Annotated in this window: 176 protein-coding genes, 3 tRNA genes, 16 pseudogenes and 1 riboswitch (2 of these 196 running past the window's edge); of the genes and pseudogenes, 90 read left to right on the forward strand and 105 right to left on the reverse strand. The window is 47.7% G+C overall.

The window, feature by feature from the left end:
- From E7747_RS14345 to E7747_RS14355, 3 genes are all read left to right on the forward strand, one after another.
- Positions 1–1141: the 3' portion of an NAD(+) synthase gene (locus tag E7747_RS14345; protein ID WP_136416689.1), read on the forward strand. The gene continues 788 nt to the left of window position 1, outside the view; the window shows 1141 of its 1929 coding nt (coding positions 789–1929); the start codon falls outside the window, past its left edge; it ends in the stop codon at positions 1139–1141.
- 21 nt (positions 1142–1162) lie between these two features.
- Complete coding sequence (locus tag E7747_RS14350; protein WP_136416691.1) at positions 1163–2338, forward strand: dicarboxylate/amino acid:cation symporter; 1176 nt, start codon at positions 1163–1165, stop codon at positions 2336–2338.
- 202 nt (positions 2339–2540) lie between these two features.
- Positions 2541–3221, forward strand: a complete 681-nt coding sequence (locus E7747_RS14355) for a GIN domain-containing protein (RefSeq protein WP_168185362.1) — start codon at positions 2541–2543, stop codon at positions 3219–3221.
- A 93-nt stretch (positions 3222–3314) separates the two neighbouring features.
- Here E7747_RS14355 and E7747_RS14360 read toward each other — a convergent pair whose 3' ends face one another.
- The 4 genes from E7747_RS14360 to E7747_RS14375 form a co-directional block, all read right to left on the reverse strand.
- Positions 3315–4805, reverse strand: coding sequence for a lipopolysaccharide biosynthesis protein (locus E7747_RS14360; RefSeq protein WP_136416695.1), 1491 nt, complete (start codon positions 4803–4805; stop codon positions 3315–3317).
- A 27-nt stretch (positions 4806–4832) separates the two neighbouring features.
- On the reverse strand, positions 4833–5531 hold the full coding sequence (locus E7747_RS14365; RefSeq protein WP_123615217.1) for a GIN domain-containing protein: 699 nt from the start codon (positions 5529–5531) through the stop codon (positions 4833–4835).
- A 60-nt stretch (positions 5532–5591) separates the two neighbouring features.
- The gene (dusB, locus tag E7747_RS14370; protein WP_136416697.1) at positions 5592–6587 is read right to left on the reverse strand and encodes a tRNA dihydrouridine synthase DusB; all 996 of its coding nucleotides are present in this window, start codon (positions 6585–6587) and stop codon (positions 5592–5594) included.
- A 274-nt stretch (positions 6588–6861) separates the two neighbouring features.
- Positions 6862–7053 carry an entericidin gene (locus E7747_RS14375; protein WP_136416699.1) on the reverse strand — a complete coding sequence of 64 codons (192 nt, stop codon included), beginning with the start codon at positions 7051–7053 and terminating at the stop codon, positions 6862–6864.
- 311 nt (positions 7054–7364) lie between these two features.
- Here E7747_RS14375 and hisF point away from each other — a divergent pair, with 311 nt between their 5' ends.
- The 3 genes from hisF to alaS all read left to right on the forward strand — a co-directional run bounded on the left by hisF (position 7365) and on the right by alaS (position 11550).
- A complete protein-coding gene (hisF, locus tag E7747_RS14380) occupies positions 7365–8129 on the forward strand; it encodes an imidazole glycerol phosphate synthase subunit HisF (protein WP_123615220.1) in 765 nt (254 codons plus the stop codon).
- A gap of 21 nt (positions 8130–8150) precedes the next feature.
- Positions 8151–8750, forward strand: a complete 600-nt coding sequence (gene hisIE, locus E7747_RS14385; RefSeq protein WP_136416700.1) for a bifunctional phosphoribosyl-AMP cyclohydrolase/phosphoribosyl-ATP diphosphatase HisIE — start codon at positions 8151–8153, stop codon at positions 8748–8750.
- Positions 8751–8928: 178 nt separating this feature from the next.
- Complete coding sequence (gene alaS, locus E7747_RS14390; RefSeq protein WP_136416702.1) at positions 8929–11550, forward strand: alanine--tRNA ligase; 2622 nt, start codon at positions 8929–8931, stop codon at positions 11548–11550.
- A 285-nt stretch (positions 11551–11835) separates the two neighbouring features.
- On the opposite strand, the gene E7747_RS14395 is transcribed toward alaS, so the two are convergent.
- On the reverse strand, positions 11836–13149 hold the full coding sequence (locus tag E7747_RS14395) for a glycoside hydrolase family 88/105 protein (RefSeq protein WP_136416704.1): 1314 nt from the start codon (positions 13147–13149) through the stop codon (positions 11836–11838).
- Between the two features lie 169 nt (positions 13150–13318).
- On the opposite strand from E7747_RS14395, the pseudogene xyl3A reads away from it, so the two are divergent.
- Positions 13319–15885 (forward strand): annotated as a pseudogene (gene xyl3A, locus E7747_RS14400) (xylan 1,4-beta-xylosidase).
- Positions 15886–15998: 113 nt separating this feature from the next.
- On the opposite strand, the gene E7747_RS14405 reads toward xyl3A, so the two are convergent.
- Positions 15999–16751, reverse strand: a complete 753-nt coding sequence (locus tag E7747_RS14405) for an exodeoxyribonuclease III (protein WP_136416706.1) — start codon at positions 16749–16751, stop codon at positions 15999–16001.
- A 221-nt stretch (positions 16752–16972) separates the two neighbouring features.
- Here E7747_RS14405 and E7747_RS14410 point away from each other — a divergent pair, with 221 nt between their 5' ends.
- From E7747_RS14410 to E7747_RS14430, 5 genes and pseudogenes are all read left to right on the forward strand, one after another.
- Positions 16973–17629: an ABC transporter ATP-binding protein gene (locus tag E7747_RS14410; protein WP_123615275.1), complete on the forward strand. Its 657-nt coding sequence runs from the start codon at positions 16973–16975 to the stop codon at positions 17627–17629.
- A gap of 62 nt (positions 17630–17691) precedes the next feature.
- On the forward strand, positions 17692–18918 hold the full coding sequence (locus E7747_RS14415) for an ABC transporter permease (protein WP_136416708.1): 1227 nt from the start codon (positions 17692–17694) through the stop codon (positions 18916–18918).
- 32 nt (positions 18919–18950) lie between these two features.
- Entirely contained in the window at positions 18951–20195 is a 1245-nt protein-coding gene (locus tag E7747_RS14420) for an ABC transporter permease (RefSeq protein WP_136416710.1), read from the forward strand.
- 61 nt (positions 20196–20256) lie between these two features.
- Positions 20257–21353 (forward strand): annotated as a pseudogene (locus tag E7747_RS14425) (efflux RND transporter periplasmic adaptor subunit).
- 21 nt (positions 21354–21374) lie between these two features.
- Positions 21375–22670: a TolC family protein gene (locus tag E7747_RS14430; protein ID WP_136416712.1), complete on the forward strand. Its 1296-nt coding sequence runs from the start codon at positions 21375–21377 to the stop codon at positions 22668–22670.
- A gap of 130 nt (positions 22671–22800) precedes the next feature.
- On the opposite strand, the gene E7747_RS14435 is transcribed toward E7747_RS14430, so the two are convergent.
- From E7747_RS14435 to E7747_RS14445, 3 genes are read right to left on the reverse strand one after another with little or no spacing between them, the layout of a single operon-like run.
- Positions 22801–23670 carry a DNA/RNA non-specific endonuclease gene (locus E7747_RS14435; RefSeq protein WP_136416713.1) on the reverse strand — a complete coding sequence of 290 codons (870 nt, stop codon included), beginning with the start codon at positions 23668–23670 and terminating at the stop codon, positions 22801–22803.
- Between the two features lie 59 nt (positions 23671–23729).
- Positions 23730–24869 (reverse strand): DegT/DnrJ/EryC1/StrS family aminotransferase, encoded by a 1140-nt coding sequence (locus E7747_RS14440; protein WP_136416715.1) that lies wholly within the window; start codon positions 24867–24869, stop codon positions 23730–23732.
- The gene (locus tag E7747_RS14445; RefSeq protein ID WP_123615232.1) at positions 24866–25288 is read right to left on the reverse strand and encodes a sugar 3,4-ketoisomerase; all 423 of its coding nucleotides are present in this window, start codon (positions 25286–25288) and stop codon (positions 24866–24868) included. The genes E7747_RS14440 and E7747_RS14445 overlap by 4 nt, the downstream gene beginning before the upstream one ends.
- Before the next feature lie 257 nt (positions 25289–25545).
- Here E7747_RS14445 and E7747_RS14450 point away from each other — a divergent pair.
- Positions 25546–27704, forward strand: a pseudogene (locus E7747_RS14450) (elongation factor G).
- A 523-nt stretch (positions 27705–28227) separates the two neighbouring features.
- Here the strand turns inward: E7747_RS14450 and E7747_RS14455 are convergent.
- From E7747_RS14455 to E7747_RS14530, 16 genes and pseudogenes are all read right to left on the reverse strand, one after another.
- Positions 28228–28753: pseudogene (locus E7747_RS14455) on the reverse strand (AraC family transcriptional regulator); the annotation flags it as partial.
- Between the two features lie 200 nt (positions 28754–28953).
- Entirely contained in the window at positions 28954–29730 is a 777-nt protein-coding gene (locus E7747_RS17105) for a sialate O-acetylesterase (protein ID WP_228449329.1), read from the reverse strand.
- Positions 29725–31662, reverse strand: a pseudogene (locus tag E7747_RS14460) (glycoside hydrolase family 97 protein); the annotation flags it as partial. The pseudogene E7747_RS14460 and the gene E7747_RS17105, both read right to left, overlap by 6 nt.
- 16 nt (positions 31663–31678) lie before the next feature.
- Positions 31679–33724 carry a cellulase family glycosylhydrolase gene (locus tag E7747_RS14465; RefSeq protein ID WP_228449184.1) on the reverse strand — a complete coding sequence of 682 codons (2046 nt, stop codon included), beginning with the start codon at positions 33722–33724 and terminating at the stop codon, positions 31679–31681.
- A 7-nt stretch (positions 33725–33731) separates the two neighbouring features.
- A complete protein-coding gene (locus E7747_RS14470; RefSeq protein WP_136416719.1) occupies positions 33732–35114 on the reverse strand; it encodes a glycoside hydrolase family 43 protein in 1383 nt (460 codons plus the stop codon).
- Entirely contained in the window at positions 35104–36276 is a 1173-nt protein-coding gene (locus tag E7747_RS14475) for an alpha/beta hydrolase-fold protein (protein ID WP_123615238.1), read from the reverse strand. The genes E7747_RS14470 and E7747_RS14475 overlap by 11 nt, the downstream gene beginning before the upstream one ends.
- Before the next feature lie 5 nt (positions 36277–36281).
- Positions 36282–37607, reverse strand: a complete 1326-nt coding sequence (locus E7747_RS14480) for a glycoside hydrolase family 43 protein (protein ID WP_123615239.1) — start codon at positions 37605–37607, stop codon at positions 36282–36284.
- Positions 37608–37628: 21 nt separating this feature from the next.
- A complete protein-coding gene (locus E7747_RS14485) occupies positions 37629–40088 on the reverse strand; it encodes a glycoside hydrolase family 31 protein (RefSeq protein WP_394366332.1) in 2460 nt (819 codons plus the stop codon).
- Positions 40089–40253: 165 nt separating this feature from the next.
- The gene (locus E7747_RS14490; protein WP_228449185.1) at positions 40254–42383 is read right to left on the reverse strand and encodes an endo-1,4-beta-xylanase; all 2130 of its coding nucleotides are present in this window, start codon (positions 42381–42383) and stop codon (positions 40254–40256) included.
- A 24-nt stretch (positions 42384–42407) separates the two neighbouring features.
- Entirely contained in the window at positions 42408–43484 is a 1077-nt protein-coding gene (locus tag E7747_RS14500) for a DUF5627 domain-containing protein (protein ID WP_168185363.1), read from the reverse strand.
- A 31-nt stretch (positions 43485–43515) separates the two neighbouring features.
- Entirely contained in the window at positions 43516–45273 is a 1758-nt protein-coding gene (locus E7747_RS14505) for a RagB/SusD family nutrient uptake outer membrane protein (protein ID WP_136416724.1), read from the reverse strand.
- A gap of 19 nt (positions 45274–45292) precedes the next feature.
- The gene (locus tag E7747_RS14510) at positions 45293–48094 is read right to left on the reverse strand and encodes a SusC/RagA family TonB-linked outer membrane protein (RefSeq protein ID WP_136416726.1); all 2802 of its coding nucleotides are present in this window, start codon (positions 48092–48094) and stop codon (positions 45293–45295) included.
- 21 nt (positions 48095–48115) lie between these two features.
- Positions 48116–49987 carry a RagB/SusD family nutrient uptake outer membrane protein gene (locus E7747_RS14515; protein WP_136416728.1) on the reverse strand — a complete coding sequence of 624 codons (1872 nt, stop codon included), beginning with the start codon at positions 49985–49987 and terminating at the stop codon, positions 48116–48118.
- Positions 49988–50001: 14 nt separating this feature from the next.
- On the reverse strand, positions 50002–53139 hold the full coding sequence (locus E7747_RS14520) for a SusC/RagA family TonB-linked outer membrane protein (RefSeq protein ID WP_136416730.1): 3138 nt from the start codon (positions 53137–53139) through the stop codon (positions 50002–50004).
- A gap of 56 nt (positions 53140–53195) precedes the next feature.
- Positions 53196–54872: a glycoside hydrolase family 43 protein gene (locus E7747_RS14525; RefSeq protein ID WP_228449330.1), complete on the reverse strand. Its 1677-nt coding sequence runs from the start codon at positions 54870–54872 to the stop codon at positions 53196–53198.
- Between the two features lie 444 nt (positions 54873–55316).
- The gene (locus tag E7747_RS14530; protein ID WP_123615247.1) at positions 55317–56912 is read right to left on the reverse strand and encodes a glycoside hydrolase family 43 protein; all 1596 of its coding nucleotides are present in this window, start codon (positions 56910–56912) and stop codon (positions 55317–55319) included.
- A gap of 314 nt (positions 56913–57226) precedes the next feature.
- On the opposite strand from E7747_RS14530, the gene E7747_RS14535 reads away from it, so the two are divergent.
- The 15 genes and pseudogenes from E7747_RS14535 (at position 57227) to E7747_RS14605 (ending at position 74089) form a co-directional block, all read left to right on the forward strand.
- A complete protein-coding gene (locus E7747_RS14535) occupies positions 57227–60100 on the forward strand; it encodes a sensor histidine kinase (RefSeq protein ID WP_168185364.1) in 2874 nt (957 codons plus the stop codon).
- Entirely contained in the window at positions 60072–61154 is a 1083-nt protein-coding gene (locus E7747_RS17310; protein ID WP_136416736.1) for a helix-turn-helix domain-containing protein, read from the forward strand. The genes E7747_RS14535 and E7747_RS17310 overlap by 29 nt, the downstream gene beginning before the upstream one ends.
- Positions 61155–61735: 581 nt before the next feature.
- A tRNA-Lys gene (locus tag E7747_RS14545) sits at positions 61736–61808 on the forward strand.
- 212 nt (positions 61809–62020) lie between these two features.
- Positions 62021–63010 (forward strand): DUF6043 family protein, encoded by a 990-nt coding sequence (locus E7747_RS14550; protein ID WP_123543107.1) that lies wholly within the window; start codon positions 62021–62023, stop codon positions 63008–63010.
- Positions 63011–63384: 374 nt separating this feature from the next.
- Positions 63385–63702: a helix-turn-helix domain-containing protein gene (locus E7747_RS14555; RefSeq protein ID WP_160631494.1), complete on the forward strand. Its 318-nt coding sequence runs from the start codon at positions 63385–63387 to the stop codon at positions 63700–63702.
- A complete protein-coding gene (locus tag E7747_RS14560; protein ID WP_228449187.1) occupies positions 63683–65056 on the forward strand; it encodes a DUF3987 domain-containing protein in 1374 nt (457 codons plus the stop codon). Before E7747_RS14555 ends, E7747_RS14560 begins: the two co-directional genes overlap by 20 nt.
- A gap of 90 nt (positions 65057–65146) precedes the next feature.
- Entirely contained in the window at positions 65147–66232 is a 1086-nt protein-coding gene (locus tag E7747_RS14565) for a DUF6371 domain-containing protein (RefSeq protein ID WP_107036991.1), read from the forward strand.
- Entirely contained in the window at positions 66229–66708 is a 480-nt protein-coding gene (locus tag E7747_RS14570; protein WP_136408638.1) for a DUF3408 domain-containing protein, read from the forward strand. The genes E7747_RS14565 and E7747_RS14570 overlap by 4 nt, the downstream gene beginning before the upstream one ends.
- 185 nt (positions 66709–66893) lie before the next feature.
- Positions 66894–67280, forward strand: a complete 387-nt coding sequence (locus E7747_RS14575) for a plasmid mobilization protein (RefSeq protein WP_124076417.1) — start codon at positions 66894–66896, stop codon at positions 67278–67280.
- Entirely contained in the window at positions 67261–68217 is a 957-nt protein-coding gene (locus E7747_RS14580) for a relaxase/mobilization nuclease domain-containing protein (protein ID WP_124076415.1), read from the forward strand. The genes E7747_RS14575 and E7747_RS14580 overlap by 20 nt, the downstream gene beginning before the upstream one ends.
- 2 nt (positions 68218–68219) lie before the next feature.
- The gene (locus E7747_RS14585) at positions 68220–68957 is read left to right on the forward strand and encodes a hypothetical protein (protein WP_124076413.1); all 738 of its coding nucleotides are present in this window, start codon (positions 68220–68222) and stop codon (positions 68955–68957) included.
- A gap of 537 nt (positions 68958–69494) precedes the next feature.
- Positions 69495–71525 (forward strand): RHS repeat domain-containing protein, encoded by a 2031-nt coding sequence (locus E7747_RS14590; protein WP_228449333.1) that lies wholly within the window; start codon positions 69495–69497, stop codon positions 71523–71525.
- 191 nt (positions 71526–71716) lie between these two features.
- Positions 71717–71986, forward strand: coding sequence for a hypothetical protein (locus E7747_RS14595; RefSeq protein WP_124076411.1), 270 nt, complete (start codon positions 71717–71719; stop codon positions 71984–71986).
- A pseudogene (locus E7747_RS14600) lies at positions 71979–73571 on the forward strand (RHS repeat domain-containing protein); the annotation flags it as partial. The gene E7747_RS14595 and the pseudogene E7747_RS14600, both read left to right, overlap by 8 nt.
- On the forward strand, positions 73550–74089 hold the full coding sequence (locus tag E7747_RS14605) for a hypothetical protein (RefSeq protein ID WP_107036981.1): 540 nt from the start codon (positions 73550–73552) through the stop codon (positions 74087–74089). The pseudogene E7747_RS14600 and the gene E7747_RS14605, both read left to right, overlap by 22 nt.
- Before the next feature lie 544 nt (positions 74090–74633).
- On the opposite strand, the gene E7747_RS14610 is transcribed toward E7747_RS14605, so the two are convergent.
- From E7747_RS14610 to E7747_RS14620, 3 genes are all read right to left on the reverse strand, one after another.
- Positions 74634–75176, reverse strand: a complete 543-nt coding sequence (locus tag E7747_RS14610; protein WP_107036982.1) for a TetR/AcrR family transcriptional regulator — start codon at positions 75174–75176, stop codon at positions 74634–74636.
- A 181-nt stretch (positions 75177–75357) separates the two neighbouring features.
- Positions 75358–75771, reverse strand: coding sequence for a GNAT family N-acetyltransferase (locus tag E7747_RS14615; RefSeq protein ID WP_228449188.1), 414 nt, complete (start codon positions 75769–75771; stop codon positions 75358–75360).
- Between the two features lie 455 nt (positions 75772–76226).
- Positions 76227–77573, reverse strand: a complete 1347-nt coding sequence (locus E7747_RS14620) for a site-specific integrase (RefSeq protein ID WP_161953446.1) — start codon at positions 77571–77573, stop codon at positions 76227–76229.
- A gap of 830 nt (positions 77574–78403) precedes the next feature.
- Between E7747_RS14620 and E7747_RS14625 the strand changes: the two genes are divergently transcribed.
- Positions 78404–79522 (forward strand): site-specific integrase, encoded by a 1119-nt coding sequence (locus E7747_RS14625; RefSeq protein WP_136416737.1) that lies wholly within the window; start codon positions 78404–78406, stop codon positions 79520–79522.
- 146 nt (positions 79523–79668) lie between these two features.
- On the opposite strand, the gene E7747_RS14630 is transcribed toward E7747_RS14625, so the two are convergent.
- From E7747_RS14630 to mobA, 28 genes and pseudogenes are all read right to left on the reverse strand, one after another.
- On the reverse strand, positions 79669–80991 hold the full coding sequence (locus tag E7747_RS14630; protein WP_136416739.1) for a sigma-54-dependent transcriptional regulator: 1323 nt from the start codon (positions 80989–80991) through the stop codon (positions 79669–79671).
- The gene (locus E7747_RS14635; RefSeq protein WP_136416741.1) at positions 80984–83293 is read right to left on the reverse strand and encodes a hybrid sensor histidine kinase/response regulator; all 2310 of its coding nucleotides are present in this window, start codon (positions 83291–83293) and stop codon (positions 80984–80986) included. Before E7747_RS14635 ends, E7747_RS14630 begins: the two co-directional genes overlap by 8 nt.
- Before the next feature lie 141 nt (positions 83294–83434).
- A complete protein-coding gene (locus tag E7747_RS14640; protein WP_228449189.1) occupies positions 83435–84673 on the reverse strand; it encodes an alpha/beta hydrolase in 1239 nt (412 codons plus the stop codon).
- Between the two features lie 12 nt (positions 84674–84685).
- Entirely contained in the window at positions 84686–85108 is a 423-nt protein-coding gene (locus E7747_RS14645) for an META domain-containing protein (RefSeq protein ID WP_120470729.1), read from the reverse strand.
- A 1-nt stretch (position 85109) separates the two neighbouring features.
- A pseudogene (locus E7747_RS14650) lies at positions 85110–85453 on the reverse strand (DUF3795 domain-containing protein).
- Positions 85454–85464: 11 nt separating this feature from the next.
- Positions 85465–85872: a DUF3795 domain-containing protein gene (locus E7747_RS14655; protein WP_228449190.1), complete on the reverse strand. Its 408-nt coding sequence runs from the start codon at positions 85870–85872 to the stop codon at positions 85465–85467.
- Between the two features lie 165 nt (positions 85873–86037).
- Positions 86038–86511, reverse strand: coding sequence for an energy transducer TonB (locus E7747_RS17120; protein WP_228449191.1), 474 nt, complete (start codon positions 86509–86511; stop codon positions 86038–86040).
- On the reverse strand, positions 86499–87062 hold the full coding sequence (locus tag E7747_RS17125; protein WP_228449192.1) for a M56 family metallopeptidase: 564 nt from the start codon (positions 87060–87062) through the stop codon (positions 86499–86501). Before E7747_RS17125 ends, E7747_RS17120 begins: the two co-directional genes overlap by 13 nt.
- The gene (locus E7747_RS17315; protein WP_262710051.1) at positions 87059–87187 is read right to left on the reverse strand and encodes a hypothetical protein; all 129 of its coding nucleotides are present in this window, start codon (positions 87185–87187) and stop codon (positions 87059–87061) included. Before E7747_RS17315 ends, E7747_RS17125 begins: the two co-directional genes overlap by 4 nt.
- A gap of 190 nt (positions 87188–87377) precedes the next feature.
- Positions 87378–87743 carry a BlaI/MecI/CopY family transcriptional regulator gene (locus E7747_RS14670; protein ID WP_123614953.1) on the reverse strand — a complete coding sequence of 122 codons (366 nt, stop codon included), beginning with the start codon at positions 87741–87743 and terminating at the stop codon, positions 87378–87380.
- Between the two features lie 165 nt (positions 87744–87908).
- Positions 87909–88274, reverse strand: coding sequence for a VOC family protein (locus tag E7747_RS14675; RefSeq protein WP_057250598.1), 366 nt, complete (start codon positions 88272–88274; stop codon positions 87909–87911).
- A gap of 92 nt (positions 88275–88366) precedes the next feature.
- Positions 88367–89172 (reverse strand): annotated as a pseudogene (locus E7747_RS14680) (4Fe-4S binding protein).
- Entirely contained in the window at positions 89169–89798 is a 630-nt protein-coding gene (locus E7747_RS14685) for a hypothetical protein (RefSeq protein ID WP_136416745.1), read from the reverse strand. The pseudogene E7747_RS14680 and the gene E7747_RS14685 overlap by 4 nt, the downstream one beginning before the upstream one ends.
- A pseudogene (locus tag E7747_RS14690) lies at positions 89795–90399 on the reverse strand (TetR/AcrR family transcriptional regulator). The gene E7747_RS14685 and the pseudogene E7747_RS14690 overlap by 4 nt, the downstream one beginning before the upstream one ends.
- A gap of 82 nt (positions 90400–90481) precedes the next feature.
- Entirely contained in the window at positions 90482–91282 is an 801-nt protein-coding gene (locus tag E7747_RS14695) for an AraC family transcriptional regulator (RefSeq protein WP_136416749.1), read from the reverse strand.
- Between the two features lie 148 nt (positions 91283–91430).
- Entirely contained in the window at positions 91431–92111 is a 681-nt protein-coding gene (locus tag E7747_RS14700; protein WP_136416750.1) for a zinc ribbon domain-containing protein, read from the reverse strand.
- A 41-nt stretch (positions 92112–92152) separates the two neighbouring features.
- Positions 92153–92602, reverse strand: coding sequence for a DUF6194 family protein (locus E7747_RS14705; RefSeq protein ID WP_228449194.1), 450 nt, complete (start codon positions 92600–92602; stop codon positions 92153–92155).
- Positions 92603–92604: 2 nt separating this feature from the next.
- Entirely contained in the window at positions 92605–93207 is a 603-nt protein-coding gene (locus E7747_RS14710) for a uracil-DNA glycosylase family protein (RefSeq protein WP_136416752.1), read from the reverse strand.
- Between the two features lie 98 nt (positions 93208–93305).
- Positions 93306–93614, reverse strand: coding sequence for a hypothetical protein (locus E7747_RS14715; protein WP_136416754.1), 309 nt, complete (start codon positions 93612–93614; stop codon positions 93306–93308).
- Positions 93615–93960: 346 nt separating this feature from the next.
- Positions 93961–95133 carry a DUF4303 domain-containing protein gene (locus E7747_RS14720; RefSeq protein ID WP_168185365.1) on the reverse strand — a complete coding sequence of 391 codons (1173 nt, stop codon included), beginning with the start codon at positions 95131–95133 and terminating at the stop codon, positions 93961–93963.
- A complete protein-coding gene (locus E7747_RS16690) occupies positions 95133–95744 on the reverse strand; it encodes a sel1 repeat family protein (protein ID WP_168185366.1) in 612 nt (203 codons plus the stop codon). Before E7747_RS16690 ends, E7747_RS14720 begins: the two co-directional genes overlap by 1 nt.
- Positions 95734–96525: a hypothetical protein gene (locus E7747_RS14725; RefSeq protein ID WP_136011455.1), complete on the reverse strand. Its 792-nt coding sequence runs from the start codon at positions 96523–96525 to the stop codon at positions 95734–95736. The genes E7747_RS16690 and E7747_RS14725 overlap by 11 nt, the downstream gene beginning before the upstream one ends.
- Before the next feature lie 66 nt (positions 96526–96591).
- On the reverse strand, positions 96592–97035 hold the full coding sequence (locus E7747_RS14730) for a DUF2185 domain-containing protein (protein WP_228449195.1): 444 nt from the start codon (positions 97033–97035) through the stop codon (positions 96592–96594).
- 201 nt (positions 97036–97236) lie between these two features.
- Positions 97237–97803 carry a zinc ribbon domain-containing protein gene (locus E7747_RS17545; RefSeq protein ID WP_228449196.1) on the reverse strand — a complete coding sequence of 189 codons (567 nt, stop codon included), beginning with the start codon at positions 97801–97803 and terminating at the stop codon, positions 97237–97239.
- Positions 97804–98017: 214 nt separating this feature from the next.
- A complete protein-coding gene (locus E7747_RS14745; RefSeq protein WP_228449197.1) occupies positions 98018–98707 on the reverse strand; it encodes a serine hydrolase in 690 nt (229 codons plus the stop codon).
- Positions 98708–98727: 20 nt separating this feature from the next.
- Positions 98728–99363 (reverse strand): CatB-related O-acetyltransferase, encoded by a 636-nt coding sequence (locus E7747_RS14750; RefSeq protein ID WP_065539640.1) that lies wholly within the window; start codon positions 99361–99363, stop codon positions 98728–98730.
- A gap of 129 nt (positions 99364–99492) precedes the next feature.
- Positions 99493–99865 (reverse strand): annotated as a pseudogene (locus E7747_RS14755) (BlaI/MecI/CopY family transcriptional regulator).
- 300 nt (positions 99866–100165) lie between these two features.
- Positions 100166–100585 carry a conjugal transfer protein MobA gene (mobA, locus tag E7747_RS14760; protein ID WP_136011552.1) on the reverse strand — a complete coding sequence of 140 codons (420 nt, stop codon included), beginning with the start codon at positions 100583–100585 and terminating at the stop codon, positions 100166–100168.
- A gap of 603 nt (positions 100586–101188) precedes the next feature.
- On the opposite strand from mobA, the gene E7747_RS14770 reads away from it, so the two are divergent.
- Positions 101189–102835 (forward strand): TonB-dependent receptor, encoded by a 1647-nt coding sequence (locus E7747_RS14770; RefSeq protein WP_136416758.1) that lies wholly within the window; start codon positions 101189–101191, stop codon positions 102833–102835.
- 125 nt (positions 102836–102960) lie between these two features.
- Positions 102961–103278, forward strand: coding sequence for a hypothetical protein (locus E7747_RS14775; protein WP_136416760.1), 318 nt, complete (start codon positions 102961–102963; stop codon positions 103276–103278).
- Between the two features lie 95 nt (positions 103279–103373).
- Here the strand turns inward: E7747_RS14775 and E7747_RS17580 are convergent.
- The 11 genes and pseudogenes from E7747_RS17580 to E7747_RS14830 form a co-directional block, all read right to left on the reverse strand.
- A pseudogene (locus E7747_RS17580) lies at positions 103374–104911 on the reverse strand (IS1634 family transposase).
- Between the two features lie 187 nt (positions 104912–105098).
- Positions 105099–106688 carry a MobV family relaxase gene (gene mobV / locus E7747_RS14785; RefSeq protein ID WP_136416762.1) on the reverse strand — a complete coding sequence of 530 codons (1590 nt, stop codon included), beginning with the start codon at positions 106686–106688 and terminating at the stop codon, positions 105099–105101.
- A 398-nt stretch (positions 106689–107086) separates the two neighbouring features.
- A complete protein-coding gene (locus E7747_RS14790; RefSeq protein WP_124031008.1) occupies positions 107087–108631 on the reverse strand; it encodes a DUF3987 domain-containing protein in 1545 nt (514 codons plus the stop codon).
- Positions 108628–109014, reverse strand: a complete 387-nt coding sequence (locus E7747_RS14795) for a helix-turn-helix domain-containing protein (RefSeq protein WP_124031007.1) — start codon at positions 109012–109014, stop codon at positions 108628–108630. The genes E7747_RS14790 and E7747_RS14795 overlap by 4 nt, the downstream gene beginning before the upstream one ends.
- A gap of 683 nt (positions 109015–109697) precedes the next feature.
- Positions 109698–110501 carry a KilA-N domain-containing protein gene (locus tag E7747_RS14800; protein ID WP_107032818.1) on the reverse strand — a complete coding sequence of 268 codons (804 nt, stop codon included), beginning with the start codon at positions 110499–110501 and terminating at the stop codon, positions 109698–109700.
- Positions 110502–110826: 325 nt separating this feature from the next.
- Positions 110827–111102: a tyrosine-type recombinase/integrase gene (locus tag E7747_RS14805; RefSeq protein WP_136416764.1), complete on the reverse strand. Its 276-nt coding sequence runs from the start codon at positions 111100–111102 to the stop codon at positions 110827–110829.
- Positions 111103–111180: 78 nt separating this feature from the next.
- Positions 111181–112782, reverse strand: a complete 1602-nt coding sequence (gene tnpC, locus E7747_RS14810) for an IS66 family transposase (protein ID WP_136413423.1) — start codon at positions 112780–112782, stop codon at positions 111181–111183.
- A 78-nt stretch (positions 112783–112860) separates the two neighbouring features.
- Positions 112861–113217 (reverse strand): IS66 family insertion sequence element accessory protein TnpB, encoded by a 357-nt coding sequence (gene tnpB, locus E7747_RS14815; RefSeq protein ID WP_136413421.1) that lies wholly within the window; start codon positions 113215–113217, stop codon positions 112861–112863.
- The gene (locus tag E7747_RS14820) at positions 113204–113620 is read right to left on the reverse strand and encodes a hypothetical protein (RefSeq protein WP_136413419.1); all 417 of its coding nucleotides are present in this window, start codon (positions 113618–113620) and stop codon (positions 113204–113206) included. Before E7747_RS14820 ends, tnpB (E7747_RS14815) begins: the two co-directional genes overlap by 14 nt.
- Complete coding sequence (locus tag E7747_RS14825; protein ID WP_136416766.1) at positions 113530–114663, reverse strand: tyrosine-type recombinase/integrase; 1134 nt, start codon at positions 114661–114663, stop codon at positions 113530–113532. The genes E7747_RS14820 and E7747_RS14825 overlap by 91 nt, the downstream gene beginning before the upstream one ends.
- Positions 114664–115030: 367 nt before the next feature.
- Positions 115031–115498 (reverse strand): DUF3408 domain-containing protein, encoded by a 468-nt coding sequence (locus tag E7747_RS14830; RefSeq protein WP_136416768.1) that lies wholly within the window; start codon positions 115496–115498, stop codon positions 115031–115033.
- Between the two features lie 566 nt (positions 115499–116064).
- Between E7747_RS14830 and E7747_RS14835 the strand changes: the two genes are divergently transcribed.
- Both E7747_RS14835 and E7747_RS14840 read left to right on the forward strand, forming a co-directional pair.
- Positions 116065–116376: a helix-turn-helix domain-containing protein gene (locus tag E7747_RS14835; protein WP_120469581.1), complete on the forward strand. Its 312-nt coding sequence runs from the start codon at positions 116065–116067 to the stop codon at positions 116374–116376.
- Between the two features lie 53 nt (positions 116377–116429).
- On the forward strand, positions 116430–116735 hold the full coding sequence (locus tag E7747_RS14840) for a helix-turn-helix domain-containing protein (RefSeq protein WP_136416770.1): 306 nt from the start codon (positions 116430–116432) through the stop codon (positions 116733–116735).
- A gap of 95 nt (positions 116736–116830) precedes the next feature.
- Here E7747_RS14840 and E7747_RS14845 read toward each other — a convergent pair whose 3' ends face one another.
- The 4 genes from E7747_RS14845 to E7747_RS14860 are packed head-to-tail and all read right to left on the reverse strand — an operon-like array spanning position 116831 to position 119966.
- Positions 116831–117115 (reverse strand): hypothetical protein, encoded by a 285-nt coding sequence (locus tag E7747_RS14845; protein WP_228449198.1) that lies wholly within the window; start codon positions 117113–117115, stop codon positions 116831–116833.
- Positions 117078–117452 carry a hypothetical protein gene (locus E7747_RS14850; protein WP_136416772.1) on the reverse strand — a complete coding sequence of 125 codons (375 nt, stop codon included), beginning with the start codon at positions 117450–117452 and terminating at the stop codon, positions 117078–117080. Before E7747_RS14850 ends, E7747_RS14845 begins: the two co-directional genes overlap by 38 nt.
- Positions 117449–118696: a site-specific integrase gene (locus E7747_RS14855; protein WP_136416774.1), complete on the reverse strand. Its 1248-nt coding sequence runs from the start codon at positions 118694–118696 to the stop codon at positions 117449–117451. The genes E7747_RS14850 and E7747_RS14855 overlap by 4 nt, the downstream gene beginning before the upstream one ends.
- Before the next feature lie 37 nt (positions 118697–118733).
- A complete protein-coding gene (locus E7747_RS14860) occupies positions 118734–119966 on the reverse strand; it encodes a site-specific integrase (protein ID WP_136416776.1) in 1233 nt (410 codons plus the stop codon).
- A gap of 51 nt (positions 119967–120017) precedes the next feature.
- Between E7747_RS14860 and E7747_RS14865 the strand changes: the two genes are divergently transcribed.
- Complete coding sequence (locus tag E7747_RS14865) at positions 120018–120440, forward strand: tyrosine-type recombinase/integrase (protein WP_136416778.1); 423 nt, start codon at positions 120018–120020, stop codon at positions 120438–120440.
- 142 nt (positions 120441–120582) lie between these two features.
- On the opposite strand, the gene E7747_RS14870 is transcribed toward E7747_RS14865, so the two are convergent.
- A complete protein-coding gene (locus E7747_RS14870; protein WP_136416780.1) occupies positions 120583–121320 on the reverse strand; it encodes an ISAon1 family transposase in 738 nt (245 codons plus the stop codon).
- Between the two features lie 8 nt (positions 121321–121328).
- Here E7747_RS14870 and E7747_RS14875 point away from each other — a divergent pair, with 8 nt between their 5' ends.
- The 3 genes from E7747_RS14875 to tnpC (E7747_RS14885) all read left to right on the forward strand — a co-directional run bounded on the left by E7747_RS14875 (position 121329) and on the right by tnpC (E7747_RS14885) (position 123768).
- Positions 121329–121745 carry a hypothetical protein gene (locus E7747_RS14875; protein WP_136413419.1) on the forward strand — a complete coding sequence of 139 codons (417 nt, stop codon included), beginning with the start codon at positions 121329–121331 and terminating at the stop codon, positions 121743–121745.
- Positions 121732–122088: an IS66 family insertion sequence element accessory protein TnpB gene (gene tnpB, locus E7747_RS14880; RefSeq protein ID WP_136413421.1), complete on the forward strand. Its 357-nt coding sequence runs from the start codon at positions 121732–121734 to the stop codon at positions 122086–122088. Before E7747_RS14875 ends, tnpB (E7747_RS14880) begins: the two co-directional genes overlap by 14 nt.
- Positions 122089–122166: 78 nt before the next feature.
- Positions 122167–123768, forward strand: a complete 1602-nt coding sequence (gene tnpC, locus E7747_RS14885; protein ID WP_136413423.1) for an IS66 family transposase — start codon at positions 122167–122169, stop codon at positions 123766–123768.
- 182 nt (positions 123769–123950) lie between these two features.
- Here the strand turns inward: tnpC (E7747_RS14885) and E7747_RS14890 are convergent, their stop codons facing one another.
- The 5 genes and pseudogenes from E7747_RS14890 to E7747_RS14915 all read right to left on the reverse strand — a co-directional run bounded on the left by E7747_RS14890 (position 123951) and on the right by E7747_RS14915 (position 127856).
- On the reverse strand, positions 123951–124916 hold the full coding sequence (locus tag E7747_RS14890; RefSeq protein ID WP_136416782.1) for a toprim domain-containing protein: 966 nt from the start codon (positions 124914–124916) through the stop codon (positions 123951–123953).
- A gap of 254 nt (positions 124917–125170) precedes the next feature.
- Positions 125171–125353 (reverse strand): annotated as a pseudogene (locus E7747_RS14900) (helicase); the annotation flags it as partial.
- Positions 125354–125416: 63 nt separating this feature from the next.
- Positions 125417–127018: an IS66 family transposase gene (gene tnpC / locus E7747_RS14905; RefSeq protein WP_136413423.1), complete on the reverse strand. Its 1602-nt coding sequence runs from the start codon at positions 127016–127018 to the stop codon at positions 125417–125419.
- Positions 127019–127096: 78 nt separating this feature from the next.
- Positions 127097–127453, reverse strand: a complete 357-nt coding sequence (gene tnpB, locus E7747_RS14910; protein WP_136413421.1) for an IS66 family insertion sequence element accessory protein TnpB — start codon at positions 127451–127453, stop codon at positions 127097–127099.
- A complete protein-coding gene (locus tag E7747_RS14915; protein ID WP_136413419.1) occupies positions 127440–127856 on the reverse strand; it encodes a hypothetical protein in 417 nt (138 codons plus the stop codon). The genes tnpB (E7747_RS14910) and E7747_RS14915 overlap by 14 nt, the downstream gene beginning before the upstream one ends.
- A 163-nt stretch (positions 127857–128019) precedes the next feature.
- On the opposite strand from E7747_RS14915, the gene E7747_RS14920 reads away from it, so the two are divergent.
- From E7747_RS14920 to tnpC (E7747_RS14980), 14 genes and pseudogenes are all read left to right on the forward strand, one after another.
- Positions 128020–129219, forward strand: coding sequence for a hypothetical protein (locus tag E7747_RS14920; protein WP_136416784.1), 1200 nt, complete (start codon positions 128020–128022; stop codon positions 129217–129219).
- Between the two features lie 35 nt (positions 129220–129254).
- On the forward strand, positions 129255–130139 hold the full coding sequence (locus E7747_RS14925; protein WP_123486668.1) for a GLPGLI family protein: 885 nt from the start codon (positions 129255–129257) through the stop codon (positions 130137–130139).
- 174 nt (positions 130140–130313) lie between these two features.
- Entirely contained in the window at positions 130314–131588 is a 1275-nt protein-coding gene (locus E7747_RS14930; RefSeq protein ID WP_168185367.1) for a sigma-54-dependent transcriptional regulator, read from the forward strand.
- A 387-nt stretch (positions 131589–131975) separates the two neighbouring features.
- The gene (locus E7747_RS14935) at positions 131976–132230 is read left to right on the forward strand and encodes a type II toxin-antitoxin system HicA family toxin (RefSeq protein ID WP_136416788.1); all 255 of its coding nucleotides are present in this window, start codon (positions 131976–131978) and stop codon (positions 132228–132230) included.
- Complete coding sequence (locus tag E7747_RS14940; RefSeq protein WP_136416790.1) at positions 132227–132565, forward strand: type II toxin-antitoxin system HicB family antitoxin; 339 nt, start codon at positions 132227–132229, stop codon at positions 132563–132565. Before E7747_RS14935 ends, E7747_RS14940 begins: the two co-directional genes overlap by 4 nt.
- Positions 132566–132887: 322 nt before the next feature.
- A pseudogene (locus E7747_RS17320) lies at positions 132888–133126 on the forward strand (ATP-binding protein); the annotation flags it as partial.
- A 132-nt stretch (positions 133127–133258) separates the two neighbouring features.
- Positions 133259–133960 carry an ATP-binding protein gene (locus tag E7747_RS17140; RefSeq protein WP_228449335.1) on the forward strand — a complete coding sequence of 234 codons (702 nt, stop codon included), beginning with the start codon at positions 133259–133261 and terminating at the stop codon, positions 133958–133960.
- Positions 133961–133974: 14 nt separating this feature from the next.
- A complete protein-coding gene (locus E7747_RS14950; protein ID WP_136416792.1) occupies positions 133975–134820 on the forward strand; it encodes a Swt1 family HEPN domain-containing protein in 846 nt (281 codons plus the stop codon).
- A 1066-nt stretch (positions 134821–135886) separates the two neighbouring features.
- Positions 135887–137116 carry a site-specific integrase gene (locus tag E7747_RS14955; RefSeq protein WP_136416794.1) on the forward strand — a complete coding sequence of 410 codons (1230 nt, stop codon included), beginning with the start codon at positions 135887–135889 and terminating at the stop codon, positions 137114–137116.
- Positions 137113–137487, forward strand: a complete 375-nt coding sequence (locus E7747_RS14960) for a hypothetical protein (RefSeq protein WP_136416796.1) — start codon at positions 137113–137115, stop codon at positions 137485–137487. Before E7747_RS14955 ends, E7747_RS14960 begins: the two co-directional genes overlap by 4 nt.
- Positions 137488–137794: 307 nt before the next feature.
- Complete coding sequence (locus tag E7747_RS14965) at positions 137795–138841, forward strand: primase-helicase family protein (protein WP_228449199.1); 1047 nt, start codon at positions 137795–137797, stop codon at positions 138839–138841.
- Positions 138842–138892: 51 nt separating this feature from the next.
- A complete protein-coding gene (locus tag E7747_RS14970; RefSeq protein WP_136413419.1) occupies positions 138893–139309 on the forward strand; it encodes a hypothetical protein in 417 nt (138 codons plus the stop codon).
- Entirely contained in the window at positions 139296–139652 is a 357-nt protein-coding gene (gene tnpB / locus E7747_RS14975) for an IS66 family insertion sequence element accessory protein TnpB (RefSeq protein WP_136413421.1), read from the forward strand. Before E7747_RS14970 ends, tnpB (E7747_RS14975) begins: the two co-directional genes overlap by 14 nt.
- A 78-nt stretch (positions 139653–139730) precedes the next feature.
- Positions 139731–141332: an IS66 family transposase gene (tnpC, locus tag E7747_RS14980; protein WP_136416798.1), complete on the forward strand. Its 1602-nt coding sequence runs from the start codon at positions 139731–139733 to the stop codon at positions 141330–141332.
- 32 nt (positions 141333–141364) lie between these two features.
- Here tnpC (E7747_RS14980) and E7747_RS14985 read toward each other — a convergent pair whose 3' ends face one another.
- Positions 141365–141577 carry a hypothetical protein gene (locus tag E7747_RS14985; protein ID WP_136416800.1) on the reverse strand — a complete coding sequence of 71 codons (213 nt, stop codon included), beginning with the start codon at positions 141575–141577 and terminating at the stop codon, positions 141365–141367.
- 20 nt (positions 141578–141597) lie between these two features.
- The gene (locus tag E7747_RS14990) at positions 141598–142458 is read right to left on the reverse strand and encodes a TonB-dependent receptor (RefSeq protein WP_136416802.1); all 861 of its coding nucleotides are present in this window, start codon (positions 142456–142458) and stop codon (positions 141598–141600) included.
- A gap of 400 nt (positions 142459–142858) precedes the next feature.
- Between E7747_RS14990 and E7747_RS14995 the strand changes: the two genes are divergently transcribed.
- Genes E7747_RS14995 through E7747_RS15005 form a run of 3 tightly spaced genes read left to right on the forward strand, consistent with a single transcriptional unit; the run spans position 142859 to position 144586 of the window.
- Positions 142859–143176, forward strand: coding sequence for a hypothetical protein (locus E7747_RS14995; protein WP_136416804.1), 318 nt, complete (start codon positions 142859–142861; stop codon positions 143174–143176).
- Complete coding sequence (locus tag E7747_RS15000; RefSeq protein WP_168185369.1) at positions 143176–143907, forward strand: sensor histidine kinase; 732 nt, start codon at positions 143176–143178, stop codon at positions 143905–143907. Before E7747_RS14995 ends, E7747_RS15000 begins: the two co-directional genes overlap by 1 nt.
- Complete coding sequence (locus tag E7747_RS15005) at positions 143894–144586, forward strand: response regulator transcription factor (protein WP_123486671.1); 693 nt, start codon at positions 143894–143896, stop codon at positions 144584–144586. The genes E7747_RS15000 and E7747_RS15005 overlap by 14 nt, the downstream gene beginning before the upstream one ends.
- A gap of 110 nt (positions 144587–144696) precedes the next feature.
- Here E7747_RS15005 and E7747_RS16695 read toward each other — a convergent pair whose 3' ends face one another.
- Positions 144697–144873, reverse strand: a complete 177-nt coding sequence (locus E7747_RS16695; protein ID WP_168185370.1) for a hypothetical protein — start codon at positions 144871–144873, stop codon at positions 144697–144699.
- Positions 144870–145304, reverse strand: coding sequence for a DUF3408 domain-containing protein (locus E7747_RS15010; RefSeq protein WP_136416808.1), 435 nt, complete (start codon positions 145302–145304; stop codon positions 144870–144872). The genes E7747_RS16695 and E7747_RS15010 overlap by 4 nt, the downstream gene beginning before the upstream one ends.
- Positions 145305–145985: 681 nt before the next feature.
- On the opposite strand from E7747_RS15010, the gene E7747_RS15015 reads away from it, so the two are divergent.
- Entirely contained in the window at positions 145986–146357 is a 372-nt protein-coding gene (locus tag E7747_RS15015; RefSeq protein WP_104369305.1) for an ISAon1 family transposase N-terminal region protein, read from the forward strand.
- Between the two features lie 46 nt (positions 146358–146403).
- On the opposite strand, the gene E7747_RS16700 is transcribed toward E7747_RS15015, so the two are convergent.
- Positions 146404–146565 (reverse strand): hypothetical protein, encoded by a 162-nt coding sequence (locus E7747_RS16700; RefSeq protein ID WP_168185158.1) that lies wholly within the window; start codon positions 146563–146565, stop codon positions 146404–146406.
- Between the two features lie 41 nt (positions 146566–146606).
- Here E7747_RS16700 and E7747_RS15020 point away from each other — a divergent pair.
- A pseudogene (locus E7747_RS15020) lies at positions 146607–147296 on the forward strand (ISAon1 family transposase); the annotation flags it as partial.
- A gap of 151 nt (positions 147297–147447) precedes the next feature.
- Here E7747_RS15020 and E7747_RS15025 read toward each other — a convergent pair.
- Both E7747_RS15025 and E7747_RS15030 read right to left on the reverse strand, forming a co-directional pair.
- Positions 147448–147518, reverse strand: a tRNA-Gln gene (locus tag E7747_RS15025).
- Positions 147519–147888: 370 nt separating this feature from the next.
- Positions 147889–148515, reverse strand: coding sequence for an acyltransferase (locus tag E7747_RS15030; RefSeq protein ID WP_136416809.1), 627 nt, complete (start codon positions 148513–148515; stop codon positions 147889–147891).
- A gap of 345 nt (positions 148516–148860) precedes the next feature.
- Between E7747_RS15030 and E7747_RS15035 the strand changes: the two genes are divergently transcribed.
- The gene (locus E7747_RS15035) at positions 148861–150387 is read left to right on the forward strand and encodes a TonB-dependent receptor domain-containing protein (protein ID WP_136416811.1); all 1527 of its coding nucleotides are present in this window, start codon (positions 148861–148863) and stop codon (positions 150385–150387) included.
- Between the two features lie 414 nt (positions 150388–150801).
- Here the strand turns inward: E7747_RS15035 and E7747_RS15040 are convergent, their stop codons facing one another.
- Entirely contained in the window at positions 150802–151176 is a 375-nt protein-coding gene (locus E7747_RS15040) for a winged helix-turn-helix transcriptional regulator (RefSeq protein WP_136416813.1), read from the reverse strand.
- A 230-nt stretch (positions 151177–151406) separates the two neighbouring features.
- Here E7747_RS15040 and E7747_RS15045 point away from each other — a divergent pair, with 230 nt between their 5' ends.
- From E7747_RS15045 to E7747_RS15080, 8 genes are all read left to right on the forward strand, one after another.
- On the forward strand, positions 151407–152039 hold the full coding sequence (locus tag E7747_RS15045) for a DJ-1 family glyoxalase III (RefSeq protein ID WP_136416815.1): 633 nt from the start codon (positions 151407–151409) through the stop codon (positions 152037–152039).
- Between the two features lie 449 nt (positions 152040–152488).
- Positions 152489–153379 carry a sugar phosphate isomerase/epimerase family protein gene (locus E7747_RS15050; RefSeq protein WP_136416817.1) on the forward strand — a complete coding sequence of 297 codons (891 nt, stop codon included), beginning with the start codon at positions 152489–152491 and terminating at the stop codon, positions 153377–153379.
- A gap of 102 nt (positions 153380–153481) precedes the next feature.
- Positions 153482–154954, forward strand: a complete 1473-nt coding sequence (locus E7747_RS15055; RefSeq protein WP_123615054.1) for a DUF4992 family lipoprotein — start codon at positions 153482–153484, stop codon at positions 154952–154954.
- Positions 154955–154975: 21 nt separating this feature from the next.
- Positions 154976–158320 carry a SusC/RagA family TonB-linked outer membrane protein gene (locus E7747_RS15060; protein WP_136416819.1) on the forward strand — a complete coding sequence of 1115 codons (3345 nt, stop codon included), beginning with the start codon at positions 154976–154978 and terminating at the stop codon, positions 158318–158320.
- A 12-nt stretch (positions 158321–158332) separates the two neighbouring features.
- The gene (locus E7747_RS15065) at positions 158333–160543 is read left to right on the forward strand and encodes a RagB/SusD family nutrient uptake outer membrane protein (protein ID WP_136416821.1); all 2211 of its coding nucleotides are present in this window, start codon (positions 158333–158335) and stop codon (positions 160541–160543) included.
- A gap of 185 nt (positions 160544–160728) precedes the next feature.
- A complete protein-coding gene (locus tag E7747_RS15070) occupies positions 160729–162465 on the forward strand; it encodes a polysaccharide lyase (RefSeq protein WP_370275894.1) in 1737 nt (578 codons plus the stop codon).
- 24 nt (positions 162466–162489) lie between these two features.
- Positions 162490–163158: a DUF3826 domain-containing protein gene (locus tag E7747_RS15075; protein ID WP_136416823.1), complete on the forward strand. Its 669-nt coding sequence runs from the start codon at positions 162490–162492 to the stop codon at positions 163156–163158.
- 162 nt (positions 163159–163320) lie between these two features.
- On the forward strand, positions 163321–166404 hold the full coding sequence (locus E7747_RS15080; protein ID WP_136416825.1) for a DUF6298 domain-containing protein: 3084 nt from the start codon (positions 163321–163323) through the stop codon (positions 166402–166404).
- Between the two features lie 163 nt (positions 166405–166567).
- Here the strand turns inward: E7747_RS15080 and E7747_RS15085 are convergent, their stop codons facing one another.
- Entirely contained in the window at positions 166568–167854 is a 1287-nt protein-coding gene (locus tag E7747_RS15085; protein ID WP_168185371.1) for a nucleoside hydrolase-like domain-containing protein, read from the reverse strand.
- A 283-nt stretch (positions 167855–168137) separates the two neighbouring features.
- Between E7747_RS15085 and E7747_RS15090 the strand changes: the two genes are divergently transcribed.
- Positions 168138–169781: a LuxR C-terminal-related transcriptional regulator gene (locus tag E7747_RS15090; protein ID WP_136416829.1), complete on the forward strand. Its 1644-nt coding sequence runs from the start codon at positions 168138–168140 to the stop codon at positions 169779–169781.
- 131 nt (positions 169782–169912) lie between these two features.
- Positions 169913–172030, forward strand: coding sequence for an outer membrane beta-barrel protein (locus E7747_RS15095; RefSeq protein ID WP_136416830.1), 2118 nt, complete (start codon positions 169913–169915; stop codon positions 172028–172030).
- 129 nt (positions 172031–172159) lie between these two features.
- Here the strand turns inward: E7747_RS15095 and E7747_RS15100 are convergent.
- Positions 172160–172233 (reverse strand) — tRNA-Arg (locus E7747_RS15100).
- Between the two features lie 515 nt (positions 172234–172748).
- On the opposite strand from E7747_RS15100, the gene E7747_RS15105 reads away from it, so the two are divergent.
- On the forward strand, positions 172749–173624 hold the full coding sequence (locus E7747_RS15105; RefSeq protein ID WP_123615038.1) for an EamA family transporter: 876 nt from the start codon (positions 172749–172751) through the stop codon (positions 173622–173624).
- A 16-nt stretch (positions 173625–173640) separates the two neighbouring features.
- On the opposite strand, the gene E7747_RS15110 is transcribed toward E7747_RS15105, so the two are convergent.
- From E7747_RS15110 to E7747_RS15140, 7 genes are all read right to left on the reverse strand, one after another.
- The gene (locus tag E7747_RS15110) at positions 173641–174549 is read right to left on the reverse strand and encodes a hypothetical protein (RefSeq protein ID WP_136416832.1); all 909 of its coding nucleotides are present in this window, start codon (positions 174547–174549) and stop codon (positions 173641–173643) included.
- Between the two features lie 110 nt (positions 174550–174659).
- Positions 174660–176549: an amidophosphoribosyltransferase gene (locus E7747_RS15115; RefSeq protein WP_136416834.1), complete on the reverse strand. Its 1890-nt coding sequence runs from the start codon at positions 176547–176549 to the stop codon at positions 174660–174662.
- A 215-nt stretch (positions 176550–176764) separates the two neighbouring features.
- Complete coding sequence (locus E7747_RS15120) at positions 176765–178954, reverse strand: glutamine synthetase III family protein (protein ID WP_136416835.1); 2190 nt, start codon at positions 178952–178954, stop codon at positions 176765–176767.
- Positions 178955–179009: 55 nt separating this feature from the next.
- Positions 179010–180239: an LL-diaminopimelate aminotransferase gene (locus E7747_RS15125; protein ID WP_136416837.1), complete on the reverse strand. Its 1230-nt coding sequence runs from the start codon at positions 180237–180239 to the stop codon at positions 179010–179012.
- Between the two features lie 121 nt (positions 180240–180360).
- Positions 180361–181233: a diaminopimelate epimerase gene (dapF, locus tag E7747_RS15130; RefSeq protein ID WP_262710053.1), complete on the reverse strand. Its 873-nt coding sequence runs from the start codon at positions 181231–181233 to the stop codon at positions 180361–180363.
- Positions 181234–181393: 160 nt separating this feature from the next.
- A complete protein-coding gene (gene pnuC / locus E7747_RS15135) occupies positions 181394–181972 on the reverse strand; it encodes a nicotinamide riboside transporter PnuC (RefSeq protein ID WP_136416839.1) in 579 nt (192 codons plus the stop codon).
- 21 nt (positions 181973–181993) lie between these two features.
- The gene (locus E7747_RS15140; protein ID WP_136416840.1) at positions 181994–184234 is read right to left on the reverse strand and encodes a TonB-dependent receptor; all 2241 of its coding nucleotides are present in this window, start codon (positions 184232–184234) and stop codon (positions 181994–181996) included.
- Positions 184223–184348, reverse strand: a riboswitch (TPP riboswitch). It overlaps the preceding gene by 12 nt.
- 341 nt (positions 184349–184689) lie before the next feature.
- Here E7747_RS15140 and E7747_RS15145 point away from each other — a divergent pair.
- Together E7747_RS15145 and E7747_RS15150 are read left to right on the forward strand one after the other, a co-directional pair.
- Positions 184690–185919: an ISAs1 family transposase gene (locus tag E7747_RS15145; protein WP_228449113.1), complete on the forward strand. Its 1230-nt coding sequence runs from the start codon at positions 184690–184692 to the stop codon at positions 185917–185919.
- A gap of 256 nt (positions 185920–186175) precedes the next feature.
- Entirely contained in the window at positions 186176–189229 is a 3054-nt protein-coding gene (locus E7747_RS15150; RefSeq protein WP_136416841.1) for a PEP/pyruvate-binding domain-containing protein, read from the forward strand.
- Between the two features lie 110 nt (positions 189230–189339).
- Here E7747_RS15150 and E7747_RS15155 read toward each other — a convergent pair whose 3' ends face one another.
- A complete protein-coding gene (locus tag E7747_RS15155; protein WP_168185373.1) occupies positions 189340–190149 on the reverse strand; it encodes a porin family protein in 810 nt (269 codons plus the stop codon).
- 39 nt (positions 190150–190188) lie between these two features.
- Positions 190189–191325, reverse strand: a complete 1137-nt coding sequence (locus E7747_RS15160; protein ID WP_123615032.1) for a PCMD domain-containing protein — start codon at positions 191323–191325, stop codon at positions 190189–190191.
- Between the two features lie 406 nt (positions 191326–191731).
- Between E7747_RS15160 and E7747_RS15165 the strand changes: the two genes are divergently transcribed.
- A complete protein-coding gene (locus tag E7747_RS15165) occupies positions 191732–193171 on the forward strand; it encodes a calycin-like domain-containing protein (protein WP_136416843.1) in 1440 nt (479 codons plus the stop codon).
- 920 nt (positions 193172–194091) lie between these two features.
- On the opposite strand, the gene E7747_RS15170 is transcribed toward E7747_RS15165, so the two are convergent.
- Both E7747_RS15170 and E7747_RS15175 read right to left on the reverse strand, forming a co-directional pair.
- The gene (locus tag E7747_RS15170; protein ID WP_136416844.1) at positions 194092–195627 is read right to left on the reverse strand and encodes a DUF6377 domain-containing protein; all 1536 of its coding nucleotides are present in this window, start codon (positions 195625–195627) and stop codon (positions 194092–194094) included.
- Between the two features lie 264 nt (positions 195628–195891).
- Positions 195892–196326: a DUF4293 family protein gene (locus E7747_RS15175; protein WP_123615029.1), complete on the reverse strand. Its 435-nt coding sequence runs from the start codon at positions 196324–196326 to the stop codon at positions 195892–195894.
- A gap of 156 nt (positions 196327–196482) precedes the next feature.
- Between E7747_RS15175 and surE the strand changes: the two genes are divergently transcribed.
- Complete coding sequence (gene surE / locus E7747_RS15180; protein WP_123615028.1) at positions 196483–197250, forward strand: 5'/3'-nucleotidase SurE; 768 nt, start codon at positions 196483–196485, stop codon at positions 197248–197250.
- Positions 197251–197325: 75 nt separating this feature from the next.
- Here the strand turns inward: surE and E7747_RS15185 are convergent, their stop codons facing one another.
- Genes E7747_RS15185 through E7747_RS15195 form a run of 3 tightly spaced genes read right to left on the reverse strand, consistent with a single transcriptional unit; the run spans position 197326 to position 200168 of the window.
- Positions 197326–198351: a glycosyltransferase family 2 protein gene (locus E7747_RS15185; RefSeq protein WP_136417139.1), complete on the reverse strand. Its 1026-nt coding sequence runs from the start codon at positions 198349–198351 to the stop codon at positions 197326–197328.
- Positions 198348–199682 (reverse strand): tRNA (N(6)-L-threonylcarbamoyladenosine(37)-C(2))-methylthiotransferase MtaB, encoded by a 1335-nt coding sequence (mtaB, locus tag E7747_RS15190; protein WP_136416846.1) that lies wholly within the window; start codon positions 199680–199682, stop codon positions 198348–198350. Before mtaB ends, E7747_RS15185 begins: the two co-directional genes overlap by 4 nt.
- A 15-nt stretch (positions 199683–199697) precedes the next feature.
- Entirely contained in the window at positions 199698–200168 is a 471-nt protein-coding gene (locus E7747_RS15195; protein ID WP_123615025.1) for an Lrp/AsnC family transcriptional regulator, read from the reverse strand.
- A gap of 324 nt (positions 200169–200492) precedes the next feature.
- On the opposite strand from E7747_RS15195, the gene E7747_RS15200 reads away from it, so the two are divergent.
- From E7747_RS15200 to E7747_RS17550, 12 genes and pseudogenes are all read left to right on the forward strand, one after another.
- Positions 200493–203498 (forward strand): putative LPS assembly protein LptD, encoded by a 3006-nt coding sequence (locus E7747_RS15200; RefSeq protein ID WP_136416848.1) that lies wholly within the window; start codon positions 200493–200495, stop codon positions 203496–203498.
- Positions 203499–203644: 146 nt separating this feature from the next.
- A complete protein-coding gene (locus E7747_RS15205; RefSeq protein ID WP_136416850.1) occupies positions 203645–204160 on the forward strand; it encodes an outer membrane beta-barrel protein in 516 nt (171 codons plus the stop codon).
- A 31-nt stretch (positions 204161–204191) separates the two neighbouring features.
- On the forward strand, positions 204192–204428 hold the full coding sequence (locus E7747_RS15210; protein WP_123615022.1) for a hypothetical protein: 237 nt from the start codon (positions 204192–204194) through the stop codon (positions 204426–204428).
- Positions 204429–204680: 252 nt separating this feature from the next.
- The gene (locus E7747_RS15215) at positions 204681–205241 is read left to right on the forward strand and encodes an RNA polymerase sigma factor (protein ID WP_123615021.1); all 561 of its coding nucleotides are present in this window, start codon (positions 204681–204683) and stop codon (positions 205239–205241) included.
- Positions 205242–205316: 75 nt separating this feature from the next.
- Positions 205317–205784 (forward strand): hypothetical protein, encoded by a 468-nt coding sequence (locus E7747_RS15220; protein ID WP_123615020.1) that lies wholly within the window; start codon positions 205317–205319, stop codon positions 205782–205784.
- A gap of 80 nt (positions 205785–205864) precedes the next feature.
- Positions 205865–206326, forward strand: a complete 462-nt coding sequence (locus tag E7747_RS15225; protein WP_123615019.1) for a Spy/CpxP family protein refolding chaperone — start codon at positions 205865–205867, stop codon at positions 206324–206326.
- Positions 206327–206442: 116 nt separating this feature from the next.
- On the forward strand, positions 206443–212274 hold the full coding sequence (locus E7747_RS15230) for an alpha-2-macroglobulin family protein (protein WP_136416852.1): 5832 nt from the start codon (positions 206443–206445) through the stop codon (positions 212272–212274).
- A 178-nt stretch (positions 212275–212452) separates the two neighbouring features.
- Positions 212453–212802, forward strand: a pseudogene (gene rpsF, locus E7747_RS15235) (30S ribosomal protein S6).
- A complete protein-coding gene (gene rpsR / locus E7747_RS15240) occupies positions 212803–213072 on the forward strand; it encodes a 30S ribosomal protein S18 (protein WP_172480316.1) in 270 nt (89 codons plus the stop codon).
- A 21-nt stretch (positions 213073–213093) separates the two neighbouring features.
- A complete protein-coding gene (rplI, locus tag E7747_RS15245; protein ID WP_123615016.1) occupies positions 213094–213534 on the forward strand; it encodes a 50S ribosomal protein L9 in 441 nt (146 codons plus the stop codon).
- A 252-nt stretch (positions 213535–213786) separates the two neighbouring features.
- A complete protein-coding gene (locus tag E7747_RS15250) occupies positions 213787–216609 on the forward strand; it encodes a TonB-dependent receptor (RefSeq protein ID WP_136416856.1) in 2823 nt (940 codons plus the stop codon).
- A gap of 225 nt (positions 216610–216834) precedes the next feature.
- Positions 216835–217137 (forward strand): TolC family protein, encoded by a 303-nt coding sequence (locus tag E7747_RS17550; RefSeq protein ID WP_356926270.1) that lies wholly within the window; start codon positions 216835–216837, stop codon positions 217135–217137.
- A 160-nt stretch (positions 217138–217297) separates the two neighbouring features.
- Here E7747_RS17550 and mutS read toward each other — a convergent pair.
- Positions 217298–219915: pseudogene (gene mutS / locus E7747_RS15260) on the reverse strand (DNA mismatch repair protein MutS).
- 283 nt (positions 219916–220198) lie between these two features.
- Here mutS and E7747_RS15265 point away from each other — a divergent pair.
- Positions 220199–220891: an SIMPL domain-containing protein gene (locus E7747_RS15265; protein WP_123615013.1), complete on the forward strand. Its 693-nt coding sequence runs from the start codon at positions 220199–220201 to the stop codon at positions 220889–220891.
- Positions 220892–220976: 85 nt separating this feature from the next.
- Here E7747_RS15265 and E7747_RS15270 read toward each other — a convergent pair whose 3' ends face one another.
- Complete coding sequence (locus E7747_RS15270; RefSeq protein WP_123615077.1) at positions 220977–221333, reverse strand: PAS domain-containing protein; 357 nt, start codon at positions 221331–221333, stop codon at positions 220977–220979.
- Positions 221334–221752: 419 nt separating this feature from the next.
- On the opposite strand from E7747_RS15270, the gene pepT reads away from it, so the two are divergent.
- The 3 genes from pepT to E7747_RS15285 all read left to right on the forward strand — a co-directional run bounded on the left by pepT (position 221753) and on the right by E7747_RS15285 (position 225662).
- A complete protein-coding gene (gene pepT, locus E7747_RS15275; RefSeq protein WP_123615012.1) occupies positions 221753–222973 on the forward strand; it encodes a peptidase T in 1221 nt (406 codons plus the stop codon).
- Between the two features lie 18 nt (positions 222974–222991).
- Positions 222992–223885, forward strand: coding sequence for a tRNA (adenosine(37)-N6)-dimethylallyltransferase MiaA (gene miaA / locus E7747_RS15280; RefSeq protein ID WP_136416858.1), 894 nt, complete (start codon positions 222992–222994; stop codon positions 223883–223885).
- A gap of 115 nt (positions 223886–224000) precedes the next feature.
- A complete protein-coding gene (locus tag E7747_RS15285; RefSeq protein ID WP_136416860.1) occupies positions 224001–225662 on the forward strand; it encodes an AMP-binding protein in 1662 nt (553 codons plus the stop codon).
- A gap of 448 nt (positions 225663–226110) precedes the next feature.
- On the opposite strand, the gene E7747_RS15290 is transcribed toward E7747_RS15285, so the two are convergent.
- Positions 226111–226689, reverse strand: a complete 579-nt coding sequence (locus tag E7747_RS15290) for a superoxide dismutase (protein ID WP_123615009.1) — start codon at positions 226687–226689, stop codon at positions 226111–226113.
- 201 nt (positions 226690–226890) lie between these two features.
- On the opposite strand from E7747_RS15290, the gene E7747_RS15295 reads away from it, so the two are divergent.
- A complete protein-coding gene (locus tag E7747_RS15295; protein ID WP_136416861.1) occupies positions 226891–227832 on the forward strand; it encodes a YitT family protein in 942 nt (313 codons plus the stop codon).
- Between the two features lie 34 nt (positions 227833–227866).
- The gene (locus E7747_RS15300) at positions 227867–229339 is read left to right on the forward strand and encodes a retropepsin-like aspartic protease (RefSeq protein WP_136416863.1); all 1473 of its coding nucleotides are present in this window, start codon (positions 227867–227869) and stop codon (positions 229337–229339) included.
- 162 nt (positions 229340–229501) lie between these two features.
- Here E7747_RS15300 and E7747_RS15305 read toward each other — a convergent pair whose 3' ends face one another.
- Positions 229502–230686, reverse strand: partial view of a C1 family peptidase gene (locus E7747_RS15305; RefSeq protein WP_136416865.1) — the 3' portion only. 222 nt of this gene lie beyond the right edge of the window; only the last 1185 of its 1407 coding nucleotides appear in the window; the start codon falls outside the window, past its right edge; it ends in the stop codon at positions 229502–229504.

A 230686-nucleotide genomic window follows, 5' to 3' on the forward strand; every position in this document is an offset into this window, starting at 1 on the left:
CGATGCTGACATCGAGGCTCTTGACCGGGACAGGCTCCACATGACAACATTTGCAGATTGTGCTGAAGCCGAATGTAACGGCATTGAAACAGAACCTGTCGCCAAGAATTCCGATACATCCGACCTCTCAGACAACCAACCCGCTCTGCTACGATATATTGATCCGCATCCGTTTGTCCCGGCAAGCGACGAAGCCAGACGCGAACGTTGTGAAGAAATAATCAACATTCAGGTAGCCGCATTGGCCAGACGTCTTGATGCCATCAATTGCAAGACACTTACCGTCGGTATTTCAGGTGGACTTGATTCAACACTTGCGCTCCTTATCGCCGCACGGACGTTTGACCGTCTCAAGCTTGACCGAAAGGGTATTATAGGCGTGACAATGCCGGGATTTGGAACGACAAACCGCACACACACCAACGCCGTGGAACTGATGGATGGTCTCGGTGTCTCTTCCCGTGAGATTTCAATCGCACCGGCCGTGATCCAACATTTCAAAGATATAGACCATGATCCGTCAGTACACGACGTGACCTACGAAAACACACAGGCCCGCCAGCGCACACTCCTGCTGATGGACATCGCCAACCAGACCGGTGGTATCGTCCTCGGCACAGGCGACCTTTCAGAACTTGCCTTAGGCTGGGCGACATATAACGGTGACCACATGTCCATGTATGGTGTAAATGCCGGAGTACCCAAAACTCTCGTCAAATACCTTGTCGGATATTTCGCCAATGAAGCTCCGAAGAATTCAACCGTACGCAGATGCCTCCTTGACATAATCGATACTCCCATCAGTCCGGAATTGATTCCCGCTGACAGCCACGGAAACATCAAACAGAGAACCGAAGACCTCGTCGGCCCCTACGAACTCCACGACTTCTTCCTTTATTATACACTCCGTTTCGGATTCACACCTGAGCGAATCTATCTTCTTGCACGTCATGCGTTCTCTAAAGAGCAGTATACCGATGAAGTAATTCGCCACTGGCTCGCCACATTCTTCCGTCGCTTCTTCAGCCAGCAATTCAAGCGCTCGTGTCTGCCGGACGGCCCTAAGGTCGGTTCAGTGTGCCTGTCGCCCCGCGGCGACTGGCGAATGCCATCCGACGCATCGTCCGCATTGTGGAGATAATATCTTAAACCAGAACACATCATGAAAAAACTCGGTCTGTTACCCCGGATATTAATAGCCATCGTCCTCGGCATAGCCATTGGATATATTTCCCCGATGTGGTTTGCCCGAATAATGGCCACCTTCAATACAATCTTTTCCCAGTTCCTCGGATTCATGATTCCGATGATAATAGTCGGATTCGTAGCTCCGGCAATCGCAGATATTGGCGGGCGGGCGGGCAAACTGCTCGTAGTCACGGCCGCAATAGCCTATATCGCGACATTCTTCGCAGGAATCCTCTCCTATCTCACAGGCACTCTGTCTTTCCCATCTCTTATCGGAGGAGAACAGGGAATGGCTCTGCTCGGTGACACCTCGAAAGTATTGCCGTTTTTCAATATCGAAATGCCTCCGCTAATGACCGTTATGACGGCACTTGTCTTTGCCTTTATGTTCGGACTTGGCATGGCATTTGTCAAAGGAACTGTACTTCGCAAAGGTTTTGACGAGCTACGTGACATCGTTTCGAAGACAATCGACACCGCAATTCTTCCGCTCCTCCCCTTCTATATCTTCGGAATTTTCCTGAACATGACCTTGGAAGGACAGGTCGAAATGATACTGAAATGTTTCGTAAAGATTATAGTTATCATCTTTATACTTCATGTATTCATTCTTGTGCTGCAATATTGCATCGCATCACTGTTCGCACGCAAAAACCCGTTTTCAATGTTGCGGACAATGCTTCCGGCATACTTCACAGCACTCGGGACACAATCGTCGGCTGCAACAATACCGGTAACGCTACGACAGGCCATCAAAATGGGAGTAAGCGAAGACATCGCAGGATTCGTAATTCCGCTATGCGCCACTATCCACATGAGCGGCAGCACTCTAAAAATAGTCGCATGCGCCCTCGCGCTTATGATCATGCACGACCAGCCACATGACTTGGGACTCTTCTGTCATTTCATCGGCATGCTCGGTATTACCATCATCGCAGCGCCCGGCATTCCCGGAGGAGCTATAATGGCATCTATAGGTCTGCTGCAATCAATTCTCGGATTCGACGAACAGATGGTAGCTCTAATGATCGCGCTCTACATTGCAATGGACAGTTTCGGAACTGCATGCAATGTCACCGGCGACGGCGCGATAGCTGCGATAATCGACCGCATCTTTACACCCAACAAGTCCATAACCGCCAACAGATAGACAATATGCCTTTAAAATCAGCATATTATGAAAATATTTAATTTTTATTGTAACTAATCAGCGATTTTTTCGTCTTATATATAGAAACGTTAACAATTAGGGCTCTCAAAAGAACGTTAAATTAACGCAAAACCATATTATAATGATGAAAAAATCGCTTATCTCTTTTCTGTTCCTTTTCTTGGGATTAGGACTTTTATCCTTGTCAGCTGAAACACGAATCGTCAACATACGCCAGCCGTTCTCGGAACTTGACGCAAGCGCCGGAGTAAAGATTGTTTACCAGCCGGGCAACCGCAACAACCCTACGGTTAAAATTTCAGGTGATTCAAAACGCATCGCGAATGTAGATGTCCGCATAAGCGGGAAGACACTTAAGATATCGCCCAAACGAGACCAACGCGGAAACCGCAACGGAAGCCAGATCAAAGGCGTTATCGTCACCGTAAACGCCCCTATGGTAAATAATATTGATGTATCATCGGGCGCATCTGTCAGATGCGATGTGCCGATTTCAATCGCTTCACGCAAAATGGAATTTGACGCGTCATCCGGAGCATCAATCTCATTTGCTGCTGTAGATTGCAGCAAGATTGAACTTGACGCATCTTCGGGCGCCGGAATCAGCATTAAGAAATTAAAAGCCAATAAGGCAGAACTCGACGTATCGTCAGGAGCAGGTATAAGCGTCAACAATGTTTCCACCGCCTCTATTGAATGCGACGCATCATCAGGCGGCTCTATCAAACTTGCAGGCATTTCTACCAAAGGTTCGTTCTCAGCCTCAAGCGGCGGCTCTATAAAAGCCTCAGGTCTTTCAGTCCGCAATTCGAAAGTAGACAAGTCAATCGGCGGCTCAATCCGCGTAAACTCACAGGATTAAAATATCCCCACAAATTAAGACAAGAGCGGGACATCCGGATTTGCAACATCAATCGGCCGGAATGTCCCGCTAATCTATACTATCCTCACAGGACTACAATCTACCTTTAAGGTAGTCAATGGCATCACGCTGTATCTTTGAGTTCATTAAGAAATTACCTCCTAAATACAGACACACAAATGTCACAGACTGCAAAAGGCATATAATCAATGGTTGCAAATCGAGATTTCCGATAAAAACACACAGTATCGAAATAAGCACTGTCTGAAAGAAATAAGGCATAATATCAAAGACATATTCTCGGAGGCCACGATTTGTAAGCCTGATGACATAATAAAGCGTCACACCCCATGTAAGGGCCGAAGCCACAAACTGGCCACAAAGCAGGTACTTCAAGCCTTCAACCGGTGAGTCCGGCGATTCCAGACCAATATAAGGGAAGACTAATGCTATAGCGACGATCGCTGCCACGTCACGAACAATTTCAGTCACGACAAGAAGTTTAGCTTTACCAAGCCCCAATATATAATTACGGTAAAGCAACATCAGCACCGTAAAAACACCCTGTCCTAGAAGAATCTGAAAAAGAATTATCGACGGATCCCATTTTGTGCCGAACAAAGTGTGGAAAACAGGACGAGCCATCAATATAAGCAGCCCCATCGCCGGGAAGAGCAGATAGGCAGTGAAACGATGAGTCTTGACACACATACGGACATAACGCTCCGGATCATCCTGCACCTTTGAAAGCAATGGGAGAAAGGATGCTGTCAGGACTTGCGAAAGTGACATGACACCCATCTTACTCCACTTGTCAGCCTGACCATAGTAGCCTAACGGCACGAGTCCGGCTTTCAGACCTATGATAAATCCCGAAATATTCTGGAACGCCGTGTTGAGAAACGATGAAAACATGACACCGCTACCGACCGCAAAACAGCTTCTGAGAGATTCTGACGAAAAGGCCCACAATGGCCTCCAGCCTCCTGTCAACCATAGTATCACTGATTTAACCGCTCCGATAGCAATTGTCTGCCACACCATAGCCCACGCACCCCAGCCGGTAACAGCAAGTCCGATACCGACAACAGAACCGGCAATCAGTCCGATCGAATTGCTGACAGCCACCATCCTGACCTCCATTCTCTTCATGAGGATGTTGGTCTGGACAATCGCACTGGCATTCAAAATGAACGAAAGAAACATCACCCTCGCCAATGGTATCAGCCTTTCGTCCCCGCCAAACAATTGCGCAATCAAAGGTGAAGCAAAAAACAAAATAATATAAAGCACTACGGCCATGCCGAGGTTAAACCACAAAACAGTCGAATAGTCGAGGCGCGTAGGCTCCTTGCGCTGAATCAGAGCTGACGAAAATCCACTGTCAATAAACAAAGAGGCAAAAGCCTGAAATACAAGAATTGCTGTCACAAGGCCGAAATCCTCCTGCGAAAGCATCCTCGCAAGCACTATGCCTGTTATGGCATAAAGCACTTGCGACGATACACGGTCAATCACATTCCACTTTATAGTGTGTGCGACAGCAACCTTCAGATTCTCTTCTTCAGTTTGGTTTTCAGCCATCTGTAATCAGAATTTCAAATCTTGTTGCTATTGACCGATGGGAAATGTCTTTATTCCGACCGAACGGTTCTTTATTTCAGGATTACCCTTATAATATACCTTCGTACTACCCGCACCCATAACAGAGAGCGACTTTATAGCCCACAGGCCAATCGAGCCTGTACCACCGGCTTTGACAGAGGCGGTCTGTGCTTCAAGTCCGTCAGCCTGAATGACTCCTGTACCCATAAAATTGAAATTCACATGCTCACATTTGCCATTCACCACCAATGTGCCGTTGCCGGTTGATATGGCGGCGTTCATTTCGGTCACAGCGACATCGTTTACAACAAGTCGGCCATTGCCAATCAGTTTTGCTGAAAATTTCGGGCCTTGTGCGATGTTCACCACCTTCACCAATGAATCGCCGGAATTCTCAACCTTTGTAAGATATGTAGAATAGACATGGACTGTGGGCAGATTGCTTGCTCCGACGTTCTCAGTCGACACCTGCATTGAGAGCTTTCCCTTTTTATTGTTGAAGATGAACGCAGAAGCCTGTGATGCCTGACAAGTGAAAACAGCCTTGCCGGCAGAATCAGGATTACACGAGTAGACAACATTAATCCCATCAACAACTTTCAGTTCATGAAATTCATTGACATTCAGCTCATACTTCACAAGATTTGCACTGTACAAACTGCCCACGAATCCGAGCAGAATTAAAAAGGAAACAAACGCTTTCATTTTATAATTTCGGTTTTGATTGATTTTATCAATTATTCAGCTTTAGATTACGGCACCGGTTCAAGCCTCCGGCTGATTTTTAACAACAATCTCCTCAACGCGTGCGAGAATCGCGAGCAAGTCTTCAAGATTTGAAGCCCGAAGCATCGCAATACGCATAGGACGGAAATTAAATATACCTTTAAATAACGGGGAAGCAGCCAGATGACGACGAATGTGAAGAATGCCACGATACTCATCAATCCTGTCGACACTTTCATGAATCTGACGGCGAAGAAACTCAAATTTTTCTTTAACACCAAGAGGTGCGTCAGAAGTCCCGTCGATATACCGCCTGATATCACTGAATATCCAAGGCGCACCGATCGACGCACGTCCGACCATTACACCATCAACTCCATAGCGGGTAAAGGCGTCACAGGCAAGCTCCGGGGTGGTTATATCTCCGTTCCCGATAACAGGAATGAAGAGACGCGGATTCTCCTTGACACGCGCAATCATTTCCCAGTCGGCAGAACCGTTATACATCTGAGACCGCGTACGGCCATGAACGGTGAGCGCTTTAATTCCACAGTCCTGCAACTGCTCGGCAAGTGTCACTATAATCTTGGATTCATGATCCCAGCCAAGTCTGGTCTTGACTGTCACCGGAAGACTGACCGCATCAACCACCGCACGTGTTATCTCAAGCATCTTGGGTATATCACGCAGCATGCCGGCGCCAGCCCCCTTTCCGGCCACCTTTTTCACCGGGCAACCGAAATTTATATCTATAATATCCGGCGAGGCTGCTTCGACAATCTTTGCAGCCTCAACCATCGGACCGACCTCACGCCCATAAATCTGTATGGCCGTAGGTCGTTCATTTGGATCAATGGCAAGCTTACGGGTGGTTGAGGGAATGTCTCGCACAAGCGCATCGGCACTGACAAACTCCGTGTAGACCATCGAAGCCCCCTGCTCTTTGCAAATCAACCGAAATGAGCGATCGGTCACATCCTCCATCGGAGCGAGCATTACAGGCCGCTCCCCTAAATCTATATCTGCTATCTTCATTGGCTATTAACGAGCTATAAGAAAAAATTGGTCATATCGTCGAGAAGACACTACAATGAATATCTACATCAATAACCGACATATCTATTTACAGGAACAAATTTAGCAAATTTTTCTCTATTATCCCCACCAGATAATATTCAAAAACCATTTATTGGTCAAAACCGCCAATATCTACGGAAAATCGCATAAAAAAAGAAGCTGGTCACTCTCAATCAGAGCAATCAGCTTAATTTTTTCTTGTCTAAGAAATTGAGACTATGCAGAGCCGAAATTATTCAGCAACAGCAGCAGAGTCAGCGGGAGCAGCTACGCTGTCAGCGGGAACTGAATCAGCAACAACTACTTCTTCTACAGCAACTTCTTCTACAACAGCAGCAGTGTCAGCGGCAGCCTTGTCAGAAGAACCGCAAGAGAAAAGTGATGCGCTGAATACAACAGCAAGTAATAAAACTAACTTTTTCATTTTTTTCTTTTTGATTAAATTATAAAACAATTTTAAGCTTCAAAAACAGCGCAAAGGTAAGACAATTTATCGACTTGGCAAACTTTTTTTAGAGTTTTTTCCGCCAAGTCGCAATTTTTAGCAAAAAAGTTCAAAATTTTGTCATCCAACAGCCCGAAATTTAACATTTATGCGTCCATGACTGATAGTTAGCCTGCATCCATATTAAATTATTCATGGAAAAGTGTTAAATTTGTCACATCTATCCAGACAACACCACTGTCAATACATACAATTAATATAAACTACACATACTTTAGTATTACCAAACTATGCTTGCCAAACGCATAATTCCATGTCTTGACGTCAAAAACGGCCGCACTGTTAAAGGAGTGAATTTTGTCGGGTTGACCGATGTGGGTGACCCGGTCGAACTCGGAGCTCGCTATGCACAAGAAGGAGCAGACGAACTTGTTTTCCTCGACATCAGCGCGTCCCTTGAAGGCCGTAACACGTTTGCACAGCTCGTCGGCCGAATAGCCGACAGGCTCAACATCCCGTTCACTGTAGGAGGAGGAATTTCGACACTCGAAGACGCGTCCCGGCTCCTCGATGCAGGGGCAGACAAAATAACTGTCAACTCAGCAGCGGTACATAACCCCAAACTGATATCTGAAATCGCGACTCGCTATGGCAGCCAGTTCGTAGTCGTAGCGATAGACGCACGGCTAACCGACGATGGCATATGGCATGTCACAACCCACGGAGGAAGCAGACTCAGCGAACGTGAACTTTTCAGTTGGGCACGGGAATCAGAGCAAATGGGCGCCGGTGAAATCATGTTTACATCAATGAACCATGACGGGACTCGTTCTGGTTATCCATGCGAAACATTCGCGCGCCTTGCCGAAGAAATCAACATTCCGATTATCGCATCAGGCGGCGCCGGTTCTGTCGGCGACATAGCCGATGTCCTTACAACAGGTAAAGCAGATGCTGCTCTTGCCGCCTCAATTTTCCATTACGGCGAAATATCAATATGTGACCTGAAGAAAGGACTTCAATCACGCGGCATTCCTGTCAGACTTCATATATAAAACAATAAAAAACTCAACTATATGACATTCGACGATTTTAATCTCGATAAATGCGCTGACGGACTCTTACCGGTCATCGTACAAGATTCCGTGACACTGCGCGTACTGATGCTGGGCTACATGAACCGTGAGGCATTTGACCTCACCTGCTCCACCGGCCACGTGACATTCTACAGCCGCACTCGCTCATGTCTGTGGACCAAAGGTGAAACCAGCGGACACTTTCTCAATGTTGTCGACATGTATTCCGACTGCGACAATGACACCTTATTAATAAAAGCCATTCCTCACGGGCCTACATGCCACAGGGGGACTGTCTCATGCTTCGACACCCCTGCAGAGGATGGTTTCATCAGATCTTTGTCGGCATTAATACAGCAACGCCATGCCGAAATGCCGGAAGACAGCTACACGACCCGTCTTTTCATAAAAGGCGTGAAAAAGATTGCCCAAAAAGTTGGAGAAGAGGCTGTGGAGTCTGTTGTAGAAGCCGTTGACGGCAACCGCGACCGATTTACATATGAAGCCTGCGACCTTATCTACCATCTGCTTGTGCTTATCGAGCAAATGGGAATCTCCCTTCCTGAACTCGAACGTGAACTGCTGAAGCGCCACAGCTAAGAAATTGGCAAAACCAAAATGAATTGTGCCAATGCAACAGCCCCGGAGTCCGACAATTTACAACGGAATTCGGGGCTGTTGTTGGCAAAAAATCACTATATTTGCAAATTATTTGACCAATCATCAAGTCGATTATCGGCCACCAATCAAGTCAACAATTAAAAGTACAATATAAATTATGCTGACAGCCAAGGAAATACGCGAATCTTTCAAAGAGTTTTTCCGCTCCAAGGGACATCATATCGTCCCCTCAGCTCCAATGGTAATCAAGGACGACCCAACACTTATGTTTACCAATGCGGGCATGAATCAATTCAAAGACATCATCTTAGGCAACAAGGCCGCCAAATATCAGCGTGTAGCCGACTCACAGAAATGTCTGCGAGTATCAGGCAAGCACAACGACCTTGAGGAAGTCGGTATGGACACCTACCACCATACCATGTTCGAAATGCTCGGCAACTGGTCATTTGGCGACTACTTCAAAAAAGAAGCCATCGACTGGGCTTGGGAATACCTCGTGGATGTTCTCGGCCTTGACCCGGAACGCCTTTATGCAACGGTATTTGAAGGTGCTCCCGACGAAGGTCTCACACGTGACGACGAAGCCGCCTCATATTGGGAAAAACATCTCCCCGCATCACATATAATAAACGGCAACAAACACGACAACTTCTGGGAAATGGGCGATACCGGCCCTTGCGGTCCTTGCTCGGAAATCCATATCGACCTCCGCAGCGACGAAGAGCGTGAGAAAATCGACGGTGCAAGTCTCGTCAACAAGGACAATCCCCTTGTAATTGAAATCTGGAATCTCGTATTCATGCAGTTCAACCGCAAGGCTGACGGCTCACTTGAACCGCTGCCGGCAAAGGTGATTGACACCGGAATGGGATTCGAACGTCTCTGCATGGCGCTTCAAGGTAAAAAATCGAACTACGACACCGACGTGTTCACACCGCTCATCGGCCGCATAGCCGAACTTTCAGGTAAAGAATACGGCAAGGATGCCAAAGTCGACGTTGCAATGCGAGTGATTGCCGACCATGTCCGCACCATATCGTTCTCAATCGCCGACAGCCAGCTTCCCGGCAACGCCAAAGCCGGCTACGTGATCCGCCGAATCCTTCGCCGTGCCGTGCGCTATGCCTACACCTTCCTCGATCAGAAACAGGCATTCATGTACAAACTTGTTAATACCCTCATCGACTCAATGGGCGAGGCATATCCTGAAATAGCAGCCCAGCGAGAACTGATCATGAAGGTTATAAAGGAAGAAGAAGACTCCTTCCTCCGTACTCTTGACAAAGGCATCGCTATCCTCGATGAAGCAATCAAGAATGCCAAGAAAGAAGGCAAGAACGAAATTTCAGGTAAAGAAGCCTTCGTCCTTTACGACACCTACGGATTCCCCCTTGACCTCACGGAGCTTATCCTCAAGGAAAACGGCATGACCCTCGACAAAAAAGGGTTTGACACAGAAATGGACGCCCAGAAGACCCGCGCACGTAACGCGGCAGCTGTAGAAACCACCGACTGGGTAAACGTGAGCGAAGGCGAGACTGAATTTGTAGGCTATGATTCGACATCCTGTCCGACACGTATACTCCGCTACCGCAAGGTTTCACAAAAGAACAAGGAATTCTATCAGATTGTACTTTCGACCACACCGTTCTATGCAGAAATGGGTGGTCAGGTCGGAGACAGCGGATGGCTTATAGACGGCGATGAGAAAATCGAAATCTACGACACAAAGCGCGAGAACGGCCAGGCCGTGCATCTGAGCAAAAAACTTCCGTCAAACGTGGAAGCCGAATTTATCGCACAAATCAATGAAGCCAACCGTCGCGCTACCGAGTGCAACCACACAGCCACACACCTGCTTCACGCTGCTCTGCGAGAGGTTCTTGGAACTCATGTGGAGCAAAAAGGCTCATACGTTTCACCCGGAATGCTCCGCTTCGACTTCTCCCACTTCCAGAAAGTGACACCCGAAGAACTCCGCAAAGCCGAGCATATCGCCAACGCAAATGTGCGCAAGGCAATCGCACTTGACGAACATCGCCACATGCCAATCGCCGAAGCTCTCGACATGGGCGCAATGGCACTCTTCGGCGAGAAATACGGCGAAGATGTCCGCGTTGTACGCTATGGTGATTCAGTCGAGCTATGCGGTGGCACACACGTGCCCAATACCGGCAACATCGGAACAATACGTATTATCTCTGAATCGAGCATTGCTGCCGGAATACGCCGTATCGAGGCTGTGACAGCCGAGGTTGCAGAAAACCTCGTAGACCAGCTTTCGGACGACATGCGCAGTATCGGAGAACTCCTTCATAACGCACCCGACATACTTCAGGCCCTTCGCAAATCAATAGAAGAGAACACAGAGCTCCGCAAACAGGCTGAAGAATACATGCAGGAGAGAATCCGCAACATAGCTCGCGAAACTCTCGAAAAGGCCGAGACTGTAAATGGAATAAAACTTGCATCCCTCACCGGCATACGCGTTCCCGAAGTTGTCAAAGGCGTGGCATTCGGCATACGTCAGATGTCACCAGAAATGACCGCATTCGTTGCCGCTACTGTCGATATGGCGGGCAAGCCACTGCTCACCGTCGCCCTTACCGACGATCTCGTGAAAGAAGGCCACAACGCATCTGCAATTGTCCGCGAAGCAGCCAAAGCCATTAAAGGCGGAGGTGGCGGTCAGCCCGGATTCGCACAGGCAGGCGGCAAGGACAAAGACGGCATTGCAACCGCATTCCAATCACTGAACAACGCTTTTAGAAAATAAAAGACGGACTTACCAACAAGCGTTCTACGTAAGTTACAACACTGATTCCGGATTTCTTCAACACCGAGGAAATCCGGATTTTTTTATTACACCGTCCTAATACACTTGCGATGACTCCATTTCCAAACTGAATAACAGGAATAAATAAACTCTCACAAACAAAATTGCACAAATAAAAAACGTTGCCTCAGAGAATCCGAGGCAACGCCGTTTTTAGGTTTGTAAGATGATTGAAAGTATCTGCGTTTTTCTTTCAGCACCTACACTATATTACATAAAATTAGATTACTTTTTCTTACCGGCCTTCTTGCCTTTCTTAAATGAATCGACATTATAGCCAAGATCCTCCATTTCAAGTGACGCCCAGATAAACGGACCTACGCCTTTAGCGTCATTGTCGCGTATAGGTTCGCTAAGATAGTAGGCATAAGAGCCATCGCGACGCTTATTTTCCTTAACCTTGGGAGCAGCCTTAAGCACAGCATCACTGATACCCGGGCCAAGACCTGCCACTACACAGCAGTCGGTAAGCGAGATTGTCCCGTCGGGGTTTTCCTTGATAAAGTTGTCGACGATACCTTCGTATGCCTTGATACCGGCCTCACGATATTTGGCATCTTTAACCCATCCCTTGCGGGCGGCTTTAAGAAGAGAGTAGGCAAACATCGATGTGCATGTCGATTCAAGATAGTTGCCTTCACGTTCGGGTGAATCCATAACCTGATACCAAGTTCCTGTTTTCGGATCCTGCCACTTTATGATATTGTCAAATGTCCGTGTAAGCAAATCAATGACTTCTCCACGACGCTCATAGTCTTCAGGAAGTACGTCAAGGAGTTCGACAAGAGCCATTGTGTACCAACCCTGAGCACGACCCCAGCAATGCTGCGACAAGCCGGTCTCATTATCGCTCCAGAACATTTCACGGCTCTCGTCCCATGCGTGACGGTTAAGACCTGTTTTAGAGTCAAATGTACGGTCATATGTACTCTTCACCTGTTCTACGGCATCGTCATAAATCGGCTTAGCCAACTCCGGCGTATAGATTGTAGAAGCTGTGAGCACTCTGTAAGGAAGCCCCATGAAAATACCATCAAGCCAAACCTGATAAGCATATATCGCCTTGTGCCAGTAAACGCCTTCTTTTGTACGCGGCTGTTCGTCGAGCTGACGCATGAGGGTGTTCATCGCCTTGAGATTCTTGTTTTCCGGGAAGTGCTGATACATACGAGTCACAAAGTGACCGGTTCGCACATTATCGAGATTATAGTCAAGAAGTTTATATCCACGGATCACACCATCAGGCGAAATCATAGTGTCTGTATACTGAATACAGTAATCCTTGATGTCATCTCCACCATATTTAAGATAAGTGTCGAGCATTGACTCAAGCTCGATTCCCATCACATAGCTCCATTTCGGGCGATTGGAAAAATCGAGCATATAGCTCTCGGGTACTCGCTGCATTTCGGAGCGGGTCAGCCACTCGGAATAGTGCTTGGGGGTTTCGGAAGCTTTCTTTGCGGGGGCTGTTGCGGCGAATGCAGAGCCAACTGTGGCCAATAGCACGCCTGCAAGCATTAGCTTTAACTTTTTCATTACAGGATTTGGATAAGATGATATTGTATTTAAGATACCACAAAATTACGAAGAAATGTCGTAACTGCCAAATTTACTATTGAATGAGCCATTTGTATTATAGAAATTTAAGTATTATCTTTGTATTAGACGATATAGATAAACATCATTTTTCACATCTCAGAAATCCATGAAACTAAAACATCTTTTTGTAGTTGGCATGCTGTTTGTGACACCATCGCCGGCATCCGCCCAACTACTTCCATATCAGAACCCTTCACTTTCCGCAGAGGAGCGAGCCGAAGACCTGTGTAAGCGTCTTACACTTGAAGAAAAATCGCTCCTTATGATGAACTCGTCGCCTGCAATCGAACGACTCGGCATTCCGGCCTTCGACTGGTGGAGCGAAGCCCTCCACGGTGTAGGCCGAAACGGACTTGCAACAGTGTTCCCTTCTTGTATCGGAATGGCAGCTTCATTTGACGATGATCTGATTGAAGAAGTCTTCACTGCGGTGAGCGACGAAGCACGCGCAAAAAATACTTTGGCCCGCAAGGAGGGGAAAGTCGGAAAATACAAATGTCTGTCATTTTGGACTCCAAATATTAATGTATTCCGTGACCCGCGATGGGGACGCGGACAGGAAACTTATGGGGAAGATCCCTATATGAACGGACGGATGGGTCTCCGCGTTGTCAAAGGGCTGCAAGGCGACGGCAGTGACAAATACTATAAGCTTCACGCATGCGCCAAACATTATGCAGTCCACAGCGGTCCTGAAAAGACCCGTCATCGCTTTGATATCGAAAACCTGCCTGCCCGCGAACTATGGGAAACATATCTGCCGGCATTTAAGATGCTCGTTCAGGATGGAAACGTCCAGCAAGTCATGTGTGCCTATCAGCGATTCGAAGGCTCTCCGTGTTGCGGATCGGACAAGCTGCTCAATTCAATCCTGCGTTACAAATGGGGATTTGACGGACTTGTGGTCAGCGACTGCGGAGCTATCGGCGATTTCTATCGCGAAGGACGCCATGAGGTGTCGAATGACGCCAAAGCGGCATCAGCCCTCGGTGTGCTCAGCGGGACAGACGTCGAATGTGGCGGAGTGTACAAAAATCTACCCGGTGCGGTGAAACGTGGCGACATCAAAGAGTCAGATATCGATGTCAGCGTCAAACGGCTTCTGAAAGGACGTTTTGAACTCGGAGACTTCGACCCCGACTCACTCGTTTCGTGGACATCGATTCCTATGAGTGTCGTAAGTTCAAAAAAACATCGCGATCTTGCCCGTGAAATGGGACGCGAACAAATGGTGCTTTTGAAAAACAACGGTATACTTCCTCTTTCACCTGAGGCAAAAAACATCATGGTAATGGGACCTAACGCTACAGACTCCACCATGATGTGGGGCATCTATTACGGACAGCCAGGCCATACCGTGACAATTCTCGAAGGGCTGAATGCAAGGACAGGCCGCCAGCTTCCCTACAACAGGGCATGCGCGATAACACAGATGACATACCGCGAAAGCGTCTTTCAGAACATCACCGATTCCAAAGGACGGCAAGGCATGGAAGCCGCATACTGGAACAATACAACCATGACCGGTGAGCCAGCCGCAACCACAAACTACACTTCAACCATCCAGCTTGACAACGGCGGAAACACAGTGTTCGCTCCCGGTGTCAACCTCACCAACTTCACCACCCGAATCAAAGGGACATACGTCGCCGACCGTGACGAAACTCTCAATATGATTTACAACAATGATGACGGACTTCGCATAATCATAAACGGTGACACCGTACATGAACGATGGAAAACCGACCCCTTAATTTCCGCGAACGTGAGTTTAAGGTGAAAAAAGGCCAGAAATACGATATCGAGGTCAATTACATGCAGCTTGAAGATGATGCAACTCTCAATTTTGACATCCTCCGCACCCGTCAGGTCACTCCGGCTGATGCAGTAGCAGCCGCAAAAGATGCTGACACAATCATTTTTGTCGGAGGTATCTCTCCTGCCTACGAACGTGAAGAGGCAAAAGTCAGGGAACCGGGATTTGATGATGGCGACCGCACATCAATCGAGCTTCCCGCTCCTCAGCGAGAAATCCTGCGTGCGCTCCACGAAGCCGGCAAGAAAATCGTCTTTATCAACTGCAGCGGCAGTGCAGTAGCTCTAACTCCCGAAAATGAAATCTGCGATGCGATTCTACAGGCATGGTATCCCGGCGAGCAGGGCGGCCATGCAGTAGCCGATGTTATTTTCGGTGACTATAATCCTTCGGGCAAACTTCCTGTCACTTTCTACAAGGATGATTCGCAACTCCCGGCCTTTGATGACTATCTGATGGCCGGCCGCACCTACCGTTATCTGAAACAGGCGCCTCTCTACCAGTTCGGCCACGGACTAAGCTACACCACATTTGACATTTCAAAGCCCAAATATAACAATGACAAGGTTACAGTACGTGTGAAAAACACCGGCAAACGTGCAGGCACTGAAATCGTACAGGTATACATGCGTCGGCCTGCCGATACAGCCGGTCCGAACAAGACCCTCAGAGGCTATGCACGTGTCGACCTCACTCCCGGAGAGACAAAGGTTGTCGAGATTGATTTCCCGCAAAATCTCTTTGAGAACTGGGACGAAGCGACACAGGAAATGCGTGTCGTTCCCGGTGAGTACGAACTTATGGTCGGTTCGTCAAGCGCAGATAAAGACTTAAAGACAGTCAAGGTCAAAATCTAAGCGACAAGCACAAGGACAATAAAACCGAACGACAAATTTCTTGATTCCGCTATTCAGGCTGACAAGAAATCTGCCGTTCGGTTTTATATGGTCAAATGCAAAGTTACATTAGACTATGAAATTGTAATCTCAACAGGACAGTGGTCCGAGCCGAGAATATCAGCCCGGATATTGGCATCTTTAAGTCTGTGAGCTAAACGTTCGCTCACAAGAAAATAGTCAATACGCCACCCGACATTCTTCTCACGCGCCCTTGCACGATAGCTCCACCATGTATATGCATCCTCCAAATCCGGATGGACAGCCCTGAACGTATCAACGAAGCCTTGGGCAAGCAATTTGGTAAATTCGCCACGCTCTTCATCTGTAAAACCGGCATTCCGACGGTTGGTCTTCGGATTTTTCAGATCAATCTCCTTGTGGGCAACGTTCATGTCACCACAGATTATCACAGGCTTCCTTGCGTCAAGCGTTGCAATATATTTACGGAAAGCTTCTTCCCACACCATTCTATATGGCAGTCGCGCAAGCTCGCCTTGAGAATTGGGGGTGTAGACATTCACAAGATAATAGCCTCCCATATTCAGTGTGATCACACGACCTTCATGATCATGCTCGTCAACACCTATGCCATAGGTGACAGCCACCGGCTCATGGCGTGTATATATCGCCGTACCAGAATATCCTTTTCGGTCAGCAAGATTCCAATACGAACGATAGCCTTCAAATTCAAGTTCCAGTGCACCGGGGCTCAGCTTGGTCTCCTGAATACAGACGAAATCAGCGTCAAACGATGCGAAAATCTCATTGAAACCCTTCGCACAAACTGCCCGGAGGCCATTGACATTCCAAGATATAAATTTCACAAGAATTATTACAATTTAAGTAAAATATTATTATTCAATAAATTAAATCAGCCAATTTTGTTTATTGGCATACAAAGATAGCTATTTGCATGTTTTTTTCATTATTTTCTGTAACTATTCTAATTCTTTTGCGTCTAATTAGATGTAAAGAGTTCCAAATTACGACACAATTTCTTTGGTCGCTCTAAAACACAGTCAGATTTCACGATTCAATAATTATGATAATAAGCCTAAAAGACATCAACAAGTCTTATCCCGGAGTAGTCCCCCTGCATGTACTAAAGGATATCAACCTCACTATCGACAAAGGAGAACTGGTTTCAATCATGGGTGCATCCGGCTCTGGAAAATCCACCCTTCTCAACATACTCGGTATCCTCGACAACTATGATTCCGGGGAATATTATCTCGATGGTGTGCTGATTAAGAACCTGAGCGAAAACAAAGCCGCCGACCTGCGCAACTACATGATAGGGTTCGTGTTCCAGTCGTTCAACCTCATCAGCTATAAGAATGCTCTCGAAAACGTGGCCCTGCCGCTTTTTTATCGCGGAGTTTCCCGACGCCAACGCAACAAACTCGCAATGGAACAGCTCGAACGCATGGGCATGGGAGACCGCGCCACCCATCTGCCGAGCGAGTTGTCAGGAGGACAGAAACAACGTGTGGCTATCGCACGTGCTCTCATCACAAACCCGTCAATAATTCTTGCCGACGAACCTACAGGAGCGCTTGACTCCAAGACATCCAAAGAAGTGATGCAGGTGTTCCGCGACCTCAATGCCGATGGGATGACGATTGTCATCGTCACCCATGACCCCGGGGTTGGCGAACAGACAAACCGCATAATCCGCATCGCCGACGGACGCATCATTTAACCCATCTGAAAACTGAAGAAGAAAATCTCACCTCAATTTTCTCTGTCGATAAAATTATCCAAATGTTTGATCTTGCAAGTGAAATAATGGCAACCCTGCGCAACAACAAACTGCGCACCGCTCTGACAGGATTCGCCGTGTCATGGGGAATTTTTCTCCTGATAGTGCTGCTCAGCGTCTCGCGTGGGCTTGTCAACGGAATGGAATCAATGTTCGCCCAACGCGACACCGAAACTGTGTCGATTCGCGGCGGCTACGCACAGAAAGCGTTCAAAGGTCTTAAGGAAAACAGACGCATACGACTGAAGGATTCCGACATGGACGTGCTTGAATCGCAGAATGCGAATGTCATAGCCGACGTTGCCGCACAGATTTCCAATGACTCCGCAAAAGTCACAAGCTCCAAGGATTATCTGACCGGAGGCTACCGTGGAGTATACCCGACCGAACAACGGAACAGCGGTCTTAACATCGTGAATGGACGTTTCATAAATCAGAACGACATCAATCAGCGCCGACGTGTGGCGGTCATCAACGAAGAATCGGCCAAGACATTGTTTGGCGAAAAAGAGCCTGTCGGCCAGCTGGTCGAAATCTGCGACCTGTCATTCACTGTCGTCGGGACATACAAACAGGAATGGCGGCGCGATGTCTACATCCCATACTCCACGGCACGTTCGATGAGCGGCGGGTCTGACCGAGTGAACAATATAACTGTCAAACTCAAAAATGTCAGGACTCTCGAAGAAAGCGATGATGCAGAAACCAGCTTCCGTTCCACTCTCGGCCGCCTTCATTCCTTTGCCGAAGATGACAGAGGTTCACTCTGGATATGGAACAGATTTTCGGATTATATGCGCTCGTCGTCAGCTATGGGGGCGATCGGGATGGCAGTCTGGGTCATAGGACTGCTGACCATGCTTTCGGGAATCGTCGGTGTGAGCAACATTATGTTTGTTTCCGTGCGCGAACGTACACATGAAATCGGAGTCCGCCGTGCGATCGGTGCAAAACCACGCAGCATCCTGAAACAAATCATACTCGAAAGCGTAGCTATAACCACGCTGTTCGGCTATGTAGGCATTGTCCTTGGCGTTCTTTTATCGCAGGGCATAGCCATGCTGACAGAATCCGGAGGAGACCGCTCCCCTATCAAAGACCCGACCGTCGACATTGCGATAGCAATTCAGGTAACGCTGGTGCTTATCATCGCGGGAGCTCTTGCCGGGCTCTTCCCTGCCATGAAATCGCTTAAAATCAAACCTGTCGAAGCACTCCGCGACGAGTAGGCAAAGTAGTACCACATCCATTTGTTCAGAAGATGAAAAATCCAATATTTGACATAGAAAACTGGCGCGAGATAGGCACTACACTTGCCCAAAACAAGACGCGTACATTCATGACCGCATTTGGTATTTTCTGGGGAACTGCCATCCTTGCGATGCTTATCGGAGGATCAAAAGGTCTGAAGAGTTTCATGAGTAGAAATTTTGAAGGATTCGCAACCAATGTCGCGATAGTATTTCCCGGACGCACGACAAAACCATACGCAGGCTTCAACAAAGGCATGGAGCTTGAACTAAACTTGCAGGATATTATAAACATACGCCGAGCGATACCTGAGATAGAAAATTCATCTGCTGTCAACAACCTGTGGGCAAATGCTCTTTACGGGCAAAAGAGTTCCAACGCCATGCTCACAGGCGTAGAAAGCGGTTATGACAAAATTTTTGTCCCGGTAATGTATGAAGGCCGCTTCATAAACGAAGCTGACAACACCCGCTCACGCAAGGTATGTGTGGTCGGGAAAAAAGTGGCTGATGAAATTTTCGGCACAGAATCAGGTCTTGGAAAAGAAATATCACTCAACGGCATATATTATAAGGTCGTAGGTATCGCCGGCCAGACGTCTGAAATAAGCATGGGAGCGGAGCTTGATGAATCGGTCATAATCCCTTACAATTCGATGCGTGCCAACTATAACCTCGGGACAAAAGTCGGAATGTTCATGATGACTCTCAAAAGCGGATATGCCCCCGGTGATTATGAAAATACCGTAAGAAGGCTTATTGCCCGAAACCATCCTGTAGCTCCTGACGATGAAGGAGCAATGTATTTCTTCGATGTGTCGGAACAATTCAAAATGGTCGACAATATATTTCTCGGTATCACTCTTCTTGCCCTCGTGGTGGGTGCCGGCACTCTTTTGTCGGGAATCATCGGTGTCGGAAACATCATGTGGATCATCGTCCGTGAACGTACTCACGAAATCGGCATCCGACGTGCTATCGGCGCAAAACCTCGCGACATAATTACACAGATACTCTCGGAGAGTATGGTGCTGACCACAATCGCCGGAGTGGCGGGAATCTGTTTTGCCATCATTCTGCTTGCCATAGCCGAGCATGCTTTTGCCGACGAACGTGGTATCATCGCATTTCAGCTCTCGTTCATGCAGGCGGTCTACATCCTTGTCACATTCCTTGTGCTTGGCACCGCAGCAGGACTTATCCCCGCTATCAAGGCCATGAAAATAAAGCCGATTGAAGCTCTCAACGACAAGTAATTCGGAATCAAAATGTTACAACTTTAATTGCGATAATAACAAACATAATCATATCAGAACAATGAAGAAGTTTTTGCGGATTTTTATGTGGTGTCTGATCGCCGCAATATTTATCGGTACATTCGTTTACCTTTTCGTCAAATCACAGCCTGACAAGGAAAAATTCGAGCTTGTCAGCCCATCGACAGGAACAATCGAGCGTAACACAGTGCTCACCGGCAAAATCGAGCCACGCGATGAAATCGAAATCAAGCCACAGGTGTCAGGTATCATCTCCGAAATCAATGTCGAGGAAGGCGATATGGTTCAGGCCGGCGACATTGTAGCCAAAATCAAGATTGTGCCCGACGAAGGACAGCTTTCATCGGCTCTTTCAAGAGTAAAGACAGCGAAAATCAATCTTGAGGATGCACGCGTGAAACATGACCGCAACAAACTCCTCTACGATAAAAAGGTCATCAGCCGCGAGGAATTTGAAAATACATCAACAACCTTGTCGCAGGCTAAAGCTGAACTCGAAGCAGCCGAAGATGCCTACTCAATCGTAAAGGAAGGTGTATCGAAAACAAACGCGAAGGAAAGCAACACTCTGGTGCGCGCCACCATCACAGGACTTGTACTCGATGTCCCTGTAAAAGTCGGAAGTTCGGTCATTCAGGCGAACACGATGAACGACGGTACGACCGTTGCGACCGTTGCAGACATGAACAATCTCATATTCGAAGGCAAAGTCGACGAGACCGAAGTCGGACTTCTGTCTGTCGGTCAGCCGATGGAAATATCAATCGGAGCGCTGCCTGACCTGAAACTCGATGCCGTCATAGAGCTTATCGCCCGAAAGGTGTAGAAACCAACGGAGCAAATACTTTTGAAATCAAGGCGGCAATAAATGTTCCTTCCGGCGACAAACTTCGTGCCGGCTACAGCGCAAATGCGACAGTAAACCTGAGCAAAGCTGAAAATGTGCTTACCATTCCTGAAAGCGTAATCGAATGGAAAGGCGACAGCACTTTCGTATATGTAATGACCGACAGTCTGCCAGAACAGAAATTCGAACGCACAGCAATATCGACAGGAACATCTGACGGCATCAATATTCAAGTCAACAGTGGTATCGACAAGAATGCAAAACTACGTGGCGCATCAGTAAAAAAATAACGACAACTTAATATTTCGACGATGAAACGCATCATATATTCCCTCCTCCTTACGGTCGGGATATCACAGACAGTGATGGCTGACGCATGGAGTCTTGACAGCTGCGTGAACTACGCACTCAGCCACAATCTCAATATCAAAAATGCAGAAATCAGCCGAATGCAAAGCGAACTGTCTGTCACGGAAGCCAAGGACGGATTTCTACCACAGCTTTCAGCCGGAGCAGGCCAGAACTGGAGCTTCGGCCGAGGTCTCACATCGGCCAACACCTATGCCAATCGCAACACCTCGTCATTTTCATGGAACGTACAGATGTCGCTGCCGATATTTCAGGGTCTACGCAACATCCGCCAGCTACGTTACGCCCAATCAAGCCTCAGCATGGCTGAAATGCAGGCAGAAGCCTCACGCGACGAAGTTCGTCTGAGCGTCATCACCTCCTATCTGCAAGTCCTTTTCAACAAAGAGATTCTTGAAGTTAGCCGCGAGCAGCTCCGTCTGTCAAACGTCCAGCTCGAACGCCAGCGGGCATTGCTTGAAGGCGGCAAAGTCCCAGAAGTAGACGTAATCCAAGCCAAGGCACAGGTGGCTCAGAATGAAGTGCAGGTGGTCAATTCCGAAAACGACTATACGACCTCGATTATCGAGCTCGCCAAGCTTCTTGAGCTTGACAATCTCGCAGGATTCGACGTAATGCCTATCGACGATGACACAATGGCGCTCCTAAACGCCGAGGAGGTATATCGCAACGCTCTTTCCAATTATCCGGCTATTTCGGCCGCACGTCAGGCTATCAAAGTGGCCGATGACGGTATTACATTGGCAAAAAGCGGTTATCTCCCTACGCTTAGTTTCAATGCCGGACTCGGAAGCAGTTACTATACGGTTTCAGGTGACGATACCAAGAAGTTCAGCTCTCAGATGAGAGATAATTTCTCTAAAAATCTTGGATTTTCGCTCAATATTCCGATTTTCGATGCCTTTTCGACACGCAATCAGATCCGTCAGGCAAAAGTCAGAAAACTTTCAGCTCAAATCCAGCTCGAACAGCAGCAAAGCGAACTGCACCGCGCCATCCGTCTTGCCTATCAACAGGCTGTAGGTGCAGAGAAAAAATATGAAGCAGGAAAAATTGCTGTCGACGCTTCAAAAGCAGCCCTTGACGCAATGACCGAAAAATATACCTATGGCAAAGCAAACGCAACCGAATGGGAACAGACCCAATCAGACTACATAACCACTCTTGCCCAACAGGTTCAGGCCAAATATGAGCTTATACTCAGAAACAAAGTACTACAGTTCTATAACAGGCAATAGCATTTGGCAATTAAACATGGCAACGGCTCTTCTGAAGCATATACCGGAAGAGCCGTTGCCATGTTTGAATTATAATATTTCGTCCAGCCGAAATACCATCACAGGAAATTACCCAATTCCACGAAAAAGGTCACTTCTTCTTTCGTGGGCGGTGAGTTGACCAGTAATGGAAATCGCACTGCGATTCGACATCCGATTCTATATCGTCGGGCAGAGCTGCAAAAAAGTCATGTCCGGTAAGGGCTTCGACCGAATCAATCGTAACAGCACAAGCCTGCATGCCGCCTTCAACTTTCCCGTTAGGCATTATAAATCCGATGCCACGCGCAGGAGTGGTGTAGGGAGATATAATGACTTTGAAAAACTTACGCGGGACATACACTCGCGAGTCACCGATATATTCAATAGGCTTACCATCAATGACCGGGCCACAGACAATATAGATTGCGCTGTCTGCTTCAGCCCATTGACGGCATTTTTCCTCAAGATTTTTCCAGCTGCCGGCATTGAGCGTCTTGACCTGAGGACAGATATTGGTCATATAGAATGTCTGCGACATTGCCTCCTTATCCCAGCGCATGTCACCGGCAGGTGCCATGTGGCCACGGTCATAGCCTGAATAGCTATAATCCCATGTCTCGGCGCTACCCTCCATCTCCGGGTCGGCTGAAAATTTATTTGAGCGCGCTACATTGCCGTCAGTCTCATCTGCAGTGAGTTCCCATGATACCCAGTTCGGGATATGATACTGAGGATTGAACGAAAGATCCATACCTTTATAGCTTTTGACCACCTCCTTTAGTGAAGGATTCGTCTTAACTGCCATAAGGTTGCCATACTCTCCATGAGCCACATTGACGACATCTGTCTGCTGCTCCTTCCCGTCAAGTTTCTCACCGAGATAGGCACACGCGGCTACAAGAGCCAGCACTAATAACGTACGATACAACTTATTTGGAGTCGATGTCTTTTTCTTTTTTCTTTTTCTCTTTGTTGCCATTTTTTAATCACATTCTTATAACACGCCAAGGCCACGACTAACATTCTGCCTGGCAGCCATTAAAAGTCCAGCCGATTAATAACCGCACCAATCTCGGCAGCATCGGCCACAGAAATGCCGGTTCCGATAGGAAGGCTGACAATTTCATCAGCGAGACGCTCCGTGACAGTAAGCGGCCCATGTGCAAGTGTCGCATAGCACGGTTGAAGATGCGGGGGCACTGCATAGTGCACATCCGTCCCTATACCTTCTTTCTCCATTTCTCTCATAAAACTTCCCCGGCGGTCAGCAGGGACTCTGATAACATACTGATGCCACACACAGTCGTTGACCTCGTTTGTCATCATCGGCAGAATCACGTCCTGACGATCGATTGTCCGACGATAGGCCAATGCTCGTGCAAAACGGTCGGCATTCTCTGCATTAATGTGTGGGAGTTTCACCCGGAGCATTGCTGCCTGAATCGGGTCAAGACGGCAATTGAATCCACAGTAGATGTTGTGATACCTGCGGTCAGAACCATAGTTGGCAAGCGAGCGAACAGTGCGTGCAAGCTCTTCGTCGTGTGTCAATACAGCACCTGCATCACCGAGAGCGCCTACATTTTTTGTAGGATAAAAACTTATACCGGCCGCATCACCGAGCGCGCCTGCATAACGGGATTCATGAAATCCGGCTGAAAGAGTCCGCGCACCGAGAGCCTGGGCGCAATCTTCAATCACTTTCAGACTGTGACGACGTGCTACTCTGACAAGGGTATCGTCCCAAGACACACGTCCGTAGAGATGTACGGTCATTATCGCGCGCGTGCGGTCAGTGACGGCCTGTTCAAGAAGGTCTGTGTCAATATTCATCGTGCGCTCGTCAATATCAACAGGCACAGGGGTCAGTCCGGCATCGCTTATTGCAAGCACAGATGCAATATATGTATTGGCGGGATAGATAACCTCGTCACCGTCATGAAAAACTCCCATTTCCTTATATGCCCTTAATATAAGCCTGAGCGCATCAAGGCCATTGCTTACACCGATAGCGAAAGGCGCGCCGGTATATGACGACAAATCTCTTTCAAAAGCTTCGACTTCCGGGCCTCCTATGTAACGCCCGCTGCGAATCACACGCTCTGCCGCTGCGACAAGCTCATCGGCATAAGGTTCGTTCACCCTGCCTAAATCAAGAAACGGATACTTTAGATTCATATTCGTCTGTCACTTTCGACTGCAAGGCGTTTGAATTCCTCATAGTCACGGATATATTCATCAGGATCATAAAGGATAGAGGTCATCACAAGGCAAACGCTGCCAGATGCAAAATTGTCGAGTGTACGCCAATAGCCCGGTGGAATATACAGTCCTTCAAACGGACGGTTAAGCGTATATGTCATCCATGTAAACCCGTCATAAAGATTCACGTTGAAACACCCGTTCACAGCCACAAGCAACGATTTGGCTTCCTTATGCGAATGACCTCCACGTGCTTCTCCGGCAGGGACATCATAGGTCCAGTAGCATCTGGCAATTTCAAAAGGTATCTGGTCATTGTCCTGCACAAATGTAAGACTTCCACGAGGGTCATATATCCGTGGAAGCTGTATCAGACAAGGCTTGTCAATATCCATAGATCAAAATGTATTATATATTATGGTATGATTATGCTACAAAGGTAGTGAATTATGGCTTGTGACGAATCATGAATTCAAGAAAATCGCATCTTATGTTGTAAAACACATGTTTCAGACGCACAAAAACGAAAATTAATTACTATTTTGCGGTCGATTTCAAAAAACTCTCACAAAGGGGAAACGGAAATCCAATAAAAAATCTCTCCTAAAACATTAAACCATTCTTCTTACCTAAAAACTAAACCGAAACTAATATGAAGGTCTACCAAACTAACGAGATTAAAAACATCGCCTTGCTCGGTAGCAAAGGCTCTGGTAAAACCACACTTGCTGAAGCTATGCTTTACGAGTGTGGAGTTATAAAACGTCGCGGTACGATCGAAGCGAAAAACACCGTGAGCGATTCATTCCCCGTCGAGAAAGAATACGGCTACAGTGTATTCTCGACGGTTTTCTATGCTGAATTCCTCAACAAAAAACTAAATGTAATTGACTGTCCGGGAGCTGACGACTTCGTAGGCAATGCTATTACCGCACTGAATGTGACCGACACAGGTGTGATATTAATCAATTCACAATACGGTGTGGAAGTCGGCACTCAGAACATATTCCGCACCACCCAGTCGCTCAAGAAACCTGTGATTTTCGCTCTCAACCAGCTTGACGGTGAAAAAGCAGACTATGAAAACGTCATGGAACAGATGCGCGAGCATTTCGGAAATAAGATCGTGGCGATTCAATATCCTATCCAGTGCGGACCCGGATTCAACGCTATGATCGACGTTCTCCTCATGAAGAAATATTCATGGGGGCCTGACGGCGGAACTCCGACCATTGAAGACATCCCTGCTGATGAAAAGGAAAAAGCGCTTGAACTTCATCAGGCTCTCGTCGAGGCAGCAGCCGAAAACGACGAAACTCTTATGGAAAAATTCTTTGACCAAGGCCACCTGAGTGAAGACGAAATGCGTGAAGGTATACGCAAAGGTCTGGTAGACCGCTCGATATATCCTGTCTTCTGTGTGAGTGCAGCCAAAGACATGGGCGTACGCCGCATGATGGAATTCCTCGGTAACGTCGTTCCCTTCGTTGAAGAAATGTCTGCTCCTGAAACTACAGATGGTGTAACAGTAAAGCCTGACAGCAACGGTCCTCTGTCGCTATATTTCTTCAAGATTACGGTCGAACCGCATATCGGTGAAGTCAGCTACTTCAAAGTAATGTCTGGAACTCTCACTCCCGGTGTGGATCTTGAGAATGTGACACGCGGCTCGCGCGAACGCATCGCCCAGCTCTATTGCGTCTGCGGAAACATCAAGACTCAAGTCGACAAACTTTGTGCCGGAGATATCGGTGCGACAGTGAAGCTTAAAGATGTCCGCACAGGCAACACTCTTGACGCGAAAGACTGCGACTACCGTTTTGACTTCATCCGTTTCCCCGAACCTAAATATCGCCGTGCAATCCGTCCCGTAACCGAAAGTGATGCTGAAAAACTCATGGGCATACTCACCCGCATGCACGAGGAAGATCCGACTTGGGTAATCGAACAATCGAAAGAACTGAAGCAGACCATACTTTCAGGCCAGGGAGAATTCCATCTCCGCACCCTGAAGTGGCGTGTCGAAAACAACGACAAGCTTCCCATCATATTTGAAGAACCGCGAATCCCTTACCGCGAGACAATCACCAAGGCCGCACGTGCCGACTACCGTCACAAGAAGCAGTCAGGCGGCGCAGGTCAGTTTGGTGAGGTACATCTCATAATCGAACCCTATACCGAAGGAATGCCTGCCCCGACACTTATAAGTTCGGCAATCAGGAATACAAGATGAGCGTGCGCGACACTCAAGAGATACCTTTGGCATGGGGTGGAAAACTCGTCGTACACAACTGTATCGTCGGTGGAGCGATTGACGCCCGCTTCATACCTGCGATAGTCAAAGGTCTCATGGACCGAATGGAACAAGGCCCGCTCACCGGCAGTTACGCACGTGATGTGAGAGTATGTATCTATGACGGTAAGATGCACCCGGTCGACTCAAACGAAATCTCATTCCGTCTCGCAGGTCGCAATGCTTTCAGCGAGGCATTCCGCAATGCGAATCCGAAAGTGCTTGAACCGGTCTATGACGTGGACGTCATGGTTCCCGGCGATGTGATGGGCGATGTGATGAGCGACCTTCAGGGACGCCGTGCCATAATCATGGGTATGTCAAGCGACAATGGTTTTGAGAAAATCTCAGCCCGTGTTCCATTAAAGGAAATGTCGTCATATTCGACAGCACTTTCATCAATTACCGGCGGACGGTCAGCGTTCACAATGAAATTCGCATCATACGAACTCGTTCCGTCCGACGTGCAGGAAAAACTGCTTAAAGAATATGCTGAAAAAGCACAAGCTGACGAATAATCTTAATAAACAATAATACCCTACTCTCAATTCTAACCAAACACATTGATGGGTGTCACCGAAGCGAATTCGGTGACACTCATTGTATTCAAGAGCAGTCATTCGCCCTTAATAAAGCTGCATTTACCCATACGACTAAACTTTCGGAACTTCAAACGTCTTATTCATATACTGACATCACAATCAAATCGAACTATGAATATAAAGAATCTTTTCAGCTATGCGGTAATCTCCATATCCGCACTTACGGTCAGCGCACCATTGACTGGATGCACGCAAAAATCCGAAAAACAGACTTCGGCAGCTGATATACAATCTTCAAAGGAACGTAAAGGAGGGAAACCCGGTGGCGGACCGGTAATTGACAAAAGCGGAGATGCCACGCTTCAGGCTATGATAAAATCGGAAGTACCGCAATTCAAACAGTTTGAATACACTGATGCCACAACCGGGAAGACAATGCAGTATACACTGTTTACGCCAAAGAATATCGATGAGTCAAAAAAATATCCGCTCGTACTCTTTTCCACGGCTCGACAAAATCAAACAGCGAGGCATACAAGTTTTCATCGGTTTTAAGAATGGCAAACATTCCTTCCGCCATCTTCATTTTCAATATATCCTCATCCGGCGAGACACCGGCATCAAAGTAAGGAACAAGCGATTCAAATAGACTTCGCACATCCAGACGGTTTGTAGGAAATTTCACAAGGCTTCTCTTCTCCCGCCGTGCATCTGCCGGTATGTCCTTGCGGTTCAGAGTGTGGAAAAACTCTTTCAGATAATCTCGGGAGAACTTCATCACGACTGAACGGTACGGTCTGCCATCTTTGACACGCTTCTGAAGCCACATCCTGTTATCGCGCCTCATAAAAGCGCAATCGCCGGGATCGAAGTATAGTCTTACGTCCGCTGTCGGTAATTTCCAGTTCGCCTGAATGAATATATATGAGAGTATGCTCGCGGTTGCAGTGGGCACAGCCACGGTCATCCGTAAAATAACTCGCTATAAAGGTGCTTGAGCAATCAAATACATCCAGTTTTTCCATATCAGCATGAATTTAGACCGCAAAGATAGCTCTAAAAATCTTTATGCAGTTTGTTGAGAGGCTCATTTTTAATTTTACTTTACTACTGATGCCACGTTACATAATAAAAAAGTTTCCACGTTCAATCCACGCGGAAACTTTTTTATTTGTGTTCCAACCATTGATATTATTCAATGGAGAGAGCAACCTTATAAATCTATTCAGGGCCTTGACAAGACAGCTTCCGCATAGCGGCGGCCTAATTCGCGATAACCCTCAGCCGTGAAATGAAGTCCGTCGGGAGCTCCTTTACAACCTTTTGACGACACAATACGACTGTTCGGTATCACATCAGGCAATGTATTAACAATAGCATTCATCGAGGAGCATATTCCACCTTCTTCTTCCGAAAGCATTTCACCTGCGACCAATATCATCTTATCCTTCTCAAGTCCGAGATCCGAGATAAGACGCTCATAGATCTTTCTTACCTTCAAAGGCCATTCTCTGTCATTGGTATTCGATTCTCCCTGATGGATAAGAACTCCTTTTATGATACCTGCCCTTTGTGCCTCACGGGCCATCGTCAAGAGCCGTTTGTAAGGGTTATCATCATACGCTTTCACTGTATTTTTCAACCAATCAGGCTGTGACATTATATGTGAGGCACACGAATCCGTGTCAAACAGTTCAATCCGGCAGCCACCGACAGCGACATTGACAACCCCTACCCTTACTTTCTCCGGGAGAGCTTTTACCATCTCACGCCCGAAATAATCAATCGGGGTAAGACCTGTGGTACTTCTGACGAGCGGAGGCAAAGCCTGACACCACCGGCCTTTCGTCCTCGATTTTTCAGGCATATCGACAGCCGGCATCATCAAAAATCTTGAATCGCCCCCTATTGTATCCTGAGCCTCATACGCGGCTGCTCCCTCCATGTTCGACTGACCGAAACAGAGATATACATGGAAATCAGGATCAGGACGATTTGTAATGACAAACGCTCCGTTGCGAGGAATCACCACTTTTACCTTTCCCTTATTATCAGGACGTAAATCCTGTTTCTTCCCGGACAGATTATCATCATCACTGTAAAGTGTCAATGGCACACGATTCATACTTTCAGGAATCTCTACAGTCAGTTTAATCTTCTCTTCACCTGCATTCACACCGACAATATACCATGAAGATCCATGCCTACGGGCCAAAACAATGTATTTTCCCGGATAGCCTTCTATAAAACGAGTCTCATCCCATGTGACAGGTACATTTTTCATAAATTCAATAGCCCATTCAGGAGCATCTTCGAGGTTGTTCGGTGCGAGTGCGAAATGTTGCACCGGGCTTTGAAAAAGCACTGCTGTAGCAAGGGCGAAAACATCGGAAGTCATACGCCGTGATCCTTTCGGACTATTGTCTGCACTATAATAGCTATTGAGTGCGCTTCCGCCGAAATCCATACTACCGACCGTGTTGCGGATGAAAGGATGCAGGCAGGCATTAAACGCCTCGGCATCACAGCTGCCCTGCGAGAAATGAAGATTTTCACTTGCCAATACCGCTTCACTGGCAGCATAGTTGGGATACATGCGTTCCCACCCTCGCGGAAGCGTACATCCATGAAACACCACGAGCAGACCATAGTCATTGGCATCGGCAAGAATATCATGATAGAGCCGCATTGTCTCCTGTTTGTCACCGCCGAAGAAATCGACCTTTATTCCACGGACACCTATCTTTTGCATCCACGCCATATCCTTCCGGCGTTTCACAATATCGTTCATGATTCCGCGTGGTCCTTGAGGCGCATCATTCCAATTACCGTTTGAATTGTACCAAAGATATAAGTCAACACCTTTTGATTTACCATAGCGTGCAAGTTCTTCAATCCTGTCATAACCGATCTGCCTGTCCCAAAGCGCATCGACCAGCACAGTCTCATAGCCCATTGCCGCAGCGAAATCAATATAACGTTTCTGTTCGTCAAAATTACAGCTTTCATCCATCTTTATAATCCAGCTCCATGTCCCGCGGCTGTATTCATAATTTTTAGACGGCTCATAGAGAGGTCTCACCACATCAAACGGAATCGTGGTTTCAACTATCGGCCCAAGGTCATTCCCGACAGTGACTGTGCGCCACGGAGTCATCCCGGGCAGCGCTACCGAGGCCGATGTCGAGCCCCACCCGTTCATCTCACCATCCTGAGGATAGGCAATAGTATAGGAGCCATCCTTATCACCAACAATATGCGATCCGCAGTAGTCACCGGCTACACCGGTCTCTGAAATAAGAATCCATCCGTTATCTCCATTGCGAAACAGACATGGGAAAGTGTAACCGTTTCCCCACCCGTTTTTCCCGATGGAATCATCAGTTGTATAAGAGGTTTCATAACTTGGAGATGTCCGTGCGAATCCTCCCATCGGCGCACTTTGCGGACAAAGGAATGTCGTCGTCCCTTCAGGCATGGTAAAACCTGTGGCCTCCGACTCCACTATGCAGCAAAGTGTCTCGCCCTGCGGATGCAGACGGTAGCGGAAAGCGACATTGTTGTCACTTACTTCAAAAATCACATCGAATATCTGTTTGCCATCCTTGGAAAATGTGAATTCCTGTCTGTTAGCCCTGTAGTCCACACGGCTTTTCTTTATATTTGGCAAAGAATATGAATCGGACACATTGGTTATTTCAGTGGCAGAACTCAGATGCAGATTTTTTGAATAATCGCCAAGATTCGTCCTGAGGCCAAGTGGAGAGGCTACGATGAATGGTTTGCCATCAAACGAAATTGCATACGCCGGCTGACCATTATTATCGTTTACTTCGACAACTGTTTTTCCATCGGGACTTGCTATCGAAAATTCCGCAGCCACCGACATGGCCGGAATCATCATAAGCGAGCATACAATCAGATTATTTTTCATATATGAATATTTTTTCTTACCGTTTTACAACTATTTTCTTTCCATCCACGATATACAGACCTTCGGGCAATCCATTTAAAGCAACAGACGTAGAGACCTGTGTCTTTAGCCTCATTCCCTGAATATTATAGACATCGACAGACCGCTCCGATGGAGAAAAAGTAATTTCGTCAAGTGCAGATTCTCCATCAGGATTGTCACTCAGATAAACTTTTTTAACTCTAAAAGGTGTATTGCCGAGCGACCAGAAGCCGACGATGAATATGTGCGACGGATCAAGTAGCCGTCCGCTATCAGATTTCAGATTTGCAAGATCAAGCACCGCCTTAGTCCTATTACCGAAATCAGCGACCGCCGGGTCAGTCCAGTAATTATCCTGATCGAATACTCTAAACGAGACAGCGGCCTGATTGCCTCCTTCCATCTCAGCAATCAGATAACGATAGGACGACAAATCAATTCCCGCAGAATATTTCCAACCGGCAAAACCATACTTACCTGTTTTGATTGTACAGGTATTCTCATCAAATGTGCCTTCTTCCCAGATTGACGGATTCAGATAGCCATTGATGAAAGGGAAAAATGTGGAATTGAACTTTACCGACACTGACTCGTCATTCCCGGCCACGGTATATCCTATTTCAACATCTGTAAGACCGGGAGCATGAGCCGTGAACACACCGTCAGACCACTCAACCACATCCGGATCTTTGACCGTGACGTCAAATTCCGCATGCCGGTTCATCTGATAGCCGTTGCCGGAATCTGATATCAGAGCCATAAATATTGAATTTCCGGGCATGACAACATATTCGTCACCTACTTTCCTTACCGAGAATTCAAGACAAAAATCTTCTGAGGGATCTTTCTCTCCTGCATAATCCTTATACCAATGATACACAGGCCACAGACATGCCTCGGAATCATTGAGCACCGTATTGCGTTCACCCGGCTCGTCCTTAAATGCTGCAAGCAGCTCACATCCGGAAAAGATAAGCCAGCTAACGTTGCCGGTATTATCGGCAAGAAGTTTGAAATTAGCGCCAAAACCTTCACCAAACATTTTGCCGGTGATACTTTTACCCCATGAGGCATCATATTTCGACGGTGCCCAGTCCATCTCGGTGACCATAACTGGTGCAAAATCCGCAACCGGCTTTATCTGGGATGCCCAACCGGCAGCAAATGCGTTGAAACCACCGCCATAACTACCGCCAAGCTCATGGCTCGGTTCAATGGCATCACTGCCATACCATCCCGGATAGACGTGGACAGCATAGCCGATATTGTCACCCGTAACAGGATATCGGGCAAAACCTGCATATTGCGACTGATAACCCGTACCGGGAATCCAGAGTATATTGTCACAGCCATTTCCACGCATCAAATCTACTATTTCCTGAAAATAAGCTGTCAGATTCTTAAAACATCCGTCGGTATTCGAACCGAATTGTCCGTCATTATCCATAATCTGAACCGGCTCATTGGCAAGTTCAAACATTATGTGCGGATTATCAGTCAATCTCGATTGTGTCGAGACATATCCCCACACCCGCTTGAGATATTTATGATAAGCATCCCCTATTTCTATTTTTTCAGGACATACGCCCGGAGGCCGCATAACAACATACAGCCCTTTCGAAACGGCATATTCAGCCATAGGAATGAACACCTGCGAAAGATATGTACGGAAACGGTTGAAATCAAAAGCCGATATGTCGTTTTCGCCCGTCGTACTCACTCCGGGAGTATTCGACCAGTAGGGATCCATGTGGATACGGACAAAATTCATTTTCCATCCGGCTTCAAGAAGCTCATCAATCTTCTTTTTATTATATTCAAGACATCCGTTGACATCATAATTGTTCCACTTGGTTCCACGTTCATTAAACCAAGGGCTATAAGTCTGAGCAAAACCGTGGAGATTCACAACGTTGCCGGCATCATCTTTCAGATAACGCCCATCGACATGCAGAACGGGCATGTCCATTCCCGGCCATGCAACCGCAACCAATCCACACGTCGCCATTACGGCTGTCAATAATTTGCGTAGTCCGATCATGATATTTCTATTTGAATTGCCAGTAATCAATATTGAACAGTTTAGGCCCTTTGCGCCCTTTGAACACAAGGTAGATATCGTGTACCCCATGTATCTCCATCAGAGCCGGAGTCTCAAGAATCCTCCATTCTTCCCATCCGCCGGTGCCGGGGACATCGAGCGAAGCGACAAGCTCTCCATCCTTTTTATCAAGACGGACTTCAAGAGTCCCCCCACGCAGGGCACTTGCTACAGACGCGCAAAATGTTCGCGGGCCTCCACTGCCGAAATCGACATTCGACAGACGGATATAGTCCCCGTCGTGGACATCCGAGACATAAACGCCGGTTTTGGAATTTGGCTCTACTTTTATGCCCTCCGACCAAGCCATGGTCTCAGCTTCATTACGCTTATAAGGATTGAATGTAGCAATCGCCGGAACTCCGCTATCGGTCGGCATTATAGTAGGGAAAGTTCCGTCAGGATTATAACTGAATTCCTCGACAGCAACACTTCGCCCGAATCCGCCTCCATGTGGAAGTTTTCCTGTGTGATAGAAGAAATATGACTTTCCTTTATAATCGACTACTCCGGCATGGTTTGTAAACGAACCGGTGTCGGAAAGCGGCATAATCTCACCCATGTACTTCCACGGGCCGACAGGAGTATCACTCATTGAGTAAGCGATATGTTCCGGAACGCCTCCGGCCGCATACAGGAGATAATATTTGCCGTTACGTTTATAAAACCATGGACCTTCAGTGTAAAAATCCTTATATACACCATCCTTAACCCTTTCCTTCGGGCCGGGAGCGCCAAATCCGTCTATCGTCTGTTGGACTTTATGGACATCTCCGTCAAACGAAATCATATCCTTGTTAAGTTTCACATAATAAATCTCCGGATTTCCCCAGTAGAGATATGCCTGTCCGTCATCGTCGACAAAGACCGTAGGATCAATGTAATCCCAGCTACCATCGACAAGCGGTCGGCCTATCGCATCTTTAAACGGTCCTAAAGGCGAATCGCCAACGGCCACACCAATAGCCATAGCACCCGACAATCTGGAATGGAGAGGGACATAGAAATAAAACTTGCCGTCGCGCTCGATGCACTGAGGAGCCCACGCACGGTCATCGGCCCATTTGAAATCCTCTATGGCAAGCGGAGAACCATGATCGGTCCAATTGACCATATCCGTAGTGGAATAGACCCTCCATTCCTGCATCCAGAAGAAATCAGCACCATCTTCATCATGACCGGTATAGACATAAAGGGTATCATTATGCACCATCGGTGCGGGATCGGTCGTAAAATTAGTCTGTACGACCGGATTTATCGCATTTGCCACCAATGGTGGCAATGATGCGATAAACAGCACGGATGCAATCTTAATATTGTTAATTCTCATACGCTACATCGTCTTTCTGTTTGAAAATCAGAGGAAGGAACTCATTAAGACATCTGCGCCATGTCAGCCATTCGTGATGTGTCCCTTCTGATGAATAATATGTATGTTTTATCCCGGCTTCGGTCAATGCTTCGCTGATTTTGTCACTTCCGAAATTTTCTTCTGTCCCCATACCGAGGAAAAAGGTATGGACACGCGAGTTAAATTTTTCCGCATCGTTAAAAATTCCGTCATAAGCATTTTCAAGTCCGTCTGAGAGGAAGAAGAGAGCACCGCTGAAAGCTCCGATATGGGAAAACTTGTCAAGATTGCGAAGAGTCGTCTGAAAAGTCTCATGACCTCCCCACGATAGCCCGGCCATAGCCCTGTTGTCGCGGTCGGTAAGCGTCCGGAATGTTTTTTCGACAAAGGGAATAAGCTCATTTAGCATTATCGGAGTGAACGATGCTCCGAATTCATCGCGGGTCTCGCCGGGACGTGCGCCGAAAATATAACCGCAGTTTCCATAGTCCATCACCACAATCATGGGGACACACTTGCCCGACGCAATCTGGTTGTCCAGAATGTTTGCCATCTTTCCCTGCTGATGCCATCCGCGTTCATCCTCCCCCATCCCATGCTGAAGATACAGCACGGGATAACGTCGCGACGGTTCAGTCTCATATTCGGCAGGAGTATATACGAAGCAACGGCGGTCAGAATTTTCAATTTCAGAATAGTAGCGGCATTCGCGCACCTGCCCATGAGGTATATTCCTATCAAATGTATAATAGGCGGACACAGCCGTATCTTCAGGAATTTCTATACCTCCGGCCATACGTCCGCATCCGTAGAACGCCTCACTCGAAGGATCAATGACACTCACACCGTCGACAACGATGAAATAGTAGTGAAAACCGACTACAAGAGGTGATGTGACCACAGTCCAATGACCATCCTCACCACGTTTCATGTCATATTTATGTCCGCATATATCGACTTTGACATCATTTGCCTCCGGCGCATGAATCCTGAAATGGGCACGATTCCGACTGTCGACTCTCGGATAAGATGCCTGTGGAATATTGGTCTGAGCCACGAACGACTCTGAATCCACGCCATAGGCCGGGACTGCGGATATTCCTGATACGAAAAGCAAGAATGCTGAAATGATTGTCTTCATAACTTCTATTTTAATTCCCAGTAATCAAAATTAAACAAATCGTCTCCGTCGCCCTCAAAAGTGAAATAGAGGTCATGAACACCTTTCACCTTCTCAAGTTTACATGAAAGCAGTGAGTAACTGTCGTCCGAACCAGTTGAATCAACCGGCAGAATACCGATCACAGCGCCATCTTTGGAATCAATTCTCACTTTAATGCGCGAACCGTTTTTCGTCGACGCGACGCTTGCTAAAAACTTCTTTGCTCCTTTCTTTCCGAAATCAACTCCACGTAGACAGATGTATTCCCCGTTGTCAATATTCGTCACAATCATGTTTCTCGCTCCACATGGACGGGTTTTCAGGCCGAATCCCCATGCCATCGTCTCGGCCTCAACCTTACGGAACGGGTTGAACGGCTCTATTTGTTTCAGCTCGATGTCTTTCCAGTATGGAACTTCCTTGATTGTCCCGTCTGCATTATATTCCATTTCTGCGGCATTGACCGAGCGACGTTCGTGATGATCGGGAGTTTCAAGACGGAGTATGTCATAGCTGTGACCAAACACGTAGGTCTTTCCCTTATAGTCTGCAATCCCCGGATGATTGCCGCGCGTACGTTCTGTCGGCCTCATGATATAACCCTTGCTTTCCCAAGGACCTGTCGGACGGTTGCTCATGGCATAGCCTATTCCTTCGGGGCAACATGTCGAGGCAAATGCAAGATAATAAAGGTCTCCGCGCTTGTAGAGCCACGGTCCTTCCTGATAGTGTTCAGGCGCACTATCAAATTTATGGATATCGCCTGAATATGAAATCATATCATCATTAAGCCTGACATAATAGAGATTGGGATTTCCCCAATACATGTATGCCTGTCCGTCATCATCAATCATGACTGTAGGGTCTATGTCATCCCAATGCTCTTTCTGCCACACAAGAGGCTTGCCGATAGGGTCTTTAAACGGCCCGTATGGAGAATCTGCGACCAACACACCTATGCCGTTACCGTGAATCGGACAATACATATAGAACTTCCCGTTTCTCTCCACGACCTGAATGGCCCATGCTCCGTTGTCCTTATTAACCCAGCTGAAATCCTTCAATGAAGCAACCGCACCGTGCTCGGTCCAGTTGACCATATCTGTCGATGAATATAGCAACCAGTCCTGCATTTTGAAACCATATCCATGAGCGTCATCCTCGTCATGGGATGTATAGAGAAATATGGTGTCATTGTGAACCATCGGTGCAGGGTCTGCATTATATTTTGTCTGTATTATTGGCAACTGCTCGGACGCATTGGCCATCAGTCCGAAAGAAAAAAGCGATATTGCTAAAAATTTTTTCATATAGTTTCAATTATTGAGATGTTATAGCTTAACTGTTGTCACTGAGCCGTTATATGACACATTTACAATCTTGGATTTTTTATCAGCTACCACAACCTTGAATGTACGGTTTGACAGCATTCCCTGATATTCGCCCTGACGGTCTGCAACGGTCAGTGTACGAGTCTTGTCGTTCCACGAAAATCCGATGGTCGAGTAAGAGCCTTTTTCATAATTGTAGTTATCAAACTCGTCTTCATAGAGCGTAAACTCTCCGTCAGCACCGGGATATACGCGAATTTCAAGATCATCCCATGACTTTTCAGTAGCATACTGGACATCAGGGCCAATCGGCAAGATAGATCCTGCCTTTACAAAAAGAGGCAATGTCTTGATGGTTGTCGGCTTCACGATTTTCTTTCCTCCTTTATAAATTTCATTAGTCTCGAAATCCCACCAAGATGTTCCGGCCGGAAGATATATATCCGTATTGACAGGAGTCATGAAATCCATCTCGGCGACAGCATCGTTTCCTGCATTCTCCTGACGGTTCCAGCCAGTATTCTCGTCAATATCAATTATCTTTTCAGATGTATAATTGGCTTTTACCACCGGGGCTACAAGGATATTACGGCCAAACATAAACTGGTCGCCACAATCCCAGCCATTTCTGTCTTTCGGGAAATCCATCATCAGCGGACGCATAAAACTTGAATTGTGTCTGCTGACATCCCATGATGTCGAATAGATGTATGGAAGCAGGCTGTAACGAAGTTTTATCGCATCCTCAACAGCGTCAAACACAGTCTCGCCACGGTTACCGAAATAGTAGATCTCACGCTTGATGTCAGCGCCGTGGGAACGCATCATCGGAGTAAACGCACCAAACTGCATCCACCTTACAAACAGCTCCTGAAACTGAGGATTCTTCACGGCCGAATTGTCGCCATAGCTCTTGTTATATGCGCCGGCAAAGAAACCGCCTATGTCGGAATTTGAATTCGGATTGCCAGTGAGTGTAAAATTGAGAAGAGCCGGAATCTGGTTGCGCAATGTCTCCCAAGTCGAGGCAACGTCTCCTGTCCACACGTTACATCCATAGCGCTGCTGCCCAAAAAATCCGGAACGGGTGAGAATAAACACACGCTTCCTGTCGGATTCCTTGCGCTGATGATCGTAAACCCCGCCCACTGTCAGCAATGGATAAGCGCAGCGCACTTTTCGAAACGACCCAAGATAGGTCTTGGTATCCATGTCCTCTGCTTTGAAATCAAGGTGGTCAGGCTCGGTCGAATCCATCCACCAGCCATCCATGTCGTGGTCATAGAGGCGTTTGAGATGATTCCAATAAATATCGCGCGCCTCAGGATGATATGCGTCATAGACTCTCACACCCGAAGGATAGTCCATGCGAGGAGGCCACTGCTCCGCTATTCCCGACTGAGGCCATGTAGAGAAATCGAACAGCATGTTTTTTGAATCAAGTTCCTTATAGGGACGTGTGGACGGTCCGAATGACGACCATATCGATATTATCACCTTGGCATTATTCGCATGGATGTCGTCAACCATTTTTTGTGCATTGTTAAATTCAGGATTCATAAATTCCATGGCATTCCACAGATAGTTGTTACCCCAGTATTGCCAGTCCTGAATTATACCGTCGAGAGGCACACCAAGCGCACGATATTTGTTTACGACCTCCACGATTTCATCCTGACTCTTATAGCGCTCACGGCTCTGCCAGAATCCGTAGGTCCACAGCGGAAACATCGGGACTTCTCCTGAAAGCCTTCTCATCTCACCAATAACACCGTCGGCATTTTTCCCATACATGAAATAGTAATCGACACAGTCGCCGACTTCCGATTCGAAATATGACACATCCTTGTCATCGACAAATGTTGTCGGTGAATAATTGTCCCAATACACACCGTAGCCCTTCACCGAAACAAAGACAGGTATACCATCCTCTATATTTCCGGGCATAAGCGTGCGTTTCAAGCCTCGCTGTGACAGCCGTCCGTTTTCAAGATTGCCGAATCCGTAGATAGGTTCATCGGCATCAAGACAGAAATCCTGACGAACCTTGAACGATGCCTCACCGGCATCATCGACAGGAGTAAAACTTACATTATCACCCTCCCGAAGCAACTTCTTGCCGTCCGGGGAAAGGAATGAGATCTTGCCGGAAGCAGTGTCAATAGTTACAGTTATGGAATCGGACTTGACTGTTATATATTTTCCCGATTGGCGGGCATTGAATTTTACATTTCCGGGGGTCGACACCACGCTAAGGCTCTGTTTTTCCACCTTAGTGCCAACCGAATTTTTTATTACGCGAACCGTAGATGGCGTGTAGAATTGCAGTGATATTTCATTTCCGTTCACTTCTGTTGCAATTCCGTGGTTTTCAATAGTAAAATCAGAAGCAACACATACTGATGCTCCGACCGAAACAAATGTCGACAAGATTGTAGTAATGACATTGCGATTGTTCATTGACATGATATTCGATTATTAATGATTGGAAACTATAAGAAAACGTTTTAACTAAAAATTCACCGTCGGGAGGGAAGTGCACAGAGCCTCCCGACGGTGAATCGACCAAATAAATATTGGTCCCTTCTACCTAATTATGTACAATGTCGGAAACTGTCCGAAAATTTAGTCCTGACTTTTTCCAGCAAGTCCGTCGGCAAAACCTCCATAGGCCGGCTTGCGGCTATAGTTCAGATCCCAAAGTCCGATAGGTTCTCCCGGACGCCATCCTGAACCTTCAGGGCTGTCGGTCTGAGCCCACTGACAGATACCATACTGCTGTGAGAGCGGGACTATTTCGAAATATTTGTCGATTACGAACTTATAGAACCTGGCCATTGCCTGATGCTGTTCGAAAGTAACATCTTCTGTCTTGACAGTGTTGCCGTTCTCGTCACAGAGTCCCATGTCAAGTTCTGTGATACGCACAAGCTTGCCTGTTGCGGCCATAAGCTCAAACATCTTGACCACATGTTGTTCATTGCTTGCCTGAGTCTCAGGATTCATATAGCATTTGATGTGCATCTGCGACCCGATGCCGTCAATCTTCGTCTCGCCGTCCGATTCCCATTGCTCAATCCACTGGATGAGGCTCTTGAGCTTCTGGTTGTCGTCCCAGTCTGATTCAAGGTTATAGTCGTTGATGAAAAGCTTGAGTTCTTCGGGGTTACCACCGTTCTCTGCAAAATACTTACGGGCAAACTTCACCGGAATGCGGACGAAATTATCTCCCAGATAATCCTGCCAGTAGAACTTGTTGGACTGGTCGCCAGATCCGGTAGCGGCATGCTGAAGATCGTAGCGCTGACCCCACGGACCGCCCGAGATAGCCTCGTTGACAACGTCCCAGGCCTTTACCTGACCGGCTGTAGCCTCCATCATACCCTTGATCCAGCGTTCCATCTCTGCAGTGAGGATTTCAGCCTTCTCTTCGGGAGTTACGGGAATCTTGTTGAGTTTCTCCACCTTGCATACTTTTACGGAACGAACATCAAGGGTAGCGTCGGTGGTCTGAGGCTTGAGAATCACGTCATAGTTGCCTCCGGTGACGCCCGAGAATTTCAGACGGACAACATTGTCTCCAGCAGAAATGGGAACAGGCACAGAGAGATTCTGAGCATCGTCGCCCCATCCGTTCTGCATTGTGAGCTCGACACCCTCGGCATTCTTGGACGCCGTGATATCGAGATAGAGCACATAGTCACCCTCGGTCAGAGGATTCTCACCACCAGGAAGGATAAAGAACTGCGACCAGTCGCCTGTCGGGACAAAGTGGATGCAACCATTGATAACCGGAGGCTCGCAACCCATCGCAAAGAAGGGGAAGGGACCGTCGGTATAGGTCTTGAAGGTGACCTCACTCTCCACCTCGACGGCAGGACTTTCATGATGTGACAGCTTAACCCACTCGATTTCAAGTTTGCCGTCGTAGGTGCCGGGCTGGAAAATCACAAAACTGCTCTCTGTCGTTACTCCGTCTATCGTGACCGAACATTCAGCCCAGTCATCAGAAAATTCCATTTGTTTCTCGAGCGTCGCACCCCAGTTGCCTAATTGCACGTTCATAGAACCAGCCTTGCTACCCTTCACCTTTGCCGTAACCTTGTATGTTCGGCCCGGCACGGTGGAGAGGCCGTCCATAACAAAGAACTGATACCATTCTCCCGGATATTCAGGGACAGTTAGAATTCCGTCGACAATCTGTGGTTCATAGCCCATCACATAGAAAGGGAATTTCGCATCATTCTTGAACTCGTGGATAGCGTCCTCCACTTCGAGTTTCTCATTGGGGTCGATATCAAGTTCCTTGTCGGCGATAAGACTGTTGAGCCACTTGACATTCTGCTGCTCGTGCCAGCAGAGAGTGTGGCCATAAACCTCGACACCTGCCTTTGAAGCCGCATCGACAAAGGCTGTGACAGTGCTGAAATCCATCGAACCGTCATCACCGACAATCGAGGCATACTTCATGGCATTTCCGGCGGTAATCTGATGGAAGTTAGCGTTGGTGATACGGTAGACCTGACCGAACTTATTATAATCGGATGCACTGACACCGACTCCGAGCTTGAAATCAGGATTTATTCCCGCTCTCTGACTCAGATAATCCTTTAGATTTCCGTAGGCATTCAGATATTCATATTGTGCGATGCTTGCAGGCTTCTCGACATAGAAGTTGTCGATGGTCTGGTCGGCACATCCCATGAGGGATGCACCGGCAAGAAGCGAAAGCCATATTTTATGGTTTGTTTTCATTTCAGTATCAAATATTGAGGTTGATTAACGGAGTGTGTAGCTGAAAGTCTCTAATCTGTTCTGACGGTCACGTGCGACGAGTGTCTCGGTCATGTTAGCCTTATATTCAGCCGTAGCACCGGTCTGCTCGTTAACGACGTAAGGAATCGTATAACTGTAAGTCACCTCGATCATGTCACGGTCTGTATTGTTCCACGCCTTTATCGCGCCATGATATGTATACTTTCCATTACCCGAGGCAGTGCAACCCGGAGTCTCGGTCGAAACAGAGACATTGCCATTGTCATCAACCTTGAGAATGAGATCGCATGAAATGTTTTTCTCTACAGTAGCACCTGAAGCATCGACACATGCAACTGCATGTGTGAAAGCATAGTGTGACTCCGAAAGCGATTTGGATGTCAGCTGTCGCAGGTCGGCTTTCTCCCAGTTTGAAGGCTTGCTTTCGTTAGAGAACGACACTCCGTTATTCTCGCCTGAACAGCTCCATTTGCTCATCCAGATTCCATGCCATTTATTCTTATATTTGATGGCATAGAGCGTAAAGTTTTTGGGCTGGACCGACCATTGGTCTTTATCCACGACACTCGGGGTAGTTCCGGCTACTTTCGGAGTTCCTTCGAGAATAGAATCGGAAGCCGTGGTGAGACGGACAGGTAACACATAGCACGTATTGACAGCCTCGGGATCGGCAAAAAAAGCGTCTTCAAGTTTCACATCAAGATAGCCAAGCACCTTGCCTTTCTTGATGGTCACGCGTTTGTCGGAAGAAAGAGTGTAGTATGACTGCGGAAGCAGCTTCACCTCCGAACCGTCAGAGAAACTCATGCCCTGAACCAGCGATGGATCGATTTCGAACTCAACCCAACGGTCTTTTTTGTTGGTATTCACACCTCCAAGCACCGGGCACACCTGAACTATGTGCTGATTGTCAAGTGTGGTGTCATATTCTCCATCCTCACCGAGAGTCACCGTGCGTATAGGTGTCTGCTGAGCGAAAGAGATAGTCTGATATATATAGTCGGGGAATTCCTGACTGTCATTTTTACATGAAGATAGCACAAGAGCCATGCCGACCAATGAAAATATTACTTTTTTCATGATTTCTGATTTGAGTGTTAGAATTGTTGCGTTACCAGCCCTTGTTCTGAATGAGTTCGCTGAATTTAAGCACCTCTGAATAAGGAATCGGGCCATAGAACATATAATCCTTGTAGTTACGGGTCTCGACATCGATGACGCTATAGGTGCTGCCGGAGATGCTCATGCCTTTTGCAGTTTCATTAAGCTCGGATTTCCAGCGGCGCAGATCCCAGAAACGATGGCCTTCGAATGAGAGTTCGATACGGCGCTCGTTGCGGATAAGTTCACGCATCTTATCCTGATCATCCTTGATTGATTCGAGATATTCGTCGCCATTCTCGATGCCGATACCTGCACGCTGGCGGATTGCTTTAATCACGTCATAGGCAGAATAGCCGTGTGAACCGCTGCCGGTCGGCCCCCAAGCTTCGTTTGCTGCCTCAGCATAAAGAAGGAACATTTCAGTGTAGCGGATACGTGGAGTGTAGTGATACTCTTCGGTAGTTCCGTTTGGATCGAGGCTGATGTCCTGACGGAGCAGTTTGCGCAGATAATAGCCTGTACGTGTCGACGAGCCGGTCAGCTTGTTGAGCGCGTCATTGTTAGTTCCGTCGACGGCGGTTGTCACAGTGCCGTTTGAAAGGCCGGAGGTCATACCGTTGTAAGTAACGTATGCGGCCAGACGCGGATCGCGGTCGGCATAAGGATTCGCTGCGTCATATCCGCCCTTGCTCTCTGAGATAGGATAGCCGTTGGCCATCGGGAAGGCGTTGACAAAATTCTGAGTGGGGTTGATGCGGCCACTGCCATACAGCGAAGGGGGATAATTGTCTTTTTCAAGACTGTTGGACTTCAAACGCTCGCTCATCCAAAGCACTTCGGCGGGAATGGACGATGACGAAATAGCATCGATGTCAGCCTTGTTGCAATACCATGTGTTGCCGGTCGGGTCAAGACCGTTGACTCCTCCGATACGGTCGAGCACTTTCGCGCCGGCATCAGCAGCCTCAGTCCAGCTTATACCTGAAGCCTCGGCATAAGCGGGGCTTGCACCAAGCAGATTGAGCTTTGCAAGAAAAGCCTCTACCACACGGCCGGAAATACGTCCGCAGAAATTGTTGCCGAACACACGGTTAATCTGGCTCATCGCAGCGCCTGAATAACGGGCCTGCAACTTGGTCATGGATTCCGAGTCACCGTATTCCCACGGAAGCACTTCAAGAGCGCGTTCCGCGTCCGCACGGATAGCCTCGACACACTCTACAAATGAATTGCGGGGCACATTGAAATTCGAAGCCTGAGTTTCGGCAGTCTCAAGGATAGGTACTCCGAGAAGCGTTCCATCAGAAGCATAACCTCCGTGTGCTTCAAGAAGATAATAGTTGAACATTGCACGGAGGGCGTAGGCCTCGGCCTTCTCGCGGTCACAGAACATCTGCGACACCAACTCATCGTCAGCCCAGTGAACCTTGTCACATCTTTCAAGGAACATGTTGAGATACTGGATGCCGGACTTGCAGTTTGTCCAACGGTCCAAGGGATTGTTGTCCGAAGTCCATGAACCGGCTGCGATCTTACGATAAGAATTGTCCACATCGTTTGACACAGCATCGTCTGTAGCAACCTCGCTGAAAGGATATGATGCGATAGGAATACGGGTATAACCGTTAGCAAGAATACCTTCGGCATAGTTGGCATTGTTATACATGTGGTCAATGCCAAGGTTATTTTCTATAGCCGGCTCGAAGAGGTCGTCGCAACTTGCGAGCATAGCGGCTAAAGGTATTATGAATAGAATTTTTTTCATGATTCCGTTGTTTTCAGGATTAGAAATCTACTTTGACGCCAAGGGTGTATACGCGACACTGCGGAGCAGCCCCGACAGCTCTTTCAAGCTGCTTGCGTTCCTTGGAAATGGTGGCGAGTGAGTTTCCGTTGACATAGACCTGAAGTCCCTTGACGAACTTGTCGCGGAAAAGCGAGCTTGGAAGATCGTAGGTGAGCTGTACTTTGTCAAGATAAAAGGCATCGGTCGAAAATGTCCAGAAATCGGATGTCACGAAGTTGAGTTCTCCACCTTGGGTTGTCAGACGCGGATATGTGGCTGTTGCAGCGGTCTCAGGAGTCCAGCGTCCGCGGACAACTTCCGAATATTTACGGTCGCCGTAAACCCAGTTATATGTGTCGTTCTTGACCCCCATGCCTCCGAAAGAACCTGTACCGGCCACGAAGAGAGTGAAGTTTTTCCACTTTGCAGTGAAGTTGACACCCATGCAGAAAGGAGCGCCCCATTTGCCGAGGACAACCTGATCTTTCGAGTCAATCACACCGTCGCCGTTCTGATCCTTATATTTGAGGTCGCCGGGACGTGTGTTGTTGTTGATTTTTGCTGAAGTGGCCACATCGTTCTCGTCAGCAAAAAATCCGAGACATTCATAACCGCGGAGAGCATCGACTGCAGCGCCGGTCTGACGGAGCCAGTCATATTCGACAGTTTCATTGATCCGCAGATTCTTGGTTTTGTTATACATGCCGTTTACACCAAGACCGAGGCCGAAATCACCAACCTCTTTAGCGATGTTGACACCAAAGTCGAAACCTGTGCGGCGCTGATTGTTATAGTTGATGTAGGGACGCAGGTCGGAAACAGGCCAATAGGTCTGGAAATAGTTTGGATAGGTGCTTGACGCAATGGTAAGCTGGTCATTGGTATCAATGTTAAAGAAGTTGGCATTGATACCAATGAGACCGTTGAAAAGGACGGTATTGAGACCGGCATTGAATTCCTTGCGCTTCACGAATCCGAGATCCGGGTTTCCTCCGCGCTGCGAATCCGTGGTCTGCATCGAGTTGTTGGTCTCGCTCCATCCCCACCAAGTTCCTGTCGAGGTGAAGATGTCGGCATACATATAGTATTTCTCGATATCGATATCCTGATTGATAACGCCGTAGGATGCTGTAAGCTTCAGGTCGTTGAGCCAGTCGACATCGCTCAGCCAGTCTTCCTGCGAGATGCGCCATCCGAGAGTGGCTGTCGGTGAGAAAGCATTGCGGTGACCCGGTGCGAGCTTGGCCGAATGGATGGCCGCACCGCTGAGCTGGGCATAATACTTGTTCATGTAGTCATACTCCAGATTCAGACCGAGGTTCGCGTTGCTGACGCGATGATACTCACCGGATGTCGAAACCTGATACCCGTTAGCCAAAAGCATCGCATGGAAATTATGGGCATCACCGAAGGTACGGTTATAGTTGAAACTGGCATTGAATGCTATGGTCTGGATATCCTTACTGTCGGAAACTGTCTGAGTAGCTGTACTCTTGTCAAGATTATATTTCGTGATTCCCGAAATCATATCATAGCCAAGTGCATTGTCCCATGTGGCTCTGTATGTCGCATAATCGTTGATGATGGCGGTATTGTAAGATGTTGCATAGTCGACAGCATACTGTGCGCGGAACGACAGACCCGGGAGCACACGTGCAAGGTCAATGTCAAGACCAAGGTCAAACTGGAACTGACGGCTGGTGTAGGTGTTGTGACCGGCGGCATACATCCCGGCAAACGGATTGGTGGCGTATTGCTGTGTACCTCCGAGCAGATATTTGCCGTCGACAATATAGTTGCTGTTGTTGATGTAGGCCCATGCACTCTGGTCGGAAGGATCAATCGCCGATATCGGAATCAGCGGCACAAGTGGATCAGCACCGGGGTTGGTCGGACGTAACACCGCAGACTCGGCCCAGAAATTCGAACGGTCCTTACGGTCATCATAGAATGATGCGCTTGTGTTGACCCAGCCACTGATCCAGTCATTGAGCTTGAGGTCAATGTTACCGCGCACATGAAGGCGTGTCGTGTGATTGTCCTTTCCCTCGCCGAATTTAATCAGGTCTGAGTTGTTGTAAAGGCCGACGTTGGCATAATATTTGGCATACTTGCCACCTCCGCGAAACTCAGCAGTCGCATCATAACGCATATAGTTCTTCTTTAGATATTCGTCGGAGAAGAAGTTTATGTCGGGGTATCTGAACGGATTCGTGCCGGCGGAATAATTATAGATATCCTCCTGCGAGAAGGCCGGAATCTCGATGCCGTCGTTGACGAGCGCCTCATTGTAGAGAGTTGCATATTCTGCCGAACCGAGATATTTAGGATAGCTCTTGGGAACATAGAGCTGCGCATTGCCCCTGACACTCACCTGAAGGCCTTTCTCGTTGCCGCGCTTGGTGGTGATAAGGATGACACCGTGTGCGCCACGGCTACCGTAGAGCACCACTGCCTGCGCGCTCTTCAGGAATGTAATCTGGGCTATTTCAGAAGGAAGAATATTGGTCGCCTCACGAGGGACACCATCGACAAGCACAAGCGCATTTCCCTGATTCCAGAGCTGACCGTTGTAACCTCCGACCAGCGCCTGCATGTCAGACAGACTATAGGTCGAATAGTCTTTCTCCATCAGTTTTTCTACATCCACAGCCGATACACCGCCAAGAAGATTCATATCCTCGACCGTGCGGAAAGCCACGTGGACTTTTGTGGAGTCGAGAAGCTCGTCGGCTTTCGAAATCCCGGCCGACAGCAACGCGAATGCTCCTATAGTTACAATTTTATATATCTGTTTCATGAGATTTTAATTATAAGGTTATTACCAACCGGGATTCTGCTTGAACTCTGCCGACATGTTGCAGTCAGACTTCTTGAGAGGCATCCAGTAGTGTTTCTCGGTATAGCTGCGTGTGACGATGACTTCTTCATGATAACCGCTGACAGCATTGTTTTCAGGATGAGCCGGATCAAAGTCTCCGCTACGGGTAAATTCAACCGAAGTCTTGTCGGCATACTCAGGTTTGTCTATGAGCATCCAGCGGCGGAGATCGTTGAAGCGATGGCCTTCGTAGGAAAGCTCGACCGCACGCTCGCGGCGCAGCTCACTCATGAACGAATCAAGATTGCCTGTAAATTTGGCATTCACACCTTCTACGCCCGCACGCTCACGGATTTTGTTGACAGCATCAAGAGCTGAAAGCTGACATGCAGATACCTTACCCGAAGGAGTTCCGGTGGCCTGAGCGACAGCTTCCGCATACATCAGATAGACATCAGCGAGACGGAGGTAGCTGAGACCGATTGTGAACTGAGGTGAATAGCCCCAGCCGTCATCGTAGCGGTTACATGTGGGATGAAGGAACTTCTTGAGCGCATAGCCAGTACGCGAAGCTGTGTTGATGTCGCGAGAAGCGCCCGAAGTAAACAGCTCGATATTGGGAAGAGGATTCTGGTAATTGTCTGTAATCAGACAACCGTCGAACACGATGTCATTGTAGAAACGCGGATCGCGGTCCTTCCACGGATGGGTCTTGTCCCAGCCTGACTGCGGGTCGTCAAGAGGAAGACCGTTGGCCATACCGTAGTTGTTGACATAATTGGCACAGGGGCTGAGGTTATTGCCGCCACCGTCGGGGTGATAAGGAGTCGGGACATACTGGAGGGCGAGACCATAGCGTGTGTTCTGCCAAGGATCCCACTCCGGCCCGCGGAAAATGACTTCGGTGAGACCGGGCATACGGCCATTCTGTCCGTAAGAGTAGAAGACCTCCCCTATCTTGTCATAGCTGACAAGTTCATACTGTGTCGCACCTCTCTCCACGAGATCAAGAAGTTCTCCGAAGGTGTCGGCCGCCTTCTGTGCATACTCGCGGTTATACTCACGAGAGCCCGTCGACTCATAATTCATGAGAGGTGAAGCCGCCCAAAGATAGTTCTTGCCTAAATAAGCGAGAGCCATCACCTTATTGATACGGCGCTGGTTGTTACCGTTGGTTATGACGCTGATCGAGGTCTTGTCCCAGTCAATCGGAAGAAGATCGGCCGCACGGCGGAAATCGGCTGCTGCCTTGTCAGCGCATTCATGGTAAGAGAGACGCGGACGTGTCAGCTGCCCGTTGGCGTTCATTACCTCGTCGATATATGGAAGACCACCGAAATATTGCATCAGCATGAAGTGATACCATCCGCGGAAGAAAAGGAGCTGGCCTTCAATGGCCTTCTTCTGTTCAGAAGTCGCATCGGTGAGTAGGTCAAGGTTCTCAAGACCCATGTTGCACTGGCGGATGCCCCACCATGCGCATGGCCACAGACCCTTGTTGAAACGGTCCTTCTTATATGCGTCGAAGGCTCCGCGGTCGAGCCATCCAGTGCCCCAGCCGTCGAATTCCGACTGCCAGCCCCAGAAGTCACCCTGATCAATCTTATAGACCATGTGATAGTTGACATTGGCGCTGATAATCTCGTCGTCACCCCAGTTGAAGGAGTTGGTCCAATAGCCTTTGTCAAAAAGAGGTATGTTGTTGTAGAGCAGCTCCACAAAACCTTGGAAGTTGGTAAAATTCTTGTAAGGTTCGGTAGCGGAGATGTCTGATTCTTCCGATTTGTCAAGATAATCGGAGCAAGCAGTCGCACCAAGCATAAGAGCCGTACTCAGACAGGCTGCCTTTATATATGTTACATATTTTTTCATGATAAGTCAGTCGGTTAGATGTCAAACTTAAAGCCAAGATTGAAACGGCGCACTGTCGGATAAGCACCCTGCGAGGCAAGACCTGTTCCTGCAAAGTTCGATTCGCGGTCATCGGGCATGCGCGACCAGAGCCAGAGGTTGTTGCCGTTGAGATAGAGTTTGAACATGCTCATGCCAAGCTTCTTTACCCATCCGCCGGTCCATGTGTAGGCGATTTCCGCGTTCTTCAGACGGATATATGAACCGTCGTAGTGATAGCGGGTTCCTTCGTAGTAGGACGGAGTCGAACTCCAGCGTGGCAGCGGCACTGCAGAGTCAGGATTTGAGGCTGACCAGAAAGCTCCCTCATCGAAAACAGTGTTAAGGTGATTGTTCAGAGATGTGAACCCTACATAGCGGCTGACATTCGTCACACCATAGAACTGAACAAAAGCAGAGAAGCCTTTCCATTCAAAACCGATGGTAGCGTTATAGGTGTTTTGCGGAGCCCCGGTATATCCGTAAGGAGCATTGTCATTTGTATCGATGACACCGTCGCCATTGTAGTCCACGGAAATAAACTGTCCGGGCAACTTGTTATTGTCATTGGTGTTGTGCTGTGTCATGCCGATAACTTCATTCCAGTCTTTGGCAATGCCGGCTGTATAGATGGCATGGTCCTGACCGATTGCAAAACCGGTGCTCTTCTGATAGTCGGGAGTAAGCTCAGGATCGTCGTATGAAAGCACCTTGTTGGTGGCATGGGTCATGTTGAAGTTACCCCAGAGATGGAAATTGTTTCCGAAAGTGTAGTTGAGACGGAGTTCAAGCTCGAAACCTGAAGTGCGCACGCGTCCGAGGTTGGCTGTAGGAGCGGTCGTGCCATAATAGCTGGGGACAGCGCGGTTGTTGCCCGTAATGAGGATGTCGCTACGCTTGTCGCGGAAAAATTCGAGGCTACCGGCGGCAAGGTGGTTGAAGAACGAGTAGTCGATACCGAGGTTCTGCTTGATGGCCTTTTCCCAATGGACATCGGCGTTGCCGACAGCCTTCTCGTAAAACCATACGTAGGGGGAATCCAACTGCTTGTTGATGCCCTGGAACGACTGACCGTTTGTGTCGTTGATCGGACCGTAGCCCATCTGAGTGGCATAGAGCCAGCGTGCGGGCACATAGTCATCGCCTACCTCACCATAAGAATAGCGTACCTTGAGCAAATCAAGCCAGCCGCGCGAAAATTTCATAAAATTTTCCTGCGAGATCATCCAGCCGACTGCACCTGAATTGAAGAAGGCGAAACGGTGTTTCTTTCCAAAACGTTCCGAGCCGTTGTAAGCGCCGTTGTATTCGGCAAAATACTTATCGGCATAGTTATATGTGGCACGGAAGGCCCAGTCCTCTCGATAGTTTGTAAAATCAGAGCCATAGGTGTTTTCGGTGCGGTTGAACACGCCCATAGCCGAGACTTCGTTTTCACCGAATTTTCCTGACCAGAAGAGTTGCCCCTGATAGAAAAGGTTTCGTACTGTCTGGTTATTGTCGACCTTACCGCCGTTAGTGTTCCACTTGATGCCTTCATTGAAATCAAATCCGGTCTTTGTGTCGCCGGTCTGTGAATAAGTGACCTCGCCGGTGAGTGGATTGATCCATTTCTGCTGATAAGAGTTGTAGAGGTCATTGATACCGCGTCCGGTCTCAACGAACACATTGTCCCACGACACGAGTGCCGATGCACGGAGACCTTTAAGAAGGAAGCTAAGATCCTGTTCAAGAGTGAAGTCTGTATTGATGCGCGTGGTGGTCACTTTCTCCGCACCGGCCAGAGCAAGATTCGTCACAGAGTTTGGCGAGCCCTGAGTGTCAATCGGATAGTAGCCCCATGTTCCGTCGGAGTAACGGGGAAGGAATGTGTCGTGAGGCGCGCTGTAGGCTGCCTGCCAGAGCTGAGATGTACCCCAGTCGGAGTCATTCATGCTCCACGGACGCTTTTTCTCACCGTTCATACCGAAAAGGTTGACCTTGAAAACGGTAGTCGGAGTAATCTGGAAGTCAAGATTCGAGCGGACATTCACACGGTTGTAACCATAACCCGACTTATATCCGCGTCCGTTATCCCATTCGCGGAAAAGGTCGCCTTCATGAAGGAAATCGACAGCTGCGAAATATTTGACGTTCTTCGTACCGCCGGCCACATTGATGTTTGGATTGTAGGCCATTGCATAATCCTTGAAGAGCTCTTTCTGCCAGTCAACGTCGACATAACGCTCCCATTCGTCACCCGGATTGATATATTTCTGAATCACCTCTTCGGGGTAAATATCACTCCATGAATCAGGATAGAGTCCAAGCTCGCGTTCGATAGCGCGGTTGCGCACACGGATAGCATCGGCAGAGCCTAATGTCTGTGGAAGTTTAGAAATCACCTTGGCAGTAACGTTCATTCCGACAGAAATCTTGGCGCGTCCCTCTTCACCTCGTTTGGTGGTGATAAGGATGACGCCGTTAGCACCTTTCACACCATAGACGGCGGTAGCCGATGCGTCTTTAAGTACGGAAATGGTCTTGACCGAACTGATGTCGACCGAGCTCATCGGACGCTCGATTCCATCGACAAGCACAAGAGGCTGTGAATTATTCCAAGAACTTGCGCTTCGGATGATAATCTGGGGGTCTTCATCACCGGGCATACCCGTCGACGAAGAGGTCACGACACCCGGAAGATTACCGGTAAGGGCTGCACCGACATTGCTGACACCGCCGGCGCGTTCGAGAGTCTCGCCTGTAGTCTGTGTGATCGCGCCGACCACGGATGCTTTTTTCTGCTGACCGTAGCCGACCACAACTACTTCATCAAGCATCTCAGTGTCTGTCAAGAGTGTAACGTCGACGACATTGCGGCCGTTGACTTTCACGGTCTGGGAAACCATACCGACGTAGGAAAATTCCAGAACGGCGGTCTTTAGGTTGGGAACATTGAGTGAATACAGACCGTCGATGTCTGTAGCCACACCTTGTGAAGAGCCTTTGAGGATTACTGAAACCCCCACTAGTGGTTCACCTGTATCGTCAACCACCGTACCCCTGACCGTATCGGCATGTGCCCACGCCGGACCGAAGCCGACCAAGAGCATCAGGAGTGAAATGCATCGAAATAGTTTCTTTACATTTTCCATTGTTATTAATTTAAAGTAATATAATTGATAGGTTATCACTCAGTAGTGAATTTAGGTCAAATGCTGTTGGATGCGTATAGACCGATGGTAGTACCTGTAAAGCCACCGGCTTTTGCGGTTGATGTGAATCCGCCGTCAACGCCCGAAGCAACTTCCTCCCATGTCTTGCCTCCGTCGGCGGAATATGAGAAGCTCAGTTCGAGCCCTTTGGATTCGACTTTCAGATTCAAGGTATGGATGTCGTCGGCAATCGGTTTAGATGCAAGGTCTTCATGCCCGTTTTCCATAATCTTGCGCAGCACGACACTGTTTCCGTTTTCATCACGTGTCTTTGCAAGGAAATACTGGTGTGTCTCATCCTTCATCAGAAGCATGCCCGCACATTGTTTTTCATGTTCGGGAGCAAAAGTCACATTTGTGGTTGCAACGTAGTTGTGGTGATGGATACGGCGTCCGATATAAGGAATCACAGCCTTCTCAGCAGATGTCACGTCCGCACACTTGATTGTCAGATAGCCGGGATTGCGTGTAAGCGAATAAAGGTCGTCGGCTGTTCCACGCAGAGTCATCCAGTCCATGCCGAGTATCGAATCAGTGAAATCGTCTCTCCGGGCAAAGTTTCCGAACGTTACATCTGCTTCACGCTTCACTCCGTCGCGACGCAACTGCATTGGTACAGTCTCGCCTTCACGTGTCATGTATGGCCACCCGTCATCAGTCCATTTGACAGGCATCATGAAAGTTTCACGGCCAAGGTTTTCCATGTCACCGCTCACAGGGCGACACGCGAGAAACACACTCCACCAGTCACCTTCCTTGGTCTGAACGAGGTCTGCATGTCCGGCACATGTAATCGGATTCTCACGTGATTTGTCGAGAGTGCGCTGTGTCAGAATCGGGTTGCCTTCCCACGGAGTAAACGGACCGAAAGGTGAGGGACCGCGGTAGATGACCTCGCTGTGCCATGTGCTTGTGCCACCCTCTGCAGTCATAAGATAATATTGTCCTTTCACCTTATATATATGCGGGCCTTCACACCAGATCGGTTTTTCTTCAGGACGGCAACCTTTGTTGACTACAATCTTGCGCTCACCGACACATTTGTCAGAAGCGGTGTCAAATTCAACGACGCGGACCGTGCGGTGGCCGGGATATTCGGGATTGCCGTCGGGCGCATCGTCATTGTTGACGATATAGGCTTTACCGTCCTCGTCAAAGAAGAATGCCGGATCTATGCCGTGTACATCTGGAAGCATGATCGGATCAGACCATTCGCCAAACGGATCCTGAGTCTTGACAAAGAAGTTTCCCGCACCTACATTTGTCGTAATCATGTAGTAGGTCTTGTTGGCCGGATTATAGGCAATATCTGGAGCGAAGATACCACCGCTGACATGCTGCTTCTCCATGTTCTGCAACTGGGAAGGACGCGAAAGAATGTGACCAACCTGCTTCCAGTTGACAAGATCGCGACTGTGGAACAGAGGAACACCGGGAAAATAGGTGAACGTAGATGTGGCGAGAAAATAGTCACCGTCACCATTGGTACAGATTGTAGGATCGGAATACCATCCGGGAAGAATCGGGTTGTAAAACGAACTTTCATCAGCAAGTGGATTCGCTGCATAATAGTCGTCATTACCCTCATAGGTGAATGAGTCAAAAATCGCTACAGATTTCTGTGGTTCTATGCTCTTGCCCGACGTTGCCGCACAACTGCCGAAAAGCGCCATAAATCCTGCCGAAACTGCCATTAAGGTTAGTTTTGTTTTCATGAACTTAGTTTTGATTCGGTAATGATTGTAATAAATGGTTAAACATTGCAAATTTATCTGATTACAACAAGACAGGCATTTCATGGTGACTCCAAGAGATTCATATTTATCACATGACGCACCCGCCCATGTCTCATTCTCGTTAATATTTGAATCATAAAATCAGCTATACATACTATTTATCAATCATTTATAAAAACAGGGAGCTACGCTCGACGCGCAACTCCCATAGACAGATAAGTGTGTTGAAACTTATTAATCAATTAAGACTAAAGGCGTGAAAAAAACCTGTTTTGATTGTGAAAAAAGAATAAAGAAATCTAAGTGCTTCCAAAAACCAAAAACAATCCTTTAAAATAGCTCATGATACCTATTTACCTATTGTCATATTATCTAAAGGCATTAATCACCCTTGGTATATCTGAAAAAATCGACATCAACATGTCCGCCGACAGAAGCGGTGGCGTAGTTGTAGATTGCAAAACGTGTGCCCATGAAGAATCGGCGGTAGTCAAACACCATCTTGAATTCCGAACCGATCGGCGTCCAGTTCTGCCCGTCGGTGCTGTAGGCGAAAGTAGCTATATCGCGTCCGGGGTTAAAATCGGCATTTATCTTCAGATAGATATCATCGGTAGTCAGGGCGACCCGTTCCATCTCCCGGTCATCGACCGAGACAACTTCGTGATTATCCCCGAGGCTGACAGACGATGCCGAGGCCGACAGCCATCTGTTGTTACCTTCCCGCAACACAGACAGCAGACCCGAATCGCCGTTGATTGCCGCAAAACCTGCGACATCACCATCCCTCATATTTGAAATATCCATCTTCACGATGCCTTCACACACAGGCCCTTCCATACGTTGCGTAATAGTGTTTGGCGCTTCAAAAATATTGCCGACAACGCGCGATGTCGAGAGGCGCAGATGCCCCGGACGAGCCGTAAGCGACCAAGCCGAATCAACAGGGTTGTGATTCCATTCCCATAGCAACGATTTTTTTCCATCGGAGAACTCATCGGCAGCCACAACCCCTGCAAACTCAGTCGAAACAGTTTTTTTAGGCATAAAATCAGGGACTTTCCCGTTTTCGTCGCCAAGCAAAGGCCAGCCATCGACCCACCGGCATGGATTGAGTGTGAGGACACGACCCACACCACCGCGATCCTGAAATATCATCCCCCACCAGCTGCCGTCGGAATCATCAACGATACAACCTTGTCCGACATACGGAAAACCTCCGAATTCAGATTCAAGTATCACTTTCTTTTCGTATGGTCCACATATATTATCGGCACGATAGCATAACTGACGGCGTGGCTGTCCGGCAGGCCATGAGATGACCAGCGCATAATACTTGCCGTTATGTTTCACGACGCGACTCCCTTCATGAAGTCCGGTTTCCGTCGCGTCAGGAAAGATTACAGTCGTGTCGATTCCGCCTTCCTTCACACCTGAGAGGTCGGGATTCAGTTCCCGCAGACGGATCTGACCTCCGCCATAGAACACATACACACGGCCATCATCATCAAACAGAAGCGATGAATCATGGAAATGATCGGTACGGCTGACAAGATCCCATTTCCCGGCCGGATTTTCCGTAGAATATATATATGATTTATATGGCGCGTCGTTAGGAGAAAAAAGCACGTAGAACCGTCCGTCATGATAACGGAGCGAAGTGGCCCACTGTCCCTTTCCGTAGACAGTACCGTCGACAAGATCGTAGCGGGGAGAATCCTCCAGACGGTCGAATACATAGCCTACCGTCTCCCAGTTGACAAGGTCTTTTGATTTCATCACCGGGCAACCGGGCATGAGGTGCATGGTTGTGCTCACCATGTAGAAATAATCACCCACGCGTATGACATCTGGATCGGGGACATCGGCCCAGATAACCGGATTGGAAAATCCATCATGAGCCTCCACACCGGCAACCGGTGATATGAAACCCATCGCGAATATTGCAAGCAATGTATTTCTGACTGTTCTGATCATGGTGTTGGTAAATCTTCGTTTTGATTGATTATAATTGTTATCCTTTCTATGGCAGCGACACTGTCCGCGCTGATTCTGAACAATTGCAAAATTACAAGAAAAAACCACAAATCATATTCTATAATATATCATCGAGATAAAACACTGGTGTATTATCGTACATATTTATCTTATTTTGGTTCATATTTGTAACATCGAGTGTTTTTTACGTCTGAAAAAATTTGTCAGATATAGATTTTACGTACCTTTGTATATAGTAAGACAATACTACCATGAAGCTTTTTAACCGCCTTCTGATTCTATTCTTATTTATTATGGCACCCGTACGCCATGCGTACGCAATCCAGAGCACACGCCTCTTTGATTCGAGAGAAATCGTATCGTCAAACTACAGCAGTTTCTGTGTCGATAAGGACGGAAACCTGTGGATTGGCACTCAATACGGCCTCTTGCGGTTCGACGGTAATAATTTCGACAAATATCTCCATGACGAGAATTCCGAAACGTCGCTGAGCGACAACCGCATATTGAACATCCTGCGCGACTCATCCGACAGACTGTGGATCGGGACATGCGAGGGCCTTAATCTCTATAATCCGGACACCGACGATTTCAGCCGGGTCACACTGCCTAACAGTGAACTGTTGGGATACGTATTCGACATCTGGCAACTGTCAGACGACAACATTGTTTTTATGGTATCAGGTGTCGGACTCCATATACTTGACTTCTCTTCAGGAGACCCGGTGGCGGTCAAATATATGTCGCAGATTGAAAACACAAGCACAATCAATACACTTTGTGAGACAGAAAAAGGAGAACTTGTCGGAGGAAATCACTATGGTGAGATTATAAAGATAGCCCCCAACGGGCAGTCAAAGACATATAATATAACGGACTCGTACATCCAGATACTTTTGCGCAATGACGAGGGGAATATTTTTGTCGCGACGACAAGCAAATGCTGGCTATGGAATCCTAAGAATGACATATTCCATCCAATAGCTATGCCTGAAGGAATGAACCCGGAACTCCACTGTGCCGAACTTGACGAGGATGGAAACATATTGGTCGGAACTATGGGCGACGGCCTTTTGCGACTTGAAAAGCACACACTGGAACTCAAGCCTTACAGAGAGCTGAATAATCCTATCGTAAATATGGATCGAAGCCGCATATCGATAATCCATCAGGAGTCATCGGGAAATCTCTGGCTTGGATGTCCTTATCAGGGCATCATCATGGTGCCGAAAAGAGAAATACCGTTTAATTTCGTAAATATCGCCAGAGCCCTACCGGAATATGCAGGAGGGAAAACCAATGTGGGAATGGCACACGACTCGAATATCATTTGGGTCGGTCTTGAAAACGGGGAGCTAATTTCAATCGATGAAAGTGGTAACCTTCTGAAAAAATGGCATTTAGGGGGGGATATCAGTTCACTCCACATTTCTGATACAAATAAAATATACGCCGGTATTGATAATCATGGGCTCTATGAGCTTGATCCTGTGAGCGGTGTCATCCGTCAGCTGGTTAATATCAAAGGCCATTACATCGCAGTGGCTATAACCGAAGACCATGCCGGAAACATTTATCTCGGAGTGCATGGTGAAGGTGTCATCAAGGTGAACCCCGACACTAAAGAGGCCCAATGGCTACACGACACTAATAAAAATGCCAGACACAGATGGATTTCCTCACTTTTCTGCGATTCGAAAGACAGAATATGGATAGGAATGTATGGTGGACTGGCCATATATGACATCGCCACAAACCGCCATACATCATTGGGAGAACTCAATCCTCAATTGGTAAAAGGCGTACACAACTCTATCAGGGAAGATGCCAATGGAAAGATATGGGACGCGACAAGCAACGGACTGTTTATAATTAATCCTGACGACAACTCCTACCGTCGGCTGACGCCGAACGACGGATTGTCTGACATCTATGTCTCGACAATTGTATTTGATAACGAAAACAATGCGTGGGTAGGCACACACTGCGGTCTCAATCGCGTAGATACCGACTTCAATGTCACCCCCTTCTATGGCCAAAACGATATGTCGGACAACGACTATTTCTCTGCCACTATCTCTCCTGATGGCAACAGACTGCTGTTCAGTGGAGAGAAAGGCATCACACTCCTCGAACCGGCAAAACTAAAAAAGCCGATGTTTGAAAACGATATTTTTATCTCAGGGATATATCTCAATGGGAATAAAGTAAACAATGCCACTCTTACATCGTCAGGCGAGAAGGTTCTTCCTGAAGGAAAATCCGACCCGGAAAGAATCCGTCTGTCATTCCGTGACAATTCTCTCGTTTTACGCATGTCGACCAAGGATTTCCGTGACACCGACAATCTTATGTTTCAGTGGCGCGTTCCGGGCATTATCGATGACTGGATATCAACCTCTCCTGGCAGCAGTGTCATAGCCCTCCCCCACTTCCAGACCGGTGACTACAGGCTCGAAATCAGAGCGGCCGAAAACGGACTGTATTCCAATATAAGAACTGTGGCAATCTCTGTCTCGTCGCCTTGGTATCTGTCATTCGTGGCCAGATTCGTCTATCTTCTGCTTCTTTGTTCTATTATAGTACTTGCATGGAGAGAGATAAAACATAAGAACACAGAGCGCGACAATGAAGAAAAAATTAAATTTTTCATCAATATATCACATGAGATCCGTTCGCCCCTGACACTGATTCTCAGCCCGCTCGAACGAATCATGAAAAAACAGCATGATCCGGAAACCACAAAAAATCTGAATGCAATACACCGCAACGCCAACAGGATTCTCGGCCTTATCAACCAGCTGCTTGATATACGCAAGATTGATAAGGGAAAAATGAAAATCAAGCATTCGGAAACGGAGTTTATCAGTTTCACAAGCGAACTTGTGGATATATTCAAGCCACAGGCTGAAGAAAAGGGGCTGAACCTTCAATTTGAGGTCGCCGACCCTACTCTCGATAGCCTTACGGTATGGATTGACCGCAACAATTTCGACAAGGTATTGGTCAACCTGATTTCAAATGCCATAAAATACACCCCTGCAGGTGGAGAAATAACAGTGTCAGTCGGTCACGGCTCAGACACGGGCATGGGGGACTATGCGGAGGTCAAGGTAACGGACACAGGCATCGGTCTCGATGAAAAAAAACATCAGCCGCCTGTTTGACCGTTTCTATCAAGGTAAATTCAACCGAAGCGATATTCCTCTCGGGTTCGGCATCGGACTCGACCTATGCCGATTGCTTGTAGAACTCCATAACGGCACAATCACAGCGGCCAACAGGACGGACCGCAAAGGCAGCTGCTTCACAGTCAGGATTCCTGTCAGAAGCATGGAGAACGAAGAATCAGACGACAACATCGAATCAGTAGAGTCTGAACGTAATATCATGCCACCGACCGCTCCGCTCCTTCAGCCGGAATCAAAAAGAACTTCTAAAAATTCGTCATTAAAAATACTAATTGTCGATGACGATGCTGAAATACGCTCATTCCTCAACGACATTCTTTCTGGATTCGGGAAAGTAACAGAGGCAATCAACGGAGAGGAAGCTATGAGGAGCATTATGGAGTCAATGCCCGATCTCATAATATCAGATGTCGTGATGCCCTGCATGGATGGCCTCACACTATTGAAGACCCTCAAAAGCAATGTAGATACAAACCATATCCCTGTCATACTCCTAAGCTCGAAAAATGATGTCACCGACCGTATGGCCGGCTGGGATAAAGGTGCTGACGGATATATCGGCAAACCGTTTATCATGGAGGAACTTCAGGCTATGGTCGACAATCTGATTGACAACCGTCTGAGGCTGAAAGGAAAATTCTCCGGCACGCAGCAACAGGAAGGCAGGATTGAAACGCCCGATCTCAAAGGCAACGACAAAATGCTTATTGATAAAATCGTCAGTGAGATCGACAATCATCTCGACGACCCGAACCTCAATGTTGAAAAACTCTGTCAGGAAGTTGGGCTAAGTCGCGCGCATCTCAACCGAAAAATGAAGGAGCTTTTCGGATTGACACCAAGCGAATTTATCCGGAATGTTCGTCTTCGCAAAGCCTGCGAACTTCTGCACCAACCCGATGTTGACATTTCACAGATAGCATATAGTGTAGGATTCTCGTCACAGCCACACTTCTCGACTGCTTTCAAACGTTTCACAGGAATATCCCCTACCGAATACCGCCAGAAAAATTCGAAAGAGACAGTCTAACCGTTTATGACTTGCCTACAATCATGTACTGACCGGTGGACATACGAAAAAAATTACATTCAGAAATCATAAAAATATTCATCTTTAAACGGCCATTGTCAATATATGGCCGTTTTTGCGTATATTTTCTCTAAGCCATGAGCTTTAGCGGACATAATTCTATATTGGTATATCCAAGAATCATATTATTGCTGTCTATCGAAAATTTCAGCCACTACCATAGCAAAACCAATCGAATTACGCCTTTTCAAATGCTCTACAAAGACTATCAATCTAATTTACAGAAACTTATAGCATCTGTGTTTCCTCAACAGATCATTTAAACGGACATGAAACACATAAATCGGCAAAACAATCAACACATAATATATTGAAAATAAGCATAATTACTCAGCTTAAAAGCTAATTTTAAACCATTTAAATTTTATCAAAATCAAAAAAATACATTTTTATTAAAAATAATTACCCAAAAATTTGCATGATTCACAAAAAGTCTCTACCTTTGCATCGCTTTTCAAGGGAAAACAACTTGAAAGAGTCGCAAAAGCAACTACTTCAAGTCTCCCGCTAAAAAGCAAAAAGATTCGCTAGCTCAGCTGGTAGAGCACAACACTTTTAATGTTGGGGTCCTGGGTTCGAGCCCCAGGCGGATCACTTGAAATTAAACCCAAACATCTATATATCAGATGTTTGGGTTTTCTTATTTTTGAAGATTGTCCACAAATTGTCCACCAAATGAAGAGCTGCGCTGATGTGGACAAAAATTTTTCGATGTTGAGTGTTAAATTTTCTCAAACATTATGGCCGGGGTGCGTGTTTTGTATTTCGGTGCGAATTTTTCGTGCTGCAACAACTATCCCCCATTTATGAACAACGAGGAAAAAATTGAACACGCAAAAGGGCTTCTCCGCGAATGGAAAGCCACACACCACGAGGAATACTGCAACTTCACCGACTGGATGCATGACCGCGAAGGCCCCGGCTTCATCGCGGTATTCAACCATGCCAAGGCTTTCATGCCGCAATTTGAGACAGCCGTGCTGCTGCATCTTAAAGATGACAGCTCGAATGATGTGGGCCATCTGGAAAAGATGCTTGTCGAGGGAGGCATGGAGAACCATCTGCTGACAGGGCTGAATACTCCCCACATACCCGGCAACATTTTCCTGCCGATGTTGGCATGGATGTTCTACGGGCGCAGCTTCGAGTGTATGGTGGAGTACGGTGAAGACCTTATCAGAAATCCCAAGACTAATTTTCTTATACGCTTGGGAGCGAAACACCATATCAAGTGGATAATCAAGAGCAGCATAGCATTGAAAGGCCGAACAGAAGAGGACTGGGCTAACTTTGTCGAGGAACAGCGCGAGATGGGCAGCGAACCTAACGTTACCGCCAAGACCATCGCCAAGTTGAAGACAGCTTCGGAAGAAATACGGGAATTTGTAAAACCCGCAGGAAAGAAAGGTGCTCCGGGCAGAGCCGCCCGTCGTCGCCCGTTGACCGAGCTTTTGCCCAATGGCGACAATTATCTCTTTGACTGCATCGACAACCATGTGAAGATACGCAATAGCGGCAAGGATTTCGCCATGCTATTTATCGTGCTTAACGAGGGGCAGGCGTTGGCGAGAACCAATATCGTCGAGTTTCATTCCGCTCTCTCCGAAAGATACAAGGATAATCCCGGAATACCAATCCCAACCCCGCGCAGCATACAGGAGGGTCACAAGAGCTATATGGAGCTTACCGAGTACAAGGGCAACAAAATCCGAATGTTCGAGCGGCCGGAGTATATTTCCGAATACAATGACATCCGGGAGAAGCTGAGTGTAGCCGATTATATGTTTGCCGACTGACATAAGCGCTCGACCAAAACCATAATGCAGAAGCCATCTGACAATTTTGTCGGGTGGCTTTTGTCGTTTTTGGCAGTTTGGTTTACCCCTATTTCAGACAAATTTCTTCGTTTTATTTCGTTACGAACCAAAACGAATTTAACCCACTATCTATCAGTGTTATACATTTGCAAGTGCACGAGATTTGTGCTTTCTTTGCACCGCTGTAACGCTGAAAACGCATAGTGGTAACGAGGCTCAACGGGGAAAATAGACCGGTCGCCCCCAACGCCTCAATACGATTGCCGATGCGTCAGGCTGAACAGCCTTTGACTGCATTTAACTGTTGTCGGTGCGGTCAATGTCTTAACCCAGACGACGCGAATAAAATCAACATGACAGGTTTATCCGAACTTTTGCAGGAAGGAGTGGCCGGGCTTACACTGGCCATCCCCCTGTGCGACCTCAAGGAATTTGCCGACTATATAGTAGCAAAGACCAAGGAGGAACTGCTGCCTACGTTGAAGGCGGCGGACACAGATCCGCTTATTCCCCGTTTGGAGGTGATGCGGATGCTTGGTGTATGCGCCAACACCCTTAGAAACTGGCGTAGGAGCAAATATCTTGAAGCCGTGCTTGTGGGCGCGAAAGTATATTACCGCACGTCGGCTGTTAACAAAGTCCTTAATGAGTATGGAAAAGAGCGTATCTGACAGAAAAGGTATCGACCCGATGCTTGTACTCGGTAAAGCCGTGGATATGGGCATTAGCGTCAACGGCGGAGATTTTCCGTTAGGAGCGTTGCCGATGAAGATGCAGAGGATTGTACGTGAGGCCAACGACTGCTACGGCTATCCGGTGGATTATCTCGCCGGGGCTATGCTTGTGGCTGTCGGTCTTGGCATCGGCAACACCCATTTCGCCCGGCTCAAAGGGAAGTGGGATGAGAGCGCGATTCTGTTCATGGCTCTTGTGGGCAGACCCGGAGCGTGCAAGTCGCATCCTCTGAATTTTGCCATCCGACCGTTCACCGAGTTGGACGGTAAGGCGACACGCGCTTATGTCAAGGCTTGCGAGGAATACGAGCGTCAGCGTGAACTGCCAATGAAGGAGCGTACAGCCCCGCACCCTGTGGCCCCGGTATGCAAACGTTTTCTTATTTCTGACGCCACCCCGGAAGCCATGCTGCTTATTCACTCGCAGAATCTGCGTGGCATACTTATGTGGAATGACGAGCTTGCAGGATGGTTCAAGAACTTCAACCGCTACAACAAAGGTTCTGACGAGGAATACTGGCTCAAACTGTTCAATGCCAATCCGTCGTTCTCCGACCGCAAGGGCGTGAAAAACTCGGTTTATATCAGCCGTCCTTTTATCTCGGTTGTGGGAACTATACAGAACGGTATACTCAATGAGCTGGCTCAGGGAAGTCGCACCTCAAATGGTTTCATCGACCGTCTGCTGTTCGTTATGCCCGGCAATCAGGACAAGCAGCCGTGGAGCGACAGAGAACCATCGTTCGACATAGAAGCGGCATGGGCTGACATCATCGGCAGACTTGTGGCAATGCCCTACGAAACCGATGATGACGGCAATATCGTCGCTGGGATTCTGCCTTTCACTCCTGAGGCAAAATCGCGACTTTACGAATGGCAACGTCAGAACACTGAGGAATGTAACCGGGAGGAATGTGACGCACTGAAAGGTGTCTATAACAAGTTCGATTTCCATGCCATACGCTTTTGTCTAATAATGCAAATGGCGCGCTGGGCATGTGGTGAAGCTGACAAATCGGAAATAGAGCTTGTATCGGTTGAAAATGCCATATCACTTGTGGATTATTTCAAGACAACCGCCACAAGAGTGCAGGGCATTATCCGCGAGCTGTCGCTGTCGGAACTGCAAAGAGCCGTGATGTCGGCTCTACCCGATGAGTTCACAACTGAACAGGGTGTTGAAATCGCAGCCGACAATTCTATGCCGGAGCGTACTTTCAAGGATTTTATCAGGCGTTTCACCGGGATTCACTTTCAGAAAATACGTCATGGAATTTATGGCAAGATATGACTGTAAACCTGCATTTTCTGCACTTTTTGCATTTTCCTCCAACCAAAATGCAGATAATGCAGATAGTGCGAACCGATTTTTTGAGAATCTATGAATAATATACACCGATTCATTCTCCAGCCATACAAAGGAGTGGCTACACGACATCCCTGCCCCGCCTGCCACAAGAAACGTTGTTTCAGCCGGTATATTGACACCGAGAAACAAATCTCGTTTCCCGACGATGTCGGCAGATGCGACCATGAACAGAGCTGCGGCTATCATCTTACGCCGAAGGAATATTTCGAGCGTAATCCACAGGCGAAGCCTGTGCACTGTGATTTCGCAACTCCGTCAGCATGGCGAGCCAAACCGACCGAGCAGCTAAAGCCTACCTCCTTCATCGCGGCAGAGACTGTTTCACAGACTCTGCACGGATATGAGAAGAACAATCTCTATCTGTTCCTCCGCTCCAAGTTTGGGCCCGAGGACGCGCTCCGTCTGATGAAGGATTACCGCGTAGGCACATCGAAGCACTGGCCGGGATCATGCGTCTTCTGGCAGACCGATATTAAAGGTTGTGTCCGCACGGGTAAGGTCATGCTCTACAATGCCGAAAACGGCAAGCGTGTCAAAGAGCCATTCAATCATGTGACATGGGTTCATTCGCTGTTGAAGTTGCCGGAGTTCAATCTGCGTCAGTGCTTTTTCGGCGAACACCTCTTGCCGATGAACCGAGGCAAACCGGTTGCCATTGTCGAGAGCGAAAAAACTGCAATCGTGGCATCTTATTATCTGCCGGAATATGTGTGGCTGGCAACAGGTGGTAAAAACGGTTGCTTTAATGCCGATGCACTTCGTGTTCTCCGTGGCTGTCAGGTTATCCTGTATCCCGATATTGGCGCGACCGACCAGTGGCGGCAGAAGCTGAGTTTGTTACGCAGTCTCGGTATCGAGGCAAGCATCTTCAACCTCCTTGAAGAAGTTGCCACTGATGACGAGCGAACAGCCGGACTCGACATAGCAGATTATCTGCTGCAAATCGAGCCTGACCAAGCGATACTGCAATCAATGATACGCTGTAATCCGATTTTGCAGAAACTCATGGATGATCTGCAACTCACTCTTGTGTCAGTTGAACGGTATAACCCGGATACTGATACTATTCACAAACCCTCAAAAACTGATAAATCATGACAGCAAAGAAATCTCCGTCAACAACCGCATCCAAGTCAACTCAGTTGACCGATGCGCCCGAATCCAAAGTATCAACCCATAATCCCGATTTTATTATGAAGTCAGATAACTCAACCAACCCTGTCAATCCTGTTAACAGCGACAACGCTGTCAACAGCACTTCTCCTGCAAACACAGACAATCTGTTCGACAACGAGCAGACGGCAACCGACACTACCGAGCCACCGAAGCAACAGCGCGTGGGCAAGCAACAGCGCAAATCGGATTACGCCGATTTCAAGGCTACCTATCTCACGCCGGCAAAGCTGGAGAAGCGTCACCCTGTCAACATTGAGGACAGCGTGTGGGAGAAGTTCGAACGCATCGCCCGTATCCTCGGCGACCGTGACACCACCGTCGGCAGCTACATCAACGCCGTCCTCTTGGAGCATCTCAATCTCTATGCCAACGACATCGAAATATGGCGTAAACTCTGAGATGATAATGTCGGGATACCACTGCACCCGGTACACCGTGGGGCAGCTTCCCGATGAACGTAGTGAATTGGGAAGGCAAGGATATGTTTCGGGATTTCTTTTTCTCCGAAAACGACTCCCCAAAACTGCGCAGCATAAGCCGCTCTTTGCCTCCCCGATTCACATAAACCACAACAATGTCTACTATGAGTAAACCTACTGTCAGGAAGGGCGGTCGTCCCTCTAAACCGACCGATGAGAAGCGCACCCATGTGGTGACAATCAAACTGAACGATGCCGAATACTCCGACCTTCTGGAGCGGTCAAAAGCCGCCGGAGTAAAGATGGCGGAGTATGTCAGGCATGGCGCGTTCCGTCTCACTATCGTCAGTCGCCTGAGCGAGATTGAAAAGGAGATTGCCAAAGGAATACTAAATCTCAGCTCCGATTTCAATCAGGCAATGACCTGTTTTCATCAGCTCAAACTTCGCAGCGCGGCCAATAAATTAGCCGCCGTCGTCGATAAGATGTTTGACATTCTCAAAAAATTAAGACCCAATAAAGAGACTGACTATGTTTGCAAGAATACTTAAAAGCGGCACGTTTCACGATGTCGTGGGGTATGTGACGCGCCAGTTCCACGACCCGAAAGAGTACACACCAGACACATGGCGCATCATCGGAAGCGATAATATCTTCATCTCCGACTATGCGAAAATGGTTCAGTCGTTTGAAGCGATACATGGATTTATGCCCGGCAAGGAGAATCCGGCAGGACATATTTCCATCAGTTTTGACACCGCCGATGCGTCAAGACTGACCGATGAATTCATGGCTCAGCTCGCAAAAGAGTATATAGACGGTATGGGAATCAAGAACACCCAGTATCTTGTCGTGCGCCATCTGGAAACCGAACATCCGCATTTTCATATCGTCTATAACCGTGTGAATATGTCAGGCAATGCAGTCGACGAGCGCAAGAATTTCAGGCGCAGCGACCGTGTTGTAAAGGCTATCAAGGACAAATACGGACTCACATACTCGCCGCTGAAACAGAAATACGAGGACAAAATTCCGGTATTTAAGGAGCGGATCAGTCAGGCGATTTATGGCTGTAAGTCGTGGGATGAATTCTCGCGCCGACTCGCCTGTGCAGGAATTGAGGTAAAATTCCATGATGACCACAACACCGGCAAACACATCGGAGTGAAATTTACAGACGGTGACATAACGGTCAACGGGTCTAAAATCGACCGTGCTTTCACATATCGCCGACTGAACAACCTCTTTGAGTTCAACCGCAGGCATGGGCAACAACAGTCTGATCATGCTCCGGCACACCCCAAAGTAACGGTCGAATATACCCCGACGCAAAAGCCCTCACTTGTAGAAGATGTGATTGAAGCCACCGTCGGGGCAATCGGAAATTTGTTCACTCTCGGCCCCGGCTTCGATCCTGAGGAACAGGCGTTTCAAAACGCCATCAAGAAAGAAGAAGCCAAACGTAAACGCAAATCAAGAAAAATCTGAATATGTCAAAGCTATATGATGACGTCAAGAAACAAGGTGAGCAGATTGACGACCTGCAAAAGACAGTAACCAACCACACCACCCGCATCGAGACCCTCGAAACAAAAGCGAAGGCAACGCCACCGCCACAAGCAGTCAATCAAGGGCCGATAACGGTGAAATTGCCCGACAACATAGCAACCAATGAAAGCATCGGCAAACTGCTTGATGAGAAGCTACTGGAAACTTCAACCGACGGCACACTCAAAAAAGTCATGGAGCAACTGCCGGGTAGCCTGTCGAAAGGAGTTGCGGATGTACTGTCCGACAATCTGGGAGACAAGGTCAAGGACGCTCTTTATGAAGGATTCCGCAGGGAGTTTGCGGATGAGCGAAGAAAGCTCTATGACGTGGTGAACGACATGCGCTACAAAGCTCAGTCGATAATTTGGGGGCAATGGTGGCGTGCTACCCCACATTGGGTCTATGCCATCTTTGCTGTTCTACTTATCGCCGCCGGAGGATTCGGTTATGGATTCTTCTATCAGCTCAACAAAAACTCAAAGCTAAAAGATGTGGAATGGCTCTACCGTTACGAGCGTGGACTTAACCGCGACATGAATGTGGTAATGCACCGTGAACGCCTTATGCTCCACGGCAAGCCCAACGAAGTTGACAGCATGAGGTCGCTAATCCGACATCAGGAGCATAGAACCCAAGCCGACACCACTTTTGTAAACTACTATCCTACCAATCCCTAAATATATCCCATGCCACCGGCTGCTACATGAGCTTTCGGTGGCATTTCTCTTTTAATCGGAGTAATACTGATATGTTTTTCAGCATATCGCATTGTTGGTTTAAATATTATCCGTAATTTTGTTAATTAAGATGGAATAGCAATCTCAACTCCTGTAATGATTCTGACGCGATGTATAAGCATATCTATTGATAATGGTGTGACCTTAAATCAGACCAAGACACGCCGCACTCTCATCGTGCCAAATCAGGCGATTGCAACCTACGTCACCCAGTGGACTTACGACAGCCACAACCGACTCATCGAGATGATCTATCCCGACGAGGAGAAGGTTACTTATTCCTACAACCTCGGAGGTCTCCTTGAAAAGGTTCGCGGCGAGAAGTCATACGGCTATGACTACATCACCAAGTTAGGCTACGACAAGTTCGAGCAGCGCAGCTACCTGAAGTACTGCAACGGCGCGGAGACATTCTACACCTACGACAACCGTCGCCGCCTGAGCAATCTCGCTGTCAACAGCGGAGGCACATCCATTATGGACAACGCCTATACGTTTGATGCGGTCAGCAATGTACTTTCGGTGGCAAATAATGCTTCTCTCCCTGCCAACGGCAATGCCGGCGGCCAGATGTCGCACACCTATACTTATGACGGTCTCTATCGTCTCGCCACCGCCAAAGGTACATACACCGGAGCAGACAACAAGTCCGCATCCTATACCCTCGCTATGGGCTATGACAATATGCACCGCATCAAGTCGAAGAGCCAGCATCTCACTCAGGACAACGTTCAGTTCAACGGCACCCTCAATGTCGGTTACGACCTCACTTACGCCTACAGTTCGGAAGAAGGAAAGAAATTCCAACTCGAAAGTGTAAAGGATGTTAATTACCGCACTGAGGAGACTCCCGAAGGTCAACAAGTGGAGAACGGTCACATCTACCAGTACGACAAAAACGGCAACCTTATTTACGTCAACACCAATCGCGTAATGACGGATGGCCATAGAGATAACAGTGTCGGAGAGCGCAAGCTTATCTGGGATGAGGAGAATCGTCTGCTTGCTGTTGACGACAACGGCTTCGTGTCCAACTACTGGTACGACGCCGACGGAGAGCGCACTGTCAAGACATCCGGAGAAAGCGATCAGGTCTATGTCAACGGAGTCTTCTCCGGTGGCTCGACCAACACCGCGAAATTCTCCCTCTATGTCAGCCCGTACCTCGTGGCTAATCAGGGAGGTCGTTACACCAAACATATCTACGCTGGTTCGCAGAGAATTGTGTCCAAGGTCGGCGATTTCGCCTCCTACGGCTCAGACCCGCGCCGCATAGAATATGCCGGTGCCAACACCGACGGCCTTTCGGTTGACTACAAGTCAAAGTATGCAGCGCAGCAGCAGGTTATCAAGGACAACTACAAGTTCTTCGATGTACCGTACAACGGCACTGACAACGACAACTATGCTGACGGCGAAGGATTCTGCTGCAATGACGGTTCAATGGAGGCGGCTGTTGCGCAGGCTCGGAAGGCTCAGACCCGCGCGGTTTCGCGGTCTTTCAAAGATCCCGACAACTACGAGAACTTGCAGTTCTTCTATCACCCCGACCACCTCGGAAGTTCCAGCTTCATTACCAACCTTGACGGTGAAGTAGTTCAGCACATCGAGTATGTCCCCTTCGGCGAAGTCTTCATCGAGGAGCGCAACAACGTGTGGAACACTCCTTATCTCTTCAACGCTAAAGAGTTCGATGAGGAGACAGGTATGTACTACTACGGTGCCCGCTACTATGACCCACGTATCAGCCTGTGGATGTCAACTGACCCAGCACAAGAAGAATATTATAGCCATTCTTCCTACTGTTTCTCAGGCAATAATCCTATAATATACATAGATTACAATGGAAAAGAATGGACTGATTTAGATGGGCAGGTCATAACAGATACTAAGAATATCAAGAAATTCATATTTTATTCAAAAGATTTCAGCAAACAAGCAAAAGTGCAATATAATGACGGCATCAAAAAGTATGGAGCTGGAAGTGTAGCCATGAGTCAGACAAGTACTACTCAGGCTTTCTCAGAAGATTGGAAAAATATGAATGGAACTGAGATTTCTGAAGTATTAATTATGACGCACGGGAAGAATCAATCAATTCTTGTTGGTGAAGGTCAGCAGTTTACGGCAACAGGAGATGGGAAAACTAATATTTCAAGGTCTCCTGCTCCAAATATTCAAGATCTTCCTCAACCGACTGGCAATATTGAAAATGCGATGTTATATATGTATTCTTGCCATTCTGCAGACACAAATCCACATCCACACGGAGAAGGAGATCATCAACAAGGAGCTTTGCTTGGGTCACAACGACCAATAGCGTATGTATTTGCTCAATATTTCAAATTTTATGGAGTGCAAGGCACAAGTGAATCTGTAAATTACCATTACGGCTTAATGGATTTATTTTCGCCTTCATCAGATTATTTGCAACCATATCCAGCAAATGGAGGTAAATGGCGCATTTACTACAATTCCAATAACTCATTAAGAAAGCAGGGCAAATGACAAAAAAAAGACTTTTTCTCATTGTCGTATTTACTGCGACAATAGTCTTAAGTCTACTCTCTATCGCTTATAGCAAGCACTATATCAAATATAGTGCTTGCTATAAGCTCACTACACTTAAGACTCCGTACTATCCTGATGCCTATAGGTTTATAAATACTAAAGAAGATCTTGAGGTTTGTATTGAATCGGTGAACGATACTGTTGATGTTAAGAATTTCATTGAGTCCAATAAAATAGACTTTAGAAGATATTCCTATGTGATGGTATTTGGTGCCCCTATTAAGGAGATGTATTATAGTTTAAAAACAACTATTTTTGACGATAAATCACCAAGTTATGCAAAAGCAATAAAATACAATAAAAAATGTGTTTTTATAAAATATGCTCATCCAACCGGGTATATATATATATACCGAATAAAAAAGGACCTAAGCCTAACAGGTTTCAATGGAATCTAATGGCATAGTCTATGTAAACACCAACCGGGTTATGACTGACGGACATAGGGACAACAGTGTCGGTGAGCGCAAGCTCATCTGGGATGAGGAGAATCGTCTGCTTGCTGTGGACGACAACGGTTTCGTGTCCAACTACTGGTACGATGCCGATGGTGAACGCACTGTCAAGACTTCGGGCGAAAGCGATCAGGTCTATGTCAACGGAGTTTTCTCCGGCGGCTCGACCAACACCGCTAAATTCTCCCTCTATGTAAGCCCGTATCTCGTGGCAAATCAGGGAGGTCGCTACACCAAGCATATCTACGCCGGTAGCCAACGCATCGTGTCCAAGGTCGGCGATTTCGCCTCCTACGGCTCAGACCCGCGTCGCATCGAGTATGCCGGTGCGAACACCGACGGTCTTTCGGTTGACTACAAATCGAAGTATGCAGCCCAGCAACAGGTAATCAAGGACAACTACAAGTTCTTCGATGTTCCCTACAACGGTACTGACAATGACAACTATGCCGATGGTGAAGGGTTCTGCTGCAACGACGGCTCTATGGAGGCGGCGGTGGCAGAGGCACGGAAGTCTCAGACCCGCGCGGTTTCGCGGTCGTTCAAAGACCCCGACAACTACGAGAACTTGCAGTTCTTCTATCATTCCGACCACCTCGGCAGCTCCAGCTTCATCACCAACCTTGACGGTGAAGTGGTTCAGCACATAGAGTATGTCCCCTTCGGAGAGGTCTTCATCGAGGAGCGAAACAACGTATGGAACACGCCTTATCTCTTCAACGCGAAGGAATTCGATGAGGAAACAGGTATGTACTACTACGGTGCTCGTTACTATGATCCACGTCTCAGTCTGTGGATGTCAACGGATCCAATGGAAGAAATTTCGCCCGATATATCCAGTTATACTTTTTGTCATAACAATCCGATAAATCGTGTTGACCCATTAGGATTAACTGACTATTTTAACGAAAATGGAGCATATATTCAAACCATAGATGATCAAAAAGATGTCAGGGTAATGGTTTTTATAACGAAGAAGGATAAGGATAAAGCTGCACTCGCAGTCAGCGAAGGCAAATGTATGGCTGTTCCATCAAGAGAAGTTGTAAAGACCATGAAAGAAACATATGATCTAACCGAGAAAACCGGCAATGAACATGGTTTCCGGGTTGGAAAAAACGGCACGATTTCCCCAATTGTTGAGGGAGAGGGCGATGTTGTTAACGATGCTCACTGGAAAGATGCAATTGACGCTCTTGTCAACGTTGGAGACAGGGTTTCCTATGATGTGCATTCTCACCCGCAGTTAATCTTCCATGAAGGTGATAGCAAGTTATTATACAATAATTTACCCTCTCAAACTGACATAGATAATACTGTTGGAGATAGTCCTAATGTAGTATTAGGTTATAAGATGGTTCAGCTTCCTAATAATCATAATACAATTGGTGGTTCACCAAATGTAACCGTTGAAAAACGAATACGATTCTATAACAGGACTGGGGCATTGAACTCTGACAATTACAAATTCTCATCATTTGAGAGAGCTGTAGATAAGATTCATAAATGGAAACCAAAGACAAAATAGCTATTAAATTAGCAATTATGTTAATTGGTGTATGCACCCTGATTTCTTGTAAAGCAATTATCTCCCCCAACACGAATGGGGGAGATGATTACTCTCTCATAAAAGTATTAGGATATGCCTATGCCAATCCAAGTTCTGGTGATACAATTAATACCATACCATCATATTCTTTCAATTTGCCTAAAAAAATGGTAAAAAGGGTGGATTATGATATGGGGATAACTGTTGTAGAACTCAAAGATTATCAGTACATTTATATCATATATGAACCAAATAAGTTTTCGGATTATAGTGAACTTATTAGTCATCTTAAAGTTTATTTGGAAGAGTCGGACAATTCTCGATTAAATAAACTTAGCAATCACATTAATCTAAATAAAAACACTAAGCGTTTAAATCGTTTTTACAGAAAAGATAATTTTGAAATTGGCATACTCAATGTCCTTCCTCAAAATTACGAGGACCTTTTTAGTGTGATTGAAAACTCGTTTAATGTACAGTATCGAAGCCATAATTAGGTCATCACGAAATTCTCATATGAGTGTTTGGTGAGATACGATTGATAGATAAACAGAGTTCAATAAAATTCTCTTAGAATTGAGGCTGGAATCAGGTTTTTACTAAAACTGATTCCAGCCTCATAATATAAATGTTTGTCGTTAAGCGTGACGTTCAGAAAATTAAACTATGACAAAATCTTTTAGGTGAATTAAAATTGGAAAATCTATATGCGGGTAGAATTATAATTTTGTACATCAAAATTCGCCCCTTGAAATTAAATTCACAAAAATTATTCCTATGTTTTTAATATACCTTCGAAACATATCTATTTGGTATAATTCACAACATCGGTTATTTTGCTCATAAAGTCAACCTCCTCAATCATCAGGTCGTTGATGCTCTTGGTGAAATTCTTATAATGCCGAGAGCCTTGTATGAAAAGATTGAAAATAGCTTGTGCCGCATTTATTATACCGTAATTGTCCCTTAAATCATCCCGGACACTCTCAATCAGCGTAAAAATAATAGCATATCAAATTTACTGAAATGAATGATATATTATTAATTAGAATCAAAATTCATTGACTCGATAAAGATATTTCCGATATTCTCGACATAGACGCGGTTTAGGTCGAGAATGTTGTTTACACGGCCTCCGACTATGCGGCTCATGAAGTCTTGCTCCAGCTGCATCAGTTCGCCGACGTTTGATGTGAATTGGTCGTAGTGCTTGGAGCCTTGAATGAATAGATTGAAGATTGCCTGTGACGGATTTTCGACACCGTAGTTATCCCTTAAATCATCGCGGACTCGCTCAAACGGGGTCTTGTATCTGTTATAGAAGTCGGAGACAGTAGCCTTGGATAGTTTCTCGCGTTCGTCATCCGAGAGCGCGAACACCGGGAAGAACAGTTCGTCGAGGATATTGGCGAAAAGAGTCTTTTTATTCTTGAAATAGTATGCGATAGCACCCCTTGTCTGCTTGATTACCTTTTCAATATCGGAAATCGCGATAGCGTCCCAACTGCCGATAGCAACCAGCGGATAGCACTTTCTAAGTATATCCGACCTATTTCTTAACGATTGTTCCCGATGTTTCGACATTACGCAAAAAGGGTATGGAGAAGCGTCGTATCTAACACGAGGGTTGTTGTGGAAGACCTGTAAGAAAGATACGGCGCAACCCCATACCCGTATGACGTATGGACTCGCGTTTCATATCTATCCGTCTTCTTACTAAAATTTTCCACGCAAAATGCGGATAATGCAGAAAATGCAGAGGAAATTATGCTGTTATCAATTTTAGGTCGAAGAAGAAAATCCGGCTTTTCAAATCCTCATCGGCAGATATGCCAAACGCATCTTTCTCTCCTTGCTCGGTCTTATATAGAGGCTTAAAGCCGTTTTTCAGGTAGTAATGCAGAGTGGATTCGGTATTGTAGGCATCAACGAGCATATAGCGGCAAGCCGCCTTATTATTCTCGTCCATAAACCAGTATTTGAGGACATCCATGAGCTGAGTGCCTATATTCAATCCTTGACCTTGAAATGTCTTGTTCACACCGAGGCGACCAATCAACACCGCAGGATAGCTGCGGTGGCGCTTTTGCTGGGGTATCTTTCGTTGGAGAGCATTTCGTGACGGATTGTCGAGTGTATAGGTCTTAATGCCATCGTAGGAGAGAGTGGCAATCGCCACAATTTCACGCTGATTCTCTCGGTTTATCCAACAATACGTTTTGCCAAGCAATTCATCCTCATAGAGAAAGACATCATGGCTGAAAAAATCGTCAAGGTCGTAATCTCCACAAGAAAAGGGTCACAGTAATCTGCGACCTCCTTGGTATAAGGCACCATAAAGGTGTTTTCTACGAAAATAAATTCAGCCATTGTCAATTTTTCCGTGGAGGAAATATGATGTTCTTGGCACTCTCCAACATTGTGGAAAGCACCTTACGCTGTGATTCCGAGAGTTTTGGCGTAGGCAATTTGCCATTGCGCTCCGCTTCCTCGGTGAAGATTCTTGCATCTTCGCCCCAAAGTTCGGGGATGTTTTAATTGTCATTGCCATAGTTTTATCTCCTTTTACTAATTCAATTACAAAGGTACAACAAATTTCTCACATAATCAGCTTAATAGGCTGATAAAATAACATCAGTCGAGCAAGCTGACAAGTTCTTTTTTCAGATCCTCGTCAATCTCCCTGTATCTGGCGAAAGCCTTGCTGCCCTCTTTATGCCCTGACAAAGCCCCAACAAGACTGGGATCCTTGACTTTCTTGTATAGATTGCCGATGAATGTACGCCGTGCCATGTGGCTGCTTGCAATCTCATTTATCGGGCGTTTCTCCTCTTCCCCGGTCTTTGGATTGCGTACAGTCACCATTCGGGTTATCTCGCAGAGAGTGAATATCTTTTTTATTGCCTCGTTGTATTTCTGTGCGCTGATGAAAGGAAACAGTTTCTCAGCTCCTTTGGCAGAATATTTCTCCACCAATTGCCGTGCGCGTGTATTCAGTGGCACTCGTACAACCTCCGGGCGTTCATTCTTGGTCTTGTTGGGGATGTACTCGATTGCACCGTTTATGATGCTTCCCGACGTCATTTCCAACAAGTCCGACACTCGGCAACCGATAAGGCACTGAAAAACAAATATGTCGCGTTGCACCTCCAAAGCCGGTTTATCCGACAGGTCGAAATCGGCTATCAAATCGCGCTCCTCTATTGTGATATAGTAAGGAGTGCCGTATTTCTCACTGCCTATACCTGTGAAAGTTGCGAACGGAGTGCGGTCGAGATAGCCACGTCTCACACACCAGTTGAAGAAAGCCCGAAGCCTTTTTAGTATCCCTATGACAGAATTCTCGCCGCGTTTCTCCGGGCGACGGGGCTTACGTGCAGTCTCAACGACATCAGAGGCGGTCTTGTATATTGAGGGATATTTGTCATAAATTTTCGGCTCATTGACCACAAATTCCTTGAACCGCTCTATCTCAGCGGAATCAAAGTCGTTGAGAATAAGCGTGAACTTTGTCCGGGTCGTTTTCTGCCTGTACAGCTCAAAGCGACGCAACAGTCGGGCAAGCACCTTGTAGTGGCCTGACAGTGGTGCGCCGTCAAGATGCTTGTCGAGAAATTCATTGAACACATCGAAAAACGACATCTTCTTCGGAGCGGCCTCAAACAGTTCCGGGTGGTGGTGACGCAGAATAGCGTCCTCGAAAAATTCTTTGGAGAGAGACTTTTGTGGTGTGCTTACACAGAGCGAAATCAGTCGGCTCTCCAAAGATATCAGATTGTCATTTATTATTTGTAACTTTGCTAGTGTCTTTCGGTCTGCGCGTGGCATAATGATCTTACCGTCACGAAAACGGGTAGCCTCAACAAAGATGCCGCTTTTCAGGCGCAGACGCAGTTCGCGCGACACCGACAGTCGCAACATGATTTCAGCTTCGCCATTGGCGTTGACCTTAGAGGATAGAGAGCGTGTTATGGTTGCCATATTCAGAGAGATTATTTTGATGTGGTACAAAATTACGCAATTTTGTACCACATGGCAAAATTTCCGTCCACGCTTTGTCCACATCTTCTGCCTCTACTTGCGCCCTGATGATTTCCAAAGTTCAATGTCTCGAATGGCTTTGTTATGATAAGGCGCTGATAATCAATCAATACGTAATAATTAGCTTTGAATGCTAAAATTCATTACGATTCAATACGATTCACAAATGTCACTCCCAGGCGGATCACAGAACAAATCGGCAAGATGCCGCAAATCGCTGAAACTAAGACAGTTTCAGCGATTTTTGTAATACCCCTATCCGGCAGAATAGTGAACATTATGAGGTATGGCGGTGTGCAATTCGTGAACAGCCTCCGGCGTGAACAGTTTTGTTCACGATTTATGAAGCGAATTTGTAGTCCTCTATCCTTCTGCGTTTTTCTGCGATTTGCGGTTTCAAAAGTGGGGCTTTTATACTTTCCACAGGGTTCAAAACTCCACTTTTCGGGAATTAGGAGTTGATTTCTGGCGAAATTTAACATCAATTGAAGTTTTTAACTACGCGACAGTTAATTTAGTCTTGTTTTTAACTCTTTCCCGCCTGTTAAGCCGAGTTTGTGATTGTGTTCAATCGTGAACAAGGTGGCAGAACGGAGAATTATCATGAAATTGTCGAACAATAATTCGTGAACAATGTCCGGAAGTTTCTTCCTGTTCACGGAAGTGTTCACCGGATTTGCGATACGGCGTTGATTTCCTTGCTCTTGCCTGTTGTGAAATTGGGCGAAAATGATTATATTTATGTAACCATTAAACCACAATTTCAAACTATGTTATATGATTCTTATTTCACCTTGTCTTTCATAGCAAGGAAGGCCCGCGCCCTCCGCAACGGCGAGTATCCAATCTTCGTCCGCATCACCGTGAGCGGTCAGATTTCGGAAATGAACCTCGGTCGCAGTGTCGCCCCTGAGAACTGGGATCAGAAGCGTGCCATGTCCAAAGGCCGCTCGCGCCGAGACCTCGAACTTAACAAGTATATCGAGGTTGTGAAAGCCCGCTTCCTCGAAATCCACAATATGCTTGTGCGCGAGGGGAAGATGGTAAATCCGAAAATACTGCGAGACTATTTCCTCGGCACTATCGAGAAGCCCAAAATGCTTTGCGAGGTATTCCGCATGGCAAACGAACAGCGACGCGCCGAATATGAACGCGGCGACATGGGAAAGGCCACATACGAGCGTTGGGTGCGCTGTGTCACCTATCTGGAAGAGTTCATGCAGTTGACGCAAAATGTGGCTGACATTCCGGTCAAGGATGTGACAAAAGGATTCGTGCAGGATTTTGAACACTTCCTGCGCATGAACAAAAAAGCCGCCAACAACACGGCTGTGCGCTATCTGCGTTACCTGAAGAATGTGATGCAGTACGCCATAGCCAACAAATGGGCTTCGGAAGATCCGTTCCTCGGCAAACGTTTCAAACGTACCGTCGCAGACCGCGAGGCATTGACCGAAGACGAGTTGAAACGTATGATGGATCTGGACTTAAAAGTTTATCCACGCGTGGAGGCTGTGCGTGACACTTTCGTGTTCTGCTGCTTCACCGGGCTGGCGTTCTGCGACATAAAGTCGCTCAAACGCTCAGACATCACCACCGACGCCGACGGTCGGATGTGGATACGCAAGCACAGGGAGAAAACGGGTGAACTGAGCGTTATTCCCCTGCTTGATGTTCCCCGCCGTCTGATTGAGAAATACAGTAACCACCCGAAAGTTTTGTTAGAAGGCGTGGTGTTGCCGGTCATCTCCAACCAACGTATGAATGCCTATCTCAAAGAGGTGGCGGATTTGGCAAAAATCAATCGTCATCTCACCTCGCATCAAAGAAGACATTACGAATTGTCTTTATCGCTGAATTTGAATAGTTTGCAAAGATTTGTTTCTTGATGGGTAACGATTTAGAAACAAGCGAAGTTCTGTATTTTACCTCGTTTTGCATTAAATCAAAAGAACACTTTTTCTAAATGCAAATATAATACTATTTTTTGAAAAAAACATACTTTTGTGGGTAACTAAATTCAGCGAATTATGGACTATGATTGCTGAAATTTATACTTCAATCCATATTCTTCCAGTTTGTTGTACAGCGTCGTACGTCCTATTCCGAGCAGTTCGGCGGCAACCTTGCGGTTACCGTTCGCCTGCTTCAACGCGCGTAAGACACGCTCCTTGTCTTCCGCATCGCTGCGCAGGGCGAAGCTGACGGGTGAGGTCGCCCTCGTCACGGCAAGTTCCAGATGCTCTTTCGTTACAAGCCCGGTCTGTGCCTGCAACACCGCGCCCATGATTTTCTGACGAAGCTCGCGGACATTGCCCGGCCACGCATGGGTCAGCAATGTCTTGCGGGCTTCTCCGTCAAAACCGATGACATCGCATTCCAGTTCCTGATTCGCAATTTCGCGAAAGAACTCAGCCAGCGGCATGACGTCCTCCTGACAGTCGCGCAACGGCGGGACGGTTATCTCGAAGTCGTGCAGACGATATAATAGGTCCTGCCGGAAACGCTTTTCATTGACCGCCTTCTCCAGATCCTCGTTGGTGGCGGCGATGATGCGGACATTGAAACTACGGTCAGCTCTGTCACCTACCGGACGGTATCTCCGTTCCTGTATGGCGCGGAGTAGCATCTGCTGGGTTTCCGGTGCGAGGTTGCCCACCTCGTCCAAGAACAGCGTACCGCCTTCCGCCTCATGGAAATAGCCTTTCTTGGCACTGTCCGCACCCGTGAACGCCCCTCTGACGTGTCCGAAGAAAGCAGACGACGTAAGCTCTTTGGTGAGCGAACCGCAGTCCACAGCCACAAACGGTTTTCCTGCCCGCTTGCCCTTGTCGTGCAGCAGGTGGGCGATATGCTCCTTGCCCGTGCCGTTCTCCCCGAATATCAGCACGCTCATGTCGGTGGGGGCTACCAGCCTTATCCGCTTCATGATGGCTTGGAACGCCGAGCCGTCACGCGAGAACAGGGGCATACGGCTTCGTCCGATATTCCGTTCTTTTAATATGTTCCGTAGCAAAGGGACGAGCCTGTCTTCCACAAGCTGCTTGGGTATGTAGTCCAGCGAGCCGAGTTTCATGCTTTCAACAGCCGTATGCACTTCGGCATAGTCGGTCATGATAATGAACGGCTGCATCATACCTTCCTTGCGCATCCAGCGTAGCAGGTCGATACCGTTGCCGTCGGGCAGGCGCAGGTCGGAAACCACGATGTCCCCGTCTGCGGCCTGTTGCAGATATTTCCTCGCGGTCGAGAGGTGGAAAGCCTGCATGGTGCGGAATCCATCGCGTGCCAGCAGGTTACAGACGAACTCGCAATACACGATGTTGTCCTCCACCACGATGATTTTTGTCTTATCCATTTTCGTATTTTCTCCTTTCTTCTTTTGCCAGCCGGATGATTTCCGAACCCTTATCCAATACGGATTTTATGGTATTGCCAATTGTTTTATCGTCAGGTGTGCCATCGCTATGAAGCAATTTGTATAGTTCCCTTAACGGTTGGTTGGCACGGAGTATCTCCCATGAACTTCGCAGGTGGTGTGTCAGGGCGTCCAGTTCCTGAAGGTCTTTCTTTAGACCCGCTTCCCTGATTGCCTGCATTTCCTTTTCGGTTTCTGCTACGAGTTTTTCCAACATGATGGCTTCATTGCCGTATGACAGCAGGGAGGTGAAGTCCGGCTTTTCATTCCGGTTGCCTTTCATGGCGCATTTGTCTGAAACCTCCATCAGTTCCGATATGGAGAACGGTTTGAGCAGGCAACCGGAGAAACCACGTTCCATAAGTTCCTCCTTGCTGCAACTGCCCGAAGCGGTTGTCACGACTACCGGGATAGTCTTTGAATTGCCAACGTTGGAGGTGCGCAGCAGTTCCAGCAGATCGAAGCCGTTGATTTCCGGCATGTTCAGATCCGTCAGAAGCAGGCTGTATTCTTTCCGGCGTATCATTTCCATCAATTCCGCAGCATCGGTGCAGGTGTCGCAGTGTACGCCTTCCTGTGCATACATTTCTTTAAGCATCAGGAGAAGTACCTCGTCATTGTCGATGGCAATCACATCATGGAATGCACGGTCATGATGAATCCGTGCATGATTTATCCTTTCCGGCAGTTCCCCGGCTGTCTGCATGGGTATTTCCACCGTGAAACGGCTGCCTTTGCCTTTCTCGCTCTCCAACTGTATCGTGCCTCCGAGCATTGACACGATACGCTGAACGATGGACAGTCCCAGTCCGAAGCCGTCTTTTGCGGCGGCGTTTGACAGACGCTCAAACGCACCGAATACCCGTTGTTGTTCATCTTCGGTCATACCTGTACCCGTATCTTTGACGATAAGTTTCAGGACGCCGTTATCATAGTCCGTTGTCAGAGAAACGCCACCGTTCTCCGTGAACTTGATGGCGTTTGACAGCAGGTTGTTGCCGATTTGCAGGATACGTTCCTTATCGGTCAGGACGACTGTATCCGTTTGATTGGTTATGGTAAGAGCCAGCCCCTTGTTCATGGCGATTGGCATAAACTCTGTTTCAAGAATATGCGTGATTGCTGAAATCCGGCAAGGAGAAATGTTCGGCTGCTCCTTACCGTTGTCCAGACGGAAGAAACTCAGCATGGTGTTGAGCATTTCACGCATACGTTCCGAAGATTGCCGGATATTACGGACATATTGCTCTTTTTTATCTGCATCATTGCCTTTTTCCATCAACGAGGTATAACCGATTATTGCGGTTAAAGGTGTGCGCAGTTCATGGGTGATGGTATGCACGACTTTCTTGCGAGAGGCTATCAGAGCCTCGTTTTGCTCTACCGACTGTTGCAACTGTCCTATTAAATCAGTCGTTTTCTGTTTGTACCGTTTGATTCGGTTGGCATTACGGTGTATGATGATATATGAGATTACCAGCAGGAGGAGGACGAATCCTGTCAGGCTACCTATCTGCATAAACGATTTTTCACGCATGGTGGCTATCTCGTCCTCTCTCTTTTGCAGGTCAGCTTGTATTTTTCCATCTATTTGGCGAATCAAACTTTGTAACTGACGGTTAAGTTCGGCATTCCGTGCAGCAAGACTGTCAGCGTGTTCCGATAAACGGCGGCTTTGTGCTTGTTGTTCGGCTATCATATTCCGGCTAAGAGAATGGAGCATCGTGGTAGTCACGGTGGGCTTTGCTTCCTCCTTTTTACCAAAGATGCCCAAGAATCCCTTTCGCTTCAGCTTCTTGGGTTGTTCTTGCGTACTTTTATATACGATTGCAGGCACTTGACGGGCTATCCTTTCTTTGATGCTTTTCTGTTCATCAAGCATCTGTACAATTCGTCGCATTTGTTTTTCTTTATCCTCTAAAAGATAGTGTACACTGTCAATGCGTTCAAACGGGTAGATAGACGTGAAATAATAAAGCATACTATCCAAAGCCATACGCTGCAAATGATAATTTACAATATCTTTATCTTCCCATTCCAATATTGTTTCTCCTAACAAAGAAAATCCTGTTAAGCGAAAGTTTAATTCATTAACATGTCGGCGCAACTCATCAGTGGTTCGGTTCTCCTTCTCTAATACTTCAAGCTTTTTCCATTCATACTGATAGCAATATATAATCATTCCTATTAGTATGAATATTAGAATATAGCCACATGATATTAGCTTGCGGATTGAAATCATAAATTTAATGAGGTTTGAAAGAGATAAAATCAACAATGTCCTGAAGGACTTCGGGGGAGATCGTTTCCTCAATTGTGCCGTATTCCTGTACTGCGCCCGTTTGAGCGTGCTGGAAAAGGTGATTAAGTCCAGGATAAAGTTTCACGGTCGCTTTCGGGCGAGTCGTTGCATTTGAGGCATATTCAGTTCCGGGCGAACTTGTATATCTTTTTCTCCGTATAGTGCGAATACAGGGCAATCCGTATCTGCAATGCTTTCCGCCGGTGAAAAACCGATATAGAAATTTAACCACGGGTTATTGTCGGCTGCAATCTTTTTCAGATTGGCTTTCAAAGATGTGTGAACGGGAGTATTCTTCCAATTTGCACATATAGCTTCAATACTGTCAACGGTCATATTGTTACCCTCCCTTATTTTCAGTTCATACATCTTGCGCAATGCTTCAACATAATCAGACACAATATCCGCCGGCATGTTACCTTGTTTCAGCATTGTTGCACTTTGGTCTATTAGAACCGAGTCTCCCCGAACCGCCTGTGCGCCAATGGCAATAATGAAATTCGGATTTGAGAATAATCCCGAATTGTTCTCTGCTCCCAGTATAAATGCCACTGCCGCTCCCTCGCTATGCCCCAATATTCCGACATTTTTGAATTTCATTTCTTTGCGCAGGTATTCCATTGCCGTTTTCGCATCTCGTGCAAAATCTTCAGTGGTGGCATTTTTGCCGTCGCCGGTTGATTCTCCATATCCTCGGTCATCATATCGTAAGGTTGCAACGCCGTTTCGGGCAAGGTAATCGGCGATGACAGCAAACGGCTTATGTCCGTATATTTCTTCATCGCGGTTTTGCAATCCGCTACCGGTAATCATTACGATAACCGGAGTTGTCTCATTAAAACCTTCAGGTAAAGTAAGTGTCCCAGCGAGAGTAACACTATCTGATAAGTTGTTGAAATGCAACTCCTTCATAGTGTATGGATATGGTGGCTTAGGCGTTTGAGGTCGCTTTAATTCCACAATACCCGGAAATAATTCAAGGTCAGTACTCATTGCCCCTTGTGTGCATTTCCCAATGAGTTTCCCATCTTGTTTTCGTCCGGTAAACGTCAATCCGATGCGTTTAACCGTTACATTTATAGAATCCGCCGAAATGAAATTCACTTCTCCGGCTATTCCGTATGCACCTTGATCCGGAGAATCAAGCGTAACTGACGGTTTACTATCTTCGCTTGTCTTGAAATTGAAAACAATCTTTAACTCCACTTGCGGAGTTATTTTCAACGTACCATGCCATGTCCCCGAAATATTATCATCGGAAGCCATGATGTTTAGAACGGAATAGATGGCTAAAATAGCTACGATTATCATTCTTTTCATTGTATTGGCCTGTTATTTTGTTAGTTCCATAAGTATATGACCATTATCATCTTTCAACACCAAGATGGAATCGTCCATGATTTCGTATGATTTGATACTGGGCAGAATAAATACTATGCTTCGTTCTATCATCATGTTATCGCAAGCCAGTTCGGTAAAGGATATACTGGAGAATTTCAAGGCGTTTTTGCTTTTTTCAAAACTGCCGGTGATGGTATTGCAATCGGTGGTACAGGAGAACACTCCGGTGTTATCAAGCTGCAATATATACTCTGATTCCTTGTTTACCTGTGTCAGTCCGTATGACGATGTGGCGATACAGTTGTATTTTTGAAGTCGCCATTCCCTGTACAGGGCATTATCTGACGGGGCATTGCATGAGCCAACCAATATGGCTAATGCAAGCATTATTGCTGTAAGAATGTTTATTTTCATATCATTTGCGTTTTATGGTCTGACATTTTCTTTTGCTCATTTCTTCTGCATACACTATTTCTCCGTGTTCCCGTATATAGCTGATACAAGCCGGGCGGTCGGAGTTAAAGAGCAATGCGAACACTTTGCTTATAAAGTTGGAGTAGATTTTACACTCCCTTACGTCACGCTCACACTCGGCACAGGTATGATAGCCTTTGCTTATGCAGCACTGGCGGATTTTACACCACGATGCTTTCTCGTTATTCTTGCATCTGGGGCATTTGCGGACAAGAATTTGCGGCACGCTCCACAATACAGCCCACAGGCGGCTATATTGTCTTTACTTGCTGTTATACTTTTCATATTCAATGTTTTCAATCTGTATAGTTTTTACCACAGCCATAACATATACCGTCATGAACTGATATGATCCTTCCGCAATCAGAACAAGTCCAACGCTCTTTCTCCCTTTGCAGGAATTTTTCAATACCATTTTCTCTGATAAAGGCGAGATTGCCCATAAGCGATTCTATCATCGGATAGGCGTTGACATACCAACATTCCTTATCGACAATCTCCCTGCACGGATATTGAGGACATCTGTCACAGAATCCGTCCGGCAGACTTTTTCGTATCTCGCATTTAACAATCTTGCATAGATTGGCACAATACTCACCTTTATTGCCCTCACTACGGCAACCTATGCAGGGACTGTCTTCTCGCAATGCTTCGCTACAAACAGCGCAGTTTAGCCCACATGGGGCAATCATATTCCTGTCCATAAAACTGATTAATGCAACTTGTCGGAATCACCCCGACTATAAGACCTTTATATCGCAGTCTATCTCTTAGAGATAACTAAGGCTACTAATGATACAGGGTATGCCGTACTGTAAAATACGGCACACTCCAAGTATCAGATAAGATATATGTATGTTTTAGAAGTTTTATTGCTGTTTGTTGACAGAATAGTTGAACGCCAATGTATAGCTTGATTCCGCAGGCAGTCCGCCATTGAGACCGGGGTGGAATTTTGGAAGCATACGAGCCACACGCAGAGCTTCGGCATCCAGCACTTGGCCTGAGCTTTTTACAATTTGGGCATCCTTTACAACTCCGTCTTTGGCGATGGTAAGCTGCACGACGGCATCCATGTTAAGAACACCGTCTTTGTATGCGGTTGCAGGGAAGGAGATGTTTTTATTGATAAAGGCTCTCAGTTTGTCCTTACCGCCGGGGAAGTTGGGGGCGGTTTCTGTCCTGATGAATGGCACGGCATCGGCCGCGTCCGCTTTCTCCGTGACCACCACATCGGAATTTCTTTCTGTCACTCGAATGGTGGAATCGGATTTTTCGCTAATTTTGTAACGCAGATCCTCCACCGGCGTAGCGGCAGATACCTCGTTGATTACTGCTGACACCGCAGGGTGGCCAGACCGATTAACGCGAGTGCCATTGCAGGCACCATGACAAAGGCACGCACACGGGCTTTGCCTGTCGGTTTGCTTGATAACATCATAGTTATACGTTTTTTAAGTGAACTGTGATTGAGACAGTTGGAAAGAGTTGTGAACCTTGCTCCAACTGTCTTTTTTATTAGAAACATCTGATACTCCTCTCGTTTTACGCCCGATGCAAGCACACGGCTGTCGGCTTCATACTCATGGAGGGTATGAAGTTCATTGCGCAGAAGCCATATAGCAGGACAATACCAAGTGATAATAATCGCTGCCTGCATAAAAAGCAAGTCAATCCAATGGCGACATTCTATATGCGCTTTTTCATGGCATACTATCATCTGCCCGAACTCGTACCAGTCACGTCTTGGCATCATGATATATCCGCACCATGCAAACGGGGCGACGCTGTTATGGCGATGAAGTATAATGCGGCAGTCATCCTGTTTTATGTGCTCACCTTTGAGAATGAACAGTGCCAACCGTACCAGTGAAACGAGGAAATAGAGAATCATGACAATAACCCTATAAGGAAAAGTGTGACTATATAATCCCATATCGGAGTGATTTGCTCTGATACCGTATTGGCTATATAGGCAATCTCGACCGGATTAAAAGCGATTTCAATATTATTCTCCATAATATCCGCTACCCAAAGGAATTAAGTATGAAGATAGGAAAAACGAAAGCAAGCGTTATACAGGACAACAACAATATCCTGTTGAACCGGAAACATCCGGTATTGGCAAGAACGCATTTGTACACCGCCCAGACTACAATCAGGAGGGTGCTTGCCAATAATGAATATGCCAAGAATATGCCTGCCATTGTTATTCCTTTCCTCTGTTAGATATTTGCAATATTATTTCCTTAGCCTCTTCATCGCTATATTCCTCGCTTTTAATCAGGAAGTTCACAACATTCTGAATGGAATTGTCGAAATACCGCCTAATGACACTCTTCAGATTTTGTCCACAATAATCTTCCCGCTCTATTATTGGGAAATATATGAAGCCTGTGCTTTCAGCCTTGTGGTCGAGATAGCCTTTCTGTTCAAGAAATTTCACGAATGTGGCTACCGTAGTCCGGCTTGGACGCGGCTCATTGTGAAGGGCAACGACATCCCGAACCGAGAGTGCCCCGCTTTCCCAAAAGAAGTTCATCACTTCTTCTTCTCTTTCTGTTAATGGCCTCATATCTTCCATTTGTATTTAGTCTAATCAACTTAGACGATTTGATAATGCAAAAGTAGTCTAATTATTTTAGACGACAAAATAATCGGGCAGAAAAAATTGATTATAGATACGGATAGTGGAGAGAACCGAGTAGTTCTCTCCACTGTAACCTACGTTTTCGGCTCTTTACTTGTCGCCATAAAGCCCGATGCGGTTGCCGACAGGATCGGCGATGATGGCGAAGTAACCCCAACCGTCAACCTGAATCTTGGTCTTGGGAGTTACGATTGTCGCGCTGTTATCCAACGCAGTTTTCACGCTGGCATCCAAATCTTTTGTCTGGAGATATACCAACACGCCTCCGTTAGAGGGTGCGAAACCGGGAAACGAGGGAGCCGAGGAGATTGAGCATACACTCTTACCTTCTTTCATAAGACAGGCCATTTTCTCATCGCCGAACTGCGACACCTCCAGCTTTTCGCCAAAGAGAGCCTGATAGAACGCCACCGACTTGTCAAAGTCATTGGTGGGGATTTCAAAAAATGCAATCATACTTTTTATTATTTGATTAGTACGCTGCAAAGTTACAGCGATGTAATAGCCTGTGATAGTAAAAAGCGGACATCCGTGTTAGGTTAAAAGACCTAATGATGATTATCCTCAGCTTTATAACTATTCTGCAATTTGTTACTGAATGATTCCCTGAGAGCTATCCGCAATCCATTCAAGAAAGATTCTTGGATATATATTGAGGATGTCGGACAGTTGTCGGCGCATAATCGGCACTGGATACAATTTTTCTCGTCCATCGGCAAAGCCGTATCTTTTAGTGAGAATATATGCATCGGACAAACGTTGATACATTTTCCGCACTTTATACAAGTAGAGGTATTAAGGAATACCACCTTATCACCTATCACTATATTTGAACCATTGTGCCGTATCGGTATGCCATCTGAATATCCTGCAACAGGATTTTTATGGGCAAGAGCCAACGGATGCAATTTCCATCGAAGCTTTTCCGAGAACAGTCTTGCCTTGAACATATCCCGCTCATCCGGTCTGGCTTTATTGTAGCCGTCCATCAGAACCCACGGCCCGGTGCGGTCAAATCCTTGACAGGAAAACTCTCCGACTATAATTCCTCCTTTCGCCTCTATGATTTTTTGAGGTGCTTATGATATGCTCCCAAGAAAGGTCTGCAACGGGTGGAAAATACGAACACGTTTTTACCTTTAAGATATTGACCTGAAACAAATCTTTGAAGTCGTATATCGTGAGCGGCAAAGTTAATCGCGGAGCCAAAGCCTATAAGGTCATAATTCGACAGGTCGATTGACGGATTGCTGTCGATAGATACCAATTCGGCAGATAGGGCATCCTTCATGCTTTCCGCAATCTTCAACGTGTTTCCTCTATATGAGGAACGATAGAATATTATTGTCTTCATCTTGCGACTGATATTTTTGTTTCAGGTGTTCCGGGGCCACCGTTTACGCCCTTATACCCCACAAACATCAGAGAACTCGTGTCAAAGTAATAATCACAGCTCCAGAAAGCAGACATAAAGCCGGTAAGACTGACTTCTATCCTTACGGCGTTCTTTCCGTCTAATTTCTCATTTCCTTTCTTTGCTGCCGACATGGTATAGAGCTTCATGTTGTCGGGGCGAAAACATTCGTATTCCACAGACCTGCCATTTTTCAGAGTTAATCCCGCATTATAGGCTATGTTCTGATACCACGGCTTGCCTTTACTCTTTACCGTCTTTGAAATCCGTTTCCCATTGAACTTGCCGGATATGGAGTATATCCCATTATTCAGACTGATTGACAGATTGGTGTTTGAAGAAGTATTTACTATCTTCCAACTCTCGGTTTTATATCCGCTTCCTAAGATATACTCATGCTTCTCACCACCTTGAACCGTATGCAGGTATATCTTTCCGTCCTTGTGTTCTTCCGTCCATTTGATAGCGGTTTTCGTCCTGCCACAGATGGAAATGTAATTTCTTTCCTGCGCCATTGCAAATGCTGCAAGAAATAATGTAAGTACTATTGTAATAATATGTTTCATAGACAGTTATTGTCAAAGATAAAATCCACATATTTGGAAATCATAGCTTCCATTCTTTCCCATGCTTCCGGTTTGCTGAAATCTATGCCATTGATTTTGTGATATTGCCTCGTGAAAAGAACTATGTAGTTGATTGCGGATATGATTATGGCGATAGACATATTGTTATCGCCGCTCCGATCCAAAAACTTATTAAGTTCCTCCTGCAGTTTATAGCCGATACGTTCCCGTTCTTCAATTATTCCCTTGAATGATGAATGACCTGAGAGTTCCCATACCAGAAGTTCTTGCATGAGTACATTATCTTTTAGATAGTTAAGTTGACACATAAACACATCCTTAACAATCTGCTTTATGTTACCGTCTTTAGCTCGTTTAATGGTGTCAATAAACTCCGAATAGGCAAACGAATAATAGTCATGACGCTTTGCCCATTCCACGAGCAAACCATCCAATCCACCGAAATAGCGATAAATCAAAACCTTATCGCATCCGGCTTGATTAGCTATGCGATTAACTCCGATTTTGGTAAAACCATCGTTCTCTACGATATGGCTCACGGCTTCAAGAAGCCTTTTTTCTCTGTTTCTTTCAATTCCATCTTATATAACGTCACTAAGTGGTGACAAAATTATAAAAATAATCGGTGACAACCAAATACAAGGCTGTATAAACGCTATTTTTTAGAATGTAAAATAGTCAGAAACAGGAGAGTATCGAGCAATATACTCTTTCGGTGTGTAGCCGGAGAATAGCTTGAATTCTTTAATCATGTGGGATTGGTCGGTGTACCCACATTCGTATGACAGCTGCGCAAAACCTATTCCCTCATTATGCTGCATAACAGATAAGGTACGTTGCAACCTGACTATACGCATGAAATCTTTGGGTGTCGTTCCTATGTTTTCTGAGAAAATCCGGGAGAATTGCTTTTCGCTCAGGCACGCAATATTCGAAAGTGCCCTGATATTTGTTTGAGTGGAATTGTTGATATGACGTACCACTTCTGCCAGTCGTGGCAGATGATAAGGTGTCCCGTACATCAGGCACTTGTAGAAATAATTCTCTATCAGTTCAATGCAGATGTCGTGATTTTCACTGTCTTCAACTCTGTGTGCCAAATCACGCAAGGCTGGATTTTCAATGTCCGCAACCGCCACATTCCTGTCACGCAGTAAAGTGACCGGCATACAGAAGAATATTTTTGCCGCATGAGGCTGGAATACTGCCACTATCATTTCGATGTCACCGGTTGAAGTCACATCTGAATAACCGCTTTCCTGACCGCAAATAAAACTATGCGGTTGCAATTCATTCCGGTTCGTGACTTTGAGCCTTTCGCCTCGATGGAACACAAGTGATATACAGCCTGTCGGCAAAGTGCGTTGCGACACTATGCCGGAGGTACTATCCTGCAATATCCAATAATACCGTATAAACGGTTTCAGGGCAGGCGTTGGCTGTATGATTCTGAATGTCTGCATCCCGCAAAATTACAACATGATTATTTTCGATGATAGTAAAAAACGGACATTGGTGTTATATGCCTCACTCAACCGTAAATTCCTCTGAATGATAGCTGCTGTAAAAACGACCGGATACATTTGTTCCGAATCTCTCATAATTTATGTGTTATATGGTGATGTGAGCAAACTCGCGGTTTATCCAGATGGTAGCCTCATTTCCGATAAAGCGAATAAGCACATAGTTCGAATCTGCCGGGCCGGCGGGGAAATAATTGATAAAATACTCCTGCCACATCCGTTTGCGGGTTACATCATCCGTAATGATTTCGACTGTGCCGCGCAAAGCAACACTATCGCCATAAAATGAATAGGAAAGCCCGGCTTTGGGATTGAGCCTGAAATCGGCAACCTTTTCGGAGTCTGCTGCGGTCACTGCCCAAACTTCATTGCATCCTAACGAGTGAATTTTATCCAATGGCACAGGGCGAGGAAAACCCTCCGCATTGACCGATGCCAGCGTAACCTCTTTGCATTGGGAAAGAAGATGGATCGCTTTTTCAGTCAAACTTCTTTCATCTTTCTCTTTCCAGCGTTTGAGTGTTGGGAAGATTTGTTGCATTTGAGCCTTTGCCTGTTGGGGCGTCAGATTCCAACCCGTTTCCTTGTTAATCTGGTCGGTAAACTGAGTGCAGAACTCTATCATCTGGCTCATGTTGAAATCTTGGAGGAAAACACCTTCTTTGTAGCAGTAGCCACAATAGTCCTTACTTTTACTGCCGTCTGAATTTGTGCCGATGTTACCCTCTACAAGGGGCATACCGCAGCTTTGACAAAATCTTTGTTCCATATGTTCTATCATCGTTTTCAAATAATCAGTTCACTATCCCGTCATCTTTTTTTGAATTTCTCTTTTGCGTATTCGTAGGATTCAAGGATGTAAGGTTTTAATAATTCAAATGTCGCTTCAGATGGGGTTAAAGCGCAAATCCAGCCCATCCACGCATAAACCGGATGCGGCATAATGACATCCTTTGCGGTAAATTCATACGGCATATCTACAATGCAACTTTTACATGGACGTTTGGGCAGTTCTCCGAATAAAGTGCGGAAAGTCTGTTTTCTGACTCCTATATTTATTCGCCACACATCCTTGCGGTCAAGGTGGGAAGCTCGATCATTGTCGCCATCCTTTTCTTTTATCGTCAAGATATAAACCCCACGTTTCAACACCCCACCCGGATTGTAGAAAATCCCACGCTCGCCCCAACTGTTTACTTCGACCGTCCCTTCAAGGTTGTCAAGGCAATATTTCAAAATATCATCAGGTGCAATAGCCATCTTTAATCAAAACATTTAATTAACCTGTACATCGTTTCTATATCCTTCGATGCCATCTCGAATTTTGACTTTTCAATCAGAATGTTCTGGCCGGTCATAATGTAAGAGGGCATAATGCGTATTCCATTATAGAAAATCTCAGTATTACGTAACTTGTAAGTAGATATACTTGGAACGGCATTTTTCTTGGTCGCCTTCTTGCATATCATATTAAAGGCTTTCTTTGCCACATCCCCCATAAGCATGATAACCTTGGCGTTTGGAAACAAAGCAAGCTCTTTTTCCAGATAGGGCAGGCTATCCTCTATGCTCTCCTTTGAAACGGCATATTCGGTTTTAGGTGTCTTGACAGCATTGGTAATGTAAATTCCATTATTCAGAATGTCTTGTACTGAACCTATCTCTATTCCTGCTTTTCTGAACATCGGAATTGTCGTTGACATATACGCGGAATCCGGTTTCCCATAGAAATCATCTTCCGGACATGACGGGACAACCTCATTTATCATGATTGCCTGTATCGTTTCCGGCTCAATATTTACGTCATTAAGCCGTAGATTTTGGGTATCCCCACAGAGTTGTTGTAGTTCCGACTTTATATTCATGATTTACTCTTAATTCAAATGTTAACCATTAAATAATCCTGCTCTCGCTCTGTTATAGTCTCAAATCCAAATTTGCAGCATATAATTATCTTGTTGACCTACGGTTCAACGTTTTCAATCGGTTTAAAGATTTCTTCAAAAAACATTGCAGATTCCTCCGACAAACGCCGGGTTGCAGCTATACTTTGAGCCAACACAACTCCTTTTGAATTGATTCGTAATGGCTTCTCTTTACTCTTCGGATAACCGAATCTAAGAAGTGGCACAACCTCATCAGGAATAAGGCGCGGTTGGATAACACTGCCATTTTCTCCCCATACTGCCCATTCGGCACAGCAATTAAACGGTTCCTGATGCTTGCAATGGGGTTTGTCACCGGGAATAATCATCGTGAGATTCTCAGGCACACTCCGGAGACTTTTATAAGAAACGTCTTTTGCACAAAAGAATGCGTCAGATGTCTTGACTACAACGCCTTCAGGGATAAGGGATCGATAATGGGCTCCAAGTTCTCTTACGCAATAGTCGAAGGCTCTTTCCTATGAGTCACTTCCAGTCGTGCCATTATGTAGAGATGCCTGTCGAGCAATGAGACAGGAAATACGACATCACCCGCTTTTATAGATGCTATTGACGGCATCCTTGAGTGGATGCTGCCAAACACTATTTTATAGGTCCTGTGTCATTTGATTTTCTTAGTTCGTCCAACCAGTCCTGAGGCCAGTAAACAGTATAATATGCCATAATATGATGTTACTTGTTTCTATTCAAGAAAACGGCAGCCAGCTCGGGGCTGTTCAGCGTCATAGCCGACGAGTCTTCGAGGTTTTCAGCATCTTCATCGTCAGATATCGAGATGAACCATGTGATTTTTTCGGTGCGTTCTCCTGATATTTCGGAATCTTTGACCTGCTTCATCGCTGAAATCATCGCACTGAAGAAGAAAGCTTCACCCGGCAAAGTATTGTGGTTTTCCCACAGAGTTTTGCTGAGCTTCACCAGTTCGCTGTCATGCCCGTCGGAATACCCCCATTCATCAGGATGCCATTTGCATTCATCATCAGGCTCTTCGTCTTCACTTTCAAGGTACTCCAGGGTGTTCACTGCAAGAAATAGCGAGCAGCAATACCTGTCGGTGACCAGAGCGACTGTGTAAATGCGCTCATCGTCGATGCGTCCAAGAATTTCGCGCAGGTCAGCAGCAACCGCATCCCTGATCATTGCAGCCACATTCTGCCAGAACGGGGCTACGGGAGTGGCCGCTTCTTCTTTTTTCCGCTCGTCGGCTTCATAGTCCGGTGAGTTGATGTAGCCGATATACTTTTTGGCTTCTTCCGAACCGAGTTTTACAGCATCCTCAAAATACTGGTATCCCAACTCAATATCAGCCTCGGTGCCACGTCCGAAGGCATACGCCACGCCGAGTGCGGTGAGCACCTTGACGGTTATTGACTCCCATAGATTGTCGATGTCTTCCCCGGCTTCATGAAGATACTCGAATGCCACATCGTCGTCTTGAACTGTTCCCAGCCCCTCCTGATAGCATAAACCGAGGTAGGCGGCGGTCTGCGTCCGGGTGGTCTCGCTGCATTTCGGGTTTTGGTATGCCTTTTCAAACCATTCCACAGCCTTGGCGTAGTCCTGCTCCACATCACCGAAGCCTTCAAACAGATAATATCCTACCTCAAATTGTCCTGCGGGATGTCCGCATTTGGCAGCCATTTCATAGAGTTGATATGCAAGGTCGATATTCTCATCCACTTCTTCACCGGCTTCGTAGATATGCCCGGCATTGTATGCTCCCTGAGGGTCGCCCCTGCGGGCAGCCTCCACATATCGCAACAGCCCACCGTATGAGTCGCCCTTCTCGGTGCGGAGATAATAGCCGTAGTTGTTGCAGATTACGGGTGAAATATCCGCCAGCATCAAGTAATATTTCTCATAAACATCCCGCGCAATCTCGCAGAGGCCGGATTTGCGTATGTCGCAGTAATTGCCCATCCGGCACAAAGCCCGCCGTCGAAACTGCGCTCGTACCACGCCTTTGCTATCGGCCAGGCCCATGCGTTATAGTCGCTTTCGTCTTTGAATTGCTTGGCATAGTCTGGCTCGACACGCAGATAGTCGCCCCAATAATACACATTGCCGACCATGTAGCAACAGAAGGCGTCGCCCCGCTCTGCCTGACCGAGAATCTCCTCAAACGCTTCCTTAAACGAGGCGAACGGCATTGCACGTTCCACCGAAGGGGTAAGGTTTGCGCTTCGCGCAGCACAAAGAACGCCCGTGGCACTGCCCATCATCGCGCTCTTCTGCATCAGCTTCGATGCGTTTTCATCGTCAGCTTTGAAGCCTGCCTGCGGCCACACATACGACTCACCCATGAAGCAGCGGGCTATGAATGCCAGCGCATCTGCATCGCCCTGTTGCGCTGCCTGCATGAGCATCGCATAGCCCTGACGTATCTTCTCACGGTCGAAACTCGACCAAATCAGTTTGACAGCCGTTTTCACCGGCTTGCTATATTTACCTTTCATCTTTTTCTTCGTCTAAAAATCTGAACATCAGTCTTTCAAAGTGGTTGTTGACATCAAATTGCTCCCAGCCGGCAATAGGCTCAGGCAATCCATCCACATCAATCAGATCCCAAAGCCAGCTTCGCAATAGTCTGAAATCCGACATTTTTCCTCTATAGCCTATTGGAGTCTGTTCTGTCCATCTGACATATTCAACTTTGTATGCCTGCTCAGGACCTGTATCCTTGTCGCATCGACGTATCTCGACGTACCCGCCGTTATCTTTAGCAAAGCAATAAAGCATACTTCGCGATTTGCCCTCTATGATATTTTCCAATGCACCGATCACATCGGCACAACTGAAATATCGGAAATCCTCATTATCCACTGTCAGTTTGTCGGCATCTTTTTCTTCATCCTCAGAATAGATTTTCTGACAATGCCAATCGGTCATGTCGGGGAGCGATGCGGTGCGGAAAAAAGTGCACATAATATCAGCGGCCTCGTCACAATATACGTCAGACCGCCACATACGGAATAAATATCCTTTAACCCTTAAACACACAGCAATACTGCAATCTTTAAAGTAGTCAATAGAATAAGCCTCGGCATGTCTGACCAATACCACCGGCACACATTTTTCAAGGTATACCGCCACATTGTCCTCTATGTCGTCTATGGCATCACGGATTTTCTCCTCAGTCACATTGGATGTGCGCCTGGTTCCATTCTCTGTCCCCAGCACATATTGCGGCTTGCGGGCTTTAATTCCCGGGAATATACTGCGTGATTCGTTGCTCATTTTCAATTAGCTGTTTTTATGTTCATCAGTCAGTCTGATGCTTTCGATTGATATGTAGGGCATGATTTAATTCTTTGCAATTACCCACTTGTCATTCTTGGATTCTCTTTCTGCACAATGGCCCAGAGGTAAATCTTTCAGGTTGACGATAGTCGGGTCTAAATCCAATACATACTTTAATGAAACTATCCTTGCATCGCTTTCGTTATGTTCTTTACCACAAAGGAATTGCCATGCTCCGTCATCCGCATCGTGAGAAACAAATAATATTTTTTCTCTACCATCCAAAATATGACTGCATATGAAAACAGCCGTATTTGGAGCGTCTGAAAACGGGAAAATATCATTACCCTTATTGGAACTGTTTATATGCTTGCTTATAGCCATTGCAGTCCAACCTATTGCAAGATATACTGTTGCATAGACGATAAACCATAATTCATGTATATCAAAGAAAATCCACGTGCCGGCAAGAAACGCTAAGGCTGACACCAATGGAAGGTTCCACATTTTCTTTATGTCTTTCCCGCAGCGATAACCAAGAATCGCAGAATAAATTGGATTAACAATGAAGAAAAAGCATCATGCACAGTGCCATTCCGGAACATTCAGACGCAAGCCGGGCAACGGCAAAAGGCAATGCTAACATCACAAGGATTGTGATTGCCAGCCAAATAATTATAGCTCTTTTATTAACCATCAGTATAATACTTATTTTAGTATGTCGGAAAGGCTCGATTCTACAAACATTGTCGGAGTAAACTCCACAATCCGGTAGTCGGCAATTCCGTTGATGTTGAACGGATCTTGAGCGATGATGGAGTCTACCAACGCGCGATTGTCAGACTTTATCATTATCACACCGCCAACGCGGGGAGTCTGCGGACCGGATGCGATGAAATCGCCAGCCGCATAGTGCTCGGCAAGATAGTCACGATGTGCCTGAAGAAAACGGTCGACTTCTTCAAGCGGTTTCTTATATGTCAGAATTGCAATAAACATGGCTGTCCGGTTTTTCCAGCGTTTGAGTTGTGGAAAGAATTGACACATCATGTCTTTTGCCTGTTCCTGTGTCAAGGTCTGTCCTGACTCCTTGTTTACCTCGTCGGTAAACTGAGCGCAATGTTCAATCATCTGCTCCATAGTGAAGTCTTGTGTGAATCTGCCATCCTTATAGCAGTAGATACAGTAATCCTCGTTGCGACTGCCATCAGCATTAGTACCTTTGTTGTCTGTAGTCAGCGGCATTCCGCAGCTTTGACAAAATTTATGTTCCATATTCTTATCTTATTTTTGTTTAATCAAACCTTCCAAGACAATCTTAGAAACCTCAGCAATGATGGCTGAGGTCGTTGCTATGTCGTAATTGGAATCAGCAACAAACACGGCAACAGAATATCTTGTACCATTAGGCAAGTTCACATATCCACAATCATTTACTGCGGATATGCGACCTTCGGGTGTCGGAATCCTGTACCTGTCTTATGTCCTATCAGGCATTAGTAGGCAAAAGGGGTAAAGCAAGCCTGTCAAGCCCCGTGCGACACTGTTCAAGCATGACGGATATTTCAGAATATGACTGTGATGCGTTTCTCAATTCGTGGTAAAACCTATCAAATAGCTGCGCCATTGCCAAAGGTGTGGTACGGTTAAGATAGCTTAGGTATGGATCACGGTGCATATCTTCTTCCGAGGCTCCGATTACAATCTCATCAGAGATACCCATTTGCCTCATTATTGATGTTACTCCCGATGTTCCACCGACGCGATGCAGGAGTATGTCTGCCGCATTGTTGTCACTCTCAACCAAAGACCATTCAAGCAGTTCTCTTACAGTCATGGCATTTAGGCTCTTACCATACTTTTTGAGCATCGGGCTATAGGTATCCTCTTTCATAGCCATCTCGCTGAATGTTACGGTATCGTTCAGGGACATACCGTTAGTATTTATCCAGTGCGCTACCGTCAGAGCCAGCGGAAATTTGACTACGCTCATCATAGGGAAATCCCGATTGCCGTTGACAGATACGGTGTCTTTGCCATTGATAATGACCGCGACACCTATCCGGGCATCTTTCCCTTTGATATACTCGTGCAAAGCATTCTCTATCGCCTTGTTTCCACCAGCGAAAGCAGGCGATATAAAAGACAAATATATAATTATAAACAGTAACTTTCTCATTTTGAATACAGTTTTGTCCCTCATATAAAATGACAGTCTAATGAACCTAAATCCCCGTCTTGAATAGCTTTGATTGAATTACGAATTATATCTGCGTCCCAGTTCCACCATTGGAGTTCTTGCAATCGGGCTATAATATCTGTAGAGAATCGTTTTCGTATTTCCTTTGCAGGAACACCGCCAACAATCGAGTATGGCTCGACATCCTTTGTGACAACAGCTCGTGTGCCAATTATAGCACCATCACCGATGGTCACTCCAGCCATTATTATAGCGTCATATCCAATCCACACATCATTGCCAATTACAATATCGCCCTTGTTATCCCAAGCAGAAACAACATCAGATTTCGGTAAGTCCCATTCCTCAAAGAAAAGTGGGAACGTGTATGTAGAAAGCGATTTCAGGGTATGGTTGGCGCAATTGAATATAAACTTTGCTCCGCAGGCTATTGAGCAAAACTTTCCGATAATCAAACGATCATGATTTATAGGATAATGATACAGCACGTTATTCTTCTCAAAGTCACGAGGGTCATTCACAAAATCATTGTAAATGGTAAAATCTCCGACTTCAATATTCTGGTGCGTTATGACTGATTTAAGATAGACAGTCTGATTATCACCAGAACGAGGATATATCTCTGTTTGGTTCATATCTAAAACTATTTGAGCCGTTCTATTTCATTTATATTCAATATGTGCAAATAATGATAAATATTGCCATCTTCCTGCGCATCACCATTAATGCCAATAATGCTCTTGACTTCCATATAATAATCAGTTCTATTCTTGGCGATTGCCTTCTATCACCTGATTTATCAACTCCCGGACTTCATCGTCTGACATTTTTCTATCTCTTGCAAGAGTGCTTATCACTCCACGAATGGAATTGTTGAAATATCGCTGAACGACATTTTTCAGATTGTTACCACAATACTCCTCTCTTTCTATAAGGGGATAGTAGATGAATCCGTTGTTTCCTGCCGGCTTGTGGTCTAAAAAAGCCCTTATCAACAAGAAACTTCACGAATGTAGATATGGCGGTTCTGCTTGGACGAGGTTCGGGATAAGTGGCAATAATCTCCTTAACGGTAGCTTCGCCCTTCTCCCAAAACTTATTCATCACTTCTTCTTCACGCTTGGTAAGTTGTTCCATCATAAAATGAAATTTGGTATATGCAAAATTAGTCTAAATAAATTAGTCAGTCAAGCAAATACGGCTATTTTTATGATTTATAAGCAAACGTTATTATTACGACAATGAAATTTATAGATTAATAAATGAAAATGAAGCAAGAGAATGTAGATAATTATTCCGCTTACTTCATTTTTTTATATACATTTTTATCCCTTTCGGATGGTTTTCATCCTTGAATTGAAACCCCGGCCGCCGATGGTGACATGATCGGCAATGAAGTTGTTTGACGAACTTTGTTCATTTATCAGGCTACTTTCTTCAATTCTGTTGTTCCCACCTAGCATACATCTTCCTTGAAAGTTCCACAATTTCTTTGCTCAACTTCACAAGGTCGATGGTATGTTTCTCCAACTTGTAGAGCAACGCCATCGCCTTCTTCTCCGAAAAGTGGATGCGCAACTCTTTAACGACCTGATTGTAGTTCGTACCGATGGCACGGAACTGGGCGTGGAAGTCCGACAGTTTGGTGTAGTAGTCCACCAGCGTCTTGTCCACTTTCAGCACCTTGAACTTCTGCCCGAAGAAATGCGCCTTGAGAAAGACGGCTTTCGCATACACGTTCGATTCCTCGTACATCGTCAGGAACCTGTTCCATTCCACATCGTCGAAGCGCACCATCACGCAGTGTGTCTTTGGGTTCAATTTGGGATTTCTCCCGTACTTGCTCTTCTTTTTCATTCTTCTTATTCTTTTAATTTTATGGCTTGTCCATTGTTTAATCTTTGATTAAGGAACCCCGAAATTATCTGACTGCGGAGGATAATTCTGTCCACGGCAGTGCTGGGATTTTCAGTTACTCGGAAGCATTCGGGTAACTGAAAATATACCTTATCTAATTTTATTGTTCGTAACTGTACTGAAATACAAGATATTATAAAATTGATGGTGTACTCGTGGTGTACTAATTAGTTGGAGAAATCGAAAATCAGATGCTCAATTTTAGGATTTTTAAGGGGCGTTAGTTATATTTAATTCGATTCTTTTTCTCTTAGACGCAGTAGATTTGAGGCTCTGAACAGCGGTTCATTGAGAAAAAATCGCTAATTTTGCAGTCGGATTGACACAGGTCATTCCACTACATTTTGGAAACGAAGCATTATGTTTATCTTATGGTAGGAAACCTGAGAAACTTTCAACCGAGCAGAGAAAGCATAGTGGTTCTCACGCATATAGCGTGGGCTGCTATTGTTATATCTGCTCACAGGCTTTCTCAGGGCCTCCTATCAAGACGTGACATAGTTGCTCACGCTTCTTGTAAGGTAAATCATTAACCGAATTATTATGCGTAAAGTAATACTAACTTCGTTGTTTCTTATTCCTCTTTTGGGATATGCTCAAACAGAAATTCCGGATAGCATAGAGGGAAAAGAACTTAATGAGGTGGTTGTGGAAGCCTCCAATCAGCGGACTTCGTCGAACATATCCACCTATATTCCAATGGCTCGTCAAAAGAACGCTGCTGCCGATGCAATCTCCCTTTTGAGCCAGATGGCGATTCCCCAAATTGAGGTCGATCCTATCGGTCAGGCAGTGAAGACTGCTTCTGGGCAGGGTGTCTCAATATTTATTGACTTTCTCCCTGCAACCGCCCAAGACCTGCAAGGAATGAGGACTCAAGATGTGAAAAAGGTTGAGTATTATCTGCACCCGACTGACCCACGATTTCAAGGCGCACACTACGCCATTAACTTCATTATGCAGAAGTATGAATGGGGTGGATATACCAAAGTCACAGCCAATAAATGGTTCGGTGTAAACCGAACTGAAGGAGAAGTTTACTCCAAAATGGCATACAAGTCGATGATTTTTGATTTGTATGCCGATGAAATATATCTCACAAACCGTCATGGTGGCACTGCCTCGACTGAAACATTCAGGTTTGAGGATTTATATGGCAATGGTCCGCAGACTATTCAACGGACTTCCGAAACCAACTCTTCTCTATACCGCAACAACAGCAACGATATTGCCTTGCGAGCCTTATATAACAGCGACAAGGCAAGAATCTCAAACCGCATTTCTTATAGCCTAACAAATGTACCTCACAATGATGCGGTCAATTCACTGCTCTATTCCTCCGAATTGTTCCCTAATGCAAGCGCCACATCTCTGAAATCAAGCCACAATTGGGCCCTCTCATATAATGGTAATTATTCCTACAGATTTTCTCCTAAGTTATCATTTGAAGCTGTGGCAATCTACACTTACGGCAAAAATAAATCCTACTCTTTTTATTCTTCCGGTAAAGATTTATCCATTACAAACAACGCCTCTGAAGATGCACATCACCTTCAGATAAATCCTCGTTTATATTGGAGACTTAATAAGAGAAATACTTTTATTTTCTACCTGGCTTCCATACAAAATTGGAATACCATTGATTATTCCGGCGACTCCCCATCTCGTCAGAAATATAATGTCGGAGGATATTCTGCCGGCGCACATTATAATTTAAGTCTTGAAAAATGGGATATTGGAGGAGAATTTGGCTGGGTATGGGAACGCAACCATATTAGCAACAGCCGCATGAACGATAATTTTCCACGTGCGATTGCGTATGCCACTTACTCTCCCAATGACAAGCATCAGTTTGAGGTTAACTGGAATTATAGCAAGGATGTTCCCGACGCATCGCAGAAAAGTCCTAATATGCTTCAACAAGACGAACTTATGTGGTATCAGGGCACACCTACACTTTCAGATTATTCTTACCATAATGCAGGTTTGACCTATACTTGGCTCCCGAACAACAGATGGCAACTTTCGGCTGACGGATACATCTATATGCTCGGCAATCGTTGTGTAACTATATATTCACCTACCGCTCCCGAAGGAACTATGTTGCGTAAATATGTCAACGACGGGAATTATCGTAGCGGTATGTTAGGAGTTTCCGCAACCGCCAATTCTTCGGAGGTAAACTTGTAGCCAAACTGCGCCCGCAATACTGGCTGCGAAAGACTACCGGAGCATACGCAAGCACAAGAAATGAACTTACATGCACCGCACAACTCACATATTATTTTGATAAATTCTATCTTTGGGGCTGGTATATGACACCAAGTCATTATCAGGAAGAACAAAGCGGTATAGTCGAGCGTACCCCAGCAAAATATCAGATTCAGTTTGGCTGGAGCGACAAGGGTTGGAACATCAGAGCCGGGGTTTACAACTTTCTGCGTACATCGTGGGAATCATCGCATCAGACCCTTACAAGCGAATATTACACTTTTGACCGCAAAGAGTTCTCAACCGCCCAGCATTGGCGCATCACGTTAGCTGTATCATACACTTTCGGCTACGGCAAGAAAGTTGACCACCACGATGAAGTGAGTGGTTCAGGGACTGTCGGGTCTGCAATCTTGAAATAACAATATCTCTCAAATCATATTAAAAAATGGAGCCACAAGTTTTTTGCCTGTGGCTCCTTTTTTGAATTATTTCCTGACTTCGTCATTGCGTCACCCTAAACGCCAAAGTGGTCAAAAAGTGGCTTCAGCGACTTGTGCTCGGAAGTCAGAAGCATTGTACGGGTGAGCATTGAGCCGTTCAATGGCAATCTCAGTCGGATAGTCGTAATGGTTTTCGCTATTTTCAGCACCTTGTCGACACTCATGTCCATACCGAGGTTGTAGATGATTCGTTCCAGTTCCTTATAGACCTTATAAGTTATGAAACACAGGCAGACATGCGCTTCAATCCTACGCTCGGTGAAATGGAATATCGGTCTGGTCTCGATTGTGCCTTTGGATATGCGAAAAGCACGCTCGACAACCCAAAGTCCCTTGTATTGGGAAACCACATCCTTGGGTTGAAGATTTGTGTTGGTAACATATCCTTTCAGACCATCCCATTGTTCATCCTCCTTGATTTTCTCCTCGTTTATACTGACGGCCACATCGTTTTCAATCTTAAGGAATTTGCTGTAACCGCGCCTGTTTATCTTGTCTTTGGTTATCTTGCCTGAAGCATATGCCTTCTTCAACCTCTCCACACCCTTGCTGCGGTTGTAGGCATCCTTAGAGGCCCGTCTGGAACTGTATGTCACAATGAGCCTGTCTCCATTGTCAAGTGCCCTCTCATAAAACAGGCCCTCATCGTGTGGTAAGGACAGAATCCACTTCCTGACATCGCCGGCATATTTCTTGATGCGGGCACCGACAATGAAACTGTAATTTCCGGAGCGTAGCAGCTCTATATTGCGCTTGATCATGAATCCGGAGTCCGCGACAACAATGAAGTCATCAAGGCCGAATCTTCGCTTGAAGTCATCGATGATGGGTATCATCGTGCAGCTCTCATATTGCGCGCCGTTGAAGATGTTGTAAGCCAGGGGATATCCGTTCTCGCACACAAGGAGTCCCAGAATAATCTGCGTTTCTGCTGTCTTGCCGTCTTTCGAGAACCCCGGGTACGCAGCACATCCTCATGGAAACTCTCAAAGTAAAGTGAAGTCACGTCGTAAAACAGCATCTCGACACGGCCTCCGAGCACCATGAACGTATGCTCCACGCTGACGCGCTGCACGATATCCTTCTGTGTGTTGTATAGTTTGTCCAGATAACGGTATATCCTGTTCAGGCTCACATCCTCATCGAAATGGCTTTTGAGATATTCCACCGTTGCCATCTTGCTCATTGGCTGGCAAAGACGCGCGACCACAATATGCCGCAGTATCTCGTCGCCTACCTGATTGAAACCGACGGAGTCATAAACCTTGTCGAGAATAAGCCTGGCTCCGTTAAGCAATATGGAGTCGACGTTTGAAAGCATCTCCTCGGCTGCCTCTCTTTCGCGGTCTTCACCCTCAGAACCCTCAAAATCCAGCTCCCGTATGCCGAGATGGGATTTAATCCATTCACGGCCTTCAAGACATAACCGCTCTATCTCTGTCTCATCGCATGAAACGCCGACAGTGTGCAACTCTTTGAACTTGCCACCGTGCTTGTCGACCACTACCACGCTTGTCGTGCCCGACCTGTTCTTCTTTCTGCGGACAAACATGCCGCAAATATAGTGATTTTCTTCGGTTGCGTCACCCTAAATCACCCTTCGCTTACACTAATCCCCTGATATTCAGCATGCGCATTTTTCAGCAATCAAAAAGTGACGAAGTCAGGAGCCACAAGTTTTTTGCCTGTGGCTCCTTTTTTGAATTATTTAATTCCGAAGCCTCGCTTTACCGTCTGTGTCAGCCGTTGCCATTGGTCTTTGAGCCATTGGAATATCCGGATGCCATTGACATGGAGATGGAATTTGTTGTCCGTGGGGTCTCGCTTGATTTGTACCTTTGCCCCGAAGCGTCCACCTCTCTCCGCTGGAACGGATAATAGAGTGTCGTGCCTGACTTTAAGACATATTCATTCATTGAGAGAAGCCCCTTTATGGAGTTGTCATTCAATCCCACGTCCTGACATTCCTCTATCGCCGGAAGCATAGCAACAGCATCGGGAAAGAACTTGACGAAGTTACCAATCTTCCATTCATAGCTGCGGACGGTGTCTGCCTCATGTTCTTTCTGCCGTCTCAGGCTATCCGATAGATTGGATATTTCACGGTGTAAATCCCGCTCCCGCGCCTCTGCACGGTCTTTCATCTCGCGGATTTCATCATCCTTTCTGACAATCTCGGCTTCAAGCCTCTTGGTCTTGCTCCCGGTGAATATATTGGCGATGTTGCTGCCGAGTTCCTTGCGTTGCGCATCCCGCTCGGCTTTCGCCTCATCGCGCTCACGGATGGCGTTCCGGGCTTCTTTTCTCGCCTCGTCAGTCTGAGCCTCGTATGCCTTTTTCTCGGCGGTCAGCCTGTCGGTATCCTCTGCAAGCCCTTTCCGTTGCTCCGCAAGTCTGACGGATTCCTCCGACAGTCCTGCGTTGGTATCGGCAAGCGATTTGTTTTCGGCGGCGAGAGAAGAATTAGCCTCGGTCAACCTGGAATTTTCGGAATAGAGTTCATTGTTCTGCTGCCGTATCTCCTCGTTGACCTGCGTGAGCATTTTCTTCCGGGTGTCGAGGGCGGTTGTCCGGCACTCAAGGCTCTCCACTTTGCTCTCAAGAGATTTTTTCTCTTTATCGAGTTTCCTTTTCTCAATGGAGAGATTGCCGATGTCTTCTTCAAGACCTTTCTTCTTCACCATGCAGTCGCGGTAATATTCGTGCTGCCCGATGTGCCGCGCCTCGGAACCACGGATACCACGCTCCAGACCGTATTTCGCCATAGCCTCGGCATAGATGTCCTGATAGCGGCTCATCTTTCCGCGCTCCATTATGTCGTCGGCGCACAGCCTCGGACGGTTGGCGGCTTTTGTGCGGTAACGCTTCTTTGCTGTCGCCTCCCTCGCTTTCTTCTTTCTCTCGGCGGTCACTATCGGAACGACGGCGATGTGAAGATGCGGAGTGCGCTCGTCCATGTGCAGTGCGGCTCCGACAACATTGTCGCCGCCGAATGTGTCGCGCGCCCACTTTATGTTGTCGGCAATCCACTCGTCGAGCTTGCCGCTGTCGATGATTTTCTGCATACCTTCGTTGTCGGAGGTCATAACCAAGTTGAGGCACCGAACCTGCCTGTCGGAGATTTTGCGGGTAATCCCTGCATTGGATATACGGTGTTCGACAGCCGCCGCAAGCCCGGTTATCCCGTCGGGATATTCGACCAGATTGCAGCGGTTGAGATGCGTCCTCGCCAGGTCCGCGTTTTCGGGATGGGCGGTGCGCTCGATATGCTTGGCTATCGAGTTCAGTGACGAGTTCGCCTTGATGATGTGTAACACTGCGTAGCTCATAGGCGGACGAGTTTAAGTTGCGGAGCAATCGGAGTGTACGGCTTTCTGTTAAGCCGTTCCGGGGTTTCCAAAGGGGTTGACCTCTTTGGCATATTGGGGACATTTTCAGCGTATCGGAACGATATGCGGCTCGGAAAATTCCCTAATATGCTAAGGAATTTCCGGATGGCGTAATTTCCGTGCCGCCACTGCACGGATGGTACTGCACTGCCATAGCAGTGATGCACCGCTATAACCACTGCACTGAATGCAATGGTTTCTTCAATGAAAAAAGAATGTTTCACGGGATTTCAGTTTTGGATTTACCCCCTGGCACTTTCGGCATTTTGGCATAAAGGGAAGCGTAAGCATCTCTGTCAGAAATGCCAAAGTGCCAATAATGCCAAGGGGTAGATGGGTTATAACTTGGTGTAATTTCCGTGGGTGTTGCGGGTGAAAAGCACTCCCTTTCTGTCTCTGAGGAATCTCTTGAAACTGCGCTCGGGCATACCGCATTTCCCGGCGATCGCCACGCCCTCGGCGGTGGTGAAGCCGTCGGGAAGTTCCGAAAGGACGGCAAGCTGCAGCTCGGTCAGGGCATCCTCGCTGATGATGCCCTGCACCTTTGAGGCACTTATGCGAAAATACTCCGCAAGGCGTATCGCCCTCTCCACAGTGTCCACATCTATCTGTTTTTTCTCACTGCCGCACGCCCAATCGGAGAGGGCCAGCAAGAGAGAAAAGCGGATAGCGTAGATTTCGAGTTTGCTTGCAATGGATGTAAGGGTATCACTCCCGTCGGCGTTGCAACGGTCGGTCTGCTCGTTCTGCCACTGATAGAGGCGGTCGAGAGCGTCCGATGAAAATGGAACATCTTCGGATATTATCTCTCCGTCTGCGTCCACCTTGGGAACAATGTCGATAAGCCGGAAAAGGATGCCGTGCCATTCTGCGGCGATGTCAAAAGAAGGCATCCGGCGACTCCGGTTCCATTTAGGCTTCGTCTGGTCGGACGGGAATACATAGAGTATGCGCTCCATGAATCCGTTGGCGTTGCGGTTCCCGGCGGCAAGGTCGGTCAAAACCTTCGGCTGGATAGTTCCGATTACGCAAAGGAACGGATTGCGGATAAACACGCCGCTCTGACTGCCTTTGCGGTCAGACATGGCAACCTTGTGGTTGAACACCGACATCCAGAACTCCGATTCAGAGCCGTTGTTGTAGCGGTTGAAGTTCTTGACCCATCCGGCAAGCTCGTCATACATCAGGATCAGTCCACGACTGTTTTCCGACAATATGCGGTGAACCGCCTCGTTGGTCACATCCTGCATCATGAAGCGGATGCGGTGCGGCTCAACGGGATTGAGGTTGTAGCCGTTTGGAATCCTTTCTTTCGGCGGCAGCTCCATCGCAGCGTTGTAGCGTTTCAACGCCTCTGCGAACTGTGCCGCTTTCTCCGCGTCGTGGTCGATGAGCGGTTGCATGACATAACTCAGCGGATGGCTCTTGCACACTCCGGGACATCCGACAAGGGCAACGAAAAGAATAGCATATTCTTTCCATCCTGCCATAGCCTCGGCGTGATGGGTGTTGCCTATTACCGCCGCCATTGCCGAAAGCATCGCTCCAGCCATGTAGTCAACAGGGAAACCGAGAGTGGCGTTTGCCTCCTTGATGATTTCCTGTAATCTTGACGGCAGGACATCAATCGGGAACTGATTGGTTTTCTTGCTGTTGTCTGTGTCTGCAATCAAGTACTCGGAGGTTGACGGAGGTACAGACTGACTGTTCAGTCGGTCAGGAGCATGATTTGTCACTTCCTCATTTTCGTGACAAGTCACTTGTGTATCTGTGATTGCAGGTGTATCACTGACATCATTGTTTTTCTTTTTGACGGAGGTTTTCTTCTTATTGCCTTTTGGCTTTGAGGCTGTCTTTACTGATGATTCGGTTTCTTTTTTCATCGGCTACCTCCTTTCTTCTTTGGTCTGTCTTCCGCATTCAGCACGCCTACGGCTTTGCCGTTGACAAGTCTGCTTTCAGCCCAGCTCAGCAACTCTGATTCCTTGAAGTGAAGCTTATTGTTGAATTTCCAGTGCGGTATGGTCCCGTTGCTCGTTTCCTTGTAGAGCTGCCCGATTTTCATGGGATAGCCGTTTTCGTTCAGGAACTCGAGTGCTTCGGTCACTTTCAGCCCATCGGGATCCCGCTTTTTTGATTTTGCGGAAGCGTTGGCGAGTGTCGCCAGCACTCCCGATTCAGCAAGGCAGTCCTTGACCGCGTCTTTCAGGAGGCGCTTCAGAACCTCGATGAAAGGAAGATTCAGGTAATCTGTAATTGTGTTCATTTGGATAGGGGGATTAGTGGTTTGGGGATTTGTTTTTTTCTCACGCATCAGTTTTCGGATGATAAGTGATATGCCGTATGTTCAACATACTCTTGGTGGGTGTCGTCAGATCATAGTGATAGCGTCTGTCAGCCCGATGACTACACCCGGAGGATTAAAGGCTGGCGGACACTGCAAAATTAATACAGGACTTGCGTCCTTCTGAGGTGCGTAAAGGCGAATATCATTGAAATGTCTACGGGCTATATGTTTTGTTGCCCTTCCGGACGAGCAATAAAAAAGCGGGGCCGCGCCGATATGTCTTTCCTGACATGCCTTTGGCGAGGTCTCGTTATTATGTTTTCAGTCCTTACTTGATATATTTCCGATTAATGAATAATCGCCCTTGTCGCAAGGGGTGTGGCAGGGGTGCGTCAACCGTCACCGCCCTGCCGGGTCGGTGCTTCGCGTTGCCGCATGGGGTCAGGGCTACTGCCACCTAACCACTTTGATATTTTTCCAACAAAAGAAAAAACGGAATTGTTCAGCGGTGTCCGGTTTATTCCGGCGATTGCCGATGTGTGTCTTTCTTTCCTGACGGATATGATTCCGTCACGGCCGCGAAGTTACGAAACGGGGTCGATATATGCAAGTTTTTTGAACCCAGGAGGGCCAATCTGCGTAATGAAGCTGTTTTTGACGGGCTATTTCAGCAGTTTTCTGTCGTTGTCGCCGCTTTCAAGTACGCTCATCTGATGGATGGCGATTTGATTGAGCTTGATGAGCCGCTCATGCTGTGGCATTCCCTGTTCAATGAATACAGCGTTGAGATTCTCCATGTTGGAAAGGCATATAAGTTCGTTTATGGAGGCGTAATCCCGGATATTGCCTTTGAGGTCGGGATTGGCGTCACGCCACTGTTTTGCAGTCATGCCGAACATGGCTACATTCAGCACATCGGCTTCATTGGCATAAATGATGCTCGCCTGAGCCTTTGTTATCTCGGCAGGTATGAGATTATGCTTGATGGCATCGGTGTGAATTCTATAGTTTATCTTGGACAGCTCACGCTTAGCAGACCAGCCGATAAGACGCTGTTCTTCCTCTTTGAGACGCTGAAATTCCTTGACGATATAAACCTTGAATTCAGGACTTATCCACATTGCGAACTCAAACGCAATGTCCTTATGGGCATATGTGCCACCATAACGCCCCGCTTTTGCTTGCAATGAGACCGCGTTGGTCCTCGCAACGAATTCCTTTACGCTTATTTTGAAGTTATTAAGACCTGCATGATTTCTAATTGTGGCGAATTCGCCATAATTAAAATTTGGATTATATACCTTTTCCCAAATGCCGATAAACTCCAAGGTATTTCGGTTGCGCAGCCAGTCGGTGATGAAGAAGTCCCCATCTTTGGCACGCATCATGTCAGTAAGACAGATGTAATCTTCTCCGTTGACTTTCACAACGTTGACCTCAGTATCTTTTACTGTGATTTTTGTCATCTCTCGTAAATTTTAATGTATCGAAATCGGTACTTTTGGCAGATTGGACTGAAAGTATTACCTTTGCAGTGTTGATTCCCGTAGCCCTGACTCGTCAAGCTATCGGGTTTAGTTTTTTGTATCTGCAAAGATAATCATTTTCATCGGATTGGGCAACAGTGAGAAAAAGGACACCGGGTATCCCTCCCGATGTCCAACCACTAATCCGCGTCAGGATGAAACAATAACATGATGACTGCGAATCTTGATGCAAAGGTAGTGTTTTTCAGCCGTATGCACAACTCTATAACAACATAAAGAGCCAAAGCGCCGGAAATGCCATGGGCTATTTTGCCGTTTCCGTGTCAAACGCGACTTTGCCGAGTTTGTTTATGGCTTTCTGTTTGCGCTGGTCGATCACATGAAGATATTTCTCAGTCATCTTGATGCTCGCGTGTCCGAGAAGAGAGGATACTGTCTTTATGTCGGTTCCGGCATTCAGAAGATTTACGGCGAAACTGTGCCGGGCGCAGTGCCATGTGATGCTCTTCTTGATTCCTGCGTTCTTCACCCATCGGGCGAGATGCTTTCTCGCCGTACCCTTGTGAGGCAGGTCGAATATTCTCTCCTCGGGTTATCAGTACAACCGTCCGCGACAGCAGGTATAGCTTAAAAAAATAGCCGTCCAGGTTTTGGGCGGCTATTTTTGTGAGAGTTTCCAGCGGTCGGGAAGCAGGTCGCGGTATTTTTCGATCGGGGTGTTTGGCGGCCATGCGGCACATCGGTCGATTATGTCGCAGAAGTAGTCGAAGACGTTGACTCCGCAGCGGTGGCAGGTGATCGCAAGAGAGTGGTACAGGGCGGCGGCTTCGGCTCCGGAGTGGGAGCCGATTGTAAGTCGGCGACGGGTCAGGGATATGTAGCGGTTGATTCGCTCGACTTCGTTGTTGTCGAGTCTGTAGGTGGGTGAGGCAAAGATGCGTGGTATCTCGTCCCATTGTTTGAGTGCATGTTCGGTGGCGGCGAGCAGCGGGTCGTCGGGTGGCACGCCGATGCGGTCTTTGACTGCTGTCAGTCTCATGCGGATTTTCTCGAGCATCACCTTGGAGTATCGTTGTCTCCACTCAAGGTGCTTTCCCGCCGTCCATCCGTCTTTGCCTATGCGGTGCTGATGCTCGAAGTGGTAAAGGAGTCCGAAGAGCTTTGCTATTTCCTGCGCCTTTGGATTGTCTTTCAGATCGAGAAACTTTCGCTTGATGTGCTGCAGGCATGGCAAGCGTTTTATCCCGCTCATCCCACCGATTCCGATATGCCGGTATCCCGAGTAATAGTCGCACTGGAAGGCTCCGTTGAAGCCTTTTATGTGTTGCTCGAAGACTTCGGCCGAGCGGGAGCCGTCGTCATAGAAGAAGTACACAAGCCCGGTTGTCATGCCGACGAACACCCATATGTAGCCTTTCTTGATCTTTCTTCCCGAAGGAGTTGCCACCTGCAGCCGCACTTTCTGATAGGTCTCGTCACCGCAGATATAATTGTCCGCGACTATTGCCTGACCCAGCGCCTTGTATAGATTTTCCAGATGTACCCTTACCTTACTTACGAGCTTCTGTGCGGTGCCTTTGTCAAGGTCGAAGCCGTGGGCACGGAAGTATTCGACAGCATTTTCAAGTGGCATGCAGTGGAGATAGCGTAGCTCGGCGAGTCCGGCTATGAAGGAAGATGTATACTGCGAGTTAAGCAGCGGTGTGGCGGGTGCGGAACCTTTGTATATTTTCTCGTCCTGCACGTATTTTCTGACCTTGTAGATAATTTTTTTGAAGCGCATCGGCTCCATGACGTAGCGCACGACATCGCACTCGCCGATAAACGTCGCCGCCTCGGGATTGAAGTCCGGACTGTCAGGCTCCACTATAATGGTCTCCACCTCACACTCCGGATGCGTCTTCCTTTTGGCGCCGTTGTTGGTACGTTTCTTCTCTGGCTTCTGCTGTCGAGTTTCGGATGTGGCAGGAGTCGTCACCGGTTTCTTCTGACGCTCCGACGGCGAGCCCTGCAGACGCTGCACTGCCTGACGCGCGGCTTTCTCTTTGCTCAGTTCCGCACTTTTGCCTTTCATAGCCTCCTCCATTGAGGCCATTTGCTTGCGCAGTTCATCTACAGTCGCCACAAGCTTCTCGTTGGTCGACTGCAGCTTTTCATTGGATAAAGTAAGCGAGCTGACAGAGGCCAACGCCTCGTCGAGCCGCCCTTGAAGGAACTCGATCTGACGTTGCAGAAACTCTATCAACTCGTTCTTTTTCATGGTGTAAAGTTACAAAAAATATCTGACATTTGCAACTTTCCACGCCATTTATTTATTTGATTAACAAATTATTAAGCCTTATTTTACGGCCATTCTGAAGCGATTTTCGACCATCACCTTCACAGGCGTGAGGCCCCTCATCAGCATATAGAAATCGTCCCATTGGAGCCTGCGCACGCCGTCATCGCCCTTTTTGAGCACCTCCCGGAAACGGCCTCGCGACAGTCTTTTTGTGTACATCAAAAATCCGTCGCCATCCCATTTCAACGCCTTCATGGTCTTGCGGTCCTTTGAGAAAAACACATACACATCGCCCGATGCCGGAGAATGCCCCTTCCACGACCACACCATCTGGGCCAGACCCCGGATGCCGTAGCGCATCGATACCGGCTGCCGGCATACCCAGAGCCGCATATCCGCCTCAAGACTCCACATCACTCCTGCGTGTCATGACATCCACCAGAAGCGCCAGCCCCTCCGCGCTTATCTCTCCCAGACTCACGCCTCGGCCCCAACCGAGTTCGATGTGCACGTCACGCACGACACTGGTGGCACCGACATCCCGGCTCTCATCCGCAACCTGAATACCGGGAACCTTAACCTCCCGGAATAACGGCCCGCCACCTTCCCGCGACGAATCCGGTCTCTCCGGCAGACTGCGTTGATAATCGCTTATGCTGATTTTGCGGCGCCGAAGCCACTCATAAAGCCGCTGGACGTTGACGCCGGTACCGGCACAGAAACGGTTCAATGCGATATAGCCGTCTGTCTCGCATTGATTCTTGTAACGCGTCCATGTCTCTGAATAGACATCGGACAAAGACTTGTTATAACCCATGATTCTTTTTGTCGACAAAGATACAACTCTCTTTCGGAGTTCGTCAATATGCTATCGCGGATGGTTGTACGGTTATCATCATCTTTAGGCTGTCCAATCAGCTTTATAAGCTCATCGTTGAGCGGCATCACTACGGCGGCATGTGCGCTGCGTCCCGCGCTTTTCTTCTGGTTAAACCTCATCACCATGCTCTCGTAATCGACATTGGCGAATGTCAGTTCCGACACATCGCAGTACCGCAGTCCGGTGAAACAGCAGAAGATAAATGCCCGCTGCACCTCTCGGTGTTCGCCGTCATATCGGAACGCCGCGAGGGTGTTTATCTCTTTCGGTGTGAGAATCTCCTTCAGCATAATGTTTGTGTCGTACACTATGCGGATTCCACGGCAGGGATTCTTTTTTATCAGTTCTTCATCGACAGCATCTGCAAGCACCTTCTTGAACCAGTGGTAATTCTTTCGCGGTCCCTCTCCGGTGCATTTCTTCCGGAGATAGTTGGTGAATCCGAGAACCATGTCCGGAGTGACGGCATCCATCGGCAGGACATCCTTGTATTTTGAGAACTGTGGAGTTAGCTCAAGATACTCGATGAAGCGTGTCAGAGAATATTTGTAAGACCTGCGGACTGGCAGTGTGAACGCTTCGTTGTCCCGGTGTTGCCGGAAGTACCTGAGGAAGTTACTCTCCTTCTCCCTTTTCAGGCGGTAACCCTTTCGGTCTTCAAGCATCTCCTGCTCTTTCTCAAACCGTATCTTCTCGGCGAGGGCGATGGTGTTCTTGTTCTGCTGCCGTTCCTGAGCCGAGCGGGGATGAACCCATACATACAGATTAAGAGCCTCCTTCTTGCGCAGGTGCTGCACCTTGTATTTAAGTTTTCCTTTCATCGCCCCGGATTCATACACGACATGGTTGCCGTCATCGTCATAGACGGGCGATTCGCTACGGCCGAGATAGTATTCCAGCCATAGACTCGCACGTCCGTCTGACATCTCCCTCTGGATGAGCTTGGGATTTTGTTTCTGTTTATTTGGCAGTCTGCCCATAATGAATTAATTTTGTGTTTGTGGAGCAAAGGTAATAACGGATTGTGAGACACGAAAATCGCCCACAACATCTATTAACAATCGAAATGGGCAAATGGTGTACTTATGGTGTACTAAATGCGAAAAAAGATACAATCAGGAGAAACTGAATAGAAAGCCTGATTTATCTAATATGCTGATATTCACCGATAATAGTTATAACGGGTTATATCGGTTTTCCCTATGAAAAAACATACCTTGCTGTGTCTTTGAGGACACAAGAATCCTCCGCCTGTCGGATTGGTTTGTGAGTATAATAACTCATTTGGAATATCGGTCAAGCCGATGGAGTATATCCACCGACTTGATTGGTTCTACCGTAATTCGCTCAGAGTTTGCGCCACTGCTCGATGTCCTCCCGGTAGGCATCGAGGTGCAGGCGGGCGAGGTTCTCGATAAATCCCGACGCACTCATGCCACGCCCGCCGAGACGGCGGACAATCCCGTCCAGCCGGTCACGCACCTCACCGCTGACGAACACGGGCTTGCGGTCGGTTATCTTGGGAACTTGCAGGTAAGCGGTACGGTACTCGTCCAGCGACAGCCTGCGTTGTTTGCTGCTGACACGCTTCTGTGGCACTGCCACTTCTTCGGGCGTTCTGCCTGACGGTTCATCCACCGTAGCTGTTTCCGCTTTTTTCGTGATGGTCTTGACGGGTTGTGCCAGATGTTCCGGCTCCAGACCGATGTTCCGGTAGAAGTCGTCCATAGACTTCTCACTGCGGGATTCCCTGCGTCCCACTTTTTCCACGATTTCACGAGCCTGCTGCTCACTGATACTTGGTTCTCTTTTCATTGTCATAAGACAGGTTGATTAAGTTATTACTGTGGTCTTGCTCTGTGCCTTGACCGATTATCGCAAGTAAAGTAAGATGCTTTAGTGCAATCAGTCAAGCGTTTGGACCCGATCAGACAATTTTGTGTGACTTTGCTTTATGGTGACAGAGACACCGGTGAGGACTTCACTGATTTGCCGGACGTGAATAGCCGGAAGAACAAAGGTGCGATTACAGTCAGGTTTGAATTAAGCCCTTGTTTTCTCTCTTGCCACATTCCTGATTTCCGGAATTAAGAATACACCTCCAATCTGTGCCAACCTCTACCAACCTGTGCCACATGCTTCCACTTCCTGAAAATCCATTGCCGGATAACAGATTATGTACTCCTTTGCGACAAAAGGAATACGTAACGAAAAGAAAGAGAGTATGGAAATTTCAGTCGCAGATAATCGACTGACGGCATACCAGACAATGATTACCGTATCAGCGCAAAACGCTGCCACTTTCTGGAAATCCATTGCAAGACAGTAGATTATGTATTCCTTTGTGGCAAAAGAAACAGTAACAATAAAAAAGTATGTATATGGAAATCGTATCTATTGAAAGAAAGACTTTTGAGGCGATGGTCGCCAAGTTCGACCGTTTCGTCAGTCGCATGGATGCCATCTGTCGTCGGCACGAAGAGAAGAAGATGGGCGAGTGGATGGACAATCAGGACGTTTGCCGGATGCTCAACATCAGCCCACGCACGTTGCAGACGCTTCGGGATAATGGGACGCTGGCTTATTCGCAGATAAACCACAAGACCTACTACCGTCCTGATGACGTGCAGCGTATTGTTTCCGTTGTGGAGGACAGGCGCAAGGAAGCAAAGTTCAAAGGAAGAACGATATAAACTTGATGAAATGAACGAAGTAAACTAACAATACCCACTAAATCCAAAGTAACATGAATGAACTGATTAACAAGGACAACGAGTGGATAATCCACTTCATGGGCAGTCTTAACCGTCTTTTGGACAGCTTCGAGCATCTGACCGCCAATTACCGCCCGACACTGAACGGCGAGCGTTTCTTCACTGACAAGGAGGTGTCGGCACGGCTGAAAGTGAGCCGCCGGACACTTCAGGACTACCGGAACGAAGGGCGCATAGCCTATATCCAGTTAGGCGGTAAAATCCTCTACCGTGAATCCGACATCGAAAGGATGCTTGCTGACTGCTACCGTTCCGCCTATCGGCTGACAGACACATGATTTTCTTGAAGGAGCGCAGTTTGCCGTCTGCCCTGTGATTGCATCAGCAACGGACTTTCGGCAAAAAGAGAAAGGAACGGCTTACGGACGGAGCATCAAAATTCCGCTTCGTCTGTAAGCCGTTCCTCTCTTCTTTCTTCTGATTTCCCATCAGTCGCTTGTTTCCGTTGCCGGATGCTTTTCAAGCGTGTGGCAGGCAGTGGCAAGGTTTTCGGGTTGAATACGCTCCGCAGGAGGAAGATTCTGCCGAAACGGCTCTGCCGCCCGACCTTGCCGCTGCCATCAAGCCATACGCTACCTTTGCATCCGTGCATCGGGAACGAGTGGCTGACGGGATGAACCTCAACTATACCATCGGTTATTACCTCTGACGCTGGCAACAAATAGTGTAATCGGTGTAACTTTCTTAATGGTGCTAATTTCATTTATTATAAACCGTCTGAACAAGACACTCTCTTTACTGCATATCCTGAATGCAACGGCTATAATCACTTCAATGTTATAGACATCGTAACTGATGCCATCCGGTTGCTTGAGATACTTCATCGTGCCAAGTTCGTTCAGTTCCTTGTTCTTGTAAATGGTATGAATCGCTTTGCGGACATCGCATGAGAATGTTCCGAATAGGTCGGCTATCTCAAATTGTGTCATCCACACGGGTGCGGTCGGCATAATGACCACACCCTTTTCACTGATTGTTATTATACCTCTGTTCATAATGGGGTGATTTGATGTTTGCTATTTTCGCTGTTTATCTTTTCGCCGGCCGATATTTTCTTTCTCCGTTCCATCAGTTTGTCCATGTCCTTGGAAATCTTGTCATCTGTGATTTTTGCATAGATTTGGGAACTGGTGATATTTGTATGTCCCATCATCTTGGCGATGCTCTCTATCGAAATGCCAGCGGAAATCAACAGGGTTCCGAAGGTGTGCCGGGCTTGGTGATGGGAGAGATTTTCTTCAAACTCCAGTGCGTTACCGATGGAATGCACCTCATGCCAAAGTATATCACGGATGGGCAAAGGGAAAACGGGGTTGGTATCATCGGTCGTGTTGTAAAGCGACAATATACGCTCTGCCACGGGATGCAACGGAACAAATGCTTCCACGTTGGTCTTACCTCTTTTTTTGCGGATATATTTCCTGCCGTCCGCAGCCTCCCCGATATGGTGCGGATAGAGCCGGTGTATATCCACATACGCCAGACCGCAGAAACTCGAAAAGATAAACATACGCCGTGCCAATTCCATGTTACTGTCCTCAAACGGAGTTGCCATCAGGCGTTTCAATTCGTTACGGCTGATATGTTTCAGCTTTGGAGGATTCTTCTTTTCATATTCCACGTCCTCGATAGGGTTGGCACGTATGATTTCCCTGTCCACTGCAAGATACAACAACCTGTTGAGCCAGCACAGGCACTTGTTCATCTTGTCTGTGCTGCATCCCAAGTCCTTTAACAGGAATGTCTTGTAATCGTTGCCGAACCCTTCCGTTATTTCCTCCAACGGTATATCCTGCATGTCATACACCGATTCTATGTACAGCCTGATACAGTCCTGAAGGATAATGGATTGTCGGTAAGTGGAACGTGATTGTATCTCGACAGAGCGTTTCTTCAACCTCTCCAGCTCTTGTTTGCCTGTTTGTAACAGGGTTGTGGGCAACGAGCTTTCCGCCACTATGGTATTTTTCAGCAATTCCGCACTGACAACACCCTGTTCTTTCAGTATGGTGCCGTATGTATCTTCAATGTGTTGGCGATATTGGCTTAACCGTCCGTTTGTACGAACGTCCTTTACCTCGCCCTTTTTACTGTTCCAATCATCTGGATTGCAATAAATACCCGTGGAAAGCACCGCCTGCTTGCCATCTATGGAGATTCTGCACCAAATGGCGGTCGTACCATCAGCTTTCACCTTGCTGCGGTTGATGTAATAGAGTTGTTTGAATGTACTGCGCATAACTGATTATCTTATTGAACTTGATTAAATAGTTGCATCAGAGAACAAGCACCAAGTCTTTGGTCGCTTCGATAAATGTGTCCATGTCCTCAAAAAGTTTCTTCGGAGTCACACGGGCGTAAATTTGCGTTGTCTGGATATTGGTGTGTCCCAACATTCGGCTGATGGTTTCGATAGGTACACCCTCTTCAAGCGTTATTAGGCTTGCGAAACTATGGCGTCCGACATGATAGACGATATCGGTTTTGATTCCTGCCAGTACACGGATGCTCTTCATGTTGGCTCTCAACACGCGGTAGTCCTGAACAGGCAGAAGTGTTTCCCGTGATTCGTCCTTGTATTTGTCCAATAGGGCAATCGCTTCGGGAAGCAGTTTCATCCGTGCGAGGTACTCGTTTTTCTTGCGGTGGTATTTCAGCCACAGGTTCCCGTCATCGTCGGAAAAGAGATTGTCCCGCGTGATGGACACGGTATCGGCATACGCTGTTCCGGTGTAGCAGGCAAACAGGAACAGGTCACGGGTGAGGGCAAGCGAGGGCCTGCGGCGCACGGATATTTCCACGTCACGTACTTTCACAAACTCCTCCCGTGTGAGTGCCTTCAGTGCGCTGATTTCCTGTTTCGGCAGCTTGAAGTTGCAGAAGAAATAGCGTTCGGAATGTCCCTCCTTGTAGGCGATGCGGCATACCTTCTTCAAAAGGGCAAGGTAATGGCGCACGGATTGCAGGGATTGTTTCTTCTCATCGAGCACATAGTCCTGAAAATCCCAGATGAACCGCTCGTAAAGTTGCCCGAAGGCGACATCCTCCGTCTTGAATCTCTCACGGATGAACCCTGCGAGAATCTGCCGTGTGTAGTAATACTTGGAGTATGTCCCCTCGGCACGGTCGATGCCTATACGCGATTTCAAGTCCTCGTTGATACGGTCAAACTGTTTCAACAGGGTCATCTGCTTATCCATGCTCCCCTGAAACATGTCCTTGACTGCCGTAGCGTCAAACTCCTGCTTGCGCTCCAACAGAGAATCAAATGCGGAATTGATGGCAAGCAGCAGTTTCTCAATCTTGGCGTTGGTTTCAACCGCCTCTTTGCTCTTTCCGTTCAGACGGCTTTCACGGGGATTCCATAATTCGGGAGTGCAGGACAGCTTACATCCGAACTGTGTCATTGTGCGGTTTACCGTGATGCGTCCCATGATGGGAGCCTTTCCCGATTTGTCCAGTCCGCTCTTTTTGAGGTAGAGCAACACCTTGAATTTTTCTACTTTCATACGCTTATATTTTTTAGTGCAAAATTACTTGCCGTATAAGCGTTCCTTGATATGCAAAACATTGTGTATGAGCGCAAACAAAACGGTGAGGGTTTCTTTTCATTGCCTGCCGTTACCTATTCCCGTTTCGGTAACTGCCCGGCTAACGGTTTGGTAACAGAACAACCTCAATATTCCGTTGCCGTTTGCATTTTCTATACTTGGCAGAATGCTGAAACAAAGCTCATTTCAAACGGTTTACGTTTTATATTTACCTGTTCGCTTTCCCTTGCAGAACCTATCACTTTCCATATCGGTCGGCATACATTCGCTACTCTTTCGCTGAGTAACCATGTTCCGATTGAAAGCATCTCGAAGATGCTCGGTCATTCCGACATACGGACAACTCAGATCTACGCTAAAATGCAGGACAAGACCATATATGAGGATATGGCAACAATGCGCAACAAATTTGACTGCGCCATGATGAACTGACAGCAGACAGTGGGAAAGAAAAATAACGGCAACCGGGCTATCAGCTTGGCTGCCGTTATTGTTTCAGTCGAATTTGGGTCGGTAGGGGTCAAGCCGAAATTCCGGTGCATTTGTTAAAATTCGAGAGCTGAAATGTTAAAGTTTAGGCGTAGAGTTTGACGAGCCGGAAGATAAAGAAATCACGGTCACGGACCCCTCGCATCTGCGAACGGAAGATTTTGACTTTGGAGTTGAATGCTTCGGCCGAGGCATTAGTTGCGCGACGTCGGAAATAATTGAGGATAGTTGGGGCGTGGTTCTTGAACGTCTTGATGACAGAGCGGAAGTTGTTGTTGCCCAATGCCATTACTTTTTCATACCACTTGTTCATCCGACCCATTGCTTTGGTGGGTGATATCTTTGCGTTGAAGATTTGGCGCATTTCCATAGCCAGATGGTATGCAGCTTTCAGTATCGGATAGTGTTTGAACAGAATGTTTGCGCGATGACGCTGTATGTCAGTCCATTTGTTCTGCGACATCATCAGGGTGTGCTTGCTGCGGGCAAGGATCTGGCGCATGGTCTCGCCGTTGGAATATGTAATTGGAGGCTCTGATTTGTCACGGCTGTTGTCTTCGGCAATGAGCTGTCGGCGGATGTCTATGCGAATTTTGTCGACAGCCTCGTTATAGACCTGCTGCACATGGAAGCGGTCGTTAACGACGTGGGCGTTGTAGAATACCTCGGCGGCTATCAGCATCATCGAGGGCGACAGATCGCATGTGACCTCCCTGACTTTTCGTCTCAGGGTCTTGCCCATCGCTCCGATGAGTATGGAGGTACAACCATCCGCGATAGCATATTGACGAACTCCGAAAGAGAGTTGTATCTTTGTCGACAAAAAGAATCATGGGTTATAACAAGTCTTTGTCCGATGTCTATTCAGAGACATGGACGCGTTACAAGAATCAATGCGAGACAGACGGCTATATCGCATTGAACCGTTTCTGTGCCGGTACCGGCGTCAACGTCCAGCGGCTTTATGAGTGGCTTCGGCGCCGCAAAATCAGCATAAGCGATTATCAACGCAGTCTGCCGGAGAGACCGGATTCGTCGCGGGAAGGTGGCGGGCCGTTATTCCGGGAGGTTAAGGTTCCCGGTATTCAGGTTGCGGATGAGAGCCGGGATGTCGGTGCCACCAGTGTCGTGCGTGACGTGCACATCGAACTCGGTTGGGGCCGAGGCGTGAGTCTGGGAGAGATAAGCGCGGAGGGGCTGGCGCTTCTGGTGGATGTCATGACACGCAGGAGTGATGTGGAGTCTTGAGGCGGATATGCGGCTCTGGGTATGCCGGCAGCCGGTATCGATGCGCTACGGCATCCGGGGTCTGGCCCAGATGGTGTGGTCGTGGAAGGGGCATTCTCCGGCATCGGGCGATGTGTATGTGTTTTTCTCAAAGGACCGCAAGACCATGAAGGCGTTGAAATGGGATGGCGACGGATTTTTGATGTACACAAAAAGACTGTCGCGAGGCCGTTTCCGGGAGGTGCTCAAAAAGGGCGATGACGGCGTGCGCAGGCTCCAATGGGACGATTTCTATATGCTGATGAGGGGCCTCACGCCTGTGAAGGTGATGGTCGAAAATCGCTTCAGAATGGCCGTAAAATAAGGCTTAATAATTTGTTAATCAAATAAATAAATGGCGTGGAAAGTTGCAAATGTCAGATATTTTTTGTAACTTTACACCATGAAAAAGAACGAGTTGATAGAGTTTCTGCAACGTCAGATCGAGTTCCTTCAAGGGCGGCTCGACGAGGCGTTGGCCTCTGTCAGCTCGCTTACTTTATCCAATGAAAAGCTGCAGTCGACCAACGAGAAGCTTGTGGCGACTGTAGATGAACTGCGCAAGCAAATGGCCTCAATGGAGGAGGCTATGAAAGGCAAAAGTGCGGAACTGAGCAAAGAGAAAGCCGCGCGTCAGGCAGTGCAGCGTCTGCAGGGCTCGCCGTCGGAGCGTCAGAAGAAACCGGTGACGACTCCTGCCACATCCGAAACTCGACAGCAGAAGCCAGAGAAGAAACGTACCAACAACGGCGCCAAAAGGAAGACGCATCCGGAGTGTGAGGTGGAGACCATTATAGTGGAGCCTGACAGTCCGGACTTCAATCCCGAGGCGGCGACGTTTATCGGCGAGTGCGATGTCGTGCGCTACGTCATGGAGCCGATGCGCTTCAAAAAAATTATCTACAAGGTCAGAAAATACGTGCAGGACGAGAAAATATACAAAGGTTCCGCACCCGCCACACCGCTGCTTAACTCGCAGTATACATCTTCCTTCATAGCCGGACTCGCCGAGCTACGCTATCTCCACTGCATGCCACTTGAAAATGCTGTCGAATACTTCCGTGCCCACGGCTTCGACCTTGACAAAGGCACCGCACAGAAGCTCGTAAGTAAGGTAAGGGTACATCTGGAAAATCTATACAAGGCGCTGGGTCAGGCAATAGTCGCGGACAATTATATCTGCGGTGACGAGACCTATCAGAAAGTGCGGCTGCAGGTGGCAACTCCTTCGGGAAGAAAGATCAAGAAAGGCTACATATGGGTGTTCGTCGGCATGACAACCGGGCTTGTGTACTTCTTCTATGACGACGGCTCCCGCTCGGCCGAAGTCTTCGAGCAACACATAAAAGGCTTCAACGGAGCCTTCCAGTGCGACTATTACTCGGGATACCGGCATATCGGAATCGGTGGGATGAGCGGGATAAAACGCTTGCCATGCCTGCAGCACATCAAGCGAAAGTTTCTCGATCTGAAAGACAATCCAAAGGCGCAGGAAATAGCAAAGCTCTTCGGACTCCTTTACCACTTCGAGCATCAGCACCGCATAGGCAAAGACGGATGGACGGCGGGAAAGCACCTTGAGTGGAGACAACGATACTCCAAGGTGATGCTCGAGAAAATCCGCATGAGACTGACAGCAGTCAAAGACCGCATCGGCGTGCCACCCGACGACCCGCTGCTCGCCGCCACCGAACATGCACTCAAACAATGGGACGAGATACCACGCATCTTTGCCTCACCCACCTACAGACTCGACAACAACGAAGTCGAGCGAATCAACCGCTACATATCCCTGACCCGTCGCCGACTTACAATCGGCTCCCACTCCGGAGCCGAAGCCGCCGCCCTGTACCACTCTCTTGCGATCACCTGCCACCGCTGCGGAGTCAACGTCTTCGACTACTTCTGCGACATAATCGACCGATGTGCCGCATGGCCGCCAAACACCCCGATCGAAAAATACCGCGACCTGCTTCCCGACCGCTGGAAACTCTCACAAAAATAGCCGCCCAAAACCTGGACGGCTATTTTTTTAAGCTATACCTGCTGTCGCGGACGGTTGTACCAACCTCTTTGGCTTATTGGGGAATTTTCAGCGTTGCTTGCAATGCGGCTCGGACAAATTCCCTAATAAGCTACGGCATTTTCCGTTGGTAAATATCCGTGCGGCTGCAAGCATACCTCTCCCTACATTTTCAGCCCTCGTTTTTTCGGTGGCTGCATCATCCGCCTTGCGGATTGGACTTGCTTCTCCTGCTTTATCGGCTCTGCCGATTGGAACAAGGGCTTACCGCACAGGTAGTCGTTCAGGTCTTTGTACCCGTTGTAGTTTTGGGAGAAGTCCCTGATACGTCCGGCAAACTCTCCTGCCAGTTCCCAATACGCTTTCCGTCCTGCCTCGTCATTGTCGAGCAGACTGTGTATGCGCTCGTACCCGTGCAGCACGTCTATGGCTTTGGATACGTTGGAAACGGAATTGAGAATAACGTAATCCTGCCTGTCAAGGTTGGGCATGGTCGGGCAGTTCTTCATCCGCAAGGTGAGGAATGAAAGATAGTCCGTCATCCCCTCAAACACGAGGCATTTCTCTCTCGGCTCTCCCGACTGTCGGATATGGCTGATGTCCTTCGGGGCGATACAGCCCTTGAAGAAACGGTTGCGCACTTCATAGCCTCCTGCCACATTCGGGAACCCTATGGCGAAATAAGGTTTACCGTTGTGGACGAAGTGCAGTTCCTTACATTCCGCTTGCGCCAATGCGGTGTTTATTCCACACTCCTGCAAGTAACGGAGCAATGCAGGGTGCGTGAGTTCTCTCACTTCCAAATGTTGGAAACTCGGTTCGGATGCCTGCTGGCGAAAAGAGAAAGACACGGGACGGACGTGCGGTGCTTGTTCCGCTATCTTGCCAAGCAGGTAAGGCACATAGTCCGAACCGTAAAGCTCCTGCGCCAAAGCGATGATGTTGCCGCCCTTGCCTGTTCCGAAGTCGTACCATTGGTTGAGTTCGGTGTTCACCTTGAACGATGCTTCCGTTTCCTCCCTGAACGGTGATTTGTACCAAAGGCTTTTGCCCTGCTGCTTGACGGGGTTGTAGCCCAAACTTTGCAGATAGTCTGCGATATGTATCTTCTTTGCTTCCTGTGTAGTCATAATCTTCCTATGGTTTTAATGGTGAATGAAAATCGTTGATTCGTTGAATGGTATATGTAAGATACTTATATCCAAATAGATATATTCTCAACATCCGCTCAACAAACCACTCGCCAAAAGAGAAACAGACAATCGCTCGTGGCTTTATGACTCAACTTCTCTTTTGGTCTGTTGAGATTTTGTTGAGAGTGTATATTGTTTATTATCAGTATGGTTATATCCTTATTCAACAATTCAACAAAAAGACAATGGATTTACAGCGTTTCAAGCTGCTGCCTTGTGACGGTATAGAAGCGTCCCACTCTCCTTATCGGCTCATACCGACACTCCCGATTGTAGTTCAGTTGGTAGGTGGTGTATGTAAGTCCGTTCGGTGCAGGTGTGAGCTTCCAGCACTCCTGCAATACCTTTCTTACTTGGTATTTCTCCGCCTTGACATAGTACAACCGTCCGCGACAGCAGGTATAGCTTAAAAAAATAGCCGTCCAGGTTTTGGGCGGCTATTTTTGTGAGAGTTTCCAGCGGTCGGGAAGCAGGTCGCGGTATTTTTCGATCGGGGTGTTTGGCGGCCATGCGGCACATCGGTCGATTATGTCGCAGAAGTAGTCGAAGACGTTGACTCCGCAGCGGTGGCAGGTGATCGCAAGAGAGTGGTACAGGGCGGCGGCTTCGGCTCCGGAGTGGGAGCCGATTGTAAGTCGGCGACGGGTCAGGGATATGTAGCGGTTGATTCGCTCGACTTCGTTGTTGTCGAGTCTGTAGGTGGGTGAGGCAAAGATGCGTGGTATCTCGTCCCATTGTTTGAGTGCATGTTCGGTGGCGGCGAGCAGCGGGTCGTCGGGTGGCACGCCGATGCGGTCTTTGACTGCTGTCAGTCTCATGCGGATTTTCTCGAGCATCACCTTGGAGTATCGTTGTCTCCACTCAAGGTGCTTTCCCGCCGTCCATCCGTCTTTGCCTATGCGGTGCTGATGCTCGAAGTGGTAAAGGAGTCCGAAGAGCTTTGCTATTTCCTGCGCCTTTGGATTGTCTTTCAGATCGAGAAACTTTCGCTTGATGTGCTGCAGGCATGGCAAGCGTTTTATCCCGCTCATCCCACCGATTCCGATATGCCGGTATCCCGAGTAATAGTCGCACTGGAAGGCTCCGTTGAAGCCTTTTATGTGTTGCTCGAAGACTTCGGCCGAGCGGGAGCCGTCGTCATAGAAGAAGTACACAAGCCCGGTTGTCATGCCGACGAACACCCATATGTAGCCTTTCTTGATCTTTCTTCCCGAAGGAGTTGCCACCTGCAGCCGCACTTTCTGATAGGTCTCGTCACCGCAGATATAATTGTCCGCGACTATTGCCTGACCCAGCGCCTTGTATAGATTTTCCAGATGTACCCTTACCTTACTTACGAGCTTCTGTGCGGTGCCTTTGTCAAGGTCGAAGCCGTGGGCACGGAAGTATTCGACAGCATTTTCAAGTGGCATGCAGTGGAGATAGCGTAGCTCGGCGAGTCCGGCTATGAAGGAAGATGTATACTGCGAGTTAAGCAGCGGTGTGGCGGGTGCGGAACCTTTGTATATTTTCTCGTCCTGCACGTATTTTCTGACCTTGTAGATAATTTTTTTGAAGCGCATCGGCTCCATGACGTAGCGCACGACATCGCACTCGCCGATAAACGTCGCCGCCTCGGGATTGAAGTCCGGACTGTCAGGCTCCACTATAATGGTCTCCACCTCACACTCCGGATGCGTCTTCCTTTTGGCGCCGTTGTTGGTACGTTTCTTCTCTGGCTTCTGCTGTCGAGTTTCGGATGTGGCAGGAGTCGTCACCGGTTTCTTCTGACGCTCCGACGGCGAGCCCTGCAGACGCTGCACTGCCTGACGCGCGGCTTTCTCTTTGCTCAGTTCCGCACTTTTGCCTTTCATAGCCTCCTCCATTGAGGCCATTTGCTTGCGCAGTTCATCTACAGTCGCCACAAGCTTCTCGTTGGTCGACTGCAGCTTTTCATTGGATAAAGTAAGCGAGCTGACAGAGGCCAACGCCTCGTCGAGCCGCCCTTGAAGGAACTCGATCTGACGTTGCAGAAACTCTATCAACTCGTTCTTTTTCATGGTGTAAAGTTACAAAAAATATCTGACATTTGCAACTTTCCACGCCATTTATTTATTTGATTAACAAATTATTAAGCCTTATTTTACGGCCATTCTGAAGCGATTTTCGACCATCACCTTCACAGGCGTGAGGCCCCTCATCAGCATATAGAAATCGTCCCATTGGAGCCTGCGCACGCCGTCATCGCCCTTTTTGAGCACCTCCCGGAAACGGCCTCGCGACAGTCTTTTTGTGTACATCAAAAATCCGTCGCCATCCCATTTCAACGCCTTCATGGTCTTGCGGTCCTTTGAGAAAAACACATACACATCGCCCGATGCCGGAGAATGCCCCTTCCACGACCACACCATCTGGGCCAGACCCCGGATGCCGTAGCGCATCGATACCGGCTGCCGGCATACCCAGAGCCGCATATCCGCCTCAAGACTCCACATCACTCCTGCGTGTCATGACATCCACCAGAAGCGCCAGCCCCTCCGCGCTTATCTCTCCCAGACTCACGCCTCGGCCCCAACCGAGTTCGATGTGCACGTCACGCACGACACTGGTGGCACCGACATCCCGGCTCTCATCCGCAACCTGAATACCGGGAACCTTAACCTCCCGGAATAACGGCCCGCCACCTTCCCGCGACGAATCCGGTCTCTCCGGCAGACTGCGTTGATAATCGCTTATGCTGATTTTGCGGCGCCGAAGCCACTCATAAAGCCGCTGGACGTTGACGCCGGTACCGGCACAGAAACGGTTCAATGCGATATAGCCGTCTGTCTCGCATTGATTCTTGTAACGCGTCCATGTCTCTGAATAGACATCGGACAAAGACTTGTTATAACCCATGATTCTTTTTGTCGACAAAGATACAACTCTCTTTCGGAGTTCGTCAATATGCTATCGCGGATGGTTGTACAATTATAAGAATAAACAGGGGGGCATTGGCGAGGCGACCTTGCATGCCAATTATACTGATAAATTCGGAATACTTCGGTTGATAGAATGTGATATGGATCAGACTGTAAGACAAAGAAATCTGAACACCGGCGGAACTGCATCTATAATCGCCGTTGCAGTGCCTCATTTTATGTTCAACCTCAACGGCGGCTTCGATGCGCAATGGCAGCAGGCTAAAACGGAACTGAATCTGGCTGAAAATCTTACATCAGGAAATCAACGAACTTGGCAGTTAGGTGCCAACATCACACCTAAGTTCTTTCTGCATTACGGTCAGCGATTCCAATGGCTGATATACATGCCTGTCGGTTTTGAATATTATACATCGACAGACGGAGAATGGGAATATGACAAAATGTTCTTTTCGTTCAAACCTTACACAAATCTCACTTTCAAACCATCGGAGCGTTTGTCTTTTGCGTTGACATCAACCTGCGAGGAATCTATGCCCGCAGCCCTTTCCCTCATGGCACAGAGGCGATATATTGATTATCGTACTTCTATTTCGAATCCGTACCAACTTGAGGCTAAAATCAACAGGACTATAAAAACGGCCTTAAGTGCAAGTTACCAAAGCGTGCTCGATATGCTGTTTGGAGGTGTGACATTAACACATGCTTATTCCTATAATAGCTTATCCAATGGATATGATGTGACTGACGATATTATCGAGTATATAAGACTGCCGTATGCCACAAGTGGTAATATCTGGCAGGGAGACCAGACATTTTCCAAAGGATTTTTCAAATGGAATTCCAAGATAAGCGAATCGTTTACAATCGGCTCAAGTCAGAATGAGTTTTATGTCGATGATGCCATGCACAGAGGGCGAAGCAATTATCTGCGAGCGAACATTTCCTTTACAGCTTCTTTCGCCCGATGGATTACTTTTGAGACTTCAAATGAATTTTCATTATCCAAGACATTTACCGACGGTATAGCCAACGGAAATGCGAAACATACATTCACCAATTCAACATCTTTCGTTATCTGGCCCTGTAAGCAACTTAGCCTGATGCCGACTGTAATGTATTATTATAACGACTATTCAGCGAGTTATAGAAACAATACTTTCCTCAACTGCAATATAGAATATTCCTTAGGGAACGCAATATTATCCCTCAAATGTAGCAATTTGTTGGATTGCAGAATATTTCGCCGCTATAATGATAACGGAATCATACAGTATTCAAGTCAATATAGTCTGCGTGGCCGTACAATCATGCTTGGCATTAGATTCAGCATAAAATAACAACTATGAAAATTATCAACTAAAAAAACACCAATATGAGAATGATTAAAAAGACACTTTTAGCTTTAGCATCTTTAATGATGCTCTCATGTGTGTATGTCTCAGCACAGGTCACAGTTACCTATGCAATGGATACACCGACATTCACACTTGCCCATGAGGATACCGACAAAGCACAAGCACTTGACTCCTGTTATCTAACAATCACCTATCGATTCAAATACAAGGCAACTGAGAAAGACGATTCGCTCAGTCAAGAAGACCTGATGGATCTGCAACTCGGACGTAAATACAACGCCTTCTTCAGTCGCAATCTCCGTGATCTTGACATCCGGAACACTAAAGAACTCAAAACCACAATGCAATTCCAGACCGTGCCGGAGAATTATGTCGGATTTGACCTTCTTGTCAATCATGCTGATTCGACGACCATTGTCACCCATCGTGTTCCCTATACTTCTCAAGTTATTGAATATACGGAGAATACTCCCGCTCCTGTATGGACGTACGTTCTTGAAGACACAGCCACAGTGATGGGCTACCACTGTCATGCGGCTAAATGTACCTACGGAGGGCGCGAATGGAAAGTATATTACACCAATGACATTCCGTTGCCATACGGTCCGTGGAAACTAAACGGAGTCAAGGGCCTTGTTCTTAAAGCAGAGGATTCCGAGCATAATTTTGTGTTTGAGGCAGAAGGCTTAACGCAAAAAACGCAGCCGATAATCCGTTATGACTGGAACCGTAAAACCATGAATAAAGAAGACTGGAAGCGATTTGAGCGTGAAATGTATCAAAACGCAGGAGCATTTGTCCGCAATACCGGCGCACGGATTATAATTATGGATAATAGTGAGCAAGGTTTCCATCGTCTGAATGAAGATTGGTCACAGTTCTATAACCCATTAGAAAAATAACATGGAAAAAGGCAACTCTATAATCAACAGCACAGGCTAAGCATTAATACTAAAATTTATAACACATTAAAGGAACTCTGAAATAAACAGTTAATCATACAAACAAAAATTCGGTCCTCGGCAGCTTTGTCGGGGACTGTTAATGAATAACCTCAAATGTTTAATTATAATCTTATGAACAAGGTACTCATTGTTGATGCCTCCGAATCAGACCGTCGGCTTATGTCGGGCTTGCTTGTCAAGTCCGGCTATGAGCCGATTGCAGTCGAGACTATGGAGGCAGCAAAGGACGAGGTGGCGAAACTGCCACCGGGCGCAGTGATTGTCGCGGCGATGAAATTCGTCCGTGGCACAGCACAGGAGTTAATCAACTGGCAGAAGACTGAGGGATACGGTTTTCCCGTAGTCGCCATAGTGGACAATCTCAACCCATTGGATATTGCCGATGTGATGAAAGACGGCGGTGCCGTCAACATCATTCAGCGTCCGGCAATGGACAAGCAGCTTGTCGAAACAGTGGGCAGGTATGCAAGACCGGGCAGAACAATGCTGTTACTCCCTGACGAGCTTATACCACGCCAAAGCGAGGCATTTGCCGTGATTGAACGGGCAATAAGAAATATTGCCGCAACGGATGTCAATGCCGTCATTTTCGGCGAATGCGGCTCTGGAAAAGAGCAGATTGCAAAAGAGATTTACAGGCTAAGTTCACGGTCACAAAAGCCTTGCACCGTCATAGAAGCCGGCGGCGCGGCACTTGTCGGCAACCACGACCCTGCAAATTTGCGCAGCGAAGTGCTTAACCGTATGGAAGGGTACTTCAAGAAGGCTGACGGCGGTACGATCATAATCAAGAACGTGCAGTTGCTGACCTTCGAGAAACAATCGGTGCTTCTGCACATACTTGAAAACGAGCATCCGAATGTGAGGGTTATATGCACCGCAGACCCCGAACTGCGCCGTATGGTGTCTGAAAAGACGTTCCGCCCAAATCTGTTCTATATTCTCCGGCAAATTGATATAACAGTGCCGCCATTACGGGAGGTGACCGAAGACATCGTGCCGTTGTCAGACTATTTCCTGACACATTTTGCCCACAGCAAAGGACAGCACAGGAAAAAGCTCGATGCCTCGGCAGTCAAAGCGTTGAAGCTGCACCCGTGGCCCGGCAATGTAAGGGAACTTAAAGATACCGTACTTTATGCCGCCTTCCATTCAAAAACCGATGTAATATCGGCAGCCGACCTCAATTTCAGCCAGTCGGAGCCGGATGCCGATGACAGCCTTGTTCTGCGCAAGCCGCAAAAAGACAAGGAGAAAATCATTGAGGCGTACCGTCGCAGTGGCTCTTGGACAGGTGCGGCAAAGCTGTTGGGGATCTCGGAACGCGCTCTGATAGAACAGCGTAAAAAACACTGTATCGGCAAGAAGGGCGAGCCGGAGGTTTGACAGCTCACCAAAAATCACTAACTTTGCAGTGATTTTGAAATAGTAGCGATTGGAGAGCCAATCGTTTATAACATATATCATAACATAACACCGCATTTTGTTTAAGTGAAAATCTGGTACATTGGAACTTGTAAGAGCAAATGCGTGAAAGTTGTGCTATGCGCAAGCATAGCGTGCTGTCACGTTCTCTTACACGGGTTTACCAGAGCCTTCACTTATGAACTGTGATTAGCACGCTATTTTTCTACCTTATCTGATCCAATTCATGTTGTATCCTATCTCTATTAATTATTTATCACACCTTTCATCGTCAATACCGCGAACTTTCCGTATTATAGATTTGTTTTGCAACTGAAAAATAGTTACATTTGTGCCAAAATAAAATGAATGGGAACAAAAGAAAAATTGATAGCCCGATTCTCAACATTGCCCAGCGATTTCACGTGGGAGGAAATGAGACGTTTGCTTGTTGCTTTGGGATATGTTCCGGGCAACAAGGGCAAGACCTCCGGCTCCCGTGTAATATTCAAGGGTGCCGGTTTGAAGCCCATAATGCTTCACAAGCCCCATCCCGGCAATATCATCAAAGGGTATGTTATGAAACAGGTTTATGATTATCTTAAAAATGAAAGACTGATATGAATACACTGAAATATAAGGATTTTATAGGCTCGGTAGCCTTCAGCGAAGCCGATAATGTATTTTTTGGTAAAATTGAAGGCATTGACGGACTTGTAAATTTCGAGGGAGAGAGCGTTGCGGAACTCACCAATGCCTTTCATGAGGCAGTTGACGATTACCTTGCATATTGCTCCGAAGAAGGAATAGAGCCTCACAAAAGCTATTCCGGCTCTTTGAACGTGCGTCTTACTCCCGACATTCACTCCCGTGTAGCTTACCTCGCAAAACAGGCTGGAGTATCCATCAACTCGTTCATACGCACGGCTGTGGAAAAACAGATTGCTGCCATGCTCTGAAATAATCTAACGCTCCGAGCCTTATCGAATTCAACACGATATTATATTAAAATAGCCAATCAATAGAAGGATATTGAATAAAATATTATCTATTTTATTCAATACAGAGATATAGCTGAATAAAATTAGCTATATTTGCAGTCTAAAACAGATTGCAATGAAGACAACGATACTCAATCAGCGGGCAGAGCGTGACGAACTTATGTCGCGCCCTTATCAGCAACGGCATACAAGGTATGACGCCGACGAGCTATTACAAAATACGCTTATCAAACTTATAACCGGGCCTCGCCGAGTGGGCAAATCGGTATTTGCTCTGCTTATGTTGCAGGGCAAGAATTTCGCTTATCTCAATTTCGACGACAATCAGTTGCTTGAAAAATGGGATGAATACTTGGCGATGTCGGCACTTGAAGATGTCTATCCCGGCTATGACTTCATGCTGCTTGATGAAGTCCAGAATCTTCCCGCTGGGATCTGTGGGTCAGCAAACTCTACCGACGCGGCAAGAACCTCATAATCACGGGCAGTAATGCCAATATGTTGAGTCGCGAAATGGCTACCGTTCTTACAGGGCGTTATCTCCAGATAGAAATGCTCCCGTTCAGCCTTGAAGAAACGATGAACTGGAAAAATGTCAATCCGCAACTGGAAGAACAGGCTGCGCAGGCTATAACGCTTGCTGATGACTATATGCGCAACGGCGGTTACCCGGAAACAATCCCGGCACGTAGCATCACCAAGAGCTATCTTTCTACGCTGTTTGATTCCATTCTGCTGAAAGATGTAGCCAAACGCCATAAGGTGAGGAACACCACCGACCTGTATAATCTTGCCACTTACCTGCTCTCCAACTTCTGCAACCCTATATCTGCAAATGACCTTGCCGGAGAGCTGGGATTGTCAAGTGTCGCAACGACAAAGAAATTCTGTGACTATCTGACAGAACCGTATCTGTTCTTCTACATGCCTCGCTTCAACAACAAACTGAAATTGATGACTAAAGCACCTAAAAAAGTGTATGTGGTTGACAACGGCTTTGTGCAAAGCACGGCTTTCAACCTCAGTGAAAACCTCGGCAGACTGTTGGAGAACCAAGTGTTTGTCGAATTGCTGCGCCGTGGCTATATTCCTGGTAAAACACTGTTCTATTACCGCACACGCAACGATAAAGAGATAGACTTCGTTACCCGCAAAGGCACAAAGGTCGAGCAACTGATCCAAGTCTGCTACGACATGACCTCCGAGAAAACCCGCAAACGCGAACTCGACGCCCTCGTCGAAGCCGCCGAAGAACTCCACTGCGACAACCTCCTTGTTATCACCAATTCGCAAGAAGAAAAAATCGAGTGGAAAAATGAATTAATTTCAGCAATTACCGCCAATAAGTTTTAATAGTAAAAATAAATATGAGTGACTTTACATATGAATTACCGGAAGATAAAGTTTTCTTCGATGCCGTAATGTCAATACTTGCTCATGATATTCAGTATAGGGATACCGGATATTATCATCTCCTTAGAGATGGCTACTGTGAAATTTCAGATAGTAGTACATTCTCACAAAAGAGATGGAATGCGATGTACACAACTGTAAATTTCTATATTCCCAAAGATGTCTTTGCCTCTAACGCTTCGTTGCTCCCTGAAGCTAAGAACATACTATTAAAGGTCTGCCAAACAGTTATGCCTCCAAACGCAGGATATGATGTTATGAAGATTAACATATCTCCTTCCCTGAGTATTGGGCAGCACGATATATTGAACGATATTATTTCAACAGCTAACAATAGTAAATTAGACATTCTTTCTGATGATGTTAAACAGAAAGGTAAGGAAATGTCAGAATTATATGTGACATTATATTGCGTTGAGAACTCATTGCGAAACTTTATTGATACCGTGTTGTCAAATGCTTTAGGCGACAATTATTTTTCTTTGATTTCTGTTCCAAACGACATTGCGAAAGGAATTGCCACACGAAAAAAAGAAGAGAGTCAAAATAAGTGGTTACCGCTTCGTGGTGATAAAGACATATATTATTTGGATTTTATAGATTTAGCTAAATTAATTCAAAATAATTGGGAGTATTTTAAAGCTTACTTTCCAAGTCAGGGGTGGATATCAACCAAAATTGAGGAGCTTTACAAAGTTCGATGCTTAATCGCACACAATAGCTACGCTGGAGACGATGAGAAAGATATGGTTGCTCTTTATTACAAACAAATCGTTAAACAAATTGGGAGTCATATCTGAAATCGTATCAAAAATTTATTTCTGATCGTTTTTATAAGACAATATAATTTTGTATCTTTGTAATCCCAATGGAAATAATGGGGCAGAACATTGAAATAATGCCGTGTGCAATTCGTGAACAACGGAAATGGCGGCATTGCAATATTCTGAATACTACTTAGTTACAACGATATTCCGCAGTTCCAGGCGGATCACGATAAGATTTATCAAATCGAAGGAAACCTCTGAAAATCAACGATTTTCGGAGGTTTTGCTTTTTGCCTCCCACCCTAAATCAGCGCAATATATGGCAATATCCGGTGTGCAAAAAGGGAGCAAGGAATTTTATACTGAAATTGCTCCCTTTTTAGAGGTTATTGGATTGCTTTTCAGTATTTTGCGCCGATTGTGATTGCATTTCTCCTGCTCCCAGAGGGAGCTTCCGAGGGAACGGTTTGCAGACATTTCGGTACTTTTGTCAAAGTATGCCTTACTCTGTATTCGGCTTGTCAACCACATGTCCGCACTGACTTTTTTAAGAATATTCCATTTGAATAATTGTTAAAAAAGGGAGCAAAATCGGGAAGGCAAAAACTAGCGTGCAATTCACGCCATCTCTCTTGAAGGTTCTGGACTACCTATTGTCGAAAAGGTGTGTATGCACGCTATGCAGTAAGCATAGCATAAGCATCACGCCAAGCTCGTTCTTATAAATTGTCCAGATTTACAATAGAACTTATGCGGAAGTTATGTTATCCTATAAATTTGATGCGATTGACTCTACAACCGCAGTCTTTGCTATTTTACAATTGCAAAGTTACTACAAAATCTTTGGAATAACCGAGAAAAGAGGTTGAAATGTCACTGAAATGGCTATCATTAAAGCGTTTACAGTGCCAAATGAAGCCAACCGCAAAAAACGGGAAACGCAAAGGAAAGCAGTTCTATGAAGCAGAACGGTTTTCAAATCGTTACCCGAAGCGGGACGCATTTTTAACGCTCCCTGCATTGATTGCGCCGTTCTGCGCCGATTTGCTTATCAAGGTCTAACTCGTTGAGTAATAACTTTGCAAACAAAAAAACGAGTATGGCAAGAAGTACATTCAAAGTGCTGTTCTACATGAACGGCAGCAAGGAGAAAAACGGCATTGTCCCCATCATGGGACGAGTGACAATCAACGGGACTGTGGCGCAGTTCAGTTGCAAACAGAGTGTCCCGAAAACGCTTTGGGACATCAAGGGCAACCGAGCCAAAGGCAAGAGCAAGGAGGCACGGGACATCAACCTCGCTTTGGACAACATCAAGGCGCAAATCATCAAGCACTACCAACGCCTGTCCGACCGTGAAGCGTTTGTAACTGCGGAAATGGTGCGCAATGCCTATCAGGGCATCGGAAGCGAGTACGAGACATTGCTCAAAGCATTCGACCGTGAAAACGAGGTGTTCAAGAAACGTGTCGGCAAGGACAGGGTTATGGCAACCTACCGTTCACGGGTGGTGGCGAGAAACCATGTGGCTGCGTTCATCAAGTCTTTCTATAGACGGATGGACATGTCCATGCTGGAGATTACGCCCGACTTCATCAAGGAGTTTGCCGCCTACCTCTCAACGGAAGCGGGACTGCACAACGGGACGATATGGGAAAAGTGTATGTGGCTGAAAGGTGTTGTCATGCGTGCGCACTTCAACGGGCTGATACCGAGAAACCCGTTTGCCCAGTTCCACATCAGCCCGAATGTGAAGGAGCGTGAATACCTGACGGAAGATGAACTGAAAGCGTTGATGACGCACGAGCTCGGGGATGCCAAGCTGTCCTATATCCGTGATATTTTCGTCTTCGCCAGCTTCACCGCCCTCTCTTTCGTGGACATCAAGGAACTGACCAATGACAACATCGTGGAAGTGAACGGTGAGAAGTGGATATTATCCAAACGGCACAAGACAAAAGTGCCGTTCCAAGTGAAGCTGCTGGATATTCCCTTACAGATAATAGAGCGTTACCGCCCCATGCAGGAGGATAACCTCGTGTTCCCCAATCTCAACTACTGGTCTATCTGCAAACCTCTGAAAAAGGTGATGAAAGAGTGTGGGATAACAAAGGACATCTCGTTTCATTGCTCAAGGCATGGGTTCGCGACCCTTGCTTTGAGTATGGGTATGCCGATTGAGAGCGTGAGCCGTGTTTTGGGACACACGAACATAGTCACGACCCAAATCTACGCCAAAATCACAACGCAGAAGTTGGACAACGACCTTACCATGTTAGGCAACAGGCTGAACCAATCGTTTAACAACGTATCAATGGCAGGACAATGAAAAGGAATGTAATCGAAATCACAGAACACGGTACGATAACTATACCGAGTGAAACGATATGGATGAGCGAAGCGGAACTTGTCAGCCTGTTCGGTGTTATCGCTCCATCCGTCCGTGCAGCAATCAAAGCAGTCTATAAAAGCGGAATACTGAAAGAGTATGAGGTGCAACGGTATATCCACCTATCGGACAAAATCGGTGTGGAGGTTTATAGCCTTGAAATGGTTGTCGCTCTCGCTTTCCGTATTAACTCATACGGAGCGGAACGAGTACGGAATGCCGTAATTGAAAAGTTGTACTTGCGAAAAGAGAAAACAAGCATCTTCTTTTCGCTGGGTAATTGTATAAAATCATCTGAATATCAAGCATGAAGTGTATTGCTATGACGACATGAAGTAATGAAACCGATGCGTATTCCCATTGCCGACGATGTATCCATATACATAATTGAGTAGGCGTTTTGCTATTCATTCATACGGATTCGATAATCCCGAAGAAACAACCGTCATAGAGGGGTGCTTCTTCGGGATTTTTTATGGTTATGTTCTCCGATATACTGCAAGTTTTTCATACCGTGTGTTTTTTGCTCCGTTCTGCAGTGATTTGCGTATCAAGGTTTTAAGCAGCTCACTCTAACTTTGCATACGATTATTTATCAACCGTTTAAGCGTATGAACTATGAGTAAACCAGACATCAGCAAGGAGGAGTTTATCCGGGTGGGTACGACCCTCTACAAGTTAGTGAACCAGCCCCGACTGAACGGTGGCTATGTGAAGAAACGCATCGTGTGGAACAACGAGACCCTACGGCAGGACTACGGCAAGCACTTTCTCGCCACCGTCCCCAAGTATGACGGCTTCTGCACAGTTCCCGACCATGTGAATTACCGTCCGATAGTGGACAAGTTCCTGAACCTCTATGAACCTATAGACCACAAACCGATGAAGGGTAATTTCCCCTCTATATGTTCGTTAGTAAAGCACATCTTCGGGGAACAATACGAGTTGGGCATGGACTACCTGCAACTGCTCTACCTGCAACCCATTCAAAAGTTGCCAATCCTGCTGTTGGTGTCGGAAGAACGCAACACTGGCAAAAGTACGTTCCTGAACTTTCTGAAAGCCCTGTTTCAGAACAACGTGACATTCAACACCAACGAGGACTTCCGCAGCCAGTTCAATTCCGACTGGGCTGGCAAGCTGCTTATCGTGGTGGATGAGGTGTTGTTAAGTCGTAGGGAGGACAGCGAGCGGTTGAAGAACCTCAGTACCACGTTATCCTACAAGGTGGAAGCCAAAGGCAAAGACCGTGATGAAATAGCGTTCTTCGCCAAGTTCGTATTATGTTCCAACAACGAGTATCTGCCCGTCATCATAGACGCAGAGGAAACACGCTATTGGGTACGCAAGATAGACCGCTTGCAGTCGGACGATACCGACTTCCTGCAAAAACTGAAAACGGAAATTCCTGCTTTCCTCTACCATTTGCAGCACAGGCAGCTCTCCACCGAAAAAGAGAGTCGTATGTGGTTTGCACCACCACTTCTGCATACCGAAGCCTTGCAGAAGATAATCCGCAGCAACCGCAACAGATTGGAGATTGAGATGTGCGAACTTATACTTGACATTATGGTAAGCACGGGTATCGACTCTTTCTCTTTTTGCTGCAATGACATTCTCACGCTGTTGGCAAACACATATGTCAAGTACAACCATCCGCGATAGCATATTGACGAACTCCGAAAGAGAGTTGTATCTTTGTCGACAAAAAGAATCATGGGTTATAACAAGTCTTTGTCCGATGTCTATTCAGAGACATGGACGCGTTACAAGAATCAATGCGAGACAGACGGCTATATCGCATTGAACCGTTTCTGTGCCGGTACCGGCGTCAACGTCCAGCGGCTTTATGAGTGGCTTCGGCGCCGCAAAATCAGCATAAGCGATTATCAACGCAGTCTGCCGGAGAGACCGGATTCGTCGCGGGAAGGTGGCGGGCCGTTATTCCGGGAGGTTAAGGTTCCCGGTATTCAGGTTGCGGATGAGAGCCGGGATGTCGGTGCCACCAGTGTCGTGCGTGACGTGCACATCGAACTCGGTTGGGGCCGAGGCGTGAGTCTGGGAGAGATAAGCGCGGAGGGGCTGGCGCTTCTGGTGGATGTCATGACACGCAGGAGTGATGTGGAGTCTTGAGGCGGATATGCGGCTCTGGGTATGCCGGCAGCCGGTATCGATGCGCTACGGCATCCGGGGTCTGGCCCAGATGGTGTGGTCGTGGAAGGGGCATTCTCCGGCATCGGGCGATGTGTATGTGTTTTTCTCAAAGGACCGCAAGACCATGAAGGCGTTGAAATGGGATGGCGACGGATTTTTGATGTACACAAAAAGACTGTCGCGAGGCCGTTTCCGGGAGGTGCTCAAAAAGGGCGATGACGGCGTGCGCAGGCTCCAATGGGACGATTTCTATATGCTGATGAGGGGCCTCACGCCTGTGAAGGTGATGGTCGAAAATCGCTTCAGAATGGCCGTAAAATAAGGCTTAATAATTTGTTAATCAAATAAATAAATGGCGTGGAAAGTTGCAAATGTCAGATATTTTTTGTAACTTTACACCATGAAAAAGAACGAGTTGATAGAGTTTCTGCAACGTCAGATCGAGTTCCTTCAAGGGCGGCTCGACGAGGCGTTGGCCTCTGTCAGCTCGCTTACTTTATCCAATGAAAAGCTGCAGTCGACCAACGAGAAGCTTGTGGCGACTGTAGATGAACTGCGCAAGCAAATGGCCTCAATGGAGGAGGCTATGAAAGGCAAAAGTGCGGAACTGAGCAAAGAGAAAGCCGCGCGTCAGGCAGTGCAGCGTCTGCAGGGCTCGCCGTCGGAGCGTCAGAAGAAACCGGTGACGACTCCTGCCACATCCGAAACTCGACAGCAGAAGCCAGAGAAGAAACGTACCAACAACGGCGCCAAAAGGAAGACGCATCCGGAGTGTGAGGTGGAGACCATTATAGTGGAGCCTGACAGTCCGGACTTCAATCCCGAGGCGGCGACGTTTATCGGCGAGTGCGATGTCGTGCGCTACGTCATGGAGCCGATGCGCTTCAAAAAATTTATCTACAAGGTCAGAAAATACGTGCAGGACGAGAAAATATACAAAGGTTCCGCACCCGCCACACCGCTGCTTAACTCGCAGTATACATCTTCCTTCATAGCCGGACTCGCCGAGCTACGCTATCTCCACTGCATGCCACTTGAAAATGCTGTCGAATACTTCCGTGCCCACGGCTTCGACCTTGACAAAGGCACCGCACAGAAGCTCGTAAGTAAGGTAAGGGTACATCTGGAAAATCTATACAAGGCGCTGGGTCAGGCAATAGTCGCGGACAATTATATCTGCGGTGACGAGACCTATCAGAAAGTGCGGCTGCAGGTGGCAACTCCTTCGGGAAGAAAGATCAAGAAAGGCTACATATGGGTGTTCGTCGGCATGACAACCGGGCTTGTGTACTTCTTCTATGACGACGGCTCCCGCTCGGCCGAAGTCTTCGAGCAACACATAAAAGGCTTCAACGGAGCCTTCCAGTGCGACTATTACTCGGGATACCGGCATATCGGAATCGGTGGGATGAGCGGGATAAAACGCTTGCCATGCCTGCAGCACATCAAGCGAAAGTTTCTCGATCTGAAAGACAATCCAAAGGCGCAGGAAATAGCAAAGCTCTTCGGACTCCTTTACCACTTCGAGCATCAGCACCGCATAGGCAAAGACGGATGGACGGCGGGAAAGCACCTTGAGTGGAGACAACGATACTCCAAGGTGATGCTCGAGAAAATCCGCATGAGACTGACAGCAGTCAAAGACCGCATCGGCGTGCCACCCGACGACCCGCTGCTCGCCGCCACCGAACATGCACTCAAACAATGGGACGAGATACCACGCATCTTTGCCTCACCCACCTACAGACTCGACAACAACGAAGTCGAGCGAATCAACCGCTACATATCCCTGACCCGTCGCCGACTTACAATCGGCTCCCACTCCGGAGCCGAAGCCGCCGCCCTGTACCACTCTCTTGCGATCACCTGCCACCGCTGCGGAGTCAACGTCTTCGACTACTTCTGCGACATAATCGACCGATGTGCCGCATGGCCGCCAAACACCCCGATCGAAAAATACCGCGACCTGCTTCCCGACCGCTGGAAACTCTCACAAAAATAGCCGCCCAAAACCTGGACGGCTATTTTTTTAAGCTATACCTGCTGTCGCGGACGGTTGTACTTATAATTTATCTTCAGCACATCATCTATATTAAATGAATGTCCTGAGAATTGCTGTCCTATCAAATCGTTGATAGATCCGTCGCCATGAGGAAACGACGCACTTGCTATAAAAGCATTTTTAATATATCTATCTTTACCATTCAGCTTGTAGACCGCATGTGCTCCTACGAATTGCTGACGCATACCGGCTCTGTTCGACTCATCTACGACAAATCGAGAGATACTGTCCGCAAGATAAGCGGTTTGCTCTGCCGCCTCTCTTTTTTCTTTATCAAAAGGTAATTGAGATTAAACGCCAATGTCTTGTCTTCGTCTAACTTGAAAAGTTGATTTATCGACAGGCTATGTGAGTTGTTACGATATGCGTAAGTGTCATTCAGCCCCGGAGAATCAGGGAAAAGTATCCCCGTTCCGTAAGATGAATTGAATGTCACGGGTGCACCAATATCCTGTCTCAAGTCATTGCCAATGTTGTTCGTCTTATAAACAGAGATATTTTGGGCTTTGCGCCGGAAATTCATGAGGGTGGCGGAGGCATCCCAAGATATATTGGGCTGTGTCCCGATTGCTGCTTGAAGTGTGGATGACCATATACCGAGAGCATTTTGTTTAAGCTTTATGTTCATAGCGGGAGCATTGCCGCTCTTCACTCCTTGCAGCAATTTCACATCCTGATGATTTTGCAGTACTTGAACTGAACCTATATCATTTGCATCGATATTTCTTGTAGCTACACCATAATTTCCGCCAAGCATATCAAGCCCCTCGATATAAAACTCATTTATCCATTGTCCGTTATAAGTTATCTGGCCATCGGCTTTTACTTCAATACCCGGCATCTTTCGCAACAAGTCTTCAAGAGTCTTGTCGTTTTTACCTCTGTATGTAGCAGCAGAATACGAAATTGTATCGCCGGACTGTCGGATTTTTTTAGCAGTAACAATTACTTCCTTTAGTTCAAGGGCGTTGATAATTGAATCCAGTGATTCGGTACTGACCTCCTGCGCCATCGCCATAAGAGCGATGGACACAAAGATGAATAGTATTTTGAATCGTTTGAACATAATTTGTCTTAAAAAGTCAAGTGCAAAATTACGGCAAACTCTTTCTCCAAAGTCTTAGTTGAATCTCCTTTAGTCTTAGTTAGTCTTAGTTTGGGGTGATTTTATCGTAATTTTTCATTAATTTTGTTGACATGAAACGTTTTAGGACTATCACAATCATTTGTTTGTCAATCATTGCTATTTTGGTGACGGCTAACTTCTGGTATATGCATCGCCTATACGAATCCATAAGGATGCAGACTCTTCGGACCGTAAAAGAATGTGTGAGGAGGGCAGATGTGCTGGAAATTATCGACAGGAAGGCTCTTGCTTCTGGCCTAAAGGAAGATTTTTCAATAAAAGTCGGAATTGTTGTTAAAGGCGAAATAGATTCGGGGGAAACTTTGACTTTATTCACGAAATGGATAAAGTCAACCAAACTATGAGTGAAGAATTCCACTCAGTGGAACAAACGGACGTCACGATACCGACTCGTAATTATAATCGACTGGCATTACTCCTTCAAAATGAGCTCAAAAACTATGGTATTAAACTTAACCGGGTGGCAATAGTTCCATTTGGCGAAAATGCTGGTCAAATCAAAGGACTGTGGCATATCGACTTTTCTATAACGGAAGGGGAACCGCCTCTTTATACTGTTTATTTCTCTCCCTTCAAAAGCATGTCCTCAGACAAATGGCGGGAATTTTGGCGACATCATCCGCTGTTCTCGCACTAATGATTTTCCTAATATGGTATCTTTTACACTGGGTTGGAAAACTGCGTAGTATTGAGCAGATGAAGGATGATTTCACTCACAACATGACTCACGAACTGAAAACTCCGGTGGCCGTGGCTTATTCTGCGGCGGATTCAATGCTCCGATACTATGACCAGAGTGACGAGGTAAGGAATAAACAGTTCCTTAAGATTATTATGCAAAGACTGAGTTTCCTTTCCGGCATGATTGAGAATATTCTGTCAATGAGTATGGAACGCTTCAAAGCGATGAAACTCAGCATTGAGAATGTGGAGGTAAAACCAATTGTCGTAGAGGTCGCGGGAATGATTGAGCTTAAAGCCGACAAACCGGTGAAGATTGATATTGAAATCCCGGACAATCTTTCGGTCATGGCAGATTCATTACATTTCGGCAATGTCCTGTCAAATCTGATAGACAACGCCGTGAAATATTCCGAAGATACTGTCAACATAAAAATTATGGCTGACAACAACTCAATTGTAATTGCAGACAACGGCATAGGAATAGACAAGGACAATCTCCCTTATATATTTGATAAGTTCTATCGTGTCACCTCAGGAGACCGTTATGAGGTTGGAGGTTACGGGCTTGGTCTTTTCTATGTAAAGCAGATTGTTGAATTACTTGGCTGGAGCATAGATGTGACAAGCAAACCGGGAGTCGGAACGAAATTCACAATTAAATTTAAGAACAATGAGGAAAGATAAGATATTGCTCGTAGAAGATGACTCAACTCTTTCATTTATTGTGCAGGATGCGCTGACCCGTGAAGGTTTTGATGTCGTTTGTGCTTCAAACGGAGAGTTCGGGCTTAAACTCTTCAAGGAGTCCGAACCGGATATTATTGTTGCAGACGTGATGATGCCAAAGATGGACGGTTTTGAGATGGTAAGGCTTATCCGTCTTACAGCACCGGCTGTACCCGTGCTTTTTTTGACCGCCAGAACTGCGCTTGACGATGTGGTGAAAGGGTTTGAGCTTGGAGCCAACGACTACATCCGCAAACCGTTTCAGATACTCGAACTTGTTGTGAGAATTAAGGCTTTATTGAAGCGTAATTCTCAGGGCATTACCGAAGATACGAATCTCAATATCGGAGATAGCTCACTTGACTTTGCATCACAACGACTTGTAATAAGAGAAGAGGCTATCGAACTGACACATACCGAAGCTGTAATCATTGATGAACTATTCCGCCATCCAAATGAAGTAGTCGAGGCTAAGACACTTATGTATCGCATTTGGCAGAACGATGATTATAACAACCTCAACCGTCTTCACGGATTTATCTATAAACTCCGCAAATACCTGTCTAAATCAACCTCGCTGGAACTTCTGAATGTTCGAGGGATAGGCTATAAATTAGCCACCTCCAAGCAGGAATAATACGGTATCAAAGCCATTGAAGATAAAAAGCAGACAAATGGAGGACGGTATTTCCATCTGTCTGCTGTTGAATTATAGTCCTATAAGTCGAATGGGGCGTTGAGGGTTAGTCATAGGTCGATAACGAAATTGAGGTTCTGCGACCATCGACTTTTTCGTGTCTGTGGCTGATGACAGGCTGCGGTTGGCTTGATTTCCTCGCCGTCTGCGGTTTCATCATGTTTTGGAGCCAGCTCAGCGGTAATTTTGCGGTCGAGGGCGGCGAGTTCGGATTTGGGGACTTTCAAAGCCTTTTCTTGATTATTGCCTCGTATCGCTCGAAGTGTTCTGCCAGCACGTTGTTGACAAACGATTTGATTGAACACGGCGAACCATTCTCATAGGAGATAATACGTTTGATTTTCTGAATGAAGTCAGGATTGATTTCGACCATCAGAAAACGCAGTTTCGGACGCAGATATGCGGTGTTCGCTATATATTTCTGCCAATACTCGCTTTCTGCATTAACCGAGGTAACCGATGTGGTCTTGTTTACAGGATCGGGCTTTGGCGGTTCTGTTTTGCTTTCCGTCGGTTGTGCCTTGACCTCCGACTGCGGATTTTCAGATGTTTTTTCCTCTGTGGATTTCTTTTTCATTGAAGATATTCCGGACGGATCATCACGGAACGAGCGGATGAATTCTTCCGGGTCGATATCTGACTCATATACTTTGGCCATAGTGCATTGTTTAAGGGTTGATGGTTGGATAAGGACATAGCGGTAGCCGTCAGCGTATCTCCTGACACGGATAGACCGGGCTTATATCGGCAGGGCGCAGTGCCGGCATCGTCTATGCTTTGGTTGAATTACAGCATTCTCCGTCACCGATGGGCGACCATCCTCCGCTGTCGGGAGGGCATCGGCTGATCAAGCCGGGGTTGGATATCGTCGTATCATTGTCATAATTCTTTAATTGTTTATGGATTAAGTGGTAGTTTACAATCTATATACCTATGGCTGTATAGCCATGAAGTTACTATAGATAGTAAGTATATTATTCCTTTTATACTTTGGTTATTCCTTTGGATAGATGACCATTAAGGATAATACAAATGTCGTAATGCAAGCAGTTCTATTATAAATACCAAGGATTGAACTCTGCAAAAGGATATGGTATATTCCTTTATCATATCTATCTTTCAAAATTACCAATGTACTCCGGTAAGATTTATGAACATTACTGCGGTTCGTTGGATAGTTCCTGAATAGTGTCGGTAATTTGAACTCCTTGAAGGCAGTAGTATCCGTCAATCTCTATATAAAGATACAAAATATTTTTCAAAAAGTTTCATGGTAATTTTTACGGGTCAAGCCGAAATTCCGGTGCATGGATTTTAGGAAAAGTGTTAAATTTGCGTCATGAAGACTAGTGAAGCATTTTGGCAGTTTCTGCCCGCAGGCCTAAATGAGCTGTTTGAGATGGTCAGGTTTGAAAAGACAGATCAATCCTACGACATATGGCTTGACGAGAAGAAGAAACTTTCCGACGAGGATTACCGCAATCCTAACATAGTAGCGAGAGGCTACACGGATTATGTAACGATACAGGACTATCCCATGCGTGGCAGGCCGGTCTATCTTCATATGCGCAAGAACAAATGGTGGGACAAGAAAACAAACGAGATATTCTCCTACAACCTTGAGCTTCCCAACGAAGAAGGGACACGACTCAGTGCCGAGTTCGTGGCTTTTTTAAAAGACGAAGGTGGAGACGACAGCTCTGTCGATTAAGCACATAGCGCAGATGTACTGCGTAAACGGCAAGTGTTTTGCTGACTTATACCGCAATAAGCTGAGCGGCTACGCCCAGTGGTGCGAGAGAGAACTCGGCAGTGGGATTTACTTCAACGCCGTCAACATCGGGTCGTACATGAGCCTTGACGAGACGTGTCTGAGCAACGGCGAGGTATGGACATTCCTCACCAATAAGGACGGGCACGGCGGCAGGGGTACACTTGCCGCTGCAATCCCGGCACAAAAAGCGACGAGATCATCTCCATACTCATCGGAGCGATGGGCAAGACCCTGAGACGAAAAGTCAGGGAGGTCACATGCGATCTGTCGCCCTCGATGATGCTGATAGCCGCCGAGGTATTCTACAACGCCCACGTCGTTAACGACCGCTTCCATGTGCAGCAGGTCTATAACGAGGCTGTCGACAAAATTCGCATAGACATCCGCCGACAGCTCATTGCCGAAGACAACAGCCGTGACAAATCAGAGCCTCCAATTACATATTCCAACGGCGAGACCATGCGCCAGATCCTTGCCCGCAGCAAGCACACCCTGATGATGTCGCAGAACAAATGGACTGACATACAGCGTCATCGCGCAAACATTCTGTTCAAACACTATCCGATACTGAAAGCTGCATACCATCTGGCTATGGAAATGCGCCAAATCTTCAACGCAAAGATATCACCCACCAAAGCAATGGGTCGGATGAACAAGTGGTATGAAAAAGTAATGGCATTGGGCAACAACAACTTCCGCTCTGTCATCAAGACGTTCAAGAACCACGCCCCAACTATCCTCAATTATTTCCGACGTCGCGCAACTAATGCCTCGGCCGAAGCATTCAACTCCAAAGTCAAAATCTTCCGTTCGCAGATGCGAGGGGTCCGTGACCGTGATTTCTTTATCTTCCGGCTCGTCAAACTCTACGCCTAAACTTTAACATTTCAGCTCTCGAATTTTAACAAATGCACCGGAATTTCGGCTTGACCCAAAATAAGCATCAAATATACAATTTTTTAACATTTGCACGCGGGGTAAAAAAGAAGAAAGAGCTGAGTTTGCGTGACTTAGCTCTTTCATTGTGTTGCCTTGGAAGGATTCGAACCCTCACAGGCGGAACCAGAATCCGACGTGCTACCATTACACCACAAGGCAATTTTTATTGTTTTGTCATCAGGAGTGGCGTTGTTTCCTTTTGACGGTGCAAAGGTAGGGGTAATATTTGAACTGTGCAAATTTTTTCAAAGTTTTTTTCAAAAAAGTAAAAAAAATTCCAATTCAGGACAAAATCCTCCATTCTCAAGCTCCAATCCCAATCCAATGCTCAGATTTAGGGGCTGAATCTTCAGAAAAACATCAAGGTCGGCAACTCTGCTAAAATTAATTTTACGGCAGATTCAATCAGAGTCACAAAACATCGCCTCTACCCCATTGCATATTTCCTATTAATTATGATTCGGTAATACCCGTAGACAATAAAATTTCATACACTTCTCCCTCCAAGCATAAATTCAATACAAACAGTTCAATCGCCACAGCTGTCGAGTCCCAACTGTTCGAGTCCATCAATATCATCATAATCCGGGGCACATTCCGATTTCGGTTCTATACGGCGTAAAACACGAGCGGGGTTACCACCAACAATCGTATAGGCATCAACATCCTTCGTGACCACGCTTGCCGCCCCGACCACCGCATTATCGCCAATAGTAGCACCGGGGAGTATTGTCGCGCCCGCGCCGATCCATGCATTCCGGCCTATATGTATAGGCCTACAGGTGATAATCTGACGTTCATACAAATCATGATTGTTGGATATGAGCTGTACATTTGCAGCAATCATCGCCCCATCATCAATTGTTATTCCTCCGGCCGACATCATAAGACATCCCGGCATTACAACTACATTGCGTCCAATCTTCACCATATTAGGTCTTACAGCCGTCAATGGAGCATGAACCACGCTTCCCTCTCCTAAATCAGAAAATATCCTGTGCATCAGACACGCATACTCTTCCGTTGCAGGCATCGTATGATTGAATTTGAAAACGAGCCGGGCATACTCATTCGCGAGTGCAAGTTCTTCGGGAGTCTGTTTTGTCACATCAATCCTCACCTCCACACTTTTTGATCCTTTATCAATATTTTCCATATAATACCGAATTTAAAAGTAAATACAATAAACATAACATGCCCGTTATTTCCTTTGTTGATTATACCGGGCCATTACCATTATCACGCAAAACGGCTGAGATGAGCAAAGCCATAAATACAATCAGGCATCCCGGAAAGCTAACAGAACTATATCTTTGAGCGGCGTAAATTTACAAATTTAATATCAAATCCGTCAAAAAGCCGGGCATTATATCACTCTTTCATTCAATTTATTGCAATATAGCCTACCATATTTTACACTATTTAACATCAGAGGGGGTAAATAACAACCATTATCAATCGCGCCGTGTTATAATTATGAACTTGTAAACTATTTATTGTCATGAGATACATCTCCACCATCACATTATTGGCCATAAGCCATCTATTAAGTCCCGCAAAAGATATAACAGGCACATTGATTGACGAAACAGGTCAACCGGCTTCATTTGTCAATGTCATACTCATGAAAGATTCTACATTTATTGACGGCAAGACCACCGATGATACCGGTTTATTCATATTTGAAAATGCCGACTCTTTAGCCAACAAAGTCAAGATTACGATGATCGGCTATGAAGATATGATGCTGCCAATTCCTGAAAACGGCAACTATAACACCATTTCTCTAAAACCTTCCACTGTCATGTTGGGGGAGGTTGTCGTAAAAGGTGATTTGCCGTCAACACGAATCAAAGGAAACGCTTTTGTCACAAGGGTAGAAAATAGCATACTTTCCACCACCGGGTCTGCCAACGATGTATTGAAAAACATCCCAATGGTGACTGGCACAGACGGCAAGTTCAGTGTATTCGGGCGCGGAGATGCAATCATATATGTCAATGGCAGACTTGTCAGAAGCTCCGATGAAGTCGGGCAACTTTCCTCCGGCGACATAAAGGAAATTCAGGTCATCAACAATCCCGGCGCACAATACGGTGCAAATGTCAATGCAGTCATTCGCATAGTGACCAAGAAGCCCGTTGGCGAGGGATTCAGCGTTTCCGCTTATACGGACAACATATATAACAAGTGGTTCACTACAAAGGAACAGCTTAATCTCAAATACAGAACAGGCGGTCTGGAAATCTTCGGCATGGGCTATTTCAGACATGGAAAAACATACGATGAAGAATACACCCTAACCACAAGTTATGGCAAGTCTTTACTTGAAATGATTTCTGACCAGTCTGTTTCAACAACACAATCAGACATTACAGGCAAAATTGGATTCAACTATCAGTTAAATGAGAATCATAGCCTTGGGGCATATTATCAGCATGACTATAACAGAGGCCATCATTTCGGTCATTACCTGAATGATATTAAGGAGAACGAAGAACTATTCGAATCAAGTGTTTCCGACCTCAAAGGCTGGTTCAAGGCTTTACCATGTAACAGCGCCAACATTTATTACAACGGCACGATAGGAAAATTCACTGTCGATGTCAACGCTGATTATATGCAGACAAAAGACAATGACCGTTCATATCAGTACGAACAAAACGAGTCTTCCGATAACCGGAATGTAACTACCTTCAACACAACCCGAAACCGTCTCTTTGCCGAAAAAGCATCCATATCATACGAATTACCTAAAGGCAACATTCTAATCGGAGAAGAATACACCAATTCCCGAAGCCGCAATGACTTCAGAAATCCCGAAAGCATACTCAACTCGGAACTTACAGATGTAAGGGAGAGCAATATGGGCGTTTTTGCAGAAGTGAGCCAGACCTTCGGAAAGTTCAGCGCCACAGCCGGAGCACGCTACAAACACGTCAAATCAGATTACCGCCTGAACGGCAGATTCGTTGACGGCCAAAGCAAGACTTATAGCAATCTCTTTCCATCAGCCAACCTAACTTAGAGCTTGTTTAAAAACAAATGTGAAAACCGGAGTCCATTCTCTTGAGGTGGATTTCGGGATGAATTGAAGGAGCAATGCTGTAGCATTGTGACTGAAATTCAGCACGAAAGGCATCCAAGAGAATGGATGCAGACAAGTATTTATCCAGCCTCAATAATAAAGGTTAAAATGTATAATAACGATAACAAAAGTTACAATCTGCTGCATGGATGTCTTTTTGGCTCCCCTGTCCCTAATCTTCAGTCACAACCTTTAGCTCGCCGACCGCAGGGGAGGCAATGCCACAGCATTGCTCCTTCAGATTATGAACAGGATAGCTCAATCCATCCACTCCGATTTCACATTTGTTTTTAAACAACCTCTAAAGCATGTCTCCGCGGAATCGCCCCGTTTATCGATTCGAGAAAACTTTTATCAGTCAACGACTTTTTTCGCCAGATTACCGCTGACATCTTCCAGATGCTCCCGCCCCCATTCCGACAGCTCGTCGAGAATGGGAATCAGCGTCATGCCAAGTCCCGTCAAATCATATTCCACCCTCGGGGGCACTTCCGCATAAAGCACACGCCTGACGAGACCAATAGCCTCAAGGGTCTTCAGATGCCCCGAAAGCACCTTGGGCGATATGTCAGGGATAGCCCTTGACAATTCATTGAAACGCATCACACCGAACTCATCGAGAATAACAAGTAACAGCATCGACCACTTATTGGCGAAATGCGCTATGACGTTACGCATGGGGCAAGTGGCCACACACGAATATTTTTCTGATTTTTTTACATCTTCCATCTGCCTGACATTTAACAACAGTGAGTTTAAAGTAAGCGGCTACTTCCAAGGTAACCTCTTGTATGATAACTTTTTGATATATACTTTTGCAACCGGTTTCGGCAGCGTATCCTACGGCTATCAGCCGACATGCGTGCCAATCACCACCCGTAAATGGCCATTTTACGCTATCAAAAAGATAGTTGCTATCTATCTTGCAAAATTAACAAAACATTATCAAACCACAAATTATGACAGAAACCACCATCAATATCCCCGCAAACTCCCGCCCATCCGGCAAAGCCTCGTTCGTAATGCTCGGCACCGGTTTTGATGAAATAGAAGCCCTCGCCACAGTCGATGTCATGCGCAGAGGCGGCATTGAAACATACACCGTATCAATGACCGACGACCGTCTCGTAAAAGGAGCGACCGGCAACCTCGTCGTCGCCGACATGTGCAAAACCGACATGAACCCGGAATTCATTGACTGGTTGATTTTTCCCGGCGCAGGCAAAGGCCAAGCCGCTGTGAACCCTGACGGGCATCTCCGGAAAATCATAACGGATCATTGGAACAACGGTGGAAACATAGCTGCAATCTGCGCCGCACCCGCACTCATACTCGGGCCTCTTGGAATCATAAAAGGAATCGAGGCCACAGGCTACCCATTCCTGAAAGACGATTTCGAAAAACACGGAGGCATCTATTCCGGCAGCCCAATAGTCGCAAACGGTCATCTCATCACATCCAAAGGACCGGGGACAACCCTTGAATTTGCACTCACAATTGTCCGCAAGGCAAAAGGGAAAGAAACCGAGACAGCTTTAAGAGAAGGAATGCTCATCCCCGAATGCAACCATTCCGAATGCTGCTGCAACTGACAGACCCAAGCCACATAATCCAACGGAGGGGCGAACCCGGTTCGCTCCTCCTATAATTTATAAGTATCCGATCAACCCTACCCCCTTCCGAAAAGCATCTTGAAAGACCGTCTTGAACCTACCCCGCATCTGTCTGACCATGCAAAGTGACAATAGAGGAAATTTATGCTTTAAAACATAAAATTAACATACGGACAAAGTACAATAAGTAATTTAAATGTCGTTTTTACACTTTTTATTCTAAAAAAGATTTGCTTTTGCAAAAAAATGTATATCTTTGCATCGGGTTATGAGTCTTTAAGTCAAAGTATATCATCAAAAATACGCTTGCCTTCGCAAAACCCGCCGATGTCAGTGTGCGCCCGTAATCATCCTCAGTAAATCAGGGCGGACAAAACGTGTAAATAGCAACAATAACTCAATTACAAATACACCTTAAGTCCAAAGAAATGACCTCCAAACGTCTGCTCAGTCTACTACTGGCTACATTGCTGGTATTGCCTGTCTTTGCACAAGAGAAGAAATGCGACCATCGCTATAAAGTGGCCGCATGCGACTGGATGATGCTGAAACGCCAGAAAATCGGCTCGTTTAAATTAATGAAAGAACTAAAAGGCGACGGTGTCGAAATGGATGCCGGCGGTCTTGGTGCGCGTGACACGTTTGACAACAAATTCCATCAGCAACATTTCCGTGTGCTCTTCCGCCACACCGCCGACAGTCTTGGCATTGAAGTCCCCTCGGTGGCCATGTCAGGATTTTTCGGACAATCATTCATTGAAAAGAAAACCTATGCCGAACTGATCGACGACTGCCTCTCTACGATGGAAGCCATGAATGCCAAGGTAGCCTTCCTGCCTTTAGGCGGCATAAAGGAAGACTGGACTGTCAAAGGCCCGGCACGCAACGAACTCGTGAAGCGACTCCGCGAATCAGGCGAGAAAGCCAAAGCAAAAGGGATGGTAATCGGAATCCGCGTCCCGTTACCTGCGAAAGACGCTAAAAAACTGCTGAAGGAAATCGATTCCGACGGCATAAAAATCTATTTCAATCTACAGGACGTTCTCGATGCCGGACGCAACCCCGTCAAAGAGCTGAAGGCAATCGGCAAAGACAACATCTGTCAGATCCACCTCAGCAACACCGACGGATTCAATCTCAAAGATGATCCGCAAGTCGACCTTCCGGCCATAAAGAAAGCTCTTGACAAAATGGGATGGAGCGGTTGGCTGGTGGTCGAGCGTTCGAGAGACAAAGACCATGTTAGAAACGTCAAACACAACTTTGGTAACAACATACGATATATAAAAGAAGTGTTTCAGGCAGGTGACTGTATCTGATGTTTCCACCGCAAGCTCTTTCACTTCATTATTTACGTCGAAACTATTTTAACGAAATAATTTTCATTTTATAACCATAACCAAAACTATTGATCAAGAACCATGAACCACAGAATCAAATGGCTCAGTAGTATTTGCTATGCCCCGATGATGCTGGCCCTTGTGACATCGTGCGCTGAAGGTGTCGATGACAACGAGCGTTTCAGTGCCGGAGTAAGCAATGCCCAGTTGGAGTCACCGGAACTTGACCCGACTAAATTCAAGACCCAGATCAACTCTGACGGGTCGGAAAGTGTCGAAGTAACATGGCCTGTAGTCTTCGGTGCAGGAGGCTATCTCGCCAACGTGCAGGATGTGACAAATCCGGCCAACCCGGTCTACATCATCAAGGACAGTGTGATCGATGGCTGCCGATTCTCATTCCCGCGCTTGGTCGACACCAAGTATGAAGTGAGTGTCAGCACACTCGGAAACGAGAAGCTTAACAATGCTGCTTCTCTTACTCCCAGCATCGCTGCCTACAGCACATTCCTTCCCGCAACCATCATTCCGGAAGGAGTTGAAATTTCTCAGTTCATCGCTGAAAACCTCGTCGAGTCTGCCGAAGAAGTTGCTTTCGAGCTTGAAGCCGGCAAGACATATCAGCTTTCAGGTGCAGTCGACTTCAATCTTACCCCCGTAACTCTGCGTGGCGACAAATACAACCGTCCCATCGTTGTTATCTCAGGGAAAGAAGGCTACATCACAACTCAAGCCGGTCTTAAGCTCAAGAATATCAACTTTGACATGTCAGCTGCCGAAGCACAGAGCTTCATCACTCTAAGCGGAACTCCGAGCGAAAGCATCACCACAGAAGCTCTCGGATTCAAGGAACTCGGTGCAAACCAGAACAGCTACGTCATCATGGGACAGGTTTCTGTCGAATCCTGCAACTTCCGCAACATGCCGGGCAGCTTTATCTGGGGCAACAAGCAACCCTATAGCCTGAATGACTTCCGCATCACCGACTGCATCGTTCAGCTCAACAACTCTTCGTCAGCAACATTTATCAACTTTGCTGATGCAGGTACAGGGTGTATCAAGAGCCTCACCCTTAAGAACAGCACTTTCTACAACCTTGTAGAAAATAATTCAGCCTACTTCATCCGCTACTCACATCCCTCAAACGCTGACCCGCAGAAGATTTTCGGTACAGGTGCCACAGCGCTCCACACCCTCGACCATTGCACGCTTGACCGCACATTCTCCGGCAAGGATTTCGCCAACAACATGACGACTGTCGATAGATTCAATGTAGTCATGAAGGGCAACATATTCTATGACGTATTCCGTCTCTACCAGTACATCAGAAGCAACAACGTCAAAGTCACTACCGAAAACAACGTCGTATGGGGCAACTTCGCCGGTATTCCTAACAACAACGACCTCAAATATGCCGAAAACATCAATCCGGAATTCGCAGGTCCGACCATTCAGGAGTTTAACCTTGACGAAGCCAAGGGAGGAGTCAACTACCGTCCGCAGAACGCCACATGCGTCGACAACAAGATCGGCGACCCCCGCTGGTATGAATAAAAATCTTAAATTACAACATTCATGAAACACTATATAGCAAAAATCAGCCTTGTTCTCCTGGCTATTCTGCTGACCGTACCGACATTCGCACAGGATGTCCTCTATCAAGGTACAGTCGTTGATTCTCAGGACGAACCTCTGATCGGCGCGACAGTGCGCGTGCCCGACACAAAAATAGTAACGATAACCGATATTGACGGAAATTTCTCAATCAGAGTCCCGAAAGGCAAGAGTGTTGAAATTTCATACATCGGCTATCTCCCTGTAACCGTCACAAACTTCAACGAGACCAAAATCGTCCTTAAGGAAGATTCCGAATCGCTCGACGAAGTCGTTGTCGTAGGCTACGGCACTCAGAAGAAAGCCCACCTCACAGGTGCGATTTCGACAGTGCCGATGGACGACATCAAGGACCTTGCCGACGGCAATCTCGCCTCTTCTCTCAGCGGTCTTGTCAACGGTCTTAGCGTAGTCGGCGGCGATTCGCGTCCCGGCGACCCCGCTTCTGTCTACGTGCGTGGTGTCCGCAGCCTCGGCGATGTCGGCTCTACAGTTCAGCAGCCCCTCTTCGTTATCGACGGAGTAGTCTATAACAACGATGTCAAGGTCGGCAACATCACCACCAATCCCGGTGCCGACGCCTTCAACAACCTTGACCCCAACGACGTTGAGAGCATCACCGTCCTCAAGGACGCATCGGCGGCTGTCTACGGTTCGCGTGCGGCAAACGGCGTTATCCTCGTGACCACCAAGAAAGGCAAGCTTGGCGAACCCGTCATCAGCTACAGCGGCACATTCGGTTTCACCGACGCTGTTTCAAACCCCAAGATGCTCAGTGCATACGACTATGGCCGTCTCTACAATGCCGTTGCAGCAGCCGACCCCACCAACACAACTCTCAACCGTCTCAACGACCTCTTTCAGGCCGACGAACTTCAGGCAATGCGCCGTCTCAACTACGACCTGCTCGACGACTACTGGAAGACAGGTTTCACAATGAAACACAATGTAGGCATCAGTGGTGCTACCGAAAAAGCCAACTACTATGCAAGCATCGGCTACTACGATCAGGACGGCAACCTCGGCAAGCTCGAATATAACCGCTGGAACTACCGTGCAGGTGTCGACCTTACACTCAAGAAGTGGGTAAAGGCAAGTGTCCAGATTTCAGGTGACTACGGCGACAAGAACAATCCTCTTGTGAAAGTAGGCGGAACAAACGCTGAAAAACAGTACAATCTGCTTCTCACTCATCCCCGCTACATCCCCGAATATGTCAACGGACATCCAATGGCTGTTTATGGTCCGACAAACACACGTGTAAACGCCGATCAGGACTACTCTTTCTCTGTTCTTCAGAACTCAGGCGACTACAGCAAGAACAAGACTTCGAATCTCCAGATCAACACAGGTCTCGAACTCGACTTCGGATTCGTCCCCGCTCTCAAAGGTCTTAAGGCCCGTTTCAACTATGCCAAGAGCATCAACACATCAAAGACCAACCAGTTCGGTTCTGCATATAACATCTATTATATGAGCGAACGCGCCGGTTCAGGCTCACACCTCTACACCCCAATCGCCGGTGAAGAGGCAGCCTACGAAGCTCTCATGACTCCGGGCAACTTCCTCCTCGGCAACAACGGTGTGCCTGTGGCCAACGGCCCCGAAGGAGGCTTCCTCAACCGCACAATGGACCGCTCTGACAGCTATCAGATGAACTTCACCGTCAACTACAACCGTGATTTCGGCCCCCACTCTGTCGGCGCACTCTTCTCGATCGAAAAGAGCGAGTTTGAGAACGAATATCTCGAAGGTCAGGTGACCTATCCCTACGAATTCGGAACAGGCCAGTCAAACTCTGTCGGCAAGGACTCTCAGGCCACCACAGTCTTCACCCGTTCGGAAGCCGGCAGCCTCTCATACATCTTCCGTGCAAACTACGCCTACAGCAACAAGTATCTCTTCGAAGCGCTCCTCCGCATCGACTCGTCGACCAAGTTCGCTCCCGAGAACTACTGGGGCACATTCCCCTCTGTTTCGCTCGGCTGGGTCATCTCTGAAGAAGATTTCTTCAAGGACATCACTTGGATTGACTTCCTCAAAATCCGCGCCTCATACGGTCTTACCGGCCGCGACAACACCCTCGCATGGCAGTGGCTTCAGACCTACGGCACCGACAAGGACAAAGGTCCGGTATTCGGCACAGGTAACGATAACCAATCAGGCAGCCACATTTCAATGAACGACAAATCGTCTGTCAACCGCAACGCACACTGGGACAAGAGCCACAAGTTCAATGCAGGTATCGACATGAACGTTATCCACAGCCACCTCAACCTTGCTATTGACGGCTACTACACATGGGACCGTGAAATGCTCATGCCTTTCAAAGCCTCTGTCCCCGGAACTATCGGCATACAATCTGCCCCGATGAACTACGGTAAGATGAACCAGTATGGCGTTGAACTTTCTGTCAACTGGCGCAGCAACATCGGCAAGGACTTCCGCTACAAAATCGGACTCAACACCGGTCTTTCCGACAACAAGGTGCTTCTCATGGACTGGGAAACCAACTACATCTACCGTCAAATCACACACGGCCACCGCTCCGACATGGGCACATGGGGAATGCAGTGTCTCGGTATGTTCCGCAGCTTCCAGGACATCGACGAATACTTCGCCAAGTATAACATCACCTCTTACATGGGCATGACAAAAGACCAAGTTCGTCCCGGTATGCTTATCTATAAGGATGTCCGCGGTCCTCAGCAGCCCGACGGCACTTATGCAGCTCCCGACGGCATCGTCGACCGCGACAATGACCAAGTCCAGCTCTCAAGCCGTTCGAATCCCTACGGCATGACACTCAACCTCAACGCTGAGTATAAGAACTTCTCAATCACCGCTCAGCTCAGCGGCCAGTGGGGAGGATACACCACAGTTCCTTCTGCCGCTCTCAAGCCCGGCGACTCGATCGAGTATACCAACATGCCTTCGTTCTGGAATCCTGACAATATGTTTGTCTACAACGACATCTATGATGCCCAGAACCGTCTGCTCCTTGAATCGAACCGCGACGCTTACTATCCGAACCTCGCTTATTCAAGCGTCAACAGCGTTAGCTCGACATTCTGGCGCGTAAGCGCGGCATCGGTCCGTCTGACCCGTCTGACCCTCGCCTACTCTATTCCTTCGAAATTCACAAAGATGGTAGGCATCAACTCGGCACGCTTCAACGTCACCGGCCAGAACCTTCTTAACTTCCTCAATCCTTATCCCGAAAACTTCATGAGCCCGATGGCAGGCAACTACGGCAGCTACCCCAACCTCCGCAGATTCACCGTCGGTGTCAACCTCTCATTCTAATAACCACACAAGATGAAATTCAAGACATATTCAATAGCTGCAATGGCTTGTCTGGCTCTTTCGTCATGTTCCGACGACTTCCTCAAGGACATGAAGAACTATGAATCGACAACCCCCGAAGCATACAATTATTATTCAGGAGCCCTCGGCCGTCTCGCCGATGTCTATGCCCTCGCCCTCCCCTACGGCAACAGCAGCAGTGTTCCCATATGGCAAGTACCGAGCAACGGACGCGCAGACGACGAATCTAAATCGACTGAGGAATACAGCGGTTTCGGTTGCTACGTCAACGGAGAGATAACACTGTCGTCAACATCGCAGACCAACTCAGTCCCCGACTATTTCCAAGGACAGGCACGCAAGGTGCGCAACTCCACATGGGGCCGCATCCGCAACGTCAACGATGTAATCGCCGGAATCTCCGGAAGCACTCTGACAGAAGAGCAGAAAAACGAGCTTCTCGGTCAGGCTTACTTCCTCCGCGCTTGGTGCTACTACCTCATGTTCAAGTGGTATGGCGGTGTGCCCATCATCACTGAAGTGCAGAATCCCGTTCCCGGCAAGAGCACAGCCCGCTCGACCACCAGAGAGACCTTCGATTTCATCTGCGAAGACCTTGACCACGCTGCCGAACTCCTCGCCCCCTTCACTGCAAACGGCGGCTGGACATCGACCGACTACGGACGCGCTACAACAGCGGCCGCCCTCGCACTCAAGGGCCGCATGATGGTGCTATACGCAAGCCCCCTCTTCAACCGCGCCAACGACAAGTCGCGCTGGGAGGCTGCCTACAAGTTCTTTCAGGAAGCAATCCCTGAAATCAACAAGTGTGGCAACCACCTCGCATATGAAGGCAATCCCGGTGAGAACGCATCAAACTGGGCCAAGATGTTTATCGAAGACGGTATCAACCCTGAGGCAATCTACGTGGCTCTCTACAATCAGATTGCAACAGGCGGTACTCCCGACTATTCCAAGAACAATGACTGGGAACAGGGCATACGTCCCTCCAACACTCTCGGCAGCGGCGGCAAAGTCCCCTCGGCGGCTATAATCGACCTCTTCCCGATGAAAGACGGCAAGCGTCCTTCAAGCTACAACAGCTACACTGTTCTCAGCCCGTCAGCCATCGAGTATAACCCCGATCTGCCATTCCTTGACCGCGATCCGCGTTTCTACCGCACCTTCGCCTTCCCCGGTGTATGCTGGGCGTTCAACGGTAACCCGATGAATGATGAGAACCATAATGCTTACAACGGCCCGGACTATCAGCTCTGGAACTACGTGTGGTATTCTGATGCTTCAGACCGTGGTAATATCGAGAGCGGCAACACATACGGCCCTGACGGACTTATGGGCAATGTCAAGGGAATGTATGTCCGCAAGCGTACCGACGACCTCCATGTCAACACCTCGGCCCGCTATGCCTACACTCAGGGCACAGGCTTCAAGTACTCGGCAGCTCCCTACATGGAAATCCGCTATACCGAAGTGCTCCTCAACTATGCCGAGGCAGCCTGCCAGTCAGGCCACAGTGACGTAGCCGTCGATCAACTCAAGCGCATCCGCGGCCGTGTCGGCTACACAGCTGAAAACAACTACGGTCTCCAGACCGGTCTTGAAGGTAACGAAGCCGCATGTATGGCAGCCATCCTCTACGAGCGTCAGATCGAGTTTGCTTACGAAGGCAAGCGTTTCGACGACCTCCGTCGCTGGATGCTCTTCGACGGTGGCACACAGACCGTCCCCGGAGCACCCTCGACATGGAAACTCACAGGCTGGGGTGGCAACACCTGTCAGTATCTCGGCTTCGAGCCACTCAACGGAACCCGCCGCGAAAATATGGAATTCCGTGTACAGGACAAGTATAATGGCGGTCTTGGCGGTGACAAATGGGTCATCGGTGGCAAGAACCCCGACCCGCTGGCAGACGTAAGCCGTCCGGCAGCTGTCGACTACCGCAACGAGCTTGAGCCTCAGCTCAAGAATCTTGCGGACTTCTACACCACTTACCTTGAGCGTGCAGTGAAGAAGGGCGACAACTATAACTCGGCTCACGCGCAGCTATACATGAACTACCAGCCGCAATATTATTTCCCCGGCTTTGCCTATGGTGTATCTGTCAACAACGAAGGTCTCGAACAGACTATCGGATGGATGGATGCCTCGACAAATGCCACTGGAACATTCGACCCCCTTGCAGAAACCGTTACTGAAAAGTAATTACAAAGATTAGATAGATAAATCGTGGGGAACGGATGGTGATTTCAACCATATTCCCCACGATTTTTTAACAAAGTTTGGAATTTTCGTCCGTTAAACTTTTTCCCTGCAGGGCAATCTAACAATCTGTATATTAACAATCCGATTTATCACAATTCTAATCTGTTTTAAAATCTGAGAAATCAATGAACCGTCAACTCACCATGTGGACTGTGGCTGCAATGATGGCAATTCCCTCTGCCATGATGGCACAGTATCCGCAGCTAACACCTGAAGCCAAGGAGTATTATCAGAAAATGATTACTTCGGCTCGCGAACACGCCGACTCAGCGTGGGCTGTCGCAAAGCCGATTGTCGAAAAGGAAGCCCGCGAAGGCCGGCCCTATGTGCCTTGGGCGTCACGTCCCGATGATCTGGTGAAAGCTACAATCCCGGCATTCCCCGGAGCGGAAGGCGGAGGCATGTACACTCCCGGTGGACGCGGAGGCAAAGTCATCACTGTCACAAATCTCAACGACAGCGGCCCCGGCTCATTCCGTGAGGCTTGTGAAACCGGCGGCGCACGCATCATTGTCTTCAATGTGGCAGGTGTCATAAACCTCAAGACTCCACTCTACGTGCGTGCCCCCTATGTCACAATTGCCGGACAGACCGCACCGGGCGATGGTATCTGCATCGCAGGCGAGTCATTCCAAGTCGACACACATGACGTGATTGTACGTCACATGCGTTTCCGCCGAGGTGACACACGTGTGCATAACCGCGAAGACTCTTTCGGAGGAAACCCAGTCGGAAATATCATGATCGACCACTGCTCGGCCGAATGGGGTCTTGATGAAAACATTTCGTTCTACCGTCACATGTACGACCCAAGCGAAGGCCAGTATAAGACAACCGAACTGAAACTCCCCACCGTCAATGTCACCATTCAGAACACTATTTCTGCAAAGGCTCTTGACACCTACAACCACGCTTTCGGCTCGACACTCGGAGGTGAAAACTGTATGTTTACCCGCAACCTCTGGGCAAGCAACTCTGGCCGTAACCCGTCAATCGGCTGGAACGGTGTGTTTAACTTCGTAAACAACGTTGTCTATAACTGGGTACACCGTTCATCGGACGGCGGCGACTACACAGCGAAGTTCAACATGATCAACAACTACTACAAACCCGGTCCTGCGACTCCGAAAGAAGGCAACATCGGTCATCGAATCCTCAAGCCCGAAGCCGGCAGAAGCAAACTTGACCACAAGGTATATGGCCGCGTATATGCCGAAGGCAACATCATGGAGGGCTATCCCGAAATCTCTGCCGACAACTGGGCAGGAGGTATCCAGATCGAAACTGACCCGAACACAGGAGAATTTACCGATTATATGCGTGCAAAGACTCCGTTTGAGATGCCTTACGTCCGCGTCACTTCTGCCGAGGATGCCTATGACTTCATACTGAAGAACGTCGGCGCTACAATCCCGACACGCGACATCATTGACGAACGCATCATCGAGGAAGTCCGCACAGGTGTCCCCTACTACGACAAGAAACTTGCCAAGAATTACAACGGTGACACTTCGGGACTCGCTGAAAAATCAAGAGCCGAAGACGGTTCGTTCAAATATCGCCGTCTGCCGAAAGATTCTTATAAAGTTGGTATCATCACCGATCCGATGCAGATGGGCGGTTATCCGGAATACAAGGGTACTCCATACGTCGATTCCGACAACGACGGCATGCCCGATGAATGGGAAATCGCCAACGGTCTGAATCCCCACGACCCGTCTGACGCAAACGGCGACATCACCGGCGACGGATATACCAACATCGAGAAGTATATCAATGGTATCAGCACCAAGACATACATCGACTGGAAGGATCTCCGCAACAACTACGATACCCTTGCAGCCAAAGGCAAACTCATGTAATCTGAAAAATCCATCAACGTTATCATGATTTACAAATCCTGTATAATCGGTCTTTTGCTTTCGGCTGTCGCCTTGCATGCAGAGGCCGTAGAGCTAAACAAGGAAGGCCGTGATCCGGCTTACGTAGAGTCAATCGTCAACCGCTCCAAGAAAATCGTCGACAAGCTCGGCATTTCCGACCAGAAAAAGGCCGACGATGTGACCACCATCATTGCCAACCGCTATTTCAAGCTCAACGACATCTACACCGCCCGCGATGCAAAGGTGAAATCAGCCAAGGAAACCCTCACCGGCGACGCGAAGAACGAAGCTGTCCAAGCCGCACAAAACGAGAAAGACGCCGCCCTCTACCGCAGTCACTTCGAATTTCCGGCAGACCTTTCGCTCTACCTCACACCCGAACAGATCGATGCCGTGAAAGACGGCATGACCTATGGTGTGGTCAAGGTGACCTACGACTCGCATCTCGACATGATTCCGACCCTCACCGACGAGGAGAAGGCTCAGATCATGGCTTGGCTCATCGAGGCACGCGAACTTGCGATGGATGCCGAGACTTCAAATAAAAAGCATGAGGTCTTCGGTAAATACAAAGGACGCATAAACAACTATCTCGCCAAGCGCGGATATGATCTCAAAAAGGAACGCGAGGCATGGTATGAACGTATCAAGGCTCGCGGAGGCACTATCTGATACCTCTTCCGTGAAATGATCGGTGCTGAAATCACGTTGCTGATATACAAGGCGCGTCGGTTTCAGCACCTGATTATATAATTATTACCCATAATCTGACAGAGTGTCGTTTTTTCAACTGCCTTTATGCTCCTCACGACACTTCGTCAAAACCTTAAAATCATGAACAATAAATTTCTGTCTGTTACCTTGGCCGGAGTCATTGCATTCGGCTTGCAGGCGCGGGATTTTCCGCTTGCAGTGAAAGACGGCAAGATCAGCTATATAGCCGACGAACTTGGCAACCGTGTGCTCGATTTCTCGACATGCGGTTATCGGAACTCATCGCAACCAATACCCGATGTCAACACCGTGGTGTTCGTTCCTTGGAAAGCGGGCGACAACACTGCACGCATACAGCGGGCCATCGACTATGCCGCTTCTCTTCCAATCGGCAAAGACGGCTTCCGTGGCGCAGTGCTGCTTGACAAAGGCGAATTTGAAATCAGCGAAAGCCTCCGCATCTGCGCGTCGGGAATAGTGCTTCGCGGAAGCGGCGAAACTGCGACAACAATCAAAAAAAACGGAGTCGACCGAGGCGCACTGCTCTACATCGAAGGTATCTACAATCCTGTCGTGACCGACACACTCCGTCTTGACGCCTCCTATATCCCGGTCAACTCCACTACCCTGCCGGTAAAATCCATCGGAAAGCTGAAGGATGGCGACCGTGTGTTTGTCACCCGTAATTCCACGGCCGAATGGATTCAGTCGGTCGGCTGTGACATTTTCGGCGGTGCGATCAGCGCCCTCGGATGGAAACCCGGCGACCTTGACATGAACTGGGACAGAAGCATAAGCTCTACCGCTCCCGGCTCACTGACAATCGACGCACCACTGACCGTCGCTCTTGACAGCAAATGGGGCGAGACACTTGTGCTTCCCTACACATGGACAGGCCGTATCTCTGACATAGGCATAGAAAACCTGTCAATGGTATCATCGTATGACTCACGATATGCAAAAGATGAAGACCACTGCTGGGACGGCATCTCGATTGCCAACGCCGAAAACTGCTGGGTGCGTCAGGTTGATTTCAAATACTTCGCCGGAAGCGCTGTCATAGTGCAAGGCTCTGCATCGAAAGTGACTGTCGAAGACTGTATCGCAACCGATCCGGTATCGGAAATCGGAGGTATGCGCCGCTCGACTTTCCTCACGCTCGGACAGCAGACACTGTTTCAGCGCTGTCTGTCGCGCCACGGCATTCATGATTTCGCCGCAGGATTCCTCGCCCCCGGGCCTAACGCATTTGTCCAGTGTAAGGCCGAAGAGGCACTTGGCTTCAGCGGTGCGATTGACGCATGGGCACCGGGGCTGCTCTTTGACATCGTGAACATCGACGGCAACAACCTTACATTTAAAAATCTCGGACAGGACAAGAACGGTGCCGGATGGAACACGGCCAATTCTGTCTTCTGGCAGTGTACGGCCTCAGAAATCGAGAACTATTCACCCGCTCCCGATGCAATCAACGTCGCGTTCGGATGCTGGGCTCAATTTTCAGGCGATGGCGAGTGGGCACAGTCCAACAACCATGTGCAGCCCCGTAGCCTTTTCTACTCACAGCTCTCAGACCGTCTCGGCCATGACGTTGATTCCACACAGTCGCGCATTCTGCCGAGAGCCACAAACGCCACCAGCAGCCCGACTGTCGAAGCGGCCATGCAGCTCGCAAAGGAAGCCTACATTCCACGTCTCACGCTTAAGAAATGGATTGAAGACGCTCCGTTCACAGCCTCTACCTCTTCCGAAGGAATCAAAAGCATTGACGACATCAAGTTCAAGGAAACCTCTATGGCCCGGACCGAGAGCCACAGCTATGATATAATCAACGGACGCATGGCTATCGACGGTGCTGTCATGACAGGCGGCCGCCATGAAGTGCCTTGGTGGAACGGTAAGATCAAATACAGCTATCTTCCCAAAGCCAAGCCACATGTCACACGCTTCGTACCCGGACGTGAGGGACTCGGACTGACCGACCGCATCGACTCAACGCTTACTTATATGGTCGACAACAACATCACCGTCCTTGACCACAACTACGGACTCTGGTATGAACGCCGACGTGATGACCACGAACGCATCCGCCGTCGCGACGGCGACGTATGGGCACCGTTCTACGAGCAACCGTTCGCCCGAAGCGGAAAAGGAACGGCATGGGACGGACTGAGCAAATATGACCTCACCCGCCCGAACGCATGGTACTGGAACCGACTCAACCGGTTCGCTGAAAAAGGTGCAGGTCTCGGCAAGCTTCTTTTCAACGAACACTATTTCCAGCACAACATCCTCGAAGCCGGTGCCCACTGGGTGGATTCGCCGTGGCGCTCGGCCAACAACATCAATGCCACCGACTTCCCTGAGCCGGTGCCGTTCGCAGGGGACAAGCGTATCTTTGTCGCCGACATGTTCTATGACGTCAACCATCCCGTGCGTCGCGACCTCCATAGCAATTTCATCCGCATGAATCTTGATAATTTTGCCGATAATCCGAATGTGGTTCATCTTATCAGCGCCGAGTTCACAGGTCCTCAGCATTTTGTGGAATTCTGGCTTGACACTATTGACGAATGGGAAAAGGAGACCGGCAAGAAAGCCAACGTAGCTCTCAGCACTACAAAAGATGTGCAGGATGCCATTCTTGCCAACCCGAAATACCGCAACATCGTCGACATTATCGACATCCGCTACTGGCACTACAAGACCGACGGCATCTATGCCCCGGAAGGAGGCAAGAATCTTGCACCACGCCAGCACGCGCGCAAGATGAAAGTCGGGAAAGTGACATTCAAGGAAGCATATAAGGCTGTGAGCGAATATCGCAGCAAATATCCCGAGAAAGCCGTCACATATTATGCCCAGAACTACCCTGATATGGCTTGGGCCGTATTTATGGCCGGAGGTTCTCTCGCTGGAATTCCGGTGAAAGATGCAGATTTCCTCAAGGATGCGACCGGAATGAATATCATCGATTCGGCAAGCGATGATTTCAAGCTGCTTGGCAACAAGGACGGCTGTATAATCTATTCGCAGGGAGCAAACAGCATTCCTCTTGAGCTCACATCAGGAAAATATCGCGTCACATCCTTCAATCCAAAGACCGGTGAAGAGACCGTGGTCAACAAGAGTCTGAAACTCAAAGCGCCCTACACTTTTGAAACATCTGACACCAATGCGGTCTACTGGTTCAAGAAAATTTAAACAACTGCCACGATTGAAAAGCTGACTTCACGTTACTACATAGGGTCAGAGAAAATAAAGTCAATATAAAAGACAAGGCCACGAAAAATTTCGTGGCCTTGTCTTTTATATTGACTTCTTCAGATCTTATATATGATAGGTATGGCAGACAGAAAACGGCAGTCTAATCCTTCAGCCAGTTCCAGCGCTCAGCCCAATCCGAAAGCACATCTTCACGCCATTTCTCTACAGTTGCAGCACCCTGCCACTTATCACGAAAAAGAGACTTGTCAGAGCTATCCGACCACCAGTTTCCACCGAGTACATAGCTATCCTTTAGCTTTTCACCGGGCCATTGCGGAGAAACAACTATGCTGCCACGCAGACCGTCCATCGCAGGAATCAGAGGGGCAGAGAGTCGATATTCAAATGTGCCGGGAGCTTTCGGGGCATATCTTACAGCATACTCCCATCCCCCGAGATAGACACCATCCCAACTCTGACCGTCGATTGTCATTTTGAAAGCGACAGCGCCTATAGGCACAACACCGGCTATACCCTTAAAGCGGAACTCAGCGATTGAATATACGGGGACAGTGTCGCGGGTAGTTGTCATATATGTGAAAACCGTGCGCGGACTGTGGGTTATACGCTCAAATTGGCCACCCCACGACTCGGCATCGGGACGCGAGGAATCTCCGTTCATCATGTAAAGCAGCGAAGGAGTATCGCCCATCTTGACATTTCCGTCGTAATATGATTTGAAATCCTCGCCAAGCGCACCTGCCCCACTGATGGTCCGATCGTAATAATGCTTGTTGAAGCGGTCGTCGCGTTTAGCATCGCTGATAAATCCGCGATACGACGCATTGTTTTCAATCATCCATAAGTCCGGGAAATTCTCCGCGATATAGCAGTAAGCGTTAGCACCCCACTTCTTGTTCGGACCACCAATCCAGTAGACACGGATTTTAGACATGATATCGGGAGCATCGTGAAGCGCCTGAGCCACATCTTCGAGCGCACCCCATACGAGCACATAGAGAGGTCGTGAGTCCTGCCGTCTGGCAGCCTCTACAATAGCCGTCGATCCATCGGTCGGAGTGCTGAATCCACAGTAAGGAGCCATGCTATCCGCTCCCTGACGGCAAAGCGAACGGAGCGAGTCAGGGCTGAGCAAACCGGGCGCACGGGAAGAAAGCCGTGGATAGTCCTTCTCATAGACATCAATCATCCTCATAATCTCCGACTTCGAACCGTTGCCGAAAGATGGAGTCGAGACAAGCGCCTCAATGTCAAAAAGATCGTTATACATAAGAAGATGAGCCATCGACTGGTTATCGTCGGCATCCGTACCGCCTATATCCGTAGTGACAAGAATGCGGTGACGCTCAGCAGCAACTGCCGCCGAATACGACATAAGCGACAGAAAAATGGAGAAAACCAGACTGGTGATTGATTTGCGATTCATTTCGTTTCTATATTGCATTTAGTTTTAATATGGTATTGAAATTAACATGCAATTGCACATTTCCGTGCAATATACTGTGTTAATGGAGTCTGTACAAAATTACGAAAAAATCATTATTTTCAAAAACTGCAAAACTCATTGGACCATTCCTGTAATTATATATATTATCCATGTGAACAAGCTTATTAACGCTAAAGCATGACTATAAATCAGCATCAGATTATCGCATTTTTAATGTCACCATTTTCTATGGTTTTGTAAATTGTGTAACTTTGTGCCTGATATGAAATACTTAACCTTGATTATACTTACATTGGTTGTCGGCATGGTTTCATGTAAACGTTCAACCGACCATACACAAATCCTTGCAGAAGCTGAAAGGATTGCATATATCTTCTCAGACAGTGCGTTAGCATTGGTAAACGACATCGAGCCGTCTGATTTTAAGGAGGATTCACTGAGAGCGTTGTATCATCTTGTAACAGCTTCGGCACATAAGGCCAAGGAAAGCTCAATGGTGTCGGACTCTCTAATCCGTTTTTCTTTCGATTATTATAGAGATCGCGACAATAACCGTTTCTTGCAAAGCGGCGACCTTTATGCCTTGTATCTTTTCTGGGTAGGTGACGGAAAAAGGGCCTTGGGATTGCTTGACTCCATAGTTGCGCTTCCTGATATACCACAAAGACTAATGATACAATTACTCCAATCAAGAATCGGAATCGGTGGAGCTGAATTTGACAGCAAAAACAATCTCAGATACATAAAACGATTACTTGAACTGGACAATGATTCGGCCAATCAGATTGAATACACGTATCAGCTATGTGAAAATTATCAGTACGCCGGACATGGCGATTCCGCATTGATTATAATTGACAGGTTGATTGATCACGCCCGCATGAATCATCTCGGAAATGAGCATTTTAAGTATACCTATGAGAAAGTCGGTATTTTAGAAGAAATCGGACGATATGACGAGAGCAATGCTCAGGTGGATTATATACTGCAACACGCCCCTCACAATTCTGCAATACCCTACCTACATTTATGGAAAGCTTTGAATTATTTCAATACGGGAGCATTCGCCAAGGCAACACACGAATTGGCGATAGCCGACAGCTGCGCCAAAGACAGAATCGATGTGGACAATAATTATTACGAAAGTTTTGTCGGTCCTCTCAGAGAATTTCTTGAGTACAGAAAAAATGGCAGGATAAAACTAATCCAGCTGGCGACACTGAACAATAGCCAGCGCGACCGTTTCAACCGGATGGAATCAACACGATGGGAGACCGAACAAAACGCACTGCGACAAGAAAACCGTGCGTTGACATTGAAGGCTCAGAATGAACGCAACACCGCAATCCTGATTATTGTCCTGCTTGCATCCATAATCATAAGCCTTGGAGCTGTATGGAACATACAGAAACGCAAACGAAAGACAATCGAAGCCGAAGAAAGAGCAGAAACCTTGCAAAAGATGGTAGATGAGCTGAGCGCACCAGCCACGCCGTCAAACGGACATGAATCATTGCGACGTGCCATGCTCCAGCAACTCGGAATCATCAAAATGGTCGCTGAGACACCGACGGAACAGAACCGTGAGATGCTTAGGAAAATATCGTCAATCGGCAGCGACACCAACGGAGCACTTGTCAACTGGAAAAACGTATATGAAATAATCGACAACCTGTATTCAGGATTCTATTCACTGCTTCATGAGCGGTATGGAAATGTGCTGACCGAAAAAGAAGAACAGATCATAGTCCTTATGATAGCCGGATTCTCGACTAAAGAAATCAGTGTCATCACTTCGCAGACGACAGCCACTATCTACGTCCGAAAATCATCGGTAAGGAAAAAGCTCGGAGTCCCCGAAAAGGAGGATATCGTAGCTTTTCTCCGACATGAGGCTTCTGTTTAGAACCATTTGGATACTTCATGATAGCATTAAGACTTTTAAGACAGACACATACTGATATTCAATATGTTATAAAAAGTCTATTAAGACTTTTAGCTTTGGCGTTAAGATAGGTTTGGATATAATTTTGCGGTATGAAATCATTTAAATCATATCGCAATATGTCAACGACAATCTTTAACAAAATCATTATTGCAGTAGCCGCAACAGCCATCCATGCCATAGCAATCGCACAGGAGGCAGTGGACTCTATCCCCGCACATGAACTAAACGAAGTCGTAGTCCAAGCACCCAAAGTCATCCGCAAGGCCGATATGGATGTCTACTATCCGTCGCGAAGCGCCATAGAGAATTCCCGCAACGGCATGCAGCTCCTCACCAACCTCATGATTCCATCGCTGACTGTAACAGATGCGCTCGGAACAATAACAGCTGCCGGTCAGTCCGTACAGATACGCATCAACGGACGTGCATCTTCAGTCGATGAGGTCAAAGCCCTGTTGCCGGAGACCATAAAACGCGTCGAGTGGATCAACAATCCGGGATTGCGTTACAACGGTGCGAACTATGTGTTGAACTTCATCGTTGCAAATCCCACACTCGGCGGTTCACTTCAGGCTGAGGGTCGGCAGGCTCTGAATTCCGCATGGGGCGACTATTTCGCCGACAGTAAGTTCAACAACGGTCGTTCGCAATTTGAAGTCGGCTCTCTCTTCAAACTGACCGATAATGTCAAATCTCACCGTGATTACAAGGAGACTTTCACATATCCCGACGGAAATTCTTTGACAAGAACGGAATCTCCGCTCGGCGGACACGTTGACAATACATTCGGCCGTCTGTGGAGTTCTTACAGCTATATCAAGCCTGACACCACGACATTTTATGTCTCCGCGAGCGTAGCTCCTACATTCAGCGACAACTGGATGTCAAACGGCCTCTTATCACTCAGTGACGGCACAGACGACATAATCCTCACCGACTCACATGGCTCCAAGGGAACAACACCAAAATTCTCGGCATATCTCGAACATCATTTTGCCGGTAAGCACACCATCGTGGTGGATTTCAACAGCTCCCTCTACTTCGGCAAATCCTATTCCGATTATATTGAGCAGCTTCCTGATCATTCTGACTTCCTGACAGACATCCACACCATGATCAAGGACCAAAATCAGGCTTACGGCTTAGAGGCAAACTATATCCGGAAGTGGAGAAACTCACGTCTGACCATAGGCGCATCATATACTGCAAACCGAAACCGTTCAACTTATGAGAATCTTGGAGGCGAAATTTTCCATCAGCGTCAGGATAAAGTCTACTTCTTCACCGAATATTTCCAACGGCTAAATAATGTCACCGTCACTGCCGGACTTGGAGCCCAGTATACCGACTATCTGTTTAAAGAGACTAACCAAGGCAACCATTCATGGAATCTCCGGCCGCAAGCCACTGTGTCCTATCGTCTTAATCAAGACCACCAGTTTAGACTAAGCTTTCAGTCATGGCAATCAACGCCTTCTCTTTCAGAATCAAATATAGCGCCACAACAGATTGACGGATTCCAATGGCGCATCGGTAACCCCAATCTGAAAACCGCAAGTTCCTACATGCTGACATTTCGCTATAATTTCAACCTTCCGCGCGTTGCCGGGACATTCGGAGTACGCGCCTTCAACAGCCCGAATGCGATCACTCCATATCTTTACTGGGATGAAAACAAACTCATCACATCATACGAAAACAGCCGTGGTCTGCGGAATCTCACATTTTTCCTGTCGCCACAAATCGAGATCATCCCTGACTGGATGATGGCAAGCGGACATATCCAGTATCGTGTTGAATGTATGAAAGGCTCCGGCTACAGACTTTACAATCATAATTGGAGCGGCAACGCCAACATCATGCTGTCTCACTGGGGTTTTGAACTTATCGGCCAATATGTCCGCGCGCAACACGATCTTTGGGGCGAAAAAATCAGCTGGGGAGAAAACCTGTCAATCATACAGTTTTCATATAATTGGAAAAACTGGCAGTTCAGCACAGGAATAATAATGCCATTCGGAAAATATGATCAAGGCTCAAAAATGCTGAGCAAATGGAACACAAACGAACAGCACATGCGCCTCGACATGAGAATGCCATATATAAGTGTCAGCTACAATTTCCAATGGGGACGTCAGAAACGCGGAGCACATAAGCTCATAAACGCCGATGCAGATGTCAATACATCAACAGCAGGCGGCAGATAACATATAGGAGATAATATATATGCAGATAATCATGGACAAAAGTCCTACCATCATTGTCCGGCAAAATCTGCGCAGACATACGGAATGAATCTAAAAAACAAAATGGTCACTCGATGAGTGACCATTTTGTGATCCGGATGCGACTCGAACGCATGACCGTCTGCTTAGAAGGCAGATGCTCTATCCAGCTGAGCTACCGGACCAAATATCTTGAAAATCCAAACGGAATAATCGAAATTTGTCCATAGAAAAACGCCTCGGCATGGCCGCTCGGCTTTTCTGCGTGCAAAGGTAAGGATTTTTATCGAGTTTTCCAAAACTATACTCACATTGAAACGGTCACACCACAAAATTTATTTCTGTCATTGCCTTTTAACAATCTGAAATGTCATCACCGACAGAGATTCCAACCTATATGAAAAGATCTACTTTTGACAAGAATCACTAATATCGCACTTACCGGTTGGTTCTGCATTGTTTCAAAAATTCAGTCCTGACAGAATTTACACTGCAAAATAAACCTCCGTTCAAAAAATTAGCACTACCTTTGCACCTTCGTAACAGGATTATCTGATTTTTTGGCCTGACTGCCTTGAAAACATCAAAACAATATAGCATCTGCCAAATCATCTTCCGTCACCTCTCCCTCATAAATGCGACAGCAAAAAACACATTCCTGCTGTCCACCAAGAGACCGAAAAAAATCTGATTTTAAATTATGTGGGTTACACTTGCAATTGTTTCCGCCCTGTGCCTCGGGTTCTATGATGTGATGAAAAAGCTATCGCTCGACGGCAATAACGTACTCGGCGTATTGTTTCTAAACACAGTATTCAGTTCCATTCTGATGCTGCCGATAATAATCATAGGCGTATCTCAAGGCAACTACGGACTCGGAAACAGCCTCGAAGGTCATGGCGCTATACTGATTAAATCAGGAATCGTATTGACCTCATGGCTATTAGGCTATGCGAGCATCAAGCATCTTCCCCTGACTATCGCCGGACCTGTAAACGCCTCACGTCCGGTCCTCGTGCTCGTCGGAGCTTTGCTCATATTCGGCGAAAGACTCAACCTCTGGCAATGGGCCGGTGTGATACTCGGATTCTGGTCATTGTTTTTCATCAGCCGCGTAGGCGGCAAAGAAGGATTCTCCCTTAAATCAAGCAAATGGGTATGGATGGCCATCGGCGCTACAGCAATGGGTGCGGTCAGTGCGCTCTACGACAAATACCTGTTGACCCGCTACGAACCGCTTGAGGTACAGGCTTGGTATTCGCTCTACCAAATGGTCATAATGGGCATCACAATCGGTCTGATACTCAGGAATAACCACGGAGCTACCCCGCTCCGCTGGCGATGGACCATCCCCCTCATCTCGGTCTTTCTTACCGTGGCAGACATAGCATACTTCTACAGCCTTTCCATCGAGGGGTCAATGATTGCCGTGGTGTCGATGATCAGACGTGGAAGTGTAATCGTGTCATTCTTCTATGGTGTAATAGCCCTCCACGAAAAAAATATCAGACTCAAGCTTATAGACCTTACCCTCTTGCTCATAGGTCTTACCTTCCTCGTCATAGGCAGCATGTAGAGCCGCCTGATAGATTTCATTTCCTTGCCGGTGGCATTTTAGAAAACCGCAATGTCGTCTTCAGCAACGGAAACGACAGGGTGAGGATAGCATTGTCTGTCACCGACGCATGAATGTCCCTGTCAATTGTCTCAAAAGTCGCATCAGTCCATTCAAGATCATAATGGTCAATGAAGACCGTAGGCTTCAGACGGCCTTTGACCATCATCGGCATCCATTGGTCGCGCCGGGTCTCAGCCCCGTCCACATAGATTATATCATAACCGTCACCGTTCCCGACAAGCGCAAGGAGATAACGCCCTCCCGGACGGGCATAGACCGGATCGTTTTCACGGTCAAGATAGCGCCAGTAGCCCTCAATCTCATCGTCAGACTGTGACAGATATTCCGTCAGCTTATCTGCTGTCCATGTAGAAGCAAACGCATGCTGTGGACTCATGACACTCTCCACCGAGAACGACGACAGAGTAAGATGTCCCCTGCCCCACACAATCAGCCGCTCCGGATTGTCGGCCGAAGCCAACGGCACACTGAATATATCATCCACGCTTTTCCCTCCGCCGGCCACATTCAACACACTGCTACGCCTGTCAATCTCAACACGCAGGGTATTATAGACTCCCGACGAAGATTCAAACCGGCTCACATCTTTCTCAGCGACAGGCAATCCGTTCCTGTACAATGAAATGATATTCTGCCGACGGTCAAGAATATCGCCGAAAGCACTGTTGCCATGACGCAACGTCAGCCGCAGCGTATCATTGCCTGCCACCATGTCAATACCCCAATAGGCAGGTGCAAGTCCGGGACGTTCGCCTATCCCCTCCATCGCACCGCGGACATCAATCATCGTCGAGCTGATTCCTTCGCCACATTCTATGCCGACCGACACTGACGAATCACACAACACTACAGGGGTATCCACATAAAAACGTTTGGTCAACGTCCGCCCGCAGGCAGACATTGACCAGAATAAAATCATTAACGATGTCAGAATTCCGGAAAGTCCAACCGGAGGGAGAGAGGTGGTGTGTTTCATCGTTTATCGGTATTGCCTTCGTAAAAATTGATATATGCACGGTTGACCAGACGGATTCCACCCGGCGTCGGATAATCGCCGGAGAAATACCAGTCGCCGGGACAATCGGGAATGGCCTCGCGAAGACCGTCGAGCGTCTGATAGATAATATCGACTTCCGCATTTATCAACCCGTCGGCTGTAAGCATCTCCACAATCTTGCGCGAAATCTCTTCCTGCGTGAATGGAGCGTAGATAGCCTTTACACAATTGCGCAGTTCGATGTCAAGCACACCTTCCATTTCCTTGCAACGGCGGTAGGTGTCGTCAAGCACATAATCCATTCCTCTGTCCTTCAGCAATTCGACAGCCGCACGGAAGGCTATGAACTCACCCATTCTCGACATGTCGATTCCATAGTAGTCAGGATAGCGCACCTGAGGCGATGATGACACCACGACAATCTTGCGCGGATGCAAACGGTCGAGCATCTTGAGAATCGACTGTTTGAGTGTCGTACCGCGCACGATACTGTCGTCAATCACCACGAGATTGTCCACATTGTTCTCTACAATACCGTAGGTCACGTCGTAGACATGGGCGGCAAGGTCGTTGCGCGACTCACCTTCAGCTATAAACGTACGCAACTTTATGTCCTTGATAGCGACCTTTTCGACCCGCAGGTCACGGCGCATGATTTCTGACAGAAGTTCAGGTGTGAGTGTCCCCGCATCCTGAGCGTCGAGAATCTCGCGCTCCTTTCTTTTGTCGAGTTCCCGCATAAGGCCTCCGACCATACCGATAAACGCGACTTCCGCAGTATTCGGGATAAACGAGAACACCGAATGGCCTAAATCTCCGTCGATACTCTTCATGATTGCCGGAACGACATTCCATCCAAGCTGTTTGCGCTCACGATAGATATCCGCATCGCTGCCTCGCGAAAAATATATACGCTCGAACGAGCAGCGACGGTTTTCTCCTTCACCGAGAATATCGGAAACCTTCATCTGTCCGCCCTTGGTGACTATGAGCGCCTTTCCGGGCATAAGTTCATGCACATCGCGACGGGCGACATTGAATACGGTCTGTATAACAGGACGCTCCGAAGCAAGCACCACCACCTCATCATCATGATAGTAGAATGCAGGGCGGATGCCGTGGCGGTCACGCAGGGCAAACATATCGCCCGAACCTGTAGCACCACAAATCACAAATCCACCGTCCCACTGCGGAGCGGTCGATGACAGCACACGCTGCATGTCGAGATTGTCCTCTATGGTCCGGCTCAGTTTCTGACCTTCCATTGAATCTCGATACTGACGATAGATGCGATGGTTCTCTTTGTCGAGTGAGTCGCCAAGCTGTTCGAGAAGCACCACCGTGTCACTATAGATGCGGGGGTGCTGACCGCACGCAACCACGCCGTCAAACACCTGATCGACGTTTGTCATATTGAAATTGCCACACATCAGCAGATTTCGCGAACGCCAGTTGTTGCGACGCAGGAACGGATGACAGTATGACAGTCCGCTCTTGCCAGTGGTCGAATAGCGCAGATGTCCCATATAGATTTCTCCAAGGAAAGGGGCATATCTCTCGACCCATTCAGCATCGCGGTCAACGATTCCGGCCTTCTCGACCTTATCCTTTACGGTTTCGAAAATCTCCTGTATGGCATCCTTACCGAGAGCGCGTTCGCGAAACACGTATTCATTCCCGGGAACAGAGTGCATTTTCACGACTCCGATTCCCGCACCTTCCTGCCCGCGGTTGTGTTGCTTCTCCATGAGAAGATAAAGCTTGCTTATACCGTAGGCGTAAGATCCGTATTTCTTTTTATAGTATTCAAGAGGCTTGAGCAGACGCACCATCGCCACTCCGCACTCGTGTTTAAGTATCTCCATATTCCGGATATAGATAGAAGATTAAATTAATAAATGCAAATATAGAAAATTTTTTCCTGAAACTCTTTATTCAGCTTAGCCAAAACAGCCGCTCTCCGGCCATCGTCGCCACATCGGAGACATCCGGACAGAGAGCGGATAGTGTGCTGCAGTTGCTGTCACTTGTATAAAACCAATGTGTGGCGCAATGTCACTTGCACCACACATTTTTTGATTTAACGAATGAAAAGCAGTTCGCGATACTTAGGCAAAGGCCACATTTCGTTATCGACAAGAAGCTCAAGCTTATCTATATGATAGCGGATAACTTCCAGGCAAGGGGCTACATCGTGAGAATAAGCAAGCGCCTTTTCTCTCTCTGTCTCAATCTGGTTCGCTTCCTTTCGGGCGTTGACCATCTTGGCGACCTCTTCCTTGATAACAGAGCAGTGACGCATGATCTTCTCTACCGTAACCGCATCCTGCGAAGAAAGCTCCTCACCCTTGTTGCCGGGGAACAGAGTGCGAATCTTCACCATATTGTCAAGAAGGATAGACAGATAGCGGGTGGCTACGGGGATAATGTGATTTATGGCAAGATCACCGAGCACACGGGCTTCAATCTGAATCTTTTTGGTATACATCTCCCATTTAACCTCGTTGCGGGCTTCGAGTTCCACATGGTTCATGACACCTGTCTTACGGAACATCTCAACCGACGACGGACGCAGGTAGGCATCGAAAATAAGTGCGGGATTAGTCTCGCAGTCAAGACCTCGGCGGGCAGCCTCTTCCTTCCACTCATCCGAATAACCGTTGCCGTCGAAATGGATCGGTTCTGAATAGAGAAGCAGAGCCTTGATTTCGGCAAGGAGCGCATGCTGGAGTTCTTCGCCTGCGTCAAGACGTGAATCAACCTTCTGTTTGAAATCGGCCAGCTGCTCAGCCATAGCCGCATTCAGGGCAATCATTGCCGAAGCACAGTTAGCGCTCGAACCGACAGCACGGAACTCAAAACGGTTTCCTGTAAAGGCGAATGGCGAGGTACGGTTACGGTCAGTGTTGTCAATCATAAGTTCGGGAATCTGAGCCACTCCGAGGTTGAGCTCTTCTTTTCCTGCGAGAGCAATCAGATCATCCTTATCCGAATTCTTGATTTTGTTTATGATTTCCGAAAGCTGGCTTCCGGCGAAAATCGAGATGATTGCAGGGGGCGCTTCATTGGCACCGAGACGATGGCAGTTTGTCGCCGACATGATCGATGCCTTCAGAAGAGCATTGTGACGGTAGACAGCAGCCATGACATTGGCAACAAACGTGATGAACTGAAGATTATCCTTCGGGGTCTTGCCGGGTGCGAAAAGGAGCGTGCCTGTGTCAGTGCCGAGACTCCAGTTATTGTGCTTTCCTGAACCGTTGATTCCGGCAAATGGCTTTTCGTGGAGAAGCACACGGAAATTATGACGGCGCGCAACCTCGCTCATAAGCGACATGATGAGCATGTTGTGGTCATTGGCAAGGTTGGTTTCCTCAAAAATCGGAGCAAGCTCAAACTGGTTTGGAGCAACCTCGTTGTGGCGGGTCTTGGCCGGAATACCAAGTTTGTGAGCCTCGATCTCAAGATCGAGCATGAAAGCCTCGACACGCGAAGGAATAGCACCGAAATAGTGATCCTCAAGCTGCTGGTTCTTCGCCGACTCATGACCCATGAGCGTACGGCCTGTCAACACGAGGTCTGGACGCGCTGCATAGAGAGCCTCGTCAACGAGGAAATATTCCTGCTCCCAGCCGAGATTCGAAATGACATGGTTTACTTTCGGGTCGAAATAGCGGGCAACGGCCGTACCGGCTTTGTCGACAGCGGAAAGCGCGCGCAGAAGCGGAGTCTTATAGTCGAGCGACTCTCCTGTATATGAAATGAAGATTGTCGGGATACAAAGTGTATTATCCATCAGGAAGGCAGGCGACGAAATATCCCATGCCGAATATCCGCGGGCCTCGAAAGTGTTACGGATACCGCCATTGGGGAAGCTTGACGCGTCCGGTTCCTGCTGGACAAGGAGTTTACCTGAAAATTCCTCCACCATGCCACCTTTGCCGTCATGCTCCACGAAGCCGTCATGTTTCTCGGCTGTGGTCTCGGTCAGAGGCTGAAACCAGTGGGTGTAGTGACGGGCACCATTGTCGATGGCCCAGCGTTTCATACCTTCGGCCACACTGTCGGCTACCTTGCGCGACAGCGGCTCTTTGTTGTCAATGGCGTTGATGAGGGCTTTATAGGTATCAATCGGAAGATACTCATACATCTTGGCACGGTTGAACACTTTGCTTGCATAGTACTCTTGCGGACGTGCTTTAGGAATATCAACAGGAACTGCTTTGCGGTTGGAAGCCTCTTCAACAACTTTGAACCTTAAACTTGACATAATGTGTTGGGATTAAGAAATTATGGTAACTTTTACTTATTTGCTTTATATATTCTTATGATTTTCCTGTGAGACGGTCGACACAACGGCGCGTATTTTCGTGGGTATTGAATGCCGTCAGACGGAAATAGCCTTCACCCGAAGGTCCGAAACCGCTGCCGGGAGTGCCTACTATATGATAGCGTTCAAGCAGATGATCAAAAAATTTCCACGACGACATGCCGTCAGGAGTCTTTAGCCATACATAGGGGGAATTTACACCGCCAACGACCTCATAGCCGGCCTCTGCCAGTCCGACGCGAAGCATCCGGGCGTTTTCAAGATAATAATCAATACTTTCCTTAACCTGTCGCTGACCTTCTGGAGTGTAAAGCGCTTCAGCGCCACGCTGTGTGAGGTAACTTGCGCCGTTGAATTTTGTTGTCTGCCGACGACGCCAGAGACCGTTGAGTGCAACTGACCGTCCCGCTTCGTCCACACCCTTGAGTTCTTTCGGCACTACGGTGTAACCGAGACGGATGCCTGTAAATCCGGCTGTCTTTGAATAGCTGCGGAATTCTATGGCCACTTCCTTCGCTCCTTCGATTTCATAGATTGAATGGGGCACGTCGTCTTCACGGATATAAGCCTCATAGGCCGCATCAAACAGCAGCAACGCTCCGTGTTCACGGCAATAATCGACCCAGACCTTCAGCTGTGCACGTGTCAGGGTAGTTCCAGTGGGATTATTCGGATAACACAGATAGATGACATCAGGATTGTTCACCGGGAGAGCAGGGACAAATGAATTTTCAGCCGTGCAAGGGAGGTATTCAATCTTGCTCCAACGGCCGTCCTCTCCAAGCTCTCCTGCACGGCCACCCATTACATTGGTATCGACATAGACGGGATAGACAGGGTCGGTCACTGCGACACGGTTGGCAGTAGAAAGTATGTCTCCGATATTACCGGTATCACTCTTGGCACCGTCGCTTATAAAAATTTCATCTGTGCCGATGTCTATGCCGCGACTTCTATAGTCAAACTCGGCAATTTTCTCACTGAGAAAGCCATAACCCTGTTCAGGACCATAGCCATGAAAACTTTCACCTTTCGCCTCTTCATCGACAGCTGCGTGAAGAGCCTCTACGACGGCCGGACATAACGGACGGGTAACATCACCTATGCCCATTCTTATTATATCCGTACCCGGATTTGATTCGGTGTATACTTTTACACGCCGGGCCACCTCACTGAAAAGATATGAAGCCGGAAGCTTGGTGAAATTGTCATTAATCCTGAACATTACCTTATATTTTGAATTCTTATTTTTTGCTTTTTGATCAACAGATTTGAAATATCGCGGAAAAGCTGGACACCGGTATATGAAAATTCCAAATGCAAAGATACGCTTTATCGAAGACAAATCAATGTTGTCGGTAATAAATACCGTCAAACACCTCTGTCGCGCCCCCTGTCATCATGACATGACCGTCCTCTCCCCACTCTACCGCAAGGTCTCCGCCACGCAGATGTATGGTCACTTTTCGGTCGCAACGCCCTGTGAGGGCAGCAGCCACAGCCGATGCGCATGCGCCGGTTCCACAAGCGAGTGTCTCACCTGTACCACGCTCCCAGACCCTCATTCTGGCCTCGGAACGGGAAATCACTTCAAGAAACTCGATATTGGCACGATCAGGCCAGATAGCATGAGATTCAAGTTCCGGGCCCAAGACATCGAAATCCACATCTTCTATACGGTCCACGAATATGACACCGTGAGGATTACCCATTGAGACAGCCGTGACTTTGATTTCGCCTTGTGAAGTTTTAACAACTTCCTCAACCATTCGTCCGGATTCGGTGTGAACAGGTATCAGCTCCGGGCGAAATTCCGGCTCTCCCATGTCTACAGTCACACTTTCAACCTCTCCGTCACCGCTCATATTAAGCGACAAAACCTTGATACCCGACAGGGTTTCAAGGCTTATGCGTTTGCGGTCAGTGAGACCGTGGTCGTGGACATATCGGGCGATGCAACGGGAGGCGTTACCACACATGCGAGCCTCCGATCCATCATTGTTAAACATTCTCATTTTGAAATCCGCGACTTCAGAAGGACATATCAGAACTATGCCGTCGCCTCCTACACCGAAATGGCGGTCGCTCATTTCGATGGCCAGCTCAGGCAGCCGGTCCGGAGTAGATTCCATACAATTTATATATATGTAATCATTGCCGATGCCGTGCATTTTGGTGAACCTAATCACCTCGGCGGCTTTTTTTGCAGATGAGGTCATAACTTTTAGATTTCTTTTTCATTATTTTTCAGAAACCGATGCAAAGTTAAGCATTTTGCTACAACAACAAGCCTTTTACTCTCATTTTTTTGTAAAAATATATCAATTTAAAGTATTTTAACACAAAGCGTTAATTTTCACTACTACACTTTTATCCGCTTTAATCCTGACTTTTCATCATCCGAAGCCATTTGCGAAAGCCAAGCAGGGCGACAATGGTATAAATCCCATAAAGTATACAATAGAAATTTATACCTTTATAATAATATAGAGCGCAACACACAATGTCAACGACAAACCATGCCAGCCACTGCTCGACATATTTTCTTGCCAGCATCCACAGACCGACGATAGAGAGCGACGTGGTAAAAGCATCGGCCACAGGTACGGTCGAATCCGTAAATGTCACCAATATCCACCAGATAAACCACCACAATAACAGTGTGGCACAGACTGCGGCCACGCCTGTCAGCCATCCGATATGAGTTATCCTAAGTGACCCGTTCTTACTTTTTGATGAGCCGCGTGTCCATGACACAAAGCCATAGACTGCTATAAGAAGATAGTAGATATTTATTCCAAAATCTGCATACAGACCTTTGGAATAGTAGATCCACATCGAAATAGCCGGCATCACAACCGAGGCAATCCACACCTTGGCATCCGCATGGTATTCCCACCAAAGATACAGCAGCCCGATTGTAAAGCCCAAAATTTCAAGTACGAGATCAAATGTCATATAGCAAACAGTCTATTATTATCAGAAACGAAGAGTGGCGGTGGCCATTACATGGGTCGGCGCTTGAGCAGCATAGCCCGCATAGCGGTAAATCACCTTTTCACCATCGACAACCGTATATCCGGCACCGGCATAACCATTATTGAAATATTTCTTGTCAAAAAGATTATAGACAGAAAATCCTATGCGCATCTCCCTCACACCATGAAAATTCCTGAACGTGTAGCCAAGATGGAGATCCGACACGAAATAAGAATCGAGTTTCGCTTCCTCACTGCGAGCATTGTTCATGTATTGCTCTCCGACATAACGGCTCTGGAGAGAGGCATCAGCTCCGCGATAGTTGAAATTAAACGCATTATTAAAGATAATGTCGGGCGAAAAGGCTATTGGCGTGTCGCCGAGAGAGAACGAAATAGGATTTGTCCACTCATCCTCATAAATGTATTCCACAAAATCCTTTATGCGGTTGCGCGAAAGGGTGAGATTGCAAGTCCAGTCAAACCATACGCAAGGCTTGAAAGCCCCCTGTAGCTCCACTCCCGCCCGATATGAATCAGGAACGTTGACGCTGATCGGATTGCCTGTGTCGGAGAGTTCGCCTGTCGCCACAAGCTGGTCCTTATATAACATGTAATACAGGTTGATTCCTACAGAAAACAACTTGCGGTTAAAGGTATAGCCAAGCTCGAAATCGTTCATCCGCTCCGACTCGGGACGATGAACCGGATCGCCGTCGGTAAAGTTATCGCGCGTAGGTTCTTTCTGAGCGACAGCCCACGACGCAAACGCACGGTGACTGCCGGAAGTAAAGTTCACTCCGAGTTTCGGATTAAAGAAATCCCACCGACGGTTGACATCAAGCACTGCCGGAGCGGCGATGTTCCAGTCCCAGTTGTCAGATTCACCTTTTATAGTATAATGTATATGGCGATACTGCAAGTCGGCGTATGCCGAAAACCGGCTGTCGATCTCATAGTTTGCCCGAAGGAATAGATTGGAATCAAATTTACGGCCGCGATTGTCGTAATACTTCTGCAACGGATCAATCGGCCCGATGTAGTTACGCACCCATTTCACCTGCCCGAAATGATGTCCGTCAAAATCAGTGACAGCACCGCCAAGCAAAAGATTCAAGCCGTCGCGGAGATAATTAAGGCTCAGCTGTCCTCCATAAAAATCATTCACATTGTTTTTCAGACGGATCAGGTCGGACTTGCTGACGGTGTTGCCTTCAGCATCGACAAAAGGCTTCAGCCCATACTCCTCAAGCGTGCGCCGGGTCTTGTACTGGTCGTAATACCCGTTGTCGGCAGTATAGTGAAGAGCCACATTGAGATGAAGATAGCTTCCTAAACGCTGATGAAGCAACAGTTGGAAATGATGCTGGATATAATTGTCGTACTGGTCGGGATAGTAGGCCCGCCGACCGTTGTCATCGGTATATTCGCCACACGGATTGTAGCGTCGCCCGAACTCTTCCATCTGCTCCTTCGAGGCATAATCCCAAGCCATATAAGTCCTCTCCTTGCCACCGAACGCAAGCAGCCGGACAGTGGTATTATAGGAAGAATAGGCGGCCTGCCCAAAATAGCTCCACAGCTCCGAAGAAGCACGCTCGATATAGCCGTCAGATCCGAGATGACTGAGCCGCGCATCGAAGCTCCAGTGGTTTCCTACCAGACCCGACCCTACTCGAAAAGTCTCACGGTTGGTATTGTATGCGCCGTATGCGCCTGACAGTTCCGCATAAGCATCCTCCGATGGAGCATCTGTAACCATATTGACACTCGCGCCGAACGCACCAGCACCGTTTGTCGATGTTCCAGCTCCGCGCTGAATCTGGACATCCCGTAACGACGAAGCAAGGTCTGGCATATTGACCCAATAGACATTGTGGCTTTCAGGATTGTTGATAGGAATACCATTGGCTGTCACATTTATTCGCGAACCATCCGTTCCACGGATACGCATTGACGTGTAGCCGACACCTCCGCCCGCATCGGAAGTGGTAGTGACCGAAGGGGTCATCTGTAGAAGGTAAGTCATGTCGCGACCGTCATTGTTGCGCATCAGCTCACGTTTGCCGACATTCGTAAACGCTACAGGCGTTTTGGCTGTAGCGCGGTTGGCCACAACTTCAACATGGTCAAGCACAAGACTCAAAGAATCATCCTCCACGCCGGCTTCCTGAGCGGCCGCGGAGGAATGAAGGCTGATAGTCCCTGTAAGGACCATCGCCGGGAAAAGCAATTTTTTCATAATTTTTCTCTACGCCGGTATTACCCGGATCAGGTTCAAAGGGTATAATCTCAGACCTGTCTGCCTGATGCGGCAAAACGCATCCGGCCAAGACGGACACCCCTAAATCTATTAAAATAATCTATGTAATCGTACTCTTACGGATAGATGCGCCTCTCAAGGCTGAAACCGTGAGCAGAAACCGTCGCAACGGCCTCTTCCTGAATTTCACTGCAAAGGTAGTAATTTACGCCGTTATTCCACAATAAATTCACTCTGACAATCACATTTACCCACGGCTCTTTCATTTAAGAATACGTTGCACACTCAATGAATGTGCTATTTTATAGAGGGCATCCTGCGTGTATAGATGTGACTATTTCCCTGATTATTAATAAAATAAGCATTCATAAAATTTGGCCAAGCGGCAGATTTTTAGTAACTTTATAGGTGAAAATCAAATAGTTACGCAAAAAATGGATCCGCTTGACCAAAAACATTCGATTGAGGCACGTAAGCCCAATCATGCCGCAAAAGTACTAAATAAATTCATACCACAGGGCAGTATCCTGGAACGCCTGATGAATTTTGCCTGGTCAGTCCCTGATTTCCGTAGGTGTGATAAAGGAAACATCCGTCACCGGCTCAGTGACATCATCATTCTGATGATACTGGGACGGACCTGCGGGTATGTCGGACGTGCTGATATAATAGCGTTCGGCAGACACAATCTCAAAAAACTCCGTAAAATGGGTCTACTGAAGAATGGAATCCCTTCGGAGGCTACCCTTTGTCGGGTGGAGAACGGTGTCGACGATTTATCCATGGCCGACAGGATGCAGGCGTTCGCCGAGGGCTTCCGCAATGAGCTGCTTAAGGCGTGCCGCGACAGGGAAATAGTCTGTGTGGACGGTAAGGCCGAGCGTGGCACCGTTCAGGAAAACGGGCGCAATCCGGATATTGTGTCGGCATATTCTTTCAATGCCGGCATTACAGTGGCAACGGAAGCATGTCAGGAAAAGAGCAACGAGATAAAGGCAGTCCCGGTACTGATTGACAAAATCGACATATCCGGAAAGATCGTAACCGCAGACGCCATGTCCATGCAGAAGGAGATAATCGACAGAATCAGGGAGCAAGGCGGTGACTTCCTGATAGAACTCAAGGCCAACCAGCGCTCCCTGCGCTACGGCGTGGAAGACAGACTTGAGGGGCTCACGCCCGTCTATTCATATACCGAAGGGCCGGAACTCGGACACGGCAGAATCGAGACCCGGACTTATCGTGTCTACGACGGGCTTGAAGTCATAGCAGACAAGGAGAAATGGGGCGGCAATATGACGATAATAGAATATGAAGCCGACACGGTAAGGAAGTCAACAGGCGCGCATACCTCCGAAAAAAGGCTGTATGTGAGCAGTCTGCCAACCGACACGCCCGCTCTCGGGGCATATGTGCGAGACCACTGGTCGATAGAGAGCATGCACTGGGGGCTGGATGTCAATCTCCTGCAAGACAGGATCAAACGTAAGTCGTCTAAAGCTGCCCGCAATCTTGACACCATCCAGAGAATAGTCCTCTCGGTATTTTCAATATGGAAAGGGCTTCGCAAAAAGCGGTCGGACAAAAGAAAAGGAGTGGCAGAGCTCATGAGGCATGTCTCAATGAGCTTTACTAAACTCATGCGGTTCCTGTGCCAAAAATGAAAAAATTAAGATTTTGACAAAAAGATAAATCCCTGACATACAACATCAATAAAATTACCCGATTCGAAATGAACCGGGTAAGGGAAGATATGTCTCTATTTTTTGTCTTAAATGAAAGAGCCGTGACATTTACCCGACATTTACAACGAGCCAAATCAAAATCAGGCTCTTTTATCGGCAATCAGTGTAAAAATCTCATTGTTTTTAACTAAATTTGCGACACATAAGTAACTTAACCATATTTATCCAATCAGCCATGACCGACGACGAAGCACTAAGCCAACTCTACTTCAAGGATACGGCTTTCGAGAATCTCATGCAGAAACGCATATTCAATGTCCTGCTCATAGCATCGGCCTACGATGCGTTCATGATGGAGGAAGACGGCCGTGTCGAGGAGCAGCTCTATTTCGAGTACACAGCCCTCAACCTCTCCTCCCCGCCACGAGTGACACGCGCGTTAAATTCGACCGAGGGAATCGAAATTATGAAAACAAAGAATTTCGATCTGGTCATCATGATGCCGGGCAATGACGTAAGCGAGACTTTTGCCGGAGCGCGACGCATACGCGAGCTCTATCCCGAAATGCCCATCATCGTGCTTACACCTTTCTCAAAAGAGGTTTCACGCAGACTTTCCAACGAAGACTTCACAGGAATCGACTATGTGTTCTCATGGCTCGGCAACGTGGATCTGCTGCTCGCCATAATCAAGCTGCTTGAGGACAAGATGAACGCTGACAATGACATAAACGGAGTCGGGGTGCAGATGATTCTGCTTGTCGAGGACTCGGTAAGATTCTATTCGTCGGTACTTCCGATTGTCTACAAATTCATACTAAAGCAATCGCGCGAATTCTCCACCGAGGCGCTTAACGAGCATGAACAGATGCTCCGTATGCGAGGCCGTCCAAAAGTGATGCTTGCCCGCGACTACGAGGAAGCTCTTGAGCTATATGACCGCTACAGCGACCATATATTAGGTGTGATCAGCGATGTCTCATTCATGCGCGAAGGCAAGAAAGATCCGAAAGCCGGTATCAGGCTTGCCCGCGAGCTACGCGAACGCGACCCCTATCTGCCACTGATCATCGAAAGCTCTGAAAACGAGAATGCACACGATGTCTCGGAGGTTGGAGGAACATTCATTGATAAAAATTCAAAGAAATTCCCGGTAGACCTCGGAAAAGCAATCATCAACAATTTCGGGTTCGGCGATTTCGTCATCCGTAACCCCGAAAGCGGCGAAGAAATATTTCGGATAAAGTCGCTCAAAGACCTTCAGAAAAACATTTTCGACATCCCGGCCGAAGCGCTCTACTGGCATGCGTCGTTCAACGACATCTCCCGCTGGCTCTATTCACGCGCCATGTTTCCGATCGCCGAAGTCATAAAGCACCACCGCTTCCGCGACCTTAAAGACGCACCCCAAGTGCGCAAGCTGTTCTTCGACCTCATCGTGAAATACCGCAAGATGAAAAACCGTGGTGTGGTCGCTATTTTCCAGAAAGAACGTTTTGACCGTTACTCAAACTTCGCACGCATCGGACAAGGCTCGCTCGGAGGCAAAGGCCGCGGTCTGGCATTCATCGACTCCATAATCAAGAAAAATCCTGTCTGCGACAACTTCGACGGCATTTCCATAACAATTCCGCGCACAGTGGTGCTCTGTACCGATATCTTCGACGAGTTCATGGAGAGCAACAAGCTCTATCCCATCGCACTGAGCGATGCTCCCGACGAAGAAATCCTCGACCATTTCCTCAAAGGCAAACTGCCACGGAGGATCAAGGACGATCTGCTTGCTCTCTTCGAAGTTGTCGACACACCGATAGCCGTCAGAAGCTCAAGCCTTCTTGAAGATTCCCACTATCAGCCATTTGCCGGAATCTATTCGACATATATGGTGCCCAAGGTAAGCGACCCGGAAGAAATGCTGCGGATGGTCACAAGCGCCATCAAAGGTGTCTATGCCTCTGTGTTCTATTCCGACTCGAAGGCATATATGACCGCCACATCCAATGTCATCGACCAAGAAAAAATGGCCGTGATTCTGCAGGAAGTCGTCGGACGTGAAGTCGAAGGCTATTATTTCCCCTCATTCTCTGGCGTAGGGCGTTCGCTCAACTACTACCCTCTCAACGATGAAAAGCCTGAGGACGGAGTGGCCGAGGTTGCAGTCGGTCTTGGAAAATATATAGTCGACGGCGGTCTTGCGCTCCGTTTTTCTCCACGCCACCCTGAAAACGTACTGCAGACATCGGAACTGTCGCTCGCCCTGCGCGACACCCAGACACGCATGTATGCGCTCGACATGAAAGGCGATGCCAGAGAGACAAGCATTTCAGGTCAGAAAATCGACAAACCGGCATCAGCGCCCTCGCTCAGTGTCGATGACGGTTACAATGTGGCAAAACTCAGGGTGCAGGATGTTGCGGAAAAAGGCGCGCTCAAATACATGGTGTCGACATTCGATTTCCGCGACAACGTTATCCGCGACAGTGATTTCGGCGAAGGCCGACGAGTCGTCACATTCAACAACGTTCTGAAGCACAAAGCTTATCCACTTGCCGAATCTGTAGATTTCATGCTGACGACCGGGCAGGAAGCAATGCAACGCCCCGTCGAAATCGAATTTGCAGGCATGATAGGTCCAGACCCAAAGATGATCGGCCCGGGCGAAAAGCACAAAGGTCGTCTGTACTGGCTGCAGATCAGACCTATAGTCGACCGTAAGGAAACCGTCGACGAGGCTCTCATGGCTACACCCGACGAGAAGTTGCTGCTGAAATCAGGCACGGCGCTCGGACACGGCAACATCGAAGGGGTTAACACAGTGGTCTATGTACGGCCGGAAAAATTCTCATCGTCAAACAATTCTCTCATCGCACGCGAAATCGAGAAAATCAACCGTGGATTTCTCGACCGCGAAGAGCGCTACATTCTAATCGGACCCGGCAGATGGGGTTCGTCGGACACATCGCTCGGCATCCCGGTGAAATGGCCCGCAATATCGGCCGCTCGACTGATTGTCGAGTCTTCTCTGCCAAACTACCGCATCGAACCAAGCCAAGGCACTCATTTCTTCCAGAATCTCACATCGTTCGGAGTGGCATATTTCACCATCGACACCAACGCACACAAAAAAGAGGGTGACCCCGTCACCGATCTCTACGATGTGGAATTCCTGAACTCCCAGCCGGCAGTCTACGAAAGTGATTTTGTCAGAATAGTCACATTCCAGACACCGCTTGCCATAGGTGTCAACGGACTGAAAGGCACAGGAGTGGTAGTGAAACCGGAAGTCTGAACCTATCATTCCGAAATCAATGAAAATAGACATGGGTATGTGTCGCAAAGCAAGCGGGCACGTACCCATGTCTATTTATATATAATGTGTTTATTTCTGTTGGAAAGGCATCAGAAAATATACCCGAACCCTACGTTAAGGTAGATTGGATACATATTGAATGAAACCGTCTTGAACGAGCGCACGAAAATATCATTCAGTCCCCATGTGAGATTGGCGTTTACCGACAGCCGCTTCAACACATGCCATGAGCCTCCAAGCTGCAGTCCCCACTGAAACTTGCGCAATTCACTGCCAAAATCATAAGTGGCCTTGGCATCGTCTTCAAACGAAACCTTGTTTCCCGTCGGATCACCCTCGCGGAGATAGCCGTCATGGACATATCCGTCGAATTCGTTACTGAAAGCATAGGCAAGATACGGGCCGAAATTCAATTTCCATCGGTCATTTATCCTATAGACAGCAGTAATCGGTATAGTCAGCTGCTGGGTATGATATTTTGTCTGTACCTTGCCTGTCCACTTTCCGCTTAGCTTTTTTCCGTCCTGAATAATCTCCATGCCATAGTTTTTCACGTTGGCATTCGTCTCCATGCCTTTTGTCTCAAAGCGGAATCCGCTGGCCACGCCCCATTTTTTGTCCTGTCCGAACCATTTTGTGACAGTTGTACCAATCTGCAGATTCAGATGCGGGCTATAGGAGTTTATCTGACGGATTTCAGCCGGAAGTGGCATGGGCGATGCACCACCGATATTCACACCGGCATTAACCTCATATTCAAGTCCGAGAATCACCGACTTGTAGATGTCGCCCGGACGGTCGGATTGAGTGAAATCCTCCTTGTTTACATCTGACCGGGCAAAGCCGTGGAGCGAAGCGCAAACCGTTACAGCAAGGCAAATATATTTCCTGATATTCATAATTATATACATTTTTAAGCATCGGGAGCAGTCTTCCCGTCAATCACATTTGAGTTCAAGTTCGTCCACACAGAGTGTGCTGCCTACAGCTCCCGAGAAATAGTCACCGTCAATACTTGATGTCATGACTATTGTTATGCTGTAGATACCGTTTTCAAGCTTGTCGGGGTCGATAGTCTTACCGTCACGGAACACGAATGGAAGATGGAAGTAAGTCCATTCCTCTGTTGCCTGACGCTGTTCGTCCGACAGGCGGGCCACTGCAATAATATTGGGATTGTCATCGGAAAGCACATTAGAACCGTCAAGCCACTCCATTTCAGGAGTCGATTCGTAGAACACGGCATAAATGTTACACTCATCCACCTTACCCTCAACAGGCTCAAGCTTGTTTGACTCGTTCAACCGCTGGTAGACCTCTCCGGGCTTATATTTATAATAACCGCTGAAGTAGCGCGGTACGCTTGAAAACGGTGTTCCGAACTGAGTAGCCTTCAATGGGGTGGCAACCGCTATCGTCACGTTGAACTTGCCTATGAACAGGTTGCCGGCGGCAATAGGCTTGTTTACCATCGCCCCCCAAGCACCGGTCGAACGTGTGACCATTTCCACACATTTTCCAACATAGCCATCATTAGCCTGAAATGTCGGATAGGTTTCAGGAGGCTTCGTTCCGTTGGTCATGGCAAACCCGGCATTGCCGCTCGCCCATATCATGGTGTCGCGCTGATGGGTTGATTCATTGATGCTGACATCAAGGAACTCATCATACTTTCCACCCTGCATCGAATTGACGATTCTCACATCCTCAAATCCATATTTCAGGTTTATAGCATTGTTGCGCTGCACGGTGACTGTGTAAGCCTTGCTCCATTCACCGTCCTCCGAAGTCACAACGTAGGTCTGCGGCTCGGTGAAATCACGCTCTGTACCGCTCGCGGGCTGAATGGTAGCTCCCGGCGTAAGCTCGAACTCAGGTGCAAGCTCTGTTATGTTGACATAATTTTTCACAATAAGTGTGACACGGTCATTCTCGATGATAGGCGTACGGTTTAGCGCATCATCGGGCAACACGACACCGACGATATCACACTCAGCATTGAGGGGCTCTTTTTTTATGCACGATGCCATAGCCAACATCATGCCAAGCACTAAAAGCCAGTTGATTAATTTCATATTCTGATTGGATTTTATTCGAGCCGGACACCGCAAAACCGACACGACCCGCATTCCAGACACCGGCAGGGCCGCAATAAACACAAAAGATGGTCGACGATTTCCGATAGTTCGGCAATATCGTTACAAAATTACGAAAAAACACATATAGATATGCAATTTGTGCCATTTTTTCATCATAAATTGGGCATTTCCGCCAAAAAATTATCAAAAAATATCTAATTTTAGGGAGAATTGTAAATAATCATTAACTTTGCAGCGGAAATTTATTAAATCTGATTCATTTCCATATAGTACACATTTCTTGAATGTCTGATTTTTACGCAATACATTTCTCCCACAGTGTCCGTAAAATCTCTCTCGTTTCCAACTCTTAATAGACAAATCAATTATAATCACTGATTTTATGAAATTACTTTACAAAACCTTGCTCAGCACCATGCTGGTAAGCCCTCTGTGTGTCAATATGTACGCACAGCAGCAGATTCCAAACTCCGGCTTCGAAGGCGGATGGAGTGATTGTGTTCCTTGGACATTCTACGTCAGCGAGGACAAACATGGAGAAGCAAGCGCAGTTGTCGCAGGCAAGAATCCGAACGGATGGGTCATCTCCAATGTCGCCGGTATGGCTTCTTATTACGACGGCTTGGCAAGCGGACTCGGCACTACCGTGGTTGGTGATTCTGTAGAAGGCTTCAACTCAAAATGCGCCGTCAAACTGACAAATACCCCCAATCCATTCATGGATGCCCAGATTGTCCCCGGCTACGTGACACTCGGAACAACATGGTCCACAGCATATCCCGGGTTCGACGTCTCAGCCGGTGGAATGGTAATCAACAACAGTGACGGTGGCTCTTTCGGCGGCATCGAATTCAACGGACGCCCCACAGGCATCGAATTCATGTACAAACGCAGCCGCGGAGAAGACAAACCAGCTGAAAAATCTACAGTCGTAGCATATCTATGGAAGGGTCACTGGACTCAGAAAGATGTACCGGCCGTGGTTTATATGGCAGGAGAGCCTGTATGCGCTGATATGACAGACCGCGACCGCTGCATTCTTGGAATGGATATGACCGGCTGTCAGGGCGGCGAAGTCAGCAAGAGCGACGATGCCGAACTTATCGCCGTGATTAATGCTGAAATCACCGAAGATGCTTCTGAATGGACTAAATTCTCTGCCACATTTGACTACAAGTCAGATGCGACCCCTGAAATGATTAACATCATCATCGCTGCCGGCGACTACTTCGGAGGAGCATCCGTAGTCGGCAAAGACAACTCAATCACCGTTGACGATGTAAAACTCATCTATGCCGAAAATGACAAGAATGTCTACTCAGGCGTGCTGAATATCGACATGATGGGCAATGCTCTTGCCACCAATAAGCCTGCGACCATCGAAATCACACCTGCAGGAGAAGGCAAGTGCACATTCACTCTCCCGAATTTCGTGCTTGAAATGCCCGGAGCAGAACCTATGGTTCTCGGCGATATCGTGGTTAACGATGTCACCACTTCAGAAGAAAACGGAACGACTGCCTACAATGGCGAGGTAAAAGGCTTGCAGCTTGCCGGTGGCTCAATTGTCGCCGATGTGACACTCAACGGTACTATCTCAGGCAACAACGTAGTGATGAATATTGATGTAATGTGGTCTGGAATTCCTATCAAGGTAACCTTCACTTCCACAACTTCAGGCATCAACGACATCAACGCCGATCTCAACGCACCAGTTGAATATTTCAACATTCAGGGTATGCGCGTCGACGCCGACAACATGACCCCCGGCATCTACGTAAAGCGTCAGGGCAACAAAGTCAGCAAGATTCTTGTGAAATAAATCACACACATAATCTTCAAATAAAAAACGCTGCGACATCACGAATGGATGTCGCAGCATTTTTTTATTGCACATGCAGGAGACCCCTACGAAAAATAAAACTCCGTCTGCTTCTCACGAGGCCGACGGAGTAATTCTGTTTAAACACTTAGCATAATTAACGAATAATCTTCACTTAAATACGTGATATTATCACAATCCAAAAACTGATTAAAATTTTACACATTGCAAAGTTAGCCCATTGTCAAGCACAAAGAATGCACTTTATCGTATCTTCTAAAATGAATCTCAAAATATTTTATAATATATCGCTGATTTAAAGCACATTTCAAACCATATCTTTTCTTTTTTATATAAACTACAGTACAACTTCAAACTTAACAAACAGCATATCTTATATAACATTTAATGCACCTGCCGGCATTTGCGCGAATAACCAAAACCCTCAACCCGACCCGTAGGCCAAGTCTGCAACCGCCATGACAGATTGGAGTCCGGCTCCGCGATGCTGTAAACACATAGGTCTGGCCGCATCTCAGCTTGCCCCAAATAAAAAAGAGCGGCCTTCATCACGAGGACAGCTCTCAACAGAATCTAACGTAGTTTAAAATAGTTCTTCTAAATCTAACAAAAAACAAATCTTTAATACCTATTACATCTAAATCTTACCTATGTTTATTTTATAATCTCTTTGTGGAAAGTATCAATGGTGATTTTAATATTATAATGCAAAGATATAGGCTTTTTCATCCCGACGCAATAGCCCCACGGCCAAATATAACTCATAAAGCGACTTTTACAAATATTAAAGACTATGAATCAATCAATTGACCCATAGCCTTACTTGCTTAAATATAAGTGGCATCAAAGGCGTTAAAAGCTCATGATACAATATTCTGACACATATAATAAATATTGAATCATACAATAATACCGATTTTCATGACATCGGCATCAAATGTATCGCGACGGATAGCCTTGTTCCGTAGCTTGTTTCGATAGGTATAGACCGTATTTAGAGTAACACCCAGAAAACGCGCAACCTGAGCAGTGTCGTCAACGCCAAGACGCGTAAAGGCAAGCACGCGGAGTTCGGTTGTAAGCACATTTTTCGCCGGTGTCACAACGCGCTTTTCCGGTGCGAGAAGAGCATTCACGTCATTGATAAACGTAGGATAGATTGCAAGAAAGGCATCATCGAAAATGTCGTCAAACTTCTTTCGCTGCTCATCAATCATCTTTCCGCTCTTGATGATATTGAGCAGATCGTCGACCTGACCGGCGGCAAGCTTGCGACGGGTGATGCGGTTAAACTCTTCAAGCCCCTCCATATAGCTTGATGAAAGGTTCATGAATTCTGAGATATAAGCCTCTTTCGACTGGTTGGCCTTTGCAAGCTGCTGTTTGATCCGTTCAAGTTCCCGGGTGCGCCGTCGCTTGCTGCGATAAAGATTCCAAAGCAGCAGAGCTACTCCACACAGACACACGATAAGCCCTACGAGCATTATGAATGTCGTACGCTCCTGCTCGCGCAACGCCTGCGACACAGGCATCAGAGCTGCCGAAATCATCATACTGTTTGTCTTGGCCCCTCCGGCCAACGCCTCTTCAAGCGCTACCGAAAGATAATTATGCGCTCTTGCAAGATCACCCGCATCATAAAGAGCCACGCCAAGACGGATGAGAGCTGTCCCATGCCTATCGCCCGCACGCACATCGCGCAAAGCGGCCTTGGCAAGGTTGGAAACAGCCTCGTCGGTTGCTCCAAGCACACATTGACGGCCTCCGAGTGCAGTCAGAACCATCGAATAATTCCCATAGCTTTCAGGGATTTCCTCTGAAAGATCCATGAGACAGGCAAGAAACATTGCATCATTGCCCTGTGCGAAATACATCATCGCAAGATTAAGCCTCGCATCATATGAATCCGTTGGAAGTGCGGACTGCAGCTCCTTGGCATATTTAAAACCCGGCTTTATATAATTGTCGCGCATTGCCGTCCCTTCAAACACCTCTGCCATTGTATAGTAGAGATTTCTGCCAACCTCATAAAATAAGGCTCTGTTTTCCGGATATACGCCTGATTGTGCCACATTAACTATATCATTCATCGCGTCGGGTGTCGAGCTGAGTTTACACAACTCAGTCGCGCGCTTGATGAGGAAACGCTGGGCCATGACGGAATCACCGACAGACATAGCAGCCTTAAAGCCTTGCGAAAACATGACTATTGCTGAATCGGCATTCAGGCCGCCTTGGAGATCGCCGAGTTCGAGATAACGGCTCACCGGCCCGAGCGAATCGGCGAGCAACAGGACTTTTACGGAATCAGCCTTATTCTGACGCTTTGATGTATAGTCATTACGACGCGTAAGTTCACTATCCAGCTGTTCAAGCAGTTCACTGCTATCAGACAGACGGGTCTCAGAAGCCGATATTGGAAAAACGGCTGACAAAATTACAATTATACCTATGACAAAGCCTTTCATTCGGAATGTAGAGATGTTACTATTAAACCAAGCCTAAAGATTATCCGGAGACAGACCATCCACGGATTTCAGGCCGGTGCGGTGTGAGGGTTACTGATTGTGATAAATGTAAAGAGAAGAATAAGAGGTTCGAGGCAAAATGTCTACAAATGTATCATTAAAAAACGTCCCTGCCAAACGGCAGAGACGTAAATTTCCGAATTGTAGCCCCATTGGGGACAGGGCGTTTTTTTAACGGAGGCGATTGTAGGAGTTTAACAGTTTGATATCACGTTTTATAGCCCCAAGGCCAAGAATTTCAAACGCCACGGCTATCGGCAATAGGATATCCCATACCGAGAAATCAGCGTCAAGCCCCTCAGATCCGGCTTGCTTGAAAAGGATGAAACACACAACCGCAATGCAACATAAAGTCAGCAGTAAAGAGATAGTAAGGACCTTCCGCTGAAGCGCGATATTACGATAAAGAAAAATGTCGACTATAAGCAGGATGATAGTAGCTGCGACCGGAATCAGAAGGCCATATTCATACATGGTGTAGAGTTTTTCCGACACAGCGGGCTGAGCGGTAAGATCATGGACTGCGCCGTAGGGGACTATTAGGAATATAGCCATGGCCACCATAGCGAGAAAGATGTAGACAGTCTGAATGCGTTGTATCTGCATAGCTTAATAGTTTTTAGAATTGATTTTGAAGTTACGGTGTCTCTGATAGTGACTTATTTTTGTCAAAAGTACTAAAAATTTAACAATCCGGCATACGATTAGTTGGCATTTTATCGTAATTTTGTCAAAAATATACACACGACAATCGAACGAATTATGGATAAACGCCCGCTCATACTTATTACTAACGATGACGGACTCGGAGCACGAGGACTCGAACATCTGGTCAGAATAGCCGTCAGGCTCGGAGATGTGGTCGTTGTAGCCCCCGACACGCCTCAGTCCGGGAAGTCATCGGCAATCACCGTAAACACTCCGCTCTATGTCAACGAGCATGCCCCGATTGACAGCGCAAAGGTATTCACTACAAGCGGAACCCCTGTCGACTGCGTCAAGCTCGCGATGTTCGCCGTACTCGACCGCAAACCCGATCTTCTGCTATCAGGCATAAATCATGGCTCAAACTCCGGTGTCAACAATATTTACTCAGGGACAATGGGCGCTACAATGGAAGGATGCACTCTCGGAATTCCGTCAATCGGTTATTCGCTCCTCAGCCACTCTCCTAACGCCGATTTCGATCCGACGACTCCTTTCATCGAGGAAATCACGCAGAAAGTCATCAATCATGGGCTTCCTGATGGAATCTGTCTCAATGTAAACTTTCCGGCTAAATGCACCCCGCTCGGCCTTAAGGTGGTCAGAGCCGCCAAAAGCCACTGGACCGAAGAATATGCCACCTATGCTACTCCACACGGCAAGACTTTCTACTGGCTAACCGGCAAACTATTCAACGAAGAGCCCGACAACCCCGAAACCGACGAATATTGGCTCGCACGTCAATATGGCACGGTCGTCCCCATCCGACCCGCCCAATCAGCCACTGACCAGATTCCAACGATAAGCCGGATCTTAGGGCTGTAGACAACACATATTTTATTAATGTATATACAAAAAGCCACGCATGCCATCTCAATGATGTGAATGCGCGGCTTTTGTTTATTTCTGCAAATCTGAAAAACGCTTGTGGCCTTTCATGAAATATTCGGTCAGGATATTCACTTCTCCGTCAAGAAGATCGACCTTAGCGTCACACCTGTCATAAAGCCGGCACATCCTTCTGTAGTCACGATGTGCCTTTAAAACAGCCGACGCATTTTTCAGATCGAATCCCGCAATAAATTTGCACCAAGCCATCGCATCGAGAATCCGTCGCCACAGCAGACGCTTCGTTCTGACACAGGCAGGAAGATTCTTGTGGAGCATCAGCAAATTGTTGCGGAAATTCAGATATGTCTTTTTAGGGTTCGATGCCGGAAGGCTTCCACCGCCGAGATGATAGACATGCGATTCAGGAATTGCCCACACCTGCCGCCCGGCAAGCCGGATGCGCCAGCACAGGTCAATCTCCTCCATGTGGGCGAAAAACTCACGGTCAAGCCCTCCAAGACGCAGATACAGCTCATTGTCAACCATCAATGATGCCCCCGAGGCCCACATCACCTCCATCGGAGTGTCATATTGCCCCTTGTCAGTCTCTACTGTATCAAAAATACGTCCACGGCAATACGGATAACCGTTACGGTCGAGGAAACCGCCCATCGCACCGGCATATTCAAATTCAGTCGGAGTTATGAGCGACAGCAATTTCGGCTGAAGCGCACCCGCCTCCGGATGCGACTCCATGAACCGCCACATAGGTGTCAGCCAGTCATCATCGACCTTCACATCCGAATTCAGAAGCACTGTGTATTTATAATCAGCCCTCACACGGCCGACTGCAAGATTATATCCCTCTGCGAAACCGTGGTTCTCGCTGAATTCAATACGCTTAACCTGCGGGAATTCATCGCGAAGCACCTCAAGTGATCCATCGGTCGATCCGTTGTCAGCCACAATGACATCTGCTATATCAGACGGTGTGTGCCTTACGACCGACGGGAGATATTCTCGCAGAAACCGGGCGCCATTCCAGTTGAGTATTATGACCGCGGCACGATTTTCTTTAGCCACCGGTCCGCTCATAGACACACTTCTCCTTCCGACTCCTCACCTTCGGGGTGCATCGAGACTATGCGCACGTCGCAGATGGTGTTCGACAATTCCGGTTGAGGCTTAATGTTCACACGCAGATAATTATCCGTAAACCCGGCCATTGAGCCGTCGAGACGGGGATGCTCGGCAAGCATCGGCCTGACAGTCCCTATAAAACGCTCAGTGAATTCTTTCAGCTTCCGTTCGGAGATGGCAAGCATGATGCGTGTGCGGCGGTGCTTCTCCTCCTGACTGACCTCATGGTCAATGTCGAGCGCCCGTGTGCCGGGACGTTCACTATAGGTAAACACATGCAGGCGCGAGATAGGCAGCGAGTCGACAAACGCTCTTGACTCTTCAAACCGTTCAAGCGTCTCCCCTCTCGCACCCACTATAAGGTCCACACCGATAAAGGCATCAGGCATCACCCGCCTGATGTGTTCGATTTTGCTTCGGAACAATGCCGTGTCATAACGCCGGCGCATTAGCCGCAACACCTCGTCACTGCCACACTGGAGCGGGATATGGAAATGAGGCATGAACCGACGCGACTGCGCTACGAAATCAATAAGCTCATCGGTCAGCAGATTCGGCTCGATTGACGAAATACGGTAACGCTCTATGCCTTCGACCTCATCGAGACGCCGGCAAAGCTCAATGAAAGTCTCGTCAGTGCCTTTGCCGAAATCACCGATATTCACACCTGTGATGACTATTTCCTTGCCACCCTCGGCTGCGACCTCGCGTGCCTGCGCGACAATCTCGTCGATCGAGCCGGAACGGCTGCGACCACGGGCCATCGGAATAGTGCAATAGGAGCAATAGTAGTCACATCCGTCCTGCACCTTGAGGAAATAGCGTGTACGGTCTCCGCGAGAGCACGAAGGGCTGAAACGCCTGATATCCTTGGTGGGGGTTATGAATGTCGCCCCCTCTGTCTCGTCGGCCTCACCTTCGGCAAGCACCTTGTCGAGATAGTCGGCGAGTTCAAGTTTACGGTCCGTGCCGGCTACAACAGCGACTCCGGGCAATGCCTTGACTTCATCAGGTTTAAGCTGTGCATAACAGCCTGTGACGACAATTCGCGCATCAGGATAGCGACGCGCGAATGAACGGATTGCCTGACGGCATTTTTTATCGGCTATATCAGTGACACTACAGCTGTTGATGACCACATAGTCGGGCACATCGCCTTCATGTACACGCTGTATGCCTTTCGATGCAAAAATGCGGGCGACAGTTGATGTCTCGGCAAAATTCAGCTTGCACCCGAATGTGTGGAACAACGCCGTCTTACTGCCGAATGTATTCTTGTCTATCAAATCTATAACGTTTTTTTATTCCATGTTTTCATGCAGAATCGGAATCGGGCGTTTAAACACCTCTTTAAAAGAGATTAGTGTTTCCGTACGTCCGATACCTAGACGCAGTTTTTTGTGGATCACTTCAAGAAGATGCGCGTTATTATGGGCGAATATCTTGGCAAACACATCATAGCTGCCGGTGGTGAAATGGCAGTCGACAACTTCGGGAATCGCCTTCAGGCGCTCAACGACTTCATCGAACTTTGTGGGGTCATTGAGGATAAAACCTATGTAGGCGCATGTCTCATAGCCAACCGAAGGCGGATCGATGATGGTCTCAAACCCACGTATAATGCCAGAGGATGTTAGTTTTTGTATGCGCTGGTGTATGGCCGCTCCCGAAACATTGGTTTCCCGCGCAATTTCGAGAAATGGCTTGCGCGCATTATTGGAGAGCATCTCAAGAATCTTGAAATCAAGAGTATCGAAGTGTTGTCGTGACATCTAATAAAAAAAATTGGTAATCGCTATCGAAAGCGAATGTTACTTATGCGGTGCAAAATTACACAAAAAATTACAATCAGTAATCAGCACGGCCATATAAATTATAATTTTCAAGTCCACTTTATTTTCCGCTATAAGCGGTCTATGGTCCGGAATCCAATGATTTCACATTAATTAAATGTCACAAAGCCTGCGCACAAGTTGCCTATATTGGGATTATATTATATCTTTGCACCGATTTTCCACAAGTTAACGGTAAAATCATTGCCGTTGTCACATTGACTGACGGCAATATGAATCGAACATTATATCTAAGGTGCGAATTTGAGATCTTCTCACATCTACATAGTTGCTTTAGTGCTACTATGCGCCCTCTCGATGGGCGCATTCCCACGTCAGGTCGACCCTGATTCTGTCGCAGTCCCTTCCGGACCGCTTCCCGCTGTGACTGATTCGGCGGAAAGCATGTCCGCGCGTCCGCATTCCGACTCTCTGTCACGCCTTCTGCAGCGTCGCATGACAGCCAGTCCCGACACAGAACTGCAGTCCTCTTCACGGTCTGCCGTTATGGACCGCACTCTGCTGCCGGCCGACTCCGCACAATATCCCGACTCGGCCTCTGCGATCGCCGGCGATTCACTCGGCTACGCCGCTGATTCGGCTACATCCGTAATAAACCGACACACATATGTGGCCGACACCACGCGCCGCCGACGTCTGAGTCGCACGCGAATAGCACCGCCTGAAAAAGGCTCGCGGATTGTCCGATCGAAAGTCGACCTTGACAACGCCGTCGACTTTTCAGCCAAAGACTCCCTTGTGCTCTACGGACGCAACAACGCATATATGTATGGCAGCTCCAAAGTGGAATACGGCACTCTGAAGCTTGACGCGCAGGAAATCCAGATGAATCTTGACAACTCTACGGTCTACGCCATCGGAGGCATAGACTCTATCGGCGACGCATTCGGGACACCGGTCTTCGAAGACAACGGCACAAGCTATGAGTCGGAGACAATGCGCTACAATTTCAAGACCGAACAAGGATTCATCACCAATGTCAAGACTCAGCAGGGCGAAGGATATGTGGTGGGCGGCCAGACCAAAAAGGTCGGCGAAGACACATATTATACGCAAAATGCCAAATACACCACATGCGACGACCATGACCATCCTCACTTCTATCTCCAGATGACGAAGGCTAAGATGCGTCCGGGCAAAGATGTGGTAAGCGGCCCTGCCTACATGGTGCTCGCCGGACTTCCACTCCCTCTTGCAGTGCCGTTCGGCTACTTCCCATTCTCCGAAAAATATTCGTCGGGCATCATCTTTCCATCGTTCGGCGACGACTACAACCGTGGCTATTATCTGAGCAACGGAGGATATTACTTTGCCATCAGCGACAACATGGACCTTGCGCTAACAGGCGAAATCTACACCCTTGGCTCATGGGGTCTGCGTGCAAACTCCGCCTACGTGAAACGCTACAAGTATTCGGGAAATTTCAACATATCCTATCTTCAGACCGTCACCGGCGACAAGGGAATGCCCGACTATTCCAAATCGACCAACTTTCAGGTCCTCTGGAGCCACAGTCAGGATTCCAAGGCCAATCCCAACATGAGCCTCTCGGCGAGTGTCAACTTCACTACAAGCGGATATACACGCAACGACCTGAATTCATACTATTCCAACGACTTCACCCAGAACACAAAGAGCAGCACTGTCAACATGACCTACCGTTTCCCCAACTCGAAATGGTCACTGTCGACCACCGCCAATGTCTCGCAGCGTTCACAAGACTCCACTCTTGCGGTCTCGTTCCCGAACTTCACACTTACAATGTCGCAGGTCTATCCTTTCAAACGCAAACGCGCGGTCGGCGAAGAAAAATGGTATGAGAAAATCAAGCTCTCTTATTCGGGACAATTCAACAATTCACTGACAGCGAAACAAGACGAGTTCTTCAAGAAGAGCCTCGTGAAAGACTGGCGCAACGGCATGCGCCACAGCATCCCGGTAAGCGCTACGTTCAACCTCTTCAAATATCTCAATCTCACGCCATCCATCAATCTCACCGACCGCATGTATACTACAAAGGTGCGTCGCCAGTGGGATCCTAACGCATCGGCCGAAGTGCTCGACACCACATACAGTTTCTATAATGTATGGGACTTCAACGCCGCAGTGGCCCTTGATACAAAAATCTACGGCTTCTTCCAGCCGCTGCCGTTTCTCGGCGACAAGGTGAAAATGATACGCCACGTCCTGACACCGACCATATCCTTCTCAGGCGCTCCCGATTTCGCGTCACCGTTCTTCGGCTACTACGGCAACTATCAGTATCCCGACGCTCAGGGCAACATGCAGACACGCACCTATTCCTACTTCCCGAATTCACTGTTCGGCGTACCGGGTCAGGGCAAAACCGGAGCGCTCAGCATATCGCTCGCCAATAACCTTGAAATGAAGGTCAAGTCTGACAACGACTCCATCGGGGAGAAAAAAGTCTCGCTGATAGAAAACCTGACGCTCTCACAAAGCTACAACTTTGCCGCCGACTCGATGCGATGGTCAAACCTCAACACATCCATCATGCTCAGACTCGTCAAGAATTTCAATCTTAACCTGTCGGCGACATGGGATGTCTACACCTACGCGCTCAATGCCGCAGGAAATCCTGTCAGGGTCAACAAGCTCCGTATTTCCGAAGGCAAAGGCTGGGGCAAGCTTTCAAGTACCGGCACTTCGTTCAGCTACACATTCAACAACGACACCTTCAAAAAACTCTTTGGCAGAGACAAGGACAAAGATAAGAACAACGATAAGAACAACGACAAGAACAACGACAAGAACAACTCCATGGACCAGAATTTTGCCGAAGATACGTCAGACTATCAGGGTAGCGACAAACGCAAAAGCAAAAAAAGTTCAAATATGGAGTTTGACGACGACGGTTATATGAAATGGTCTGTCCCGTGGAATCTGACGTTCAACTACTCGGTCAACTACGGCTACGGCGAGTTTGACTACGACAAGCTTGAATACAAAGGCAAGATAACCCAGAACCTCTCGTTCTCAGGCAACATCCGCCCTACTGCCAACTGGAATTTCGGATTCTCCGCGAGCTATAACTTCGACACAAAAAAACTTGCCTACATGAACTGTAATATATCCCGCGACATGCACTGCTTCACCATGCGGGCAAGCTTCGTCCCTGTAGGTCCGTACAAGAGCTACAATTTCCATATTTCGGTCAAATCATCACTTCTCGCCGATCTCAAATACGATAAACGGTCATCATACTCAAATGGCGTCAGCTGGTATTAAACAAAATTCATACTTCAATTGTTAATTAATGTGACGGAAAGCAAATGCTGCCGTCACATTAATTTTTTGCTCCACTGCCACCTCCTCCTCAACCACCTGACACGTTTATCATCAACTATTATTACTTACATTTAACAACAACAGTAATGAAAAAAATTCTTCTTATCATGTGTGCCGTCATCGGGATGGCCATTAGTGCACATGCTCAAAGAGCACAGCTTCAAATCGGTTATGGCGGCTACACACAGATGGATGCGACCGACATGCACGACGGTGGTACAATCAACAACGCATGGGGCGCTCTTACAGCCGGTGTCAACTTCAAGGTTGCTCCAAGCTTCTATCTCGGAGCGAGCTACACATTCTCAAGCGCAAGCTACAAACATGAGGACGATGCCAACGCCTACTACCATGTAATCATGCTCAACGGCCGTTATGACTATTACCGCAACAGCATTGTCAAGCTCTATGCCCATCTGGGAGTCGGTGTCGACATCACTCACATCACCGTCGACGACTGGTCAGAGAACAAGGCTTACTTCGCATTTCAAGCCTCTCCCTTAGGAGCGGAGGTTGGTCTCAGCCGAGTGACAAGCTTCTTCGGCGAACTCGGCTTCGGCGCACAGGGCCTTCTCCAAGTCGGTTTCCGTTTCAATCTTTAAAAAGCCTGACCGATAAACATATCAAGATCCAATGAGCGACAGAATCTCTTACGAAGAACGGAAAGATCTACCCGACAGCGTATACGGGCTGCCGGAACGGCGCGAGTATCCGATGCCGGATGCCGCACATGTCAGAGCCGCTGAAGCATATTTCAGATATTGCCCGGAAGATATGAAGCCAAAACTGGCCAAGGCCATATTGGAACACGCACGCGAATACGGAGTTGACGTTGAAAGCCCGACCGTACTGTCCTACGCCAACGAATAGAGAATAATCATCCACGTGATTTTATCCACACTGCGGATGGAGCTCGCCACGGCCACTATATGACCCGGACAAGGCTCCATCCGCACTACACATTATCTATACCATATTTCATTTCCCACACGGCCATATTCAGCAAGACAGACTCAAACCGCAGAATTGGCATTTTAACAACTATTATGCGTTTTTATTAGGGATAAATCTGTTTTTTCAATACTTTTGTAGAAATTAGTGCTATTAACCCACCCAATCCTTATGAGCAAAGAGGCAAAACTTGACGATGAAAAACTTGTGGAACGCCTGAGAGATCCTTCGACGTGCCGCGAGGCTTTCGGCGACCTTATCAAGACCTACTCCGAACCGCTCTATCGCCAGATACGACGCACGGTCCAGTCTCACGAGGATACTGACGATATTCTGCAAAACACCTTTCTGAAAGCATGGCAAAACATCGAAAATTTCAGAGGCGATGCAAAACTGTCGACATGGCTATATAAAATAGCCATCAACGAGAGCCTTTCATTCCTTGAAAAAGAACGCAAAAGACGCGGACTCTCACTCGACGACGAGGAATCCGGAATGATATCCCTTATTCAGGCCGACACCAACATCGACGGCGACAGGCTTGCACAGAGACTGCGTGAGGCCATAGCCACCCTCCCTGAAAAACAGCGCCTCGTTTTCAATATGCGATACTACGACGATATGAAATATGAACAGATGTCGGAAATAATGGGGACATCGGTCGGAGCTTTGAAAGCATCTTACCACCTTGCCGTCAAAAAAATCGAACAATTTTTCGAAGATAGCGATTAAACTTCACGACCTTAGAAGAGTCTAACAGTTAAAATAGGCAAAACAAGTCCTTAAGCTTCAAAAAAACAGACACCGATGAAAGATATATTAACAAAAGTCGACCGAAACGACGGAATGACCGTTCCAGATGGTTATTTCGACGATTTCGCGGCTAAAATGATGGCTTCGCTCCCTGAAAAGGAATGGGAGAGCCCGGCATCCAAGGTGATGCCGAGGTCATTCTGGCAGAAGGTCAGGCCCTATGTCTACCTTGCAGCCATGTTTATGGGTGTATGGTGCATGATGAAGATGTTTGATCTGATGCGCTCCGACTCATACGGCCTTCAAATCGAAAATAACCCCGTGATGACAGCTGCAATAGGCAACGACCATTTCATCAATGACTATTTCATCAATGAATGTGATGTCAACGACTATCAGCTCATGGAAGACCTCTACGAGACCGGTTTTGACCCGGAAGAGACCGACATGGGAATGGTGGTAGACGTGGCCGATTCAGTCTCTTTGCCCGATTCACCTGAATTTCCGCTCTCTGAAATCTAAAAAACATTAAAGTCATCTTTCAGAATATCTACTACACATTCTTCTGACAGACAAACCTCAGCAACTATTCCAACATTCCTATGAAAAAGATTGCCCTTTCACTCATCCTCATCCTTTCCACGATTATCTTGCCTCTAAGCGCCCAGACAAGACCATCCGGCCGTGAACGTGAAGTATGGATGAAAGAAATGCAGCAGTACAAAAACGACTTCATAGCAAAAAAACTTGTCCTGACTGATGAGCAGAAGGCTAAATTCCTCCCGCTTTACACAACTATGGACGAGGAAATACGCAAAGCGCAGGGCGAAACGGAAAAGCTCTACCGCCAGACCCTGAAAAAAGACAGCAAGGCCACAGATCTTGAATATGAGAAAGCTGCCGAAGCTGTCTATGAGCTTAAAGGCCGGGAGAATGAAATAGAGATGAAATATTTCAAGGAATTCAAACAGATTCTCACTCCACGTCAGCTCTTCCAGCTTAAAGACGCCGAGCGTGATTTCACGCGTGAGCTTATGAAACAACACCGCCGGCGGCGCAAATAAGACGCAACCACTCCACGCCACCGATAAAAATTTTCATATACACGATATTAAAATTTCATGTCAGTATTTTACAGGTACTGACATTTTTTCTATCCCAACCAACATATTTTTAAACTATGCGTATCGGTAAAATATTCATCCTGCTGTTTACGTTCATATCAGTTTCCATCCATATAGACATGAACGCAAACACCCCTAAGACTCCTGACTTTGCATATCCCAAGACTGTCAGCACCGAATCACTGCGACAACTGTCTGCAGCCCTCAAGACAGACGACGGGCCTAAAGTGGTGCGTGCTCTCATGGACTACTATCTTGCCCGGACGGCCATCGACAGCGGAAACGCAGGAAATGCTCTTGCCAAAATCGACAGTATAGCCACTGCAAGCTCCGACGACATACTGAAGAGCATGCTTTTCACTCTCGAAGCCGACATATATTCGGCGCTATATATGAATCAAAGATGGAAATACGACTCTCGCGAAACCCCGACGACTCCACTGCCCGACGATTTCAACGAATGGAACGGCCTTCAATTCCGCTCACGCATTTCCGCTCTTCTCGACAAAGCCCTGAATTTCACGCCTGCCCTGAAAACTGTGCCCATCGGAAAATATTCATCCGTAATCGACCTTTCGGCCGGAGGGGGAAATAGCGTCTCGTCCATAACCGTCGTCCGCACGACGGAGATATACTATCCGACGCTCTACGATTTCGTTGCCAACCGTGCCATCTCGCTTCTCAGCTCAAACGGAATCATCAATTCAGTCCTTTCATGGGGACTGCTTACACGCCATGACCTCTACACGGCTCTTCCGTTCTCCAAATACGACCCCAACGTCGGACGCATACTTGAACTGTATGCCTCTCTGCTAAAATTCCACGCGCCCGGTTCTGCACCGTTTATCAACACAGACCTACAGCGTCTTACGTTTATTTCCGAGCGAGTCTACCAAGACAATTCCATGTCTGTGTCAGACAGGAAGAGCCGGCTTCTGCGTGAATTGTATGACGAAAACAGCTCGTCGGAATATTCCGGAGATATCCTTCTTGCTTTCCCCGACAGCTACAACGATCCACGGTGGCTCTACGCCTCCATCGGCCACAATATCAAAACATATCCGGCCTATCCGCTAAAAAACAACCTGATCAACAAACGGACACGCATTGCCGAGCAGGAAATCTATGTGACCGCTCCATCTGTCGTAGCCCCCGAAACTGAAACTGAGTTGAAACTCCGGATTTCAAACGTCGTATCGGGAAAGGTATATATATATAATGTGTCGTCGTCACTACTGACAGACAATAGTTATGCCGTAGCCGGACTGCCAAAATTTAAACCTGTGGCAGTACTCCCGTTCAAATCAGCTGAAACGGAAGTTCCATTCAAGGAAAATATAAATCTGAAATATAAATTTCCGTCAGCCGGAAACTATATCGCAATTCCGACAATCGACGGCAAACCGGTCACAGGGAAAAAGTGGTATGACAAAATTCATGTGACCGCTTACGCCATTGCATCGTCAAGATTCGAATCCGCAAGTCTATGGGCGCTCGATGCAAAGACCGGCGCACCGGTCGAAGGCGCTGAATTCACCTTGTATCCCAACAACCGGCGTGGGGACTCCTCGCCAAAGACTATCGGCAAAACCAATGCCGAGGGTTCAGCTGCCTGTTCGTCAAACGGCTACGTGACGCTGACAAAAGGGACCGACCGCTACGCAAATCCGCTATGGATCTACTCCGACGACAATAAATTTGAAGAAAAATGGTATAAATCAGCGTCCGGCTACAGCTCCCTGCCGCTATATCATCCCGGCGACAGCGTGGAGTGGATGGCTATCGTATATGAATATCAGCGCAAAAACCACCGCCCTGTAATCGGGAAAGAGGTAACAGCCATCCTGCGCAACGCCAGCTACATGGCAATCGACACACTGAAACTGACCACTGATCCATTCGGCCGTATCAACGGAAATTTCATACTTCCGAAAGAAGGCTTGACAGGCACCTTCCATATCTCCCTTGAGAATTATGGCGACGCTGTCAGGTTCACGGTATCCGACTACAAACTGCCGACATTCCGCGTAATCCTCGATCCGGTCGAATGTGACTATCCATCGGCCGGTGCAGCCACTCTGCGAGGACACATAGAGACCTATGCAGGCTTCCCTGTGGCCAACGCCGGTCTGACTGTTGACATTTCAGCCCTACAACGCACTCGCTGGTGGTGGAACAGACCTGCAGAAGTCAAGTTCTCCACCCTTGAAGCCACATCAGATGAAAAAGGCGATATTGAAATCACTTTGCCAAAAGACCTTCTGGAAATCTCTCCGATTCCCGGCGGCATTTTCTCTGTGACTATTTCAGCTCTTTCACCTTCCGGCGAGACTCAGACGGCCTCGACAATATTCACTATGGGTTCACGCTACGTAATCCGTCCGTCTGTGCCCGAAAACATCGACATCTCCTCTCCGACCGCCGCAATCAGGCTACAGACCGTCAATTATCAGGATTCCACAATAGCTATGCCTGTCAACTATGAAGTCATACGCGATTCAGCAACCATCCTGCGCGGGACAATCAGGCCGGCCGACGCGACCATTGATCTCACCTCGCTTGCATCAGGGCCTTGCGAACTCCGCTTCTCGCTCGCAGACAGTGCCATGGCAGAGCCTGTGAGCCAAAACGTCGTGCTCTATCGTCCGACAGACACCGCGACACCTGTTCCAGGCCGTCTGCTATGGTATCCGACCGATAAAGTTTCAATCAAAGGCAGCACCGCTGCCTCATGGCTATATGCCGTTGACTGTCCGACAAACCTTCTGGTAAGCATCCACACAGACTCCAAACTCATTTCCCGGCGATGGGTGAAAGCCGGCGAAGGAATGCACACACTCCCGATAGAGCTTCCCGCAGGGGTCGATGAAGCGTCTGTAGAAATCTCGCTTACCGGCAACTACCGCAACTCATCGGCAAGACTCACAGCAAAACGCGACATGCCCGCCAAAGGCATAAAGTTCATAAGCGAGTCGTTCCGCGACCGTCTCGTACCGGGTAGCGAGGAGACATGGACTTTCCGCGTCGTAGACCGGTCTGACAACGGAAAGGAAGCGGCTGTGGTTCTCGACATGTACAATACCGCCCTCGATGCCCTCGTCAGGTCATCATGGGAATTCACCCCTATGACCCAAGGTCCGCGCTACCATTATTTCTGGGAACAATCCGACCTATCGGCTGAATCCGGAATCAGGATTTCAGCATATCCCGACAAATTCCTTTCGGAATACTCAGTACTGCAACCCACGTTTGATACATACAGACGCACATTCTCAAACACCAAGATATACCTAAGCGGGACACGCTCTTATAAAGCCGCTGCCACCACACTCAATGCCGTGGCAGAACACAAAGAAGAAGTCGTTGTCGAGGAGGCTATGAGCTCCGCAGATGGGGCAGTCACATTCAATAGTGCAGGAATGGCCTCTGCCGACATGGCATCCGCCGAAGCTGCTTATGAAACCGATATGGGAGCTGCCGAAGGTGAAAACGGAGTTTCTGAAGAGAAGCCCGAGTCCTCAAAGCCGTTCTCATTCCGCGAGAATGAAGTCTCACTCGCTTTCTTCAAGCCTATGCTGACCACCGATGCCAACGGAAGGCTTTCATTCACCTTCACTGTCCCCAATGCCAATACCCGGTGGGGTTTCCGCGCACTTGCCTATACGGATTCGCTGCTTTCAACCAATTTCTCGGCCGATGTCATGGCCAACAAGCCGGTGATGGTCCAGCCAAACCTTCCACGCTTTCTAAGGTCAGGCGACAGCGCGACAATTATCGCTTCGGTGATGAACAGCAGCGACAAACAGCAGAAAATCACTACCAAGGTCGAGCTATTCAACCCCGCCGACGGCAAAGTCATCGCCGAATACACGCAGGTCGATGAAATCGCGCCATCATCTGCGGCGACAGTCTCTACAGGACTCGTAGCTCCGGCCGACGCTCCGTTCATTGGCTACCGTATCAAATCGTCAACGGATATGTTTGCCGACGGCGAACAATCGCTCATACCCATACTCCCCGCCGTAAGCCCCGTGATTGACACCTATCCTTTCTACATCGCACCCGATGACAAGGATTTCAGCATGCCACTCCCTAAAGTTCCTGCCGATGCCCGCGTGACACTCGAATTCTGCGACAACCCTACATGGTATGTAGTCACCGCCCTTCCCGGACTGCTTGAACAGAAAGCCTCCACCGCCAATGAGGCTGCCGCATCTATATTCTCGGCCTCAATCGCATCCGGTCTGCTGCGCGACCACCCGGTAATAGCCACAGCCATACGCGAATGGACCGAAAGCGACCGCGACGGCTCGGCCCTCACGTCGATGCTTGAACGCAACGATGACCTGAAACAGATATTGCTCGCGGCAACGCCGTGGATGCTCGATGCTAAAAACGACACCGAGCGCATGAATCGCCTTGCACTTCTGTTTGACTCCAAGACACTCGAATCGACATTGAATGCAAACATCGCTACACTACGCAAGCTTGTGAGAAACAACGGCGGATGGGCATGGTTCGGCATGTCGGACGAGGCTTCGATGTGGGCGACACAAAATGTCCTTCTCCTTTTCGGCGAACTCCACCGCCTCGGATTCATGCCTGAACGCAAGGAACTTTCCTCGATGACAGCCAATGCGCTCTCGTGGTTCGACAAAAAGAACGGCGAAGCTTTCGCGAAATCACCCAAGGGAGACTATACACTTTACGTCTACCTCCGTGACTTGTACAGGAATGTCAAAGGTATGTCCGCCCCCCGGCGCAACATAGTCAACGCCACTGTACAGCGCATACTTGAAAAATGGAAGACAGCCGGAGTATTCGAAAAGGGAATATATGCCCGGATTCTTTTCGACAATTCATATCCAAGCGTCGCAAAGACAATCCTCGAATCACTCCGCCAGTACTCGGAATACACCCCTGAAAAGGGTATGTGGTGGCCGTCGCTCGACGACATGACCCTATGGTCAATGGGCAAAGTCGGAACGACAGCCATGCTTCTCTCGACATTCGCCACCGTCGACCCCGACTGTCAGGACATCGACAGAATCCGCCAATGGCTCATATTGCAGAAACAGGCAACGGACTGGGGGACATCAGTCTCAGCCTCCTCCGCCATCGCGGCCATCCTGTCCACGTCAACAAGTCAGGACATCGACAGAATCCGCCAATGGCTCATATTGCAGAAACAGGCAACGGACTGGGGGACATCAGTCTCAGCCTCCTCCGCCATCGCGGTCATCCTGTCCACGTCAACAAAATGGATTGAACCCGCCGATGCCAAGACAGCTTCACAGATAAGCATTGACGGCCACATCGTCAAGCCTGATAGATATGAACTCATGACAGGCTACTTCCGCACTCCTCTCTCCCTGTCACCGGAAAAAGCGGGAGAGCTAAAAGTGAAGCACACCGGCGACACACCGTCATGGGGCGCTGTCTTCTGCCTCTACACCGACTCAATGACCTCAGTTAAAGCCCATTCATGTCAGGATCTCTCTATCGGTAAGAGCATAGCTGCCGGCGGAAACCACAACGACGGCACCCTGCTGAAAGTCGGCGACCGCATCAGCGTGACCCTCACCGTCAAAGCCGACCGCGACATGGACTATGTGACCATCGTCGACGAACGCCCCGGCTGCTACGAACCTGTCGAGCAATTGCCGGCCCCGATATACGCAGAAGGCATCCGGTTCTATCGCGAAAACCGCGACAGTTCGACCAGATTTTTCATTACACATCTGCCAAAGGGCACTTATGTGCTGACCTACGACATGTGGGTGAACAACGCCGGGTCATTCGCCTCGGGCGTGGCAACAATCCAGAGTCTCTACTCGCCGTCGCTCTCAGCCCACACGGCAGGGACGACAATAACCGTCACACAATAGTAAGCGCTGCGTAAACATGCAGAGCGAGGGGCTGTTGAAAAATTAACAATATTTTTTAACAGCCCCTTCAAATTATTTTGCACAACTCGGATAAAATCCTTACCTTTGCAGCCGAAAAAGTGTGCCCGACAGAAATCGGGACTCAACAAACACCAATCACTAATTATAACCAACCAAAATGCATTACGAAACCGTTTTCATTTTAACTCCCGTTTTGTCTGACCAGCAGATGAAGGAAGCGGTAGAAAAATTCGAGAAGGTGCTCACCGACAACGGCGCATCTATCGTCAACGAAGAAATCTGGGGACTTCGCAAGCTCGCTTATCCCATTCAGAAAAAATCTACCGGCTTCTACTCGCTCGTGGAGTTTGACGGCGATCCCACAATCGTCAAGAAACTTGAGACAGCCTTCCGCCGCGACGAACGCGTACTCCGCTTCCTCGTATTCCGTCCGAATATGCTGAGAAGCGTCGCAGCAACCGTGCTAAAGCAACAACTACAGTAACCGAAGAAGCAAAGGAGAACTAAATCATGGCACAAGCATCTGAAATCCGCTACCTCACACCCCTGTCGGTAGACGTTAAGAAGAAAAAATATTGCCGTTTCAAGAGAAGCGGAATCAAATACATCGACTACAAGGATCCTGAATTCCTCAAAAAGTTCCTCAACGAACAGGGCAAGATTCTTCCCCGTCGCATCACCGGAACTTCTCTCAAGTTCCAGCGTCGTGTCGCTCAGGCCGTTAAGCGTGCCCGTCACCTCGCACTCCTCCCCTACGTTACCGACTTGATGAAATAACTTTAAAAGCTATCCGCAATTATGAAAATCATTCTCAAAGAAGACATTGCCAACCTTGGCTACAAGGACGATGTTGTCGAAGTCAAGAACGGATATGGCCGCAACTACCTTATCCCCACCGGCAAAGCAGTGATTGCTACCGAATCAGCTCTTAAAGTTCTTGCCGAAAACCAGCGTCAGCGTGCCCACAAGCTCGCCCGCATCAAAGCTGATGCAGAAGCTGCTGCTGAAGCACTCAAGGACGTTAAACTCACAATCGGCGCAAAGACCTCTTCAACCGGTACAATCTTCGGTTCTGTCAACGCTATCCAGATTGCTGAAGCCCTCGAAAAGCTCGGCCACAATGTTGACCGTAAGCTCATCATCCTTGACTCTATCAAGGAAGTGGGCAATTACACTGCTACCATCAATCTCCACCGCGATGTGAAGGTTGAAATCCCCTTCGAAGTCGTTTCGGAATAATATTTATCCGTAAAGACATACCATCCGGCAGCCGGTCCGTTATTTTTCGGACCGGCTGTCCTGCATATATGCCTGAAAAGCATATACGCAACACATTTTAACATTTTACGTATTATTTCCGATTTATCGGGGAAAGCTCCCCGTAAGTAGAATATGGACAATTCGGAATTAAACTTTTGATTACCTTTACCGTCAGAAAGGAGTAATCACAAAATCATAATCAAAGCAATAGCCAAAGATTGAAAAAAAGACATGACACGTTTCACAAGAACCCTCACCTTACTCTCAGTTCTGCTTCTAACTTTATGCTCCGCAACTATCCATGCAGCCAACATCACCGGCCTTGTCAAAGACATGGAATCCGGCGATCCGATAATGGAAGCGGCTGTCAAGCTTGTCAATGCTAAAGACAGTTCGTTCGTGGCCGGCGTGACCACCAACCTCGACGGCCAGTTCAAACTCGAAAACATCAAAAGCGGCAAATATGTCCTGACAGTAAGCTATATCGGATATGCCGATACTGAAAAAGAACTCACTGTCGGAAAATCAAATCTCCGTCTCGGCGAAATCCGTATAAAGGAAGCCTCTCATATGCTTGGCGAAGTCAGTGTCGTAGCCGTGAAAACTCCTATAAAGGTTATGGAAGACACGGTTGAATATAACGCCGATTCCTATCACACCCAGCCAAACGCCGTGGTCGAAGACCTTCTGAAACGCCTCCCCGGTGTGGAAGTCGGCACTGACGGAGCTATAACAGCCAACGGTAAGACCGTCTCAAAAATTCTCATCGACGGCAAGGAATTCTTCAGCGACGACCCGCAGGTGGCCTCAAAGAACCTTCCGGCAAACATGGTTGACAAACTTCAGGTCGTTGACCGCAAAAGTGACATGGCCCGTCTGACAGGTGTCGACGATGGCGAAGACGAAACCGTCATCAACCTCACCTTTAAAAAAGAAATGAATCAGGGATGGTTCGGAACAGCCGAAGGCGGCTACGGTACGGATGACCGCTACATGGGTTCGTTCAACGTCAACCGTTTCTGGGACGGAAATCAGATAACCCTGCTCGGAAACTTCAACAACACAAACCAGATAGGCTTTACCGACAGTAACGGCAACCGTTTCCGCCGTTTCGGAGGAAACAACGGCATCACCGAATCGCGTGCGCTCGGCCTTAACATCAACATCGGAAAAGAAGAAATCATCCGCGTCGGAGGCGACCTCATGTGGAGCAACACGGATGCCAATTCGACCACAAGACAGGATCGTGAATACCTTTTCGAAGACCATTCCACCTACTCAAAGATACGCAAGGCCACTCGCGACCGTGGCAACAACTTCAGAGGAGACTTCCGTGTGCTCTGGAAACCCGACTCGTTCAACACTCTTGAATTCCGTCCGAATTTCTCATTCAACTTCAACAAATCGTATGACAACGAACTGACCTCCTATCTCAATTCAGCGATGGAGAAAGTCAGCGACAACACTGCAATCGGACAAAGCGACGGCGATTCCTACGAAGTCGGAGCACGCCTCATCTACTCTCACAACTTCAAGAAACACCGCGGACGCTCGTTCTCCGTCTCAGGGCAATACCGTTTCTCAAATGTAATCGAGAAAGCGACCTCAATCAATGATTTCATACGCTATATCATCGAAGAAGACCCCGACAATACAGAGGACAACTCTGAACTGCTCAACCAATACACCGACAATCATACCTGGAGCAACCAGATAATGGGACAGTTCACTTGGACCGAACCTCTCGGAGACGTGGCCGACGGCCATTTCCTAACTTTCGCATATCGTGGATCATACCGCTGGAACAATGCCGACAAGCTCGTCTACAACATTCCTGACGAATATGACCTCGACATATTTCCTCCTGTCGGTGAAGAGCCGGATCCGGAATACTCCAACCGTTACCGAAACAACTATTTTAACCAGAACATACGACTCGGCTACAAGAAAGTCGGCGCCAAGTCAAATTTTGAGATCGGAATGGCGCTCGTCCCGCAGATGTCAAAATCAATCTATCTCGACAACGCAGACAAAAACATCAGCCGCTGGGTGACAAATTTCGCCCCCTTCCTGCGCTACCGCTACAAATTCTCGAAAAGAAGCTCTATTCAGGCCAACTATCGCGGACAGTCGTCACAGCCGTCAATGTCACAGCTCCAGCCTGTTCTCGACATCTCGAATCCTACCAACAAGGTGCAGGGTAACCCGAATCTTGACCCTTCGTTCAGCCATAATGTCAATCTCCGTTTTCAGGATTTCAACATGGAATCGCAACGCTCCCTAATGCTCATGGCTGACTTTCAGTTCACACAGAACTCCATCATCTCAAAGACGACATTTGACGAGTACGGTTCGCGTCTGACCGAATATGTCAATGTCAACGGAGTCTGGAACGGCCGCGTCATGAATATGTTCTCAATGCCTCTTCGCAACAAGCTCTGGAGCATATCGAACCATGTATTCGCAAACGTCCGGCACAACGTAGGTTTCAACAACAATGTCCGCAACAACTCTCTCTCATTCTCTGTGCGAGAAAGTCCCGGAATCACTTTCCGTCCCGACCACTTCGAATTAGAACTCCGTCCGATGTACATGCTACAGACAACCCACAACAGCGTCCAGACCAATGCCAACCAGACTGTACACAACTATGGCGGACGTTTCGACGGGTCCTACTACACCCCTTGGGGTCTGACATTGCAGACAGACATCAACTACACGGCTACTGCCGGCTATGCCGCAGGTTACGACACCCGGACATGGATGTGGAACGCCACAATCTCCCAGCAGTTCCTGCGTGACAGATCTCTCACTCTCGCCGTCAAAGTCTACGACCTCCTCAACCAGCGCAACAACATCCGCCGCAATATTACTGCTAACTACATAGACGATATTGAGTACAATTCTCTCTCCCGTTACTTCATGGTGACGCTCAGCTACCGTTTCAACTCATTCGGAAAAGGAAACGAACCTTCAGGCGGCGGTGATTTCATGCGTCGCGGACCCGGCGGACCCGGTGGACCCGGTGGACATGGCGGCCGCGGTCCGAGATAACCGCTCTTGATCTACGCTCATTCCCCTCTCTCTTCACAAAAAGTCATTTCTCATATATTTTTTCACTTTTTCATCATGTTTGACAATTATCGGATAAGGGGCGTCTTCATTCTGGCGCTCTCTTGGATCAGTGTGACTTCCTACGCAGGTGATTAAATAGCCGTCTGGAGCTATAACGATTGTATTAACCATGCCCGTGGCAACAACATAGCTCTCCGTCAATCCATCCTTTCAGAAGAATCCGCTGCCCTCTCTCTTGAGAAAGCTCAGGGTGAATGGCAACCCTCACTTGACTTCGGGACAAATCAGGGTTATTCAAACGCACCTTGGAGCAACGGCAGCAGCAATGCCTATACAAGCAACTATAACCTCAATGCAAGCCGGACTGTCTGGGACGGAGGCAAACGCGAGAGCGCAATCCGCCGTGGCAAGACCGATGTCGAAAGACTACGCTACGCAACCGACAACACACTGCGCAACATACGCACAGAAATTCTTTCGGCTTACAAAGCTATCCGCTACGAATAAATTCCACAGATTCAATCCTATCCGAAGAGAGAGGCGTGACGACACTGATAGAATCGTCACGCCTCTCTAATATCCATTCAATTCATTTGCTTGGGAAAGCTTTCTGAAATCTACAGCTGACAGTTAGAAATCACACAAGCTTAAATCTCAGTTGGCGTTGCTACTTTCCTGTAAGAATCGTCTTGATGTCATGCAGTTTGTTGAGAGCCGCCATAGGGGTCAGATTATTGATGTCGATACCAAGAATCTCGTCGCGCAGCTGTGCGAGAACCGGGTCGTCAAGCTGGAAAAAAGAAAGCTGTACACCCTCGGCCGTATCTGCCACGCCTGAAAGATTTTTGGTGACACGCTCGTCGCTTTCGCGGTTCACCTTTTCAAGATGCACAAGCACCTCGTCGGCCCTCCTGACTATCGACTGCGGCATGCCGGCAAGCTTGGCTACATGTATGCCGAAACTGTGTTCGCTGCCACCGCGCGCGAGTTTACGAAGAAAGACGACCTTACCGTCAATCTCGCGAACCGACACATTATAGTTGACCACACGGCTGAAACTCTTCTCCATTTCATTCAGTTCATGATAATGTGTGGCGAAAAGAGTCTTCGGATGTATGCCTCCGTGCTCGTGGATATGCTCCACGATTGCCCAAGCGATTGAAATGCCGTCGTATGTCGATGTTCCTCGGCCGAGTTCGTCGAAAAGAATCAGTGACCGCTCGCTCATATTGTTGAGAATCGATGCCGCCTCGTTCATTTCGACCATGAAAGTCGACTCGCCGAGCGAAATGTTGTCGCTCGCGCCAACACGGGTGAAAATCTTATCGACAACGCCTATGCGGGCACTGTCGGCAGCCACAAACGAACCGATCTGGGCGAGAAGTACGTTGAGCGCCGTCTGGCGGAGCAAGGCTGACTTACCCGACATGTTAGGGCCTGTGATCATCATAACCTGCGTTCCGTTGTTCGACAGGTTGACCGTATTGGTTATATACGGTTCACCCGGGGAAGCTCCTTTTCGATGACCGGATGACGTCCCTCGACGATTGACAGTTCAAGCGAATCATCGACAAAAGGTCGGTTGTAACGGTTTTCCAGCGCGACACGCGTGAACGAACTGAACACATCGAGGCGCGCCACCATCTGCGCGTCAAGAAGTATGGCCGGAATGTATGCACACAAATCATGCACGAGGGTCGTATAGATACGCTGTTCGATGATTGCGATACGGTCCTGCGCCGTCAGAATTTTTTCTTCATACTCCTTCAGCTCCTGTGTGATATAGCGCTCGGCGTTGACAAGTGTCTGCTTGCGAATCCATTCGGCGGGCACTTTGTCCTTGTGGGTATTCGTCACCTCGATATAGTAGCCGAACACATTGTTGTAGGCGACTTTAAGCGACGGTATGCCGGTCAAAGCGCTCTCGCGCTGCTGTAGACGCAGAAGATAGTCCTTGCCCTTGTAGGCTATTTCGCGGAGCTCGTCAAGCTCGCTGTCGACACCATCCCTGATTACCGGCCCCCGGTTGATAGCCGTCGGCGGATCGGGATTAATTTCCTTTTCGATACGCTCGGCAATCCCAGTGCATGGATTCAGCTGTTCGCCGATGCTTTCGAGAGCCGGCTGTCCGGATTCGAGACATATATGGCGGATAGGTTCGATCATGGCCAGCGCATGGCGCAGTTGCACAAGTTCGCGCGGATTGACACGTCCGGCTGAAACTTTCGCAATCAGACGTTCGAGATCTCCGATCTGCCCCAAGGCATCCTTCAGGGCATCGCGGTTATCAGGCGAGCGGAAAAAGTAGTCCACTATATCAAGACGCCGGTTTATCTCACGCGAGTCCTTGAGCGGAAACAGAACCCAACGCCGCAACAGACGCGCACCCATCGGACTGACCGTGCGGTCAATCACGTCAAGAAGACTCTTTCCGTCCTCGCTCATGGAGGCGACCAGTTCAAGATTGCGCACCGTGAATCGGTCGAGTCTGACAGCCTTCTCTTCCTCGACACGTGCGATAGAAGTGATGTGTGAAATCTGTGTGTGCTGCGTTATGTCGAGATAGTGGAGAATAGCTCCGGCAGCGACCACGGCTGCGTGCATGGCATGGATGCCGAAACCCTTCAGCGAATTTGTCTCAAACTGTTTGAGCAGACGGTCCATAGCCGCATCTTCGGTAAAAATCCAGTCGTCGAGTTCGAATGCAAGATAGTGTTCGGCGAAACTGTCCTCGATCAGACGTTTCTTCCCGCGCTCGACAAGCACTTCTTTCGGCGCGAAATTCGCGAGGAGCTTCTCGATGTAGTCAACCGACCCTTCTGCTGCGAGAAATTCGCCGGTCGAAATGTCAAGAAAGGCCACGCCGACATCCTGTTTGGTAAAATTCAGAGCCGCAAGGAAATTATTTTCCCTATTGTTGAGCAGAGTGTCGTTGATTGAGACTCCGGGAGTGACGAGCTCTGTGATGCCTCGCTTCACAAGCTTCTTAGTTGTCTTAGGATCCTCAAGCTGCTCGCATATAGCCACACGCTTACCGGCTCTGACGAGCTTAGGCAGATAGGTGTCAAGTGCGTGATGAGGGAAACCGGCAAGCTCGACATATTGCGCCGAGCCGTTGGCACGACGGGTCAGAGTGATTCCAAGAATCTCTGAAGCCGCTACCGCATCCTCCGAAAATGTCTCGTAAAAGTCACCTACTCTGAACAGCAACACTGCATCCGGGTGCTTTTCTTTCATTGCCATATACTGTTTCATCAACGGAGTCTCAGCGATCTTCTTTGCCATGGTGCTTTATATCGTGTCTTAAATAAATCTTCGTTTGTCAAGGCCGATTCCGGGATTGTCAGGGGAAAAATCAACAGAAATTTTTAACGGCCTCTTGTTTCTGACTACAAATTTATAAACTTTCAGCCAAAAATTAAGGCCGGACAACGGTAGTATTGAACAAATATTTGTAATTTTGCTTTTCCCTAATAGACAACCAAGCCGTTTTTCCGCGCGAAAATTCCGCTTTAATCAACAGTTTCCAACCTCAATATAAATCACCCTAATTTAAAACAGACACATTATGAAATCCAATTCCGTTATCTCTGCCGGGCTGATTGCCGTCGGGCTTGTGATTGTCGGCATTCTGCTGAAAGCCGGTATTGACAACATCGCGTTCCGCGACCGCGAAGTGACTGTCCGCGGACTTGCAGAGCGCGAAGTGCCGGCCGACCTCGTCACTTGGCCTATCACATATTCACTCGCCGGCAATGACCTCCAGACAATCTACAACAAAGTAAGCACCAACAACGACATTATCGTTAAATTCCTCACTTCCAACGGCATCAGTCAGGATGAAATTTCCGTAAATCCGCCCGACACTTACGACGCGACCTCAAACCGCTATCGATCAGACTCGTTCTCCTACAACTATTCCATCAACTGCACTGTCACCGTGACCACAAAAAAAGTGCAGAAGGTGCGCGAGCTGCTCAACCGCCAGTCAGAACTGCTCAAGGAAGGCATCGCCTTTTCCAACTCATATATCAACTATCAGTTCACCGGCCTCAACGCCATCAAACCTGAAATGATAGCTGAAGCTACCAAAAACGCCCGCGCCGCGGCCGACCAGTTTGCAGCCGACAGCGAAAGCCGTGTAGGGAAAATCAAGACCGCCTCACAGGGCCAGTTCTCAATCGACGACAGCGACTCCTCAACCCCATTCATAAAGAAAGTCCGCGTGGTCTCCACGATTGTCTACTATCTCGAAGACTGAACTAATCTCTTTCTATCCTGAAAAGACATTTGAAAGCTATCCCCGGACGAAAAATAATTCATCCGGGGATATTGATTTTTCCTTGTTATTTCTTATCGCGGTCATAATGAGGCATATCATCCGGCAGCTCAATTGAAATCTCCACCAGCCCGGCAATCCGTCCATCGGCACGCCACGGGGTCTGATAGATTATCTTTCGGCGTCCATGCTTGGTAATTGTATATGTATTAGATTCGCCGGTGTCAAGCATCCTGCGCATTATTGATTTAGACCGCTCGTTGTGACATGGAAACAGATTACGGCCACGCATATCTCCTCTTGACGCAAATGTTTCAAGAGCCTTTTCGTTCATATACAGAATCACGCCATCCGCATCACATACCGTCACCGCACAATTCATCCCGAACGCCCAGTCCGGGATAGAGTTTCTGAAATTATCCATATATGTTAGAAGTTGATTGGTTTTATTTATCTGACAATGGCAAGACATGAGCCTTTTGAAAAACACGGCCATATCCAAGACACAAATTTAGTGTTTTTCTGCAAAAATACCCAACAAACCTCACCACATATAATAATATATTGATGGACTCAGGCAATCAGTTTTAACGGCATCAATACGACTTAGCCGATGCCACAACAAACCTTACAATCTGCCTTAATAATATGGCGATAGCGGCTATTTGCGGGAATTGATAGTTTTTATTGAAGGTATCAGTGGGTGGAGTTTTAGACGGGATTAATGTTATAGAATGGCCTTAGAAGGTTAGTTTCGCATTTTTTGTTGTCTGTACGCGAAAAAGTCACTACATTTGTAGCTCTGATTTACAAAAACGAATATATTTCAACAATCTCTACATCATGACAGTAGTTGACCGTTTTTTAGAATACGTAAAGTTCGACACCCAGAGCGACGAACTCACAAACCTCACCCCATCCACTCCGGGACAGATGATTTTCGCCCGGCATCTTGAAAAGGAACTCCACGACATGGGCCTATCCGACATAACCCTTGATGACAACGGTTATCTCATGGCCACACTCAAAGGCAACACCGACAAGGAAGTCCCGACAATCGGATTTATCGCACACCTCGACACATCGCCCGATCTCAGCGGCAAGCATGTAAGCCCGCGGATCGTAGAGGAATATGACGGCGGCGACATTATCCTTAACGCCTCTGCCGGAATAACACTCAGCCCCACTCAGTTCCCCGAGCTTCTCAACTACGTCGGACAGGATCTCATTGTAACCGACGGCAACACTCTCCTCGGAGCTGACGACAAGGCAGGCATTGCCGAAATCATCACCGCTGTCGACCACCTCATCAAGCACCCCCACATCAAGCACGGCGACATACGCATAGCGTTCAATCCGGACGAAGAAATCGGACAGGGCGCACATAAATTCGATGTCGACCTATTCGGCGCTGACTGGGGATATACGATGGACGGCGGAGAAATCGGCGAACTCGAATATGAAAACTTCAACGCCGCAGTGGCCAAAATCACCTTCAAAGGCCGCAACGTCCATCCCGGCTACGCCAAACACAAGATGATCAACTCAATCCGCATAGCCAACCAGTTTGTCATAATGCTCCCGCGCTGGGAGACCCCGGAACACACCGAAGGCTACGAGGGTTTCTATCATCTCATATCATTCGAAGGCTCGGTCGAGGAAACAGTGCTCACCTACATTGTCCGCGACCATGACCGCGACCGTTTCGAACGCCGCAAAAAGGAACTTGAACACCTCACCCGCAAAATCAACAACGAGTTTCCCGACTGCGCGTCAATCGAAATCAAGGACCAGTACTACAACATGCGTGAGAAAATCGAGCCTGTCATGCACATCATCGACGTAGCCGTACAGGCGATGAAAAATGTCGATGTCACACCCAAAGTGCAGCCGATCCGCGGTGGGACAGACGGCGCCCAGCTCTCGTTCAAGGGACTTCCCTGCCCCAACATCTTTGCGGGAGGTCTTAATTTCCACGGCCGTTATGAATTCGTGCCCATCCCCTCGATGGAAAAGGCCACGCAGGTGATTGTCGAGATTGCCCGTCTCGTCGCCGAGAAATAAAATTCACCCGTTAGATAATTGAAGACACTTGTAATAGTCACTGGTCCGACCGCAAGCGGAAAGACCTCACTCGCCATAGAGCTGGCCGAATCACTCGACACTGAAATAGTGTCGGCTGATTCGCGCCAGCTTTTTCGCGGGCTGCCGATAGGTACAGCCGCACCGACTCCCGCCGAACTCGCCCGCGTCCGTCATCACCTCGTTGGAGTCCTCGACCTCCATGACTACTATTCGGCGGCCATGTTCGAGGAGGACGCACTCAGGATTCTCAATGAAATCTGGACACGGAGCGACTACGCAGTGATGTGTGGCGGCTCGATGATGTATATCGACGCTATCACTCGTGGCATCGACGAACTGCCTACAATCTCACCGGCCACACGTGCCGAAGCTATGGCCATATACGACAACGGCGGTCTCGAAGCCTTGTGCAGCTGTCTCGAAAAGCTCGATCCCGACTATCTTGCAACGGCCGACCGCTCCAACCACAAGCGTCTTGTCCACGCCATAGAAATCTGCATGGAGGCCGGAGTACCCTACTCGACCCTGCGCACAGGCCGTAAAAAGGAACGTCCCTTCCGCATAGTCAAACTCGCCATCAACCGTGAGCGCCAGCAGCTGTTTGACAGAATCAACAGCCGAGTCGGAACCATGATTTCCGAAGGACTCGAAGACGAAGCCCGTGAACTCTTCCACCTCCGGCATCTCAACGCCCTCAACACCGTCGGCTACAAAGAGCTGTTTGCCATGATGGAAGGGAAGATGGACCGCGACACGGCAATAGCCCGCATCGCCAAAAACACCCGCGTATATGCCAAAAAACAGCTGCTCTGGCTGTCGAAAGACCCTGATGTCAGACTGCTCGACCCGACGCAACCGCTTATGGAGCAAGCGTTAAGATTTATTAAATAGCACGATGGAGCTAAACTAATCTTTTTTCATTAATTTTGCGCTCAGTTTTTTGCACGAATCTCTCCGTAATGTGCACAAGTCAAACATTAAACAACCACATAATAAAGACATCTACATGAAAGCCCGCGATTGCCTTAATTTATATTTTCAGGACGCAGTCAAAGAATACTGGGAGCTCCCGGCCTTTACGGACTTCGGCGGCATCACCCTCACCTACAAGGATGTAGCCCGCAAAATAGCAAAACTTCATCTCCTCTACGAAGCTGCCGGCATCCGTCCGGGCGACAAAGTGGTGTTGTGTTCAAAAAACAATTCAATGTGGTGTGTAGCCTTCATCGGCACACTCGCCTATGGAGCGGTCATAGTCCCCATACTTCCCGATTTCAAATCTGACAACATCCAGCATCTCATCAACCACAGCGAGGCAAAACTCGCCATAATCGACGAAAACATCTGGGAAGACCTCAACCCTGAAAGCATGCCGACGCTTCTTGGCGCTCTGTCGGTGAAAGACTACTCGCTGATTGTCAGCAATGACGAGAAACTCACCTACGCACGTGGCCACCTCAACGAGCTCTTCGGCCAGCGCTATCCCGACCGCTTCACACCAAACGATGTCGTATATCACATCGACTCTAAAGACGAACTCTGCCTTATCAGCTACACTTCAGGATCTACAGGATTCTCTAAGGGAGTGATGCTCCCCTACCGCAGCCTTTGGTCAAACGTGCAGTTCTGCCTCGAAAATCTCCCCACAAATCCCGGCGACGGCGTCGTGTGCATGCTTCCGCTTGCCCACATGTATGGCCTGACCATCGACATGCTGCGCCCCTTCGTCAGCGGCAACCATATCCACATACTGACCCGCACCCCGTCTCCACGCATAATCATGGAGGCATTCGCGAAAGTCAAGCCACGCTATATCGTCACCGTGCCGCTTATCATCGAGAAAATCATACGCACACGTGTCTTCCCGATGCTTGAAAAGCCTCTGATGAAACTCATGCTCATGGTTCCGTTTGTTGACGAACGCCTGCTCAGCAAAATCAAGGACCGCCTGACCGAGACCTTCGGTGGAAACGTCGAGGAAATCGTCATCGGCGGCGCAGGTCTCAACCGCGATGTCGAGCAATTCCTGAGACGCATAGGATTCCCCTACACCGTCGGCTACGGCATGACCGAATGCGGCCCGCTCATCTCCTACTCGCCCGCTACCGACAACCGCATGGCTTCGTGCGGACGCATCGTCGACCGTGTCGAAGCACGCATCGATTCCCCCGATCCTGCCAACAAACCGGGCATACTCTACGTGAAAGGCGAAAATGTGATGCTCGGCTACTACAAGAACCCCGAAGCGACCGAAGGCTGCATGGATGCCGACGGATGGCTCTCGACAGGCGACATCTGCAATCTTGACCACGACGGTTATCTCTACATACGTGGCCGTGACAAAAATATGATCCTCGGCCCGTCGGGACAGAACATATATCCCGAGGAAATCGAAGACAAACTCAACAACCTCCCCTACGTTGCCGAATCGCTCATAATCGATTCAGGCGAAGGCCGTCTCGTGGCGCTTATCTATCCCGACATCGAAAGCCTGACATCACAGGGCATGTCGGAAGAGGCCATCAACGGACTTATGGAAGAGAATATCAAGACTCTCAATTCGAATCTCCCCGCCTACTCTCAGGTGCAGCGCTTCAACCTCATGAACGAGGAATTTGAAAAGACACCAAAACGCTCGATCAAACGCTATCTCTATCAGCCGAAATAATCCAGACGGCAAATAAAACGGCCACGGGCCTGTATCAGTTCCGAAAACGGAGTGATACAGGCCCGTAATTTATATACCGAGTCTGACCATTATGAGCGATGGCAAGACGTATAATGTGAGTGTTGTTTTTAAGCACTTTAGCAGGTAAGATTCTAAATCTAAGCGTTGGCATTTTCGACAATAATTTGGAAATAAAAATTTGTTAAATACGAATTTTAGATTATTTCCGGTTATATTTAGGACAATCGAATATCCTCAAAAATGAGGCTGTTTTCGATATATGTTACTATCTTAAATGCCGATTGTTCAGTGTAATATACAAAAAGAGAGGGGGTCTCACGACTGCCTCTCTCTCCATTCATCACATTATGCTTATTTAGTGCTATATTTCGTTTCAATAATAAATACTTTTCTAACATTTAATTTTTCTATATTTTCTCGCCGTGGGTCAAATGTAGCGGCTGGCAACAATATCCCAGTCGACAATCTTCCAAAGCTCCTTGAGAGCATCGAGTCGGCGGTTGCGGTAGTCGATATAATAGGCATGTTCCCACACATCGAAAACCAACAGCGGTATCAGACCCTCGCAGAGAGGGTTGCCGGCGTTTGAGGTCTGGGTTATGAACAGCTTTCCGTCCTTATCTTTCGAAAGCCACACCCATCCGGAGCCGAAAATAGAAGATCCAGCGTCTTCAAACTCTTTCTTGAACTGCTCGAACGAACCGAACTGCTCGTCGATAGCCTTGCGCAGATGGCCGTCAGGCTCATGACTGCCGTCGGGAGAGAAAGAGAAGAAATAGAATATATGATTCCACGCTTGAGATGCGTTGTTGAACAACGGGCCTGACGATGAAGTGATTATTTCCTCAAGCTCCATGTCCTCATATTGCGTGTCCTTGATGAGACGGTTGAGATTGTCTATATAGGCACGCTCATGCTTGCCGTAATGGTAATCTACTGTCTCTTTCGAAATCGAAGGCGCCAAGGCATCGTTCTTGTATGGTAAATCAGGGAGTGTATAAATCATAGTTTCAAGTCGTTTTTTAGATTGTTATACTCTAAAAACGCCACCACACGCCTTTAGTTCGGGCTTCATCTGTTAAATATCTTCAAGAAATGCTTCAAGTTACTATTTGCCAATCGGAAATATTCACGTAAATTTGCTGCGACATTCATCATCCATACCATCCTGTCGGAATCTTCTCCGCACGACAACAACCTTCCAACCATGAGTTTCATACAGATTCCTTCCATATTCCGCAGCCCCTCGTTCGGCAACAGCATCCGCGACTGGGCGGCCATCATCGCCGGAATCGCCATCTATGCCATAGGCTTCACTGTGTTCATCCTTCCGCATCACATAGTCATCGGAGGAATGGCTGGTTTCAGCACACTTATATATTACGCCACCGGCGGACTGCTCCCCGTGGCAGTCGTCATGTACGGAACAAATATCATACTCCTCGTCTGCGGATATAAATATCTGGGCAAGGTCTTCGTCCTGCGTACGATTTTCGGCACGACAATGCTGTCGATGCTCATCGGTATGGTCGAAGGCTATTTCACATCCCACCCGCCTCTCGTCACCAGCACCCCGATGAGCGTCATGATGGGCGGCGTCCTTCTCGGACTTGGAATAGGTATATACTACAGCCACCACGGGACTACCGGCGGAACTGACATCGTGGCCGCCATCATGGCCCATAAGACAGATGTCAGTATGGGACGCGTAATGATGATAATCGATGTGACGATAGTGGCCCTGTCATTCTTCCTCCCGTTTGACGGCGACATGGAAGCACGCATACAGGCACGCACAGAGACCATCATCTTCGGCCTCCTCGCCATAGTGCTCTACTCGTGGCTCGCCGACAAATACATAGCCCAAGAAAAGCAGACCATACAGTTCATCATCCTTTCCGAAAAATGGGACGAAATGGCCTATCGTATCACCCATGAAACCGGCCGTGGCGCAACAGTCTGGGACGCGCAGGGATATTGGACGGGCAACGAAAAGAAAATGATGCTCGTATGGTGCCGTCAGGTCGACACCTACAACATATTCCGTATCGCCCATGAAGTCGACCCCACAGCCTATGTCACCACCTCGACAGTGAGAAGCGTCTACGGCAACGGCTTCGACCGACTCAAAATAAAGAAGAAACAATAGAGGCATTTATATCGAAACAACAATATGATCAACCATGCGAAAATTACTGCTCTCCTTATTATTGATACTTTCAACCTTGGCATGCTATGCCCGGTCATATAACGACCGCATAATCAACGCCATGAATACCGGCGATTGGTTTGCGTTGGATTCCATCCATAAAACCGCGCCAAAAGACTCTGTCATGCCATTTCTTGAGGTCTTTTCAAGATGCCTTATCGGAAACCGTCTCAACCGTCCCGACATTTCCGTTCCGGCTTTTGACGAATTGTTTAAAAATCATTCCGAATCGCTTGACCTCGGCAATCTGCTGAGTTCCACCGTGATGTTCGCCACAGATTTAGGGCGAAGCGGACATAACAGACAAGCGGCAGATTTCGTCAAAACCATCCTTGATGCCACCGTCGGGCATCTTGATTCTGTATGGGCCGAATCGTTAGAGCTGTTAATCTCCCGACACAACGCCTTGTCTCACTACAAGCCTTATGGCATAACCTTTACAGGAAGTTCCGGTCACATTCCATTCAAAATAGTCCCTGTAGGAGAAGCAAAGCATGGATCTGTCCTCATGCACCTCGAAAAAAGCAGCATCAACGGGAACATCGCAGATATTACATTTGACACGGGAGCCGGAGTAAATATGATTTCCGATTCTCTTGCCAAAAAATTCAATCTTATTCCCATTGACGGCTATGTAACCGTGGCCGGCATAGGACAGCGCAAAGGGCAGTTTGCCATAGCGAAAGAAGTTAAAATCGGCAACATGACGGTCAGCGATGTCCCATTTGTAATAATGGATTTCAAAACCGGACATGCCAAAGCCGACAATTATACCGATTGTTTCAACGTTGTCATTGGAAGCGAACTGATGTTACAACTGAAAGATCTGACCATAGACTTTATCAACCGCGAAATAACCATACCTTCCGAAGTTGCCGAGCGAAGCAATGCAACCCCTAATATATGTTTCGGTCAAGGCATGTCGCTCAACGTTATCGGAGCTGTTTTAAACAATCCTCTTCTCATGTGTATTGACACCGGTGATGCCTCCTACGGAACATTGGATGCTTCATTCTTTGAAGCCAACAAGGATTTCATAAAATCTAACGCCGAAACCGACACCATCCGCCGGGCAGGTATCGGGGGTGTGACTGAATCGCTATGTTACCGTGTCAGAAATATGCCTGTCAGTATGGGCGGTCACACTGTCGGAGTCCCGGACCTTGTCGTTGACACTTCGCAATCATCCGCAGCAATGAACTTCGAATGCAACATAGGGCTAAAGACATTGATGATGTTTGACAAAATAAGGTTCAATCTGGTTGATTTTGTCCTGACCACCGACACTGATAATTCCTCAGTCCACAATAAGTCACGCTACAATCCCCCGGTTTTCAAATTTACGAAAGCAAACGGACCTTCTGCTTTACAGGCTTTGGGAATCGTAGCTATTGGCATAACCAGAGGTCTTATCAACCCCAATGCTCCTGCCAATCCTGATTTATGATAGACGATATTATTGCAAAAAAAGAAGAGGCAACCTGCTGACCGGTTGCCTCTTCTTTTTAGTTTCAAACTGTCAGACAGGACATCAGACCATTATCTAAAGAATCTATATTCCATCATAAACCTGATCTTTGACCTGTCACATCAATCAAATGTCTGTCTCTTATTCCTCTTCTGCGAACATCGGATCCCACGGCGGGAGAAGTGTAGGATTCTGCTTGAGAACTTCCTTGACCTTGGGAGTGATATACTTCTTGTTGACAACGAGACGGAACATATATTCGTCAAACCACTTGTCGGTCATGATAAGATGCCCGTCGTTCGCACCATTGCCCCAGCTATTTTCCACCATCCATTTTTTAGGAGTGTCGTTGGCATCGAGATCCACTGCGACGAGAGTCATCGCGTGTGACGAAGCCGACGAATGAGTGCGGATGCGGTCGGCCTTGTCCATGCCGAACTTAGTCCCGAACAATGAGTCATAGTCGAAATTGTCAATATCGAGCACACCTCTCTCACGGTCAATGAACTTGCCGACATCGCATGAGAAATACATCGCATTCTCATCCTTTATGGAAGCGATGGCCATTTTCTTTATGTCATCGATAGGGAGGTTGACATATGTCCAGTTGTAGCCGTCGTAGCCGTGACGGTCAAACTCGATTTCATACAGTTTATAGTACTCGCGTGTAGGATCGTTCATCAGCATCACATAATCGTTCTTCAGGTCATTTCCGGCAAACGTCTTGTAGAACGACTGCGGAGTGTAGGTCTCAGTGCTCACCACATTTCCGTCCTTGTCGCGGCGCGACCAAGTGAATTCCGTCGGCGGTTCACCGAGGTTAAGCGCAAGCATACGGTAAATTTCCTTAAGCATTTCCTTCTTGCGGGCAACGAGTGCCGAAGTGTTCTGTCCCGAAGCGGCGAGCTTGCGAAGCTCAAGGCCATCCTCGCGCAGCCGCAGACCGAGAAGACGGCGCATTGTCGAGGTCGACTTGCTACTGTTGCTCTCGCCCATCACTTCAATGGGAACCACACCATATTTCATAAGATTGTCGGATATGCCTGTGTACTGTCCACCGTCGCTGAGCGGATTGGAGAACAGCCAGTCGACCTTGCGGTCATCGGCAGGAAGTGAGGACGTATCAATTATGCCCTGAAGGAAAAGATTTGATTTTTCAAGCTGATCCCAGAAAAAATTGTAGCTCTGCGAGAGTTCAAGTTTAGGAAGATCATGGTCGCGCATCATCTGGGCACGCAACACGTTGAGTCCCGTAAAAAGCCAGCAACGGCCCGACGAGCGCTGATTGGTTATCCCCTTGCTCTTTACGCGGTGTGAGAAGGTCGC

It is taken from the genome of Duncaniella dubosii (assembly GCF_004803915.1).
Classification (GTDB): Bacteria; Bacteroidota; Bacteroidia; order Bacteroidales; family Muribaculaceae; genus Duncaniella; species Duncaniella dubosii.

Excerpts from the sequence above, each read along its gene's own strand:
- E7747_RS14350 (WP_136416691.1), top strand. The coding sequence starts at position 1,163 with ATGAAAAAACTCGGTCTGTTACCCCGGATATTAATAGCCATCGTCCTC.
- E7747_RS14360 (WP_136416695.1), bottom strand. The coding sequence starts at position 4,805 with ATGGCTGAAAACCAAACTGAAGAAGAGAATCTGAAGGTTGCTGTCGCA.
- E7747_RS14365 (WP_123615217.1), bottom strand. The coding sequence starts at position 5,531 with ATGAAAGCGTTTGTTTCCTTTTTAATTCTGCTCGGATTCGTGGGCAGT.
- dusB (WP_136416697.1), bottom strand. The coding sequence starts at position 6,587 with ATGAAGATAGCAGATATAGATTTAGGGGAGCGGCCTGTAATGCTCGCT.
- E7747_RS14375 (WP_136416699.1), bottom strand. The coding sequence starts at position 7,053 with ATGAAAAAGTTAGTTTTATTACTTGCTGTTGTATTCAGCGCATCACTT.
- hisF (WP_123615220.1), top strand. The coding sequence starts at position 7,365 with ATGCTTGCCAAACGCATAATTCCATGTCTTGACGTCAAAAACGGCCGC.
- hisIE (WP_136416700.1), top strand. The coding sequence starts at position 8,151 with ATGACATTCGACGATTTTAATCTCGATAAATGCGCTGACGGACTCTTA.
- alaS (WP_136416702.1), top strand. The coding sequence starts at position 8,929 with ATGCTGACAGCCAAGGAAATACGCGAATCTTTCAAAGAGTTTTTCCGC.
- E7747_RS14395 (WP_136416704.1), bottom strand. The coding sequence starts at position 13,149 with ATGAAAAAGTTAAAGCTAATGCTTGCAGGCGTGCTATTGGCCACAGTT.
- E7747_RS14415 (WP_136416708.1), top strand. The coding sequence starts at position 17,692 with ATGTTTGATCTTGCAAGTGAAATAATGGCAACCCTGCGCAACAACAAA.
- E7747_RS14420 (WP_136416710.1), top strand. The coding sequence starts at position 18,951 with ATGAAAAATCCAATATTTGACATAGAAAACTGGCGCGAGATAGGCACT.
- E7747_RS14430 (WP_136416712.1), top strand. The coding sequence starts at position 21,375 with ATGAAACGCATCATATATTCCCTCCTCCTTACGGTCGGGATATCACAG.
- E7747_RS14435 (WP_136416713.1), bottom strand. The coding sequence starts at position 23,670 with ATGGCAACAAAGAGAAAAAGAAAAAAGAAAAAGACATCGACTCCAAAT.
- E7747_RS14440 (WP_136416715.1), bottom strand. The coding sequence starts at position 24,869 with ATGAATCTAAAGTATCCGTTTCTTGATTTAGGCAGGGTGAACGAACCT.
- E7747_RS14445 (WP_123615232.1), bottom strand. The coding sequence starts at position 25,288 with ATGGATATTGACAAGCCTTGTCTGATACAGCTTCCACGGATATATGAC.
- E7747_RS14465 (WP_228449184.1), bottom strand. The coding sequence starts at position 33,724 with ATGATCGGACTACGCAAATTATTGACAGCCGTAATGGCGACGTGTGGA.
- E7747_RS14470 (WP_136416719.1), bottom strand. The coding sequence starts at position 35,114 with ATGAGAATTAACAATATTAAGATTGCATCCGTGCTGTTTATCGCATCA.
- E7747_RS14475 (WP_123615238.1), bottom strand. The coding sequence starts at position 36,276 with ATGAAGACAATCATTTCAGCATTCTTGCTTTTCGTATCAGGAATATCC.
- E7747_RS14480 (WP_123615239.1), bottom strand. The coding sequence starts at position 37,607 with ATGAAAAAATTTTTAGCAATATCGCTTTTTTCTTTCGGACTGATGGCC.
- E7747_RS14485 (WP_394366332.1), bottom strand. The coding sequence starts at position 40,088 with ATGAACAATCGCAATGTCATTACTACAATCTTGTCGACATTTGTTTCG.
- E7747_RS14490 (WP_228449185.1), bottom strand. The coding sequence starts at position 42,383 with ATGAAAACAAACCATAAAATATGGCTTTCGCTTCTTGCCGGTGCATCC.
- E7747_RS14500 (WP_168185363.1), bottom strand. The coding sequence starts at position 43,484 with ATGAAAAAAGTAATATTTTCATTGGTCGGCATGGCTCTTGTGCTATCT.
- E7747_RS14505 (WP_136416724.1), bottom strand. The coding sequence starts at position 45,273 with ATGAAAAAAATTCTATTCATAATACCTTTAGCCGCTATGCTCGCAAGT.
- E7747_RS14510 (WP_136416726.1), bottom strand. The coding sequence starts at position 48,094 with ATGAAACAGATATATAAAATTGTAACTATAGGAGCATTCGCGTTGCTG.
- E7747_RS14515 (WP_136416728.1), bottom strand. The coding sequence starts at position 49,987 with ATGAAAAAATATGTAACATATATAAAGGCAGCCTGTCTGAGTACGGCT.
- E7747_RS14520 (WP_136416730.1), bottom strand. The coding sequence starts at position 53,139 with ATGGAAAATGTAAAGAAACTATTTCGATGCATTTCACTCCTGATGCTC.
- E7747_RS14525 (WP_228449330.1), bottom strand. The coding sequence starts at position 54,872 with ATGGCGCTTTTCGGCAGTTGTGCGGCAACGTCGGGCAAGAGCATAGAA.
- E7747_RS14530 (WP_123615247.1), bottom strand. The coding sequence starts at position 56,912 with ATGATCAGAACAGTCAGAAATACATTGCTTGCAATATTCGCGATGGGT.
- E7747_RS14535 (WP_168185364.1), top strand. The coding sequence starts at position 57,227 with ATGGCACCCGTACGCCATGCGTACGCAATCCAGAGCACACGCCTCTTT.
- E7747_RS17310 (WP_136416736.1), top strand. The coding sequence starts at position 60,072 with ATGAAAAAAAACATCAGCCGCCTGTTTGACCGTTTCTATCAAGGTAAA.
- E7747_RS14550 (WP_123543107.1), top strand. The coding sequence starts at position 62,021 with ATGAACAACGAGGAAAAAATTGAACACGCAAAAGGGCTTCTCCGCGAA.
- E7747_RS14555 (WP_160631494.1), top strand. The coding sequence starts at position 63,385 with ATGACAGGTTTATCCGAACTTTTGCAGGAAGGAGTGGCCGGGCTTACA.
- E7747_RS14560 (WP_228449187.1), top strand. The coding sequence starts at position 63,683 with ATGGAAAAGAGCGTATCTGACAGAAAAGGTATCGACCCGATGCTTGTA.
- E7747_RS14565 (WP_107036991.1), top strand. The coding sequence starts at position 65,147 with ATGAATAATATACACCGATTCATTCTCCAGCCATACAAAGGAGTGGCT.
- E7747_RS14570 (WP_136408638.1), top strand. The coding sequence starts at position 66,229 with ATGACAGCAAAGAAATCTCCGTCAACAACCGCATCCAAGTCAACTCAG.
- E7747_RS14575 (WP_124076417.1), top strand. The coding sequence starts at position 66,894 with ATGAGTAAACCTACTGTCAGGAAGGGCGGTCGTCCCTCTAAACCGACC.
- E7747_RS14580 (WP_124076415.1), top strand. The coding sequence starts at position 67,261 with ATGTTTGCAAGAATACTTAAAAGCGGCACGTTTCACGATGTCGTGGGG.
- E7747_RS14585 (WP_124076413.1), top strand. The coding sequence starts at position 68,220 with ATGTCAAAGCTATATGATGACGTCAAGAAACAAGGTGAGCAGATTGAC.
- E7747_RS14590 (WP_228449333.1), top strand. The coding sequence starts at position 69,495 with ATGGACAACGCCTATACGTTTGATGCGGTCAGCAATGTACTTTCGGTG.
- E7747_RS14605 (WP_107036981.1), top strand. The coding sequence starts at position 73,550 with ATGGAAACCAAAGACAAAATAGCTATTAAATTAGCAATTATGTTAATT.
- E7747_RS14610 (WP_107036982.1), bottom strand. The coding sequence starts at position 75,176 with ATGTCGAAACATCGGGAACAATCGTTAAGAAATAGGTCGGATATACTT.
- E7747_RS14620 (WP_161953446.1), bottom strand. The coding sequence starts at position 77,573 with ATGGCAACCATAACACGCTCTCTATCCTCTAAGGTCAACGCCAATGGC.
- E7747_RS14625 (WP_136416737.1), top strand. The coding sequence starts at position 78,404 with ATGTTATATGATTCTTATTTCACCTTGTCTTTCATAGCAAGGAAGGCC.
- E7747_RS14630 (WP_136416739.1), bottom strand. The coding sequence starts at position 80,991 with ATGGATAAGACAAAAATCATCGTGGTGGAGGACAACATCGTGTATTGC.
- E7747_RS14635 (WP_136416741.1), bottom strand. The coding sequence starts at position 83,293 with ATGATTTCAATCCGCAAGCTAATATCATGTGGCTATATTCTAATATTC.
- E7747_RS14640 (WP_228449189.1), bottom strand. The coding sequence starts at position 84,673 with ATGAAAAGAATGATAATCGTAGCTATTTTAGCCATCTATTCCGTTCTA.
- E7747_RS14645 (WP_120470729.1), bottom strand. The coding sequence starts at position 85,108 with ATGAAAATAAACATTCTTACAGCAATAATGCTTGCATTAGCCATATTG.
- E7747_RS14655 (WP_228449190.1), bottom strand. The coding sequence starts at position 85,872 with ATGGACAGGAATATGATTGCCCCATGTGGGCTAAACTGCGCTGTTTGT.
- E7747_RS17125 (WP_228449192.1), bottom strand. The coding sequence starts at position 87,062 with ATGATTCTCTATTTCCTCGTTTCACTGGTACGGTTGGCACTGTTCATT.
- E7747_RS17315 (WP_262710051.1), bottom strand. The coding sequence starts at position 87,187 with ATGGAGAATAATATTGAAATCGCTTTTAATCCGGTCGAGATTGCCTAT.
- E7747_RS14670 (WP_123614953.1), bottom strand. The coding sequence starts at position 87,743 with ATGAGGCCATTAACAGAAAGAGAAGAAGAAGTGATGAACTTCTTTTGG.
- E7747_RS14675 (WP_057250598.1), bottom strand. The coding sequence starts at position 88,274 with ATGATTGCATTTTTTGAAATCCCCACCAATGACTTTGACAAGTCGGTG.
- E7747_RS14685 (WP_136416745.1), bottom strand. The coding sequence starts at position 89,798 with ATGAAACATATTATTACAATAGTACTTACATTATTTCTTGCAGCATTT.
- E7747_RS14695 (WP_136416749.1), bottom strand. The coding sequence starts at position 91,282 with ATGCAGACATTCAGAATCATACAGCCAACGCCTGCCCTGAAACCGTTT.
- E7747_RS14700 (WP_136416750.1), bottom strand. The coding sequence starts at position 92,111 with ATGGAACAAAGATTTTGTCAAAGCTGCGGTATGCCCCTTGTAGAGGGT.
- E7747_RS14705 (WP_228449194.1), bottom strand. The coding sequence starts at position 92,602 with ATGGCTATTGCACCTGATGATATTTTGAAATATTGCCTTGACAACCTT.
- E7747_RS14710 (WP_136416752.1), bottom strand. The coding sequence starts at position 93,207 with ATGAATATAAAGTCGGAACTACAACAACTCTGTGGGGATACCCAAAAT.
- E7747_RS14720 (WP_168185365.1), bottom strand. The coding sequence starts at position 95,133 with ATGCTGGCGGATATTTCACCCGTAATCTGCAACAACTACGGCTATTAT.
- E7747_RS16690 (WP_168185366.1), bottom strand. The coding sequence starts at position 95,744 with ATGAAAGGTAAATATAGCAAGCCGGTGAAAACGGCTGTCAAACTGATT.
- E7747_RS14725 (WP_136011455.1), bottom strand. The coding sequence starts at position 96,525 with ATGAGCAACGAATCACGCAGTATATTCCCGGGAATTAAAGCCCGCAAG.
- E7747_RS14730 (WP_228449195.1), bottom strand. The coding sequence starts at position 97,035 with ATGTGGAACCTTCCATTGGTGTCAGCCTTAGCGTTTCTTGCCGGCACG.
- E7747_RS17545 (WP_228449196.1), bottom strand. The coding sequence starts at position 97,803 with ATGGAACATAAATTTTGTCAAAGCTGCGGAATGCCGCTGACTACAGAC.
- E7747_RS14745 (WP_228449197.1), bottom strand. The coding sequence starts at position 98,707 with ATGAGAAAGTTACTGTTTATAATTATATATTTGTCTTTTATATCGCCT.
- E7747_RS14750 (WP_065539640.1), bottom strand. The coding sequence starts at position 99,363 with ATGAACCAAACAGAGATATATCCTCGTTCTGGTGATAATCAGACTGTC.
- mobA (WP_136011552.1), bottom strand. The coding sequence starts at position 100,585 with ATGAAAAAGAAGAGCAAGTACGGGAGAAATCCCAAATTGAACCCAAAG.
- E7747_RS14770 (WP_136416758.1), top strand. The coding sequence starts at position 101,189 with ATGCGTAAAGTAATACTAACTTCGTTGTTTCTTATTCCTCTTTTGGGA.
- E7747_RS14775 (WP_136416760.1), top strand. The coding sequence starts at position 102,961 with ATGACACCAAGTCATTATCAGGAAGAACAAAGCGGTATAGTCGAGCGT.
- mobV (WP_136416762.1), bottom strand. The coding sequence starts at position 106,688 with ATGAGCTACGCAGTGTTACACATCATCAAGGCGAACTCGTCACTGAAC.
- E7747_RS14790 (WP_124031008.1), bottom strand. The coding sequence starts at position 108,631 with ATGAAAAAAGAAACCGAATCATCAGTAAAGACAGCCTCAAAGCCAAAA.
- E7747_RS14795 (WP_124031007.1), bottom strand. The coding sequence starts at position 109,014 with ATGAACACAATTACAGATTACCTGAATCTTCCTTTCATCGAGGTTCTG.
- E7747_RS14800 (WP_107032818.1), bottom strand. The coding sequence starts at position 110,501 with ATGACAAAAATCACAGTAAAAGATACTGAGGTCAACGTTGTGAAAGTC.
- tnpC (WP_136413423.1), bottom strand. The coding sequence starts at position 112,782 with ATGAAAAAGAACGAGTTGATAGAGTTTCTGCAACGTCAGATCGAGTTC.
- tnpB (WP_136413421.1), bottom strand. The coding sequence starts at position 113,217 with ATGTGGAGTCTTGAGGCGGATATGCGGCTCTGGGTATGCCGGCAGCCG.
- E7747_RS14820 (WP_136413419.1), bottom strand. The coding sequence starts at position 113,620 with ATGGGTTATAACAAGTCTTTGTCCGATGTCTATTCAGAGACATGGACG.
- E7747_RS14825 (WP_136416766.1), bottom strand. The coding sequence starts at position 114,663 with ATGGGCAGACTGCCAAATAAACAGAAACAAAATCCCAAGCTCATCCAG.
- E7747_RS14830 (WP_136416768.1), bottom strand. The coding sequence starts at position 115,498 with ATGAAAAGAGAACCAAGTATCAGTGAGCAGCAGGCTCGTGAAATCGTG.
- E7747_RS14835 (WP_120469581.1), top strand. The coding sequence starts at position 116,065 with ATGGAAATCGTATCTATTGAAAGAAAGACTTTTGAGGCGATGGTCGCC.
- E7747_RS14840 (WP_136416770.1), top strand. The coding sequence starts at position 116,430 with ATGAATGAACTGATTAACAAGGACAACGAGTGGATAATCCACTTCATG.
- E7747_RS14850 (WP_136416772.1), bottom strand. The coding sequence starts at position 117,452 with ATGAACAGAGGTATAATAACAATCAGTGAAAAGGGTGTGGTCATTATG.
- E7747_RS14855 (WP_136416774.1), bottom strand. The coding sequence starts at position 118,696 with ATGCGCAGTACATTCAAACAACTCTATTACATCAACCGCAGCAAGGTG.
- E7747_RS14860 (WP_136416776.1), bottom strand. The coding sequence starts at position 119,966 with ATGAAAGTAGAAAAATTCAAGGTGTTGCTCTACCTCAAAAAGAGCGGA.
- E7747_RS14865 (WP_136416778.1), top strand. The coding sequence starts at position 120,018 with ATGCAAAACATTGTGTATGAGCGCAAACAAAACGGTGAGGGTTTCTTT.
- E7747_RS14875 (WP_136413419.1), top strand. The coding sequence starts at position 121,329 with ATGGGTTATAACAAGTCTTTGTCCGATGTCTATTCAGAGACATGGACG.
- tnpB (WP_136413421.1), top strand. The coding sequence starts at position 121,732 with ATGTGGAGTCTTGAGGCGGATATGCGGCTCTGGGTATGCCGGCAGCCG.
- tnpC (WP_136413423.1), top strand. The coding sequence starts at position 122,167 with ATGAAAAAGAACGAGTTGATAGAGTTTCTGCAACGTCAGATCGAGTTC.
- E7747_RS14890 (WP_136416782.1), bottom strand. The coding sequence starts at position 124,916 with ATGACTACACAGGAAGCAAAGAAGATACATATCGCAGACTATCTGCAA.
- tnpC (WP_136413423.1), bottom strand. The coding sequence starts at position 127,018 with ATGAAAAAGAACGAGTTGATAGAGTTTCTGCAACGTCAGATCGAGTTC.
- tnpB (WP_136413421.1), bottom strand. The coding sequence starts at position 127,453 with ATGTGGAGTCTTGAGGCGGATATGCGGCTCTGGGTATGCCGGCAGCCG.
- E7747_RS14915 (WP_136413419.1), bottom strand. The coding sequence starts at position 127,856 with ATGGGTTATAACAAGTCTTTGTCCGATGTCTATTCAGAGACATGGACG.
- E7747_RS14920 (WP_136416784.1), top strand. The coding sequence starts at position 128,020 with ATGGATCAGACTGTAAGACAAAGAAATCTGAACACCGGCGGAACTGCA.
- E7747_RS14925 (WP_123486668.1), top strand. The coding sequence starts at position 129,255 with ATGAGAATGATTAAAAAGACACTTTTAGCTTTAGCATCTTTAATGATG.
- E7747_RS14930 (WP_168185367.1), top strand. The coding sequence starts at position 130,314 with ATGAACAAGGTACTCATTGTTGATGCCTCCGAATCAGACCGTCGGCTT.
- E7747_RS14935 (WP_136416788.1), top strand. The coding sequence starts at position 131,976 with ATGGGAACAAAAGAAAAATTGATAGCCCGATTCTCAACATTGCCCAGC.
- E7747_RS14940 (WP_136416790.1), top strand. The coding sequence starts at position 132,227 with ATGAATACACTGAAATATAAGGATTTTATAGGCTCGGTAGCCTTCAGC.
- E7747_RS17140 (WP_228449335.1), top strand. The coding sequence starts at position 133,259 with ATGCGCAACGGCGGTTACCCGGAAACAATCCCGGCACGTAGCATCACC.
- E7747_RS14950 (WP_136416792.1), top strand. The coding sequence starts at position 133,975 with ATGAGTGACTTTACATATGAATTACCGGAAGATAAAGTTTTCTTCGAT.
- E7747_RS14955 (WP_136416794.1), top strand. The coding sequence starts at position 135,887 with ATGGCAAGAAGTACATTCAAAGTGCTGTTCTACATGAACGGCAGCAAG.
- E7747_RS14960 (WP_136416796.1), top strand. The coding sequence starts at position 137,113 with ATGAAAAGGAATGTAATCGAAATCACAGAACACGGTACGATAACTATA.
- E7747_RS14965 (WP_228449199.1), top strand. The coding sequence starts at position 137,795 with ATGAGTAAACCAGACATCAGCAAGGAGGAGTTTATCCGGGTGGGTACG.
- E7747_RS14970 (WP_136413419.1), top strand. The coding sequence starts at position 138,893 with ATGGGTTATAACAAGTCTTTGTCCGATGTCTATTCAGAGACATGGACG.
- tnpB (WP_136413421.1), top strand. The coding sequence starts at position 139,296 with ATGTGGAGTCTTGAGGCGGATATGCGGCTCTGGGTATGCCGGCAGCCG.
- tnpC (WP_136416798.1), top strand. The coding sequence starts at position 139,731 with ATGAAAAAGAACGAGTTGATAGAGTTTCTGCAACGTCAGATCGAGTTC.
- E7747_RS14985 (WP_136416800.1), bottom strand. The coding sequence starts at position 141,577 with ATGCGTCAGCAATTCGTAGGAGCACATGCGGTCTACAAGCTGAATGGT.
- E7747_RS14990 (WP_136416802.1), bottom strand. The coding sequence starts at position 142,458 with ATGTTCAAACGATTCAAAATACTATTCATCTTTGTGTCCATCGCTCTT.
- E7747_RS14995 (WP_136416804.1), top strand. The coding sequence starts at position 142,859 with ATGGATAAAGTCAACCAAACTATGAGTGAAGAATTCCACTCAGTGGAA.
- E7747_RS15000 (WP_168185369.1), top strand. The coding sequence starts at position 143,176 with ATGATTTTCCTAATATGGTATCTTTTACACTGGGTTGGAAAACTGCGT.
- E7747_RS15005 (WP_123486671.1), top strand. The coding sequence starts at position 143,894 with ATGAGGAAAGATAAGATATTGCTCGTAGAAGATGACTCAACTCTTTCA.
- E7747_RS15010 (WP_136416808.1), bottom strand. The coding sequence starts at position 145,304 with ATGGCCAAAGTATATGAGTCAGATATCGACCCGGAAGAATTCATCCGC.
- E7747_RS15015 (WP_104369305.1), top strand. The coding sequence starts at position 145,986 with ATGAAGACTAGTGAAGCATTTTGGCAGTTTCTGCCCGCAGGCCTAAAT.
- E7747_RS15030 (WP_136416809.1), bottom strand. The coding sequence starts at position 148,515 with ATGGAAAATATTGATAAAGGATCAAAAAGTGTGGAGGTGAGGATTGAT.
- E7747_RS15035 (WP_136416811.1), top strand. The coding sequence starts at position 148,861 with ATGAGATACATCTCCACCATCACATTATTGGCCATAAGCCATCTATTA.
- E7747_RS15040 (WP_136416813.1), bottom strand. The coding sequence starts at position 151,176 with ATGGAAGATGTAAAAAAATCAGAAAAATATTCGTGTGTGGCCACTTGC.
- E7747_RS15045 (WP_136416815.1), top strand. The coding sequence starts at position 151,407 with ATGACAGAAACCACCATCAATATCCCCGCAAACTCCCGCCCATCCGGC.
- E7747_RS15050 (WP_136416817.1), top strand. The coding sequence starts at position 152,489 with ATGACCTCCAAACGTCTGCTCAGTCTACTACTGGCTACATTGCTGGTA.
- E7747_RS15055 (WP_123615054.1), top strand. The coding sequence starts at position 153,482 with ATGAACCACAGAATCAAATGGCTCAGTAGTATTTGCTATGCCCCGATG.
- E7747_RS15060 (WP_136416819.1), top strand. The coding sequence starts at position 154,976 with ATGAAACACTATATAGCAAAAATCAGCCTTGTTCTCCTGGCTATTCTG.
- E7747_RS15065 (WP_136416821.1), top strand. The coding sequence starts at position 158,333 with ATGAAATTCAAGACATATTCAATAGCTGCAATGGCTTGTCTGGCTCTT.
- E7747_RS15070 (WP_370275894.1), top strand. The coding sequence starts at position 160,729 with ATGAACCGTCAACTCACCATGTGGACTGTGGCTGCAATGATGGCAATT.
- E7747_RS15075 (WP_136416823.1), top strand. The coding sequence starts at position 162,490 with ATGATTTACAAATCCTGTATAATCGGTCTTTTGCTTTCGGCTGTCGCC.
- E7747_RS15080 (WP_136416825.1), top strand. The coding sequence starts at position 163,321 with ATGAACAATAAATTTCTGTCTGTTACCTTGGCCGGAGTCATTGCATTC.
- E7747_RS15085 (WP_168185371.1), bottom strand. The coding sequence starts at position 167,854 with ATGAATCGCAAATCAATCACCAGTCTGGTTTTCTCCATTTTTCTGTCG.
- E7747_RS15090 (WP_136416829.1), top strand. The coding sequence starts at position 168,138 with ATGAAATACTTAACCTTGATTATACTTACATTGGTTGTCGGCATGGTT.
- E7747_RS15095 (WP_136416830.1), top strand. The coding sequence starts at position 169,913 with ATGAAATCATTTAAATCATATCGCAATATGTCAACGACAATCTTTAAC.
- E7747_RS15105 (WP_123615038.1), top strand. The coding sequence starts at position 172,749 with ATGTGGGTTACACTTGCAATTGTTTCCGCCCTGTGCCTCGGGTTCTAT.
- E7747_RS15115 (WP_136416834.1), bottom strand. The coding sequence starts at position 176,549 with ATGGAGATACTTAAACACGAGTGCGGAGTGGCGATGGTGCGTCTGCTC.
- E7747_RS15120 (WP_136416835.1), bottom strand. The coding sequence starts at position 178,954 with ATGTCAAGTTTAAGGTTCAAAGTTGTTGAAGAGGCTTCCAACCGCAAA.
- E7747_RS15125 (WP_136416837.1), bottom strand. The coding sequence starts at position 180,239 with ATGTTCAGGATTAATGACAATTTCACCAAGCTTCCGGCTTCATATCTT.
- dapF (WP_262710053.1), bottom strand. The coding sequence starts at position 181,233 with ATGACCTCATCTGCAAAAAAAGCCGCCGAGGTGATTAGGTTCACCAAA.
- pnuC (WP_136416839.1), bottom strand. The coding sequence starts at position 181,972 with ATGACATTTGATCTCGTACTTGAAATTTTGGGCTTTACAATCGGGCTG.
- E7747_RS15140 (WP_136416840.1), bottom strand. The coding sequence starts at position 184,234 with ATGAAAAAATTGCTTTTCCCGGCGATGGTCCTTACAGGGACTATCAGC.
- E7747_RS15145 (WP_228449113.1), top strand. The coding sequence starts at position 184,690 with ATGGATCCGCTTGACCAAAAACATTCGATTGAGGCACGTAAGCCCAAT.
- E7747_RS15150 (WP_136416841.1), top strand. The coding sequence starts at position 186,176 with ATGACCGACGACGAAGCACTAAGCCAACTCTACTTCAAGGATACGGCT.
- E7747_RS15155 (WP_168185373.1), bottom strand. The coding sequence starts at position 190,149 with ATGAATATCAGGAAATATATTTGCCTTGCTGTAACGGTTTGCGCTTCG.
- E7747_RS15160 (WP_123615032.1), bottom strand. The coding sequence starts at position 191,325 with ATGAAATTAATCAACTGGCTTTTAGTGCTTGGCATGATGTTGGCTATG.
- E7747_RS15165 (WP_136416843.1), top strand. The coding sequence starts at position 191,732 with ATGAAATTACTTTACAAAACCTTGCTCAGCACCATGCTGGTAAGCCCT.
- E7747_RS15175 (WP_123615029.1), bottom strand. The coding sequence starts at position 196,326 with ATGCAGATACAACGCATTCAGACTGTCTACATCTTTCTCGCTATGGTG.
- surE (WP_123615028.1), top strand. The coding sequence starts at position 196,483 with ATGGATAAACGCCCGCTCATACTTATTACTAACGATGACGGACTCGGA.
- E7747_RS15185 (WP_136417139.1), bottom strand. The coding sequence starts at position 198,351 with ATGAGCGGACCGGTGGCTAAAGAAAATCGTGCCGCGGTCATAATACTC.
- E7747_RS15195 (WP_123615025.1), bottom strand. The coding sequence starts at position 200,168 with ATGTCACGACAACACTTCGATACTCTTGATTTCAAGATTCTTGAGATG.
- E7747_RS15205 (WP_136416850.1), top strand. The coding sequence starts at position 203,645 with ATGAAAAAAATTCTTCTTATCATGTGTGCCGTCATCGGGATGGCCATT.
- E7747_RS15210 (WP_123615022.1), top strand. The coding sequence starts at position 204,192 with ATGAGCGACAGAATCTCTTACGAAGAACGGAAAGATCTACCCGACAGC.
- E7747_RS15215 (WP_123615021.1), top strand. The coding sequence starts at position 204,681 with ATGAGCAAAGAGGCAAAACTTGACGATGAAAAACTTGTGGAACGCCTG.
- E7747_RS15220 (WP_123615020.1), top strand. The coding sequence starts at position 205,317 with ATGAAAGATATATTAACAAAAGTCGACCGAAACGACGGAATGACCGTT.
- E7747_RS15225 (WP_123615019.1), top strand. The coding sequence starts at position 205,865 with ATGAAAAAGATTGCCCTTTCACTCATCCTCATCCTTTCCACGATTATC.
- E7747_RS15230 (WP_136416852.1), top strand. The coding sequence starts at position 206,443 with ATGCGTATCGGTAAAATATTCATCCTGCTGTTTACGTTCATATCAGTT.
- rplI (WP_123615016.1), top strand. The coding sequence starts at position 213,094 with ATGAAAATCATTCTCAAAGAAGACATTGCCAACCTTGGCTACAAGGAC.
- E7747_RS15250 (WP_136416856.1), top strand. The coding sequence starts at position 213,787 with ATGACACGTTTCACAAGAACCCTCACCTTACTCTCAGTTCTGCTTCTA.
- E7747_RS15265 (WP_123615013.1), top strand. The coding sequence starts at position 220,199 with ATGAAATCCAATTCCGTTATCTCTGCCGGGCTGATTGCCGTCGGGCTT.
- E7747_RS15270 (WP_123615077.1), bottom strand. The coding sequence starts at position 221,333 with ATGGATAATTTCAGAAACTCTATCCCGGACTGGGCGTTCGGGATGAAT.
- pepT (WP_123615012.1), top strand. The coding sequence starts at position 221,753 with ATGACAGTAGTTGACCGTTTTTTAGAATACGTAAAGTTCGACACCCAG.
- E7747_RS15285 (WP_136416860.1), top strand. The coding sequence starts at position 224,001 with ATGAAAGCCCGCGATTGCCTTAATTTATATTTTCAGGACGCAGTCAAA.
- E7747_RS15290 (WP_123615009.1), bottom strand. The coding sequence starts at position 226,689 with ATGATTTATACACTCCCTGATTTACCATACAAGAACGATGCCTTGGCG.
- E7747_RS15295 (WP_136416861.1), top strand. The coding sequence starts at position 226,891 with ATGAGTTTCATACAGATTCCTTCCATATTCCGCAGCCCCTCGTTCGGC.
- E7747_RS15300 (WP_136416863.1), top strand. The coding sequence starts at position 227,867 with ATGCGAAAATTACTGCTCTCCTTATTATTGATACTTTCAACCTTGGCA.